This is a genomic window from Mycolicibacterium sphagni, assembly GCF_002250655.1.
GTDB classification, from domain to species: domain Bacteria; phylum Actinomycetota; class Actinomycetes; order Mycobacteriales; family Mycobacteriaceae; genus Mycobacterium; species Mycobacterium sphagni.
Genome location: NZ_NOZR01000003.1, coordinates 166432 through 332512 on the forward strand (window position 1 = coordinate 166432; position 166081 = coordinate 332512).

Annotated in this window: 178 protein-coding genes, 13 tRNA genes and 2 pseudogenes (1 of these 193 cut by a window edge); 134 read left to right on the forward strand and 59 right to left on the reverse strand. The window is 61.8% G+C overall.

What is annotated here, in order from left to right; all coding sequences use genetic code 11:
* The 5 genes from CG716_RS04760 to lmeA all read right to left on the reverse strand — a co-directional run.
* Positions 1-518, reverse strand: the 5' portion of a protein-coding gene (locus CG716_RS04760) for a sulfurtransferase (RefSeq protein ID WP_094476977.1). Its footprint begins 316 nt before the window's first position; the window shows 518 of its 834 coding nt (coding positions 1-518); its start codon is at positions 516-518; the stop codon falls past the left edge of the window.
* 34 nt (positions 519-552) lie between these two features.
* Positions 553-1026 (reverse strand): DUF4395 domain-containing protein, encoded by a 474-nt coding sequence (locus CG716_RS04765; protein ID WP_094476979.1) that lies wholly within the window; start codon positions 1024-1026, stop codon positions 553-555.
* A gap of 89 nt (positions 1027-1115) precedes the next feature.
* The gene (locus CG716_RS31285) at positions 1116-1217 is read right to left on the reverse strand and encodes an Ms5788A family Cys-rich leader peptide (RefSeq protein ID WP_410430862.1); all 102 of its coding nucleotides are present in this window, start codon (positions 1215-1217) and stop codon (positions 1116-1118) included.
* A gap of 20 nt (positions 1218-1237) precedes the next feature.
* Positions 1238-1657, reverse strand: coding sequence for a TlpA family protein disulfide reductase (locus tag CG716_RS04770; RefSeq protein ID WP_094476981.1), 420 nt, complete (start codon positions 1655-1657; stop codon positions 1238-1240).
* Complete coding sequence (gene lmeA / locus CG716_RS04775) at positions 1654-2469, reverse strand: mannan chain length control protein LmeA (RefSeq protein WP_094477356.1); 816 nt, start codon at positions 2467-2469, stop codon at positions 1654-1656. The genes CG716_RS04770 and lmeA overlap by 4 nt, the downstream gene beginning before the upstream one ends.
* 189 nt (positions 2470-2658) lie before the next feature.
* Between lmeA and CG716_RS04780 the strand changes: the two genes are divergently transcribed.
* From CG716_RS04780 to pstB, 6 genes are all read left to right on the forward strand, one after another.
* Positions 2659-3465 (forward strand): winged helix-turn-helix transcriptional regulator, encoded by an 807-nt coding sequence (locus CG716_RS04780; RefSeq protein WP_094477358.1) that lies wholly within the window; start codon positions 2659-2661, stop codon positions 3463-3465.
* The gene (gene mshD / locus CG716_RS04785) at positions 3462-4394 is read left to right on the forward strand and encodes a mycothiol synthase (protein ID WP_094476983.1); all 933 of its coding nucleotides are present in this window, start codon (positions 3462-3464) and stop codon (positions 4392-4394) included. The genes CG716_RS04780 and mshD overlap by 4 nt, the downstream gene beginning before the upstream one ends.
* A gap of 151 nt (positions 4395-4545) precedes the next feature.
* Positions 4546-5673 carry a phosphate ABC transporter substrate-binding protein PstS gene (gene pstS / locus CG716_RS04790; protein ID WP_207760570.1) on the forward strand — a complete coding sequence of 376 codons (1128 nt, stop codon included), beginning with the start codon at positions 4546-4548 and terminating at the stop codon, positions 5671-5673.
* Between the two features lie 33 nt (positions 5674-5706).
* Positions 5707-6774 (forward strand): phosphate ABC transporter permease subunit PstC, encoded by a 1068-nt coding sequence (gene pstC, locus CG716_RS04795; protein WP_094477362.1) that lies wholly within the window; start codon positions 5707-5709, stop codon positions 6772-6774.
* On the forward strand, positions 6771-7685 hold the full coding sequence (gene pstA, locus CG716_RS04800; RefSeq protein WP_094476985.1) for a phosphate ABC transporter permease PstA: 915 nt from the start codon (positions 6771-6773) through the stop codon (positions 7683-7685). The genes pstC and pstA overlap by 4 nt, the downstream gene beginning before the upstream one ends.
* Before the next feature lie 9 nt (positions 7686-7694).
* The gene (gene pstB, locus CG716_RS04805; protein WP_094476987.1) at positions 7695-8471 is read left to right on the forward strand and encodes a phosphate ABC transporter ATP-binding protein PstB; all 777 of its coding nucleotides are present in this window, start codon (positions 7695-7697) and stop codon (positions 8469-8471) included.
* A 67-nt stretch (positions 8472-8538) separates the two neighbouring features.
* Here pstB and phoU read toward each other — a convergent pair whose 3' ends face one another.
* The 4 genes from phoU to CG716_RS04825 all read right to left on the reverse strand — a co-directional run bounded on the left by phoU (position 8539) and on the right by CG716_RS04825 (position 13713).
* A complete protein-coding gene (gene phoU, locus CG716_RS04810) occupies positions 8539-9204 on the reverse strand; it encodes a phosphate signaling complex protein PhoU (RefSeq protein WP_094476989.1) in 666 nt (221 codons plus the stop codon).
* Between the two features lie 94 nt (positions 9205-9298).
* A complete protein-coding gene (locus CG716_RS04815; RefSeq protein ID WP_094476991.1) occupies positions 9299-11338 on the reverse strand; it encodes an LCP family protein in 2040 nt (679 codons plus the stop codon).
* Between the two features lie 219 nt (positions 11339-11557).
* On the reverse strand, positions 11558-12691 hold the full coding sequence (gene dusB / locus CG716_RS04820; protein ID WP_094476993.1) for a tRNA dihydrouridine synthase DusB: 1134 nt from the start codon (positions 12689-12691) through the stop codon (positions 11558-11560).
* A 26-nt stretch (positions 12692-12717) separates the two neighbouring features.
* Complete coding sequence (locus CG716_RS04825) at positions 12718-13713, reverse strand: acyl-ACP desaturase (protein WP_094476995.1); 996 nt, start codon at positions 13711-13713, stop codon at positions 12718-12720.
* 208 nt (positions 13714-13921) lie between these two features.
* Here CG716_RS04825 and CG716_RS04830 point away from each other — a divergent pair, with 208 nt between their 5' ends.
* Positions 13922-14365 (forward strand): hypothetical protein, encoded by a 444-nt coding sequence (locus CG716_RS04830; RefSeq protein WP_133066867.1) that lies wholly within the window; start codon positions 13922-13924, stop codon positions 14363-14365.
* A 323-nt stretch (positions 14366-14688) separates the two neighbouring features.
* Positions 14689-15159, forward strand: coding sequence for a hypothetical protein (locus CG716_RS04835; protein WP_094476999.1), 471 nt, complete (start codon positions 14689-14691; stop codon positions 15157-15159).
* On the opposite strand, the gene CG716_RS04840 is transcribed toward CG716_RS04835, so the two are convergent.
* On the reverse strand, positions 15141-15737 hold the full coding sequence (locus CG716_RS04840; protein ID WP_094477001.1) for a TetR/AcrR family transcriptional regulator: 597 nt from the start codon (positions 15735-15737) through the stop codon (positions 15141-15143). The two genes, CG716_RS04835 and CG716_RS04840, sit on opposite strands and share 19 nt — an antisense overlap.
* Before the next feature lie 68 nt (positions 15738-15805).
* On the opposite strand from CG716_RS04840, the gene CG716_RS04845 reads away from it, so the two are divergent.
* Positions 15806-16843, forward strand: coding sequence for an oxygenase MpaB family protein (locus CG716_RS04845; protein ID WP_094477003.1), 1038 nt, complete (start codon positions 15806-15808; stop codon positions 16841-16843).
* 199 nt (positions 16844-17042) lie between these two features.
* Here CG716_RS04845 and CG716_RS30075 read toward each other — a convergent pair whose 3' ends face one another.
* The 4 genes from CG716_RS30075 to CG716_RS04860 all read right to left on the reverse strand — a co-directional run bounded on the left by CG716_RS30075 (position 17043) and on the right by CG716_RS04860 (position 20767).
* Positions 17043-17201 (reverse strand): hypothetical protein, encoded by a 159-nt coding sequence (locus CG716_RS30075; RefSeq protein WP_165774025.1) that lies wholly within the window; start codon positions 17199-17201, stop codon positions 17043-17045.
* 116 nt (positions 17202-17317) lie between these two features.
* On the reverse strand, positions 17318-18802 hold the full coding sequence (locus CG716_RS04850) for a sugar transferase (protein WP_094477005.1): 1485 nt from the start codon (positions 18800-18802) through the stop codon (positions 17318-17320).
* 100 nt (positions 18803-18902) lie between these two features.
* The gene (locus CG716_RS04855; protein ID WP_165774026.1) at positions 18903-19571 is read right to left on the reverse strand and encodes a GAF domain-containing protein; all 669 of its coding nucleotides are present in this window, start codon (positions 19569-19571) and stop codon (positions 18903-18905) included.
* Between the two features lie 374 nt (positions 19572-19945).
* Positions 19946-20767, reverse strand: coding sequence for a DUF732 domain-containing protein (locus tag CG716_RS04860; RefSeq protein WP_133066868.1), 822 nt, complete (start codon positions 20765-20767; stop codon positions 19946-19948).
* Between the two features lie 1266 nt (positions 20768-22033).
* On the opposite strand from CG716_RS04860, the gene CG716_RS29835 reads away from it, so the two are divergent.
* Positions 22034-22855: a hypothetical protein gene (locus CG716_RS29835; protein WP_133066869.1), complete on the forward strand. Its 822-nt coding sequence runs from the start codon at positions 22034-22036 to the stop codon at positions 22853-22855.
* Here CG716_RS29835 and CG716_RS04875 read toward each other — a convergent pair.
* The 4 genes and pseudogenes from CG716_RS04875 to CG716_RS04885 all read right to left on the reverse strand — a co-directional run bounded on the left by CG716_RS04875 (position 22748) and on the right by CG716_RS04885 (position 24848).
* Positions 22748-24043: an AAA family ATPase gene (locus CG716_RS04875; RefSeq protein WP_133066870.1), complete on the reverse strand. Its 1296-nt coding sequence runs from the start codon at positions 24041-24043 to the stop codon at positions 22748-22750. The two genes, CG716_RS29835 and CG716_RS04875, sit on opposite strands and share 108 nt — an antisense overlap.
* On the reverse strand, positions 24040-24402 hold the full coding sequence (locus tag CG716_RS04880) for a DUF2742 domain-containing protein (RefSeq protein WP_234817714.1): 363 nt from the start codon (positions 24400-24402) through the stop codon (positions 24040-24042). The genes CG716_RS04875 and CG716_RS04880 overlap by 4 nt, the downstream gene beginning before the upstream one ends.
* A 56-nt stretch (positions 24403-24458) precedes the next feature.
* Positions 24459-24539: pseudogene (locus CG716_RS30680) on the reverse strand (hypothetical protein); the annotation flags it as partial.
* A 126-nt stretch (positions 24540-24665) separates the two neighbouring features.
* Positions 24666-24848: a helix-turn-helix transcriptional regulator gene (locus CG716_RS04885; RefSeq protein WP_094477015.1), complete on the reverse strand. Its 183-nt coding sequence runs from the start codon at positions 24846-24848 to the stop codon at positions 24666-24668.
* 112 nt (positions 24849-24960) lie between these two features.
* On the opposite strand from CG716_RS04885, the gene CG716_RS04890 reads away from it, so the two are divergent.
* The 3 genes from CG716_RS04890 to CG716_RS04905 all read left to right on the forward strand — a co-directional run bounded on the left by CG716_RS04890 (position 24961) and on the right by CG716_RS04905 (position 28253).
* On the forward strand, positions 24961-25563 hold the full coding sequence (locus tag CG716_RS04890) for a helix-turn-helix domain-containing protein (RefSeq protein WP_094477017.1): 603 nt from the start codon (positions 24961-24963) through the stop codon (positions 25561-25563).
* Positions 25553-26728 carry a site-specific integrase gene (locus CG716_RS04895; protein WP_094477019.1) on the forward strand — a complete coding sequence of 392 codons (1176 nt, stop codon included), beginning with the start codon at positions 25553-25555 and terminating at the stop codon, positions 26726-26728. Before CG716_RS04890 ends, CG716_RS04895 begins: the two co-directional genes overlap by 11 nt.
* Before the next feature lie 211 nt (positions 26729-26939).
* Positions 26940-28253, forward strand: coding sequence for a tyrosine-type recombinase/integrase (locus CG716_RS04905; RefSeq protein ID WP_094477021.1), 1314 nt, complete (start codon positions 26940-26942; stop codon positions 28251-28253).
* Here CG716_RS04905 and CG716_RS04910 read toward each other — a convergent pair.
* Both CG716_RS04910 and CG716_RS04915 read right to left on the reverse strand, forming a co-directional pair.
* Positions 28189-28932, reverse strand: coding sequence for a hypothetical protein (locus tag CG716_RS04910; protein ID WP_133066871.1), 744 nt, complete (start codon positions 28930-28932; stop codon positions 28189-28191). The genes CG716_RS04905 and CG716_RS04910 overlap by 65 nt on opposite strands.
* Positions 28933-29195: 263 nt before the next feature.
* Positions 29196-29591 (reverse strand): hypothetical protein, encoded by a 396-nt coding sequence (locus tag CG716_RS04915; protein WP_207760573.1) that lies wholly within the window; start codon positions 29589-29591, stop codon positions 29196-29198.
* Between the two features lie 77 nt (positions 29592-29668).
* Here CG716_RS04915 and CG716_RS04920 point away from each other — a divergent pair, with 77 nt between their 5' ends.
* The 55 genes and pseudogenes from CG716_RS04920 (at position 29669) to CG716_RS05250 (ending at position 63904) form a co-directional block, all read left to right on the forward strand.
* Positions 29669-30037, forward strand: coding sequence for a hypothetical protein (locus CG716_RS04920; protein WP_207760574.1), 369 nt, complete (start codon positions 29669-29671; stop codon positions 30035-30037).
* Positions 30034-30264, forward strand: a complete 231-nt coding sequence (locus CG716_RS04925; protein WP_094477027.1) for a helix-turn-helix domain-containing protein — start codon at positions 30034-30036, stop codon at positions 30262-30264. Before CG716_RS04920 ends, CG716_RS04925 begins: the two co-directional genes overlap by 4 nt.
* Positions 30261-30647 carry a DUF6197 family protein gene (locus CG716_RS04930; RefSeq protein WP_207760575.1) on the forward strand — a complete coding sequence of 129 codons (387 nt, stop codon included), beginning with the start codon at positions 30261-30263 and terminating at the stop codon, positions 30645-30647. Before CG716_RS04925 ends, CG716_RS04930 begins: the two co-directional genes overlap by 4 nt.
* Positions 30648-30713: 66 nt before the next feature.
* Positions 30714-31136, forward strand: a complete 423-nt coding sequence (locus CG716_RS04935) for a hypothetical protein (protein WP_207760576.1) — start codon at positions 30714-30716, stop codon at positions 31134-31136.
* A 1183-nt stretch (positions 31137-32319) separates the two neighbouring features.
* On the forward strand, positions 32320-33156 hold the full coding sequence (locus CG716_RS04945; RefSeq protein ID WP_094477031.1) for a metallophosphoesterase family protein: 837 nt from the start codon (positions 32320-32322) through the stop codon (positions 33154-33156).
* A gap of 265 nt (positions 33157-33421) precedes the next feature.
* Positions 33422-33673, forward strand: a complete 252-nt coding sequence (locus CG716_RS30080; RefSeq protein WP_165774027.1) for a hypothetical protein — start codon at positions 33422-33424, stop codon at positions 33671-33673.
* 78 nt (positions 33674-33751) lie between these two features.
* Positions 33752-34684, forward strand: coding sequence for an SPFH domain-containing protein (locus CG716_RS04955; protein ID WP_094477035.1), 933 nt, complete (start codon positions 33752-33754; stop codon positions 34682-34684).
* A 138-nt stretch (positions 34685-34822) separates the two neighbouring features.
* Positions 34823-35197, forward strand: coding sequence for a hypothetical protein (locus tag CG716_RS04960; protein WP_094477037.1), 375 nt, complete (start codon positions 34823-34825; stop codon positions 35195-35197).
* A gap of 2 nt (positions 35198-35199) precedes the next feature.
* Complete coding sequence (locus CG716_RS04965) at positions 35200-35442, forward strand: hypothetical protein (protein WP_094477039.1); 243 nt, start codon at positions 35200-35202, stop codon at positions 35440-35442.
* A gap of 180 nt (positions 35443-35622) precedes the next feature.
* Complete coding sequence (locus CG716_RS04970; protein WP_094477041.1) at positions 35623-36015, forward strand: hypothetical protein; 393 nt, start codon at positions 35623-35625, stop codon at positions 36013-36015.
* Between the two features lie 53 nt (positions 36016-36068).
* On the forward strand, positions 36069-37502 hold the full coding sequence (locus tag CG716_RS04975) for a DUF2828 family protein (RefSeq protein WP_094477043.1): 1434 nt from the start codon (positions 36069-36071) through the stop codon (positions 37500-37502).
* A 541-nt stretch (positions 37503-38043) separates the two neighbouring features.
* Entirely contained in the window at positions 38044-38394 is a 351-nt protein-coding gene (locus CG716_RS04980) for a hypothetical protein (RefSeq protein WP_234817715.1), read from the forward strand.
* Positions 38395-39221: 827 nt separating this feature from the next.
* Positions 39222-40124, forward strand: a complete 903-nt coding sequence (locus tag CG716_RS04995; RefSeq protein ID WP_207760577.1) for a hypothetical protein — start codon at positions 39222-39224, stop codon at positions 40122-40124.
* Positions 40125-40464: 340 nt separating this feature from the next.
* On the forward strand, positions 40465-41145 hold the full coding sequence (locus CG716_RS05005; RefSeq protein ID WP_094477051.1) for an ERF family protein: 681 nt from the start codon (positions 40465-40467) through the stop codon (positions 41143-41145).
* Between the two features lie 263 nt (positions 41146-41408).
* Positions 41409-41774, forward strand: coding sequence for a hypothetical protein (locus CG716_RS05015; RefSeq protein ID WP_094477054.1), 366 nt, complete (start codon positions 41409-41411; stop codon positions 41772-41774).
* 20 nt (positions 41775-41794) lie between these two features.
* On the forward strand, positions 41795-42160 hold the full coding sequence (locus CG716_RS31290) for a cytidine deaminase family protein (RefSeq protein ID WP_420093174.1): 366 nt from the start codon (positions 41795-41797) through the stop codon (positions 42158-42160).
* Between the two features lie 306 nt (positions 42161-42466).
* Positions 42467-42946 (forward strand): hypothetical protein, encoded by a 480-nt coding sequence (locus CG716_RS05030; protein ID WP_094477060.1) that lies wholly within the window; start codon positions 42467-42469, stop codon positions 42944-42946.
* Entirely contained in the window at positions 42943-43620 is a 678-nt protein-coding gene (locus CG716_RS05035) for a hypothetical protein (RefSeq protein ID WP_094477062.1), read from the forward strand. Before CG716_RS05030 ends, CG716_RS05035 begins: the two co-directional genes overlap by 4 nt.
* Positions 43620-43922 carry a hypothetical protein gene (locus CG716_RS05040; protein WP_094477064.1) on the forward strand — a complete coding sequence of 101 codons (303 nt, stop codon included), beginning with the start codon at positions 43620-43622 and terminating at the stop codon, positions 43920-43922. The genes CG716_RS05035 and CG716_RS05040 overlap by 1 nt, the downstream gene beginning before the upstream one ends.
* Positions 43923-43930: 8 nt before the next feature.
* Complete coding sequence (locus CG716_RS05045; RefSeq protein WP_207760586.1) at positions 43931-45184, forward strand: replicative DNA helicase; 1254 nt, start codon at positions 43931-43933, stop codon at positions 45182-45184.
* Positions 45185-45709: 525 nt separating this feature from the next.
* Positions 45710-46585, forward strand: coding sequence for a ribose-phosphate diphosphokinase (locus CG716_RS05060; protein WP_094477070.1), 876 nt, complete (start codon positions 45710-45712; stop codon positions 46583-46585).
* Positions 46512-48059, forward strand: coding sequence for a nicotinate phosphoribosyltransferase (locus CG716_RS05065; RefSeq protein WP_234817716.1), 1548 nt, complete (start codon positions 46512-46514; stop codon positions 48057-48059). The genes CG716_RS05060 and CG716_RS05065 overlap by 74 nt, the downstream gene beginning before the upstream one ends.
* A 91-nt stretch (positions 48060-48150) precedes the next feature.
* On the forward strand, positions 48151-48375 hold the full coding sequence (locus tag CG716_RS05070) for a hypothetical protein (RefSeq protein WP_094477074.1): 225 nt from the start codon (positions 48151-48153) through the stop codon (positions 48373-48375).
* Positions 48375-49334, forward strand: coding sequence for a phosphatase domain-containing protein (locus tag CG716_RS05075; protein ID WP_094477076.1), 960 nt, complete (start codon positions 48375-48377; stop codon positions 49332-49334). Before CG716_RS05070 ends, CG716_RS05075 begins: the two co-directional genes overlap by 1 nt.
* Before the next feature lie 57 nt (positions 49335-49391).
* The gene (locus tag CG716_RS31295; RefSeq protein ID WP_094477375.1) at positions 49392-49766 is read left to right on the forward strand and encodes a RusA family crossover junction endodeoxyribonuclease; all 375 of its coding nucleotides are present in this window, start codon (positions 49392-49394) and stop codon (positions 49764-49766) included.
* A complete protein-coding gene (locus tag CG716_RS05085; RefSeq protein WP_094477078.1) occupies positions 49729-50067 on the forward strand; it encodes a WhiB family transcriptional regulator in 339 nt (112 codons plus the stop codon). The genes CG716_RS31295 and CG716_RS05085 overlap by 38 nt, the downstream gene beginning before the upstream one ends.
* A 29-nt stretch (positions 50068-50096) precedes the next feature.
* Entirely contained in the window at positions 50097-50438 is a 342-nt protein-coding gene (locus tag CG716_RS05090) for a WhiB family transcriptional regulator (RefSeq protein WP_094477080.1), read from the forward strand.
* 324 nt (positions 50439-50762) lie between these two features.
* The gene (locus tag CG716_RS05100) at positions 50763-51218 is read left to right on the forward strand and encodes a hypothetical protein (RefSeq protein WP_207760578.1); all 456 of its coding nucleotides are present in this window, start codon (positions 50763-50765) and stop codon (positions 51216-51218) included.
* Positions 51219-51561: 343 nt separating this feature from the next.
* Entirely contained in the window at positions 51562-52059 is a 498-nt protein-coding gene (locus CG716_RS31300; RefSeq protein WP_420093170.1) for an HNH endonuclease, read from the forward strand.
* 10 nt (positions 52060-52069) lie between these two features.
* Positions 52070-52447 (forward strand): single-stranded DNA-binding protein, encoded by a 378-nt coding sequence (gene ssb, locus CG716_RS05110; protein ID WP_094477088.1) that lies wholly within the window; start codon positions 52070-52072, stop codon positions 52445-52447.
* A gap of 240 nt (positions 52448-52687) precedes the next feature.
* Complete coding sequence (locus CG716_RS05120; RefSeq protein WP_094477092.1) at positions 52688-53101, forward strand: DUF2493 domain-containing protein; 414 nt, start codon at positions 52688-52690, stop codon at positions 53099-53101.
* Positions 53102-53329, forward strand: coding sequence for a hypothetical protein (locus CG716_RS05125; protein WP_094477094.1), 228 nt, complete (start codon positions 53102-53104; stop codon positions 53327-53329). It begins immediately after the preceding gene.
* Positions 53330-53369: 40 nt separating this feature from the next.
* The gene (locus CG716_RS05130; protein WP_094477096.1) at positions 53370-54647 is read left to right on the forward strand and encodes an RNA ligase family protein; all 1278 of its coding nucleotides are present in this window, start codon (positions 53370-53372) and stop codon (positions 54645-54647) included.
* A complete protein-coding gene (locus CG716_RS05135; protein WP_094477098.1) occupies positions 54644-55306 on the forward strand; it encodes an ATP-dependent Clp protease proteolytic subunit in 663 nt (220 codons plus the stop codon). The genes CG716_RS05130 and CG716_RS05135 overlap by 4 nt, the downstream gene beginning before the upstream one ends.
* Before the next feature lie 3 nt (positions 55307-55309).
* Positions 55310-55813, forward strand: coding sequence for a hypothetical protein (locus tag CG716_RS05140; protein ID WP_094477100.1), 504 nt, complete (start codon positions 55310-55312; stop codon positions 55811-55813).
* Positions 55803-56153: a hypothetical protein gene (locus tag CG716_RS05145; protein WP_094477102.1), complete on the forward strand. Its 351-nt coding sequence runs from the start codon at positions 55803-55805 to the stop codon at positions 56151-56153. Before CG716_RS05140 ends, CG716_RS05145 begins: the two co-directional genes overlap by 11 nt.
* Positions 56150-56308: a hypothetical protein gene (locus CG716_RS30090; protein WP_165774030.1), complete on the forward strand. Its 159-nt coding sequence runs from the start codon at positions 56150-56152 to the stop codon at positions 56306-56308. Before CG716_RS05145 ends, CG716_RS30090 begins: the two co-directional genes overlap by 4 nt.
* Before the next feature lie 47 nt (positions 56309-56355).
* Entirely contained in the window at positions 56356-56775 is a 420-nt protein-coding gene (locus tag CG716_RS05150) for a hypothetical protein (RefSeq protein ID WP_094477104.1), read from the forward strand.
* Between the two features lie 72 nt (positions 56776-56847).
* Positions 56848-57189: a DUF7427 family protein gene (locus CG716_RS31305; protein ID WP_094477105.1), complete on the forward strand. Its 342-nt coding sequence runs from the start codon at positions 56848-56850 to the stop codon at positions 57187-57189.
* Positions 57167-57532, forward strand: a pseudogene (locus CG716_RS30685) (C40 family peptidase); the annotation flags it as partial. The gene CG716_RS31305 and the pseudogene CG716_RS30685, both read left to right, overlap by 23 nt.
* Positions 57414-57914 carry a DUF6378 domain-containing protein gene (locus CG716_RS05165; protein ID WP_420093171.1) on the forward strand — a complete coding sequence of 167 codons (501 nt, stop codon included), beginning with the start codon at positions 57414-57416 and terminating at the stop codon, positions 57912-57914. The pseudogene CG716_RS30685 and the gene CG716_RS05165, both read left to right, overlap by 119 nt.
* A complete protein-coding gene (locus CG716_RS05170) occupies positions 57911-58696 on the forward strand; it encodes a ribonuclease H-like domain-containing protein (RefSeq protein WP_094477109.1) in 786 nt (261 codons plus the stop codon). The genes CG716_RS05165 and CG716_RS05170 overlap by 4 nt, the downstream gene beginning before the upstream one ends.
* 1512 nt (positions 58697-60208) lie before the next feature.
* A complete protein-coding gene (locus tag CG716_RS05195; RefSeq protein ID WP_207760579.1) occupies positions 60209-60430 on the forward strand; it encodes a hypothetical protein in 222 nt (73 codons plus the stop codon).
* A 131-nt stretch (positions 60431-60561) separates the two neighbouring features.
* On the forward strand, positions 60562-60873 hold the full coding sequence (locus CG716_RS05200) for a hypothetical protein (RefSeq protein ID WP_094477121.1): 312 nt from the start codon (positions 60562-60564) through the stop codon (positions 60871-60873).
* Between the two features lie 8 nt (positions 60874-60881).
* Positions 60882-60965: transfer RNA gene (locus CG716_RS05205), tRNA-Leu, on the forward strand.
* A 12-nt stretch (positions 60966-60977) separates the two neighbouring features.
* Positions 60978-61053, forward strand: a tRNA-Thr gene (locus tag CG716_RS05210).
* A 1-nt stretch (position 61054) separates the two neighbouring features.
* Positions 61055-61132: transfer RNA gene (locus CG716_RS05215), tRNA-Met, on the forward strand.
* 1 nt (position 61133) lies between these two features.
* A tRNA-Pro gene (locus CG716_RS05220) sits at positions 61134-61208 on the forward strand.
* 450 nt (positions 61209-61658) lie between these two features.
* Positions 61659-61790 (forward strand): hypothetical protein, encoded by a 132-nt coding sequence (locus tag CG716_RS31060; RefSeq protein WP_272938267.1) that lies wholly within the window; start codon positions 61659-61661, stop codon positions 61788-61790.
* Positions 61791-62142: 352 nt separating this feature from the next.
* Positions 62143-62215 (forward strand) — tRNA-Trp (locus CG716_RS05225).
* Between the two features lie 56 nt (positions 62216-62271).
* Positions 62272-62346 (forward strand) — tRNA-Leu (locus CG716_RS05230).
* Positions 62342-62418: transfer RNA gene (locus CG716_RS05235), tRNA-His, on the forward strand. Before CG716_RS05230 ends, CG716_RS05235 begins: the two co-directional genes overlap by 5 nt.
* Position 62419: 1 nt before the next feature.
* A tRNA-Ile gene (locus CG716_RS05240) sits at positions 62420-62493 on the forward strand.
* 319 nt (positions 62494-62812) lie between these two features.
* A complete protein-coding gene (locus CG716_RS05245) occupies positions 62813-63439 on the forward strand; it encodes a DUF4417 domain-containing protein (protein WP_234817717.1) in 627 nt (208 codons plus the stop codon).
* 392 nt (positions 63440-63831) lie between these two features.
* Positions 63832-63904: transfer RNA gene (locus tag CG716_RS05250), tRNA-Asn, on the forward strand.
* Between the two features lie 10 nt (positions 63905-63914).
* Here CG716_RS05250 and CG716_RS05255 read toward each other — a convergent pair.
* The 15 genes from CG716_RS05255 to CG716_RS05340 all read right to left on the reverse strand — a co-directional run bounded on the left by CG716_RS05255 (position 63915) and on the right by CG716_RS05340 (position 71977).
* Positions 63915-63987 (reverse strand) — tRNA-Lys (locus CG716_RS05255).
* An 11-nt stretch (positions 63988-63998) separates the two neighbouring features.
* Positions 63999-64346, reverse strand: a complete 348-nt coding sequence (locus tag CG716_RS05260) for a DUF6283 family protein (protein ID WP_094477125.1) — start codon at positions 64344-64346, stop codon at positions 63999-64001.
* Positions 64347-64382: 36 nt separating this feature from the next.
* Positions 64383-64655 (reverse strand): hypothetical protein, encoded by a 273-nt coding sequence (locus tag CG716_RS05265; protein ID WP_094477127.1) that lies wholly within the window; start codon positions 64653-64655, stop codon positions 64383-64385.
* Complete coding sequence (locus CG716_RS05270; RefSeq protein ID WP_094477129.1) at positions 64652-64981, reverse strand: hypothetical protein; 330 nt, start codon at positions 64979-64981, stop codon at positions 64652-64654. Before CG716_RS05270 ends, CG716_RS05265 begins: the two co-directional genes overlap by 4 nt.
* 264 nt (positions 64982-65245) lie before the next feature.
* Complete coding sequence (locus CG716_RS05280) at positions 65246-66106, reverse strand: DUF7192 family protein (RefSeq protein ID WP_094477131.1); 861 nt, start codon at positions 66104-66106, stop codon at positions 65246-65248.
* Positions 66107-66168: 62 nt separating this feature from the next.
* On the reverse strand, positions 66169-66546 hold the full coding sequence (locus CG716_RS05285; protein WP_094477133.1) for a DUF3846 domain-containing protein: 378 nt from the start codon (positions 66544-66546) through the stop codon (positions 66169-66171).
* A 32-nt stretch (positions 66547-66578) separates the two neighbouring features.
* Positions 66579-66812 carry a hypothetical protein gene (locus tag CG716_RS05290; protein ID WP_094477135.1) on the reverse strand — a complete coding sequence of 78 codons (234 nt, stop codon included), beginning with the start codon at positions 66810-66812 and terminating at the stop codon, positions 66579-66581.
* Entirely contained in the window at positions 66802-66996 is a 195-nt protein-coding gene (locus CG716_RS05295) for a hypothetical protein (RefSeq protein WP_094477137.1), read from the reverse strand. Before CG716_RS05295 ends, CG716_RS05290 begins: the two co-directional genes overlap by 11 nt.
* 8 nt (positions 66997-67004) lie before the next feature.
* The gene (locus tag CG716_RS05300) at positions 67005-67271 is read right to left on the reverse strand and encodes a hypothetical protein (RefSeq protein WP_094477379.1); all 267 of its coding nucleotides are present in this window, start codon (positions 67269-67271) and stop codon (positions 67005-67007) included.
* Positions 67271-67450: a hypothetical protein gene (locus CG716_RS05305; protein WP_094477139.1), complete on the reverse strand. Its 180-nt coding sequence runs from the start codon at positions 67448-67450 to the stop codon at positions 67271-67273. The genes CG716_RS05300 and CG716_RS05305 overlap by 1 nt, the downstream gene beginning before the upstream one ends.
* A gap of 844 nt (positions 67451-68294) precedes the next feature.
* Positions 68295-69134 carry a DUF7192 family protein gene (locus CG716_RS05315; RefSeq protein WP_094477141.1) on the reverse strand — a complete coding sequence of 280 codons (840 nt, stop codon included), beginning with the start codon at positions 69132-69134 and terminating at the stop codon, positions 68295-68297.
* A gap of 120 nt (positions 69135-69254) precedes the next feature.
* A complete protein-coding gene (locus CG716_RS05320; protein ID WP_094477143.1) occupies positions 69255-70472 on the reverse strand; it encodes an AAA family ATPase in 1218 nt (405 codons plus the stop codon).
* 423 nt (positions 70473-70895) lie between these two features.
* On the reverse strand, positions 70896-71081 hold the full coding sequence (locus CG716_RS05330; protein WP_094477147.1) for a hypothetical protein: 186 nt from the start codon (positions 71079-71081) through the stop codon (positions 70896-70898).
* 169 nt (positions 71082-71250) lie between these two features.
* Positions 71251-71523 (reverse strand): hypothetical protein, encoded by a 273-nt coding sequence (locus CG716_RS05335; protein ID WP_094477149.1) that lies wholly within the window; start codon positions 71521-71523, stop codon positions 71251-71253.
* 166 nt (positions 71524-71689) lie between these two features.
* Positions 71690-71977, reverse strand: a complete 288-nt coding sequence (locus CG716_RS05340; RefSeq protein WP_094477151.1) for a hypothetical protein — start codon at positions 71975-71977, stop codon at positions 71690-71692.
* A gap of 1096 nt (positions 71978-73073) precedes the next feature.
* Between CG716_RS05340 and CG716_RS05345 the strand changes: the two genes are divergently transcribed.
* From CG716_RS05345 to CG716_RS05490, 29 genes are all read left to right on the forward strand, one after another.
* Positions 73074-73394: a hypothetical protein gene (locus tag CG716_RS05345; RefSeq protein WP_234817718.1), complete on the forward strand. Its 321-nt coding sequence runs from the start codon at positions 73074-73076 to the stop codon at positions 73392-73394.
* 152 nt (positions 73395-73546) lie between these two features.
* Positions 73547-75106, forward strand: a complete 1560-nt coding sequence (locus CG716_RS05350) for a terminase large subunit domain-containing protein (protein ID WP_094477155.1) — start codon at positions 73547-73549, stop codon at positions 75104-75106.
* Positions 75107-76750, forward strand: a complete 1644-nt coding sequence (locus CG716_RS05355) for a phage portal protein (protein ID WP_094477157.1) — start codon at positions 75107-75109, stop codon at positions 76748-76750.
* A gap of 16 nt (positions 76751-76766) precedes the next feature.
* Positions 76767-77831 carry a VG15 protein gene (locus CG716_RS05360; protein WP_094477159.1) on the forward strand — a complete coding sequence of 355 codons (1065 nt, stop codon included), beginning with the start codon at positions 76767-76769 and terminating at the stop codon, positions 77829-77831.
* Between the two features lie 51 nt (positions 77832-77882).
* Positions 77883-78482: a capsid assembly scaffolding protein Gp46 family protein gene (locus CG716_RS05365; protein ID WP_094477161.1), complete on the forward strand. Its 600-nt coding sequence runs from the start codon at positions 77883-77885 to the stop codon at positions 78480-78482.
* A gap of 60 nt (positions 78483-78542) precedes the next feature.
* Positions 78543-79703: a P22 phage major capsid protein family protein gene (locus CG716_RS05370; protein ID WP_094477163.1), complete on the forward strand. Its 1161-nt coding sequence runs from the start codon at positions 78543-78545 to the stop codon at positions 79701-79703.
* Between the two features lie 50 nt (positions 79704-79753).
* The gene (locus tag CG716_RS05375; protein ID WP_207760580.1) at positions 79754-80194 is read left to right on the forward strand and encodes a hypothetical protein; all 441 of its coding nucleotides are present in this window, start codon (positions 79754-79756) and stop codon (positions 80192-80194) included.
* Positions 80195-80531: 337 nt separating this feature from the next.
* Entirely contained in the window at positions 80532-80933 is a 402-nt protein-coding gene (locus CG716_RS05385; protein WP_207760581.1) for a hypothetical protein, read from the forward strand.
* Positions 80933-81436 carry a phage tail termination protein gene (locus CG716_RS05390; RefSeq protein WP_094477171.1) on the forward strand — a complete coding sequence of 168 codons (504 nt, stop codon included), beginning with the start codon at positions 80933-80935 and terminating at the stop codon, positions 81434-81436. The genes CG716_RS05385 and CG716_RS05390 overlap by 1 nt, the downstream gene beginning before the upstream one ends.
* A gap of 27 nt (positions 81437-81463) precedes the next feature.
* Positions 81464-82360, forward strand: coding sequence for an Ig-like domain-containing protein (locus CG716_RS05395; RefSeq protein ID WP_094477173.1), 897 nt, complete (start codon positions 81464-81466; stop codon positions 82358-82360).
* A 94-nt stretch (positions 82361-82454) separates the two neighbouring features.
* The gene (locus CG716_RS05400; RefSeq protein WP_094477175.1) at positions 82455-82736 is read left to right on the forward strand and encodes a hypothetical protein; all 282 of its coding nucleotides are present in this window, start codon (positions 82455-82457) and stop codon (positions 82734-82736) included.
* Between the two features lie 199 nt (positions 82737-82935).
* Positions 82936-83280 carry a hypothetical protein gene (locus tag CG716_RS05405; RefSeq protein WP_094477177.1) on the forward strand — a complete coding sequence of 115 codons (345 nt, stop codon included), beginning with the start codon at positions 82936-82938 and terminating at the stop codon, positions 83278-83280.
* 25 nt (positions 83281-83305) lie between these two features.
* Positions 83306-88342 carry a VldE C-terminal domain-containing protein gene (locus CG716_RS05410; protein WP_094477179.1) on the forward strand — a complete coding sequence of 1679 codons (5037 nt, stop codon included), beginning with the start codon at positions 83306-83308 and terminating at the stop codon, positions 88340-88342.
* Between the two features lie 96 nt (positions 88343-88438).
* Complete coding sequence (locus CG716_RS05415) at positions 88439-89323, forward strand: hypothetical protein (RefSeq protein WP_094477181.1); 885 nt, start codon at positions 88439-88441, stop codon at positions 89321-89323.
* A complete protein-coding gene (locus CG716_RS05420) occupies positions 89323-91086 on the forward strand; it encodes a Gp37-like protein (RefSeq protein ID WP_094477183.1) in 1764 nt (587 codons plus the stop codon). The genes CG716_RS05415 and CG716_RS05420 overlap by 1 nt, the downstream gene beginning before the upstream one ends.
* Positions 91087-91213: 127 nt before the next feature.
* Positions 91214-91660, forward strand: a complete 447-nt coding sequence (locus tag CG716_RS05425) for a phage gene 29 protein family protein (RefSeq protein WP_094477383.1) — start codon at positions 91214-91216, stop codon at positions 91658-91660.
* Positions 91661-92821, forward strand: a complete 1161-nt coding sequence (locus tag CG716_RS05430) for a DUF7257 domain-containing protein (RefSeq protein WP_094477185.1) — start codon at positions 91661-91663, stop codon at positions 92819-92821.
* Positions 92822-92830: 9 nt separating this feature from the next.
* A complete protein-coding gene (locus tag CG716_RS05435) occupies positions 92831-93091 on the forward strand; it encodes a hypothetical protein (protein ID WP_133066875.1) in 261 nt (86 codons plus the stop codon).
* Entirely contained in the window at positions 93092-93388 is a 297-nt protein-coding gene (locus tag CG716_RS05440; RefSeq protein WP_094477189.1) for a phage fiber-tail adaptor protein, read from the forward strand.
* 13 nt (positions 93389-93401) lie between these two features.
* The gene (locus tag CG716_RS31310) at positions 93402-93782 is read left to right on the forward strand and encodes a phage tail fiber protein (protein WP_420093172.1); all 381 of its coding nucleotides are present in this window, start codon (positions 93402-93404) and stop codon (positions 93780-93782) included.
* A gap of 786 nt (positions 93783-94568) precedes the next feature.
* Complete coding sequence (locus CG716_RS05445; RefSeq protein ID WP_094477191.1) at positions 94569-95264, forward strand: phage fiber-tail adaptor protein; 696 nt, start codon at positions 94569-94571, stop codon at positions 95262-95264.
* 48 nt (positions 95265-95312) lie between these two features.
* Positions 95313-95735, forward strand: coding sequence for a hypothetical protein (locus CG716_RS05450; RefSeq protein ID WP_094477193.1), 423 nt, complete (start codon positions 95313-95315; stop codon positions 95733-95735).
* Positions 95736-95775: 40 nt separating this feature from the next.
* On the forward strand, positions 95776-98214 hold the full coding sequence (locus CG716_RS05455; protein WP_133066877.1) for an SGNH/GDSL hydrolase family protein: 2439 nt from the start codon (positions 95776-95778) through the stop codon (positions 98212-98214).
* Positions 98215-98462: 248 nt separating this feature from the next.
* Positions 98463-99404, forward strand: coding sequence for an LtfC-like domain-containing protein (locus CG716_RS05465; protein ID WP_094477199.1), 942 nt, complete (start codon positions 98463-98465; stop codon positions 99402-99404).
* Entirely contained in the window at positions 99405-100592 is a 1188-nt protein-coding gene (locus tag CG716_RS05470) for a peptidoglycan recognition protein family protein (protein ID WP_094477201.1), read from the forward strand. It abuts the gene before it with no gap.
* The gene (locus CG716_RS05475; RefSeq protein ID WP_094477203.1) at positions 100592-101626 is read left to right on the forward strand and encodes a cutinase family protein; all 1035 of its coding nucleotides are present in this window, start codon (positions 100592-100594) and stop codon (positions 101624-101626) included. The genes CG716_RS05470 and CG716_RS05475 overlap by 1 nt, the downstream gene beginning before the upstream one ends.
* Positions 101627-102049, forward strand: a complete 423-nt coding sequence (locus CG716_RS05480) for a hypothetical protein (protein WP_094477205.1) — start codon at positions 101627-101629, stop codon at positions 102047-102049.
* Positions 102050-102301: a hypothetical protein gene (locus CG716_RS05485; RefSeq protein WP_094477207.1), complete on the forward strand. Its 252-nt coding sequence runs from the start codon at positions 102050-102052 to the stop codon at positions 102299-102301. It abuts the gene before it with no gap.
* A 5-nt stretch (positions 102302-102306) separates the two neighbouring features.
* Complete coding sequence (locus CG716_RS05490) at positions 102307-102744, forward strand: hypothetical protein (protein ID WP_094477385.1); 438 nt, start codon at positions 102307-102309, stop codon at positions 102742-102744.
* 597 nt (positions 102745-103341) lie between these two features.
* Here the strand turns inward: CG716_RS05490 and CG716_RS05505 are convergent.
* The 3 genes from CG716_RS05505 to CG716_RS05515 form a co-directional block, all read right to left on the reverse strand.
* A complete protein-coding gene (locus CG716_RS05505; protein WP_094477213.1) occupies positions 103342-104082 on the reverse strand; it encodes a DNA polymerase beta superfamily protein in 741 nt (246 codons plus the stop codon).
* A gap of 89 nt (positions 104083-104171) precedes the next feature.
* On the reverse strand, positions 104172-104612 hold the full coding sequence (locus CG716_RS05510) for a histone-like nucleoid-structuring protein Lsr2 (RefSeq protein WP_094477215.1): 441 nt from the start codon (positions 104610-104612) through the stop codon (positions 104172-104174).
* A 72-nt stretch (positions 104613-104684) separates the two neighbouring features.
* Positions 104685-105005, reverse strand: a complete 321-nt coding sequence (locus CG716_RS05515; RefSeq protein WP_094477217.1) for a hypothetical protein — start codon at positions 105003-105005, stop codon at positions 104685-104687.
* A 541-nt stretch (positions 105006-105546) separates the two neighbouring features.
* Between CG716_RS05515 and CG716_RS05520 the strand changes: the two genes are divergently transcribed.
* The 9 genes from CG716_RS05520 to CG716_RS05560 all read left to right on the forward strand — a co-directional run bounded on the left by CG716_RS05520 (position 105547) and on the right by CG716_RS05560 (position 111739).
* Positions 105547-105619, forward strand: a tRNA-Glu gene (locus tag CG716_RS05520).
* Positions 105620-105666: 47 nt separating this feature from the next.
* A tRNA-Asp gene (locus CG716_RS05525) sits at positions 105667-105743 on the forward strand.
* A gap of 44 nt (positions 105744-105787) precedes the next feature.
* Positions 105788-105864, forward strand: a tRNA-Phe gene (locus CG716_RS05530).
* A 472-nt stretch (positions 105865-106336) separates the two neighbouring features.
* Positions 106337-106495 carry a hypothetical protein gene (locus tag CG716_RS30095; RefSeq protein WP_165774031.1) on the forward strand — a complete coding sequence of 53 codons (159 nt, stop codon included), beginning with the start codon at positions 106337-106339 and terminating at the stop codon, positions 106493-106495.
* A 277-nt stretch (positions 106496-106772) separates the two neighbouring features.
* On the forward strand, positions 106773-107543 hold the full coding sequence (locus CG716_RS05540) for an SDR family NAD(P)-dependent oxidoreductase (protein WP_094477221.1): 771 nt from the start codon (positions 106773-106775) through the stop codon (positions 107541-107543).
* The gene (locus CG716_RS05545; RefSeq protein ID WP_094477223.1) at positions 107540-108367 is read left to right on the forward strand and encodes an SDR family NAD(P)-dependent oxidoreductase; all 828 of its coding nucleotides are present in this window, start codon (positions 107540-107542) and stop codon (positions 108365-108367) included. The genes CG716_RS05540 and CG716_RS05545 overlap by 4 nt, the downstream gene beginning before the upstream one ends.
* Complete coding sequence (locus CG716_RS05550) at positions 108364-109437, forward strand: phosphotransferase family protein (protein ID WP_094477225.1); 1074 nt, start codon at positions 108364-108366, stop codon at positions 109435-109437. Before CG716_RS05545 ends, CG716_RS05550 begins: the two co-directional genes overlap by 4 nt.
* Positions 109438-109445: 8 nt before the next feature.
* Positions 109446-110798 (forward strand): flavin-containing monooxygenase, encoded by a 1353-nt coding sequence (locus tag CG716_RS05555; protein ID WP_094477227.1) that lies wholly within the window; start codon positions 109446-109448, stop codon positions 110796-110798.
* Positions 110795-111739, forward strand: coding sequence for an alpha/beta hydrolase (locus CG716_RS05560; RefSeq protein WP_094477229.1), 945 nt, complete (start codon positions 110795-110797; stop codon positions 111737-111739). The genes CG716_RS05555 and CG716_RS05560 overlap by 4 nt, the downstream gene beginning before the upstream one ends.
* Here CG716_RS05560 and CG716_RS05565 read toward each other — a convergent pair.
* Both CG716_RS05565 and CG716_RS05570 read right to left on the reverse strand, forming a co-directional pair.
* Complete coding sequence (locus tag CG716_RS05565; protein ID WP_094477231.1) at positions 111693-112514, reverse strand: mycofactocin-coupled SDR family oxidoreductase; 822 nt, start codon at positions 112512-112514, stop codon at positions 111693-111695. The genes CG716_RS05560 and CG716_RS05565 overlap by 47 nt on opposite strands.
* Positions 112511-113674, reverse strand: coding sequence for an acyl-CoA dehydrogenase family protein (locus tag CG716_RS05570; RefSeq protein WP_165774037.1), 1164 nt, complete (start codon positions 113672-113674; stop codon positions 112511-112513). Before CG716_RS05570 ends, CG716_RS05565 begins: the two co-directional genes overlap by 4 nt.
* A 105-nt stretch (positions 113675-113779) precedes the next feature.
* On the opposite strand from CG716_RS05570, the gene fabG reads away from it, so the two are divergent.
* From fabG to CG716_RS05590, 4 genes are read left to right on the forward strand one after another with little or no spacing between them, the layout of a single operon-like run.
* A complete protein-coding gene (gene fabG, locus CG716_RS05575) occupies positions 113780-114520 on the forward strand; it encodes a 3-oxoacyl-ACP reductase FabG (protein ID WP_094477387.1) in 741 nt (246 codons plus the stop codon).
* On the forward strand, positions 114517-115734 hold the full coding sequence (locus CG716_RS05580) for an acetyl-CoA C-acetyltransferase (RefSeq protein WP_094477235.1): 1218 nt from the start codon (positions 114517-114519) through the stop codon (positions 115732-115734). Before fabG ends, CG716_RS05580 begins: the two co-directional genes overlap by 4 nt.
* Position 115735: 1 nt before the next feature.
* Complete coding sequence (locus CG716_RS05585) at positions 115736-116929, forward strand: acyl-CoA dehydrogenase family protein (RefSeq protein ID WP_094477237.1); 1194 nt, start codon at positions 115736-115738, stop codon at positions 116927-116929.
* 1 nt (position 116930) lies between these two features.
* The gene (locus tag CG716_RS05590) at positions 116931-117629 is read left to right on the forward strand and encodes a GntR family transcriptional regulator (protein WP_094477239.1); all 699 of its coding nucleotides are present in this window, start codon (positions 116931-116933) and stop codon (positions 117627-117629) included.
* Here CG716_RS05590 and CG716_RS05595 read toward each other — a convergent pair.
* The 8 genes from CG716_RS05595 to CG716_RS05625 are packed head-to-tail and all read right to left on the reverse strand — an operon-like array spanning position 117599 to position 126568.
* Complete coding sequence (locus tag CG716_RS05595; protein ID WP_094477241.1) at positions 117599-118210, reverse strand: maleylpyruvate isomerase N-terminal domain-containing protein; 612 nt, start codon at positions 118208-118210, stop codon at positions 117599-117601. The two genes, CG716_RS05590 and CG716_RS05595, sit on opposite strands and share 31 nt — an antisense overlap.
* Before the next feature lie 51 nt (positions 118211-118261).
* Complete coding sequence (locus CG716_RS05600) at positions 118262-119713, reverse strand: flavin-containing monooxygenase (protein ID WP_094477243.1); 1452 nt, start codon at positions 119711-119713, stop codon at positions 118262-118264.
* Positions 119713-121188, reverse strand: coding sequence for a class I adenylate-forming enzyme family protein (locus tag CG716_RS05605; protein WP_094477245.1), 1476 nt, complete (start codon positions 121186-121188; stop codon positions 119713-119715). Before CG716_RS05605 ends, CG716_RS05600 begins: the two co-directional genes overlap by 1 nt.
* Positions 121181-122686, reverse strand: a complete 1506-nt coding sequence (locus tag CG716_RS05610; protein WP_234817719.1) for a class I adenylate-forming enzyme family protein — start codon at positions 122684-122686, stop codon at positions 121181-121183. The genes CG716_RS05605 and CG716_RS05610 overlap by 8 nt, the downstream gene beginning before the upstream one ends.
* Positions 122683-124134, reverse strand: a complete 1452-nt coding sequence (locus tag CG716_RS30690) for a class I adenylate-forming enzyme family protein (protein ID WP_234817720.1) — start codon at positions 124132-124134, stop codon at positions 122683-122685. The genes CG716_RS05610 and CG716_RS30690 overlap by 4 nt, the downstream gene beginning before the upstream one ends.
* Positions 124135-124932: an enoyl-CoA hydratase/isomerase family protein gene (locus tag CG716_RS05615; RefSeq protein ID WP_207760593.1), complete on the reverse strand. Its 798-nt coding sequence runs from the start codon at positions 124930-124932 to the stop codon at positions 124135-124137.
* Positions 124923-125735 carry an enoyl-CoA hydratase/isomerase family protein gene (locus CG716_RS05620; RefSeq protein ID WP_094477249.1) on the reverse strand — a complete coding sequence of 271 codons (813 nt, stop codon included), beginning with the start codon at positions 125733-125735 and terminating at the stop codon, positions 124923-124925. Before CG716_RS05620 ends, CG716_RS05615 begins: the two co-directional genes overlap by 10 nt.
* A gap of 20 nt (positions 125736-125755) precedes the next feature.
* On the reverse strand, positions 125756-126568 hold the full coding sequence (locus tag CG716_RS05625; RefSeq protein WP_094477251.1) for an enoyl-CoA hydratase/isomerase family protein: 813 nt from the start codon (positions 126566-126568) through the stop codon (positions 125756-125758).
* An 81-nt stretch (positions 126569-126649) separates the two neighbouring features.
* Between CG716_RS05625 and CG716_RS05630 the strand changes: the two genes are divergently transcribed.
* The 3 genes from CG716_RS05630 (at position 126650) to CG716_RS05640 (ending at position 129598) form a co-directional block, all read left to right on the forward strand.
* A complete protein-coding gene (locus CG716_RS05630) occupies positions 126650-127423 on the forward strand; it encodes a FadR/GntR family transcriptional regulator (RefSeq protein ID WP_094477253.1) in 774 nt (257 codons plus the stop codon).
* A 10-nt stretch (positions 127424-127433) separates the two neighbouring features.
* Positions 127434-128333 (forward strand): enoyl-CoA hydratase/isomerase family protein, encoded by a 900-nt coding sequence (locus CG716_RS05635; protein WP_094477255.1) that lies wholly within the window; start codon positions 127434-127436, stop codon positions 128331-128333.
* Between the two features lie 89 nt (positions 128334-128422).
* Entirely contained in the window at positions 128423-129598 is a 1176-nt protein-coding gene (locus CG716_RS05640; protein ID WP_094477258.1) for a thiolase family protein, read from the forward strand.
* Here CG716_RS05640 and CG716_RS05645 read toward each other — a convergent pair.
* Entirely contained in the window at positions 129595-130332 is a 738-nt protein-coding gene (locus tag CG716_RS05645; protein ID WP_094477260.1) for a TetR/AcrR family transcriptional regulator, read from the reverse strand. The genes CG716_RS05640 and CG716_RS05645 overlap by 4 nt on opposite strands.
* 181 nt (positions 130333-130513) lie before the next feature.
* Between CG716_RS05645 and CG716_RS05650 the strand changes: the two genes are divergently transcribed.
* From CG716_RS05650 to CG716_RS05705, 12 genes are all read left to right on the forward strand, one after another.
* A complete protein-coding gene (locus CG716_RS05650) occupies positions 130514-131275 on the forward strand; it encodes a crotonase/enoyl-CoA hydratase family protein (protein ID WP_094477262.1) in 762 nt (253 codons plus the stop codon).
* Between the two features lie 12 nt (positions 131276-131287).
* Entirely contained in the window at positions 131288-132085 is a 798-nt protein-coding gene (locus CG716_RS05655) for an SDR family NAD(P)-dependent oxidoreductase (RefSeq protein ID WP_094477264.1), read from the forward strand.
* Between the two features lie 44 nt (positions 132086-132129).
* Positions 132130-133137, forward strand: a complete 1008-nt coding sequence (locus CG716_RS05660) for a dihydrodipicolinate synthase family protein (protein WP_094477266.1) — start codon at positions 132130-132132, stop codon at positions 133135-133137.
* 78 nt (positions 133138-133215) lie between these two features.
* Positions 133216-134058: an enoyl-CoA hydratase gene (locus CG716_RS05665; protein ID WP_094477268.1), complete on the forward strand. Its 843-nt coding sequence runs from the start codon at positions 133216-133218 to the stop codon at positions 134056-134058.
* A gap of 18 nt (positions 134059-134076) precedes the next feature.
* The gene (locus CG716_RS05670) at positions 134077-135285 is read left to right on the forward strand and encodes an amidohydrolase family protein (protein ID WP_094477270.1); all 1209 of its coding nucleotides are present in this window, start codon (positions 134077-134079) and stop codon (positions 135283-135285) included.
* A gap of 3 nt (positions 135286-135288) precedes the next feature.
* On the forward strand, positions 135289-136908 hold the full coding sequence (locus tag CG716_RS05675) for an acyl-CoA synthetase (RefSeq protein ID WP_094477272.1): 1620 nt from the start codon (positions 135289-135291) through the stop codon (positions 136906-136908).
* Positions 136905-137732 (forward strand): amidohydrolase family protein, encoded by an 828-nt coding sequence (locus CG716_RS05680; protein WP_094477274.1) that lies wholly within the window; start codon positions 136905-136907, stop codon positions 137730-137732. The genes CG716_RS05675 and CG716_RS05680 overlap by 4 nt, the downstream gene beginning before the upstream one ends.
* A complete protein-coding gene (locus tag CG716_RS05685; RefSeq protein ID WP_094477276.1) occupies positions 137733-138779 on the forward strand; it encodes an acyl-CoA dehydrogenase family protein in 1047 nt (348 codons plus the stop codon).
* A 12-nt stretch (positions 138780-138791) separates the two neighbouring features.
* The gene (locus CG716_RS05690) at positions 138792-139979 is read left to right on the forward strand and encodes an acyl-CoA dehydrogenase family protein (protein ID WP_094477278.1); all 1188 of its coding nucleotides are present in this window, start codon (positions 138792-138794) and stop codon (positions 139977-139979) included.
* Positions 139976-141214, forward strand: coding sequence for an amidohydrolase family protein (locus tag CG716_RS05695; RefSeq protein WP_094477280.1), 1239 nt, complete (start codon positions 139976-139978; stop codon positions 141212-141214). Before CG716_RS05690 ends, CG716_RS05695 begins: the two co-directional genes overlap by 4 nt.
* Positions 141215-141228: 14 nt before the next feature.
* A complete protein-coding gene (locus tag CG716_RS05700) occupies positions 141229-142410 on the forward strand; it encodes an acyl-CoA dehydrogenase family protein (RefSeq protein ID WP_094477281.1) in 1182 nt (393 codons plus the stop codon).
* The gene (locus CG716_RS05705) at positions 142407-143612 is read left to right on the forward strand and encodes a cytochrome P450 (protein ID WP_094477283.1); all 1206 of its coding nucleotides are present in this window, start codon (positions 142407-142409) and stop codon (positions 143610-143612) included. The genes CG716_RS05700 and CG716_RS05705 overlap by 4 nt, the downstream gene beginning before the upstream one ends.
* 64 nt (positions 143613-143676) lie before the next feature.
* On the opposite strand, the gene CG716_RS05710 is transcribed toward CG716_RS05705, so the two are convergent.
* The 3 genes from CG716_RS05710 to CG716_RS05720 form a co-directional block, all read right to left on the reverse strand.
* Positions 143677-144906, reverse strand: a complete 1230-nt coding sequence (locus tag CG716_RS05710) for an HNH endonuclease (protein ID WP_094477285.1) — start codon at positions 144904-144906, stop codon at positions 143677-143679.
* Positions 144907-144985: 79 nt separating this feature from the next.
* A complete protein-coding gene (locus tag CG716_RS05715; protein ID WP_094477287.1) occupies positions 144986-146167 on the reverse strand; it encodes a CaiB/BaiF CoA transferase family protein in 1182 nt (393 codons plus the stop codon).
* Positions 146168-146169: 2 nt separating this feature from the next.
* Complete coding sequence (locus CG716_RS05720) at positions 146170-147315, reverse strand: thiolase family protein (protein WP_094477289.1); 1146 nt, start codon at positions 147313-147315, stop codon at positions 146170-146172.
* 69 nt (positions 147316-147384) lie between these two features.
* On the opposite strand from CG716_RS05720, the gene CG716_RS05725 reads away from it, so the two are divergent.
* The gene (locus tag CG716_RS05725; RefSeq protein WP_094477291.1) at positions 147385-149592 is read left to right on the forward strand and encodes a molybdopterin-containing oxidoreductase family protein; all 2208 of its coding nucleotides are present in this window, start codon (positions 147385-147387) and stop codon (positions 149590-149592) included.
* Position 149593: 1 nt separating this feature from the next.
* Here the strand turns inward: CG716_RS05725 and CG716_RS05730 are convergent, their stop codons facing one another.
* Positions 149594-150805 carry a CaiB/BaiF CoA transferase family protein gene (locus CG716_RS05730; protein ID WP_094477391.1) on the reverse strand — a complete coding sequence of 404 codons (1212 nt, stop codon included), beginning with the start codon at positions 150803-150805 and terminating at the stop codon, positions 149594-149596.
* A 220-nt stretch (positions 150806-151025) separates the two neighbouring features.
* Between CG716_RS05730 and CG716_RS05735 the strand changes: the two genes are divergently transcribed.
* Together CG716_RS05735 and CG716_RS05740 are read left to right on the forward strand one after the other, a co-directional pair.
* Positions 151026-152489, forward strand: a complete 1464-nt coding sequence (locus CG716_RS05735; protein WP_420093175.1) for an aldehyde dehydrogenase family protein — start codon at positions 151026-151028, stop codon at positions 152487-152489.
* Between the two features lie 11 nt (positions 152490-152500).
* On the forward strand, positions 152501-153349 hold the full coding sequence (locus CG716_RS05740; protein ID WP_094477295.1) for a mycofactocin-coupled SDR family oxidoreductase: 849 nt from the start codon (positions 152501-152503) through the stop codon (positions 153347-153349).
* 13 nt (positions 153350-153362) lie between these two features.
* On the opposite strand, the gene CG716_RS05745 is transcribed toward CG716_RS05740, so the two are convergent.
* The 4 genes from CG716_RS05745 to CG716_RS05760 all read right to left on the reverse strand — a co-directional run bounded on the left by CG716_RS05745 (position 153363) and on the right by CG716_RS05760 (position 157221).
* Positions 153363-154565 (reverse strand): cytochrome P450, encoded by a 1203-nt coding sequence (locus CG716_RS05745; protein ID WP_094477297.1) that lies wholly within the window; start codon positions 154563-154565, stop codon positions 153363-153365.
* Positions 154565-155173, reverse strand: coding sequence for an isochorismatase family protein (locus CG716_RS05750; RefSeq protein ID WP_094477299.1), 609 nt, complete (start codon positions 155171-155173; stop codon positions 154565-154567). Before CG716_RS05750 ends, CG716_RS05745 begins: the two co-directional genes overlap by 1 nt.
* Positions 155170-156174, reverse strand: a complete 1005-nt coding sequence (locus CG716_RS05755) for an aromatic ring-hydroxylating oxygenase subunit alpha (RefSeq protein ID WP_094477301.1) — start codon at positions 156172-156174, stop codon at positions 155170-155172. Before CG716_RS05755 ends, CG716_RS05750 begins: the two co-directional genes overlap by 4 nt.
* Positions 156175-156297: 123 nt before the next feature.
* The gene (locus CG716_RS05760) at positions 156298-157221 is read right to left on the reverse strand and encodes an LLM class F420-dependent oxidoreductase (protein ID WP_094477303.1); all 924 of its coding nucleotides are present in this window, start codon (positions 157219-157221) and stop codon (positions 156298-156300) included.
* Positions 157222-157319: 98 nt separating this feature from the next.
* On the opposite strand from CG716_RS05760, the gene CG716_RS05765 reads away from it, so the two are divergent.
* Positions 157320-158930, forward strand: a complete 1611-nt coding sequence (locus CG716_RS05765; protein ID WP_094477305.1) for a flavin-containing monooxygenase — start codon at positions 157320-157322, stop codon at positions 158928-158930.
* Complete coding sequence (locus CG716_RS05770; RefSeq protein ID WP_094477307.1) at positions 158930-160039, forward strand: alpha/beta hydrolase family protein; 1110 nt, start codon at positions 158930-158932, stop codon at positions 160037-160039. Before CG716_RS05765 ends, CG716_RS05770 begins: the two co-directional genes overlap by 1 nt.
* Here the strand turns inward: CG716_RS05770 and CG716_RS05775 are convergent.
* The gene (locus CG716_RS05775) at positions 160027-160635 is read right to left on the reverse strand and encodes a TetR/AcrR family transcriptional regulator (protein WP_165774032.1); all 609 of its coding nucleotides are present in this window, start codon (positions 160633-160635) and stop codon (positions 160027-160029) included. The genes CG716_RS05770 and CG716_RS05775 overlap by 13 nt on opposite strands.
* 26 nt (positions 160636-160661) lie before the next feature.
* Between CG716_RS05775 and CG716_RS05780 the strand changes: the two genes are divergently transcribed.
* The 3 genes from CG716_RS05780 to CG716_RS05790 are packed head-to-tail and all read left to right on the forward strand — an operon-like array spanning position 160662 to position 163199.
* Positions 160662-161744, forward strand: a complete 1083-nt coding sequence (locus CG716_RS05780; protein ID WP_094477311.1) for a phosphotransferase — start codon at positions 160662-160664, stop codon at positions 161742-161744.
* Positions 161744-162118 (forward strand): nuclear transport factor 2 family protein, encoded by a 375-nt coding sequence (locus CG716_RS05785; RefSeq protein ID WP_094477313.1) that lies wholly within the window; start codon positions 161744-161746, stop codon positions 162116-162118. The genes CG716_RS05780 and CG716_RS05785 overlap by 1 nt, the downstream gene beginning before the upstream one ends.
* Before the next feature lie 34 nt (positions 162119-162152).
* On the forward strand, positions 162153-163199 hold the full coding sequence (locus CG716_RS05790; RefSeq protein ID WP_094477315.1) for a TIGR03857 family LLM class F420-dependent oxidoreductase: 1047 nt from the start codon (positions 162153-162155) through the stop codon (positions 163197-163199).
* Positions 163200-163231: 32 nt separating this feature from the next.
* Here the strand turns inward: CG716_RS05790 and CG716_RS05795 are convergent, their stop codons facing one another.
* Positions 163232-164731 (reverse strand): acyl-CoA carboxylase subunit beta, encoded by a 1500-nt coding sequence (locus tag CG716_RS05795; protein WP_094477317.1) that lies wholly within the window; start codon positions 164729-164731, stop codon positions 163232-163234.
* 62 nt (positions 164732-164793) lie between these two features.
* On the opposite strand from CG716_RS05795, the gene CG716_RS05800 reads away from it, so the two are divergent.
* The gene (locus tag CG716_RS05800) at positions 164794-165825 is read left to right on the forward strand and encodes an LLM class F420-dependent oxidoreductase (protein WP_094477319.1); all 1032 of its coding nucleotides are present in this window, start codon (positions 164794-164796) and stop codon (positions 165823-165825) included.
* Positions 165826-166081 lie beyond the last annotated feature (256 nt).

The window sequence follows — 166081 nt, forward strand, 5'->3', positions numbered from 1 at the left end:
ATCTTGCCGGAGAACTCGTCGGGGGAGCGGACGTCCACCAGGTTCTTGGCGCCGATAGCGGCGATCACCTCGTCGCGGAACGCGCGAATGCTGTTGTCGGGCGCCGCGGCACTGTACGAAGTGGAGGGACGGGCGGGCACCTCGGTCACCAGCGGGCGGCCGTCGAGCTCCCACTTCTTGCGTCCACCGTCGAGGAGCTTCACATTCTCGTGGCCGTACAGCTTGAAGTACCAGTATGCGTACGCGGCGAACCAGTTGTTGTTGCCGCCGTAGAGGATGACGGTGTCGTCGTTGCTGATTCCCTTGTCCGACAACAGCTTCGAGAACTGCTGCTGGTCGACGAAGTCACGCTTGACCGGATCCTGCAGCTCGGTCTTCCAGTCCAGCCGTACCGCGCCGGCGATGTGACCGTCTTCGTAGGCGCTGGTGTCCTCGTCGACCTCGACAAAAACGGTGTTCGGCGCGTCGAGATTGCTCTCGGCCCAGTCAGTGGAGACCAGGACGTCGGAGCGTGCCATGAAGTGGTTCCTTTCGATTGCTTGTCTTGAAGACTCAGGTGCTGGCCGCAGTGGGGCGCAGCCGGGCGACGAGTGGGTAGAGCTGGCAGCCGAGGCAGATGCCGAAGGCCGCGTTGAGGAAGGCCGCGAACAACGCGAAGGCGGTGGCGATGACGCCGAGCAGCGATACGCCGAACGCGAATCCGGCGACGCCGACGACGGCGAACACGAAGCCCACCAATTGGGCGAACTTCAGCGGTGGCACGGGTTCACGCTCGGAGACGGGTCGCAGGCGCGGTGCGATCACGTTGGCGAAGATCAGCCCGTAGGGGTGCTGACGAGGCCCGCGCGCGGCGCCGATCGCGAACACGACCGCCTGCAGGGCGAGCACCACTGCTGCGGCCACTGTGCTGAATCCCGAGACGGCGAGCACCACGATCAGGACGGCCGTGGTGACCCAGGCTGCGAAGCGCGGGCCGCGGACGTCCACCTGGGCGGAGGTGTTGGTGTTGTTATTGCTGGTCGACATGTATCTACTCCTGTTGCTCATCGGGCTGGACGGAGACGAGCCGAGTACGGCCGTTCCAGAGTGGCGGCGCGAAATGGTGGCGCGGCTACTCAGCAGCTACAGCAACAACAGCAACAACCCGCGACGCGGCACAGATCGACTGCGCGACGCTTGATGAGCACGAGCTCGAGGCGGGCTGACACGCCTGACATGTTACCCAATCACCGGGGTCTCAGGCCAACAGAGGTTCGAGGGCTGAGCGCAGGTCAGCGGCCTTGGGAACCCCCGCAGCCCGGTATCGCTGCCGTCCGTCGGCGTCGAAAATGAAGGTCGTCGGCAATGACAGCACTGAAAGCCTGCGCGCGGCAGCCGGATTGGCATCCATATCGATCTCGACGTGGGCGACGTCACGTATATCGGCGCAGACCTGGTCCACCACTCGCCGCACCCCCGCGCAGGGTCCGCACCACGCTGCGCTGAAATGCACGATCGTCGGCCCGGTCCGGGAAAGTCCCAGGTCGCTGACGTCGACATCGGCCGGTTCGGCTTCGCGTACGACGCCCGACCGCCGGTTGTGCAGCACACCGGCGATGCTCGCCACTGCCAAAGCGGCGGCGATGGCGATGATCGCGGTGACGGATGCAGTGCTCATGATTGTTTGAACCCATCGAGCCGGATGGTTACTCCTTCGGTGATGCCTTCGATGATGATGTCTGATCCGCGGGCTCCCTCGGTGGTGGGGCGCACCCCGAACGGGAGTTTCTGGCCAGGCAGCTTGGCGCTGAATGCCGCCAGCACGGCCGCCTTCTTGTCGTCGGGCACCTCCTGGTCGGCCGTGCCGGGGCCGGTCTGGATGTCGGTCGCCGTGAAAACGAGCGTGGTCTGGTCCGTGCCTGCGATCGACAGGTCAACGGTGACGCTGACCGGCTTGTCGAAGTCGGCTTTCTTCGGGGTTCCGGTGAACACCAGCCCCTTGCTGCCGGAGATGCCCGACTCGGTGGTGCCTCCGGTGGCGTCGTTGGTCTCCTTCGACGGGGCCTCCACCATCAGGTCCTTCATTCCCATGAAGCGGCCCAGGTGCCCGGAGTCGATGATGATGCGGCTCTCCAGCTTGCCCACCGGCAGATCCGCGTCCGGCCTGATCAGCCACGACGCGTCGGTCAGGTCGATGTTGTGCAGGGTTGCTTCCAGCGACGCCCGGCCCACCACCTGGTGGTCCACCCCGTTGGCCTTGATCTCGATCTCGTTGAAGTGGTGGCGGGCGGCCTGGCGGATGAACGGAAAGCCCAGGATCGCCACCGACGGGTCGAACGAGAGGCCCGCGGCGGTCCGGACCGTACGGGCCAGCCGGTATTCGGCGTAGATCGTTGCCCCGAAATCAGCGCCGACGGCCCCGACGACCGCGGCGACGACCGCGGCACTCAGGGCGATCAGCAGCTTCCGCACCTGCACATTCTGGCTCACCGCTGCCGCGGAGCCACCCCCGCGCACCCTCGTGACTGCCGCAGTAACCGTTCGGATCGGCTAAATAGCAGGTAGCGGGTTAAAGTTAGATGACCCATGGTCGGGTAACGGCCATATGTCGCCCATGAGTCTGGTGGGTCAACGCGACGGCGCTGTCGACGATGAGTATCCAGGGCATTGGAGAGTCTGTTGGACCTGCTTCTTCTCACAGTCGACCCGCACCCGGAATCGGTGCTGCCGTCGCTGGCGTTGCTGGCGCACACGGTGCGCTCCGCGCCTACCGAGGTGTCGTCGCTGCTGGAAGCCGGCACCGCGGACGTGGCGATCGTCGACGCGCGCACCGACCTGGCCGCGGCCCGCGGCCTGTGCCGACTGCTCGGCACCACCGGCACGTCGGTCCCCGTGGTGGCCGTCGTCAACGAAGGCGGCCTGGTCGCGGTCAACATGGACTGGGGTCTCGATGAGATCCTGCTGCCCAGCACCGGGCCTGCCGAGATCGACGCCCGGTTGCGGCTGCTCGTCGGCCGGCGCGGCGGCATGGCCAGCCAGGAGAGCGCGGGGAAGGTCAGCCTCGGCGAGCTCGTCATCGACGAGGGCACGTACACCGCACGACTACGTGGTCGCCCGCTGGATCTGACTTATAAAGAATTCGAACTCCTCAAATACCTCGCGCAGCACGCTGGCCGGGTGTTCACCCGCGCCCAATTACTGCAGGAGGTGTGGGGTTACGACTTCTTCGGCGGCACCCGCACCGTCGACGTGCACGTGCGGCGGCTGCGCGCCAAGCTGGGCCCTGAATACGAGTCGCTGATCGGAACCGTCCGCAATGTCGGCTACAAGGCGGTGCGCCCGGCCCGGGGGCGCCCTGCCGCGGCCGAGCCCGAGTTCACCGAGGACGATGCCGACGTTTTCGACGACGGTGAGGACGCGATCTCGGACTCGATGCACAACACGGTGCGGTCGGGCTCCATGTCCCACCCACTGCGTAGTCAGTGACGGCGCCGCAGTGGCGCACCGCCCTGACCTCGGTCGAGCAGGAGCAGGTGCGGGCGGTCATCGACGCCGCCACCCGATCCGACGGTGTTGCGCCGGTGGGCGAGCAGGTACTGCGCGAGCTGCCCCACCAGCGCACCGATCATGTGGTTGTCGCTGAGAACGGGAACGTGCTCGGCTACCTCAATCTGACGCCGGGGCGCGACGGTGACGACGCGATGGGTGAGCTTGTCGTCGACCCTCACGCACGCCGTCGCGGTATCGGGACCGCGCTGCTGCGCGCCGCCAGCGATGCCGCCAACGGCGCCGTCCGGTTTTGGGCGCACGGCACCCTGCCCGGGGCCCGGGCGGTGGCCCACGCTCTGGGGATGACGTCGGTCCGGGAACTGATGCAGATGCGCCGGACACTGCGCGACGTTCCCGCGCTCGTGGTGCCCGAGGGCATCCGCATCCGCACCTACGACGGACCGTCTGACGACGCCGAACTGCTGCGGGTGAACAACGCCGCATTCTCGTGGCATCCCGAGCAGGGCGGCTGGGGTCAATCCGACCTCGACGAGCGCCGCGGCGAGGCCTGGTTCGATCCCGACGGCCTCTTCATGGCTTTCGGCGACGACAACGGCGCTCTCCTCGGGTTCCACTGGACGAAGGTGCATGCCGAGGAGCCCGGGCTCGGCGAGGTGTATGTCGTCGGTGTGGACCCCGCCGCCCAGGGGCGCGGTCTGGGCCGGATCCTGACCGTGGCCGGCCTGGAATATCTGGCCCGGCGCCTGGATGCCGACGACGACCCCGGAGTCATGCTTTATGTCGAAGCCGACAACGTCTCAGCGGTGAAAACCTATGAGCGTCTGGGATTTGCTGTATCCAGTGTCGATACCGCCTACCGGCCATCCCTGTCAGCGACTCTTGACGCTGGTGAAAATCACAGGTAGTTAGCGGCTGTGCGCAACGCCCCATTCACCTACCTGTTCACCCTCCGTTCATATTCCGGGCGGGTTCCGGCCACTCCCAACGCCTAACTTCCCGGGTGATGCATGCGCTCCCACCGGGGCGAACAGGGCAACACTGGAGAAAGTGGGATAGGTGAATCTGAACAGGTTTGGCAAGGCGTTCTTCGTGACCGTGTCAGCAACGGCCATCACCGGCCTGACGCTCACCGCCTGCGGTAGCGACAACAACTCCGGAACGTCGTCGTCGACGAATGCGTCCGGCTCGTCGAACGCGTCGGCTGACTGCGGTGGCAAGAATGCTCTGACCGCCGAGGGCTCGACCGCGCAGCAGAATGCCATCGCGGTGTTCAACCAGGTGTGGGGCCAGAAGTGTCCGGGCAAGAACCTCTCCTACAACCCGACGGGCTCGGGCGCGGGTGTCACCCAGTTCATCGCCGGCCAGGTCGACTTCGCCGGCTCCGACTCGGCGCTGTCCAAGGATCAGACCGACCCGGCCGCCAAGCGTTGCGGTGGCAACCCGGCGTGGAACCTGCCGCTGGTCTTCGGCCCGGTCGCGCTCGGCTACAACCTGCCCGGCGTCGACAAGCTCGTGGTCAACGCTGACGTGCTCGCCAAGATCTTCACCGGTGCCATCAGCAACTGGAACGACCCGGCGATCGCCGCGCTGAACAGTGGTGCCTCGCTGCCGGACCAGAAGATCACCCCGATCTACCGCTCGGATTCCTCGGGCACCACCGACAACTTCCAGAAGTACTTGGGCGCCGCTGCCCCGCAGACCTGGACCAAGGGTGCGGGCAAGGAGTTCCAGGGCGGCGCCGGTGAGGGCGCGCAGAAGACCTCCGGCGTCGTGCAGGCCGTGCAGGCCACCCCCGGCGCGATCGGTTACGTCGAGAAGGGCTTCGCCGACCAGGCCAAGCTGACCGTCGCCCAGATCGACAACGGCGGTGGACCCGTCGCACTGACCGACGACACCACCAAGGCCGCGATCGACTCCGCGAAGATCTCGGGCAGCGGCAACGATCTGGTGCTGGACCTCAACGCGCTGTACGCCACCAAGGCCGCCGGCGCCTACCCGTTGATGCTGGCGACCTACGAGATCGTGTGCTCCAAGGGCTATGACGCCGACACCTCGGCGGCGGTCAAGTCGTTCCTGACCGTGGCCGCCAACGACGGTCAGGCCGGGCTCCCGGCCGCCGGTTACGTCCCGCTGCCGGACTCGTTCAAGCAGCGTCTGCTGACCTCCGTCAAAGCAATTCAGTAACAGCGCTGGCGAGGCAGGTCGATTGCGGTGACGATGGAGAGATCAGTGAGCGATGGGGTGGATGTGACCCAAGACGTGCCGGGACCTAATCCAGTGAACGCTGGATCCGGAGAAGTCGTGGCCGCACCCTTCCCGGAGAAGCCTGCGACCCCGACGAACCCGTCCGGAAACGCCAAAGTTCGTATCGGCGACCGGATTTTCCGCGGGCTCTCGGAGGGTTCCGGCGTTCTCATCATCGCGCTGATCGCCGCGATCGGCCTGTTCCTCGTCTGGCGTGCAGTACCGGCGCTCGGGCGTAACGACGCGAACTTCTTCACCTACGGCGGCAACTGGGTCACCACCGATACCGCCCACATGAAGTTCGGCATTCTGGATCTGCTGCAGGTGACGGTGTTCGTCTCCCTGTTCTCGCTGATCCTCGCGATGCCGGTCGCGTTGGGTATCGCGATCTTCTTGACGCAGTACGCACCTCGCCGGGTGTCCGGCCCGCTGGGCTACATGGTGGATCTGTTGGCCGCTGTGCCGTCGATCATCTACGGCGTGTGGGGCCTGTACGTGCTGGCGCCGGTGCTCAAGCCGCTCGCGATGTGGCTGAACGCCAACCTCAGCTGGATCTTCCTGTTCGACACCGGCAATGCGTCGGTAGCCGGCGGCGGCACGATCTTCACGGCCGGGATCGTGCTCGCGGTGATGATCCTGCCGATCATCACGGCCGTCAGCCGCGAGGTGTTCGTCCAGACGCCGCGTGGCCAGATCGAGGCGGCGCTGGCACTGGGCGCGACCCGATGGGAAGTGGTCAGGACCACGGTGCTCCCGTTCGGGCTGTCCGGCTACATCAGCGGCGCGATGCTCGGCCTCGGCCGAGCGTTGGGTGAGACGATCGCGCTGCTGATCATCCTGCGCGGCACTCAGAAGGCGTTCGGCTGGTCGCTATTCGACGCCGGCTACACCTTCGCCAGCAAGATCGCCTCGGCTGCTTCGGAATTCAACGACCAGTACAAGGCGGGCGCCTACATCGCCGCCGGCTTGGTGCTGTTCATCCTGACGTTCGTGGTCAACTCGGCCGCCCGCGCCGCGGTGGCCGGAAGGGGTGCCCGATGACCTCGACCCTGGACCAGCCGGTCAAGGCGCCCGCGTTCCAAGCGGTCAGCCTCCGGCGCAAGCTGACCAACACGACCGCCACTGTTCTGGTGACGCTGTCGGTCGCGGTCGCCGTGGTACCGCTGATCTGGGTGCTGTATTCGGTCATCACCAAGGGGCTCGACACGGTCCTGGACAGTGGTTGGTGGTCGCACTCACAGGCCGGCATGACGGCCTTCGCGGCCGGCGGCGGCGTCTATCACGCCCTGATCGGCACTGTGCTGCAAGGGCTTTTCTGCGCGTTGATCTCCATCCCGGTCGGCGTGTTCGTCGGCATCTATCTGGTCGAGTACGGCGGCGGCACCAGGCTGGGCAAGCTCACCACGTTCATGGTGGACATCCTCACCGGTGTGCCGTCCATCGTCGCGGCGCTGTTCATCTACGCCCTGTGGGTCGCGACCTTGGGCTTCCAGCGCTCCGGGTTCGCGGTGTCATTGGCCCTGGTGCTGTTGATGATCCCGGTGATCGTGCGCTCCGCTGAGGAGATGCTGCGGATCGTTCCGATGGATCTGCGCGAGGCGAGCTACGCACTCGGCGTGCCGAAGTGGAAAACCATTGCCCGCATTGTGATTCCGACGGCCTTGTCGGGCATCGTCACCGGCATCATGCTGGCGCTGGCTCGAGTCATGGGGGAGACGGCACCGCTGCTGATCCTGGTCGGGTACTCGCAGGCGATCAATTTCGACATGTTCAACGGGTTCATGGGCTCGTTGCCCGGCATGATGTACGACCAGACTTCAGCCGGGGCGGGCGCCAATCCTGTTCCCACTGACCGGCTCTGGGGTGCGGCGCTGACGTTGATCGTCCTGATCGCGGTTCTCAATGTTGGTGCGCGCCTCATTGCCAAATTCTTTGCCCCGAAAAAGGTTTAGGAGCCTTCGATGGCCAAGCGGCTTGATCTCAAAGACGTCAACATTTACTACGGCGGATTCCACGCCGTCGCCGATGTCTCGCTGGCGGTGCCCCCGCGCAACGTGACCGCGTTCATCGGGCCGTCTGGCTGTGGCAAGTCCACGGTGCTGCGCACGCTGAACCGCATGCATGAAGTCATCCCGGGCGCCAGGGTCGAGGGTTCCGTCTTACTCGACGGTGAGGACATCTACGGCTCCGGGGTTGACCCGGTGGGTGTGCGCAAGACCATCGGCATGGTTTTCCAGCGGCCGAACCCGTTCCCCACCATGTCGATTCGTGACAACGTGGTAGCCGGCCTGAAACTGCAGGGCGTGCGCAATCGCAAGGTCCTCGACGAGACCTGCGAGCGCTCGCTCAAGGGTGCCAACCTATGGAACGAGGTCAAGGACCGGCTCGAGAAGCCCGGTGGCGGCCTCTCCGGCGGTCAGCAGCAGCGGCTGTGTATCGCCCGCGCCATCGCCGTGCAGCCCGACGTGCTGTTGATGGATGAGCCGTGCTCGGCGTTGGACCCGATCTCCACTCTGGCCATCGAGGACCTGATCGGCGAACTCAAGCAGGAGTTCACCATCGTCATCGTTACGCACAACATGCAGCAGGCCGCGCGCGTCAGCGACCAGACCGCGTTCTTCAACCTGGAGGCCACCGGCAAGCCGGGACGCTTGGTCGAGATCGACGACACCGAGAAAATCTTCTCCAACCCCAGCCAGAAGGCCACTGAGGACTACATCTCCGGCCGGTTCGGCTAAGGCTCTACACCAGAAAAATCCGGTATCGCGTTGCGATACCGGATTTTTCGTGGTTTCGGGCAGGGCCTCAGGAGGCCGCGATTTCCTCTTCTTCCGGCAGCCGGCCCGTCACCTGGAAGATCACCCGCCGGGAGATCTCGACAGCGTGGTCGGCGAAGCGCTCGTAGAACCGGCCCAGCAGTGTCACGTCCACCGCGGCGGCCACGCCATGCTTCCACTCGCGGTCCATGAGCACGGTGAACAGATGCCGGTGCAGGTCGTCCATCGCGTCGTCTTCCTCGCGGATCCGGCGAGCCTTCTCCGGATCCCGTGACAACAGCACCTCGCGGGCGCTGTTGCCCAATTCGACTGCGACTCGGCCCATTTCGGCGAAGTAACCGTTCACTTCCTCCGGCAGCGCGTGCTGCGGGTGCCGACGACGCGCGATCTTGGCGACGTGCAGCGCCAGCGCTCCCATCCGGTCGACATCGGCGACGATCTGGATCGAGCTGACGATCGCCCGGAGATCGCCGGCCACCGGCGCCTGCAGGGCCAGCAGCACGAAGGCGGCTTCCTCTGCGCGGGCGCTGGCCGCCGAAATCTGTTCGTGGTCGGTGATGACCTGTTCGGCCAGAACCAGGTCGGCTTGAAGCAGCGACTGTGTCGCGCGCTCCATCGCGACACCTGCCAGCCGACACATGTCGGCCAGCTGGTTGGTCAGAGCATCTAGCTGCTCGTGGTACGCGGTCCGCATGGCACTCACCCTACTTTCTGCACGCCAGCCCAGTATGCCCAGACGGGGTGAACGAACGGTGAATGAAGACAAACCGCGGCTGCCACGCCGGGGGTTACTCGCAGGTGACGTCCGCGGCATTGGTGACCGTGAGATCCTCGGGCAGCTGGGTGGGCGTGCTCGCGGAATTATGGCTGACGTGCACGCTGACCGTCGATCCGCTTGGCGGGGGCGCACCGACGGTGCTGAAGTCGGGGCCGAGCACGACCTGCACGGTGTTCTTCAGTCCGTCCATCCGCTCCATCTGTGCGGAGGGGAACGCCGCGGCGACGGTGGCGGCTGCCTGTTCGTTGCCCGCCGAGAACATCACCTTCGTCGAGGTGACGCTGCCCGAGTAGTCGTCGGGGTCCAGAACATGGAATCCGTGTTCGCGCAACGCGGCTGCGGCCGTCGCACCCAGGCCGTCCTGGCCGGTGGAATTGGAGACGCGCACGGTGATGTCACCCGGATCCGTCGTCACCGCGTTGACCAGCTCGGTCTGCGTCGTTTCGGTCGGCTGCTCGACCGGACTTGGCTTGGCGGCCGGAGGCGTCTTCTGTGCCGCGGTCAGAGGGCTCGTCGTCGCGTTGGTGTCGTTCTCGCCGGGCAGCGGGTCGTCGTTGATGATCGCGTCGAACAACTTTCGGATGTCGTCGGTGCGAGGTGGCTCGTTGCCGTCGGAATCGGTGATTCCGGTGGTGGGCACGGTGACGAAGGTGATGTGTCCGGCGTTGACGCCCTGCAATGACTGCCCGAGGTCGACGAGGTCCTTCGTTCGGACGTTGTCGACGTAGGTGTCGTCGATGAACATGTTCACTACGTTGTTCAGCTTGCTGAGGCTGAACAACGTGTCCTTGGAGATGATCGAGCGCAACAGCGAGGACAGGAACAGCTGCTGGCGCTTGATTCGGCCGTAGTCGCCGTTGAACTCAGTGGTGACCTGGCGGGCGCGGACATAGTTGAGCGCGGTGCGGCCGTCGAGCGTCTGGTGTCCGGCGCTGGCGAGCACCGTGCCCAGCTCGTAGTCCTTCAGCGGGGTGGTGCTGCACACGTCGACCCCGCCGACCGCGTCGACCATCTTGGCGAACCCGGAGAAATCGACCGCCATGAAGTGGTTGATCGAGAGGCCTGACATCTTCTGGATGACCTTGACCAGGCACTTGGGGCCGCCATACGCGTACGTCGAGTTCAGTTTCGTCTCGGTGTACCGGTAGTCGTCACTCATCTGGCCGGTGGCTTTGTCCTGCACGGGGCCGTATTTGCCGGTGTCGGAGTCCCAAGCCTGGCAGTAGGCCGGAGTGATTGCGAGATCGCGGGGGAAGGACACCACGGCAACGCGCTTGCGGTTGGCGGGGATGTTGACCAGCATGACGGTGTCCGAGCGGGCCCCATCGGCGTCCTCGGTGGTGCCCGCGCCCATCTCCCCGTTGGCACCGGTCCGGCTGTCGACACCCACGATGAGGAAGTTCTCGTCACCGAACTGGGCGTTGGGGTCGACGATGTCGCGCGAATTCGGGTCCAGCGCGGCGACGTTGCGCAGCAGTTCGTTCTTGGTCGACTGCCAGTGCCAGGCGCCGCCCGTGAGCACCAGCGCCGACACCGCGAACAGCGCCGCGGCGGACCTGCCGGCCACCAGGACGGGCTTGAGGACCCTGGTCTTCTTTTTCTTGGGGCTCGCTGCCGACGCCGGGACGGCCGGGTTGGGGTCGGCGGCCAGTGGCTTGCGGGCCCGGTTGAGCGCCTCGAGATCGGGAAGTTCGTCCGCGTAGGCCGCGGTGATGACCGGGATCGGGATCGTCAGGTCGACGAGGTCGGCGTCCTGGGGCTCGTCTTGGGGCTCGGGTTCAGGTTCGGGCTCGAGTCCGGCGCGGTGACGCGTGGGCTCGACCGGAGAGGGGGAGCCGGAGATCTTGGCGATCAGGTCGGCAACGGTCACGCCCTCGCTGTGATTACCGCTCGGGGCAGTGGTGTCCGGTGAGCGGTGCGGGGCTCCCCGGTGGGCGCGCTCCCACGGCGCGGCTCCGGCCGCCGATCGCGGTGCCCTGGCCTCGCGCTCGCGCTCGCCCTCGTCGGAGGCGCGGTGCTGGCCGGGCGTGGCGTTGCCGCCATCACTCATGTTCCAGTCGCCTCCGACTCTGGTGCGGTCTTGCGCAGCGATGCGCCTGCAAATCCGGGTACGACCGGGCGCCCTTGCGCGGCCGTCTCAACCGTCTTATGTCTTGTAGCAGCACTCGGCGGGGGTCCGCCACTTCAGTGGCCTACACGACAAGGTCACTATCGTACTGAGACAACCCCTGTGGCCGCTAGCTCGCACTGATGTCGAGACCGTCTCGGTTCAACCTCCGGAGCTCATCACATCGGCGCCTGCCGGCACTGTGCAGTCGTCCGGATCGTCGAGCCAGCCCTCGGGCAGGGTGACCGACGACGCCGATCCCTGACGCCCGCGCGGCCCGGTCGCCGCGTCCGGGAACGGCACGTCCCGATCGAGGCGGCCGAGCAGCATGTCTAGCTCAGAAAGCGTCTTGACCAGTGCCAACGCCCGCCTGATGTCGGCTCCGGCGGGAAACCCGTGCAGGTACCAGGCGACGTGCTTGCGGATGTCACGCATGCCCTTGTCTTCGCCGAAGTGGTCGGCCAGCAGCGCACCGTGACGCCGGACGATGTCGGTGACTTCACCCAAGGTCGGCGGGGTCGGCGTGGGCGAGCCGGTGAACGCCGCCGACAGCTCGGCGAACAGCCACGGCCGGCCCAGGCACCCGCGGCCGATGACGACCCCGTCACACCCGGTCGTCGCCATCATCGCCAGGGCATCGTTGGCTTCGAAGATGTCGCCATTGCCCAGCACGGGAATCGTCGTCACCGCCTCTTTGAGGCGTCCGATCTCGTCCCAGTCGGCGGTCCCTGAATAACGCTGGGCGGCGGTTCTGGCGTGCAGGGCCACCGCGGCGGCGCCCTCCTGCTCAGCGATCCGGCCGGCATCCAGATGAGTGCGATGCTCGTCGTCGATCCCGATCCGGAACTTGACCGTCACCGGGACCGAAGTGCCCTCGGTGGCGCGGACGGCAGCGGCCACGATCTGGCCGAAGAGGCGGCGCTTGTACGGTAGGGCTGCCCCGCCGCCGCGGCGGGTGACCTTAGGCACCGGGCAGCCGAAATTCATGTCGATGTGGTCGGCGAGGTCTTCGGTGACGATCATCCGGGCGGCCTCGTAGGTGGTGGCCGGGTCCACGGTGTAAAGCTGCAACGAACGCGGCGATTCCTCCGGGGCGAATGTCGTCATGTGCATGGTGACGGGATGACGCTCGACGAGGGCGCGGGCCGTCACCATCTCGCAGACGTAGAGCCCCGACACGGTTCCAGCCCGTGCCTCTTCCAATTCACGGCACAGCGTGCGGAACGCAACGTTGGTGACACCGGCCATGGGCGCCAAGACAACCGGGCTACGGAGGGCGAATGGCCCGATCCGCAGCCCGGTGGCAGCCGGTGCGGTGTCTACTATGTTGCCGCCCCGGCTAGAGCCTTGGCGTTGCGCTTCTCGGCAAGCTTCGCGTCGCGCTCGAGCTTGCGCATCTTCGCCTCTTCGAACTTGTCGCAGGTCTCTTCGAGTTCCTTGAGCAGCGCGGCCAAATCGTCACGCATCTGGGCGGCTTCGCCGGTGAAGTCCTCGCGCTCGAAAATGCGCCATTTCTTCAGCACCGGCATCACGACGTCATCGAGGTGGATGCGGGGGTCGTACACGCCGCCCATGGCGATGACGACTGCCTTGCGCCGGAAGTCCGGCACGGTGTACCCGGGCATCTTGAAGTTGCGCAACACCCGGTGTAGCGACTTCATCGCCTGGTTGGGCGCCACATCGAAGCCGGCCTCGCTGACGTCGCGGTAGAAGATCATGTGCAGGTTCTCGTCGTTGGAGATCCTGGCCAGCAGCTGCTCGGCGACCGGGTCGCTGCACGCCTTGCCGGTATTACGGTGCGATACCCGGGTGGCCAGCTCCTGGAAGGTGACGTACATCACGGAGTCAAACAGTCTCTCAGCGAACAGATCGCCCTGCTGGTTCTGGCCGGGCGAGAAGCCGCGGGTCATCTGCTCGATCCGCAGCTCCTCGAGCTCGACCGGGTCGCAGTTGCGGGTGACCACCAGGTAATCGCGGATCGAGATACCGTGTCGGTTCTCTTCGGCGGTCCACCGGTTGACCCAGTAGCCCCAGGGGCCGTCCATGGAGAAGTTCATCGCGATCTCGCGGTGATAGGCGGGCAGGTTGTCCTCAGTGAGGAGGTTCTGCACCATCGCGGTGCGAGCGACTTCGGAGAGCTTGGACTGATCGGGATCCCAGTCCTGGCCGCCGAGGGCGTAATAGTTCCTGCCGTCCGACCATGGGATGTAGTCGTGGGGATTCCAGTCCTTCGCCATCGTGAGGTGGCGGTTGATAAGTTTCTCCGCCACCGGTTCCAGCTGATGCAGGAGATCGAGGTCGGTCAGGTCTTTCGACATGAACCCTCCAGTTATCTGTTCCTAGTGGTTGCACGCAATATATCTGTGTACTCCGGTGACATTCAAGTTTCTCGTACGGGCATGTCGCGGCTGGGGCGGCCCGCGATAGACTTCGCAGCGATTGGGATCGACTCCAAGGGGTGTCGGTAGCGGCAGGGGGCTGGTGGTTTTGAGAACGGTTCTTGTTCTCGCAAGCGTGATTTTGGCAATGGGTCTGCTGGGCGGAGGGCTCGCCACGGGCAGCGGCGATCCCGATCTCTCAGGCGAGACATATGCCAAGGCCTCCCAGGACATCAAGAGCTGGGGCGGCAAAGCGGAGATCGGAACCGTCATTGGTGATCAGGTTGCGACCGACGATTGCATTGTGACGCGTAGTAGAAGGCCTGGTTATCTGAACTCCAGCGGGACCAAGGACACAACCGAGTACGTCTTGGACCTGTTCTGCGGCACCACACTCGCTGCACCCGGCAAGCCCGGAAATTCGGCGGCGTCGCCTCAGGGGAAGCAAGAGCAGCACAATTTGAAGGCTATCGAGTGGATCAACCAGGATCCCAAGAATTGCGCCGGTCAGACCTGGTGCAAGCCCCTTTGTGACAAGTATCCGGGTAAGTGCTCGCAAGATGTGCTCGATTATCTTGCGGCGAATTCCTAGATCGCCCCGATGACCTTCCAGGGCTGCGGTCTCGATCTGTAGAAGCTTCGCAAGCCTAGAGCTCTCGCACCCACACTCCGCGGGTTTGCTCGGCAGCAACGCCGTCCCCGCGAATTGCCCAACCACGCAATCACAACGCTGCGGCGAACCGTCCCCGCGCTGGGCAAGCGGCGATTCAACGGGGGCTTGTCGGAGGTCAGCTCGGTGCCGTGACGCTGATCCCTGCACGTTCCGATCTCCTGACGTACGATTTGCGCACCATAGCCGCCAGCATTTCGTACGCAAATGCACAGGCAACGCACATTGTCCGGAGGTCGTCAGACGTGAACAAGCATTTGGCCATTGGGATCGGTGCTCTCGGCGCCGCGGCGGCATCGTTCGCGATGCTGGGTTCCGGCGTCGCGTCGGCGACTAACGAATACACGGGCCAGACGTACGCGGACGCCGTGCAAGCGATCAGCGGCGCCGGTCAGTCGGCGACCATCGCCACCCGCGTCGGTAGCTTCCTGCCAACCGAACAGTGCCTCGTCACCGGTTCGCGGAATGCCGATTTCCTGGACTCCAGCGGCACGAACCCGGGTGGCCGCGTCCTGCTGTACTTGAACTGCAACAACGCCTTCGCGACGGCGGGTGTCCCGGGAAACTCGGTGGCCAGCCCGGAGGGCCGCCAGGCCCGCACCAGCTATGAGGAGAAGATCGCCGAACAGCAGGCGCAGGCCAACGAGAGCGAGTCCTCGGAGCTGCAGCAGACCGGCAACGTCCCGGGCGTGGCCGGTCAGGTCGCCGGCGGGTAACTAGCCGCAAGGGTCAGCAGTAGGTCGACGCAGTAGTCGATGAACGGTTCGCGGGACACGGCCAGTCGGCCGTCCAAGTAGGCGGTGAACAACGCCGTCAGTGCACCGATCAGCCCCGTTGCTGTCATTCTCTGCAGAACCGGATCGTTGATCGCGGTCAGCTTGCTCTGTACCAGCTCGATGAAACTCGGCATCCAGTCGGCCCCGGAGCGGGCGAGCGCGGCTTCGACCTGCGGCGCCAACAACAACACCCGCCCGCGCACCGGATCGTCGACCATGAGCGCAACGAATCTCTCGACCGCCTCGCGCGGCGTGCCGGCAGACATCAGCGTCGTCACGGCGCGGTTGCACACGTCGTCGTACACGGCCCGCACGAACTCGTCGCGGTCACCGAAGCTCTCGTAGAAATACCGTTCGGTCAGGCCGGCCTGGCGGCAGGCCGCGCGAACCGTCAGCGCAGGACCGTCGGCGCCGCCCAAAAGGGTGGTCCCCGCGGCGATCAACTCGTCGCGGCGCAGCGCCTGGCGGTCCGGCAGCGGGACGCCTGACCAGCGGCCCCGTCGTTGACCCGACGTCACATCGCTCCTAAGCTCATGGTGACAACGCGTGTAGTCAGAATGTCTCCCGCGCCAAGGAAGGCCACCAGTTGAGTCAAGATACGTCGGAGGCATGCCCGGTCACCAGCGAGGGCGCCCAAGCGGGTCCTGGTTGCCCGGTGACTGCTGGGGGATATGACGCCCCGCCGGATGTACTCGGCCTGGACTCCCTGACCTGGAAGTACTTCGGCGACTGGCGTGGCCTGCTGCAAGGGCCGTGGGCCGGCTCGATGCAGAACATGCATCCCCAGCTCGGTGCTGCGGTCGAGCAACACTCGATCTTCTTTCACGAGCGCCTGCCGCGCCTGCTGCGGTCGCTATACCCGATCGGCGGAGTGGTGTTCGACGGCGACCGCGCGCCGATCACCGGCGCCGAGGTCCGTGACTATCACATTCCGATCAAAGGTGTTGACTCCCAAGGGCGTCGGTACAGCGCGCTCAACCCCGATGTCTTTTATTGGGCGCACTCAACGTTTTTCATGGGCACTGTGCTCACTGCCGAGTATTTCGGGGACGGCCTCACCGAGGACCAGAAGCGCCAGCTGTTCGACGAGCATGTCACGTGGTATCGCATGTACGGCATGAGCATGCGGCCGGTGCCTGCCACCTGGGAAGAGTTCCAGGTCTACTGGGACCACATGTGCCGTGAGGTGCTGGAGAACAATTGGGCCACGCGCCAGGTCCTCGACCTGTCGACAATGCCGAAACATCCTTCTCTGCAATGGATTCCGGATTTCGTGTGGTCTGCCTACCTCAAGGTGCTCGGTCCGTTCGCGGTATGGGTGACGGTCGGTCTCTACGACCAGCCGGTGCGTGACTTGATGGGCTACACGTGGTCGAAGTGGGATGCGCGGCTGCACTGGTTGTTCGGCCGGTCGGTCAATCTGGCATTCAAGTTGTTACCCCGGCGGCGCCGGATGCATCCACGCGCCCGCGCCGGATGGGATCGGGCGACCGGGCGGATCCCGGTCGATACTCCGTTGATCCACACCCCGGCGCGCAATCTTCCCCCAGTGGGGGAGCGCGACAAGGGAATCCATTATCTGGGCGCGACGTGCCCGGCCCAGAAAAGCCCGCCGTCGGCGTAGCGGGCTATCGCACATCGAGCGAGGGGGTTGGGCCGGTTTGCCCGTCGGCAGCAACCTCTCCTTCGGCGTCTGCGATCCTTGCCAGTGCAATGTTCTCGTGAGCGGGTTGTTGCCTTCGCGCAGGGCGGGGGAGTCCGGGCGCGTGGGTCTTGAGGGGGCTGGCGAACTGAGTCGCCCAGCCCTCAGGATGACGTATGCGTCAAATGCTTTGCGAGGCAGCGAAACCCCAACACATCACCGCATACGAGGCGGCGAACGCGATATTGTCGATGTCCTCGTCGCTGCCCCCGAGTCGCCGGACCTGTTCGGCGATCGCATGGCCAATGACGTCTGTCGATGTGAGCAAGGGGTGACTCATGTCTACTCCTGTGACGCGCGTGAATCGGGACTCCCCGCTCCCCCCGAAGCGTTAGCTGAGCTGTACCCACTCCGGGTATTTCTCACACAACAGCTAACCGCGTTGTCCTCGAAGTTTTATTCGGCGCGCCGCAGAACCGCTGGAATGGTCAGCGCGAGGATCTTCAGATCGAGAGCAAGCGACCAGTTCTCGATGTAGTAGTTGTCCCATTCGGCGCGATCGGCGATCGACGTCTGCCCGCGCAGCCCGTGTACCTGGGCCCAGCCGGTGACACCGGCTCGGACTCGATGCCGCTCGCCGTACCGCTGGATCTGCGCCTCGAACAGCTCCACGAATTCGGGGCGCTCGGGACGCGGGCCGACGAGGCTCATCTCGCCCCTGAGGACGTTGATGAACTGGGGCAGTTCGTCCAGTGAGGTGGCGCGCAGGATTTTGCCGATCTTGGTGCGGCGGTCGACGCCCTCGACGCCGCCCGGTGCCGCGCCGGTCTTCAGCTGGAATGCGGCGTCAGTTGAGTCTGCCGCCCGCATCGAGCGGAACTTGAGGCACCCGAAGACTCGTCCGTCACGGCCGACTCGGGGCTGGCTGAAGAAGATCGGCCCCGGCGAGCTCAGTTTTACGAGCAGTACCAACGTCAGGAACACCGGCGAGATCAGTAAGAGAAGGAAGGCCGCCATCACCCGGTCGAAGACGTGCTTGACCGCGAACTGCCAGCCTCGCGGATTGGTGTGCGGCAGCGCAAGCAGTGGCGTTCCGCCGATGTGTTCGATACGTGCGCGCTCACCGATGGTGTCGAACATGCGCGGCACGACCCAGACGCGCAGCCCGTTCTGGTGCGCAGTCCGGACTACATGGGTGAGCACCTGGTCCTGTGTCCGGGAGAAGGCGATGACGACGTTTTGGGCGCCGGTCAGCCGGATGGCCTGGTCAATGTTCTCCGGTGGCCCCAGGTAGGGGAGATCTGGTCGGGGGTCGCCGGGTTGTCCGAACCACGGTTCGGCGTCGACGATTCCGACCGGCTTGAGACCGTACTCCGGGAACTCCTCGAGGCGGGTGATGATATGTCCGGCCACCCTGCCGTTGCCGACTATCAGGGTTGGCGCCACCAGGCGATGGTTTCGCCGCAGGGTCCGCTGAATGATGACGCGTACCAGCCGGCCGAACGGCATGAGCACCGCGGCCGAGATCCAGATCTTGAGCACCGTGGCGCCCGGCCGACCACTCTGGTGCACCATGAGCATCGCGCTGAGCAAGAACATCGACGCGAGGGCCACCGTGGTCTGGATGGGCCCGATCTCGTCGAGGAATTCCCGGTTCAGGCGCCGCCGGTATACGCCACGCAGGCCAAGCATGATGACCACGACAGGGACGTAGAGGATGGACAGCCAGAGGTCAGGGGGATGGTCGTTGCTGGATATCGCCCACCGGACGCCGACAAGGGTCGCCACCGATGCTGACAGGACATCGATGGAGACGGTGATGATGGTGCTCAATGGGTCGGTGCGAACCCGCTCGCCAAAAGTCTTCCGCCGTGCGGGCAGGGTGCCGTCACCTACCGGGGAAGCCGGTGAATTCTCGATGTGAAGGATCCGTATTGCCATGATCCGCTCACTTAACCCGCCGAATCACAGGGCGGACGCTACCCGATTTTGCTACCCGTCGAGCCATGTCACCCCCCGTGTCGGCCAACATTGGCAAGTGCTACGCGTTTCGCGGATCGTCGAGCAGTCGCTGGCGGGCGACTTCGGCGAGATCGTGGAGGATCTGCACCTGGCCGCTGGACCAGTGCCGCGGGTGAGAATCCCATGTGCACAACGTCCCGGCCACGAAGCCGTTGCTGTCGAGGAGGGGAATCCCGGCGTAGGACAACACCGCGCCGCTGCGTACCACCGGATGGTCCGCCAGCAGAGGGTGGGCCCTGGTGTCATCGACGACCAGTGGTTCCCGGCTGGCCACCGTGAACTTGCAGACCGAGTTCTCCAGCGGCCCGACGCGAGGCATGACGCCGTCGTCGGCGTTGCATCCCGCGAGGACCTGCCGATCGGGGTAGACGATGGTCACCGCTGCCATCGGGGTGCCGAGCGCCTCGGCGGTCAGGACCGCGATGCGATCCAGTGATGGGTTGCGTTGGTCGTCGTAGGTGCCGAGCTTTTCGAGTGACTCGAGGCGCTCGGGGTCGGACACCGCGTCTTCGACGATTGCGTCGACAGCGCTCTGCTCGCCGGACAACAGGTCGACCACCGCTTGCACGGTGTGGTCGTGTTCTGGTCCGACGAGGCGGGCGATCACGTGTCGTCCGGTCGTGCGGTCGACGCCGGGGCGCGCGCTGTGTTCGGCGCTGTCCGCTGGTTGCGGCGCCGCGTCATTCATGCCGTTCACGATAGGGCACCCCCGACGGCGACGGGTCATGTCCGAGAGGTCGGAATGTCATGAAGCTTCGGTCATCTCCTTCTGGTGCCCCCACCAGGGCTCGAACCTGGGACCTGCGGATTAAACCCGCGCTATTGCCGGATCGTTCCACTGATTGCCGTAGCGCCCGGTTAGCCGTGGTTCTGGACCGCTAATGCTTGCCACCTGCTGACAGTACATAACCCCAGTTTCTGACAATTTTCGGTGGTTAAACGATGGGCTGCAGCGTGGCGGCTACGGTTCGACCCGGCGGCTATCACCATCGTGCCGAAGGTGTCCCCGCCAGACACCCGCACCTAGCGACCTCACTGGAATGCCAATCCCGTGGCCCGTGTTCAGCAGGGCTCGGGGGTGTCTTCCCGACCCTTGGTGATCGTCACCTCGCTACCAGGGCCGGGGGACGTCGCCCCCGGGGGCTGAAAGCTGTCCACGCTGATCTGCACGTTGTCCCCGGCAGCGTTCTCCCATATCCACGACGTGATCCCGACAGACCCGTCCTGCGGGTGCGTGACGTCCACAGGGCAGGCGGGCAGCCCGTCGTAGGGGCCAGTCGGCAGCTGGGGCCGCAGATAATCCACCGCCGCAGCCGGATCAAGCGGGATGTGCCAGATCTCGATCCCAGGGACGGTGCCCCTGTCGGCGCCGACAGCCGTGGTGCCTGCCGGGAGCGTCACCCGCATCAGCTGCGACTGGACCGGCCCCGCCGACGGCGGGCCCTCATAGTTCGGCACCGACGTGGCAGCTGCGGCGCTCGACGTCTCCACCGACGGCATCGAGCCGTCTGCACGGCACAATGTCTCAAAGGCCCCGACGCCTACCGCCTGCGCCTCCTTCGCCGGAAGCGAAAACTGCTGCATCACATGGTAAGACGCCTCGATCTGATCCGGCCGACCGTTGTTCGTGAAGGTGCACGCCTCGTGGCCGGCGCGCAGCAGCGTTTCCCGGTCGCTCATCGGGTAGCCGTCCCGCGTCGCCCACTTCTGCAGCAGCGCGAGGTACGCCGCTTCCTCGTCCGCGGTCGCCGGCGTCGGCGGGGAGTTTGGTGTTCCGGCGCTGGGTTCACTGGCCGCGCCGCAGCCGCAACATCCCGCTAGCACACCGACGACGACCGCGCCGACGGCCATACGCCGTGCTGTGAGAACTCGTCTTGTAGCCACCACAATCACCGTCATAGCCCCCTCGACATCTGGTGTTCCCGCGGCGAACTGTACCGATCCGACGCGGCCACTGACCAGGATTCGCAATTACAGGACACCGATCCAAACAGCCTGCTGTGCAGTGCATTTCGTTTGACGTAAGCCCTGAAATGGTAGAATGGTAGTTGTAGGTCGGAAATTGCACACACGGTGCGCGCATCGACCGAAACCCACACCTCGTCGACCAGCTCGGCCAACCCGTCTACCCCGACTCCGCGCGGGCCGGGGATCGTGCGGCCTAGCAGGTGGGAATCCCCGCGCCAGGCGGGGTGACGTAGATCGAGCTGATGTACGCGCCGTTTGCGAGTCGGTACCACAGGTTGCTGGGGGCGTGGTCGGTCTCTGTCTTCAGTTCGCCCGTGGTCTGGCACACGACATTGACCGTGGCACCCTCATCGAGCACGTTCGGGACTAGCCGTGGCGCGTCATTCTTGGGTTCGGCACGCTGTTGAACGCCGTAGCATGTGCCTTGCTGATCGCAAGTGCCGGTGATTGACACGGAGTACCCCATCGAGGGCAATCCGGTGCTCGGCTTGGTTGTCGCTGGGCTCGCGCTCGTCGTTGCTGACGGTCGAGCGGGTGTACTGGCTTCGGTCCAGGTTGCACAACCTTGCGTTTGAAAGGCCTTATCGGTAGGCAGAATCTCCACAACCTGGGGACCCACGCTGTTGTTGTTGTCGATAATGTCGTTCGTATTCAAGCTTCTAAGTCGCGCCCAGTAGCAGGCGGTTCCACCCGGCTCGCGGTATGTTCCGGGCGCAATGTCGATGCCGACCAAATATGTGCCTTCATCCGGAATGGTGGTTTTCGGACCTGGCGGTGGCGGTGGTGTGTAGGTGACCGTTTCCCTGCTGGTAATAACTGACTGCAACGTTGATGTCACTATGGAAGTTCGGGCCGTCTGGGTGGCAGAACCACACCCTGCTAACAGAACTAGGACTGCGCCGGAAACGGCGGACGTCAAATTTACCCCCGGCACGATTGACACTGTAACTAGTGATTCTCCGGAGGGTCACCAGTCGTCGAGATTGGCCGGCTGAGCCCGGTCGAACTCCGTCCCGAACGTGACTGCCGCCAGTCCTCCGGCGTCATGTTCCACCGCGACGAAGTCGGAACACTCGCCCAACCCAGGAGAACCGCATGACCGACGAGAACGATGACGCGATTACAGGATTCGCACTGACGGATCGGCGGTACCCTCCTCACAGGAAATCTCCAGGGGGCGACATGTCGGAACCGGGGTGGTACCCGCCGCCGCTTGAGGGCGCGCACTGGCAGCAGCCTGCCCAGGACTACCCCACAACCGAGCTACCGCCACCGGCGAAGCGGCGAAATTGGCTAGTCCCCGCCGCCTTGGCCGTCGGAGTCGCCGGTGTTGCCTCCGCTGTCACGTTGGCGGTGGTCTTGTGGCCCCGGCAGGCGACCACACCAGCCCCGACGCCGACGGTGGCGGCACCCGCCCCCGTTGAACCGTCACCACCCACCACGTCGACACCGCCGCCCACTGATGCGATCTCCAAAGAGGTGCAAACGTCGATGCAGAAGAAATTCGACTCCGATCCCGACCTGTCCGGGTTGAGAGTCACCAAGGTGACGTTGGTTAACAAGTCGGGCAATGAGTACAAGGGCATCGCGAAAGTGCGCACACCGGACGGGGTGTCGCACGACGTTGAGGTCGACGTGACCTCCGACGACAACAACACCCTGTGGGAAACACCGCCAGGGGCGCTCGCCTTCGCATACGACAAGCCCGCACCGCCGCCGGCGGCCGCGCCACCGCCGCCGCAGTCGAGCCCGGTTGAGAATTTCAAGATCTGCCCATCCGGCGTGAGCGGGGTTGCCACCGGCGACACGAGCTGCGCTTTCGCGGACAACGTCCGTGCGTCTTGGTATTCCAGTGAAAGCCCAACGATTCTGGCCTACAGCCCGGTAACCAACCAGTCATACGTGATGACGTGCACGACGACACCTACGGACGTGTGGCCGGGCGCGAAGCGTTGTGTCGGCACGAATGCCCAAGGCACAACTTTGATCGTGTACATCGAGTAGTAGAGAGACAAAGACGACCCCGATCAGGCGTACGACCGCCGCGATATGGTCGGCAACGTCGGGCCAAAGGATTTGGGGGAAGGGCAGGCATGGCACGCCGCAATTCGCAATATTCGTCATACGCCCAGCGTCAGCGGGAAGCAGCGAGGGCCCACCAGCAAATCCCTGCTCCTCTGGAGCTAATTCCCAGATAAGTCCCACGACTTTCTGGCGGGCGGGGACGAGGACCGGTGCTAAGTCCCGGGCGGGACTTAGCACCAACGTCTTGCGCTGGTCATCTTCGTCGAGGTCTGGCAGCAAATACCGCGACACCGTGTGCTCAATCAACGAGAATTGATGCTCACAACCCGACTCGACATCTTTGTGCTTCTCGCAGTGGATCGTCGTCCGCAACTTCTCACCCTCAACGCGCAGGTCAGACCACACAGCGCCGTCCCACGTGTTCGACCCTCGCCCCGCGGTCCCGTTACGCGATGTGTGGTGGACAGCAAGAACCGCGCAGCCCGCCGCCGACCGGATCCGGTCGGCCTCAGCTATCGCCAGGCCTTGCTCAGTCGCGCTGTTTTCTTCCAGTCCCACGGTGCATCGGGCCCTGGTGTCAAGGACCAGCAGGGACGCACCGATCTCGGCCACCACGTCTACGGCGTCGGCCACGTCCGCCCCGTGACCGAGTTGTAAAGGCGCGGGCAGTATCCGCAACCAGTCACCCAGTTCGGCAGGCTCGACGGCCCACACCTCACACCACGCCAACAGCCGTTTACGGAACCCGTTCGCCCCTTCGGCGGCGACGTAGACCACCTTCCCGCGCTCAGGCACAGCGAAATCCCCGAGCTGCGTTCCGGTGGCGACACAGCAGGCCATCGCGATAGCGATGAACGTCTTGTAGGTGCCGGGACCTCCGGACAGCTGGACCAGAGTGTCGCGGTAGATGAGACCGTCGACGAGCGGTGCTGTGGGCGGCAACTTCCCGAGGTCGTCCACCGTGAGCAACCGGTCCCGCAGGTGTATCCGCGGCGGCATGTCGGCCCGCTCGTCGGGCGGTTCGTCGTTCAGCGGCGGGACGCCGGCGTAGTAGTCAGGCTGCGGCGGGGCCGCGGCGTCCAACTCAGGTGGCTCCCTGCCGTTAACGGGCGCGTACCTCCCCGACGACTGGGGGATCGTGCGGCCGAGCTCTACCGGATTTGTCACGATGTTCTCCGCTGCAGCCACGGCTTAGCCGCGTAGAACCCGGCGCGCTGCTGAACTTCAGCGGCGACCTGCTGCCAGTCAGCCGCCCCGGCAACGGCTTTCGACACCTCCCCCAACTCCTCCTGGAAATACTCCAGGCGTAGCGCCCAATGCTGTGCGGCGTCCAACGCCGCCGCCCACTTCGCCGGATCGGTCCCGTCAAGGGCGCACCAGGCCGGGGTTCCGACCATCGGGAATGACCCCGCCCCAGCCAGCCAGGGCGTCACGAACTCGTGCACCGTCCACCAGGCCACAGCCCGCGACCCGGTCAGGAGCCCGGTCTTGTCGCTGCGCGTTCTTGTCGGGCGACCGTGCGACAATTCCGACGACCGTGCAGAGTCGGATCGCCGCTCGCCGCCCTGGCGGGCGGCGATTCTCATGAGCGGGGGCGCAGCAGTTCGACGAGTCTGATGCGCTGTTCGTCGGTGAGCGGCGGCGCAGCCGCCAACACCCTCCGAACGTAGGCGTGGATCCTGGCTTCAGGGCTGGGGGCTTTCGTTGTCATCGGCTTGGCTTCCGGTTGGTTGGTCAAAGCGGGTTGGTGCGCCGGATGTCCCCGCGGCGCAACGGGACTGAAAGTCGCTTAGTCGGCGCTGGCGAATTGTTCGTTCTCCCAGCGGATTACATCGCTGAGGCGGTAGCGCGCGTGGCGGCCGAAAAGCGCGTAACGCGGCCCTTCGCCACGGGTCGCCCACTGGGCGAGAGTGCCCACCGGGATCTTGATCCGTTCGGACACGTCACGCCGCGTCAGCCAAACGTCGTCCATTGTCGATTCTTCGGGCTGTGTGTCAGTTACGCAATTTGGGAAGATTTGGCGTTGCATGGATGTAATTCCAGCACTTGCTGCGGCTTGACGCAAGCCGTGGTACTTTTGCGGCGTGTCTACACAAGATGGTGAGTCGGCACCGAGGGACTGGGCCGAACGGCACGCCGCGCAGGTGGCCGCCGAGGTTCGCCGGCTGCGTCAGGTGCGGGGCTGGTCAGCGCAGAAAGTCGCCGACCGCTGCGCCCAACTCGGCCTACCCAGCGTCACCCGGCCGGTGATCGCCGACCTGGAAAGCGGCCGCCGCAAGTGGGTGTCCACCGCCGAATTGATAGTGCTCGCCCGCGCGCTGGACACCGCCCCGCTTGCGCTCCTTTACCCCGACCCGGCAGCCAGCGAAGCGCGAATGCTGCCGCACCTGAGGACCACGGCCACCTATGCGCTGCAATGGTTTTCGGGGCTAGTGGACGATCCAACCACGAACCCTGTAGCCGACGATGCGGTGGCCTATGCGCAGAATCTGCGCCGCCTGCAGATCGCCCGGGAGATCTGGGAACTCAAGCGACGCGAGTTGGCGCTCGAATTCGGCGGGCCAGGCGAAACCATCAAGGATCGCCGCACTTGGGCGGATGCGGTCGCTGACTACAAGCTGCGGATCGCCGCGCTCGACCGCGACTACCGCAAGCTGGTCGATATCGATGAGGGCGATGACGGGTAGGGGCCGTCCGCCGCTGCGGATCGGCCAGCACGGCAAGATCTCCCGCACCTATCTCGGTAGCGGGATATGGATGGCGCGCTGCCGGTACCGCGACGCCGACGGGGTGACCCGAATCGTGGAGCGCCGCGGGCACCCCGACGAGTTTGACAAGCACGGCAAGCTCGCCGAAGACGCCCTCATCGAAGCCCTCGCCAAACGACAAACACCCGGTGCGCCAGGTCAGATCAGCCTCGACACGAAGGTTTCAGTGCTCGTCGAGGCGCATCTTGAGATGCTGGCTGAGGCTGGCAAGTCACCGTCCACCATGACGACCTACCGCTCCGCAGCCCGCAAGCTGGCCAAGTTCAGCGACGCGCTGCGAGTCGGGGACGCCACCCCGGGGCGGCTGGCCGCGGTGATCCGCTCGATGCGGGCGGCCCACGGGGCCAACATGGCGCGCCACGGCCGCACCCTCCTGCGGGGAGCCCTGCAGATCGCGGTCCTCGACGACGTGTTGGGTCGTAATCCGGTGGCCGAGGTCGGCCGCATCCACTCCGATCGCAAGCCTCAGGGTGCGCCTGCTCTCGACGCTGAGCAGCTCCGCGACCTGCTGGCCGCCTTGCGTGAGTCCCAGGCGTGCTGGGACGCCGACCTGGTCGACCCGATTACCATGCTGGCCGCTACTGGGCTGCGACGCTCGGAGCTGCTTGCGCTCCGCTGGGAGGACTACGACGAGGCCGCCAGAACGATCGCCGTCAGCGGCAAGATCGCCCGACTTCCCGGTGAGGGGCTGAAGCGGTTGGACAGCGGCAAGACGGAGTCGTCGCAACGTGTCGTCGCGCTGCCGGGGTTCGCCGTGTCGATGCTTGCCGAGCGGCGCGGCCGGGCGTTCTGGGGCGAGCAGACGATGCTGTTCCCGTCATCGGCGGGCGGCTGGCGCGACCTCGACAACTTCGACAAGCAGTGGCGACGCGTCCGAGACGATCTGGGCGTGCCGGAGGTCACGAGTCACAGCTTCCGCAAGTCGGTGGCGACGCTGATCGACGACGCCGGCCTGTCGGCGCGTATCGGCGCTGACCAGCTCGGCCATGCCAAGGTGTCGATGACCCAGGACCGCTACATGCAGCGAGGCAAAGTGCACACCGAGGTGGCCGACGTACTGGACCGCGCCATTAGCGATGAATAAACGATGAGCAGCCGTTTCATTTGGTGCCCCCACCAGGGCTCGAACCTGGGACCTGCGGATTAAAAGTCCGTGAGTTCGACCCCTGCCACAGGGTCGTGTAATGTGTCAAACGCGCAGTTCAGGGGGCAGTACGGCCCCCGTACGACGTTATGGCAACACCACGTAGTTGACACCTATTGTTGACACCCGACCGGCCTAAGGGGGCTAAGCCATGCCAGAAACCGACGCAAAGTCTAAGAGACGCCCAAAGGGTGACGGGGCACTTTTCTACGACGAGAAACGCGGCCTGCACATCGGAATTGTGTCCGTCTATGGCCCGGACGGCAAGCGCCACCAGAAGCGCGTATCGAGCAAGCTGGAGTCCAAGGCGCTAGAGAAGCTGAACAAGCTTCGGGCCGACGTTGTGAACGGAACAGTGACGGTCACACCGACTGAGATTCGGACGGTGGGCGGCTGGCTGGACTACTGGCTGATCCACATTGTGAAGCCCAGCGTGAAGCCTAGGACGTACGACAGCTATGCGGCCACGGTGCGGCTTTACCTGAAGCCCGAAATCGGGAAAATCCGATTGGACAAGCTGCAACCCGCGCGTGTGCGCGAGCTGTACACGAAGCTGCGCTTGCGCGGCACCGCTGATACCAAGCCGTCGACCCGGAACGCGCAGAAAGCGCACCAGGTGCTTAACGCGGCACTTACGCGGGCTGTCAAGGATGGGCACTTGAGTCGGAACGTGTGCAAGGCCGTCGACAACCCGAAGCACAAAAAGGCACCGCGTGGCGCTTTCGAGCTGAAGACGGCAGTGCATGTCCTCAAGACGGCGGCGGCTCTCGATGACAAGAACATCCCCGGCAAGCCCAAGCTGGCGTCGCGGTGGGTGGCGGCGTTTATGACGGGTGCCCGGCAGGCCGAACTATTGGGTATGGAACTTGACCGCATTGATTTGGATCAGGGCGTTATGGAAATCTCTTGGCAGCTTCAGCGTATGCACTACACGCACGGCTGCGGGACTAAGGCTAACGGTGAACCTAGGTGCGGGAGGCAACGCGTTGGCTATTGCCCGGATCGTAAATGGGGCTTTGATCCGGTGTTCGACTACCGGGACTGCCATCGGTCCTTAGTGTGGACGCGCCCTAAGTCCTTAGCTGGGGAGCGATGGGTGCCAATGGCTCCGCTGTTGCATGAATCGTTGAAGGTGCATTTGAGGATGGACACCGACCCGAATCCGCACGGCTTAGTGTGGCATCACCGGGATGGCAGGCCGATAAGCCAAGAGGACGATAACGAGCAGTGGAACATACTTATTGCAGCTGCCGGGATTGAGAAGAAATCCCGCGAGGTCGTGTTGCATGAGGCTCGTAACACGGCGGCGACGATGTTGCTTGAGTCGGGAGTGGACGTGAAGGTGATCCAGAGCATTTTAGGCCACGCGTCCATCTTGCAGACGCGGGATTACCAGAGGGTTAATTTGGAGCTGAGTAAGGTTGCGGTGTCGACTGCGTTCGACGCTCTACTGCCCGACGTTTGATGGGCTTCTCTAAGCGGACACGCCGCCACAGGTGGGCCTTCAGGTAACGCTGTTTGCGTATCCACGACAGTGTTGACGCGACCATGAGCAGGATCGCTGACAGGGTGGCGAATCGCCATTCCCAGCAGTTCACGATTGAGATGTCCGTCAGGTAGCGGATACCGGCGGCGACGACGGCGAACGTGAACGCGGCTATGTAGGTGTTGATGATGTGCGGTGCACGCTGGTCGGTGACGCGAATACACAAGAGCAGCCAGCAGATGTTGGCGAGCGTTCCGACGTAGGTAATCAGGATCACGGGATAGCACAATTGCTCATAGCCGGTGATGTACGAGCCTATGAGGATCGGCAGGAAGACGGTGTAGGGCAGGGTGATTCGTAACGTGACGAACCGTCGCCGTTGGCGTGGTGTCCATTGCATTCGACCGGCGAGGTCGTGCAGGAATGTTGCGTAGGCGATGCATAGCAGGATGTGTCCCGCGATGACTTGAGGGTGTAGGTGCGCCTCTGTCATTTCGTCGGGGAGGGTCGGATTGAATGCGACCAGGTGTGGCGAGCCCAGGATGAGCGCCGCGCACATAAGTGCCCCTGTGAGCGTTGTGGCGGCTTCCCAGCGGACGTGCCAGGTGTGTCTGCGCCAGAACTGCGAAAGGGCGGCTGCGGCCAGCAGCGCGGCCATGAGTGCGCCGTCTAGCGCGGGGATGGTTTCAGCGACATGTTCCAGCTGATCAGATACGTGCATGAGCATGTGGGAGGACTGCCCTTTTTACGGCGGGTAGGGAAGCACCAACGCACTGCTTGCGGGTGACCCAGGCCCGAACTTTTAGTTAACGCGGCAAATAACTCGCGTTACGGCAGACAGTACGGCTCGCGTACTTCCCCGTCAACCCCCTATAGGTAGTGAATGTATCTGCGCCGCAAAGTCTTTCGACCTGCAACTATTCAGAGCGTGGGTATATCGGTGCGTGCGCGCGGCCTGTTACGCCTCCGTGGCGCGGCCTGTTTTCGCGCCTTCCTAAGCGTCGTCGTCGCTTGAGGGTCCGCGCCCGTCTCCGGCTCCCCAGACGCCAGCTCCCCCGCACGCTCAAGGTACGTAATGAGGTCGGCGTTGCTGAGATGCCCGAAGCGCACCAGCAGGTCAACCTTGTCCAGGTCAAAGTGGTCCGCGATCAGCATTAGGTTGGCAACGCTGTTGAGCACGCCCTTGTCGCGCTGTTCGTAGTAGGTGGAGCGCGAAATACCTAGCGCGCTCAGCGCCTCAGGCATACGCACCTGCCGCTTGAGTAGGTAGGAAACCACCACAATCAGGTCATTGTCTCGATCATTATTGGCCGACATGCCGATCAGTCTGTCCTATTTTCCGGACACTTACAACCCGTCCGGAACTGCGGAAACAAGCTTACAAGGTTGTAATTTTGTCCGATTTGTCGGACAAGTTTGAACCAGATCGGAACGGGGTAGGTATCGTTTTTTTCGTGCCGACAACCACAACCTCCCACACCGACTACACGATCCGGTGGATTCCCCAAGCAGTCGAAAACCTGCTGCACAACAACGACATTATGACCAAGGCTGAACTCGCCTCATTCCTGGGAGTTGCCAGGTCAACGGTCTACAAGACGTTTGAGGACGACTGGTCGGGTGAAGTCACCACGAAGATGCTCGCCGCGATGTGCAGCCGCTTCGGCGTGCCGATGAACCGCATTGCTACTGAGCCCGGAAGGGCAGCGGCTAGGCCCACCCGCCGCCGTACGGCTGGCGTAAGTGTCCGGTTAGCCGGATGACGAAGACCACACTTCTGGCCGACGAGCCAGATCGGTTGCTAGTCACCCGCCCGGAGGCCGCGCGAATCCTGTCCCTCTCCGAATCTGAGATTGACAACTTGCGGCGGGCCGGTCGGCTGCAAGCCAAAAGGCACGGAAAGAAAGTTCTGTTCCCGATAGACGAGCTGGAGCGGTTCGTAGCCAACCTGCCTTGGGAAGTGGACCTACCTCAGGGTGGGGCCGCGTGAGCGCCGCGCCGGAAATGCCGCTATGGCTCCAGCTAACCGAGCCCGACACCGAAGCCGTAGAAGACCTCAAATCCGCCTTAGCGCGGTTAAGAAAGGACGGGTGGACCCGTGGAAAGCTTTACGATTACGAAACAGGCAAGTGCTGTTCTCTTGGGGCGTTCAACCACGCATTCCCCCAGGAGTCACCCGGCACTCCGTACCTCGCCTATGCCATCCGCACCCGTAAGGGCGGGCACCCGTACCCGGCGGACATGCATGACCTCTTCGTCATCACCCGGTTCAATGACACGCCTAAGCGGAAGTTCGCCGACGTTGAGGCCGTGTTCCTCGCTGCAATTGCTTACGCGGAAGGTAAGGGCGTTCGTGCTCAACCCGGCACTTAAGGACCTTTGCGTGTCTGTGTTCTGCTTGTTAGTTCTGATCGCGTTCTATGCGGTCATCCTCAACGCATGGTGGGTGAAAGCATGAACTCGAATACCACTGCCGTACTCGATGGTTCTATTCCTTCAGATTCGGACGATAGCCCGGTAGTGTTGTTTTCAGAGGGGGGCGAGATGAGAAAGTTTCAAGACGTGATCAGCGAAATGCGACGGGTAGCATTTCACAATCCCTTGGGCCGGAATACAGCTCCGGAATACACCGAGGATGACGGAGAGCCGTGCTGCTTCGTTGGTCACGCCCTGAAGCGAATGGGAATCTCGCCCAACTTCAAACTTAACGATTACACCGCATCTGCCCTGCCTTGGGAGTTGTGGGGGATCGAACGCCCGAACTCTTACCAGCAGCTTTGGATCACTACCGTCCAATCTGCCGCCGACAATGGGAATGCGTGGATTATCAGCATTGCAACCGCTGACGCGCTCCTGATCTAAGCTCCGGCTGCCGTCCGGTAAACAACGGCAAAACTGAATGCATTATATGTGAGTTTGAAACTACAGCTGTCACTTACGAAGTAACTCCGTTGACGGAGCGTCCGTGTTTAGTGTCCGGGCGGCAGAGTGGTTCGCCTGCAAGTAAGCCAGCATTGAATACGTGTGTTTTTACGCACAAGCTCGGGTGTATGGGGTGAGGCTTCCACTTGCCCCTGACCTGATACATGCCATGAGAAGCCGCGCTATCGGTGGATTAGCAGTATCAGAGGTAGAGACGAGCGAGTGCGGGAGCGCTAGGGCTGGCGGCTGAGGTCGGCCCCCGTAAGAGCGATCCTGACCCGCCTTTGAGAAGTGAAATGGGGTCAGGCGGTTCCGGTTCGATTCCGGGATAGCGCGCAAGGCCGGAGCGGTCAGAGCGCTCGGCGAGACGGGCATCTCGCTTAGTTGAGGGGTGCGCGTGACGCAAGGGTGTGGCGTCCGCGCGATCTAAGAATGCGGCTCCCGCTCCGGCTGATCTTTTAAACCGTGTCACCACAACACGAAAGGCCAGTTATGACCTCGATCTATCTGGGAGAGCCCACCGGCCCACGACTCCGCGACCTTTCCCGGTCGCAAGAGGAGGCCCTTAATGACTGGCTGACGATGGCGTTGATTGCGCCGCCGTCTAAGCGTGACGAACTGCCCGTGGATTACACGCGAGCGCTTAGCTCGCTGGCTAAGCGGCGCGGTATCCGGTTCTTCTTTAACAGTGACCGTATGCGAGTACGTGGTGAGCACGTCTTGGGTAAGAACCTGCCCGGTTGTGTGGGCGGCTCTAAGCGAAAGGTGACGCAGCGTGACTACAGCCAAGTGGTTGCGAAATCTGGACCCAAGGTTGCGCCGTACCACGAAAGGGACTGGCGTGACGACCGCCTCTGACGCGCTATTGCGTAAGCGCCGCGATGATGCGCGCCGCGCAAAGCTGGAGCTAGACAGGCTCCGTAAAGAGATGTTTGACAATAGGGTACGGGACAAGTACTCTGAGGATCACCGGAGGTTAGACGCATGGACAAGAGAGAGTGCATTTTGGGATGCGGGTCCTCGTACGCGGAGGAATACCAGCTCCACCTTCACTACTACGCCTCCGAAAAGGGCATCCTCCCCAACTGCGGTCGGGGAGCTGAGCGAAAGGCACCAGGCCGTAATGCTGACTACAGAGCTGAGGCAGCCTGAAAAGTTGATGCTTGCGGGCGACTGGCACGGGAATATCCCGTGGGCGCTCAAAGCTATTAACTTCGCTAAGCAGCGGGGCGCGGACACGATCTTACATGTTGGCGATTTCGGGTGGTGGTCGGTCGCTAACCCGAGGACGGTTCAGTACCTCGATGTCGTGAGTAACGAGCTTGAGCACACCAATCTTGAGGTGGTGTGGCTTGACGGTAACCACGAAGATCATTCGTTCTGGCACCAGTTCAATAAGCCGGAATCGTTGCCGATGACGCTCATGTCAGCTCCACGCATTACCCATCTTCCACGCGGCTTCCGCTGGGAGTGGTGGGGTGACACATGGATGGCCTTGGGTGGTGCTCACTCGGTTGACCGGTCGTTTGCGGTTGAGGGTGAGTCCTGGTGGCCGGGCGAGTGGATTAATGACGAGCAGCTGAAGTACGCGATGCGGCCCGGCAAGGTTGACATCATCGTGGCGCATGATGCGCCGTCATCAGTCGACATCCCCGGCATAAAGCCGGATGGCCCGATCTATCTCAATATCGACGGGAAGGTCCGCCGGGTGCCGCATACGGACCTGTTGGCCGCTAACGATCATAGGCGGCGGATTCAAGAGGTCTGCGATGCCGTTAAGCCAGTTGAGTTCTATCACGGTCATTATCACCGCGCCTATAACGCCCTGGGTCGGATTGCTGGTGGTGGCTACATGAATGTTCGTGGGCTCGATAAGGACGAAACCACGATGGCTAAGAACACGCATTTCATCACGGAAGGTACGAAAGATACCGATGAAGACGACGAACTTGCCTGGTGAGCAAGGAAGTGGCTTGCTTACCGTCGCGCAGTATGTCAATACCGCGAGCTATCTCAACGATAAACAGAAGCCCGTCTGATGAGGGCTAGCGAGCGCTTAGCTGAGCGGAACGACATTCTGGCGGTCATTAACCAGATTGACGATGACCTGGATACTGCGGACGCTGATTTGACGCGGGAACTTTTGGACATCCGGCGCGGCTTGGGCCGCGAGTTGAGCACGCTCGGGTTCACTGCGCCCGATCTGGACGAGAGGTTTAAGGAACATGAGGGCACTGTTGCTGGTGCTGTTGATAGCGCTGGCGGTGGCGGCGGGTCTGTTGATTCGTCTGTGGTTGCGAAACGCCGTATTGGACCGCCAGGCGAAGTCGCTTCAGGCTAAGTATCCACTGCTGGCTGTTCCGGGCTTGTCGCGTAGGCAGCGCCGGGATTACGTCACTGAACTGTTGCGCCGTGAGCAAGAGGAATACGACGGGCGTGTTACAGCTCAATTGATGAATGGCTACAACTTTCGTTAAACAACTTAATACCGAAGTAAACAAACAGGACCCCCGGCGGCTGCGGCTGTCGGGGGTTTCTCCTATGAAGGGAATGTTTTGAAACGTAACAAGATCGTGGCGTTGGCTATGGCGGGCGCGGCGGCGGTAACGCTGTCGGCGTGTTCCACGTCGGTCCCGGCGGGCAGCCAGGCCGTCAAGGTTGACACCTACGCGGTGATTCCGACCGATCCGACTGTTGAGGGCTGCATTAAGCCTGAACAGAACGAATGGAATCCGCCGGGTGGGTTCGACGCGTACCTGTACCCGTCGCGTCAGATCAGTTTCGACGCCAGCGACGATAAGGACGCGGAAGCCCCGTCTACCGTCGTCGTGTCGAATGCAGAGGCACCGGCTGAGCTGAAGGTGCCTGTGACGGTCACGTTCGACCTGACGCAGGATTGCGAGAAGCTGAAGCAGTTCCACCGGGATTTCGGCACGAAGTACCAGGGCTGGCTTACTGAGGAGGGCGCGGTTACGCAGGGCTGGAAAGACCTGCTGAACTACGTGATCGGTCAGCCGCTCCGGAACACTCTGGTGTCCATCGCGCAGAAATACCCGTGGCGTGAGATTTGGAACGACGAGAAGATTCGTATCGAGTTCCAGAACGCGTTGACGCAGACCCTTCCGCAGGTGTCTAAGGACCGCACCAACGGTGTCGAATACTTCACCAACTTTCAGGTCACGGTGATGAAGCCCGATCCGGTGGACGGCGGCTTGAAGTCGGCCATTGTTGCTGAGCAGCAGGCCATTGCTCAGGCTAAGGCGACTGAGGCGCAGGGTGTTTCGGCGGCTAACGCGGCTAAGGCGACTGCGGATGCTCAGGTGGCGCAGGCTGAGGCTCAGACGAAGGTGGCTGTTCAGGAGGCGCTGAAGCGCAAGGCTGAGATTTCGGGTTACCCGGATGTTGATGCCTATCTCAAGGCTCAGGCGATCACTAAGGGCATTACGCCGTGGCCGTCGCCGGTCATCGCTGGGGCTCCGGCTCGCTAAGTAGGCCGTGGGTGGTGAGTAGCGAACCGGTAGCCCCGGACGTATACCTGCCCACTCTTTAAATCTCACCGGATGGGGCGCGCATATCCGGTCGTGATTAACGCACGCGCACACACACAACACTTAAAGGATTGAATTATGGCTACGAAAGCCGAACTTGAGCTTGAGAACGCGAAGCTCCGCGCCGATCTGGAATTGGCGGGCAAAACCTTCAATGAGGCTGCCGAGGATAACGGCCTGTGCGACGCCTACGACGAAGTGGTGGAGGACCTGAACCGGCAGCTGGCTTCCGGCTTTAAGTTCCCCCCGCGCGGCACCGACCATGAGGTCGATGTTGAGTTGGTGGTAACGCTGGGCACCAGCATTAAGGTGTTCGCGCGCACCGACTACGAGGCCGAGGATAAGGCGCGGCACGAAATGGACGCGGAGGACGTGTTCAAGGCTGCGGGCCTGTCTGATCTTTTTGCCACGCTGTATAAGGCTGGCTGGAACCTCGATGTGGAGGTCGGCTGAAAATGGGCGTCTTCAAAAACAAGCGGGCACTGCCCGCCCCGGTAGCCCCGAAGTCGGTCGCGTCCATTACAGCGGGGCTGAACGACACGCTCGCTGAACTGGAGGCGCACGCTGAAGATCAGACGACGCAGGCCGAGCGGCAGAAGCGTTGGGCTGACAACGCGCTGCGCGCCGCTGCCGAGCATGAGGCTGAGGTCATTCAGGCACGCAAGATTGCCGGGAACATTAAGGCGCTGCTCAGCTAAAGCCTAATTGCCTGCTACAGAGCTAACCCGTGAGGTCGGGAGAATCTGGGCACGCTTGGAAACGGGCCGCGAGAGCGGGGAAGATTCCCGGTCAAACCTGCTTAGGCAGTTAGGGCCGTTAGGTGGGGCGCTGCATACCTGACCACGCGCATAAACCTCTGAACATGCAAAGGAACATTCATGTCGAAAAAGAGCCTTTTCAATCAGCCGGGCGTCGAACAACTCGTACCCGGTCGGGACCTGCCGGTAGCCGTTAAGGTCACGGGCCGCAATCTGCACGCGGTGGGCCTGCTGGTGTCGGTTTCCAGCGAGACAGTTAAGGGCCGGTCCGGGCTCGGTGTCCATTTCGAGGATGACGGTTCGCTGTCACACATTCTGCTGGTCTCGGACGGTACGGAGCAATTGCGCGTTAACGCCGGGGAATACCTGTTGATGGGTCCGGATAAGGCCGCGATCATCGCCGCTTCTAAGGCGGAATACGAGTTCTACAAGACGCTAGCTCCGCTGGTGGTGTCGGTCGGCGCGGCGTTCGCCACGCTCGGCTCCAGCATCGCCAGCGCTATCGGAATCTAAACAGCCCTTACCCGCCACCGTGGCTTTCTAAAACGACGAGAAAGAGAAAACTTGTGACGACCTTTTTGCAGCACCTACAGTCGCAGTCCAATACGACGCGCACCGAAAACGGCGACAAGGCCCACAAGTCTTCGCTTGATCCGGTGGTGGATTACTTCAGCCTGGCGGGCGCTATGCGTTCGCGGGCCGGGGATACCGCTGACCTCTTTGAGGCGGCATACCGTAGCGACCCCCTGGCGGCGACTAGGGCGCTTTTCTACCTCCGGGACATCCGTGGGGGCCAGGGCGAGCGTGACGTGTTCTACGCGGGCCTCAAGCGCCTTTTCCAGCTGTCCCCGGAGAAGTTCGCCCGGAACCTCACTCATGTCCCGTTCTATGGCCGCTGGGATGACCTGTTCATCTTCGGCGCTGAGGTTCCCGCGTCGGTGGCGGCGCTAATCAATCAGCAGTGGGCGTTGGACGTGGACGGCTACGAGCAGGGCGGCCAGGTGTCACTGTTGGCTAAGTGGCTGCCGTCGCAGAAGACAGGTTCGGTCAATCCGCTGCGTCGTCAGCTGGCGATCAACGTTCGTGAGGCTCTTGGCTTGTCGCAGCGGGAGTACCGGCAGACCCTTAGCGCGCTTAGGGGTCGGATCGGCCTGGTGGAGCACGACATGTCGGAGCGCACCTACGAGCACATCGACTACTCGCGGCTCCCGGCCCAGGCGCACCGTAAGCACGTTAAGGCGTTCCGCCGCAACGACAATGAGCGCTATCAGGCGTTCCTTGATTCGGTGGAGCGCGGCGAGGCGAAGGTGAACACGTCGACCCTGTATCCGTATGAGCTGTTTGACCTGGTGCAGACCGACGCTAAGGCGGCGGACGTGCTGTGGAAGAACCTGCCGGATTACACGCGGCCCGGCCAGGATGCCCTTGTGCTGCCTGACGTGTCGGGTTCGATGTGGGGCCGTCCCATGTCGGTGTCGGTGTCGCTGGCTCTGTACTTCGCTGAGCGCAACACGGGTCCGTACAAGGGCTACTTCCTGTCGTTCGATACGACGCCCAAGCTGGTTAAGGTGCCGGAGAGCGGGGGCTTGGCGTCCAAGCTGTCCGCGATTGAGTACCACACGCGCAACTGTGGGTCCACGAACCTTGAGGCGGCGTTTGACGCGATCCTTAAGGCGGGCGTGGCGTCGGGGACGGTGCCGAAGGTGCTCTACATCGTGTCGGACATGCAGTTCAACTCGGCTCTGAACCATGCTGACGCGTCGGTTTTCGAGTCGGCCAAGTTGTCGTTTAACGAGGTTGGTTTGGAGTTGCCGCACGTCGTGTTCTGGAATGTGAATGCGCGGCACGATCAGCTTCCGGCGACGATCATGGATGGCAATGTGACGTTGGTGTCTGGTTTGGCGGCTACGACGTTCAGCATGGCGGTGGAGGGTAAGTCCCCCCGCGAGCTGGTGGATAGCGTGCTGAACAGTGAGCGGTACGCCCAGATCACTCTCTGAGCTGGGACGGAAGCAAGGTGATAAGGGAAAGGCTTTGCTTCCGTCCTATTATTTCTGTATTCGCCTTTTGGTGAGTATGGTTAGAAACAAGTGGACGCTTACAGCAATTACAACTGTTTGCATACAACAAAAAACAGCGTCCAGATAGCTTGTGGACCCCCACAGCAATAAAATTCTTCCACTGATAAATGGCGAGGTAGCGGGTTCGACTCCCGCAGCTCTTACGGTTTTCACCGTAAGGGTTTAGCTCATCGGCTAGAGCGCGTATAGAAAAAACAGGGGTCCAGTAAGCGGTGTGGACACGCACAGCAATCACATACCTTTCAATTGGTGAAAATAAACTGTGTCCAGCAATACCGTGCTTTAGCCCCCCGCCATATCACTACTTGCGGGGGGCTTTCGTTTGCCCATGAGAGGAAATCATGCCAGGACCAATGTCCGCGCCTAACGGAAACGCCCTGATCACCCGCGATCCAGAGGCGCGTAAGAAAGCCGGTCGCACCGGCAAGACCGAGAAAACCCGCGCTAAGGGGGCCAGTAAGTGAAAGCTCTAGCTGTTGCAGTTGCCGCCGTCGCGGCGCTCACCATGTCTGCCTGTGCAACGCAGAATCAGCACTGGGAGAAGAACTGCACCGTCACCGCTAAGACGATCCTCACGGATGTCTCCGGCGATAAGAACAGCACGTCCACTACCCGCACTAAGCGGGTGGACACCAGCTGCGGTTCGTACAACGTTGAGGATGCCTGGGAAGTTGGGTCGTTCAATTCGTGGGACCTCTGGGGGAAGCTGCAAGAGGGCAAGGTCTACGACTTGAAGGTCGGCGGCATCCGCAACGGATTCTTCTCGATGTTCCAGACCGTGATTGACGTTAAGCCGGTGGGTCATGCTTAGCGTCCGTGAGGCTGTCGCCAAGTTCTTTGAGGCTCAGGCCGTAGAGCGGGGCGAGGAACCGGACGCCGACAAGTTCTATCCGAAGCCGAATCGGGCACGTATCCGTGCTTACCGGTTCGGTAGGACGGGTGAGCCGAAGCCCAAGCGGTCGCGTATCCAGAGGGGTGTTACGCGGCAACCTGCGGCCCGTGGCGTGGTTGTGACTCACGGCATGGTGGGCGCTATTTCCAAGTATGGGGGATAGCAATGGCGCTGCTGTTTATCGCGGCAGTTATCGCGTCATGCGTAGCTTACGTTTTTGGGCTGCCGTGGTACGTGCTGCTGACCATTTGGCTCGCGTTTGGCGCGGGCTACGCCTACGGAGGTGGTTTCTTTGAGCTTCGTTAGTGAAATCAAGGTTAAGGACGACTACGTTCACCGGGTCCTGGAATCGGACCGTGAGCCGGTTGTCGGTCGAATCGGGACGCTAACTGTGGTCACCGATAAGCAATATGTCGTGTACGCGCCGGGTTACTGGCAGAGCTACAGCGTTAGGGAAAAAGCAAATGGCTAAGTTCGGCACTGTTTGGCGTAAGGATTACACAACCTGCGGGTGTGCGGCGTTGCCCTGTTTTGACATGTATATCAAGACGATTGACGGCTGGCTGTGTGTTGACCAGCACGGCTCTCAGGGCATCGTGACCGATAAGCCGTGGAAGCGCGCAGACGGATTCGTTCGTTTCCCTCCTAAGGTTAGCGAGGAATAAGTCACTGACTATCAAGTAAAGCGCGACTACTGGGACCGGCCCATCGTCTTCCCCCCGGACTATGAATATCCGGACGGGAAGATGCCGGGCGAATGGCGAGAGGGTAGGGGCCGTGACGGAAAGTTCAAACGCTGGTGGTACACCAACGTCGGCAAAGGCTACAGCCGCGCGTCCGGTGCTGGCAAAGGGCTCGACACCAAAGACGGCCTTATCGACTGGGCGGCCTGTCAAGCAGCAGTCGGCATCCTCTTGGACGCCGCCGCGCGCTCAGAGGTCTCAACGCTTATCAATGAGTACGACGCCGATCCCTGGTACAAAGGCGACGACGGCGGCACCCGCTCCGGAAAAGAGCGGCTTAAAGCAGCTGTTGAGAAAGCCCGTAACACTGCCGGGCAACATACTGCTAGCTCTACTGGCACTGAGTTTCATAAGCTGGGCGAGCTACGCAATAAAGGCGAAACGCCACGCGTCGTTCAGGACCACCTAAAGGAACCGCTTAAGCAGTACGACCGCGCGGTTGAACCGATTGAGTTCCTTGAGCAGGAAATGCTCATTGTGAACGATCCTCTGGAGTTGTGTGGTTCGGTCGACTATCTGATGGGGTTGCCGCCGGGCATCACTACGCCGGATGGCGAGTACCACGATGAGTCGTTGGTGGTGGTGGGCGACCTTAAGACGGGTCGCTGGGACGCTAAGCGTCCAATGAGTGTGACGTGCCAGCTGTGCGCGTATGGCACTGGTGTGCGCTATGACCAGGAAACGAATACTCGTACTCCGTTGCATCCCCGCATTAATAACAAGTGGGGCGTCATGGTGCATTTCCCGATTATGACTAAAAACCCTCAGGTCAAGTTCTATTGGGTGGACTTGACGTTGGGTCTTAAGGCGTCCGTTTTGGCTAAAGAGGTTGAGGCTATGCGGCGCGTTTTCAACAGTAAGGATTCTGAACTTAAGGAGTTGGACCTTGACCGCTTCCAGTGGTAGCACTATCGCCCGTGCGCGGGCGCTTCCGGAAACTAGCCGGGCGGCTTTCGCCTCTGTGACCCGTAAGGGGTTGCGTGATTCGCAGTTGCGTGTTCTGCGGACGCTGGGGAATCTGCGTAATGGTGGCACCGATGTTGATATCGCTCGCGCGTATCACGATTCGGGGTTGGCTGATCTGTTCCCGCAGACCCCTTCGGGGTTGCGTACTCGTCGCCGCGAGCTGGCGGACGCGGGCCTGGTCGTTGATTCGGGCAAGCGTAAGCGTTTGCACACGGGCCGCAACGCGATTGTGTGGTCCAAGGTTCGGAACGGGGTTTAATTGGCTGCCCCTACAGACGAGATGGATCAGCCGGAGGTTAAGGCCGCTCCGGCTGGTTCGCCGACCGTTTTCGAGGCGTGGAACGCCGTCATGCGTGACGTGCAGTTCATCAGTAAGAACTCCCGCAACGAAGCGCAGAAGTTCAACTTCCGTGGCATTGACGCGGTAATGAACGCGGTCGGCCCGGTGCTGCGCGAGCACGGCGTGATTGTTGTGCCGCTGGGCGCTAAGCACGAAGCGGAGCGCTACACGACCGCTAAGGGCGGGCAGATGTGTAACCGGGTGGTCGAGATGGGCTACCAGGTGTTCGGCCCGCGTGGCGATTCGTTCACCGGCATTGCGTATGGCGAGGCGGCGGATTCCGGCGACAAGGCGATCACTAAGGCTGAGTCGGTGGCGCTGCGGACGTTCCTGCTGCAATCGCTGATGTTGCCTACGGATGATCCGGACCCGGATGCGGAGTCGCATGAGCGGGCGGTGCCGGTCCGGACTCAGGCTGCCGCTCCCGTCGTGACGGGCAATGCGGATTCGGTGGCGGCGCGGGAAAAGCTTAAGGCGCTGGCTGGCGCTAAGGGTTGGGCGCTGCCCGCGATTGCCGCGAAGTTCACTGAGAAGAACAACGGAAAAGAGCTTAAGGACGCCACTAAGGATGAGGTTGAGGCGTTTCAGGTTCTTCTAGAGACAGGGGCGGTTTCCGTCTGATGTTCAACAACACGATTGCGGGTGTGCCGGTCGGCCTCATTGAGGCTCCGGCGCACCTGACTATTCCTTGTGAGCAGTGCTTTGAGGTTGAGGCTGCTTTTGCTGTCGGTTCGTCGGATCACAAGCTGGTGTGTGAGGCGTGTATGGATTGGGGCGATTCCCGCCGTTGGTGGCATATGGAACCGCGCCAGTCCATTGTGCCTAAGGCTGCGGCTGCTGAGGTTTATCCCGTGTGGGTGCGGGCTGCGTGAACAGGGGGGCTTTTGAGTGAAGTCGAATACAACCCTGTATCCGTAGAGCAGGAAATCTTAGCGACGGTTAACGATATCTCAAAGGGTGTTATCACCGCGCGAGATGCCAACGTGGCGAAGCTCGAAACAGAGCGTGCTTACAAACGTGCGTATGCCCGCGCTTTTATGGCGCATAAAGGGCCGCAGACTGAGAAGAAAGTTGCGGCCAATATCGTCCCCGAGGTTATGGATGCGGAGGATGCGCGCGATGTGGCGGCTGTTACTTACGAGTACGCGAAGGATCAGAACCGGGCGCTGAGTAGCAAGTTGGATGCGATTCGGTCGGTGGGCGCTTCTGTGCGTGAGGCGTACAAGAATGCGGGCAGGGGTGAGTGGTGATTACCGCTAGCGATTGGGATGTGCTTGCTGAACAAGCGTGGCATGTTCGGGATCACGCACGCCTTATCGGCAAGACCGCCGTAGGGGCGGCTGTGCTCTCTCACCGGAAGCATATTCACGTCGGGTGCAATGTTGAGCATAAATACCGCGCGCATGATGTTCACGCGGAGGTTAATGCTCTTACCTCTATGGCTGCTGCCGGTGACGGTAGGGCTATTGCAGTGGTTATCACTGCGGATCGTGAGAAGTTCACGCCGTGTGGCGGATGTATGGATTGGATCTTTGAGTTGGGCGGTCCTGACTGCCTGGTGGCGTTTCAGGGCAGGCCATACGACGGATTTACCACTCACCGCGCCGACGAATTGATGCCGCACTATCCCCGGTGAGTGAGCGTGAATGCCGCCGGGTAACTAAAGAGCGCTGTGAGGGGTTCTGTGAGCGGTGCTGCTACGGCGGCACCCTCACCCTCCACCATCGCAAGAAACGCTCTCAGGGCGGCTTATGGACGGCTGAAAACTGCGTCCAGTTATGCGGCCACGGTACGGCGGGGTGTCACGGGTGGGTTGAGCACAACCCCAATGCGGCTGCCGCCGAGGGATGGCATGTGCGGCCTTGGGAGGACCCGGCTGCGATTCCCCTGCTTTGGCGGGGCTCTACATGGGTGCTTCTAACCCCGGAAGGGACTTTTACAGATGACGCAGACGTTGGACGCGGCCCGTGATTGGCTCCGGGACCGGGTAGACGACGGCGAAGAATGCCCTTGCTGCCGCCAGTTCGCAAAGGTCTATAAGCGCAAACTGAATGCCGGAATGGCGCGAGTCCTAATCGCCATGTACCGAAAGGCCGGTACGGACTGGACCTACCTGCCGCACGTTGACCTTAAGGACGGCGAGAAGCGCCGCACTGTGGGTCACAGCGGCGAAATGTGCATGACTCGCTACTGGGGGCTTATCGAGGCTTACCCGGACACTAAGCGCGAGGATGGCAGTTCGCGGGTTGGCTGGTGGCGGCTTACCCCGCTAGGGGTGGAGTTCGTCTTAGGTCGGACGCAGGTCCCGAAGTACGCGCGGGTCTACAGCTCCCGGTGCCTTGGCCTAACCGGCGATCCGGTGTCTATTACCGACGCGCTGGGAACTAAATTCAACTACGCCGACCTTATGGCTGGCGTATGAGCGAGTTCGGGAAGATTCACCGGAAGTTCTGGGAACACCGGAAAGTCAAGCAATGCAGCAACGGCGCTATCGGCCTATGGGCCAAAGCGAACTCATGGTGCCGGGATAATCGGTCCGCCGGAGTAATCCCGCTAGACGACGTTCTGCTACTGGGCACCCGCGAGGAAGCCGACGAACTGGTTAACGCCGGGCTCTGGCTTAAGGGTGTTCGGGGTGACCTGCCGGTAGCGATCTTCAAAGACTACGAGGAATGGAACGATGACGTTGAACCTGATACGGAGGCGGGGAATCTTGTCCGCCGCGTGGTTCCAGCTTCGCACCCTTCGGTGGTGCGGGCTCAGCTGGTACGCCAAGCATCTTCTCTACTCCGCGAGGGCTTAGACCTCGGAGTTGTCGAGGCCGCGCTAAAGCTCTGGCTCACTAAGAGCCTGTCACCGTCTCTGTTGCCGTCTTTGGCGTCTGAGGCGATGAAAGATGCGCAGCGTGCAGCCACGCTGAGAAACACGATCAATGAATGCCTTAAGTCGGGTCAGGTATCTCCGCTTAAGGCATATGGCTTTATCTTCACAGCTCCCGATCCGCCGGATGGTTTGGACGTTGAACAGCGTCGAGCTTTCATGGGTGGCGCTAAGCGGGACTGGCTGAGGGAACTCAAGGAAAGGGTGGCTGCCTAATGGGTGTCGCTTATCCGCGCCGCGATGACGCGGTGTATTACGAGGAATTTGACGGGTCGCTGGAATCCGCGCAGCGGGTTGCCAACCTGACGGGCCTTAAGGTCAACATCGCCTTATTGCCCGCAGACGGTTACCGCCTTGGCGACACAGTTCGCATTAAGGAGCTGTCATTCGGTGCCCCAACCAATATCGTTACAGCAGAGGACGTTGTTGTAGCGACGGGCCGCTTGAATAAATCTTTGCGTATCACGGTCATGGACCGTTGGACCTTCGCGGAAAAGTTCAGCAAGGATGGCAGTTGAGCGAACCGATGCCGCCTCACGACTTGGCGGCAGAGCAGTGCGTAATCGGATCGCTACTCATGTCACAAGCTGCACTTAACACAGTAGCCACGATGCTTACCGTGTCGGATTTCTACCGGCCCGTTCACGGTGAGATATTCGCGGCGGCGCTAGCCCTGGTGGCTGCCGGTGAGCCGGTCGACGCTATGACGGTCGCGCGTGAGCTTGAGACACGCGGCCAGCTCGCCAAGATTGGTGGCGCTCCGTACCTGCTGACCTGCATCGAGGTCACGCCTACGGCCTACAACGTGTCGTCGTACGCGCAGATCGTCTTGGACAAGGCCCAGCTCCGGCGGCTGTCCGAGCTGGGAACACGGCTTAAGCAGCTGGCGTACACGGAGGCGTCAACGTCTGATGATGTTCACGCCCTGATGAGCCAGGGTGAGAAGTTTTTCCGCGAGCAGTACGAGCCGGATAGAGCGTCATTGACGTTCGATCTGCTGGCTGATTCGTGGGAGGAATGGCTTGCCAGCTCTGAGAGTGTGATCCCAACGCCGTGGCCCTCACTGAACGACAGTCTGAACGGCGGTCTACGTCGCGGTGCGCTCTATTGCATAGCCGCCCGGCCTGGTGTCGGTAAAAGTGTCGCAGCGTTGCAGATAGCGGGCCATACGTCGCATTGGGGATTCCATAGCGCCGTGTTCTCAATGGAAATGTCCAGAGATGAAGTGATGTCCCGGCGGATTGCTGACGGGGCGGGCGTCAATTTCAGCCACATCATGCGTAAAAAGCTGGACCTTGAAGAACGAGCCCGGATTGACCGGTGGCTTAAGGAAAACCGGACCCTGCCTTTCGAGGTTAACGACCGGTCGCGGCAGACGGTCGAGCAGATCGTTAGTCACGCCCGGTCAATGGCAAAGGTTGATGTGCTGGTTGTCGACTATTTGCAGCTGATGGCTGCGACAGACAAAAAGGCGTCACGGGAGCAGCAAGTGGCTCACATGTCGCGTGAGTTGAAGATCGCGGCTAAGGAATTGAATGTGGCAATCGTCGCGTGTTCCCAGCTGAACCGTGGCCCGCTACAGGGCGGTAAGGTGCGCGCCCCGAATATCGGTGACTTGCGCGAGTCGGGCGCTATCGAGCAGGACTGCGATGTGGTTTTGCTGCTGCACAACGACGAGGACGATCCCGGCATTCTGCAAATGATCGTGGGGAAGAACCGTAACGGGAGGATGGGCGATCTTGCACTCAGTTTCGAGGGGCATTACCAGCGGATTTCATAGTGAGCATTGAATTGCTTATGTCACCTAAGCCTCTTAGGTGGCAGGACGAGGCCAATTGCCACGATGATCCCCGATTCACGGGCGTTATGAAGACACTAACTCTTGCCGATAGGCGGGAGATGCGCGCTAAGTGCGGTGTCTGTGCCGTTTTCGATGAGTGTTGGACCTGGGCGCGCGATGAGCAGGTGACGGGTGTTTTCGCGGCGGGCTATAGGAGGTTTTCGCCAGATGAGTTACGTGATTCCAAAGAGGACTGTGGAAAAGCTGGGCCTGGGGACGAACCTTATGGCGCAGCTTAACGACCGGTGCGCGGGCTGCGGCAATTCCGCTTATGGCGGGCGGCATGGTGCTTGCGAGCGCTGCGAGGGCGGCTACGAGGACGAAGACGAGTATCCCCGTGATTGAGCCTGACGACGACTACATAAACCCGATAGGTGAACAACTCCCTATCGAAACAATTGTTGAGCTAGCCGCAGCGCACTTCGTTATCCGGCTCGCGCGAATCATTGGCTTAGGGGATGACACATGGCCGTTTTTTTGAGGACTTACACGCCCAGCGCTGGGACTTGGCGGAATGCTGCTGAGGTTTTCAAGTTTCCGGGCGGGGAGGTCCACCTTAAGAACATCATCCCGGAGGCCGACGAGAAGACGGTCTATATCGCGGATGTTCGTGGTGCGGACTTAGACGACCTTATGGCGGCTGCCTTGTGGGCGGACATAGCGCACGACCGCGAAATGTGGTTCGTGCTGAAACTGCCGTACCTCCCAGCGGCGCGGGCCGACAAGAGCGATGGCACTCAGCCAATCGCTAAGTACGTCTATGCCAAGTTCATTGAGTCTATGGGCGCTGATCAGATCATCACGATTGACACCCATTCCGGGTTCGGTAACGGCACTTGGTACGGGGCCGAACATGGCCTGCTGGACCTTAGCCCGCTGCCGTTGATTGACCGGGCTTTGGAGACTCAGGGGCATTGGCGCTACGACGGGATTATCGCCCCGGATAAGGGCGCGGTGGATCGCGCTGGCGCGGTCGCTAAGCATTACGGGCTGGACCTGTATGTGGCCGACAAGGTGCGGGATTTCAACTCCGGGATTCTGCTGGACTACAAGCTGACGGTACCTAAGAGCGGCAAGTATCTGGTGGTTGACGATATCTGCGATGGCGGTTGGACCTTTACAGAGTTGGCGGACGCCAGTGGACTTGACCGCGCGCACCTTGACCTGTGGGTTACGCACGGCATTTTCTCCGGTAAAGCGAATCTGCTTACCCGTTATTACGGGCGGATTATGACGACCGATTCTCACCCTGGGCATAACCGGGTGGGTGTGGCTTCGTCAATCGTGCCGACTTTCACTTACATGCACGAAACGATGGTTGAAGGGCTTAAATATGTCTAGGTTCGCGCCGGTAGCGGCACTCTTTGAAACCGATGCTTACAAGCTCGGTCATATCGACCAGTACGCGCTCAGCGGCAAGGTGAGCGGCGTGTACTCAAATTGGACTAACCGCAAGTCACGCTTGCCTGGCGTCGACAAGGTTGTCCACTTCGGATTGCAGGCGTATATCCAGGCTCACCTGGTAGACGCTTTCAAGCCTTTCTTCGCGGCTAATGAGGATGAAGTGGCGTTGCTCTACCGCGAGCGGGTCACTCAGGTTCTCGGGCCGGATGCTGCGGAGAGTATCGGTACCGCCCATATTCGGGCGCTTCATCACCTGGGCTATCTGCCTCTGCGGTTCTGCGCGGTCCCGGAGGGCACCCTTGTGCCTATCGGTGTGCCTTCGTTCACGGTGGAGAACACCTTGGACGATTTCTACTGGCTGACCAACTACGTCGAGACGGGCATTAGCGCCGGGGTGTGGCAGCCGTCTACGTCTGCGACCATCGCTAAGGAATACCGGCGCGTCATGGAACGTGCTGCTCTGCTGACGGGTGCGGATCGTGTCGGGATCGACTGGCAGATTCACGATTTCAGCTATCGGGGTATGTCGTCGCATGAGACGGCGGCGGCGTCCGGTGCGGCTCACCTGTTGAGCTTCACGGGCACGGATTCGCTGGTGGCTCTCGATTGGATCGACCGCTATTACGGCGGCGAGTACATCGCGGGGTCGGTGCCTGCTACTGAGCACTCGGTGATGTGTACCGGCATCGAGTCTGTGGGCGAGCTGGAGACGTTCTCCCGGCTGCTGGACCTGTACCCGACCGGCATTGTCAGCGTTGTTTCTGACACGTTCGATCTGTGGAAGGTGCTCACGGTTTACCTTCCGGCGCTTAGGGACAAGATTCTGGCGCGGGACGGCAAGCTGGTTATCCGGCCTGACTCGGGTGACCCGGAAAAGATCATCTGTGGTGATCCGTCTGCGCCGTATGGTTCGCCGGAGTGGAAGGGCGCGCTGGGGCTGCTCTACGACACGTTCGGCGGGTCTAAGAACGCTGCCGGGTTCATTGACATTGATCCGCATGTGGGTCTGATCTATGGCGACTCGATCACGCTGGACCGCGCCAAGAGCATCACGGAGCGTATGCGGCGGTCGAACCTGTCGTCGGCCAATGTGGTGTTCGGTGTGGGTTCCTTTACGTACCAGCACAATACGCGCGACACGTTCGGGTCTGCGATGAAAGCGACGTGGGCGAAGGTCGACGGCAAGGGCGTGAACCTGCTGAAGAATCCGATCACCGACGACGGCACTAAGAAGTCTGCTACCGGGCGTTTGGCGGTGCTGCATGACTTGACCGGCGAGCTGGTGTTGGTGCAGGACGCCGACGCCTACGACGAGTCGGCCAGTGTGCTCCGTCCGATCTGGGAGAACGGCCAGTTTGTGAATCGGCAGACGTTCGCCGAGGTCAGGGCCAATTTGGCCCGTCAGCCCTAATTCTGTTTGTCCGATTTTCCGGACAGTTTGGACTGTTTCCGGAGTACGGCTGCTGTACTTGATCCATCGCAGCAACAACTTGGAGGTTTAAATGAGCACTGTCGCAAAGACGACTAAGCAGAACGGCACGGTCACTCTGGAGTTCCCGGAGCAGCTGGCCCCGTTCGTCAAGATCGGCCTCAAGAACATCGGGGTGAAGCTGGCCCAGGATGACCAGTTCCACACGAATGACAAGAGGTCGCTGTCGGCCAGCGTGGCGTCCATCGGGCTCGCTGACATTTATGACTCGATGACTCAGGCTGGGGTGTTTTACTAATGACCCTGACGCTTACCGCGATGCGGGGTTATCCGGGTTCAGGTAAGTCCACTAAGGCGCGGGAAATCGCTAACGAAACCGGCGCGGTAGTTGTTTGTCGGGTCGAGCTGCGGAAGATGCTCCACGATAACTACTTCACTGGGAATAAGGACCGTGAGGCCGAGGTCACTGTTGCGGAGCGTGCGCAGGTTAGCGCGTTCCTGAAGAACGGTACGTCGGTGATCGTGGATGCCACGCATTTGGAGCCGTCTTACCTGCGTAAGTGGGCGAAGATGGCGAGCCAGTACGGCGCGAAGTTTGAGCGCGTCGACATGGACACTCCGGCGGCGGACTGCATCCGGCGGGACCATGCACGCCAGCTCACTAAGACTGCTGGTCGCGTGGTCGGCGAAGACGTGATTAAGCGGATGGCTAAGCGTCACCCGCAGAAGAACTGGCCGGATATCCAAGCGCCGCCCACGTTCACGCCGGTGCCGGTCGAATGGGTCGACGGACTGCCTGAGGCAATCATCGTGGATATCGACGGCACGGTGGCCCATATGGACGGGCGTTCGCCGTACGACTACACACAGGTCCACACGGACACGGTTGACGAGCATGTTAGGTGGCTGGTCAATCTGGCTGCGTCTATCCGCTACGACTCGGTTGTAGAGGCGCGCGACCTGCCATATCCGCGTGTCCTGTTCGTCTCGGGTCGGGATGATTCCTGCCGGGACGAGACGGTCAAGTGGTTGGCGAACCACGGCATTCAGTTCGATGAGCTGCACATGCGGCCTACCGGCGCTAAGGACGGCAATGGGAACAAGTTGCCTGACTACCTGGTGAAGTCGACGCTGTTCGATGAGAACATTCGCGGCAAATACAACGTCCGCTTCGTGCTGGACGACCGTGACCAGGTTGTGAACCTGTGGCGCTCGCTGGGGCTTAAGTGCCTGCAAGTTCAGCCGGGGGACTTCTAACCAGGCGGGCCGCATATTTGAAATGAGGCAGCAGTAGAACACCTGCTAACAGTGCCGATGAAGCGACCGCCCCTAACCACCAATCAGGCGTGGCAATCCCACTGGCGGAAACGTTCAGACGCAAAGAAGCAAGTAGAAGAAACAGTAGGTTGGTTGGCCCGGCAGGCGGGCTTAAAAGACTTAGGTCCGTCTGTCGTGTCAATCACCTGGTACGCCCCGGATAGACGCAACCGGGATTCGGACTCACTAGCGGAGTTCCAAAAAGGTGTATTAGACGGCCTGGTGAAAGTCGGTGTTTGGCCCGACGATCACAGCGATTACGTCATACAGACGCGGCTAGCCGTAACTAAGGCAGAGACACGAAACCCTCGTATTGAGATAAGGATTTGGGAAGTTGACGACACCAGAATTGAGATGGTGGGAACTGGCTGAGTGCCAGTACATCGGCATTGAGGCATTCTACGCCGAAGGGCAAGGCCACAAGATGACTGAGGCTAAGAAAATCTGCGCCGGGTGCCCGGTCGTTAGCGAGTGCTTAGAGGCCGCGCTAATCGAGGAAAGCGGCCTTGACTACAACCACCGCTTCGGGATGCGCGGCGCGTTGAGCCCCCGTGAACGGTGGGCGCTAGCTAAGGAACGCGGTGAGGACACCGAGTTCGATAACGGCGAGCCGGTTTATTGGCCTGTCGAAATGGAGCCTGTTTATTGGCCCGTCGAGTTGGAGGTTGCGTGAGTAAGTCGCCAGGACGAATCGTCAAGCGCATGGGATTGGGCCAGGAGACTATTCAGGTAAAGAACCTGAGTGGTATTCGTACCCGCCTTATCCCGGAGTTGGAGATTCCGGAACTTCCGGGCGCAGCCTGCAAGGGTGTGGTTACCGGCCCTGAGAATGACATCTTCCATCCCGGCCCTGGCGCTGGTGGCCGCAATAAGCGTGACGCCGCTAAGGCGATGTGCGGGGGTTGCCCGGTTAAAGCGGCGTGCTTGGAGTACGCGCTTGATTGGGACTCAAGCCATGACTATTACGAGCGGTCCGAAGGTGTGTGGGGGGGAACCACTGAGGCGGAACGCAAGGAAATCCTTAAGGGGAGAAATGCTGCTTAGCACGAAAATCAAGCTGGACTGCGGGGGTGTGCTTAGCTACTCGCTCAATCCGAAGTACGGCACGCATTGTGTGTACGTCGACAAGGGGTGCGGCCAGAGTGATTTGTCCGCCCCTATTGTTTTCCTGCCCGGCGAGGCGATCAATCTGCTTGGTCCTCACCGTGACGCTAACCCGGAGGTTCAAGAGCTAATCCGTTGGCTCTCTAACCTGCCAAGTGGTCAGCGGTGGTTCTAGAGCCACGCTGCCGCGCCGGTAAGCGCTGTGTGAGCCGTACGCCTGACGGCCCCGCCATCACGGCGCTACGGCCCCTGTGTGACGGGTGCGTGCGCGACGTGCAGAAGTGCCTTGACGAGCTGCCCACCTATCTCGGCCTGTTGGACAAGTACAAGGGCTACATCCCACGTTCGGTAGGCCAGTCCAAGGTTAAGGGCTCCGCTGAACCTAAGGCTCCGCTGAACCTGACGGTCATGGATTTGATCGCAGAGATAGGCGCGCTGATCCGCCGGGTCGACGGTTACCAGATTCGGGACCTGATCACCCTTACCGGCGGGCTGGAGATAGCTCTTGATGTCCGCGCGGCCCATTCCAAGGCTGACGGCATTATCGGGCTACAGCGGATTTGGGAGCGGCGGCGGGTGCCGTGTCCTGAGTGCAAGCTGCCAACTTTGGGCGGTTGGGTTGGTGAAGAAAAAATCTACTGCACAAATTCTGACTGCGGGACGACTCTGACTAAGGCGCAATATGAAGACTACTGCGAGGTTAAATCCCGTAAGCGGTGAGCGGGTATGTCACGAATGGCCCACATGTGAGCGCAAATACTACGCTAAAGGGTATTGCTTCTTTCACTACCAACGGATTAAGAACGGCGTGCCGTTCGACGCGCCCTATAACGTTAGGCCGAATAGGGCTGCTGAGCACGGGTTGCAGGGGTATCGCCGGGGATGCCGGTGCCCAGTTTGCGGTGAAGCAAAGTCAGCCCACAACCGAAAGCATTGGCACGGCCCCCGTCCCCGCGTAGTGGAGTTTGATTGCCAATTCTGCGGCAAACGGGGCATTGCAGATAAACGGACCAGGGCTATGTTCTGCTCCCGCGCATGTTCCGCCAGGGCTGCCGCTTGGCAGATGGCCGGTCCCCGTCCGTTGGTTAAGTGGGTAGGCGACCCGCTGGCAGAAAAGAGGGCCAAGCTTAATACCCACTCGCGCGGCGACAAGGTGTTAATCGCCGGGTATTGCGTGATCTGTGATGGCTCGTTCATCTATGCGAGCCGTTGGAGGCGGACCTGCTCGGACGAGTGCGCGGAGCGGTTAGAGGAAAATGGTAGGCGCGCGGCTCGCGCCCGCCGCCGCGCCCGTTTGAGGGACGCGTTTGTTTCGTCGGTATCTCCTATCGAAATATTCAAACGCGACCACTATTGGTGCTACTTGTGCAATAGGCGCACTAGCGATGATGCGAAGGTGCCTGATCCACTCGCGCCAACCATTGACCATGTGATTCCCCTTGCAAAGGGTGGGGCGCATGAACCCGGAAATTGTCGTACCGCTTGCTTTGAATGCAACGTGCGTAAGGGCGACCGGGATGTTAACGAAATGCCGACTGGTGAATACCAGTTGGCGGGATAAGGAGTATTAGTTGGCTAACGTCGATATCAGGATTGAGGGCAACCTAACCGCCGATCCGGAACTGCGCGTTTTGGAATCCGGGGTGTCGGTCGCTCAGTTCTCGGTGGCGTCTACGCCGCGCGTCAAAAAGGGCGATGAGTGGGTTGACGGTGAAACCGTGTTCCTGCGCGTGTCTGTTTGGCGTGAGCTGGCTGAGGGTGTGACTGATCAGCTCCGTAAGGGCGATTCGGTGATTGTGGTCGGGAAGCTTAAGCAGCGTTCGTACACAAAGGACGGCGAAAAGAAGTCGGTCTTTGAGGTTGACGGCGAGTTCGTCGGTAAGAACATGCGGGCTAAGAAGAACCGCGAGGGTGGCGGCTATTCCGGTGGGGATAACTCCGGCTGGTAGGTCGCTTAACCGCTACGAAAGGTTGCTTTGTGTCTCACGAAAAGACTTCTGTTGTGCTGCGCAAAATTGACCGGGCGGCGAAAGTGCGGGGGATGACCTTCGTCTTTCGCCGTCCTGGCGGTAATCACAGCATTTATGACTTAGACGGCCATATGGTCACGATCCCCAATGGGTCGAAGGTGACGCGTGTGGAGTGTGTTTACCAGCAGTTGCAGGACAAGTTAGGGCGGGGTTGGTGGCGTGAGTAAACGGATATTGGTAACTGGTTCGCGGGACTGGTCAAATTGGGAACTGTTGCACTTAGCGCTTTACGCGCAAACCAAGCATTTCGAGGACGCGATTATCGTCCACGGGTGCGCGCCTGGCGCTGACACTATTGCCCGCCGGTATGCGGGTGGCCGGGTCGGCGTCACAGCGGAGGGCCACCCGGCGGAATGGGATAAACCGTGCGGCACCGGCTGCTATCACAGGCCGCGCTTTAAGAACGGTAAGCCTTATTGCCCGCTGCAAGGCCACTTCCGTAATCAGCTGATGGTGGATCTTGGCGCGGATTTGTGCCTGGCTTTCCCGTTGGGGGAGTCGCGTGGCACTAGGGATTGTATGAAGCGGGCTGAGCGTGCCGGTATCCGCGTGATCAATTACGGAGATGACTAGATGAGTGTTCTGCATTACCAGGGCCGGGTGAGCCCGCCCCACGATGAGCTACTTGGCCCCGACAAGTTTGGTGCCTATTACGCGCCTGTAGCTGACTCGTATGACCCTGTGGCGGATGTGACGGCGGTGACTGTGCGCCCGGCGCTGAAAGAGGCGCGAGAGGCGCACGTAGACCGCCGCAAAGAGCGGGTGCTGATCTTGGACCGGATTCGGCGGCTGTTCCTGTGACAGCTGCGGCATGGATTGAGAAATTGGATCGGGAGATAGAGTGAGTTTCGACATTCCGGAGAACGTTAACTACGCGGCAACCATCGTTAAGGTGCCCGAACCGCTGCGCGTGGTCGGCTTGGACAACCTGGTTGCCATTCCGCTGTTCGGGTTTCAGTCGCTAACCCAAAAGGCTGACATTAAGGCCGGGGACCTCCGGGTGTTGTTCACTGCGGAGACGCAGCTTGATACTGAGTACGCGGCGGAAAACAACCTGTTCCGTGAGGCGACCCTGAACCGGGACGCCAACGAGACGGGCTACCTTGAGCCTAACGCCCGCGTTAAGGCGATCCGGCTGCGGAAGAACAACAGCAATGCGCTGCTTATGCCGCTGTCGTCGCTGGCCTACACCGGCTATGACGTGTCGACGCTGCAACCGGGTGACACCTTCGACAAGCTGAACGGTCACACGATCTGCCGTAAGTACGTGGTGCCGGGTAAGGCCGTGCAGGGTTTGCCTAAGGGTCCGAAGATTCGTTCGCGGGTTGACCAGAACATTTTCAAGATGCATCTGGACACCGAGCAGCTGTTTAGGAATCTGCATCACTTCCGTGATCCTAAGTTCGTCGTGGTCACGCAGAAGTTGCATGGGACCAGCTGGCGCGGCGGTAACGTGCCGGAGCTGCGTGACAAGGGGCGGCTTGAGCGGTTCGTTAACAAGTGGCTGAAGATTTCCACGCCGGATACCCACTACAAGCACAACTTCGGGTCACGGCGGGTCATTAAGGGCCGTCCGGACAATAACCACTTCTACGACACCGACCTGTGGACCGAATACGGTAAGAAGCTTGACGGGATGATCCCTAAGAACTTCATCGTGTACGGCGAGCTGATCGGTTGGGTGGACGAGCGCAAGCCGATTCAGGCGGGTTACACCTACAACCTGAAGCCGGGTGCGTGCGAGCTTTACGTGTACCGGGTGGCGACGGTTAACGAAGACGGCATCATGGCCGATCTGTCGTGGGCTGGCGTTAAGGACTTCTGTGCGACGTTGGGGCTCAAGCATGTGCCGGAGCTTTGGTCGGGTTGGGTGATTACCGACGCGGACTTTGAGCACAACTTTGTCGAGCGCTGGTCGTCGCTGTATCTGGACACCCGCTACACGGATAACCACGATAACGCGGTTCCGCTTAGCGATCCCAAGTCGGTGGACGAGGGTATCTGCGTGCGTATCGAGGGCCAGATTCCACGGGTGCTCAAGGCAAAGAGTCCGAAGTTCTTTGAGTACGAGACTAAGCAGTTGGACACTAACGAATTGAATATGGAGGATGCTGCGTGACGCTGACTACCGAGGAATTTCGGGAGGCTTACCGGGCTGAGAAGCTTGGGCAGCTGCGGGCTGAGCGTGAGTTGGCTGAGCTGCGGACCGCTCAGGCTTTGCGCGAGGAGCGCCATTTCAACGCGACCGACGATATGGTGCGCCAGCACTATTTCATCGGTGCCGTGGATAGCGCGCACGTCAGCGCTTGCGCGCAGCACCTTGCATTCTGGGACCGTATCGACCCGACGTGCGACATGAATGTCGAGATTCATTCGGGCGGCGGCTCTTGCTTGGCGGGCTTGAACCTGTTTGACACGCTGACCCGCTATTCGTTGCGGGGCGGCGGCAAGCACAAGCTGACTATCACTGTGCGTGGGTTGGCGGCGTCTATGGCGACGGTCTTGGTCCAGGCGGCGGATGAGCGCGTTATTGGCCCGGAGTCGTTCTTTATGGTTCACGAATTGTCCGGTCAGACGGCGGGCAAGATCGGTGAGCTTGAGGACACGATGGCTTACTACCGGAAGATGAACACCCGTATCGGCGAAATCTATGTCGAGCGGTCTAACGGTAAATGCACTCCGGAGCAGTTCACAAAGTTGTGGACTCGGCAGGATGTGTGGCTGAACGCTCAGGAGGCGTTTGGTTTTGGTTTTGTGGATCGGATTGAGGGGGCTTAAGTAATGGTGGATTGGGATTTCTCGGGGGTTGGCGCTAAGGCCCCCACGTTGCGGCCTGAGCGGGAGCCGGTCACTCCCGGCGTCAGTAAGGTGCAGGCGGTTAAGGCTCTGCGGGCCGAGTTCCCGAATCTGGGCCTTAAAGAGGCGGTCGACATTGTTGACGGTAAGGCTGCCCGTCCGGATGATCCCGAGGTTCAGTTGATTGAGCTGACTGACACCGAGCGCCGGGTGGCGGTCAAGGCGCTGTCCAGGGTCACCCTTAACCCTGACGCCAAGGTTGACTTGATCGTGGACGCGATCAATAAGGTGCGTACCAGCGACCCGGAGGGCACCGTCCGTAAGTCGGTGGCCGGTCAGTACGCGTTCGCAGTCTCGCCGGGCACCTACCTGATCATCGAGACGGGCGACAACCCGCGCTACAAGTCCGCTAGCGAGCCTGAGGCGCGCGATATCAAGCGCTTTTGGTCGCGGGTTACCCCAGCCTCGTTTATGAGCCGTGGCGGGTAGCTGGCCCTGGCCCGAAGACACTAAGGACGACCGGCTGCGCCGGATCATTGATCACTACCGGGACGCGCTCGCTGATATCGACCTAGAAGCGTGCTTAGGGGTCGACAAGCTGATGGTTGATTACGGTCAGCCGTGGGTGTGTGACAACACGGTGGTGGACGTTAACGCGATGGTCCCGGCCCGGTGGTTCTTTGAGAAGTACGGCATCCCGGAGTGGAATATTCGGGATTGGTCGCGGCGGCATCCGGAGCGCATTCGGAAGCACAAGGCTGCGAATGGTCGGACTTTGTTTCGGGTGGGGGATGTCCTGACGTACAACGCCACAAAGGGTAGCCAATGAAAATGATGGTTCAGGTTCTAAACGTGCCCGACATGGATTGCTTAGAGCAAGCGGAGCTATTGGTGGAGCTTCGCCAGTCGGTTATCGACAAGATGCAGCAGAAAGGCCATCCGTTTGGCTCGGGCTATTCGGTGTGGGCTTTCTATGACGACTAGCGCTGTAGTTCTTTTGTAAGCGTGCTAATGTTTTTGTAGGGAGAACTATGTCTTGGCTGCCCTTATCTGGTGCCGATGGGTTCTTTATCAGCGATCAGGGGAAGTTCAAATCTCCGACTGGCCGCATCTTGAGCGAGTTCACCATTAACGGCTCCACGCGGGCCGTCAAGGTTCGCAAAAAGACGGTTCAGGTACATCTGGCGGTGCTGACCACGTTTGTCGGTCCACGGCCCCCTGGGGGCGTTCCCTGGTGGTCGAATGGCGACCCTACGGACAACCGGCTGGTGAATCTGAAGTGGCATGTGCCGAACAGTGATGAGGCTGAGGTTTTGGTGCGGGTGAATCGCTGCCGGAACGGTCATGTCTATTCGCGGGAGAACACGAAACATTGGGGCACCGGTCACCGGATTTGTTTGGACTGTGAAAAGGGCCATCCCCCGGTGACGCAACTTCCAGAGGTTCTGTAAAGAGGATTAGCGCGCCCGGTAAGGCTGGCTTTTAAACCGGAAGTCCTTATCGGTTCTGGCTGCGCTAGGGCGGTGCTCTCGGACGGCTGGCCTGAACGGGACGGCTCTATCAGGGAGCACCGCCTTACTTACTTAGGGGGTGCATTGAAGCCGTCCGACATCGCGTGGCTCGCACTCACTGGCGGGATCATCGCCTATGAGATTGCGTGTCCGCCGGGGGAGCTTCTTAGCGAAGGTTGGGACAGATACGTAGAGAGTCACCCGATCCTGGCGCGCGCTGTGCCGGTGATCGTGGCTCTGCATTTAATCAACGCACTTCCGGGTGGTTTAGACCCGTTTGTGGCGGTTGGGAGAATTTATCTTGACTGGTTTGGAGCTAGTTTCCGCCGTAATGCTTTTTATCGGCGGCGTTAACGGTACACCGTATATCTCGGGTGGCAATTCCCCGGCGGGTACTGATTGTAGTGGTTTAGCGTCGTGGGTTTCCAACATTGCTGTTGGCCGCGATCCGTTTAGCGGCAGGTTTGACACTCATAGTGAGGCGGCGGCTCTTAGGGAGCGTGGCTTTGTTGATGGGGATAAGCCTGGTGCTTTGGTGATCGGTTGGAACTCTAAGCACACGGCGGTCACGTTGCCGGATGGCACAAACATTTCCTCAGGTGAACGTGGCGGCGTTGCGGTTGGTGGCGGGGGAGCTTACCAGGCGCAGTTTACGCACCACATGTATTTGCCGGGGTCGGAGGAACGGGGAATTGACTAAGGAAACGGTCTGCCAAGAGGCTGAGCGGATTATCAACGGGCAGCGTCAGCAGGACTATGGCGATACCGCGCAGAACTGGAACCGGATTGCTGAGCTTTGGTCGGCGTATCTAGGTACGAAGATTTCCGCGTTGGATGCGATTAACTTGCTGCTGCTGATGAAGGTGTCGCGCGCTAAGCGTGGTTATCACCGGGATTCGTATGTGGACACTGCGGGCTATGCGGGCCTTGCTGAAAAGATTAATTCGGCTGAGCAGCCAAAGGCGCAGGCGGTGCTGCCCAGTATCCACGACACTCACGTTTACACCGGCCCTATGGGCGCGGGTCTGGTCACCGATCACATGAAGGCTATGGCCGCTGGGCCAAAGGCGTTCGCGTGAGCGCCAAGGTCCTAATCCTTGACATTGAGACGCAGCGCGCCATTGTCGAGACGTTCGGCCTGTTTAAGCAGTTCATTGGCATTGACCAGGTGCAGACCCCTACGCGGGTGTTGTGCTTCGCCGCTAAGTGGCGTGACGACGACAAGGTGATCTTCAAGGCCGCTTGGGCGGACTATGACGACGATGCTTACCGGCGCATGATGCAAGCCGCTTTCGACCTGCTGAATGAAGCCGATATCGTGGTCACTTGGAATGGTGACCGGTTCGACCTGCAATGGTTTGAAGCCGAGTTCATTCGCCTGGGTCTGGGCCGCCCGCTTCCGTACAAGTCGATTGACTTGATTAAGACTGTTAGGCGCTGGTTTAAGGGTGGGCTTATGTCCATGAAACTTGACTGGTCGTCTCGCATGATCCTTAAGGATCGCAAGGTTCATCACGGCGGGTCCGATCTTTGGTGGGATATCCGGCATGGGACGCGGGCTGAGCAGCGCGCGGCGCAGAAGCTTATGCGTGAGTACAACGAACATGATGTGGTTTTGACCGGTCGTTTGTTTGAACAGCATTTGCCGTGGTTGACGAACCTGAATTTGGCTTTGTATGAGGACACCGTTGATGACGGTGAGTTGCATTGCACTAAGTGCAATGGCACGAACTTGAAGAAAGACGGCGTTAAGGCGTATGTCACTGCTGCGGGTGTCTATCAGATGCATCGTTGTAATGACTGTGGCGCGACTTCGCGCGGTAAGCGTATTCGGAGCACTACTGAATTGAGGTCGGTGTGAGTTCATGGGCATTGCCAGCTGATCCGTTGGCTAAGCCGAAGTGGAGTGGCGTTATTTACGCTAAGAATCATCCTGAGGGGGGCCGTATCCGTGAGGGGTTCGGCCTTGACGGGTGGTTGGTGACTACGCCTCGCGGCGGTAAGCATTTCGGTCGCGGGTTTGCGCCGGGTTCGATTGCACCGCGTCTGCTGCTAGTGGGAGACATTGATGTCTCCAAGGATTCGCTGCAAGCGTTGACCGTTCTTTGGTCCGACACGATGGTAACTGTTGGGCGGATCGGCACTGCGTAATGAGCCAGAAGTTCGCTGTCTTAGCGGGGTCACTGGAGCGCGCTAAGGCGCTGTTCCGCGAGTTCGGCTGGGAGCAGGGTCACGATAGGGCTTTCGGGCGGTCTAAGTGGGGCGTGGATATTCGTGGGCAGAGGTTCGATTTGCTGCTGATTGATGAGACCGCACTGCCGCTCGATGGCGATACGTTTGCCGCGTGCCGCGCGGCGGTCTGTGGTGGAAACGCTTATGTGTTGCGGACTGTTCAGCCTGGGGATTTAGTGGGGAGATAAAAGAGATGAAGCCTGTTGCGCGGCCTAATGTGATGCGCCAAATGATTTTGGGTGCTCTGCTCGATAATAAGCAGGTGTTTGTTCCGCCTGCCGATAAGGACTCGGGATTGCCAGGGTCTTGGCGTCCTACTTTGGCTAACAATGTATCTGCTTTGAATGTGGATCGCATGGCCCGTCGTTGGATTAAGTAATGGGTAAGCCTGGGGATACTTCGCCGGGGCTTGCTGCGGCGGCCGGTTTCGGCATTGTGAGTGCTGGGCTTGAGTATGCGCGCGCTAAGGGCGATGATCCTGGGCTTATTGATGAGCTTGAAGGTGTTCTGCTTATTCATGCTCGGCGGCTTGTGGATTTGGACGATGAGTAGGGACGCTGCGCGGGCTCGGCAAGAGTTGCGCCGTTCTAACGCGGCTGTCCCGCACCGTAACCGTTATCGAGAGGCTAAGGCTGGCTTGATCACGCCTGGTGGGAATCCGGTTTGCCTTGTTTGTGGCGATTGGTATGGCCCGCCTTGGCGGCATGATTGCGAGGTTGACGATGCCGGGGAACCTCCGGAAGAAAGGTGCAACGGGCAAGACTGAGGCCGACTACCTGAGGGCTCGTCGCCGGGTGCTGCGTGAGTCGCAGATTTGCGCGTACCCGCCGTGCCGTAAGGCTATTGACCTGAACTTGAAGCCGATTTGTCAGTTCGTTGATACGTCACTGTTCACGGTTGAGACTGCGCATTTGATTCCGCTTACTTGTGGTGATGATTGCCGCAAGTTGAAGCACGCTCGTAAGTCTAATCCGTGGGGACCTTCGGCTAACCACAAAGTTCCGGTGTCTTCGTTGCCGCCGGATTCACCTTTGCTCGCCTCTGCTAAGAATCTTGAGCCTATGCATTTGAAGTGCAATAAGGATTTGGGGGATGGCGGCGTTACGCCTAGACATAAAACCTCTAGAGATTGGTTTGCATGATGTCTGATATCGCTCCGGATGATAAGGGGAACATCCTTGTCGGTGAGCTTCGGATCATTCAGTACGTTGACCCGGATGGGAATCTGAATACGGTGGATTTCTCGCAGGGGCATGGCGGTGCTGAGCTTACGGAGGATCAGTATTCCAAGCTGATTGATTGGGCGCACGCGTTCAATTTGGCTCCTAAGGTGGCCGCGATTCTTGCGGGGTCTAGTGACTAGCGAGGTTTATCAGTCTGAGGTTGAGTGCCGTTGTATGGATTGTGACGACATGATTCGTTTGGGTGATGAGGTTGTGGAGTTCGCGGGGGAGATGTTCCATGCCGAGTGTGTTTAGTGAGCCTTTGCCGTCTGTGACGGAGAGTGAGCGTGCCAATGAGTTCATTGGGTGGGCTTACGAGGGCGGCTTTGACACCGCGCTTGAGATGTACCGCGAGCGCTATGGGGATGCACCGAACTATGCGGTGGACTCGCCGGATGGGGGGCACCTGGCGGCGATGACGTGGCTCAAGCGGGCTGTAGAGCTGCTGGAGGCTCGGGAAGCTGAGAAGCGCCGCACACCGTGCGCTAGTCCGACTGTGCGCCGCCAGGATGGCTGGAATGCGCCAGCGAGCACGCCGCGCAAGTTGTGCAGCGAGCCGATTGGGCTGCATGTCCGCGCCTGAGTTTGTTAGGTCGTGTGGCGGAATTGGCAGACGCGCCAGCCTCAAAAGCTGGTGGGCTTACGCCCGTGTGAGTCCGAGTCTCACCACGACTACAACTGAATAGTGCTGCCTTAGCTCAGATGGTAGAGCAGCCGCCTCGTAAGCGGCAGGTCGGCGGTTCGATTCCGCCAGGCAGCTCCAGCGCGGGGTGGTAGCAGTTAGGTAGCTTCGCGGCCTCATAAGCCGAAGGTCACAGGTTCAATTCCTGTTCCCGCGACCATCTGGTTGTAGCTCAGCTTGGTTAGAGCGCTCGCTTTGGATGCGAGGGGTCGCATGTTCAAATCGTGCCAGCCAGACACTAGGGGGTGTGGTGAAACGCTGCGGTAAATGCCAGCAGGAAAAGCCACACTCTGAGTTCAATAAAAATAAGTCAGCTAAAGATGGTCACCAGGGCCGGTGTCGGCCATGCCAGAAAATCACTGACCGGGCGCACTATCACGGTAGCGACAAGCGAAAGCTGGCGGTGGCTGCTCAGCGAGTTGCGGCAATTGCTAAGGCTCGGGCGTACGTCGATGGGTGCCTAGCGGCGCAACCATGCGTGGATTGCGGGGAGCGTGACCCTATCGTGCTTGAGTTTGATCATGTGCGGGGTGTTAAGCGAAACAACGTTTCGGAAATGGTGCTGGCCGGTTTCGCCGTCCAGACGATAGCTCTTGAGATTGCCAAGTGCGAGGTCCGGTGCGCCAATTGCCACCGACGTGTTACGCACGCCAGGCGATTGCAAGCGGCTCAATTAGGAGGTTGATATGACTGATAAGGACCCGATTAAGGTCGCTAAGGACAAGCTGAATGTGGTTCAGGAGTTGCGTGATCGCAATGAGTGGCCTAAGGCTGAGGCTCCGGACCCGGCTGATTCTGCGGCGAAGGTCGGCAACTAGTGAGTTTCAAGTCTTGTAGGGATCACCCTAGCCTTGTGGGCTAGTGGGCCTACCGGTTAGTCCCATCGACTGAACGGGACCGGTGAGGGAAACCACCGTTATAGCCAACCGCACAAAACTTGGGTCGGTGCAATAGCGGATCGTCAGCCGCGCACACGACGCCTTTATAACCTAGGAACTGTAGCCCCTAAGTAAAGAGCGCTGACGGAAACCCATTCCGGGATGGGTAGCTACCCAGAGGACGGGTTATCAACTCGCGTGGCCCTGCGGCGAATTGGGCTGTGTCGGCATGATGCATAATGCGGGCGCATATTCGTTAACCAGGGGCGAAGGTAAATAATCCCTGGTTCTTATCGCGCTAGCTCAATTGGTAGAGTCCCCGCCTCCAAAGCGGGTGGATGAGTGTTCAAATCATTCGTGCGGTGCTTTTAATGGTCATTCTATGGCCCATTATGCGGGTGTCTGCATCTTTGCGACATATGGCCCTCTAGCCCAACTGGCAGGAGGCGCGCGCCTTAGAAGCGCGACAGTGAGTGTTCGAATCACTCGGGGGCCACGCTAAGTAGCTTAGTGGTAAAGCTCCCGACTGTGACTCGGGCGTCGACTGTTCGATTCAGTCCTTAAGCCACGCGCGGGTAGCTCAGTTGGTTAGAGCACTGCCCTGATAAGGCGGGGGTCCGGGGTTCAATTCCCTGCTTGCGTACGCGTTTATTTGTCAGTAGCGCGAGGTATTGACGTTTTATTGACCGGTAGCACAATTAGGCGGGTACATGTCAGATAAGACGTTTTATCGGTTATGCACAGCGTGGGTGATCTTTATGGCCGTGCTGATTACGATTCCGGTGGCTACCGGGGTTGTTGGGGTGGTTTACCACTTGTTTGATCCGGATTGCCCAACGGTGATCTGCACTTAGATATACACACACGTATTCAATGCTGGCTTACTTGGGGGTGGAGTGTCTAAGGTTCTTAGCCTGTATGGCACTCGTAGCTCACAGTTTTGGTCTGAGGCTCCGGCCAAGATGGACGCGTTGAATCTGCGTGCGATCTTCCCATCGGATAACGCGTTCGGCTTCCCTGATCTGGAGCGGTGTGATTGGGTGCCTGATTATCTGGGTGCTTGGCATATGCCGCGTCAGCGTGAGCGTGCAGCTCGGGAGAACGGCGCTATTCATTTCTTTTTGGACGACTACCGCTTTGAGACTGCGTTTACGAGCCCTGAGAGGACCGTAGGCAGAGTTTTGGCGGTGGGTGGGGCACTGACCCCCGATTTCAGTTTGTGGCGTGACATGCCGCGTGCAGCGCAGATTTGGAACGTGTACCGGTCCCGTTGGTGTGGGGCGTTCTGGCAAGGCCAGGGCGTGAGGGTCATTCCTACTGTGTGCTGGGCTCGTCCGGACACGTACGACTTCTGCTTTGAGGGGTTGCCTCGCGGCGGCGTGGTGGCTGTGTCTGCGTTGGGTGTGCGTGCGACTGAGGAAGATCAGACGTGGTTCCAGATGGGGCTAAGTGAGATGGTGTCTCGGCTTGAGCCGGCGATTGTGCTTAGCTATGGGAAGTTGCGTTATGTGGAGGGTTTGGATTTGCCTGTGGTGAAAGAGTTTCCGACGTTTTGGGATGAGCGCCGTAAGGTGCTTAAGGGAGAGTAAAGCAGGCCGTTAGAGTGCCGACTAGTCTTGAAAACTAGGTGTCCCTGTGAGGGGACTGGGGGGCGGGTCCTCTGCTCTCCGCTTCTAGCTGGTGTTGCTGTTCTTTTACTTGGCCGATTCGGAAGGTGTAGCCGAGTATGGCGGCGATTAGCAGGAATGCTGCTAGGTGCCATGTTTCGAGCGTTACTGGTAGATACCAGAATGCGGTGGTGATGTCACCTTCCATTGTGGCTTTTCCCCCGGTTTCGGTTTTGTTTTCGCGTATGTTATCGCACCTGTGTGGTTCCTGCAAGGGTGCTGTGGTGCCGCTGTGGCTGAATGGTTAGGCTGCCGCCCGCAAAGCGGTTTATTCCGGTTCGATTCCGGGGGGGGGGGCGGCTCTTTATTGACATTGGCATGTAGCTCAATTGGCAGAGCACTAGATTGTTAATCTGGGGGATGCAGGTTCGACCCCTGCGATGTCAGCTTTAGAAAGTGCGCCCACTAGGGATCGAACCTAGGACCCGAAGATTAAAAGTCTCCTGCTCTACCAACTGAGCTATAGGCGCTTGCGGCACGATCATACCCCCTGCGTTTCGGCCATCTCGTCGTAGGTGTCGAACAGCTCCGGCCAGTCATCTCCGGGCTGGAAGACGCTGCCGGGTAAGCGGTTCGTTACTACGGCTAGCCTCATGCCGATGTGCTCTATCCCTACGGTTGCAAGCCAGCCTGCGCAAGCCTGTTCCTTACCTTCGTCTGTCTTGTGGCAGGCGAAGATGGGTGAGCCTAAGGGGCGTTCGTGCCCGGCCTCTCCGGCGGTGCTGCGGAGCGCTTCGTAGCGTTCTGCGGGGAACTTGCCGGGTGGGGTGTCGCGCCGCCAGGGGCATTCGTTGCATGGGTAGCGCTTGTGCGGGAGTGATCCGGTCATGTCCTATACAGTACGGGAGCCGTACGCCTTTGTCAACTACCTATTAGCCCAATAGCGCAATTCGATCTCTTTATCTTGGCACTTCTCGACTAAGGGCCTTAGGTCGGCTATCTCCTCGCGGAGAACTTCAATGACGATCTTTAGTTGGTCGAATTCGTGTGCTGCCTTGCGAATGTTTTGGGTGGCTTGCCACAAGGTCGGCCAGCTGCTTTGAACGTCCGACATCACGCGTCGGTGATAGTCGGGCTGGGGACCTTGATCGGTGATCGCGGCCTCTAGCTGCTCTAATGCCGCCTTAAGGTCACTCATTCCTGCACCACCCAATGAATGCGAGCCGCTAACAGTTCCGGCTTATCCTCGCGGCCAAGTTCCGCATAACGGATAACCAGGTGGTTGTAGAAGCCGCGCACTTCATCCTCATTCCGGGATATGGACGATATGCGGGGTTCAAAGCCCTTTTCGGACCAACGCACGGCCCAGATCGGCCCGCCCGCGTAGACACCGGCCACGCCGGTTGTGCTGCCGGGCTTGTGCTTGTCTTTGCATTCCTGGCACCAGCCGCCCCTTAGTAGGGACTTGCCGCCAATCTGGCACTTAATGCAAATGCCTACGCCTATAGGCTTAGCCTTAGTCATCTTCGTTCCACCTTTCGCCCGCGTACGTTGGGTCAAACCAACTTGGCGGGGTGTCTGTGTCGGGGTACTGCTGGCGGATCGCGTCGATGCGTGGCTGGACCCGTTCGACGTATGTGCCGTAGTGGCGTGTGCAGCGGGGGTACAGCTCGCCGCTGCCTGATAGGGCTTCGTAGCGGTTCACCGGCCCCTGGCATGGCCCGTACTCGTCAATGTGGGCGTCTACGCAGTTGTCCACGGTCTAGCACCTTTCGTCACTGTGACAGATTAGGCTGCGTCGGCCTTGACCAGGCCCAGCTGCTTCAACACGGCTGGCACAAACTTCCCGGCCTGACTGTCGCTTGAAATGACTGGGATGTAAATCGAGTATGGGGGAAAGTCGTCCATGTCTTGAGCGGCGTGGACGGGCATACCGTAGCTGCCGCTGTGCGCGATGCCGCAGGCCCTACGCACTTCGCTTGAGTGGTTGTGCATTGCGTTGAAGATGTGACTCCGCAGGAATGACGGGTGAGTCAGTGCGTACATGAACATGCCCACGTCGAACGGTTCACCGGCCCGCTTGAGCTTAACGGCGGTGCGAGCCCAAACCTTTGTGCCGCCGCGAGAGCCCCGGACGTGATTGTCCGCCCAGATTTCAGCTTGCAGGCCGCATGTCTCGATGGCTTCAACTAGCGCCATCATTGACTGGCCGTTCTTCTTAATGGCGTCAGCGCTAATGCCGCAGTTGTACGAGATATTCATAATGAGTGTGACGATGTTGGACTTGCCGGGTTCGTCGGTGGGGAAGTACGTCACCATGCATTCGGGGGTGCCGTCCACGAATCGGCCCATGTCTACGAATGACCCGCTGGTGTCGTAGAACTCGTCAAAGACTGGCCGGATGAGGTCGCCAGCGACGTGTGAGACGTGATCGTGTGCGAGGTTGATTGCTTCAACGCCGTCTCGCGGTAGACCCCGGCGGGCCATAGCGTCGGCTTCTTTCATGTTGGCGGCACCGTAGAACGTGCTGTTCATTGCCGCGCTGCGGTGGTCGTGCTCGCGGTTATGGTCGATTAGCTCGGTGAACGATTCAAACATGACAACTGAGCGGTTGCGTCCGTCTTCCTCTACCCGCCTGTCAACGCGCATGGTTAAGCCACCTTAGAGTTTTTGGAATAAGTTTTGTTTAGGAGAGGGAAACGGAGAGGCGACTATTCGCCGCCCCTCCGTTCCACTATCTCGATCACCTTGTCAAGAACGGGCAGGGTGTCCCCGTTCCTGTCTGCGCCACCAGTCACCACAACCACGCCGCAGAGGCGATCAATGCCGACAGCATCAGGGTTCAGAGCCCACCAAAGGGCTGTGGCCTGCGTGTTTATCGGCTGGGATTGAAGTTTACCGTGTTCACCAAGCATGAACGCGACATCTGCCCGTTCGGCGTTCGCGTCGGTCCATCCGTAGACGGCCTCAAGGTCGTCACCGATTGTGCTGCGCATGAACCGGTACAGGTCCATATCGTCGCCGGGCACGGCCACGACTTCGTGTGTACGGTCCGTCTTGAGGACCAAGACTTTGGTTTCGCTGCTCATGTCACCTACAGTACGTCAGCCGTACGCTGATGTCAAGCCTTTGATTTTGGGGGTTTCGGGGGAGGCGGTTCCGGGTTAAACCGGGGGTTGCCTCCAGCTGCGATAACCTGCAAGTTGCCACGCGGAAACTTAGTAACGAACTCAAGTTCGTTGTATGAGTAGCCGGTGGCTTTAGCTTCGCGTATCAGATCATAGAGGGCGATGATGGCGGCGGCTATCTCGAAGGTTTGGGCACCTATGGTGTCTAAGGTGGCGTCAGTAGCCATGCTCGGAGAGTACACGCTCACCATCGTTTACCTCTCTTAAGCGTTGGTCGATTTTGTCGATTCGTTCCTGGCGCTGTGTGATCTCTTGCACTAGTTCGATGCGCTCTTGTGTGAGTCGCAGGCGTTCCTGCTGGAGCATGAGCGCGGCGGCGCTGTTGGGGATGTCAGGGAGGACGTTAGACATGCGTACAACTATTTCACAGCCTCAGCCAGCGCCTTAGCTAGATGCTCAAAGTAGGGCAGTACCGGCTGGTTGCATAAATCCAGTCTGACCAGCGTGTTCTTGATGACCATCTGCTCGGATGCGGACACGCCTTTGGCTACTTCTACTACGACTTCCAGGGGGATGCTGTGCCACTTCCACGGGCCACCGTCCGGTGTGTCGATGTGGAACGTATGGTGTAGGTCTACGCCTTTCTCGTCTAGGAAGGTGTCGATCCACTTGCCGAACGCGGTCATCACGCAACCGCCATCGCGGCGTCGGTCATAGGCTTGAGGCCCAAGGTGCCCTTGCTGGTCACGGGTGCCTCCAGCTGGGGGTGTGGCTCACTGGGGAACGTGTAGCTCACGGTGCCGTCTTCGGCCTGGTGCATGACGGTGAAACCTGTCGGGCTGACCCACTTCACGGTGTTTGTCATGGTTGCCACGGTACGGCTGCCGTACTCGGGGTGTCAAGTTTTTCGGGATTGCCAATTTTTTGGATTCGCAATTTCCTTAGCGCGCGTTAGGTGCGCCAATTTTTCAATTTCCAATTTTTCCAATTTCTTGGGGGCGTGCCGGGGCCGGTGCGGAACCGAGCAGCACTCACCGAACGGGGGCGATGATGGGCGGACGTGGCGGCGGCGGATCGGGCGGCGGCTCAGGATCGGGCGGTAACAGTAACGCGGACTTGCCACTAAACGACCAGGGCAAGCTAAGCGACCTAAGCGATAAGGGGACCGCTAGCGAAGCTGCGGACGCGCTAGGGCTAACACCTGACGAGAAAGAACACTTTGAGAACGGGGCGGACGCTAATGACCGGCGGATGCCTAAGCCCGCTAAGCCGGGGGCGGGTAAGAAACCGAGCAGGTCCGTCGACGCTGGCGAACTGGCCGACGCTCACAAGCGGGCCGTTGCGGCATACGCACGCAAGCACGGGCGTAAAGCGGCACGGGCATACTCACGCGGCGCTTACTGGTCACTGGTACGCGCAATCAAGACAACGCTCGCGGTTGCGTCCACGGGTGGTCAGGTTGCGAGCGCACCAACGCACGCGGCGGTCAACTCGGCGCTACTCGCGGCCTACTGGACCGATAAGTTCAAAAGGGCGGCACGCTAAACCGTCAGCGCTATCCGTAAGGGTGGCTGTAGTCAACGCTAAGCGACTAACGGGCGTGCCCTAGTGGGAATGGATGCCGGAAACGCTTAGAAACGCACTGAGACGCCAATGCAGAAACGCCCCGCCTGGTAATCAGGCGGGGCGTTCCGTACTGCGGTTTGGCGCTAGGCGATACCCAACCGCTCTAGCACGCGGGTAACCGTGCGCTCGGCGCTGTCCTGGCGCTCGCCCAGGCGCACAGCGGGCAGATACACAGCGTTCTCCCCGTAGCTTTCCTCTACGTGTACCGCGCCAGTCTCAACGCAACCGTAGCCCGCGCCGACACCGTAACGACGTTGCATGTCGGGAGTAAGCCGGTGCATAGCGTTAAAGCACAGCGCGCGCAACATGCTTGGATCGGTGAACGCGTACATCACGGACCCCATGTCCAGCGGTTGACCAGCGGCACGGATACGCACAGCGATACGGAAATGGTGGGCAATCTCGCGGCCATTACTGCGGCCAATGTTGGTGGAGTCAACCCACAACTCAGTAGCACGCCCGGACGTTTCAATCGCTTTGATCAGCGCCACAACCAAACGCCCGCGCGTCTCAAGTTCCTCCTTGTCGATGCCGCCGGATGCATTCACGTTGCTAACTATGGTCACAACGGGCGTGGTCTTGGGCTTGTCCTCAAACACACTGTCGACCATGCATTCGGGCGTGCCGTCGAGAAAACGGCCCATGTCCACATATGAGCCGGTCACGTCGTAAGTGCTGAACATGTCGATCTCGGTGACCTGGCGCATGGCGCTATCCACCATTGCCTTAGACGTGTCCAGCACGCGGACACCAAACTCGGGCAATCCTGCCTTAGCGCGGGCCGCAGCCTCGCCCACACTGGCGCAATTAGAGAAAGACCGGCGGCATCGCTGGTAGCCAACGTTAGCGGCCTGGTAATCGGCGAACTCAGCAAGGCTCGGGTACTGATGAACCAGCAAGTTTCGGTTCTCAATGATCTGCATGGTGTGCCCTTTCTGAGCGCGTGGTTGTGGTGTGAGTGTCAGAGTACAGTACCCGTACTCAAACGCAAGCGACCCGGCAAGACTAGGTGTCTTACCGGGCCGCTGTGCGCTAAGCGTGGCTTAGGCGGACACCTTAGACCAGGTGGCATCATCCATGCCCTTTTGAAGGGTCCAAGCCACTGCCTTATCCCAATCCAAGCCTTGCGCGAGCAGGGCGGACATGTTCTGAGATGCACGCGGGGTGATAGTCACGCCCGTGATTGCCTCACGCTTGACGTTCTTACGAACCTTTTGCACGTAGGCCACGGCCCGCTGTGTCACGTCACGCGGCGCACCCTTAGCAAGTGCCGCCATCATTTCGATGTTTTCGTCAATCTCGATGGTCAGCGCGATGAACCGATCCTTAAATTCGGCGCTGAATTTCTGAGCCGCCGGGAACTCCCAGGTCGGGCCGTCACCGTAAGTGTTGGTAGCGGCAATGATGACATGCTTATCGGTCAAGCGGACAATCTCACGATTGGGCAAGCTGATAAAGCGGTTGGACAACAGCGAGTTGAGCGCGGCCTGAATGCCGGGATGCGAGCGGTCCAGCTCGTCAGTCAACAGAATGCCGCCCTCAGGGTTAACGGCCCAATCGTAAACAGCGGTAGGGATGAACTCGCCCGTGGCGGACATGTAGCCGCGCAGCTCGCTAGCGGTGCTTTGCAAGTGAAAGCCGATCACGTAGAACTCGCGGCCAGTAGCCTGGGCAACCTGCTCGCACATGTGAGTCTTACCCACGCCCGGAGCGCCGACCAGCTGCACATTGCAACCAGCCGCGATGGCGGTCAGCACGTCGCCAAACTGAGCATGGGTAACCCCGTCCACTTCCCGACGCTCAGTGTCGGTAAGGACGATGGTCCGCTCAGGCATAACCACGCCCTCTACGACCTCACGCGCAATGCGTTCGACCTCGGCGCGGTCAATCTGCGGGCGGCCCAGAATGTCCCACAGTGCGTCGCGGGCATCTTTACTACCGCCCGTCTCGGTGCCGCCGGTCGCAACGGTTTCGGTAGCGGCCCGCGTGTCGACATTCTCGGTAGCGGTCTCGGTAACCGTCTCAGTGCCGCCCGTCTCGGTGGTGTTCTCAGTGCCGCCAAACGTCTCAATGCAGGTATGCAGGTATTGAGTGCCGATCACCTGACCCTGATCAGCTGCCTTAGTGACCATGTTCTTAACGATCAGGTGCTCAGCGCCGTCCTGGTCCGTTGCCAGGTAGAACGGTCCCTCATTACCGCACTTGGCGCACGGCGTGCGAAGGGTGCGGATGGATTGCTTGGTAAGTGTGGTGACAGACATGGTGTTGACCTCTCGGTGGTTGGTGGTTGTGGTGAGTCTTTACCGTACACCACGCGTACCCGATTGGACAAACGTTAGGGTACTTAAGTCGTACTTAGGGCGTGTTGCGGACGCCAAAACCCCCCGCTAGCTGGGCTAACGGGGGGCTAAGGGTGCTTAGGTGCTGCTAGGCGTTGGACTCCAGCCATTCAAACACTGTGATCAGACGCGTATCACCACGCGCCCATTGCTCGGTAGGCAGACAGTGATCCCGTACCGCTAGGTGAACCTTTGACCCGTGCCAGCCGATCAGAATGCGTTGACCGAGGTGCCGGTTGTAGATCACGACGCTTGCGCCGCGCTTGGCGTCGATTGGGTCAGGCTTAGGTGCTGTGACTGTCCAGCCGTGAGCGCGCGCAACGCGTGCCACTTCTGTGCGGATGCTCATTCGTCGGTGCTGCTCATGCTCGCCACGGTGAGGATTGCGTTTAGCGCGCACGCCCAACCGATACCGGCGCACCACTTCACAGCGGTAGTCGTCTCGGGCCACAGGCCAGCGACAATCAGGAACGCTGCGCCGAACACGGATAGGCAGATTGCCGCCGCCGCTTTCTTGATATTGGCGTTCACTGGCTGGCCTCCGTGTCCTCAGCTAGGCACTCTGCGCACAGCGACCGGAGCGACGTTCTGGCCTGCCGAAGCCGCGTAAGCGCCTTTTCGGTCACTTCGCCCTTCTCTAGATCCCGAATAGCCCAACCGATCGCTAAGGCCGCGCCATGCGTCACGTTGTCGACCTTGCTCACTGGTCAATCTCCGAATCTGTGTAGGTGTCGCAATCGTTGAGATAGACATTCCCGCTGGGGTCCTGGGTCACGGTGCAACGCAATACCGGGTCAGCGTGCGCCTTAGGGGTCAGTAGCGCCACTGCCAGTAGCGCTAGCACGGTCACAGGCACGACGAACCCGAAGAAAAAGCGCCAGTAGGCGCGCCACGTTGCGGACATGTGCCAATGCGTCTCGGTCACGGTAGTGATGCCCTCAGGGCTGGTTACGGTGCGCTTGCGGATAATCACAGAATCCCGCCCTTCCATTCGCCATCATTCAGGGAATACCAAACGTCAGCGCTACGCCCATCCTTAAGGCGAATCGTCACGTACGGCTGCCTGTTGTAAAGCGCCGCTGTGCCTTGCCCGTCCGCCATAGCGTTAAGGGTGTCCAGTAGCGCTTGCAAGTGTTCGTTCACAGGGCACCGGCCCAAGACAGCATTTCCTCAATGTCATCAGCGGTAGGCATGGCGTCCGGGTCGCTGTGGTCCGCGTAGTCGTCCATGTAGGCGCTATGCACGTCGGCAATGTCCTGGGCGATCTGCTCGGCGCTATCCGTGAACATCAGGCGCGGCTTGTTAGTGATGGCGGACTCAAGCGGGCTCAGTGTCCCGTAGTACGTGCGTGGCCCGTAGTTGACGGGCTCACTGTCCCAGCGCCCTTGCCCTGCGCCTACTAGTGCGAAGTCCTCATATGCGCTCATGTGTCGCGCCTCCTATGTGGTGGTGAGTGGTTGTGGTGAGCCCTCACCGTACGCCACGCGTACGCATACATGCAACAAGCGACACGCACTAGGTACAGCACACGTACGCAACGCCACCTCAGTGCCACGTAGGCACGTCAACACGCACACACCCTTGCCAGCACTAGCGCACGCCCTTACAGGCGCTCACAGGGGCGCTAAGCACGCACGCGCCAGCAACGCACACACAAGCGCACCGCAACCACGCCCTAGGTACGCCCCTAGTACCCGATCCCCTAACACCCCCTACGAGCCCCTAATGCCCTAGTGCTAGCAGACCGGCTAACCCAATGAACAGGGCGAGACACCAGGCCATGCGTTGTTTCGCACACACACAGCCTGACCAGCGCAAAGCTAAGCAAAACGTGTGACTAAGACACACACCACAATGTTTGCTGAGCCAGCTATGTGTAACCGGGCCGCAGTGCTAACAGTGCAGCTCAGGGCATGTTTCCGCGGCCTAAGGTGACCTAAGCGACCCCCCTGGGGGGTGTCCAGCGCGTTAGCCGCCAGCTCTCCTCGTACGGCCAGCGATCCCTCTCTCTCTGGGATTTCAGGCCATAACTAAGCGACCTTAGGTGCTCTAAAACTGCTGGTCGCACCCAATTTTGGAGGTTTTCATGGGTGGTCGGGGTAGTTCGGGCTCTGCGGGGGCCGGTTCGCGTGACCGGAGTTCGCGGAAAGCGACTCGGGAAGCTTATGCGGCCAAATTGACGACTGCGCCGAGGTCCAACAGGGATTCCGCTCATTTTCGGGAGCTTGCGGAGTATCACGGGTGGACTCGGAGCGCTTTTGAACGGCATGGCCGGTCTGAATATGTCTCCTATGTCAAGGGTGACCTCAAGGTTGGTATTCATTTCACGCCAACTGGGCGTTTAGGTTCGGCGACTCTGACTAAGGGTGGCTTTGAGACTGCGCGGGTGCTCCCGAAGTTTGGAAATAAGCGGTCCAAGGTCAATGCGATGTTGATAGGAGCTAAATAATGCCGCCACGTAAGCGGGCTGTACCTAAAAAGGACTTTCCACCTGGCCTTTTGGAGGCTGGGCAGGAGCTTTGGATGAGCATTAGTGCGGAGCGTCAGTTGGATGCCGCGTCAAAGGTTCTTTTGATCAATGCTTGTCGCATCGCTGATCGGCTTGATGCGCTTGATTCTGAGATTGATGGCCGGTTGGTTTCGTTTAATGCGCGGGGTGATGAGGTTATTAACCCGCTTATCTCTGAGCATCGCCAGCAGTACACGACTTTGGCGAACATTTTGTCGAAGATGGGGCTGGGGGAGTTGCCTAAGCCGAAGCAGGGCGGGTCTCGTTGGGATGAGTTGGCGGCGAAGCGCGCGGAGCGTGCTGCTGCCCAGGCCGACGCCGCGAGGGTGGCGTAATTGCCCGGAATGATGTTCAAGCCCGCTGGCTGGTATTCGTGCGGCTGCTGCCATGAGGCGCAGAACCGCCATGAGGGCCGGGCTTATGAGAAACGCAATTGGCAGCGTGAAGCTGAGGCCGAGCGAGAGGACTTTGGTGATGTTTAGTGGCAATGACGGTTATCGAGTCGATCCCGACTCAAAGGCCGGTCGAATCTGAGTCCCAACTTTGGACGCCTATTGATGACAAGCTTACCGAATGGCGGTCTAAGGGTCTAGTTGGCGATCAGAAGCCGCGTCTGTCGAATTATCCGACGTTCTTTACGTCGCTTGAAGACGACGGCATGGACTTCATTGAGGCTTATGGCTATGACCTGTTGCCGTGGCAGGAAGCTTTGTTTAGGGCTTCTCTTGGCCGCACTCCGGAGGATTTGTGGGCGTGCCGTCAGGTATGTCTGATCATTCCTCGCCAGCAGGGCAAGACGGAGCTGCTTGAGGCGCGGGAGTTCTACGGCCTGTTCGGGCTGAATGAGAAGATTTTCCATACTTCGCAGCAGGCTAAGACTAATACGCAGGCTTGGCAGGCGTTAACGAGTCGGATTGATTCGTATCCGGACCTTGAGGAATTGGTTCTGCCGCATAAGAACGGCGGCGAGGAAGTTTCGATCCGGCTGCGGAAGCGGGATGACAATCCTGAGCCGGGCTATGTGCGGTATATCGCTCGTTCTCCTAACTCTGGTCGTGGTTTCCGTGATATCGACCTGGTGATGTGCGATGAGGCTTATGCCTTGTCTGCTGCTGAGATTGCGGCGCTTGGTCCTACTCAGCGTGCTAACCGGAATCCGCAGACTTGGTTTACGAGTTCTGCTGGTACGGAGGATTCGGAAATCCTGACCGGTATTCGGGATGCGGGTATTGCCCACGCTAACGAGGCTTTGTTGTTCGCGGAGTGGTCCCTTGAGGAAGGGGCTGATCCTTCGGACCGGACGTTGTGGCCTGTGGCGCAGCCGAGCTTGGGTGCTCCGTTCTGCACGCTTAGGAATCTTGAGTCTGAGTTTGTTGGTTTGCCGTTTGTCGAGTTCGCCCGTGAGCACATGGGTATGTGGGATGACCCGCGAGTTAACTCGGTTATTCCGTTTGATAAGTGGGAGGACTGCAAGCTAGAGGACTTGGCGGATGGCGAGCAGCCGTCAGTTGAGGTTTTGTGGACTGTCGCTTGTGTGGATGTGGCCCCGGATCGAGCTTGGGCTTCTGTTGCTTTGGCTGGTAAGCGTCCGGATGGTAAGTCGCATGTTGAGGTTATCGCTGCGGATAAGGGCACGAATTGGATTGTGCCGACGATGCAGCGCCTTATTAGTTCTGCTACGCCGCCGAGGGCGGTTGCTTTGCAGGCTGGTGCGCAGGCTGGCGCGTTTTATGCGGAGCTTGAGCAGATTGGCTACAAGGTTCACATGTTGACGCCTCAGGAGGTTGCGGCGGCTACGGCGAAGTTTTATGACGACGTTGTTAGCGAGAAGCTGACCCATCTTGACGATGAAACGTTGGTGCGCGGTTTGGCCGGGGCTACGAAGTATCCCATTGGAAAGATTGAGCATGGCGGTTGGGGCTGGCTTCGTAAAGGTACGAGCGTCGATATCACTGGCATTGTCGCGTGTTCTTACGCGAACCGAATTTTGACTTTGGAATCGGCTGAGGAAACTTTGACGAAGAAAAAGCGATACAGGATGGTTTAAATGATTGATCTTCCCGACGAGATCGCGGATGGCGATGTTCGGAAGCTCATTGAGAATGAGTTTTGGCCGGAGTTTATTCGGCGGCGCGAGGGGCTTGACAAGATTGCGCGGTGGGTGCGGGGCGATCAGCCTGATTACCTGATTCAGAATGCTAGCCAGGAGAAGCGGGCTTTGCTTAAGCTTGCTAAGACTCCGTGGTTGGGTCTGGTGGTCACTCACTTTACGCAGGCTTTGTTTGTTGATGGCTATAAGGCTGAGGGTGCTAAGGACAACTCGGCGGGGCCGTGGCAGACGTGGCACGCGAACAACATGCAGTCTCGGCAGATTGCGATTCACCGGGCGGCGCTTACCTACGGGTATTCGTTTGCGCGGGTGTTGCCGGGTGTGGCGCTTGACGGTGCCGACCAGGCTGAGATTCGTGGGGTGTCGCCGCGCCGTCTGCTGGCTTTGTATGAGGACCAGGTTAATGACGAGTATCCGAGGTATGCGCTGGAGCTTGCTAACAACGGCAAGTCGGTGCGGCTTTATACGGATGAGTTCTATTACGAGCTAAAGATGTCGTCGCCGGGTAGTTTCCCGCGTGAGCAGACGATTAGGAAGGTTCGGCACGGTGTGGGTGTGTGCCCGTTCGTGCGGTACGTGAACATGATGGATTTGGACGGCTTCACTATGGGTGAGGTCGAGTATCTGATTCCTGTTGCGTCCAAGATTGACAAGACTGATTATGACCGGTTGTTGGCTCAGCATTACAACTCTTGGAAGGTTAAGACCGCTACTGGTATTGACGACCTTGACGCTGAGGCGACGGACGATGAGCGGTCGCGGGCGAAGCTGATCCTGGCGCATGACGATATTTTGATGCATGGCAGCCATGAGGCGCGCTTTGGCACTTTGCCGGAGACGAGCCTTGATGGGTTTATCGCGGCTCATACGCAGGATGTTGAAATCCTCGCTACGAACGCTCAGGTGCCGGTGTGGGTCCTTAATGGTTCTCTCGCCAATCTTTCGGGAGACGCGCTTACAGCGGCCACTAAGAGCACTATTCAGAAGCTTTACGAGCGTCAGATTACGTTCGGCTCCGCGCATAACCAACTGTTGAGGTTGGCGGCGCATGTTGAGGGTGATTCTGAGGGTGCGCGTGACTTTACGGCTTCGGTGTCGTGGCAGGACACGTCGGTGCGTTCGTTGGCTCAGGCCGTGGATGCGTATGGCAAGGCCGCGACGATGCTGGGTATGCCGAAAGAGTTCCTGTGGGGTCTGATTCCGGGCATTACGCAGTCGGATGTTGAGCGGATGCGCGAGCACTACAACGACGACGACGAGATGACGCAGATGCTTCTGTGGTGGACGCCTAACGGTCCTGGGGGCAAGTTCGCCGCCGACATTGAGGTTGATACGCAGACGCAGATCATTGAGGCCCAGGGCGAGGTTCAGTCTGAGCAGATTGACCAGCAGGCGGCTCATGCTGCGGATGCTGCGGAAAAGGCTCAGGCGGCGGCTAAGTCTCAGGCGGTGGCGGTGGCTAAGGCCACCCCTGCCGCTCCGGCGGCTGGCCGTAAGACGGCTTCTACGTCTAAGCGGACGCCTAAAAAGTCGGGCGGCGTGAACGGTAACGATCCGTCATCGAGGTCTAAGGCTGCATAACTGAATAGGGGGTGGGTTGGCCGACGACGCGGAAGATAAGAAGCGCAAGGCCGCTGCACTCCCCGAACTGACGCCGATTCCTGCTCTTGCTGCTTGGTATGCGACTCAGCATGTCCAAGCGCAGGAGGGGATCGCGGCGTCTGTGTCTTCGGGGTTGGCCCTGTTGTGGCCGATCATTAATTTGGGCGATCTGGACAAGTCGACACCTAGTTGGCTGCACGCAACCACGCTGCAAATCGAAAAGGGCTGGAATGAGTCAGCCGAGCGAGCGTATGAGTACGTGCAACAGGCTTTGTTGTCGGTGGAGCCGGATGCTACGCCACCCGCGAGGGTGGAGACGAAGTTTCCCGTGCAGGAAATCCAAACTGCGATGCGGGTTCGCGGACCGGTTGAGGTTAAGCGCCAGATTGCGCGCGCTGTGCCTGAACAGGACGCGATGGAAGCCGGTAAGAAAGCCTCTGATGGTGTGGGGGCTACTAAGGCGACTGACGGCGGTCGCACTCAGGTCTTAGAGCTTGTGCGGAGGGAAGCCCCTAAGCGGCTTTCTCGGGGCAAGCCTATCGGGTATGCCCGTAAGACTGACGGTAATCCGTGCTATTTCTGCGCCATTTTGGCGTCACAAGGTGCGGTGTATTTCTCTGAGTCCAGCTTTGACCGTTCTAACTCGATGATTCGAGAGGTTAAGTGGACTAGCAATAAAGACAAGGGCACGCGGCGCGCTTTCATAGGCGATGGCCCGGCGAAGGTGCATGACCATTGTCAATGCACGATGCGTCCGGTATTTAGCAAGAGTGATTCTTTAGATGATCGCGCCAAGTATTTCCGTGACCAGTGGATGAAGCACGGCAGGGGCGGGAAGGGGTCGGACGGTAAATATCGTTCGGCTGAGAACAATTTCCGCCGTAATTATGTGCCGCCACCACCTTACAGCGCAGATGTGCTGGATTTGAGCGAGCGTCGGCAGATTATCTCCGATGTTCAAAATAACCGTGAACTTTTGTTGGCTCGCGGGTTTAAGGCGGATTCGCCAAACGTCAAGTTCCTTGACGACTCGATTAGAAAACTAAGCGCTTCAGCTTAGGACGCGGGACAGTCACGCGTTTTTATTGACTGGCTTTTAAAGGATTAATCAATGTCTGAACTAGATAACAACCCTGACGACGACGTTACTAACGAGGGTGGCGATCCGGCGGATAACACTCCGGAGAACACTTTCAAAGCTATTACCTCTCAAGATGATTTTGATAAGGCCGTAGCTCGTCGTGTTGCGCGTGAGCGTAAGAAGTACGAGGGATTTGAGGACTTCAAGGCTAAGGCTGAGCAGTTCGAAAAGCTTGAGGCTGAAAAGGGTTCTGATATCGAGAAGCTGACTCGTCGCGCCGAAAAGGCTGAGCGCGATTTGGCTTCGCTAACGGAGAAGCTGTCTAAGGCTGAGCGCAATGAGACGGTCCGCGATATTGCTGATGAGCTGGGCCTGCCTAAGAAGCTGGTTAAGCGTGTTCAGGGCGATACCGAGGAAGATATTCGCGCCGACATTGAGGACCTTTTGGAGGGTCTACCTAAGGGCGAAACGAAGGACGATCCTGAGGATAAGGGCAATAAGAAGCCCCCTTCGCAGGCTCCTAAGGCTCGTATGACCTTTACCGCGCCGGGTGATGAGTCGGATCAGGGGCTAGAAGTTAGCGCCGACGACATTCTGAAAGACCTCCCGCGTGGCGGTGGCGTGGGTTAATCCCGCCCCGCATTTCTAACCATATTCCATTTTCCAAATAACTAAATAGAGGAGATTGTCTTGGCTACTCCTGGACACATTTTCGTTAAGCCGGAACTTGTCGCTGAAATCGGCGTCAAGCAGCTTCAGCGCGAGATCGTGCTGCCCGGCCTTGTGTGGACTAACCCGCTAACGAACTTCGGTGGTTCTAAGAACGACACCATTACGGTGCGCGTGCCTGCTATCACCACGGCTCATCGGCGTGATCTGCGTAGCGATGACCGTACGGTTATTGCTAGCGAGCTGATCGAGCACAGCTTCGGTGTGACGCTTGATAAGCACATTTACCAGGCTTTGAAGTTCACGGATGAGCAGCGCACGTTGGATATCCGCGACTACACGTCTCAGGTGCTTATGCCTCAGGTCAGCGCGGTTGCGTATGAGCTTGAGGATTACATCGCTGAGCTGATCGAGGGTGCTCCTTACGAGGAAACCATTCTTATTGATCCGAGCGATACGGTTCCGGCGTTTATCACGGCTGATCAGCGTATGGGTGAGAACTTTGTTCCTACCGATTCGCGGACGCTGGTTGTGGGTTCGGCTGTTGCCGCTGCCCTGGCGAAGGATAAGCAGTTCCGTCATGCCGACTGGAGCGGTGATCAGGCTAATACGGCTCTGCGTGAGGCGCATGTGGGTCGTTTGGCTGGTATGAACGTGATCAAGTCTTTGGCGATTGCGCCGGATAAGGCTTATCTGTGGCACCGGACCGCTTTCATCTTGGCTTACCGTACGCCGGTTGTGCCTGAGGGCGCTAAGGCTGGTGCTTCGTTCTCGGCTAATGGCATCGCTCTGCGTTGGCTGGCTGACTACGACTACTCGCAGCTGGGCGACCGGACCCTGTTGGACGTGTTCACGGGCCGCAAGGTTGTGACTGAGGTCGACGGTTCGTTTGTGCGCGCGGTGGAGCTTCAGCTGACCGCTACGGGCATTTCGATTGTTCAGGGTGCCGCTGTGTCGCTTGCGACCACGACGGGGACCAAGCAGTTGAAGGTTCGTGACGATAACGGCACCGACGTTACGGCGCGTTGCACGTTCTCTAGCGCGACCACGGCTAAGGCCACGGTGAGCTCGGGCGGCAAGGTGACGGGTGTTGCTTCGGGCACGTCGGTTATCACGGCGTCTTACGTTCCGCCGCAGGGTGGTTCGGCTAAGACGGCCACCACGACGGTCACTGTTCCTTAAGGGACTAGCTGATGGCGGGTCTAGCGACGGTAACTGAGCTTCAGACCCTCATGTCTAAGACGTTCGCCGAGGGGAGCGATGAGCTAGCGCAGGCTGAGCTTGTTCTAGCCATCGTTTCCTCTTGGGCAAGGGTGGTGTCCGGTCAGTCATGGCCGGATGCCCCCACGGGCGTTCCGGATGATGTGCGGGCTGTTGTGTTGCAGGCGTCCCGCCGGGAGCTTAAAAACCCTGACCGCGTTATTTCGCGGCAGATGGGTCCGTTCAACGTCACGTTTTCAAGCCCGCCGGATGGGTTCTTCTATCCGGCTGAGTTGGCTATTCTCAAGCGTTTTCGGCGCTCGGGTGGTCTGCGTACGGTGAGCGTTTCTCGCGGCGAGGATGGACGGCCTTGGGCCGGGAAGGTGGGTTATCTCCACTACGGCGAGGGTGACGGTATTTTCCCGTTCTGCTCGGGTGATGAGGGGTACGGTGACCCGGTTCCGTGGAGCTAGAAACTCTGAATGTTTATCGGGGACCTACCGATAGGTACGGGAATCCGAACAAGGATATCCACGGGACTGTTGACGGTGCGTTCGCTTGGGGTGGGCTCCGCTTCGGCGGGACCATCGCTGGCGGTAAGGCTGAAAGTAGTTCCGCATCGCCTCAGCTTTACGTGAGGCGGGGCGCTGACCTCAAGTATCGAGACCGTGTTGAGCGGGCTAATGGGGAAACCTATGTGGTTGGCCGGTGCGCGTGGGATCAGGACTTTCCGCTCGATGGCTACGACTTCGGTTACGTAGTTTTTGAGCTTGAAGCGGGGAATCTCTAATGCCCGCGTCCGGTCACCGGTTGACCGATATTGACATTCCTGAGCCGAATAAGGCTCTGGCGGCGCTGTTGCTTAGCAGGAACATGGAATTGCTTATGGGAATCCTTGGGCAAGAGGTTGTTCTTCGCTATCGGGCGAAGGTTGCTAAGCGCACGGGCCAGCTGGCCGCGTCTGCGAGTTCTCATGTGCAGATCGGTGGTCATAAAAACGACCGCTGGGTTGGCAGGGTCACTATTGGTGGTGATATGGCGGTGGCTAAGTGGTTTAGTCCCCGTAACCCTAACCCTGGCGACTTGTTCTATTACGGCGTCCTCCATGAGCACGGCGACGGTGGCAATCCCCCTTCGGGTTGGGACTTTCCGGCGCATAAGGACTTGAAGGCTGTTGTTGAGAGCATGAATTTTGCGCAGGGGGTTAACTAGTGGCTTTGGTGCTGCCTGACTGGTATGAGGATTCGTTCGTTAACGTCGAGAATTTGTTAATCGACTTGTTCGGCGATCTTTTGCCTGATTGCGAGACGGGGTGCTGGGCACCTGATGATTGGTTGGATAACAAGCTGCCAGTTAAGCCGGTGATTTGGTTCTTCCGGCTGCCTGGTGGGCGCGTGGACTGGTCCGGTCGTAAAGACGAGTGCCAGGTTCAGGTCATGGTGGTCACGGGGAGCCGTGATGATTCGTGGCGGCTAATGGATTTTGTGCGTTCGATGCTTCTGCCCATGCAGGGGGATAAGTACAAGATGGCGGACGGTTATACGGCTCACATTCATAAAGCCGATGAGGTTGCCGGTCCGCAACTGTTGACACCGGGCCAGCGTATCGACACGCGCGTTGTGACGGCCACTTTTCAAGTCTCAGTGTCGATGAAATCCGCGAAGAATTACAAGCAAAAGCTCTATGAGCTTTGGCAACGGCTGCGCGGTTCTTAACCCACAACTAAATAAGGACAACTTAATATGGATTTTTACACGATTAAGGATGCGCAGGCCGACCTTGCTCTAGCGCCCCTAAACCTGACCGTGCTTTTGGCTCCGTATGCGACGACTCCGGCTTTGACGCTGGAATCGCCTACGGATGGGTCTCTGACTATTCCTGATGGGTATAAGTCGGTTGGTCATTTCGAGAAGCAGGCGGGTTTGACGCTCGGTAATGAGTTCGATTCTAAGGATATCGACGCTTACGGTGAGCCTGAGCCCATCCGCACGATTATCAATAAGAAGACGACGACGTTCGATTTCGCCATGTTCCAGAATCAGCGCAATGTGCTGGAGCTGATTCATACGGCGGATTTCTCGCATGTCGAGCCTTCGGCGTTCGGTGGCATTGTTCTTGAGTCGCCCAAGGTGCCTAAGAACATTTACTACCGGGCGATTTTGGTTGGTCTGGATGACCGCAACGACCGTGAGGTTTGGCTTTACTGGCTGATGCCGAAGGTGAAGCTGGACAAGCTGGACAACCAGACGTTTAACGACGACAACGTTCTGACCTACAAGCCGACTTTGAAGGCTTTCAAGGATGACACGTTGGGTTATTCGGTGGCTCAGGGGTTCGCTGGTCCGGGTTGGCGCGACATTGTGGCGCTGGCTGGTTTTGGTCGGGCTCTTACGGCTCTGACGATCACGCCGGGCACGGGCTCGGTGACGGCGGCTACGGGTGCTTCGCACACGGTTCAGCTGCTTGTGGAGGGCGACAACGGCATTAACTACACGCCGGATGTCAAGTTCACGTCGAGCGCTCCTACGAAGGCCACGGTTTCGGCCAGTGGTTTGGTGACGGGTGTTGCTTCGGGCACCACGACGATCACCGCAACCAAGGGCGCGTTGACGGCTACGGCGACCATCACGGTTACCTAAGTCGTTTTGTTTGGGGGGAATGAGGGAGGTAGTCGTTTGGCTGCCTCCCTCTCCCTTTTGTGTTCAAAACTAGTTTATAAGGGGATTATTTTTTATGTCTGATTCTGACATTAATGAGATGGTTGGCTCGCTGTTTAAGGAACTGCTTGATTCGGTTCGCGTTCCGGAGCCTCTTGAGGTTGCGCCTGGCTTGGTTGTGAGTAACCCGACTAAGAAGCAGGCTAATGAGCTTATGAAGGCCACGACTGAGGAAGATGCTCAGCGGATCATCTTTGGTGATCAGTTCGACCGTGCTATGGATTTGTTTGATCCGCAGCCCATCCAGGTGTGGAACGCGTTCATGGAAAAGTATAACGAGCACTTTTTTCGGAAGTAAACGCTTAGATCAGATCGCTTACGTCGCTCATGTTGTTGAGCGGTATTGGAAAGCGATCAACTGGGATTTTCAGCAGATTCTAGGTGTTAATGCGTGGGATTTCTTTGCCGCTCCGTGTCGCTGCGGGCAGTGTCGGGAGCGGCACGGGGATCGGTTGACTTCACGCTATTCCTCCCGGCGAAGCTGGGATCAGTTTCTCATGTTCTATGAGGCGCTTTTGGAGTGGCGTGGTTCCTATGTGCAAGCCCTGTTCCTTAGCGACCCTGACGTTATCAACTCTCAGGCGGACGCCTCTGACGAAGACTGGAAGCCCAAAAAGCCCGGTCTGTGGCAGTGGACTAAGGAAATTGACGCGATGTTTCATGTCGCGGATCAGGTGCAGGCTGGTCGTATCCGTGATCCGGATCATTTCAAGCCTTATCCGAGGCCGGTAATCCCTGCTGAGGTTGAACGAAAGAAGCGTAAGGAACGTAAGTCGAGTTCGGGTATCGAGGCTGCTATGGCGCGTGGGCGTGAGGCGGCTAAGTGGAACTACATAACTTAATAACAATTTAATAGAGGGGGCACCTGTGAGTGAATTTGTTGCCGCCCAGGCGTCGGTGCTTATGGTGCCGTCGCTTGGGAAGGGTGCCAATAGTTTCCAGACCAAGCTCCGCACGCAGCTTGAAAAGGTCCGCGCTTCTGTCGACGTTGAGGTTAAGGCTGACACGGCGAAGATGGTTGCTGAAGTTACGGCGACTAAGAAAGCGCTGGAAAAGGACGCGGTTGTTGTGCCGGTCCATTACCGGACGAGTCGGCAGAGTAAGAGCGACCTTGACAAGCTAAAGCAGAACCTTTCTGAGGTTGGCGACAATTTCGATAAGGTTTCCGATAAGTTCCGCCGGAGTTTGGTCCTGAATCTTCAGGTTGCGGGCATGTCGCAGATTCGGGCTTTGATTCCTCTGTTGGGCGCGGTGAATGCGTCGATTGTGCAGCTCGCGCAGTCGGCGCTTCTGCTGCCCGGAATCTTGGCTGGTGTCGGTACTTCGCTTTTGACGACCGTTCTGGGTGTTAAGGGGCTGGGTGATGCGTTTAAGGCGCAGGCTAAGGCTTCTAAGGATTCAGTGGAGGCGTCGCGCCAGCAGCGGGACGCTAACAATGCGGTGCGGGATTCTACGCGTGATCTGAATTATGCGATCCGTGATGCCAAGCGGAATCTTGAAGACTTGAACGACCAGCTGCGTGATGCGCCGTTGGACGAAGCCGAAGCGATGATGAATCTGCAAGAGGCTATGGCTGAGATGGCCGACACGTCGGGCAAGACGGCTTTCCAGCGCCAAAAGGATGCTTTGCGGGTTGAGAAGTCTGAGGCGTCTCTAGCTGAGACGCGTAAGCGCAATGTGAGGCTACAGCAGGATGTTAACGAGGCCAACAAAAAGGGTATTGCCGGTAATGATCAGGTTGTTGCGGCTACGGAGCGTTTGACTAAGGCGCTTGAGGCTGCGACGGATCATAAGGGTTCGGTTCAGGACCTCGCGGATGCGATGGCGAAGTTGTCTCCGAATGCGCAGGCGTTTGTTACTCAGGTGCGGGCGTTGGGTGATGTTTGGAGCGATCTGCGCAAGTCTGTCCAGGATCGGCTGTTTGACCATCTGGGCGAAGATTTAACCTCCCTGTCGGCTATCACCTTGCCGAACGTGGAAGGTGGCTTACAGCGTGTTGCAGCGGCCATTAACGGCAATCTCCGTACGGCGATGGCTTCGCTCGGGTCGGATTCAAGCCAGGGGTTCTTGTCGCGGATTTTTGGTAACACTGCCGATGCGCAGGCGATGTTTGATCGGGCTATCAATCCTCTGATTGATTCGTTCCTACGGTTGGGTGCGGTCGGGTCGGATTACTTGCCTCGTTTGTCGGACGGTTTCGGCGATGTTATGGCGCGGTTTGACAGGTTCATTGCGCGGGCTGAGGCTGATGGGTCGCTGGACAAGTGGATCAATAACGGTATTGACGCGTTGAAGCAGTTGGGTAACTCGCTGGTCAATGTGGCGTCGATTATGAACTCTGTTGCGGATGCTTTCACTAATTCTGGTGGTAAGACGTTCGGGCAGTGGCTACAAGACAACACGAAGCGCCTAGCGGATTTCCTTAAGGGTCCAGAGGGTCAGCAAAAGTTGACCAAGTTCTTTGTTGACGCACGTACTGAGTTCGCAAAGTGGGAGCCGGTTCTTAAGACTATTCCGGGGATCATTAAGAACATCGCGTCTGCCGGGCGTGATTGGGCCAATGGCATGTTGCCGTTCCTTAACACGATTGGTCCGCTGCTTAGGGATCATCCGGGGTTGGTTAATACGATCTTCACGGCGTACATGTCATGGAAGTCGATTTCTCCGATTGTCTCGGGTATCAACCTGATGCTGGACAATGACTCTGGCATGGTGGGCGCGGCCAAGCGGGCGGCTAAGGCTGTCGGCACCGCGTCAAAGGGTGGCTACGCGAGTGGTGGCCTGTCGGGTGCTTTGAGTGGCTTGGCGACTCTGGTGTCTCCGGGTGGCGTTGTGATGCTCGGGTTGACGGCGGTTACTAGTTACCTTGCGTACGAGTACCTACAGGCTCAGCAGGACGCGGCGGATGCCGCGCAGCATCACGCGAACATGGTTTCACAGCTGCGTACTGAGTTGGATAGCCTGACGGGTTCGTTGACGCAAAAGGGTCTGATCGACGGGCTTAACAAGCTCAAGGGTTGGACTGACGTTAACGAGCGTGATGGTCAGGCGCGCGATGTTCCGAAAGAGGCTGAAGGTCTCATTGGTCGGGAGCTTCTGAATGGGGCTCTAGACCCGACCAACCAGGGGGCGCGCGACCAGGCGGACGCGAAGCTGCGTGAGATTGTCAAGCAGGGTGTCTCTGATCCTAATTCCTTGGCGAATGATGGCACGCTGTCTGCTCAGATGAAGTCGGGCAACTTCTCGGCTGATGACCTTGTGTCGGCGCTGATGGGCGACCAGGCGCAGATCGAACGGTTTAAGAAACTGGGCGGTCCTGGCGGTCCTGGCTACACGCTGTCGGATATCAAGTACGGCCACAAGGGCGGGCTGCCGTTTGGTTTGGACGATAAGCCGGGCTTGTCGGAGCGGGCTCGCAATGCTCTTGACGTTAACAAGGCGATCAATGAGCACACCGATAATGCGTTGTCTGTGGGTAGCGATATCCGGGCTCAGAATCAGTCGATTACGGGTCCTGCTCGTATCATTCCCGGAAAGCCTAATCCGTTCTCGGACTTGGGTATTCGTCATGTGCAGTGGGATACCGACCTGAGCGGTGGTGCCGCTATCGAGGTTAACCAGTCGCCAAGTGAGTCCCTGATTGAGGACATTAAGAAGAACGGCGGCACTGTCGAGCCTTTGGCTGGCGGCAACGGCGCGATCATTCATCTTGATCCCGATAGGGCAAAGCTCTACGTGGAGAAGGGGTTTGCGGCGGGCGGGTTGCAGGCTGGTCCTGGCACCGGTACGTCTGATTCCATTCTGGCGAAGGTGTCTAATGGCGAGTTCATTTCGCGGGCTCAGTCGGTGCGCAAGTATGGTCCGGAGTTCTACGACGCCCTTAACCGGGGGTTGATTGATCCTTTGGATTTGCCGGGCTTCGCGGGTGGTGGTTTGTTCGGTAGCGGGTTCCGGCTTGGGCCGGATATTGCGCCGCCGGATGTGCCGGATGTTCCTTCGCTGTTTGATCCTCCGGGCTCTGGGCCTTCACAGGCTGGCGGTACTCAGTTGGGGCCGTGGGTGGTTCCGCAGGGTGTGTTTGACGCGAGTCGGACGTTGGGTCCTCTTGGTCCTAATCCTGGGTCTAGTGATCCGCCGCGCCTGCCTGGTGCGTTGCCTGGTGTTCCCGCCTCTGGCGGGTTGGCGGGTAGTGCGGCGGCAGGCGTTAAGGCGGCTAAGCCGTCTGCGCCTTGGGCTCCGGCGGCGGATTCGTCAAGCAGCAGTGCTTGGTCACCTGAGCAGCATTTGAGCGATACGGCGACTTCGCCGGGTCCTGGCAACGATCAGGGCTTCGGTGGGGCGGCTACGACCGCTGATCCGGGCGAGACGAAGAACATGTTTGGGCTGACGCCTAGTGATGGTGATCCGTTGGGCCTTAGTGGTCTTCCGGATAACTTGCAGCCAGTCAGCATCCTTGACCAGATCGGGGAGGTTCTACTTAGTGCGGTGTTGGGGTTCTTCGGGATTGATCCGACGTACTTCAATATCGGCAAGCGCATCTTCACCGGGGTCACCGGTACAGGTAAGAACGGCAAAAAGAGGAAGGGCAAGGGCGAGCCCACAGATGAGGTTGATGGTGTCAATGGCATCATCGCCAATCACAAGGGCCAGATGGATGCCGAAATGCCGGGATTCGTTGGAACGCTTAGCTCTTTCGCGGGTGCGCCTGATCATGCGGGCGGTGCCGGTGGCCTGAAGCAGAATGCGCGGACGCTTCGTAATGAGTTGTTCGCTAAGTATCCGATGCTTAAGGATATCGGCGGTTTTCGTCAGGATGCGTTGCCGGAGCATCCATCTGGGCGTGCGTTGGACATTATGATTCCGAAGTGGGATTCCCCGGAAGGGGCTGCTCTGGGGGATCAGATTCTCCAGGACGTTATGTCTCAGCCGGATTTCTACGGCGCTATCTGGCGCGGGAAGTCCTACGGGTACGGGAACTCGGGGCCGATGCCTTACACGCAGGGCGGTAACGATCCGACTCAGGGTCATTACAACCATGTCCATGTGTGGCTGAAAGAGGTTGCTCAGAACGCGGCTAAGTACGCTAACGGTGGCCTGTTGAGTGGAGATGGCACGGGTCGGTCGGACTCGATGCTGGCGCGGGTTAGTAACGGCGAGTTCATCACTCGCGCGGCGAGTGTCGCCAAGTACGGTCGCGGGTTCTTTGACGCGATCAATGCTGGTGCGATTGACCCGGCGTTGTTGCCTCGCTTTGCGGACGGTACGCCTCCGTTGTTGCCGTTGGGTATTGGTTCTGCTGCTACGGCGGCTCCACCTGTTTCTACGCCTATGGCGAATACGGATCAGACGGGGTTGGGCCAGCCTCAGGCTTCGGCTGGTGGTGTTGACCTTGCGGGCCTAGGCGGTTCGGCTAAGCCGGGTGCTATGGGTCCGGATGGTGGCGCTAATCCGCGTGGGCAGCTCGGGGCGGCTCCGACGAACATGGACCACAACAACCCTGCTTTGTCTAAGGGCATTAAGGGTGCGTGGAGCACGATTGGCTCGTTGGCTGCGCAGGCGGCTTCGCTGGCGGTTGCTGGTGCCTCTGGGGGTGCCGGTGGGCTTGGCGGTGGTGCCGCTGGCTCGGGTATCCAGGCTGCCGCCGAGATGGGCGGGCAGTGGGCGTCGGGTGCGATGAACATTCTGTCCAGCTTGCTTGTCGGGACGGCTCCGGGCTCGGGTGGCACGACGCAGAACGCTTATGGCGCTCCGGTGTTACCTCAGGGTCCTCCGCAGTCTCAGCAGGGCGGTCCAGCGATTGTTAACAACTACGGCGATATCCACACTGCGGACTACAGCGAGTTCCATCGCGGTCAGGAACGCATGTTGGCGCAGCAGGTCGGTCCCGGTCTGCCTATGCGCTAAAGCGCGATAAATCGAGCATAAGGGCACCCGGCTTTCTTTTGAGAGCCGGGTGCCTATTTATGCCTGAAATTTACAACTTAATAGGGGGGGTGGTTGATGTCGGACTATCTCAAGATCGAGCTAATTGGTCGAGATGATTCGCATTGGGTGTTGTCCGGGCCGGGGGCGGGCGAACAGAAAGTAACCCTTTCACCTGGTTCTCTGGAGCAGTTCTTTGATGCTCCGGTTAAGACTCTGTTTGTTCCGGGGCCGTTTGGTGAGGAATACGCGGGTAAGCGTGCTCAGCGCCGCGAGATTGTTTTCACGGTTCAGGCGTGGGATGAAGACCCTGAAACCTGGTCGACTGTCGATTCGGCTTGGCGCTGGGCGTGGGATTACGACGAAGAATCAACTATCCGGGTCACCACCAGTGATGGTGTTCGCTGGCTGAAGGTGCGCCTTTTGGAGGCTCCTAAGCCTTATTACGAAAAGGACCCGCATATCACTGCGGATAACCCAATCGTTATGACGGTTACGGCGACGTTCCCGTATTGGCAGGAAGAACCTAGGACTTACGTCTGGACGACGTTAGAAATTAATGACCGGACGACTTTCCCGGTTCGCAATGACGGTGATGTTCCGGTTTGGCTGCGGTGGACGTTGACCGCGCCCGGCTTGTGGACTTTGCCGGATTTCAGCTGGCGCAATGACATGTACTCGCGGGGGGATGAGGACGCGGGGCGCACGATTGTGCTGCCGGAGCTGCGGGCTGGTGAGCATGTGTCGGTTGATTCCGACCCGCGTGTGCAGACGATTGTGTCGGCGAATGGTATGCCGACGCAGAACCGCTGGAAGGGCAACGATCTTCTTTATCCGCTAATGCCCGGTAAGGGCGCGGACATTCCTGTTCGGGTTCAGAATGCGACTACTGGTGCGGCGTGCAAGCTGGTTGTTTCGCGCTGGTTTTCGCGTCCGTGGTCGCGGCCTAAGGCTCGGCGCTAATGGCGGGCGGGTGGACGGACATTCTGTCCAAAGCTGGCGGCAATGCGTGGTCGGCGCTAGATGCGATTGATGCGGCGGCTGCGGAAGTTCGGCAGGGCAATGAATCGCTAAGGCGAGCTAAGCCCCTGATCCGTTTGTGGATGAACGATCCGGACGGTGGGGCGGGCCTGGTCTATGTCGGTCGCGTCGATTACGACGACACTATTCGTGGATCGTTCCCTTTTAAGAACAACACGCCATCTCAGGGTGTTATTGAGCTGCGGGACGAACACTATTTGGCGATATGGCTCAAGCAGTTGCCTAATAATCCGGAGCTTAAGAAGAACGTTGTTATCACAGTTGACTTTTACGGCGGCAAAAAGCGCTGGTCGGGAATGCTTGATCGGTGGACGATCAAATCTAAGGACCATGTTAAGTATCTAGAGGTCACGTTTAACGACGACCTTACTATGCTGCAATACCTGCTGTGTCCGCCTAATCCGTTCTTGCCGATTCCGGCATTTCAATTTCCGCGCGTATTTGGCCTGGCCGGACCGGCAAAGTGGGCAATTTCTGTCGTAATTTTGCTCAATCTAATTCGGGTTCAGACGAGTGTCTATGGGCTCCCTGATGATCCGTTTAGTTTGGACTCTTGGGGCGATGCTCTCGACTGGTCGGACTGGCAGTGTTTCATTAAGGCTAACCCGTTCAACCTTGACGATAGTGCGGTGTGGACGTTCCTGTCCGCGCGTATGAATCCGGTTGACTCGGTGATCGCGGACGCTCTTGACGATGCGCAGTTGACTATTACCTACCGCCGCGTTCTTACGGTTGATGGTGAAACAGCGAGCGGCTTTATTGGCGCTAACGCGATTAAGAATGGCGCGCTGGTGTTTGAGGTAGTCGACAACAGTAACGCGACGGCGCTGGAGGGCACGTTCTTTGAGGGGACCATCATTGATGGCTTCGTTCGGAGTGTCCTGCTTTACGGTGGCGGGTTTGTTGAGGACACGCTTAGTGTTGTTGGTGGCGATCAGACGTTGCAGCCTGATGAGTATTACCAGTCCGGGTTCCTTGGAACTATGGCGAAAATGCCGTGGCTGGTTATTCGGGATACTGAGTGGACGCCTATTGAGTCGTCTGACTTGTCTTGGGGACCGGCTAAGAACGTTAGCGTCGTGGTTGGTGGTGATAATCCGGCTGCGGATGCTGTCGCCAAGCTGATTATTGAGACGACCGGCAACCTGCTTGGCTATTTCCTGCTTGGCGGGTTTAGCTCGGCGGGCTCTATCGCGTCGGACATCATTATGCCGTTCCTGGTCGGAACCATCGCGGCCTGGCTGCATTGGAAGAACACCGGTAGGGCTACGCAGCTTGGTTGGGTCCATTACTGGGAGCTGTATCAGCAGGGCGCGGAGTCAAATAGCTGGTCGCTGGCGGCTCTATCGGCTTTGCGTGGCGGGTTCCTGGTCGGCAAGGCCGAGACGATGCATTTGATGGCCCTACACGATTCGTGGGTCATTCCTGGCGTCCATATTGATATCGGGCAGCGAATGGGCTCTACCGTCAATTCTAAAGGCGTTGAAGGCATCATCTGGGTTAACCAGCTTGAGGAAATGACAGCTGCTTGGGATCACTCTGGTGGGGGGTCTACGCCTTTGTCGTGGGTCCTTAAGGCCGGTAAGTCTGATCGGGCTATGAGTGTGGGCGAGCGTGTCGCTCGCATCTCTAAGAAATTGAGTGAAGCCGTGAACAACGTGGGTGTCCACATCGTTCAGGGCTAATTGGAATGAACACCCGCGTACCTACTGGCGTGGGCAGCTCATGTAAATGCTGCCGTAAATCGAGTCCGGGTTGTCCGTCCATGCCGAGGGACGTAAAGGCATGGCACAAAACTTAAGAGGGGGCGAGTTGGCTAAGACGCAGGCCGAATGCGATTTGGACGACCCAAGGGAAATGTTTGCGTGGATGTTTGCGGCTGGCGTTCCTGACGAGCGATCTAGCGGCAAGTTCCCTAATCAGCCGTTGATTCCGCCGATGTGTTATGGCGCGCTTAGCGAAATGCTCTACAAGATGGGTGCCCGGTTCCATCCGGAGGAACAGCAGTTGTGGGTTGAAGCGGGCAGTGGTCCGCATAGCAATTTCCAGGTTGCTAAGACTACGGACGTTAAGCCGGAAGAAATTGCGCCCAATGTCGCGGAGATGGTCAGTGATCAGTATCCGGACCTTGCAAAGAGGTTGGCGGATGTAACGCCGGAGACGCATAAGGAAGCTCTGGCTGAGATTTCTACGAAGTTGCTGGCGAATTTGGATCAGCTGAGGGCGGCGCGCGCCCGCTTGGAGGGGGGCGAGTCGTAAATGGGCTCTCTGCCAAACCAGGCCGCTGGTCTAGATGGCGGTGCGTGGCTGGCTCATTGGGTCAGCCAGAACGATCTAAGCAAGCTTGCGCACCGTACCGAGGATGAGATTCGGGACTATTTCAACGGTTTGATGGGATTGTCGACGCCGTGGGTCAATGCAGCCCAGGCTTTCTTTCAGGGCATCCTTAAGGGCTTTCAGAACCTTGAGCATTTCCTGGCGTTGATGGTTCAGTCGATCACCGGGGCAGCCAATCAGGGTCTTACGTACCTGGCGGGCTATATGCATGACCGCTGGGTTGACCTAACGACGCTGTTTACCAAGATTCAGTCGCTTCTAGATGCGATTGGTCAGGCTTTCTGGGAAACCTTAGATACCGGTTTTGGTATCACCGACACTTTCAATGCGATTAAGGGTCTGCTGGGCCTTGGTCGTGGTGCTCAGGAAAGCGCTGACACTGCGAACATTGGTGTGCAGATTCTTAAGTTGCAGGGCAATCCTGGCGTGACGGGTTATGACGAGTTTGATTACCCGTCTGCGGGCACTTTGCCTAGCGCTATCTACGATTTGTATGCGGGTGGGCCTGGCGGTGGAAGTTACGGCCCTAGCGGTAGTGGATTCCTTACGTGGAAGTCGTCTGGTACTTCCTTGCGGTGGAATATCTATCGACATAAGGCTTCGACCCTTTCTACGGATTACGGGTCTGTCACGGCGGTGTGGGCTAGGAGTGTCCCGTCCGCGATGATCAGCAACGACGGTTATGGCTATTTGTGTGGCCGGTTTAGTAACACGTCTTCTGCGACGCATGTGCGGGCTCGCGTTAGTGACACGCAGGTTCAGATTCAGGCGGTCGTGGCGGGCGCGGTAACCAATATTGGTTCTCCTGTATCGGTGACTACTAAGAGTGGTGACACTTGGGAATTTCGTTACGGCAATAAAGCTACTGCCAATAAGTACGAGTTCAAGGTAATTCAGAACGGCACGACTGTTCTAACGGTTAACGACAGTAGCCATGTATCGGTGCTGGAGTCGTCGCCTGGTGCTGGCGATTTTCGCCAGTGTGGTTTTGGCGGTCAGGCGAGCCTTTGGTGGCCCGCTTTGTCGGTGCCTGGGCAGGCTGGTCCCCCGTTGATGGCGGGCTGGACGTGGGCCGATCAATAAGGGGGGTTTATGAGTGTGTTTGTTGATGGGCATTGCCATCTTGATAGCGCTTCGGTGATGTTTTCCGTGCTGGAGGAATTGGCTGGCGGGAATGCGGCTAAGTACCGGGGGCGTGTCCAGGTTTGGCCGGTGGGTGAAGCGGCTTCGTGGTCACTGGAGCTGCACGACGCTAAGGACCGGCTTACGCAAGCCGTTATTGGTGATCACCTGATTTTGACGTACGGGCTTCTAGTGAAGGTCACGGACGAGGAATATCGGGAAGGGGCGTAGATGGCCCGCCAGGTATTCATTGAGCGCCTACGGAAAGACCCAATCGAGCGGTTGGATTACACCTTCCCGTGGGGTGGGTTTCTAGCCCCTATTGATGACCACATCGTTGATGCGGAAATGCTGATTGAGGGCGATCCACAGTTGCAGGTTTGGCTGTCGCAATTCTCTGAGTTTGACGCAACGGTCGGCATTAGTGGCGGCACCTTGGGTGCTAAGCCAGCTGTTTCGTGCGTGATTACGACGAGCGCGGGCCGCGTCTTTAAGCGGTCTATCCAAGTCGCAATTATTAAGCGATAGGGAGTAGTTATTTATGTCGGGCTTTACTGTTTATTTTGTTAATCATGTGTTGGAACACTGCCTGGGTGGGGTTCTTTGGACTCCACCAACGGACGTGTATTTGAAGCTTCATAAGGACGATCCCGGCCCTGATGGGTCGGCTAACGCGTCTGTTGTGACGACCCGTAAGCGTGTCTCGTTTTCATCGGCGTCGGGTGGCGCTATCACGGTGACTAACGACATTAGTTGGACGATGGCGTCTCCGGAGAGTATCGGCTGGCTTAGCGGGTGGGATTCCCTGAGTGCCGGTAATTGTTTGTTTACGGTGAAGCTGGAGGCTTCTAAGAACCTGTTTTCTGGTGATACGGCGAATCTTCCGGCTGGGCTGACGTTGCGGCTATCGGCAGGTGCGTAGTGGCAGTATTTTTTGACGCTACGGGGGCGGGTGATCTTTATTCAGCTCCGCAGATTTCTTTGGTCGATCCGTCTATTTCGTGGAAGCACACTGCTAGCGGTTCGCAGATCGGGGTGCTTGTCGCTCTGGGGTTCTGGGGTGCCGGTGCTGTTCTGAGCGATTTGACGCGGACTGTTAAGTACGCGGGCGAGAAGATGATTTCTCTGGGTGTCGAGCAGTGGGACACCGTTGATGGTTGGACTGAGCTGTTTGGCCTGACTGATGTCCAGGCGGGCACGGCGACGGTCACGGCGAAGCTGACTGGTGGGCCATTGGCTACAGGGCGGCGGCTACGTGGCGGGTCGGTGTCATATACCGGCGTAGACGATTTCGTGACTGTTGCGAAGGCTCACGGGGCTTCTACAGGGCCGCTACTCATGTCGAACACGGGGCCGCTGGCGTCTCGCGTGGTTCAGGCGTTCGCGTCGCGGTACGTGGGCTTTACGGCCTACAACCAGACTCAGCGGTACTTGAGTAATACGGGAGTCGCCCTGGTTATTGGGGACGGGGCTGGCACGGGTGGACCTACGTCGTTCTCTACGGCGCGTTCCGCTTCGGGCGGCTGGTCTGGAGTCTCTGTTGTCGCAACTCCTGCCGACAGCGTTTTGACCGCTGGCAGCTTGTCTGGAGACACGTCGTTCTCCGTGCCCGGCTTTCGCCGTTTAGCGCGACCGGGGATGCCACGTCGGACGCTGCTGCGTAACCCACCAGAAAGGTAAGGGGGTTTAATTGCCGACGCTTTTTACAATGAACGCGGATATCAACGATTTTGTAGCGGGCGCTTTTACGGGCGCTGCCGGTGCGAAGATCATCTTCACCCTTAACGTTGGTGGTCTCGTTAAGGTTACGGACACTGAACGTATTTCACTGTTGTCCGTTAAGCCGGTGGTCGGGTATATCCGCTCGGACGGTCGCATGTATGACTCGCCAGCTATTTCGGCTTCGCCTTTTGATGTTGGCGACCCCGGCAAGCTGGGTGTGCGGCTACTTGCTAACGCGGCCACCTTCCTTTATCCGGGCGACGTGTCTTATCACGTAGTCGGGTATCGGTTGGTCGATGGTGTGATGACCAAGTTTATCGAGTTCTACACCGGGGCTGTCCCGGCTTCCGACTCGGCGGCGAACTTGGCTGATTTCATGCCTAATCCGGCTGCGCCTGAGGGTGCGGTGAAGTTTAAGGACCCTAACGCCAGGCTCGATTTTGGTGTCGATTGGGGCGGGGCGCTACTTGGCGGCGATGTGATCGTGTCGTCAACGTGGATTATCTCTGAGACTAACGACGGAATCCTTGTTATTGATGACGATTCGTTTACAGCGACTCGGGCGACGGTTTGGTTGACCGGGGGAGCTGTTGGGTTCACATACAAGGTGACTAACCGGATCGTGACGGCTGCTGGCCGTATTGATGATTGGACTTTGCGGGTCAAGATTCTTGATCAGTAAGTCTTGCGTTTACAACTTAATCCAAAAATAGAATAGAGGAATAAAAATATGGCTGCTGGACAGTGGGTTTTTACTAACAACACTCGTACCAAGATTCTCGATGGCACTTTCGCCTCGGGTGGTTCTTACAAGATGTGCTTGCTTACCAGCTCTAGCAATATCAGTGCGTCGTCTACGTCTTATGCCAGCCTGACTGGTGAGGTTGGTACGACTAACACGGGATATGCGACTGGTGGCATTTCGGTTATTCCGGTTCTGTCGGGTACTACGTCGGTGACGTGGAAAACGAATAACCCTCAGTGGACTGCCGGTTCAGCTGGCCTTACGGCGAAGTTTGGCGCTATTTACAAGGTCGGTGGCGACGTTGTGTGTTACGTGCCTCTTGATTCGGGTGGCGCTGATGTGACTACGACTAGCGGTAACACGCTGACGGTGGATTGCACGACGAATCCGGTCTTCACGCTGGCCTAAGGCAACCCCTTGTTTTCCCTAATGGAAAGGGGGTGAGTTTATGGCGGCTGTTTTTGATGTAGCGGCGGGATCGGCGTTTCTAACTACGTCGGCGCTTACCTTTTCTGCGACGGTGACTGCGGGCACGACGGTCCTGGCGTTTGTCGGGTTCACTAATACGTCGAACAACTCGTCTATGACGGTGACGTACGGCGGAACTGCTATGACGCAGATCGGGACGCCGTTCCTGTTTGGGACGCACGTCTATTCAAGTGCGACGTATTACGACCAGTTGGCGGTGTTCAAGCTAGAAAATGCGCCCGGCGGATCGCAGAATGTTGTGGTCACGCCTGGCGTGTTCGTTAGCTCTGGCCTAAAGATCGGTCTGGTTTCCTATTCAGGCGTCGGATCGGTTAGTGCTAAGCAGACGGCTACCGGCACGGGTACCGGCATGTCGCAGACTGTTACGTCGTCGCCTGGGAATGTTGTTGTTCAGGCATTCCAGTGTCCGTTTGGCACGGGAACGGTCAGTGGCTACAACCAAACGTCGCGGTGGAACGTAACTACCTCTAGTTACAACACGGCGATGATCGTTGGTGAGGCGGCTGGCGCTTCTAGTGTGACGTTCACCGGCACACAGAATGCGGCAAACCTGTATGGCGGTGTGGCCGTCGAGCTGACGCCTGCCGCGACGGTTATCACGCCGTCTCCGGTGACTATCTCGCTGACTGGTGGGACGCCACCGCTGAATGGGCAGACGGTGATTATGCCGACTGCGGCGTCTTTGTCGCTTGTGCGTGGGACGCCTTTGGTTGCGGGCACTTCGTCTATGGCGTTCGATTCAGTGGCGGGCTCGGCTGTTAATGGTGCCGGTTTGTCGCTTACGGCGACGGTCACAGCGGGTAGTACAGCGTTGCTGTTGGTCAACTTTACGAACGCGGCGAACAACACGACGATTTCTGCCACTTTCGGCGGTACAGCGATGACGCAGGTCGGGACGCCTCAGTTTGTCGGTACTACTTCTGGCGGCGGATACACATATTACAGCTATCAGACGGTGTTTAAGCTGCCGAATGCGCCGGGCGGCGCTAAGGCTGTCGTTATCACTCCGGCTGTGACTAGTCAATCTGGCATTAAGGCTGCAATTTTAGCTTATGTCGGTGTGGGCGACGTCGGTAACGTTCAGTTCGCCAGTGGTACTGGCCCGAATCTGTCGCATACGTTTTCTTCGGCGTCTGGGCACATCTTGGCGCACGGTTTCTTTGCGCCGCTTGGTACGGGCGTATTGAGCGGTTATAGCGGTCGTGAGCGTTATGACGTGGCTACTAGTGCTTGGAATGTGGCTTCGGCGTTTGGCGATATCGACGGGGCGAGTACCGTAACGGTTTCGGCGACGGCGAGCGCGAGTGGTCCGTGGGGCAGTATTGCCGTCGACCTGACGCCCGCTAACCCGAATATCACGGTTAAGCCGACCAGCGCGGTGTTGACGTTGCAGGGCGGTTCGTCGTCGCTGTTTGGTTACATGCTCGGCGGCAAGTTGGGGGCTGGGCAGAACGTCATCGTTCAGGTCATCGGCGACTCGACTGCTTATGGTTCTTTGGACGAGCAGTGGTCAAGTCAGTACGGTTGGCCCGGTCGGTTGTGTATTGCTTTGGGGCAGTATTACAACGCTAACGTTCGGGTGTTGGCATGGAATTATCCGTCCAATACGGCGTATAACCCGGCGGTCACTATCTACACCAGTTTGAGTCCTTCGGCTCCGACGATCACGCTTATGTTGGGTGGTTGGCCTGGCGCTACGGGCGCTAACTATCTGGGGCAGCAGGCGGCGATGTTGCCTGTGTCTAACCCGGATGTGGTGTTGATCAATACTGGCTTTAACGAGACGAGCCTTAGTGCGTACCTGACGAATTACCAGAGTTTGATGACGGTTGTTAACACTCGGTGCCCTGGTGCCCCGATTATTGTTACGACGCAGAATCCGACGACGATTGCTAATGAGCAGTTCCATTCGTTGACGTTCGCTCAAATCTTCGGCGGTTTAGTTAATCTGTTTGTTCCGGGTAGCACGCTGCCGTTGGTGCCAGCTTTGCAGCAGTCGCCAGTGTTTAGCAATACGTGGATTCTGGATACTAAGCAGATTCCGGGCTGGACTGCTTCGGATTTGAACTCTGACGGGTTGCATCCGAACGCGTCCGGTTATGCGAAGCAGGCGGCCTATATGTTCGCTCAGCTGGTGCAGACCAGTACCGATATTGGCGGGAATCAGCCGGTCATGGTCCGTCCGACTTCTGCTGCCCTTTCGCTCACGCGGGGGACGGCGACGTTGGGCCGGAAGGTGTTGCCGACTGGTGCCGTGTTGACGCTTCAGGGCGGCTCTAGTGGTGTCGCTATTGGGCAGTCGAATCTGTTGCGTTTGATTCCGGGTAGGCCGGGTGTCTATTTCTGGAGCCTGGTTACGCCCAGAGAGCGGATGGATGTTGTGCCTTCGGGCAGGTAGTTAATTTCTGTGCGGCCTAATGCCCGCCAATCTTGTTTGTTGGGTTGGCGGGCATTGCCGTGCCTATTTATGGGGGAGTTAAAGATGATTGAGCGTCTTGCAGGCCCGCCCGAAGTTCGTTGCATCCTCTGCGGAGCGCCTGCCGGATGGGGCGATGGGCATCCGAACGTTAAGCACTCGCTCTATGTCGGGCTGGCGGCGCTGGAATACCGCATCGAGCGCCTGACGCGGGCCGTTAAGGCGGCGGTATGTCGCTAAGTGTTGCACCAACGATGATGACCCTCGCTTTGAGTGTGGGTAGCAGGCTTGATATTCCAGCCACGCGGCTGCGCGGTATTTATCCGCCGGGCACGGTGGCTTGGCTAGTTATCGAGGATGATGCGGGCGCGGAACTGGCTGCTTTTGATGGCGATGTCACCGCTACGGGTATTTCGTTTAGCGAGGACCCTGAGGATGTCAATGACATTCCGCATGGGGCGAACTTTCGCCTGTTTGTGCAGCGGCCTAATGAGGCCGAGAGCGTGAAGGCTTATGGAACTGTTGTGCGGGCTGAGCCCCGGTATCCGCTCAAGACGACGGTTGTCAGCCCTGAGGATGCCGCTAAGCAATATACGGCGAACTTCCAGCAAGCTTCTGTCGGCCCTAAGTGGAAGTCGATGGGTGGCAGTGGGCTAGCTATTCACAACTGGGGTGTGTTGGGTAGGCCCAATACGCTCGGCCCAAATTATACGTTTAATTCGGCTGCCAGTGCGCGTTGGTTGTACGAGATGAATATGGATTCGATCACTGTTGTGTTTCGGGTTTGGAGTCTCGGCGCTGGGAAGATGAACGTTCTGGTTTGTGGCGATTACGCGTTGAATAGTTATGTGGGCATTCAGTTTGATACTGGCCCTATCAATAACAGGGTTCGTGTGATTACTGGTGCTGGCCCGCTTTCGTGGCATCACCAGGGGTCTTCCGTCAATAACACGGTGGGTAATGGCGAGTATTACACGCTTAAGTATTTCCACCCAGGAAAGCAGATCGCCTTGTATAAGGGGACGAATTTGACGCCGCTCATTTCGTGGGTGGATGAGTCAAACATTGTTCCTCATGGTGAGGGTTTCCGGTACACGGGTCTTTCGTGGAATACCAGCGTTCTTACTCCGGGCGTGGAGCCCAGTGAGTGGGAAGCAAGGGACGGGGTTTAGTTGGCTCTTTTGGGGCATTTGACGGTTAATTCCAGTCCCGATGATGTAGCCGAAGCGATCATTAAGGAGACGATTCGCCGGGGGTATCAGCCGGAGGAATCTATTGCTGCCGATTCCACGGGCCGTCAGGAGTCAGGGCTTCGGCCTAAGGCTGTTAACGGCGCGTGGCGGGGCATCTATCAGCAGGATGCTAGTTATCCGGGTCGGGATGACCCTAACGAGAACATTCGCGCATTCCTTGATCGCTTGGACGTTAAACGTAAGAGCGCTGGTGCGTCGTCGGATATCTGGAAGAACATTTTTTGGTTGCAGCAGCGTCCGGGGGAGCGGACTGCCGATTTGGCTTTCGCTAATGGTCGGCAGGCTTATCTGACTGAGATTCGCTCTAAGCGGGACGCTGCGGTTGCGGACTATAAGAAATATGCGGGGGTGGCTGTGGCTGATAATCGGCCAGATTTTAATGAATTTGCTTTGTGGTCGCCGAATTGCTCAGGTCGCAACGGCACTAAGGTTGACCTTTTCCTTTTGCACACGCAAGAGGGGGGTGGTGGCGATAGTGCCGCTGAGGATTTGGCTAAGTATCTAGCGAATCCGGCTAGTCAGGTTTCTTACCACTACACCGGTAGTCAGGCGGCGGATAACGGCGTCACGGTCGTTGATTGCGTGGATACCGACGACGCGAGTTGGTCGGTGCTTGACGCTAATCCGCGCTCTATCAATTTCTGTTTTGCGGGCGCGCGGGCTTCTGATTCGCGGGATGTGTGGTTGTCGCGGAGTCGTGTTATCGACGTGGCTGCTTATCTGGCTGTGCAGGATGCTAAGAAGTATGGCTTTACGGCGCGGGTGCTCAAGCCTCCGTACAGCTCTAATCCGCCGGGTATTTCGGATCACCGGTATGTGACTCAGTGGTTGAAGATCGGCACGCACACGGACGTGGGCGATAACTTCCCGTGGGATTACTTTGAGCAGCGAGTGGCTTTCTGGGCTGGCACGGCGACTACGACGCCTACCACGCCGACGACGCCAACTGCGCCGGTTAAGCGGTTCCCTAAGGATTACACCGACCGGGAGCTATTGGAATACATCGCGGCGCAGTTGGGGCCGTGGCCTCAGCTCGGGCAGAACGCCAAGGGTGAGAATCTAACGCTGGTCGACGCATTCGCTGAGTTCAAAAAGGCGGCGGCGTAGTGGCTAAGGGTCCAGACGGCAAGTGGATCGGATACGGGCCGGGCGACTCTGGCGTTCCGGTGGAGGAAGCCCAGACGCGGCTTAAGGCGCGGTTTTCCTACGCTAAGGGGCTTAACCCTTCGCGCAGCTACACCGGTGATCTGTTGCCGGTGCTGGTGGAGTACCAATTCCGGGTCAATGTTGGGTTGGCGGCTAACGGTAAGCGTCTGCTGCGGACTGACGGGATTCTGGACTTCGCAACGCAGTTCGCGCTTGGTGTGGCCCCGGTGGCGCTCGCGGCGGTCAAGCCCCTGTTGTTCACGGTGCATGGGACGGCTCAGCCTGACCCGTTCGGGCCGGGCCTGCCTGCCGACACTGCTCGCGCGGTGCTGGATAAGTGGGACTGGCAGCCGATTGGTGACTATCCGGCTGACGCGTTCCCGATGTGGCCGTCGATCCTGAAGGGTGTCGCGGCGCTGCGGGTGCAGATTCGTAAGGCGCTGGCTGCTAACCCGAATCGGAAGCTTGGCTTTGCCGGGTATTCACAGGGCGCAATCGTGGTGTCGCTGGTCCTCAAGTACGACTTCATGGCTGAGGGTGGCGAGTTCAATGCCGCGTTCAAGGCCGGTCAGGTTATCCGGGTCGTTACGTGGGGCAATCCGATGCGCGAGCTGGCGGTTCAGCATTGGGACGGCGCTGGCGAGGTCGCTCCGGCTACTTCGTGCGGCATTCTCGATGACCGTGTTGTGGGTACGCCGTCTTATTGGCGGGAGTACGCGCATAAGGGCGATCTGTACGCGGACTGTGAGCCGCCGGGTAACCAGCGGGGCGATAACAAGCGCGCCGTTTGCAAGATCATCATGTGGCACGACGTGCTTAAGGGTGACGACAATATTTTGTCGCAGATCGCGGAGCTGCTTGGGCAGCCGGTCCTAAACGTCATTCCGTTGTTCCAGTCTGTTGTGGACGCGGGGATGTTCTTTGGGGCGGGGATGAACTCGCCGCATTTCACGTACGACATTCGGCCAGCTATCGAATTTTTGAGGGGTATCTAAGTGTTGGTTTATGACGAAGTTTTGCCGGTGCTCAGTGATGAGTTTACGGGTGACGAGGTTGCAATTCTGGCTGCGCGCGGGGGGAGGGTTGACCGCGCGTTCCGCCGCAGTTATGCGTGGGCTAAGCACGCCCTAGCCACAGGCGAGCTGAAGCGGCTCACGGTAGTTGTGGAGCTTAACCGGGATTCGTGGGTTCACACGCTGGGGGCGGTTAATTCGGCTCTGTCGGGTGAGCGGTTGCCCGTTGGGGCGGCGTTCAAGGTTGACGCTCCGGTTGACGAAATTGGTGGGCAGAAGCTTACGAATGTGCTCGATGCACTTAATGAGCTGACCCCTCCGGTGGTTCCTGTTGTTCCGGCTTCAAAGGTGAAGCTGGAACCTAAGCCGGAGCCCGTTAAGGATGAGAAGAAAGAGGGGGAGTAAATGAGGATTTTCGGTCGTAAGCCGAGCGAGATTCGGAAGGCGCTGGTGGCGTTTTCCGCTGCGACGTTGATTCTGCTTTTGGCTCTGCCGGTGGCTGGTCTGCCGGTGGCTGTGGCGGGTGCTATCGCTGGCGGTGTGGGCTTGTTCACCGGCTTGTCGGTGTACCTGTCAAAGCCGAACGTTGAGGCGGTCATTGACCACCTTGACGACGTTAAGCCTCCGGTGGTGGTTCCGCCGGTCATTACGGAGTAACGGTGATGGGGGAAACGGCGGAAACGGTTGACTGGACCGTCATGCTGACGACGAACTTTCCGACGATTGCGCTTATCGCTACGTTGGCGTTCGGCGTCTTTATGATCGTTCGTTTCCTGGCTGGAACTCTTGAGTCGATGGGTGGCGTTGCCGGGAAGCTGGGCACTTGGCTCCGCTCCCGGCGCGCTATCAACAAAGCTGAATCAGATGACATGCGTAAGCGTATTTCGTATCTTGACGGGCAAGTGCGAGCGCTGCGGTACAGGGATGAGTGTTACTTCGCGTACATGATGACGGATGCCGATTGGCACCACGACTTTGAGTTGGTGGCGCGCGCTAAGGGGTGGGCACCGGACATTAAGCAGCACATTTCGTTTCTGGAGTTCCGCGACAATTGGATGCGCCAGCGCGGTTTGGAAAAGGAATTTGTTTTATGGACGTAACCCTCTATTCTCCGGCGGCACCGTGTAGCAGCTGCCTCGTAACTAAGCTTGCGCTTAAGAAGGCTGGCATCCCGTTTGTGGCGGTTGTTGCCGACGATGAACAGATTCAGAGGTTTAAGGATGATGGGCACATGCAGTTCCCGGTCGTTGTCGTTGATTGTGGCGACGGCGCAACGTGGACATGGAGTGGCTACCGGCATGAGGACATCTTGCGACTCAGGGATTTGATGCAGGAAACGCCGCGCTTAGCGGCATAGATAGACTCGGGCACTCGCGCTCCCCCTTATTCCCCTGGGGTTGAGCGCGGGTGCCCGTTTTTTTGTGTCTAAACGGCGGGCGGAAACTTGCCGTACACGCCTGTGTCTAAGTCTCCGGCTATGAAAGCTTGGTTTTGGTCGTCGGCGCGTTTGGCGGTGGCGGCTTGCTCTCGCCGGTATGCGGCCCTACGCGCCTCTATGACGCGTTCATACTCGCCGGAGTCGTGGTCCATGCGGTTATAGGCCCAGAGGACGCCAGCGAAGCACGCAGCGCCCAATGCCCACCACTTGAGAGCAGCGAACAGGATGACGACAGTGCCACCGACGACGAGTGCGCGAATCATACGGGCACCGTATCCCATGCCCACATCTGCCGGTGAGTGTCCACCAGGTAGGTGTTGACCTTCGCCATGTCGGGCTTTTCGGGCAGCTTGCTTGTCTCCCCGGCCTCTGCGATGCGGTCGCGCCAGAACTCGATTTCCTCTAGGCAGCGCGCCTGGCTGTACTCGCCGTTACGGACACCTAACAGGAACTCCCGCGCCAGGTCATGCATAGGCATGGTCATGGTCTGCCGGGTCAGCATTTCGTGACCTTGGATCAGCAGCCGGATCGCGTGGAAGCACGCCTTAGTGTCGAATCCGTGCGCCTCGATCAGCTCAGGCCGGTTGGTGCGCGGCGCTTTCTCGCCCTTGATCCGCGCGGCCATGCTCTCCGCATAGCCGACGTGCGTAGTGGCGATGATCCGCGACAGGAATAGCTCACGGTTGGCCTGCAACCCGATTGTGTCGGGCATGGTGAGCGTCGGCGTGAACAGCAGCGTCATCATCGTTGGGTTGCCCTTAACGACCTGATAGACGTACTGCCGGAGCGGGTAATAGGTTGTCTCGCTGTCGCCAGCGGTGGACTTGACCCCTTCGGGCTTATCCCGGTCCCTGATGGCGTCCTTAGCGGACTTTAGGCCGATGATGACCTCGGGCGGGTCTGCGTAGACGCCTATGTAGTCGTGGTCTGACTGTGCGTTGTTTAGCCCGTGGGCGTATGACCCGATTTCGCCGATGATGTATGGCTTGATTTCCTGCATATGAAGCTCCCCCTTAATGAAGCTAGCCCCGGCGGGTGCCCCTCCCAAGGCACCCAGCCGGGACCAGCGGCCCCCGACCCCCGATTGGTTTAGGACTCGACTTTTGCCGGTTCCTTGGCTGTGGGTGCAGCAGCCTTTTTGGCGGGTGCACCCGCAGCCTTTTTGGCGGCTTCCCCGACTGGCGACCCGGCGGCTTTCCATGCCCGCACAACTTCAGCGGAGACGCGGCCACGATCCGCAACGTCGTGCCCGTTGGCCTGTGCCCAGGTCCGGATATCCCCGAGGGGCAGACCTTCCTCCCCGCCGGAATGCGTTGCCCTGCCGCCCCGCTTGGCGCGGGTCGTGGTGGCCCGGCCTACGCGGGTGGCCTTTTCGGTCCACTTCGCCTGATCCTTGTCGAACGCCTTTGCGTTCTTTTCGGACAGGTCCAGGTGGTATCCGATGCCGTCGACCGTCCACTCACGTTCCGTGGTGGCCTCGACCTCAGGCTCCAGATCGTCAAACAGTGTGACGGTTACTCGCTTACCCATTTCGGTCCCTTTCGTTTCGGCTTCTGAGTACGGGCTGCGTACACGGTAAGCAATCTATTCCTGATCCGTCAACTAGTGGTGGATCGGATTAGTCGCTAATTGGGCGATGAACAGCACTAACATGGTTAGAACTGCGATGAGGACGATACTACCGATGATGATTTGTTTGGCGGTAACGCGCCGACGCGTAGGCCGGTTGTGGGTGAACGGGTCTGCCCACGGAGCGCCGCGCCGCGCGGGCGCATAGTGTGAGTAATGGTCGCGGCGGGATTTCTCAAACGCACCTAAGTGGCTCAAGGGCTTTTGGAAGGTGCCCAGCAGCGCCAAGTAATCCTGGCGCTGGCGCTCGGCGGCTCGCTCCAGCTCGCGGATGAAATCTTCGGTATCGCGCACGCGCGTATCCCCTTCCGTACTTAGTTACACCAGTTATCGAGACTGTTCACTTGCCCAACGTGTGTTCCGTTGGAACGACGTGTTAATTGATTTCGTTTAGCAACCCCGTGCTCAAGGTCACGTTTGGCGGGTTGTTGTCGTCGCGGTAGCCGGGAACGGTACTAGCGAGGGTCTTTAAAGAGAATGCGCGTTTTTCGACCCAAACAGAAATATTAGAAACTTTCTCACGCAAGTCTTAGAAACGAGGCCTTGACATCGCTGACCAGGTATGCGGTCGGAAAGGTGCCTTAACCTGCGACTACGGGGTTCGTAGGTGACACTTTGGTTGACACCTGGCGCAAAAATAGGCTTCTAGCTGCGGCGGAGCAACTGGAACTACGGCTTAAAAGTCCGTAGCTCTACCGACTGAGCTATAGGGGCGCGTCGCACACAATACTGCCTTCGCAGTGGTTGCTCGTTTTGGGATTGCGGCCGCCGTGCCCTAAGCTAACGACGCTCTCACGTGCACTCGTTGTGAGTACCCCGGAGTGATTCGGTTCTGGCCCCCATCGTCTAGTGGCCTAGGACGCCGCCCTTTCACGGCGGTAGCACGGGTTCGAATCCCGTTGGGGGTACGCGCACGGCGGTAACGTCGGAGCGAGCAGTACATGCAGGAAAGTAAGGCCCTGTGGCGCAGTTGGTTAGCGCGCCGCCCTGTCACGGCGGAGGTCGCGGGTTCGAGTCCCGTCAGGGTCGCCATGCTTGTGGTGAGGCACTTGTCGATGGATTGAACAGTGCCTTCCGGCCAGGTAGCTCAGTTGGTACGAGCGTCCGCCTGAAAAGCGGAAGGTCGCCGGTTCGATCCCGGCCCTGGCCACCAGCGCGACCGGAATGTGTCGGCTGTTCAAGGGCCTGTTGAGATCGAGTAGGTGACCGGTCAGGCCGATTGCGTAGTGCACGGTATGAAGGTGCTCCTGGGAGCGCCCGACTACATCTCGGCCGGCCAAACGCACACCAGCAGATGTGCGGGACCTTAGGTGCCGCTGAGGGTCCGCTGCCGACTCGGAGTTTGATGACCGCGAGTCGATCGACGGTTCTATTCTGTCCCTATCAGCGAGTGGCTCCCGGTCACCTGGACCAGTTCAAGGTCAGGCCACGAACAAGTCCGGAAAGCGGCGATTTACATGGACCGTCACCAGAACCTCCAGAAGAGCTCGGGTTCACGTAGGAGTCTGCTAGGGGCCGTTGTCGCCGGTGGCGCGCTAACGGTGCTCGGGTTCTTCGGATTGACTCATCCGTCTTCAGCGAATCCGAACTTCGTCAATTCTGCAGACTCCGGGCATGAGACGAAGATGCCCGACTACTCGTCGCCGAGCGTGATGCCGTTCAACTTTGGTGCTACCACGACGACCCAGCCCACTGATGAACCCACGGCGCTGGCGACGTCGGTGGCCGTGCCGATCGTCACGCCGGGGGTTGTGAACTACGCGGTGCCTGGCACCCATCACTGAGTAACGCCGCCCAGGTTTCGAGCGACGCTCGGCGAGTCTGCGACGGCATCTCCGACTGCGCGAGCCCAGTGGTCGGCCGTGGCGTGGTGGTTGCCTGAAAACCGGAAGGTCGCCGGTTCGAACCCGGTCCTGTCCACTTCGATCGGTTGCTGCCTCCTTTTGGCCATTCCGCCGTCTCCCTTGACACCTAGGTCCCGGTCGACCTCCCGCGGCTCTTGCCGTATGCCTTACAGTAGACGCGACTTGAGTGGATCCGCGCGAGCGATCTGGAGGCCGAATGTCGGGAAGTGCTGCGCAACGGGCGGTTGTCATCGGTGGTGCTTCGGGGATCGGCTGGGCGGTGGCCAGGGGACTGGCCGCCACCGGGCGACAGGTCACCGTCGCCGACCTAAACGCCGAGGGGGCGCACGAGCGGGCCGCCGAACTCGGCGCACCGCATGACGCCGCCGGGGTGGACGTCACCGACGAAGCCAGCGTCGCCGCGCTGTTCGAACGGGCCGGTCAGGTCGACATCGTGGTGAACACTGCGGGATTCGGCGGCTTCGGCCGCATCACCGAACAACCTGTCGAAGACTTCCGTGCGATCGTCGACTGCTGCCTCACCGGTGGGTTCATCGTGATGAAGTACGCCGGCCGGCACCTGCGCGACAGGGGATCGCTGGTCGCGATCACCTCGTTGAACGCCCGGCTGGCCGCGCCCGGCATGAGCGCCTACTGCTCGGCCAAGGCCGGCCTGGCCATGCTGACGCAGGTCGGCGCCCTCGAACTCGGCACGCGCGGGATCCGGGTCAACGCCGTCTCGCCGGGTTTCGTCCACACCCCGCTGACCGAATTGGTGACCCTGGCCGACGGTGTCCTCGAGGACTACATCGAGAACACCCCGCTCGGCCGGGTGGGTGTGCCCGAAGACGTCGCCGAGGCGGTGCTGTTCCTCTGCTCGGACAACGCATCCTGGCTCACCGGCGAAGTTCTCGACCTCAACGGCGGAGCCCACCTCAAGCGCTATCCCGATGTGCTCGCTCACGTCGATCGGATGGCCTCGGCGTGACGCGGTTCGACGGCAAGCAGGCGATCGTCACCGGGGCCGGCTCGGGAATCGGCGCCGCACTGTGCCGAGCACTGGCCAATGCCGGCGCCGACGTGCTGTGCACCGATATCGACGGCGAGGCCGCTGAGCGCACCGCCGCATCGCTGACCAAACCAGGGACGGCCCTCGCCCTCGACGTCACCGACGCGGCCGCCGTCCAGCGTGCGGTCGACGACGTCGTCGCGCGCACCGGCCGTATCGACTTGCTGTTCAACAACGCCGGTATCACCTGGGGCGGCGACACCGAACTGCTCACCCTGGATCAGTGGAACGCCATCATCGATGTGAACATCCGTGGCGTCGTGCACGGGGTGCATGCCACCTACCCCCACATGATTCGCCAAAAGAGTGGCCACATCGTCAACACCTCGTCGATGGCAGGCCTGGCGGCAGCGGGCCGCATCACCAGCTACGTGATGACCAAGCACGCTGTGGTGGGACTGACGCTCGCGCTGCGCACCGAGGCGGCCGGCCACGGAGTCGGCGTGATGGCCATCTGCCCCACCGCTGTCGACACCCCGATTCTGGACAAGGGCTGGCTCGGCGACTTCAACGGCCGCGAGTTCTATCAAATGGGCCAGCGCAATGCGACGTTCTATAGCCCCGATCGGCTGGCCGCCGATACGCTCCGGGCAATCGAACGCAACAAGGCCCTTCTGGTCGCACCCCGTCAGGCGCACGCGGCATGGCTTTTCGCGCGCCTGGCACCTGGCTTGCTCAACCGGATGGCCGTGCGCTTCGTCGACCGACAACGCACCGCCGATAGAAGGCAGCCGACACCATGAGCGCGCCGACCGCGATCCCCCGCTACCCCTCTGATGTCTCCGGCAGCTGGTTGGCAGGTGTTCTCAGCCGGCCCGGCACGCCCGTCGAAATCGAAACCGTCGATGTGACACCGGTGGGCACCGGTCAGACCGGCGCCACCTACCGCATCGCGGCCACCTACGCCACCAATCCCGGCGATCTGCCCGCCAGCTTTGTCCTGAAACTGCCCGCGGGCGACGACGCCGTCCGCGACCGGGTGACACTCGGCTACCGCAGCGAGTGCGCGTTCTATCAGTCCGTCGCCGAGCGGGTGACGATCCCGGTCCCGCAGTGCTACCACGTCGAGATCGCTGACGAGGGCGCGAATTACGCGCTATTGCTGGCTGATCAGGCCCCGGCCGTGCAGGGCGATCAGATCGCCGGATGCGGCCTGACGCAGGCGCGACTTGCGGTGCGTGCCCTGGCGGGTCTGCACGGGCCGACGTGGTGTGATCCGAACTGGCAGACCTTCCCCGGGCTGGCGATGTCGGTCGTGGGTGAGGACGCCATTCGCGGCCTCGGTGACATCTCGAAGATGGCCGCCGGTATCACCATCGAGAAGCTCGGGGCCAGGCTGAGCCCACAGGACTCCGAAACACTGCTCGCGGCAATGGATCTGGTGACGCCCTGGCTACAGGGCGCGCCCGATCGGTTCGCCCTGTTGCACGGTGACTACCGGCTGGACAACCTGCTCTTCGACGGCGAACGGGTCAGCGTGGTCGACTGGCAGACACTGGGCGTCGGGCTGGCCGGGCGAGACCTGGCGTATTTCATGGGAACCAGCCTGGAACCAGACTTGAGGGCCGAGGCCGAGAAGGATCTGGTCGCCGACTATCACCGTGCCCTGCTCGATACCGGCGTCAGCGGCTACGACGAGGCGAGCTGTTGGCAGGACTACCTGCTGGGCATGATCCAGGTTCCCCTGATCTCGGCGCTGGGCTGCGCGTTCGCGGTGGAAACCGAACGTGGCGACGACATGATGGCGGCGATGCTGCGCCGGGGCTGCGCGGCTATCCGCGATCTGGGCACACTCGAACTGATCACGAGCTAGGAGCACACGTGGGCGTAACCATGCCGCGCACCGCCATCATTGGCGCAGGCGTCTCCGGGTTGACGGCGGGCAAGATGCTCAAGGACTATCGCGTGCCCTACACCACCTTCGAGTTGTCCGACCGTGTCGGCGGCAACTGGGCTTTCGCCAACCCCAACGGGCTGAGTAGTGCCTATCGGTCGCTGCACATCGACACCTCCAAAGAACGGTTGTCGTTCAAGGACTTTCCCATCCCCGAGCATTTCCCGTCGTTCCCGCACCACAGCGATATCAAGGATTACCTGGATTGCTATGCCGAGACCTTCGGCCTGCTGGAGAACATCGAGTTCAACAACGGTGTCCGGCGCGCGGTCCGCAACGGCGACGGCCACTGGGACATCACGGACAGCCGCGGGACGACGCGCGAATTCGACCTGTTGGTCGTCGGCAACGGCCACCACTGGGACGCCCGCTACCCGGATTTCCCTGGTGAATTCACTGGCGAGACAATTCATTCCCACCACTACATCGATCCGCAGACCCCGCTGAACCTGACCGGCAAGCGGATTCTCGTGGTCGGCATCGGCAACAGCGCCGCCGATATCACCGTGGAGCTGTCCTCCAAGACGTTGCAGAACACCGTGACTCTGTCCACGCGTTCGAGTGCCTGGATCGTGCCGAAGTACATCGCCGGCCGCCCCGGTGACACCATCTGGCGTACATCGCCCTACATTCCGTTGGCCTGGCAGCGCAAAGCGATTCAACTGGTGGCGCCCGCCATGGGCATCGATCCCCAGCTGTACGGCCTGCCTGCCCCGAACCACAAACTCTTCGAAGCGCACCCGACCCAGTCCGTCGAGCTGCCGTTGCGGTTGGGCTCCGGTGACGTGATCCCCAAACCGAACGTCAACCGCTTCGACGGGGACACCGTTTATTTCGAAGACGGCACCAGCGCTGTTTTCGACGTCATCGTCTACGCCACCGGCTACAACATCACCTTCCCGTTCTTCGATCCTGATTTCGTCAGCGCGCCGGACAATGCCATCCGGCTCTACAAGCGAATGTTCAAGCCGGGCATGGACAATCTGGTGTTCATCGGTTTCGCCCAGGCGGTGCCCACACTGTTCCCGTTCATCGAATGCCAGGCGAAGCTGCTGGCGGCCTACGCGGTCGGGCGCTATGCCCTGCCGCCAACCGCGGAGATGGAACGGGTCATCGATGCCGACCAGAAGCTCTACGTGGGGCACTGCACCGACCGCCCCCGGCACACCCAGCAGGTCGACTACTTCCATTACGATCACGACATCCGCACCCGCGAACTGCCGGCGGGCGTGCGCCGGGCTGAATTGCGTCGCCGTCGCGCGCAAGGGGTTGCCGTATGAGCCGCACCGACATCACCTTCGACTCCAGCGGCGTGCACTGCAGCGCTTGGCATTTCCCCGGCGAGGGTGACGCCGTCGCGAGCCCGTCCGGGCGCCCGGTGGTGGTGATGGGACACGGCTTCGGGGGAACCAAGGACTCCGGTCTCGAGCCGTTCGCCGAGCGGATCAGCGCTGACGGCGTCGACGTGCTGGCCTTCGATTACCGCGGTTTCGGGGCCTCGGAAGGCACACCGCGGCAGACGGTTTCGGTCGCGGCGCAGATCGGTGACTTCGAGGCGGCGATCGCCGCGGCCCAACGACTGCCGGGGGTCGACCCGAACCGGATCGTACTGTGGGGTTCGTCGATGTCAGGGGGGCACGTGTTTCGGGTGGCCGCCGACCGTACCGACGTCGCCGGCGTCATCGCGATGACGCCGCTGACCAGTGGGGTGGCGGTCAGCCGGGCAGCGGTCGAACATCGCGACGTCGCACAAGCTTTGAAATGGACAGTGGTAGGTGTCAAGAGCCGCATCGATGTGGCCCGCGGCCGCCGGCCGACGCTGATGCCCCTGGTCGCCCATCCCGGTGAGCCCGGGGCGCTGGCCCTTGACGGTGCCTACGAGAGCTACACCGCGATGGCCGGGCCCACCTGGCGCAACGAGGTCGATTCTGCGGTGGGCCTGCAGATCGCCTCGATCCGTACGGCGGACGCCGCCAAGCGATTACGGTGCCCGCTGCTGGTCCAGATCGCGGACTTCGACCGCTACGTCCCTGCCGAATCGGTGGTCAAGACCGCGATCCTCGGCAGGGGAGAGGTGCACCACTATCCCTGCGACCATTTCGACGTCTGGCCGGGCCACGACTGGTTCGACAAGGCTGCCGATGACCAGGTGGCGTTCTTGCGCCGGGCGCTGCTCAATACTTCGTCGAGCCCTGATCGACTGAAATTGCCTCAGCGGTAATCAATTTCGCATCATCGCTGGCCAGAAAACACACCGTGTCGGCGATGTCCTCCGGCTCGGCGATGTAGACCGGCAGGAACGGCAGCATCATATTGTTGAGAGCCGGGTTGGTCTCCATCGCTTTGCCCAGCGCGGCCACCATGTCCCCGGTACCCATATCGGTGTTGACCGGGCCGGGATGCACGCTGTTGACCCTGATGCTGTGCTTGCCGAGTTCAGCGGCGAACGCCCGCGCCATGCCGGTCACCGCGTGCTTGCTCGCGGTGTAGTGCACCATGAACGGCTGCAGCTTGATACCGGCCGCCGAGCTGATCAGGACGATCGACCCGCCTCGTCCTCCGTCAATGATCGCCGGTGCCCCCGCCATCACGGTGTTCCAGGTCCCAGTCACGTTGACGTCCATGACATCCTGGAAAGCCTGCGGGGTGATCTCGTCCCACGCAGACGGTGAGGTGATACCCGCGTTGGCGACGATGATGTCCAGCCGGCCCAGCTTGGCCACGCCGTCTCGAACAACGTCCTTGAGGCCCTCGAGATCGCGGATGTCGACGACGGCCGACACCATGCGTTGCCCCGTAGCCTCGACCAGACGCACGGTCTCGGCCAGGTCCTCCGGCGAAGCCGGGTTGTACGGAACGCACTCCGGCAGCTTGCCCGCGATGTCCACAGCGATGATGTCGGCCCCTTCGCGAGCCATCTTCACCGCGTGAGCGCGGCCCTGACCGCGGGCGGCCCCGGTGATGAACGCGACCTTGTCGCTGAGCTTGCCTGTCATTGTTTGCGCTGCGCTTCCTTCACTAGTCCGCCGCCGATGATGAGTCGTTGAATTTCGCTGGTGCCCTCGTACAGTCGTAAAAGTCGCACCTCGCGATAGATCCGCTCGACGGGGACGCCACGCATATAGCCCGCTCCGCCGTGGACCTGGACCGCGAGGTCGGCGACGTTGCCCGCCATCTCGGTGCAGAACAGCTTGGCCACCGACGGCGCGATCCTGCGGTCCTCGTCGTCGACCCATTTGCGGGCCGCGTCGCGTACAAGTGCGCGCCCGGCCATCACCCCGGTCTGCTGATCGGCCAGCATCGCCTGTACCAGTTGGAAATTGCCGATCGGGGTGCCGCCCTGGGTCGCGGTCGCGGCGTAGGCGACCGACTCGTCGAGTGCGCGCTGGGCGGAGCCCACCGCCAGCGCGGCGATGTGGATGCGTCCCCGGGCCAGCGACGTCATAGCCGCCCGATACCCGATGTCCTCGCTGCCACCGATCAAGGTGTCGTCGCCGACCCGGACGTCGGTGAAGTTCACATCGGAGGTCCAGGCGCCTTCCTGACCCATCTTGGCGTCCTTGACGCCGATCTCGACGCCTTCAGTGTCCGCGGGCACCAGGAACACCGCGATGCCCGCGCCGTTGGCGTCGGCGGGCCTGGTGCGGGCGAACACGATGAACAGGTTGGCCACCGGAGCATTGGTGATGTACTGCTTGCGGCCGTTGATCACCCAACTGTCACCGTCGCGAACGGCTTTCGTCTTCAATCCGGACGGGTTGGAGCCGGCGCCCGGCTCGGTCAGCGCGAACGACGCGACAACCTCGCCGGAGGCGATCGGCTCGAGCCAGCGTGCCTTCTGCTCGTCGGTGCCGAATCCGACTAGCACCTGCCCGGCGATGCCGTTGTTGGTACCGAACATCGACCGCAGCGCCAGACTCGTATAGCCCAGCTCCATCGCAAGTTCGACGTCCTGGGCGATGTTCAGTCCGAGCCCGCCCCACTCCTGCGGGATGGCGTAGCCGAAGAGACCCATTTTCTTGGCGTGGTCGCGCAGGTCGTCAGGCACGTTGTCCTCGGCGAGGATCTCCGCCTCGCGCGGCACCACGGCAGTGCGCACGAAGTGGCGTGTCTGCGCGAGGATCTCGCGGAAGTCGTCGTCGCTGACGTCGGACATCGAGCCGGTCATCAGGCTCCTTGGGTCGGGGGCGCTGGCTCTGGGGATCATATATGAAATATGATGTTGCCGATTCGGGGGTCCGTCGAGGAACAGGGAGATCAGATGTCATTGCTGGCCGGCCAGACCGCGGTCATCACCGGTGGAGCGCAGGGCCTGGGCTTTGCCATCGCCGAGCAGTTCATCGCCGAAGGTGCCCGCGTGGTGCTCGGTGACCTCAATCTCGACGCGACCCAGGAGGCGGTCAACAAGCTCGGCGGCGCCGACGTCGCCCGCGCCGTCACGTGCAATGTCACCGCCTACGCCGATGTCGACGCACTGGTCGACGCCGCGATCGAGCAGTTCGGCAGCTTCGACATCATGGTGAACAACGCCGGGATCACCCGGGATGCGACCCTGCGCAAGATGACCGAGGACGAGTTCGACCAGGTCATCTCGGTGCACCTGAAGGGCACCTGGAACGGCTTGAAGAAGGCCTCGACGGTGATGCGTGAGCAGAAGCGCGGCGCGATCGTGAACATGTCCTCGATCTCCGGCAAGGTCGGCATGATCGGGCAGACCAACTACTCGGCCGCCAAAGCCGGCATCGTCGGCATGACCAAGGCCGCCTCGAAGGAACTCGCCCACCTGGGTGTGCGGGTCAACGCCATCCAGCCGGGCCTGATTCGCTCGGCAATGACCGAGGCCATGCCGCAACGCATTTGGGACTCGAAGGTGGCTGAGGTGCCGATGGGCCGGGCCGGCGAACCGTCCGAGGTCGCCAAGGTCGCACTGTTCCTGGCCTCCGACCTGTCGTCCTACATGACGGGAACGGTCCTGGAGGTCACCGGCGGACGGCACCTGTGACGCGCACTGCGGTCATCTGCGAACCGGTTCGCACACCGATCGGGCGCTACGGCGGCATGTTCGCCTCTCTGACCGCCGTCGACCTCGGCGTGGCTGCGCTCAAAGGTCTGCTGGCGCGCACCGGGGTCGCACCGGAGGCCGTCGAGGACGTGATCCTCGGGCACTGCTATCCCAACAGCGAGGCGCCGGCGATCGGCCGAGTCGTCGCCCTCGACGCGGGACTTCCCGTGACGGTGCCCGGCATGCAGGTCGACCGGCGCTGCGGGTCAGGTTTGCAGGCAGTCATCCAGGCCTGCCTCCAAGTCGCTTCGGGTGACAACGATCTCGTGGTCGCCGGCGGTGCCGAGAGCATGAGCAATGTGGCGTTCTACTCGACCGATATGCGCTGGGGGGGCAGCCGCGGCGGGGTGCGGGTGCACGACGGGCTGGCCCGCGGGCGCACCACCGCAGGCGGCAAGCACTACCCGGTGCCCGGCGGCATGCTGGAAACCGCCGAGAACCTGCGCCGCCAGTACGGCATCTCCCGCCAGGAGCAGGACGAGCTCGCAGTGGCCTCTCATCAGCGGGCCGTCGCCGCGCAGAAGGACGGCATCCTCGCCAAAGAGATCATCCCCGTCACCGTCAGCAGCCGTCGCGGTCAAGACGTGATCGACACCGACGAGCACCCCAGGGCCGATACCACCGTCGATTCGCTGAGTAGGCTCAAACCTGTTCTGGTCAAGGAGGATCCAGAAGCCACGGTCACCGCTGGCAACTCCAGCGGGCAGAACGACGCCGCGTCGATGTGCATCGTGACCACCCCGGAGCGGGCCACCGAACTCGGTCTCACCCCCCTGGTGCGGCTGGTGTCCTGGGGTTCGGCGGGAGTCGGGCCCGAGGTGATGGGGATCGGGCCGGTGCCCGCCACCGAGGTCGCGCTTGCCAAGGCCGGACTGACATTGGCCGATATCGACCTCATCGAGCTCAACGAGGCTTTCGCTGCCCAGGCGTTGGCTGTCATGCGGGCCTGGAACTTCACCGACGCCGACCATCAGCGCACCAACGTGCACGGTTCGGGCATCTCCCTGGGCCATCCGGTGGGAGCCACCGGCGGACGGATGCTGGCCACGCTGGCCCGCGAGTTGCACCGGCGGCAGGCTCGCTATGGGCTCGAGACGATGTGCATCGGCGGCGGCCAAGGCCTGGCCGCGGTCTTCGAAAGGGTTGCTTCGTAATATGGCTAGACTTGCCCAGACGCTCGGGCTGACCGAGGTCCAGACCGAAATCGTCTCCACTGTGCGGCAATTCGTCGACAAGGAGATAATTCCCAACGCCCAGGAACTCGAACATTCCGACACTTATCCGCAGGCCATCGTCGACCAGATGAAGGAGATGGGGCTCTTCGGATTGATGGTTCCCGAGGAGTACGGCGGCCTCGGCGAGTCGCTGCTCACCTACGCGCTGTGCGTCGAGGAGCTGGCCCGCGGCTGGATGAGCATCTCCGGGGTGATCAACACCCATTTCATCGTTGCCTACATGATCCGTCAGCACGGCACCGACGAGCAGAAGCAGCGCTTCCTGCCGCGGATGGCCACCGGCGAGGTCAGGGGAGCGTTCTCGATGTCGGAGCCCGAGCTCGGTTCCGACGTCGCCGCGATCCGCACCAAGGCCAAAAACAACGCCGACGGCACGTACACCATCGACGGTCAGAAGATGTGGCTGACCAACGGCGGCAGTTCGACGCTGGTCGCCGCCCTGGTGCGCACCGACGAAGGCGCCGACAAGCCGCATCGCAACCTGACCGCCTTCCTCATCGAAAAGCCTTCGGGCTTCGGTGAAGTCGCGCCAGGGCTGACGATCCCCGGCAAGATCGACAAGCTCGGGTACAAGGGCATCGACACCACCGAGCTGATCTTCGATGGGTATGTCGCCAGCGCCGACGACGTGTTGGGTGCCAAGCCGGGCCAGGGTTTCTTCCAGATGATGGACGGCGTCGAAGTGGGTCGGGTCAACGTCTCGGCCCGCGCCTGCGGGGTCGGCATCCGTGCCTTCGAGCTCGCTGTCCGATACGCCCAGCAGCGCAGTACCTTCGGCAAGCCGATCGCCGAACATCAGGCCATCGCCTTCCAGCTGGCCGAGATGGCCACCAAAGTCGAAGCCGCACATCTGATGATGGTCAACGCGGCGCGGCTCAAGGATTCCGGCGAGCGTAACGATGTCGCCGCGGGGATGGCGAAATACCTGGCCAGTGAGTTCTGCGCGGAGGTCACTGCGCAGAGCTTCCGTATCCACGGTGGCTACGGGTACTCCAAGGAGTACGAGATCGAACGGCTGATGCGGGACGCGCCGTTCCTGTTGATCGGCGAGGGTACCAGCGAGATCCAGAAGAACATCATCAGCAGGCGGCTGCTGGCCGACTATCGGATCTGACATGAGCGCGCCCGATTTCGTGCCACGCCCGCAGCTGGCCGAGGATGTCGCCCGCTTCGTCCGGACCCGGATCTTCAACGGCACCTACCCCGCCGGTGAGTACATCCGCCTGGACCAGCTGGCCGCGGAGTTGGGTATCAGCGTCACACCGGTCCGAGAAGCGCTGTTCGAGCTGCGCGGTGAGGGCCTGCTGGACCAGCTGCCGCGGCGCGGCTTCGTCGTGTTGCCGTTCACCGACCGAGACATCACCGACGTCTCGAACCTGCAGGCATATGTGGGCGGTGAACTGGCCGCGCGGGCGGCGCTGAATATCACCGACGATCAACTGCGGGAGTTGTCGGCGATCCACGACGAGCTGGTCGCCGCCTACGCTGCCGACGACGCCCGCGCGGTGCGCCTCAACCACGATTTCCACCGTGCCATCAACGTCGCGGCGGACTCACCGAAGCTGGCGCAGCTGATGTCCCAGATCACCCGCTACGCACCGGAATCGGTGTTTCCTACCATCGAGGGCTGGCCGGACAAGTCGGTGGCGGACCACAAGCGGATCCTGGCCGCACTCAAGGCGCACGACGAGGAGCGCGCCCGCGCCGCGATGTCGCAGCACCTGGCGGCCGGCGCCGCGCCGCTGATCGAACACCTCGTGAAACAGGGTGTGGCACAGCGCTTTCAGACGATCGAAAAGCCCTCGGGCAGCTGACCGCGCCCGGTGAGCGCCACCAGCAACGCCTGGGCGGCACCGCGGCGCCTTGCCACCTCGACGGAAAGGGCCAGCACGCTGTCGGCGACCTCTGGTGGCAATGCGTCGGGCACCCCGATGGCACGGGCCAGATCGATGCTGTGCACCCCGAGCTCGAAAATCCGGGTGGGCAGGTAGTCCGACACCCACATTCCGCCGGCGATGGTCGGGATGATCCGATTCTCGCTGGCCAGCGTGGCGGTGGCGCGGTCCTGTAGTTCACGGATGGCATCCAGGGGGCGATCGCCCAGTGCGAGTCCGGCCTGCACCGCGCGGGCATTGATCGGGTCGGGATCAGCAAGCGCTTCCGCGATCGCGAGGTAGTACTGTGCGGCGTCGGCGACATCCACTCGATCTGCGCGCCGTGCCGAGTATTCGATGACAGTGGTGAATGACCTGCCGATGTGGCCGACGAGCGTGCGGACCGTCCACGGCCCGAGTGCGGGGCTGTCCCACCGGTTGTCGGGCACGGCTGCGATCACCGACACGGCGTGGTCACCGGCCCGCCGGTAGAGGTCGATGCGCTCGTCGAGGGTCGTCATGATGCCATTCCACCTCAGGGGCTGTTTGCGGTAAAGCTCGGCGCCTCTGACCTACGGGCGAGGGCGGTCGAGCCCATAGTCCGCGGCGGCGATCCGGCGGGTGCGCCGCCGGTAGGTGCTCGTCAACCACGGCCAGTTGTGGGTGTCGCGACCCGACCGGTCGTGATACCACGTGCGGCAACCGACCCAGACTGAGGTGCGCTGCCGATGTTCGAGATCGCGCAGGAATCGTTGGAAGGCGGACTCGCTGATCTCGATGATGTCGCCGGGGTGGCGCCGCAAGTGGTCGGCCGCGTCCACGATGTGGGCCACCTGGGATTCGAGCATGTGGATGATCGATCCCGAACCGAGATTGGTGTTTGGTCCGTACATCAGGAACATGTTCGGGAAGTCGGGGACCGACAGGCCCAGGTATGCGCCCGCCCGCTCTGCCCAGCTGTCGGCCAGGGTGGTCCCGGACCGGCCGCGGATCGTTACGGTGGATATGAACGGAGTAGTGCGGAATCCGGTCGCGAAGACGATGACATCGACGGGATGACATGCGGCAGCCGTTCTTATACCGGTCGTCTCCACCGCCTCGATCGGATCGGTGACGAGCGTGACGTTCGGCCGACTCAGCGCTGCGTAGTAGTCGTTGGAGATCAGGATGCGTTTGCAGCCGATGCCGAATTGCGGTCGCAACCGCTGGCGCAAGTCCGGGTCGGCGACCTCATGCTGAAGGATCCGCGCGTGATAGAGCTCGAGCGCCTTCAACGCCGACGGCCAGCGGTCGTAGGCGAGTGTGATCAGCTCGAGGTAGAGCCAGATCGACTGTCGGGCGATTGCGCGCAGAAGTGGCATCAGGCGGTAGAGCCGATGCAGCCGTGGGGAATACGGCCCGTCGGGTTTCTTCAGCACATAAGGTGCGGACCGCTGGTGGACGGTCAGATGCTCCGCTGTGAGCGCGATCTCCGGGATCACCTGGATCGCACTGGCCCCTGTCCCGACGACGGCCACGTGTTTGCCGGCCAAGTCGATGTCGTGCCGCCACCGGGCGGTGTGGAAGCTGGCCCCGCGGAATGTCGGGAGGCCGGCGAGCTGCGGCACGGCTGGTTCACTGAGTTGGCCTACGGCGCAGACGAAGACGTCAGCGTACGTTGTGCGTCCGTCGGACAATTCGATGGACCACTCACCGCACGACCAGGTGGCACTGCGGACCTCGATGCCGGTGTGGATCAGCTCGGCGATGCCGCCATCGTTCACGCATCGCCGCAGATATGCCTGTATCTCGGGGCCCGGGGCGAATCGGCGCGACCAGTCGACATCTTGACTGAAGGAGTAGCTGTAGACGTGTGACGGTGCGTCGCAGGCGACACCGGGGTATGTGTTGGCCAGCCAGGTACCGCCGACATCGGCCGCCCTTTCGTAGACGACGATGTCGCGATGGCCCGCGGCGCGTAGCTTCAGCGCGGCGGCGATACCCGAGAAGCCCGCGCCGACGATCGCGATTCGGACATTTTTCATCAGGCCTCCAAAAGTTTGCGCAGTCGGTGCACATCGACTTTGCCGGTGGCGCCGCGGGGAACGTCGTCGTCTGAGTCGAGAAGCAGCCACACCGTCGGCACTTTGAACGAGCTCAACGTCGCGCGGGCCGCGGCCCGCAGATCGTCGGTGGTGGCGCCCTCGCAGACCACCGCCGCACCGACCCGGCCGGCCACGTCGGTCACGAACGCGGCCCGCACACCGTCGATCTCCCGCAGTGCGGCCTCCACCTCGCTGGGGTAGACGGTGGCGCCGCTGACCTTGAACATGTCGTCGGATCTGCCGTGGTAGAACAGGAACCCGTCGTCGTCGACGTGGCCGAGGTCGCCGGTCGGGTAGAAGCCGTCGGGAGTGAACAACTCCTCGCGGCTGCGCCGGCACATGCCGCGCAACGTGTGCGGCCCGCGGATCTGGATCATGCCGATGGTTCCCGCGGGCAGTGCGTCGCCGGTGTCGACGTCTACGATGCGAACCTCCATGCCGTCGAACGGCTTTCCGCAACTACCCCACGCCGAGCGCGGCATGTCGGTGTCGGCTCGGAAGCCGCAGTACGGTCCGAAGGACTCCGTCATGCCGAACAGTTTCGCCCGCACGCCGGGGGCCCGGCGGTGCTCGGCGGGCAGCAGCGCGTCAAGGCTGCCTGGGTGCAGCGCGGACAGGTCGGCTCCCACGTCGGCGGCCCGGCGGCCCAGTGCTTCGGCCTGATCGGGCCAGCCGCGGAAGAGGGTGACTTTCTCCCGCTCCAATAGCCGCAGGGTGGCTTCGGGTTCGGGGATCTCCTCGGTTACCAGGGTCGCGCCGGCGAGCAGTGCCGACAGGATTCCGCCGCCGAAGCCGCCGACCCAGAAGAACGGCATCGGTAAGTAGAGCCGGCTGTCCGCGTCGATGCAGCGGGCGGTCAATCCGGATCGCACCGCACCGAGCGCACTTCCGTGCGAGTGGATCACCCCTTTCGGGGCTCCGCTGCTGCCAGAGGTGAACATGACGACCATCGGATCGGCGGGCACCACTGTCTCGGTGAGTTCGCCGAAGCCGGAAACACCAGTGCCCGAACGCAGCTCGTCGGAGCGCCAGACCTGACGTAATGCAGGCAGCGCCGGCAGGTCATCGAGATATCGGTGGCCGCGAAAGTCTTCCACAGCGATCAGGTATTGCACGGCGGCGGTCTGCAGCTGGGCGATAAGCTCGCGGGTGGTCAGCAGCGTGCTCAGCGGAACCAGGACCGCGCCGACGCGTGTGATGGCCAGGGCCAGCTGCACCCATCGGACATTGTTGGGCATGATCAGCCCGATCCGGCTGCCCTTGCCGATCCCGGCATTGACCAGCGCGGTGGCGAGAGTGCCTGTCACGGTGTCGAGTTCGGTGTAGCTCATGCTCGTCATCGGGTCGACGACGAAGGGCTTGTCACGGAACCGGGCAGCCTGCGCCCGGACCAGCCCGTCAACGGTGTCAGTCATCGAAGACCGCCGCGAGCCGGGGCAGGTCGAGCTTGCCGCTGGAGGTCAGCGGCAGCGCATCGGGTGACAGAGTGGCGAAGCGCTTCGGGATCTTGTACGACGACAGCTCGGCCTTGAGCTTGGCCCGCAGGGCCGATTCGTCGAACACCCCGCCGGCCGGGACGATAACCACGGCGGCGACGACCTGTCCGCGCCCGGGGTCGGGCAGGGGCAGCACGTGGGCGACCAGACCACCCGTGGCTTTGGTGATCGCCTTCTCCACCTCGCCCGGAAAGACATTGGCGCCCGCGGTCTTGATCATGGAGCCGTGCCGGCCGACGAAGTAGAAGAAACCGTCGGCATCGGTTCGGAAAAGGTCGCCGGTGTGGAACCAGCCGTCGGCGTCGAAGCAGTCCTCACGGCTGCGTTTGTAATAGTGCTGCATGAGGTAGCGGCCCCGGATGCACAACTCACCGACCTCCCCGACGCCGACCGGGGTCCCGGTGTCGGGATCGACGACGCGCGTATCGAATCCGGGCGCGGGTGTGCCGAACGATCCGCGCCGCTGCTCGGGCTGATCGGTGTCGTCGCCGCTGAGCAACACGACGCTGCCGGCCTCTGTAATGCCCAGCATGTTGTGGCGCAGTTCGGGATCGCGTGGGCGAACGTCGGGCGCCATGATCGGGTAGAGGTTGCCGCGCCGCATCGATGACAGATCCCGGCCCGCGAAGCTGTCATGGCGCGCCAGATGCGCGATGCCGGCGGCGAATCCGTTTGTCACCGTCGGCCGCAGCTCCTCGAGCAGGTCGAGGACCGCCCCGGGGTCGGTGGCGTTGGAGCACACCAGCGTCGAGCCCGCGACCATCGTCGCCAGCAGGCCGAACGCCAGACCGCCGATCCAGAAGAACGGCGAGTTGCAGAACAACCTGTCCTGCTCGGTGAGGCCGCGAATCTCGTTGAGGTTGCGCTGATGACCCAGCAGCGCCTCGTGGGTATGCACCACACCCTTCGCCGGTCCGGTTGAACCCGATGTGTAGACGATCGCCAACAAGTCGCAGCCGTCGACGTCGCCGTCAGGGGAATCCAACTCGGCAGGCGCAGGATCCCCGATGCGGGTCTCGAACACGATGTGGCGCAGCCACGGTGCCGACATCGCGGTCAGGCGTGCCCGGTAGTCGTGGCCACGGAAGGAGGGTGTGGCCAGCAGGATCTCGGTGTCGCTATGGACGAGTTGGTGGCGAAGCTCGGGTTCTGTCGAGAAGGTGGAGAACGGCACCACGACTGCACCGATGCGGGCCGCGGCCAGCATTGCGACGACGAAACCGGCGCCGTTGGGGTACAGCAGCCCGATGTGCGTGCCCTTGCCGGCCCCCAGTGCGATCAGACTCCGTGCCAACTCGGCCGACCGCAGCTCGGCGTCGCCGTAGGTGAGCCGCTCAGCGTCGCACACCAGCAACGGATGGTCGCCACGCGCGCCAGCCTGCTCTTGCAGCAACCGCCCGACGGTGTCGGTGCTCACGGCCCGGTGAAGTGTGCCCGGACCGCGGTCAGATCGGCCTTCCCCGACGGTGTCCGGGGAATGACTTCGACGACCGCGATCTCCGACGGAATCTCGTAGGGCGCCAGCCGGGTTCGCAGATACTCGGTGAGGTCGGCGGTGCTGACCGGGCCGGTGCTGCGCAACTCGACCATCGCAACGGGGGTGTCGCCCAGTCGTTCGTCGGGCCGGCCCACCACCGCGGCACCCAGCACCGCGGGGTGACTCTCCAACGCCGCCCGCACGTCGTCGGGCAGCACTTTGAAGCCGCCGCGGATGATGGCCTGGTCGGCCCGCCCCAGGATCCAGAGGAATCCATCGGCGTCGATGCGCGCCAGGTCGGTGGTACGTACCCACGGGGCGCCAGTCCCGAGCTGACCTGGCTTGACCTCCAGCAGGCCGGCCTCGCCGGGCTCCATGGGGGTACCGTCCTCCGACACCACCCGCAGCTGGGCGCCCAGGCTGGCCCGGCCGACGCTGCCCCGCTTGGATTTCCAGTATGTCCGGTGGTCGGCCAGCGTCCAACCGGCCACACCGCCTCCGAATTCCGTTGCTGCGTAGGACGTCAGGACGGGGATGCCGAACTTGTCGGTGAACGCGTCGGCATCCTCGGCCGACAGCGGAGCCGTTCCCGAGGTGACGGCCCGCACTCCGGCCAGGTCGTCGGGACCGAGATCGGAATGCAATACCATCCGCAGCGCTGCGGGCACCAGCGACACCGCTTTGGGACGGTGCTGGCGCACCGCCTGCGCCCATGACGCCAGCTCGAAGCGGGGCAGTAGTACGAACGGCCTTGCCTCGCAAACGCATTGCAGCACCCGGTACACGCCGCCGATATGCACCAGCGGCGCATTGACGATCGTGGCGCTGGTTGACACTGCTGATGGCGCTGCGGCGGTGGTGAAGTCGGTGCCGATGACCGACACCGCAAGCATGTCGTAGGTGAGGTCGACCCGTTTGGGGGGCCCGGTAGTCCCACTGGTCAGCATTCGCACGGCCACGGATGCCGGGCCTGGGTTGCTGGCCGCCCCGGGGCGAATCTGCGCAGCGCTGTCGACATCGCCGATGGTCACCACGGTGGTGGTATCGGCCGGCTGTGCCAGCAGGGTGATGTCGTCGGCGGTTCCGACGATGACCGGCAATGTGAGTTCGGCGAGGTCGGCCCGGATGCGCTCGTCGCCCCGCGACGGGTTGACCACCACCACGCATCCGCCGGCCGATAACACTGCCAGCACCGACGCCACGTGTGCGGGCGTATTGCGCAACAGGATTCCGACCTGTGCGCCCGGCTGCACCGCGGCCGCGATCTGCCGGGTCAGCCCGGCGAGCTGGCGCCAGGTACGCCAATGCCCGTCGTACTCGATGGCGTTGGCGTCGGGGTCCAGTCCAACGACCTGGCCGATCCGCCGGCTCAGCGGGTGCTCAGACACCTACCGCACCCTTGGGACGGTCCGGATTCCGGTCTGTTCCTGTGCGGCCAGCTCGGCCTGTCCCAGGGGATTACCCAGCCGGGTGTAGATCAGGTTCTGCTCCATCGCCGCGCGATACGGCTTGTCCAGCGATTCCCAGATCGCCTTGACCGTGCCCTGGGTGGCTGCCGGCGGCTTGGCGGCGATCGTCGCCGCGATGTCGTGCGCCCGGCTCCACAGATCGTCGGGTGCAACGACCTCGGACACCAGACCGATACGCAGTGCGGTATCGGCGCTGACTCGTTCGTCATTGCCCATCAACGCGATTCGCAACGACTCGCCCAAGCCGACCTTGCGCATCAGTCCGATCGGTTCCAGTGCACAGACCAGGCCTGCGCTGACATGGGAGTCGAAGAACGTCGCCTCGTCCGAGCAGATCACCACGTCGGCCTCGTTGATGAAGTAGAACGCGCCCGCGGTGCACATTCCGTGGACAGCGCAAATAACAGGCTTCCACATCTTCTGCCATTTCGGGCTGAGCAGTTCGCCCGGATCCTCGTGGTTCCACACGTTCTGCGGCTGGCCGTAGGGAGTCTTGATGTCCAGCCCGGCGCTGAAGGCGCGGTCCCCGGCGGCACGCAGCACCACCGCGTTGATGGCGTTGTCGTTCTTCACGATTCGCCACGCGGCCGCCATCTCCTCACACATCGTGCGGTTGAAGGAGTTGAGCTTGTCGGGGCGGTTCAACGTGATGGTGGCGACGTGGTCAGTCCGGTCGAAGTCGAGCAGGATGGTCTCGAACGCGGCGGTCATCGGCATTGCCATTCCGGAGAACGCTTCTCGACGAAGGCCTTCGGTCCTTCCAGCGAGTCGGCGGTGTGCAGGTTGCGCTCCCGGAACGCCTCGGCCAGCATCTCCGCCTCGTGCATGGGGATCTCGCGGCCCTTGAGAATCGCCAGCCGGGTGCCGCGAACCGCCAATGGCGCGTTGCGATTCACGGTGTCGGCGATCTCCCGGGCTCGTTCGAGAAGGCGGTCGTGTTCGACGATCTCGGTGATAAGCCCCAGGTCGTAGGCACGTTGGGCGTCCATCCGTTCGTGCTTACCCATGATCGCCATCCGCAGCGCCACCGTGCGTGGCAGCACACGAGCCAGCCGGACCATCTCCCGGCCCGCGACCAGACCGATCGATACGTGCGGGTCGAAGAACGTCGCCTTTTCGGAGGCGATCACGATATCGCCGGTGGTCACCCAGTCCAGGCCTGCCCCACAACAGATTCCGTTGATCGCTGCGATCACCGGCTTGGCCATCCGCCGGAACGGGGGAGTGCCCTCCTGCGGTGCCTCCCATTGTTCGTAGGTGGATAGGAAAGGCCGTTCGTTGATCACCTTGCCGTCTTCGGGGATCTCTTTGACGTCGGCTCCGGTGCAGAACGCCCGCCCGGTGCCGGTGACGATCAGCAGCCAGACGTTGCCGTCGTTCTCCGCCTCGTCATAGGCCGCACGCAATTCGGTGACCATATGCGGACTGAGCGCGTTGAGCGCTTCCGGGCGGTTCAACGTGATCGTGGCCGTGTGGCCGTCGACCTCGTAGCCGATGGTGTCGTACGCAATTGCTGGCATCGTGAGCTTCTCTTTTCGTCTCATCGCCCGGTGAAGTCGGGCTTGCGCCGTTCCCGGAAGGCTGCCAGGCCCTCTTTGAAATCCGACGTCCGACAGGCCAGTTCGAGGTTGAACAGTTCCTGCGTCATGGCTTGGTTGAGAGTGGCGTGCTGACCGTAGTTGATCGCCTGCTTGGCTAGGCCGATAGCCACCGTGGGGCCGGATGCCAGCCGGTCCAGCAGGGCCGCTGACGTGCTGTCGAGATCGGCGTCGTCGACACTGCGGTGGATGAGACCCCACTGCGCCGCCGCGGTGCCGTTCACTTTCTCGCCGAGTAGCAGCATCTCCTTGGCACGGGCCATCCCGACCAGTCGGGGCAGCAGCCACGTGGACCCGGAATCCGGGCTGAAGCCGCGGTCCAGGAACGGCTCCCAGAACACCGCATCGGGCGCGGCGACGGTGAAGTCGGCGGCCAGTGCCAGGTTGCATCCCATGCCGGCAGCCCACCCGCGCACGGTGCACACCACCGGCAGATGCAGGGTGTGTACCAGTTCGACCACGCGGTGTGCGGTGTGCGGGATGCGGCGGACCAGATCGCCGGTGCGGGGTCGCTGACCGCTGCTGCTGGAGCCGACCCAATCGACGCCCGCACAGAAGTCCGATCCGGCTCCGCTCAGATGGACCGCCCGCAGGCTGTCGTCGCTCGCGGCGGCGGTCAGCGTGTCGACGAGGGTGTCGATCATGCTGTGGCTGAGCGCATTACGCCGGCTGGTTCGGTCCAGCACGATATGTAGTACGGCGCCATCCCGTGATGTCGTCACGACACCATCAGCCGATTGGGCCTTGTCACCCACCGAATAATCCGCCCTTCACGACTTTACGGATAGCCATACAGTAGTGCTATCTTGTACAAGATAGCAAGGATAGGATGGACAGTGACTGCTGCTCCCCGGATTCGGTCGCCGCGGGTCGCCGAGATCGTGGCGGCCCGGTTGCGCGACGACATCCTGTCCGGCCGGTTGCGTGAAGGTGATGTCTTGCCGTCTCAGGAGAGCCTGTTCACCGAGTTCGGCGTCAGCCCGCCGGCGTTGCGCGAGGCGATCCACATCCTCGAGGTCGACGGTCTGGTCTCGGTGCGCCGCGGCAACATGGGCGGCGCGGTGGTACACCTGCCGTCCGCCGATCGCACCGCGCACATGATCAGCATGGTGCTGCAATCCCGGTCCTCTACCCCGGCCGACGTCAGTGGGGCGCTGATGCACCTGGAGCCGATCTGCGCCGGCATGTGCGCCGCACGCGAGGACCGCCTGACCGCGGTGGTGCCGTACCTGCAGGCCGAAATCGACCGGCAGGAAAAGCAATTCGCTGACACCTCGCAGTACGTTCCGAACGCGCGGCGTTTCCACGAGGCGCTGGTGTCACGGTGCGGGAACGAGCCGATGATCCTCTTGATCGGCTCGCTGGAGCTGATCTGGTCGGCACACGAGTCGTCGGTGTGGAGCGACGAGCAGGACCCGATGCGGCACACCACCATGCGGGCGGCGCTGCGTGACCACCACAAGATGCTCGGCGCCATCCGTGACGGCAATGCCGACCGTGCGGTGCGGCTGGCTCAGGACCACCTCGCCGCCGCCCGGCGCAACACGCTGGCGTTCGGCCGGGACAGAACCATCGAGGCCAAGCTCATTTCGAATGCAGACCCCAGATGAGGAAGCAAACATGACCGACGACGATCGTGTGCTATACGAGGTTGACCGCGAAAAGCGGATCGCGACAATCACATTGAACAACCCCGCCCAGCGCAACTCCTACGACGCGAGCATGCGGGACGCGCTCGGGCGGCATCTCGATGTCGTCGCCGAAGACGACGACATCACCGTCGTGCTGTTGCGCGGCGCCGAAGGGGTGTTCTCCACCGGCGCCGATATGAACAACGCCTACGGCTGGTACGGCGATGAGCGCTCGCGCGAAGAGCGCAGTGGTGGAGCCAAATCCTCCGCAACGCAGCGCCGCCCCAGCCAGCGTCGCCGACTCACGGTGGACCGCAAGTCATTCGGCTTCTATCACAATCTGATGGGCTTCCCGAAGGTGACGGTCGGCGAGATCAGCGGCTACGCGCTCGGCGGTGGCTTCGAGATGGCGCTGATGACCGATATCTCCGTCATCGCCAGAGATACCAAGATCGGGATGCCGGCGACCAGGTTTCTCGGGCCCGCCCTGGGCAGCCTGCACATGTTCTTCCACCGGCTCGGTCCGGTGCTGGCCCGCCGGCTACTGCTCACCGGCGACATCATCAAAGCCGGCGAGGTGGAGCACCTCGGCGTATTCACCGAGACGTGCGACGCCGGATCGGTGACGGCGCGGGCCCGGTATTGGGCGCAGAAGGCAGCCAAGATGCCGGCCGACGGCGTCGTCATCGCCAAGGAGGCCTTCCGGCTCGTCGAGCAGAGCCAGGCCTACCAGGGTGAAGAGGTGGCCAGTTACCTGTTCCATGCGTACGGCACCAACCTGCAGTTCTCGCCGGGGGAGTTCAACTTCGTCAAGACCAGGGCGCAGGTCGGGACCAAGGAAGCGTTCCGGCTGCGTGACGAGCATTTCGCTGTGCCCGAGCCGGAGTGACGCGGACCACTTACCGTCACCGCAACACATTCTGTTATTTTTGTAAAGTTGTGCTCAGCGCAACGTCTCAACGTCGAAGTGAGGTCGTCATGCCCGAACCAGTCATCGTCGGAGCCGTCCGGACCGCGATCGGTCGCTCCTTCAAGGGAACGCTGGTCAACACCCCGCCCGAGGTACTACTCGGCGCCGTGCTTCCCGAGGTGGTCCGCCGCGGCGGCATCGACCCGGCCGCCATTGACGACGTCATCATCGCCGAGTCGCACTACGGCGGCGGCGATCTCGCTCGCTACGCCGCCCTCGTCGCGGGCTTCGAGAACGCACCCGGCCAGGCGGTCAACCGGCATTGCGCAGGCAGCCTGACGGCCATTGGCAACGCGTCGGCACAGATCGGTTCCGGCATGGAGAGGGTGCTTGTCGCCGGCGGTGTGCAGTCGCTGTCGATGACGCCGCTGATGAACCAGCGCATCCCCGGGCCGGAGCTGAAGTTCGAAGAGCGCTGGCTGCCGCCGATCCACGTCGAGACCCCTGACGCACCTGCCCGCGACATGTCGATCACGGTCGGCTGGAACACCGCGCAGTCCTACGGGATCACCCGCGAGGAGCTCGACGTGTGGGCCGCGCGTTCCCACCAGCGCGCTGTCGCCGCGCAGGATGCAGGCAAGTTCGCCGACGAGATCATCCCGCTGAAGGTGCAGCAGTTCGACGGCTCGGTCACCGAGTTCGCCGTCGACGAGCACCCGCGTCGCGACACCACGGTCGAGAAGCTCGCCGGCCTCAAGGTGCTGCATCCCGAGATCGAGGGCTTCTCGATCACCGCTGGTAACAGCAGTGGCACCAACGACGCTGCGGCCGCTGTCGCCCTGACGGAACGCGACTACGCGGTGTCCAACGGGCTCGACGTCATGGCCACCGTGAAGGCGTGGGGAGCCGCGGGCGTGCCCGCGCGCGACACCGGCCTCGGCGCGGTCGCGGCGATCGGCAAGGTGCTCGGCCGGGCCGGCCTCGCGCCGTCGGACGTGACGCTGTGGGAGATCAACGAGGCGTTCGCCTCGGTGCCGATCGCGGCCTGCAAGGAGTACGGCATCGACGAGGAGCTGGTGAACTTCTCCGGCAGCGGATGCAGCCTGGGCCACCCGATCGCGGCGTCGGGTGCCCGGATGATCACCACCCTGATCTACGAGCTGCGCCGCCGCGGCGGCGGCATCGGTGTCGCGGCGATGTGCGCCGGCGGCGGTCAGGGCGGCGCGGTCGTCATCGAGGTCTAGCCCCTGCGGCGGGCCTTGGCGGTCGCGGGCTTCTTGCCCTCGTCGATCAGCGCACTGGCGTGGTCGAGGATGCATTCCAGGCCGAACTCGAAATTCCGCTCGTCGGCGGCACCGATCCGGTGTCCCTCGGCACTGACCCGGGCGAGCAGCGGAGTGCTCTCGGCGTTGCCGATGATGGCGTCCTCGAGCGCGTGCGCGTCCTCGCCGGCGGCTTGGTTTTTCTCGTAGAGCCGGTGCAGCACAACCGAACCCCGCACATGAACGGAAACCGCGGAGTAGGTGTCGAACGCGTCCTCGGTAGAAAGCCCCGCCTCGACGAGGCTGGTGATCGCCTTCTCCACCTCGTGTTCACCGGCGCGCACGGCCCGTGGGCTGAGCGCCGAACGGATCAGGATCAGGTCGCACAGGATCGGGCTGCTCATGAAGGTCTTCCGCATCGCCCGCGCGTGATTGGCCAGCGTCTCGCGCCAGTCATCGGCTTCGACGTACGGCGTGGCGAACACGTACTGGCTCAGAGCGCGGTCGGTCATCGCGTTGAGCAGGTCGTCCTTCTTGCGGAAGTACCAGTAGATGCTCGTGACGCCGACGCCGAGGTGCTTACCCAGGAGCGGCATGCTCAGGTTGTCGATGGACACCTGCTCGGCGAGTTCGAAGGCACCCGCGATGATGTCGTCAGGGTTGATCGACCCACGCTCGCGCCGAGGGCGCTTGGTGGCGGTCGCTGGCTTGGCCACTGCAGGTCCACCTTCCGTTCGACAATCAGGCCTCGCATTGGAGAATCTGGCAGTGCGCAATCTACCGGCAGTTCGGGGGTGAACTGCGTCTCCCGCTTCGGATCCTCAAGTCTCTACTCGTTACTGTAAAGCCTATAGTAGGTTTTACCGATACCAGCGAATCAACCACGGAGGAGCACGGGTGTCGGACGCAGTGCTGCGTGAACGCCAAGGCCGGATTCTGGTCATCACGATCAATCGCCCCGAGGCCCGCAATGCGGTGAATCTTGCTGTGAGCCAAGGACTTGCCGACGCTGTCGACGAGCTCGACAACGACCCCGATCTGACTGTCGGCGTGGTCACCGGCGCGGGGGGAAATTTCTGCTCCGGCATGGATCTAAAGGCTTTCGCGGCGGGTGAGGTGGTCGCCATTCCCGGCCGCGGTATCGGCTTCACCGAGCGTCCGCCGCGCAAGCCGCTGATCGCCGCGGTCGAGGGCTACGCTCTTGCCGGCGGAACCGAGGTGGTGCTCGGCACCGATCTGGTGGTCGCGTCCAAGACCGCCAAGTTCGGCATCCCTGAGGTCAAGCGTGGCCTGGTGGCCGCGGGCGGCGGCTTGCTGCGGCTGCCCCAGCGCATCCCATATCAGAAGGCGTTCGAGCTCGCCTTGACCGGTGAGTCCTTCACCGCCGAGCAGGGCGAGGCATGGGGTTTCGTCAACGTCCTCACCGAACCCGGCGAGGCGCTGGCCGGAGCGATCGAGCTGGCCGAGAAGATCAGCGCCAACGGCCCTCTCGCGGTCGCGGCGACCAAGGACGTGCTGATTCAGTCCGCCGATTGGAGCCAGGCCGAAATGTGGAAGAAGCAGCTCGAACTCATCATTCCGGTCTTTACCTCCAACGATTCCCGTGAAGGCGCGGTCGCGTTCGCTGAGAAGCGCGCGCCGAAGTGGACCGGCACGTAAGAAAAGCCGGCCGTGGATCTCGGGCTCGGTGACGCTACCGCCGTCGTGGTCGGCGGTGGTCGAGGAATGGGAATGGCCGCCGCACGATGTCTGGCCGACGACGGCGCCCGGATCATTCTGGTGGGCCGCACGGCGGCGGTGCTCGATGCGGCCGCCGAGGAACTGGCGGGACGCGGCAGCCCAGATGTGCTCGGGCTGGTCGCCGACACCGGGGACGAAGCGCAGGTTCGGCGGGTTTTCGGCCAGATCGGTGACCGGTGGGGTGGCGAGCTCAACATCCTCATCAACGCCGTCGGGCCAAGTGTGCAAGGCACTTTCGACGTGCTGACCGACGAGCAGTGGCGCACCGCCATCGACGAGGGCGCGATGGGCATGGTGCGCTGCGTGCGCGCGGCGCTGCCCCTGTTGCGGCGTGCCGAGTGGGCGCGCATCGTCAACTTCTCCGCACAGTCCACGCAACGACAGAGCGCGCGGCTGTCGGCCTACACCGCCGCCAAGGCCATGGTCACCAGCGTCTCCAAGAACCTGTCGCTGTTCCTGGCCCCCGACGAGATCCTGGTGAACGTGGTCTCACCGGGCAGCATCGCCTCCGAAGCGCTGACCGGCTGGGCCGAAACCGTTGGCGTCGACGGATCCGACCCCTACGCGTTGATGGCTGCGATCGACGAGCATTTCGGTCACCCGGCGCATCTTCCGCGCGCCGGGCTGCCCGAGGAGATCGGTCCGGTCGTCGCGTTCCTGGCGTCGAAGCGCAACTCGTACATGACCGGAGCCAATATCAACGTCGACGGCGGTAGCGATTTCACCTGAGTCTGAGACCGAGTCTGAAACCGAGCTTGAAAGCAGGACTAGCGATGGCCACAGCACGCGAGGCCCGGGAGTGGGCGCGAACCGGATTGTACGGAATCGGCAACAGCCTCTACACACCGTTCTCCGGAACCGACGGTGACGATATCGACTGGGACGCCTACCGGACGCTGGTGCGGTACTGCGTCGGCGAGCTCGAACACCCGATGCTGTGGTGCACGAGCGGTATCGCCGAATTCTGGTCGCTGACGATTGCCGAGCGAAAGCACTTGCTGGAGATTGCAATCGAGGAAGGCCGAAGAGCCAACCCCGATGTGGTGATCCAAGCCTGCACCGCGGCCACGGCAGCCAAGGACTGTCTCGAGCTCACCCGGCATGCACAGCAGGCGGGCGCCGACATCGTCTACATCCAGACCCCGATGATGGAGGCGCACGGCGGGGAAGGGGTGCTGCGCTTCTTCCGGTACATCGCCGACAGAACCGATATCGCGCTGGGCATGTTCAACTCCCCGTCGTCGGGCTATGTGCTGACACCCACGGAGGGCGCGCGTATCTACGCCGAGATTCCCGCGGTGTGCGCGACGAAGGAAGGCGCATTCCGCCCTGCGAGCAGCCGGATGCTGCACGAGCTGGCCCCGGGCCTGACGATCTGGGAGTGCGATCTCACGGTCTACCGCGCGGGCTGGTTGCGGGCGGGGATCGTCGGCCCCGCCCAACTGGGCACCGCGGGCTATCTGCACGAGACCCCTGGGCGGCCGATCATCTCCGAGTACTGGGCGCTGGTCTGGGCGGACAAACTCCTCGAGGCGATGGACTACGCGCAGAAGTCTGGACTGGACCAGTTCGGTATCGACATGGGCTCATGGTTCACCTGCTATCCGGGCCGGCCGGACTACTTCACCCACTGGGGCAGCGCCTTCAAGTACGCCGCCTCGCTGCTCGGACTTCCGATCGGCGACTATCCGCATTCGCGCCCGCCTCAGACGGAATTACCCGAGGCTGGAAAGGCCCAGATCGAGAAGGCCTACCAGCGGCTGGGCCTGCTCGGCAGCTGATTGCGGAAGAGGATACCGATAGGTGTACAGTATGGACATATCCGCACGCTGGCGGACTATTCTGGGAGGTACGCGTAGGTGACCGACACCCAAGCCGACGTCGCCGCGAATTCCACTGCCGCCCAGCCCGTTCTGTACGAGGTGCGCGACAGCGGGGTGGCGATCCTGACGTTCAACCGGCCCGAACGGATGAACGGGTGGGGCGGCGGCCTGGCCGCCGGCTTCTACGCGGGCATGGATGCGGCCGAGGCCGACCCGGACGTCCGCGCGATCGTGGTGACCGGGCGGGGGCGGGCGTTCTGCGCCGGCGCCGATATGGGCGATCTCTCGTCGATCGGCTCGGCCAGCGTCGCCACCGACGGCGAGGCCGACGTCAGCAAGATGGTGGGGGAGCGGCATCCGTTGTTCGTCACCACGGTGAGCAAGCCCGTGATCGCCGCGATCAATGGCGCGTGCGCCGGTATCGGGCTGACGCAGGCGCTGATGTGCGACGTCCGATTCGCCGCGGCGGGAGCCAAGTTCACCACCTCGTTCGTGCGCCGCGGGCTGATCGCCGAATACGGCATCTCGTGGATCCTGCCGAAGGTGGTCGGCTGGGGTGCCGCGCTCGACCTGCTGATGAGCGGCCGGGTTTTCTTCGCCGAGGAAGCCCTCGAGCTCGGGATGGTCAAGGAAGTCGTGGCCCCCGACGAACTACTGGGCCGCGCAGTCGAATACGCCGAAGACATCGCGGCCAACTGCGCGCCGAGCTCACTGGCCGTGATCAAGCGGCAGGTCTATGGCGACGCGCTGCGCGAGGCGTCGGACGCCAGCCAGCGCGCCGAGACACTCATGCACGAATCCATGCAACGCCCCGACTTCATCGAGGGCATCACCGCGTTCTTCGAGAAGCGGACGCCGAACTTCCCTCCCCTGACGTGATCTGAGAGGACGACACCGATGACTTTGGACTATCGCGCGATTGACGTCGACAACCACTACTACGAACCGACCGACTCGTTCACCCGGCATCTGCCCAAAGAGTTCAAACGCCGTGGCGTACAGATGCTCACCGAGGGTAAGCGCACCTTCGCCGTCATGGGCGGCGTCATCAATCAGTTCATCCCGAACCCGACCTTCGACCCGATCATCGAGCCGGGCTGTCTGGATCTGTTGTTCCGTGGCGAGATCCCCGAAGGCGTCGATCCGGGGTCGCTGATGAAGGTTGACCGGTTGAGCGACCACCCCGAGTACCAGAACCGCGACGCCCGCGCGAAGATCCTCGACAAGCAGAATCTCGAAACCGCGTTCATGCTGCCGACATTCGCGTGCGGTGTCGAGGAGGCCCTCAAACACGACATCGAAGCGACCATGGCCTCGGTGCACGCCTTCAATTTGTGGCTCGACGAGGACTGGGGCTTCGATCGGCCTGACCACCGGTTCCTCTCGGCGCCGATCATCTCGCTGGCCGATCCCGACGCCGCGCTGGCCGAGGTCGAGTTCGTGCTGGGCCGGGGCGCCAAGATCGTGTGTGTGCGGCCGGCACCGGTGCCGGGCCGGGTCAAGCCGCGCTCGCTGGGTGACCCGTTGCACGACCCGGTGTGGGCCCGGCTGGCCGAAGCCGGCGTTCCGGTGGTCTTCCACCTGTCCGACAGTGGCTACCTTGCTATTTCGGCGCTGTGGGGCGGCACGGGAACCTTCGAAGGATTCGGGAAACGGGACCCGCTCGACAGCGTCCTGCTCGACGACCGTGCCATCCACGACTCGATGGCATCGATGATCGTGCACCAGGTTTTCACCCGCCACCCCAAGCTGAAGGTGGCCAGCATCGAGAACGGTTCCTACTTCGTCTACCGCTTGATCAAGCGGCTGAAGAAGGCCGCCAACACTGCGCCGTACCACTTCAAGGAAGACCCGGTCCAGCAGCTCAAAAACAACGTCTGGATCGCCCCGTACTACGAGGACGACGTGAAGCTGCTGGCTGACACCATCGGTGTTGACAAGATCCTGTTCGGCTCGGACTGGCCGCACGGCGAAGGGCTGGCCGATCCGATGTCGTTCACCGCGGACATCCCGCAGTTCCCCGAATTCAGCGCCGAGGACACCCGAAAGGTGATGCGGGACAACGCTTTGAATCTGCTGGGCGTCTCGGTCACCTCGGCGGCCTGAGCTATGCCCGAATGGACGATCGGCGCGGTGCTGGACGCCATTGCTGATGTAGTTCCCGATCGGCCGATGACGATCTGCGGTGATCGCACGACCACGTACGCCGAGTCGGCCGATCGCACGCGCCGGCTGGCGAACTTCCTGGCCGGTCGCGGTTTTGGCGCGCACCGCGAGCGCAGCGAGCTGCGGAACTGGGAGTGCGGCCAGGACCGGGTCGCGCTCATCATGCACAACGACCTGTATCCCGATATGGTCATCGGCTGCCTCAAGGCGCGCGTCGTGCCGGTCAACGTCAACCATCACTACACGCCGCGTGAAGTCGCCGAGCTGCTCGACTACGTCAAGCCGGGCGCAGTGATCTACCACCGGTCGCTAGGTGCCAAGTTCGCTGACGTGCTGCCGCCCGACAGTGCCGAGTTGCTGATCGCGATCGACGACGGCAGCGACGTGGCTGATCTACCCGGTTCGATCTCTCTGGAAGATGCTCTGGCGCAGGGTGATCAGGACGCCGATATCACTCCATCGCCGGATGACGTGCTGATGATCTGTACCGGCGGCACGACTGGACGCCCCAAAGGGGTGATGTGGCGCCAAGCCGACACCTACGCCGTCTCGATGAACGGCGCCGACCACGAGTCGGTCACCGAGATCCATGACAAGCTCGGTGCGCCGGGGGCACCGTGGTTCGCGGTGTCACCGCTGATGCACGCGGCCGGCATGTGGACTGCGTTCGCCGCCGTGCTCAACGGGCAGACCGTCGTGCTCTATGACTCGCCGAAGTTCGACCCGCAGCGGGTGCTGTCCACCGCGCAACGGGAGAAGGTCGGCATGATGACGATGGTCGGTGACGCTTACGCGGCTCCGCTCGTCGAGGAGTTGCAGCGCGGCGATTACGACCTGTCCTCGTTGTTCGCGTTGGCCACCGGGGGAGCTGCGACCAACCTCAAACATCAGCACGCGCTGCTGGACCTGCTCCCCAACATCATCCTGATCAACGGCTACGGGTCGTCGGAGACCGGCAATGTCGGGTTCGGTCGCAGCATGCGCGGGGACCACAAGGACACCTTCGAATTGCGCGAGGGGGCACTGGTTCTCGCGGAGGACTACAGCCACTTCCTGGACGCCGGCGAGGACCAGGTCGGCTGGGTGGCCCGCGCCGGGCGGATCCCGCTGGGGTATTTCGACGATGCGGACGCCACCCAGAAGACGTTCCCTGAGGTCGACGGCGCGCGTGTGGTGATTTCCGGTGACCGGGGCTCGCTGGCTCCGGATGGGACTCTGCGCCTCTTCGGCCGGGACTCGCTGGTGGTCAACACCGGTGGGGAGAAGGTCTTCGTCGAGGAGGTCGAGGAAGTGCTGCGGGCACATCCCGGCGTTGTCGATGCGCTGGTGGTGGGTAGACCCAGTGAGCGGTGGGGATCAGAAATTGTGGCGATAGTCGCCCTCAATCCCCTCCACGGCGACGTCAGCCACGATGCCCTGCACGAACACTGCACGGCCCAACTGGCCCGCTACAAGGCACCGAAGGAGTTCATCGCCGTCGAACAGGTCAAGCGCCTCGGGAACGGCAAGGCCGACTACCGCTGGGCCAAAGCAACTGCCACGAGCCAGGTTTCGCTGCCATGACACGTAACGTGATAGATGGTCTGGTCAACGTCCACTTCGGCGAGACCGAACAGCAGCCGACCTGGATGCTCAAGGTCCGCGACGACTACTTCAAGGGCCCCAAGTCGATGTTCGCCCCGGTAGACATGGCCGAACTGCTCGAGGAGATGGACGCCCAGGGCGTGCAGAAGGCCATCCTGATGGACAACATCGTCAAGCCGCACGTCACCGCGCGTAAGTTCGCGGAAGCCCGCCCAGACCGGTTCGCACTGGCGATGGGCGGCTTCAACCTGCTCAAGCCGATGCCCACGCTGCGTGAGCTGGCTGCGGTCGTCGCCGACCTTCCCGTCGTGTATGCCGCTGTAGGGCCTAGCTTCTGGGGCGACGGGATGTACCCGCCCAGCGACGCCGTGTATTACCCGCTCTACACCAAATGCGCCGAACTCGAGCTGCCGCTGTGCCTCAACACCGGACTGCCCGGCCCGCCGATCCCCGGCGAGGCGCAGAACCCGATCCACCTCGACCGGGTGTGCGTGCGCTTCCCCGAGCTGCGATTGTGCATGATTCACGGCGCCGATCCCTGGTGGGATGTCGCTATCCGGTTGATGATCAAATACGAGAACCTGCGGCTGATGACCTCAGCATGGTCACCGAAACGCCTGCCGGACAGTCTGCTTCACTACATGCGCACCCGCGGGCCGGACAAGGTGATGTTCGGCTCGGACTGGCCGGTGCTCAAGATGCACCGCGTCGTGCCGGAAGCCGAAGCACTGGACCTGCCCGCCGGTGTCCTCGACAACTACCTCTACAACAACGCCAACGAATTCTTCTTCAGGGAGCGCTGAATGGACCGCTACGAACTGCGCAGGCTCGACTACAGCCTCACCGAGGACCACAAGGATCTGCAGAACGCGTACCGCCAGTTCTTCAAGACCCACAGCCCGATCGATACCGTGCGTGCCGCCGAGGCCACCGGGTTCGACAAGAGCCTGTGGGAACGACTGTGCGCCATGGGCGCCACCACGATGGCGGTTCCCGAGTCCGCCGGCGGCGACGGCGCCACCTTGGTGGACCTCACATTGGTGGCCGAGGAGATCGGGCGTTCTATCGCGCCGGTGCCGTGGATCGACCACGTCTGCGCCGCCCGCCTGCTGGCCGAGCTCGGCGCGCTGAGCGACGAGGTGATGAGCGGCAATCAGATCGCCGCACTGGACGCTACGGTGGACGCCGCCAGCGGTGTTCGGCTGATCCCGGCCGGCTCCATCGCCGACCAGATCATCGTCCGAGACGGCCCAAAAGGTGAAGACATCGTCCTTCTCACCTTCGGGACCCGGCCGGCCAAGGTCGACAACATCGGCCGGCTGCCGATGGCCTGGGTGGACCCTTCGGCCGCCGACAGCCGGACGGTGCTGGGCAGCGGGCCCGACGCCCTGGCGAAATACGGCCGGGCGCTGGATGAGTGGCGGCTACTGACGGCCTCCGCGTTGGTCGGCCTGGTCGAGGAGACCATGACCATTGCCGCCGAGTTCGCCAAGTCGCGCTACACCCTCGGTGTCCCCATCTCCACCCTGCAGGCGATCTCGCACCCGCTGGCCAACATGGTGATCACCGTCGAAGGGGGCCGCAACCTGTCGCGGCGCGCCGCCTGGTTCCTGGACAACGAGCCCGATGCGCGGCCCGAGCTGGCCCCGTCGGCGTTCGTGTTCATGGCTGAGGAAGCGTCCAAGGCGGCGACGATGGCCGTGCACATCCAAGGTGGTCTCGGGGTGTCGTCGGAGGCCGCCGCGACCGCCTACCTGGTGCGGGCCAGGGGCTGGGCATTGGCCGGCGGCGACCCGGGAGCCAGTGCCAAGCAGATCGCACACATTCTCGCAGACCGCGAAACTGCCTAGGAGACAACCGTAATGGATTTCTCACGCGTCCATCTCGACGCCGAGGATCAGGATTTCCTCGAGGAGGTCCGCACCTTCCTCGAGACGCATATCACCGACGAGGTGATCCGGCATGACCGGGAAACCGGTGACAACTTCCACGAGGCGGTGCACTTGGCGCTCGGTGCCGCCGGATACCTCGAGTTGGAGTGGAAGACGCAGGCCGAGGGCGGCTTCACCCGGGTGCGGCGGCGCATCTTTGAGCTGGAGAAGCGCCGCTTTCATGTCCCGTGGGTCACCTGGGGCACCACCGCGATGGTCGCGCGCTCGGTCAACAGCTTCGGCAAGGACGAGCTGAAAGACGAAGTGCTGCCCAAGGTTTTCAGCGGTCATGTGCGGCTGTGTCTGGGCTACACCGAACCCGAGGGTGGCTCGGACGTAGCCACCTGCAAAACCCGCGCGGTCCGGGACGGCGATCACTGGATAATCAATGGGTCGAAGATGTTCACCACCGGCGCGCACAACTGCCAGTACGTCTTCCTGCTCACCAATACTGACCCCGATGCGCCGAAACACAAGAGCCTGACCATGTTCCTCGTCCCGCTGGACTCCCCGGGCATCGAGATCCAGGGCATCCGCACCGTCGACGGCGACCGCACGAACATCGTCTACTACAGCGACGTTCGGGTAGAGGACAAGTATCGGCTCGGCGAGGTCAACGATGGTTGGACGGTGCTACGGGAACCTCTCAGCGTCGAGCACGGCGCGGTGGCCGCCGCCCCCGACGGGCTGGCCGACGTGTCGATCATGATGCATCAGGCCAATTTCATGGCCACCGCGGTCGACAAGGTGGCTGCCAATGTCGGCCGGCCGGACCCGAATGGCCGCCGCGCTGTCGACGACGGTGCAGTGGCCTACCGCCTGGGCCGCAGCGCCGCCCGGTTGGAGGCCGCGCTCAGTTCGCCGACCCTCTACGGCCGGGTGGCCATCGCGCAGACGATGCGCGATATCGCCCCCGATCTGATGGACGTTCTGGGTGCCGCGGCAGCGCTTCCGGTGGAGACCGACGGCGCGGCCGACGACGGAGCCTCGGAGTATGTCTACCGGTTCGCCCCGCTGTCCGGGATTTACGGCGGAACCCTCGAGGTCTTCCGCAACATGATCTCCCAACACGTTCTGGGGCTGGGCAAACCGGCCTACGCGGCGAAGAGGGCGTCATGACTGACACGCAGCTCACCGAGGTGCCGATCTTCGATGCCGATCAGCACATGTACGAGACACCCGAGGCACTGACCCGCTATCTGCCCGAGCGCTACCGATACGCGGTGCAGTACGCGCAGATGGGCCGGCAGACCCGGCTCGTGATCAACAGCCGGGTGAGCGATTTCATCCCCAACCCGACCTTCGAACGCGTCGCCGCTCCTGGTGCGCACGAGAAGTTCTTTGCCGGGGAGAACACCGAAGGTCTGACACTTCGCGAAATGCAAGGCCCCGCAATCGAAGCGCCGGCGGCGACCAAGAATCCGGCTGACCGGATCGCCGAACTCGACCGTCAAGGCGTGGTCGAGGCGCTGAACTATCCGACGCTGGCCAGCCTCGTCGAGCACTTCTCGGCCGACGATCCCGAGCTGACACTGGCCATCATCCACGCGCTCAACCAGTGGATGGCCGAGCACTGGACGTTCGCGTACGAGGATCGGCTGTTCTCCACGCCGATCATCAACCTCTCCGAAGTCGGCGGTGCGCAAGCCGAACTCGAGTACCTGCTGTCCGCCGGCGCCAAGGTGGCGCTGATCAAACCCGGCCCGGTTCGCGGTGTGCACGGGTGGCGGTCGCCCGCACTGCCGGAGTTCGATCCGTTCTGGCGTGATGTCGAGGCCGCCGGCCTGCCGATCGTGCTGCACGCCAGCTACCCGCCGCTCGACGATTACGTCGGCAGGTGGGAGCCGCCGCACACGCAGAACTTCATGGCGATGAGCGCGTTCCGGTGGATGGTGCTGGGTCACCGCGAGATCGCCGATATGATCACCAGCCTGATCTGTCACGGCACGCTGACCAGATTCCCGCGGCTGCGCATCGCCAGCGTCGAGAACGGCAGCTCGTGGATCTTCCCGTTGTTCAACGACTTCGAGGATCTCTACAAGAAGATGCCGCAGAACTTTCCCGAGCATCCCCACGACGTGTTCCGGCGCAACATCTGGGTCAGCCCGTTCTGGGAGGGCAGCGTGTCCGATGTGGTCAACACCGTCGGCTGGGACAAGGTGATGTTCGGGTCGGACTATCCCCATCCCGAGGGGCTCGCCGAACCACGCGGCTTCTGGAAATACGCCGAAGGAATGGACGAACGCAGAACCTACGACTTCATGGGCGACAACGCGCGGCGGTTCATGGGTCTGCCGCTGGCCAACCCGGACCCCGCCGCGGTCAACCCGCCGGCGCTTGCGGTCCCTTCCTAAACCGAGGAGCTGCCATGGATTTCACCGAAGTCGAGCTGAACGCTGACGATGCCGCGTTCCAACGCGAGCTGCGGAGCTTTCTGTCGGAGTTGGTGACCGACGAGGTGATCCAGCACGACCGCCAAACGGGCGACAACTTCCACGAGGGTGTGCACCTGGCCCTCGGTGCCCGCGGCTACCTGGAGCAGGAGTTCAACACCGGCACCCTCGCCGGATTCAGCCGGGTCCGTCGCCGGATCTGGGACCTCGAGCGTCGTCGGGCCCATGTGCCGTGGGTGACGTGGGGCACCACGACGATGGTTGCCAAGGCCGTCGCAGCGTTCGGCAAACCGGAACTGGTCGATGAGGTGATGCCGCGAGTCTTCGACGGGACAGCGCGCATGTGCCTGGGCTACACCGAACCCGAGGGCGGCTCGGACGTCGCGACCTGCAAGACGCGCGCGGTCCAGGACGGCGATCACTGGGTGATCAACGGCTCGAAGATGTTCACCACCGGCGCGCACAACTGCCAATACGTGTTCCTGCTGACCAACTCCGACCCAGATGCGCCAAAGCACAAGGCCCTGAGCATGTTTCTGGTGCCACTGGACCTGCCGGGCATCGAGATCCAGGGTATCCGCACCGTCGACGGCGACCGCACGAACATCGTCTACTACACCGATGTCCGGGTGCCCGAGAAGTATCTGCTCGGCGAGGCCAACGGGGGCTGGACGGTGCTGCGCGGACCGCTGGACGCCGAACACGGAGCGGCGCCGACGGTGGCCGACGGGCTCTCCGATGTGTCGATCATGGCCCATCAGGCCGGCGTCATGGCCGCCGCGGTCGATGCCGTCGCGGCCAGGGTCGGGCAGGTTGACGCGGCCGGTAAGCGCATGGTGGACGACGGCGCGGTTGCCTACCGCCTCGGCCGCAGTGCGGCGCGGCTGGAGGCATCGCTTTCCACGCCAAGCATTTTCGGCCGGGTGGCCCAGGCCCAGACGATGCGGGACATCGCGCCCGACCTGATGGACCTCGCCGGTGCCGCCTCGGTGCTGTCCGTCGACTCCGATGGCGCCGCGGACAACGGCGCCTCGGAGTACGCCTTCCGGTTCGCCCCGCTGTTCGGTATCTATGGCGGCACACTGGAGGTGTTCCGCAACATGATCGCCCAACACGTGCTCGGGCTGGGCAAGCCGAACTACTCGCCGCCACGATGACGACGACATCGGTTGTCTTCGATCCGTTCTCGGAAGACTTCTTCGTCAGCCCCTACGACACCTACCGGCGGATGCGCGACGAGGCGCCGGTCTATTACAGCCAGGAGTACGACTTCTACGCGCTGACCCGGCACGACGACGTCGCCGCGGCGTTCAAGGATTTCGAGACGTACTCCTCGGCGTACGGCGTTGACCTCGGGCAGGTACGCAAGGGCGAGGTCACCAAACACGGATCGATCATCGCGATGGACCCGCCCGCGCACCGGCGCATGCGCAGCCTGCTCAACAAGGTATTCACACCCCGGGCCATCGAAGCGCAGCGGGCGCTGGTTATCGAGCTGGTCGACAAGCACCTCGCGGCGGTCGATCCGTCGGGATTCGATTTCGTGCAGGACTTCTCGGCACTCTTCCCGGTCGACATCATGACCGCCTTGCAGGGTGTGCCCCAGGACGACCGCCAGCAGATCCGGCTGTGGATCGACGAGCTGCTGCACCGCGAAAGCGGCGACGTCGAGATGACCGAGTCGGGCCAGAAGGCCGCCGTGGACATGGCGATCTACTACTTCCGGCTGATCAAAAAGCGGCGCGAGGACCTCGGCGAGGACCTGTTGAGCAAGCTCATCGGAGCCGAGATCGAACGTGACGACGGCCGGATGGAGCCGTTGGACAATATCGAGATCACCGAATTCGCAACGCTGTTGGGTGGGGCCGGCGCGGAGACGGTCACCAAGCTGATCGGCAATGCTGCGGTGGTCTTCGCGCAGAACCCCGACCAGTGGGAGTTGCTGCAGAACGACAGAAGCAAGATACCGCTGGCCGTCGAAGAACTACTGCGCTATGAAGCGCCCGCGCAATACAACGTGCGCTGCTCCCTGCGTGAGATCACCCTGCACGGGGTCACGATTCCAGCCGGCAAGCCGGTCTTCCTGGTCGGCGGATCAGCCAACCGCGACCCCCAGGCGTGGACGGAGCCGGATCGGTTCGACATCGACCGGGACCGCACCCAGGCCCAGAATCTGGGGCTGGGCTATGGGATTCACAGTTGCCTCGGTGCCGCCCTGGCTCGGCTGGAAAGTGCTATCGCGCTGGACAAGATGCTGGATTTCATGCCCCGCTACGAGGTGGACTTCAGCGGCTGCAAGAGGGTCAACATGCAGAACGTCGCGGGCTGGAGCAACGTGCCGGTGAAGGTGCTCGGCTGACGCGCCAGTCGGGTGGTGTCACTGTGGAATTATCAAGGTACACAATATTTTTCAGTGTTGATCGCTAGGCGGCGTCGTCGAGGTGCATGGTACGCCGGTTGTATGCGGGGAGTGGTGTTCGATCTGGGTCGACCACTGCGGGCGGAATGAGCCACGGGTGTTTGTCGTAGCCGAGGATGACGTTCCAGCCGTTGTGGTGGACATCGGCGTGACAGCCTGGGCAGAGTAGGCAACCGTTGTTCAGGCTCGTTTCGCCCCGGTGGCTCCAGTGCTGAATGTGGTGGCAATGGGTCCTGCTGGCGGGGGCACCGCACTTGATACAACACCGATCCCGCAGGTACAGCGCTTTGCGCAGATGTGCTGGGAACAGGCGTTTGTCATGCCCCATGTCGAGGGGGACCTGGTGTCCGTCCATGATGATCGTGGTGACGCTCGTATCGCAGGACAACCGGCGCAGGCTGGCGAGGCTGATCGGTCCCATGAATTCCAGCTCCGCCGCATCGGGGGCGTCGGCAGGCACGGTCAACAACAACTGCGTGCGCGGCGGTGAGGATCTGTCACCGGCGCGTGAGGCGGTGTCGAGTACCCCTTCCAGGGCGTCGGCGCGGCGTCGCTCGGCAGGCCGAGGATCGGGTGTGCCGTCGGGCTCGGGGCGTGGTGCTGACCCTTCCTCCAAGGCGGCGGCGAGTTTGACGCCCACTTCGGCATCTAAATTCCCCTTCACCCGCCAGCGCCCTTCGCTCGTTTTGACGCAGTGGATTTCGTTGATCGAGCGGTCCTCGGCGGCCGGTAACCCATCCTGCTCCTCGGCGAGCTGGTTGCCCAGCTTCTGTGCCCGGTCAGCGATCTCGGCCGGAGTGGCCCCGGACAGGACTTGACTCCACAGGTCGACCTGATGCTGGTACCGGGCGTCCTCATCAACCGGCTCCGCCGCCCGCATCTGGATATGCCGGACGCCTTTCACCACTGCATCCACATGTTCACCGGACGACGCCCCGTCGGCGGCGTGGGCCATTACCACCGGCAACGCTTCGGCAGCAGCGCCGACACGGAGCATTCGCGCGGCCACCGATGGTGCACACCCCAACGTCATCAGCACTTCTCGCGGTCGTCTCCCGCCCCGGGCTGCGACATCCAGACGCGTCAGAGCGCCGGCCAGCATTGCAGCTCGGTGATCGGCGAGATGGCGCACCGCCAGCACTGCCCGTAGTTCACCGATCACGTCAGCATCATCGAGCTCCAGATCGCGCAGTTCCTCGGCGATCCGGATGAGTTCCGCGGTTGCGGCGTTCATGCCACAACTTTAATCGAACGTATGTTCGATATCAATCGAGACGTCCAGCGACAGTTCCTGTTATCTGCCAGGCTGTTGGCTACACGATCTTGTTGGCTCGCAGATCGACGATTTCGTCAGCGTCGTAACCGATTTCGCCCAACACCTCGTCAGTGTGCTCGCCGAGCAGCGGGGCCCGTCGCCGGATCGAGCCGGGTGTGGCCGACAACCGGAACGGTGTCTCGATGAGGGGAACCGGCTTGGACGCACCCGGAAAGGGCACCCGTTTGAGGTAGCCCATCGCCCGCACGTGCGGGTCGTCGAGCACCTCTTGCGGGGAATTCAGCGGGGCGGCAGGTAGTTTCGCTGCCTCGAGCTGCTGGAGCGCTTCGCTCTTGGTCTTGCCTGTGCACCACTGCTGCATCAGATCGTTGAGGATGTCGCCGTGCGCCCAGCGGGAGTCGTCGTCGGCGAAGCGCGGATCATCGAACAAGTCCTCTCGGCCGATCAGCCGGCACCACCGCTTGAACATCGGCTGACCGGCGATCTGAAGCAGGACCCAGCCGTCGGTGACCTCGTACAGGTCGCACGGGGCCACCGATGTCCCACGGTTGGCTGCCCTCGGCTTGTCGACTCCGAGCAGCTCGCGCTCGATGAGGAACGCGTTGGACAGCATCAATGCCGTTGGCAGCAGGGCGCCTTCGACATGCTGGCCCTGCCCGGTCTGGCTGCGGTGGTACAGGGCCATCATGACCCCGATGGTCAGTGTCAGCGCGGTACCGAAGTCCGCCTGAGGGACGACGGTGCGGATCGGCAGGTCGGGCAGTCCCTGCCGGTAGACGGCGCCGGACATCACCTGACCGGCCCCGTCGAATCCGATGCGGTCGCTGTAGGGACCACCCTCGCCATACGCGGTGGCGCTGGCCAGAATGATGTCCGGTTTGACGGCGCGCAGCGAGTCGTAGTCCAGGCCGCTGGCCCGCATGCCAGCCGCGGGCATGTTGGCGACGACGATGTCCGACCGGGCCACCAGCCGCCGGGTGATGTCGGCACCCTCGGCCGTCGTCGAGTCGAGGGTCAGTGAGCGCTTGTTGCGGTTGCACTGCAGGAAGGTGCCGCCTTCGCCGCCGCTGGTGACCGATTGCACCCAGCGGTCCTCGCCGCCTTGGCGTTTCTCGACGCGGAGCACGTCGGCACCCATATCGGCCAGCAGCGCGCTGCACCAGGGCGCCGCGATGAACCGGCCGTAGTCGAGTACCCGCACACCATCGAGAACGCCCATGCTCAGAGCGTGAGGACGGTCGCGGCGGCGGTCCCCGGGGCGCCGTAGAGCTGAGTGAAGCCGACCTTCGGCTCACCGGGAACTTGGCGGTCACCGGCTTGGCCACGCAGTTGCCGGACGATTTCGTGGATCTGCCGCAGCCCGGACGCGCCGATCGGCTCACCGTTGGCGATCAGGCCGCCGTCGGTGTTGATCGGCATGGATCCGTTGATCTCGGTTTCGCCGTCGGCCAGCAGGCGTTCCTGGTCGCCGTCGGCGCAGAACCCGCATTCGGCCATGTGGATGATCTCGGCGCCGGCATCGGTGTCCTGGAGTTGGATGACGTCGACGTCCTGCGGTGAGACACCGGCCTTTTCGAACGCGGCCCGCGCCGCGTAGACGGTGGGTGCGACATCTTCGGCGACCGGGCCGAACGTGGTGTTGACCTCGTAGGCGCCATATCTGCGGGTGCGCACCTCGACGGCCTTCAGATAGACCGGCTTGGACGTGTAGCGGTGCGCGATGTCGGCACGGCACATCACCACCGCGGCGGCGCCTTCGTCGGGCGCACAGAACATGTACTGCCGCAGCGGATAGTTCAGCACCGGCGAGGCCATGATCTCCTCGACGGAAATCTCCTTGCGGCGGAACGCATTCGGGTTGAGCACACCGTTGCGGAAGTTCTTGTTGGCCACCCGCGCCAGCGTCTCCTCGGAGATGGCGTGGTCGTGCAGGTAGCGGTTGGCCTTCATGCCGAAGAACTGGGTGGTGAGGTACTGGCCGTTCTCGGCGTACCAGCGCGGCATGCCCACCAGGGCGGGGTCCTCGGTGAAGGCGCCGCGAGGGTGCTTGTCGAGGCCGATCGCGATGCCGATGTCGTAGTCACCGAGCCGGATACCGTCGGCGCACGCCTTGGCCGCGCTGGCGGCCGTCGCGCACGCGTTGAACACGTTGGTGAACGGGATCCCGGTCAGCCCCACCATGGCGACGATCGCGTCCGGGTTGGCGATGGTCCAGCTGCCGCCGGTCGCGAACTGGACGTCGCGCCATTCGATGCCGGCATCGGCGACAGCGGCGAAGATCGCGTCGACGCCCATCGCCATCGCGGACTTGCCTTCGAACCGGCCGAACGGGTGCAGGCCGACGCCGATGATGGCGACATCGTTCATCGATGGTCTTCCTCTCGGGATCCGCCATATAGGCAAACGAACTGTAACACTTACAGTATCTTGGGCCATGTGGCGCCGAACATCGAGCACAAGACCACGTTCTGCCGGATCTGCGAACCGCTGTGCGGCATGGTGGCCACGGTCGAGGACGGCCGGCTGACGGCGCTGCGCCCGGACAAGGACCACCCGCTCTCGGCCGGTTTCGCCTGCCAGAAGGGCATCGCGTTCACCGAGGTCCAGAACGATCCCGACCGGCTCACCACGCCCGTCCGTAAGACGCCGTCGGGCTACGAGCCCGTGAGCTGGGACGAGGCGCTGTCGGATATCGCCGACCGGTTGGCTGCGATCCTGAAGGCTCGCGGGTCGGGTGCCGTCGGCTGGTACATGGGCAATCCAGGGGCCTTCAGCTATGCGCACACCTTCGCGGCGTTGATGTTCATCAAAGGCCTCGGCCGCGACGGCCACTACTTCACGGCGTCGTCGCAGGACACCAACAGCAGGCTGATCGCCAGCCAGTTGCTGTACGGGGCGCCGACCTCGGTGCCGATCCCCGACCTGACGCGCACCGATCTGCTGGTCATGATGGGAGCCAATCCCGTTGTCTCCCATGGCAGTTTTCTGACCGCGCCGCGGATCAAAGACCGTATGCACGATATCGTCAAGCGGGGCGGGCGAGTCGTCGTCGTCGATCCGCGCCGTAGCGAGACGGCGGCGGCCTTCGAATGGCTGGGCATCGTTCCAGACGCCGACTCCTTCCTGCTGCTGTCGCTCCTGCAGGTGATGTTCGCCGAGGGCCTCGTCGACGTGGCGAAGGTGAAAGCGCAGGCCGACGGCGTCGAATGGCTGCAGTCGCTGTGCGCGCGGTTCACCCCGGAGTTCACCGCGGCCCATACCGGTATCGCGGCCGACAGTGTCCGGTCGCTGGCGCGGGATCTGGTGCGCGAACCTCGGGCCGCCGTCTACGGCAGGCTCGGAACCTGCGTCGGCCGCTACGGCACACTCACCACCTATTTGATCGACGCGGTGAATCTCGTCGCGGGCAATCTCGATGCCCCCGGCGGGTCGGTGTTCAGTTCGATGGAGACCGTGGGAGGGCGCTGGCAGGCCACGATGATGGGTCTGGCGATGCGCCGCTCTTATCGCAACCGGTCCCGCATCGGCGGCATCCCCATCGCCGTCGCGATGGAACCGGCCGCGCTGATGGCCAAGGAGATCACCACTGGAGGCGATAGGCAGATCAGGGCGATGTTCGTCTCCGCGGGCAACCCGATGTTGTCGGTGCCCAACGGCGACGAACTCGAAGCGGCCTTCGAGTCTCTGGAACTGTCTGTGGGACTTGACTTCTACGTCACCGAGACGACCGGCCGGTGCGACTACATCCTGCCGGTGACCACGATGTACGAACGCGACGACTTCCCGTACACGTTCCAGGCTTTCCAGGCCACGCCGTTCCGGCAGGCCACCGAGGCGGTGGTCGCGCCGGCGGGTGAGGCCCGTTCGGAATGGGATATCGTCGAAGATCTCACGGTCCGGCTGGCACGCACTGTGCCCGCGTTCGCGGCACTGGGTGCCATTCGAAAAGTGCTGGGCCTCTTCGGGGTAGCCCTGAAGCCGCGGATGATGATCGATGCCTTGATCCGGATGTCACAGGGTGGTGACCTGTTCGGGCTGCGGCGCGGAGGGCTGACACATCGCCGGCTGACCGAGGACCATCCACACGGCGTGGTCGTGGCGGCGCATATCCGCACCGGTGTGCTGCGCAATGCGGTGGCCTACCTGTCCCGCCGGGTTCGGCTCACTCATGCCGGTATCGCCGCCGAGGTCGACAAGCTCATCGGCAGTGGCCATCCCGATGGATTTCCGTTGCTGATGATCGGCATGCGCGAGCCCCGTTCGGAGAACTCGTGGATGCACAATTCGCCGCTGCTGATGCGGGGCGAGCGCAGCCACCGGGCGCTTATCCACGTCGATGACGCAGCCGAGTTGAGCATCGCCGATGGTGATGTGGTGCGGGTGTCGTCGCCGTACGGCCAGATCACCGTCGAGGTGAACACCACCAAGGACCTGATGGCCGGGGTGATCGCCGTACCGCACGGGTGGGGCCATAAGGGCACCGGGACCTGGCGGGTGGCGAACCGCGCGGGCGGGTCGAACGTCAACCGACTGACGTCGAGCGCGCCCGAGGATGTCGAGTCGTTGTCGGGGATGGCATGGCTGACCGGTGTTCCCGTTCGCGTCGAGCGAATTTCCGAAGGGGTCGCGGCAAGCCTGGCCTGAGTCAGGCGATCGCGCCCGACTCCTTGAGTGCCTCGATCCGGTCCCAGTCGATCCCGATCTCCATCAGCACGATCTCGGTGTGCTCACTGGCCTGTGGTGCGCGAGTGGTCTCCAGCGGCTCGTGATTGAACTGCACCGGCCCGCGCACCACCTTGAACGGTGCCCCGCCGTCGGCGGCCTCCACCTCGACGATCATGTCGTTGGCGATGGCCTGTTCGTCGGAGGCCAGATCGACCAGGCTCTGGAAGGGTGCCCACTGGCCCTTCATCGTCCTGAGGTGCTGGCGCCAGTACTCGAAGGGCTTGCTGGCGATCGCCTCGGCGATGAGTTGCACACCGGCTTCGGCATTCTGGATCAGCGGCATCACATCGGAGAACCGCGGGTCGTCGGCGAGCTCGGGCAATCCGAGGTGCTCCCACGTGTCCCGGATGTAGCCGGTAGGGCTGACGATGCACAGGTTGATGGTGCCGCCGTCTGAGGTCAGGTAGTTGGCCATGAAGGGGTTGACCGACGTTGTGGTGCCGGGCATCAGAGACCGCATGGTTTCCCCGGTCTCCATGCCCTGCGTGACGCTGGCGCCCGCCGCCCACCACGCGGTGCTCAGCAGGGAGACGTCGATCTCCACCGCTTCTCCGGTCCGCTCGCGATGGAACAGCGCCGCGGAGATGCCGCCGGCGATGTTCATCCCGCCGATCGAGTCGCCGAATGCCGGGATACCTTGCGGCAGAGCGCCTCCGAGTTCTTCGGGAGTCAAAGCGTGGCCGATGCCGCTGCGAGTCCAGAACGCAGTCCCGTCGAATCCGCCGACCAGGCGTTCAGGTCCCTTGTCGCCGTAGGCACTTCCGCGCGCATAGATGATGTTCGGGTTCGCCGCGCGGATGTGCTCGACGTCGAACTTGTTCTTCTGCCGGGCCTGCGGCATGTAGTTGGTGAGAAACACGTCGGAGGTCTTCGCTAGTTCGTAGAGCACCTCCTGGCCGTCGGGGGTGGACACATCGATGCCGACGCTGCGCTTGCCGCGGTTGGGATGCTCGATCAGCGGATGACGGTTGGGATCGAGCTGGAAGCCGCCCATGTTGATGAATCCGCGCTGGGTGTCGCCCCGGACCGGGTGCTCGACCTTGATGACATCGGCGCCCCAGTCAGCCAGGATCGCCCCGGCCGCCGGTACGAACGTGAACTGCGCGACCTCCAGGACCCGGATGCCGTCCATCACCTTGATCAAGATCATTCCCTTCGCCCTGCGGGTGGTATCCACATTCTCATGTCCCGGCCGCCGCGGGCCGAGGAATCGGCCCAACACTGCTGCAGAATATTACTGTAACCTTTACAGTTGACCGTCCCAGAACAAGAAGGTGGTGCCTTTAGTGGGCGAGCAGGGTGCGACGAGCGTCGAGCTGGGGGAGCGCGCGGCGAAGCGAGCCGAGGCCCGGATGCTCATCGACGGGACGCTGACCGTGGCCGCCGACGGCGCCGAGTTCGATAACCTGAGCCCCGCCACCGGCCGGGTGCTGGGTTTCACCGCCGCGGCCGGCCCCGTCGACATGGACCGTGCGATCGCCGCGGCCCGAAGGGCGTTCGACGACACCGACTGGGCTACCAACCGCGAGTTGCGTAAGCGCTGTCTGGCCCAGCTGCAGTCCGCTCTGGAAACCGAAAAGGAAGACCTGCGCGAAGAACTGGTCGCCGAAGTCGGCTGCCCGGTGATGTCGACCGGCGATGCCCAGCTGGAGTGGCCGCTGGCCGACTCATTGCGCTACCCGTCCCGGCTGATCGACGAATTCGACTGGGAGCGAAGGCTCGACGGTGGCGGCCTGTTCGGTGAGCGCAACGTCCGCACGGTGGTCAAAGAACCGGTCGGTGTCGTCGCCGCCATCACCCCGTCGAACTACCCGGTCGAGGTCATCCTCAACAAACTCGGTCCCGCGCTGGCCACCGGCAACACCGTCGTCCTCAAGCCGGATCCCAACACGCCGTGGAACGCCACCCGCATCGGCAGGCTCGTCGCCGAGCACACCGACATTCCAGCAGGCGTTCTCAACGTCGTCCCAACCCCGTCCAACGAGGTCGCCGGACTCCTGGCCACGGACCCGCGGGTGGACATGGTGTCGTTCACCGGCTCTACCGCGGTCGGCAAGCAACTGCTGCGCGACGGCGCCGACAGCATGAAGCGCACCTTTCTGGAACTGGGCGGCAAGTCCGCCCTGATCGTGCTCGAGGACGCCAACCCTGCGCACGTCATCGGCGGCGCGGTCGGGGTGTGCGTACACGCCGGGCAGGCCTGTGCGCTGACCACCCGGTTGGTCATCCACGAATCCCTCTACCCGGAGGCTCTGGCCGCCATCACCGCGGCGTATCAGGCGGTGCCGGTCGGTGATCCGGCGCAGCCGGGAACATTCGTCGGACCCGTCGTCAGTGCCAAGCAGAAAAAGCGGGTGCTCGACGCGTGCGATCAGGCCCGCCGCGACGGCGCCCAAATCCTCACCGGGGGAAGAAGTGTCGAAGGCCTGCCGGACCACCTGGCCGCCGGACATTTCGTGCAGCCGACCGTCATTGTCGGTGTCGACAGCACGTCCGCGATCGCCCAGCAGGAGATCTTCGGACCCGTGCTGGTGGTGCTGCCGTTCCGCACCGACGACGAAGCCGTCCGGATCGCCAACGACAGCGCTTACGGCCTTGCTGGTGCCGTGCTATCGGGCTCACTCGACCGGGGGATGAGCGTCGCGCGCCGGATCCGCACCGGCTCGATCGGCGTCAACGGCGGAATGTTCTACGGCGCCGACGCCCCGTTCGGGGGTTACAAGAACAGCGGCGTCGGACGCCAGTGCGGAATCGAGGGATTCCAGCAGTACCTGGAGACCAAGACCGTCGCCTTCCGCGCGCCACGCACGTCCTGAAAGGAAGCTCAGTGGGCAAGTTGGACAACAAAGTCGCCGTTGTGTCGGGAGCCGCACGGGGACAGGGCCGTTCGCATGCGATTGCGCTTGCCGCCGAAGGGGCGGACATCATCGTGCTGGACATCTGCGCCGATCTCGAGGGCAACACCTATCCGTTGTCGCGGCCCGAAGACCTCGACGAGACGGCGCTGCTGGTGGAGAAGGAAGGCGCGCGGTGTTTCAGCGCGATCTGCGACGTCCGTGAGCGCGGCGCGGTATGGCAGACGATCGCCGAGGCGGTCGAGGAGATGGGCCACCTCGACGTCGTGGTCGCCAACGCGGGCATCTGCCCGATGGGCAGAGGTCAAACCCTGCAATCGTGGTCGGACACCATCGACACCGACCTGGTCGGGGTGTTCAACGTGATCCAGGCCTGTATGCCGCACCTGAACGACGGCGCATCGGTGATCGCCACCGGATCCCTGGCCGCTCAGCTCGGCAGTGCCAGCAATCAGGGCCCGGGCGGATCGGCGTACAGTCTGGCCAAGCAGATGGTCGCCCACTACGTCAACGACCTGTCAATCCAGTTGGCCAAGAGAATGATTCGGGTCAACGCGCTGCACCCCACCAACGTCAACACCGACATGCTGCACAACGAGGGAATGTATCGGGTGTTCCGGCCCGACCTGGCCTCGCCGACCCGGGACGACGCCGAGCTGTCCTTCCCCGCGATGCAGGCGATGCCGGTGCCCTACATCGAACCGTATGACGTGTCGGCGGCCGTGGTGTTCCTGGCCAGCGAGGACTCCCGCTACATCACCGGGACGCAACTACGCATCGACGCAGGCGGTTTCGTCAAAGCCAAGCCTTGGAGGGGATGAGTAAGGCTGGCGATTACCGGACGGCGTTGAAAGTCACCGGCAGCGATGTGGGTGACCGGAACGGCTGGCCGTGAATGTGCGGATCGTCGTCGTTGCGCAGAGTGATGTTCGTCAGCCGATCCAGCAGTGACTCGAGCGCCACCCGGGTTTCCATCCGCGCCAGGTGCAAGCCCATGCACGTGTGCTCACCGGCGGCGAACGAAATATGCGGCATGTGCGTGCGGAAGATGTCGAACTCTTCCGGCCTGTCCCAACGTCGTTCGTCCCGGTTGGCCGAGCCGATGCACACGTCGACCACCGAACCAGCGGGTATCGCAACACCTTCCAGCTCACTGTCTCCGGTGGCGAACCGCTGGACCGTGGTCAGTGGTGTCTCGTAGCGCAGGCCCTCCTCGATCGCGGGGCGGATCAAAGCTCGGTCGGCCTGGACCGCGGCGAGTTGCTCGGGGTGAGTGAGCAACAGGTAGAGCAGATTGCCCGACGACCGGTAGGTGGTTTCCAGGCCGGCGGGCAGCAATAGCCTCAGGAACGAGTAGATCGCCTCGTCACTGAGCTTTTCGCCGTCGATCTCGGCGGTCACCAGATCGCCGATGACGTCTTCGGTGGGGGTGGACCGGCGCTTGTCGATCTGCTCGAGGAAATATTCCTTGAGGGCCGCAGAGGCCTCGAATGCCTTCTCGTAGTTGACCGCGTAGCTGATCAGCTGGACCGCGCGGCGCCGGAACGTCGGCAGATCCTCCTCGGGCAGTCCGAGCAGCCGGGTGATGACCCGGGTGGGGAACTCGAAGGTGAACTCCCGGACCAGGTCCACCTCACCGGCGTCGATGAACTCGTTGATCAGGCCCTCGACGATGGGCCGCACGATTTCGGGCTCCCATCGCGACAGCGACTTCGACTTGAATGCCGCCGAGACCAGGTTGCGATGCTCCCAGTGCGCCTTGCCTTCCATGCCGAGGATGCTCGGGCCGATGAACAGGCCGATGGTCGAGTCGTAGATCTTGGAGTTGAACACCTTGCCGTCACGGAACACCTTGTTGACGGCGTCGAAGGACACCGCGGCGTACTCGTTCTTGGGGCGAAGCGACTCGGGAGTCTTGGAATGGTCGATGACGGTGCCTCGGAAGATCCCGGTAGCCCTGCGCATCTCGGCGAAGAAGGGGTAGGGGTTGCGGAGGTAGTCGGCGGGCAGCGGTGGCACGGCGGTGTCGGTGTCCATCACGTCCCCCAGATCGCGAGCAGCTCGTCGGTGGTGGTGACCCTGGCCAGCAGTGACAGGGTGTTGTCGATGATGGCCGTTCCGTACTCGGCGGGTACGCCGGCCACGGCGTCGCGTGGCAGGACGACTCGGTAGCCGGCGTTGACGGCGTCCATCACCAGGTTGGGGATCGCGACGTTCAATGACACGCCGACGGCCACGATGGTGGTCGCGCCGAGGTTCCGCAGGATCGCGTCGAGGTCGGTGCCACCCATCGGTCCAAGGCCATGCCAGCGCTTGAGCACGAGATCGTCTGGCTCGGGGCCGAATTGGTGCAGGAGCGTCGCGCCGGCGCTGCCGGGTGCGATGTCAACCCCGCTGGCGCCGATGGCGAACAGCTTGGCGTTGTTATTGGAGCCGAGACCGTCAGGCCGGCGCTGCACCAGGCAGTGCACCACCTGCACGCCGGCCGCCCGCGCCGCCGGCAGCAGCCGGGCGATGTTGGGCAGCGCCTCGCGCTCGGCTTCCCTGGCCAGCGCTGCCAGCCCGGCGTCGGGTCCGACCACCGCGCCTTGCAACTCCTGGGTCAATATGACGGTGTGGGCCGGGTCGACGAGATCGGGTTTCATACTGGGGCCGCCGCGTCGACGTCGTAGAACTGCAACGCCCACTTCCGCATCGCCATATAGGGTTTCGCGTCGACCTTGGCCAGCGCGGGATGCTCGACGTACTTCTGGTAGCGCCAGATCTCGAGGTCGTCCCACACCGTTCCGAGATACTGCTTCTCCACCCGCTGCCTGACGTCTTCGGGGGGAATGTCACTGGTGTCAGCGGCTTTTCGTGGCCACCAGATTGAATAGAACATGTTGGACACCTCGTCGTCGACGGGTGTGCAGGCGAAGATCAGCCGGTGGTTCGACGAGCCTTCGAACGCACTGATCGCGAACCCCAGCCCGGAGAAGTGGCTGTGGATACGCAGCGCCATCGTGTTCGGGTCGTCGCTGCGGGCGTCGGGCCAGCCGGTGAGGAACCGCCACTCTTCGTCGACCGCTTCCCAGTCCAGGCACACCGGCGTGACCGTCGCATGGTGCACGTAGTGGAAATGCGCACTGTCCGGGCCGTTTTCGGCCACGATCTGCGGATGCACCGGCTCGTTCTCGGCGAATCGGGAGAACTCGGGGTAGGGCCGGTAATAGTCGTCCGGATCGACGGGGAACTGCGGAAATTTGGTGAAGATGTCGGGCAGGTCCCACCGGGGTGGCTCGCCGCCCGGATGGTGCCACAGGAAGATGCAGCCATGCTGTTCAGCAACCGGATAGGCCCGAAGGTGAAGGCCCTTGTTGGGCCGGTCCGGTTGGTAGGGGATGTAGGTGTTGGCGCCGTCGGGTCCCCACCGCCAGCCGTGGAACGGGCACTCGACGCAGTCGCCGACGACGGTGCCACCATGCCCGATGTGCGCGCCGAGGTGCTTGCAGTGGCCCTCCAGCACGTGCAGCTCGCCGGACTGGTCGCGGTAGATGACCAGATCTTCGCCGAAATAACGCAGCGGCCGCACGTCGCCGACAGCGTATTCCGCCGACCAGCCGATCATGAACCAGCCGGTGACCTTCCACGTGAACGGAACTTTCACGCGGTGCCTCCTCCCAACTCAAGGGTGTACTAAGAGTATTACAGTAGTGCTTTCAGGCTGGCCCGAATGGAGGCGTCCGCTGGTCGATCGCGGCGCTGCATCCGACCCGAACCCTGCTGCGGTTCAGCTGACGAGATCGGCGGCGATGACGGCCTCGCCGAACGCGTCGAGGTAGTCGGTAGCCGCCTGCGGGGTGTCCGCCTCGACGTGGGCGACAGCCCAGTTCGCTCCGTGCGCGGCGAGTTCGCCCAGCACATCGGCGGCTTGGCGCAGCGAGGAGTCGTCGTCGACGTCGATCCACGGACAGATCACCTGGACGTCGACGGATAGCGGATCGCGCCCGGCGTCAGCCAGTGCATCGCGCAGCCGGGCCAGCCGTACGCCGAACTGACCGGCGTCCTCCAGTGCGGCGGTGCCGATCGCCGACGCCATGCCCGCGGGCGCGATGATCGGCATCCACCCGCTGCCGTGGTCGACTACCCGGCGTAGTGCGGCTGCCGAGTTACCTCCGATCCAGATCGGCGGATGGGGCCGCTGCACGGGTGGCTGCAGCCACATCGGGCCGGTTGCCGTGAATCCCATACCGCTGAACGGGGTTTCGGGGTCCGTCCATATCGAACGCAGCGCTGCCAACGCTTCGTCGAGCAGCTGTGCACGGTCGTCCACGTCGACGCCGAGCGCGGCGAATTCCGAGCGCAGGTAGCCGGCTCCGACACCGGCGATCAACCGGCCGGCGGACAGGATGTCGAGGCTCCCGAGCGACTTGGCGGACAGGTACGGATTGCGGAACGGCAGCACATACAGGTTGGTCATCAGCTTGATGTCGGTGGTCACTGCGGCCATGAAGCTCAGTGCCGCGATCGGGTCGAGAGTGTTGTGGCCGCCGCCCCGCCGCCATTTCAGTGATGGGGCCGGATGCTCGGACAGTGCGATCGCGGAGAACCCGGCCGCTTCGGCCCGCGCCGCCACGTCGCGGATCACCTGTGGCTCGAGGAAATCGTCGGGGGCGGTGGGTAGCTCGCTCGGATATTCGAGGGTGTACCGCATCGCCCGCCTGAGGATTTCGGGGATCCGGCGACCTGGCCGGTTCCAATACTGTAATAGTTACAGTAGCATCCGCTGTGCGATGAGAGAAGGGTCCGTCGATGGACAGTGCTGATGTGCTCGTGATCGGAGCCGGGTTCTCCGGTCTCTACATGCTGCACCGGCTGCGACAGCTCGGCCTTCGGGGCCAGGCGCTGGAGAGGGCCGAAAATGTCGGCGGCACTTGGCTGTTCAACCGATACCCGGGTGCGCGCTGCGATATCGAGAGCATCGAGTACTCCTACAGCTTCTCCGAGGAGATCCAGCAGGAGTGGGTCTGGACCGAGACCATGCCGGCTCAGCCCGAGATCGAGGCGTACCTGAACTTCGTCGCCGACCGGCTTGACCTGCGTCGCGACATCCGCTTCAACACCGATGTCATCGCGATGACGTTCGACGAGGACAGTGCGACCTGGACGGTGGAGACTGCCACCGGCGAGACGTTCGTCGCGCCCTTCGTCGTCGCCGCCTCCGGCATCCTGTCGGTTCCGCTGGAACCCGACATTCCCGGTATGGGGAGTTTCGCCGGGGAGTCGCTGTTCACCAGCCGATGGCCCGAGGGCGGCGTCGACCTGACCGGCAAGCGGGTGGGCGTCATCGGGACCGGATCGACCGGTGTGCAGATGATCCCGGTGATCGCGCGGGACACCGAGCAGCTCTTCGTCTTCCAGCGTTCGCCGGCCTTCACATTGCCATGGGAAGTGCGGGCGTTCGAGCCCGGTGAGCTCGATGAGATGAAGGGGCGCTACGGCGAGATCCGCGAAGCCCAGCGCCAGCATCCGGTGGGTGCGGCACGGCTGTCGGCGTTCTCGGTCCTGATCGACATGTTGGTCAGCCCGCCGATCAAGTCGGCCACCCGGGAGGAACAGCAGCGCGCGGTCGAGGAGCACGGGGTGATGGGGGCCCTCAATTGGGGCGACATCTTCTTCGACATCGAGGCCAACCGGATGGCCACCACGCTGTACGGCGAGGCGATCGCACGGATCGTCAAAGATCCGGAGACGGCCGCGGCCCTGGTCCCCAGCCACCCCTTCGGATGCAAACGCCCGATCATCGACCAGGGATATTACGAGACCTACAACCGCGACAACGTCACGTTGGTGGATCTGCGCAAGGACCCTATCCGAGTGGTCGCCCCCGACGGTATCGACACCGAGAGCGGGCACTATGACCTCGACGTGATCGTGTACGCCACCGGTTTCGACGCGATGACCGGAGCACTCACCCGCATCGACGTCCGCGGCCGCAGCGGTGCCGTGTTGCGCGACGTGTGGGCCGACGAAGGGCCGGTGTCCTACCTCGGGCTTGCGGTCGCCGGGTTCCCCAATCTGTTCACCGTGCAGGGTCCGGGAAGTCCTTCGGCAGCGACGAATTTCGTCGCCGCGCTGGAGCAGCACATCGAATGGATCGGCGACTGCATCGCCTACCTGAAGGCGAACGGCTACCGGACGATCGACGCCTTGCCGACCGCACAGCAGGAGTGGATCGAACACACCACATCTCTTGTGGCACCGACGGTGCTGGTGCACCCGACCTGCAATTCGTGGTACAACGGCGCGAACGTTCCCGGCAAGAAACGGATGTACATGGGCTACACGGCGGGCATCCCCGAATACCGTCGGCGCTGCGACGAGATCGCCGACGGCGGTTACGTCGGCTTCAAGCTGACGTGATGGGGCTGGCCAACGCGCATCGGCTGGCGACTCAACTCGGTGGTGTGCTGCCCCGGTCCGTGAGCGCATTGCAGCAGTCGGACGACTGGAATCCGCTGTCCGGGCGCGGCATGCGCCAGGTCGTCGAGGTGGCACTCGACGAGCTCGTGGTGACCGGTATGACGCTGATGTCCTCGCCGCCGAAACTGAGCCGGCCGGTCGACGAGTACGCCGGGGTGGCAGCCGAATTGGCCGCACTGGGTGTGGCCGGAGTGCATCGAGATCCTCAGCCGTTGCAGGTGAAAGGCATCCGGCCCGTCAACGCCGGGGTGCTCTCGTATGAGCGGATGAGCTACGACCATGACCCGCAGCTGGTTTCGGCTCTGGCGGCCGAGGGGCATGACGGGCCGGCGGCTGCCGAGGTGGTGCTGTTCCGTCACGACGACGGGCCGAGGCCGTGGCTGGTCTGGGTGCACGGCGCGGGTCAGGGCGGAATGTCGGACATCGTGGTCGCCCGGGTCGGACGCATTCACCGCGAGCTCGGCTTCAACGTGGCGATGCCTGTCCAGCCGGGGCACGGGCCGCGGAAGGATCGCTGGCCGGCCTACCCGGGAACCGATCCGCTCGCCAACGTCGCCGGGATGGTCAGGGCCGTCTCGGAGGTGCGGGCGGTGATCGGGTGGATCGAGCCCGACTCGACGGCGATAGCGCTGTCCGGATTGTCGCTGGGCAGTGCGGTCGCCGCCCTGGTCGCCGGCTTGGACGAGCGGGTCGACGCGGTGGCCCTCTACACCCCGATTCTCGGACTCAACGGCATGATCGCCCGGCATCTGCACCGTTGGGGGTCGGCGGCCGAGATCGTCGGTGCGGCAATGGCATCCGACATCGTCTCCGACGTGACGTCGGTGATCGACCCGCTGGCCGTACACCCCTTGCCGCCACCGGAGCGACGGTTGATAGTCGGGGCCTGGCATGACCAGATGGCGTACCGGCAGTGCGCGCTGGACCTGCACGAGCGGTGGGGCGGCGAGCTGTACTGGCACGATGGCGGGCACGTCGGACATCTGTTCTCCGGAGCGGTGCAGGCGCAGACCGAGCTATTCCTGGGGGCGTTGTCTCAGGTGCCGTAGTCGCGGACGATGCGGGTGCGGGCATGCGCCAACTCGGTGTCCAGGTCGAAGCCGGCCGGAAGTGCGAGCCACAGGAAGGCGATGCCGAAGAACACGGCCGAGATGTCGCCGACGGCGCGGTCCACATCGATATCGCGGCGAACGGATTTGTCCCGCTGACCCTTCCGCAGGCCGTCTGCCACGTTGGCCACGCCGCCGGCCAGTTGGTCGGTGACTCGTTCGCGCAGTGGCGAGGTGGTCTTCATCGCCTCGAACGTGGAGACGAACATCGCACGCAACACATCGGGGTCGTGGGCGTACAGGTCGCGGATGCGGTCGATGTGCCCGAGCACCTGGTCCATACCCGTCGCCTCGGGGTTGGGGTTCGGATTGAGCCGTCCGACATACTCCTGCAGGAAGTCCTCCAGGATGGCTTCCTTGCCGCCGAAGCGGGCGTGCACCATCGTGCGGCTGTATCCGGCGCGCCGGCCGATCTCGGCGGCCGTGGTTGCCTCCCAGCCCTTCTCGACGATCAGCTCGGCCGCGGCTTCCATCAGCCGGCGCCGAGAGGTCTCGACCCGTTCAGGTTGCGTCAATCCGCGTGCGGGAGATGGCACCCTTGCATATTAAACACACGACAACTATGTTTCGGGAGGTGACTTCAGCCACGGCAGCGGTGCCGTCCGGCATCGACGCCGTCGATCCCACCTGGCTCACCGAAGCGCTGCGTGCGGATTCGACGATTCCTGACGACGCCGTCGTCAGTGAGGTGGTCGCCGAGCGGATCGCGGAGGACAGCGGCTTCTCGTCGCTGCTGTATCGACTCAACCTGACCGGCAGTCCTGGCCTGCCCGCGACGATAATCGTGAAGCTGGCTGCGCAGTCGGAAGCCCGCGGCGCGATGGAACTGCTTGGCGGCTATCGGCGGGAACTCGCGTTCTACCGCGACATCGCCGGCCGCGCGCCGATCGACACTCCGCACGTCTACGCCGCGCGCATCGCCGACGACTGCGCTGATTTCGTGCTCTTGCTGGAGGACCTGCAGGACTGGGACAACGCCGACCACCTCGCGGGGTTGTCGATCGAACGGGCCCGGTTGTGCATCGCGCAACTGGCCGGCCTTCACGCGTGGTCAGTGCAACCGTCGAATACTTCAGTGCTGCAGCTGTTTCCCAGTCTCGACATGCCGGCGGTCCGTGACCTGCTAGTGCCGGCCTTCGGGCCCGGTTGGGACATCTACCGTGCGCGCTCCGAGGCGCCGGTTCCAGAATCCGTCGCCCGCTTCGCCGAGCGATTCTCCGATCATGCGGCGACCGCGCTGGCCGGGCTGACCGAGCGGTCCATGCTGTTGCACGGCGACATCAGAGCCGACAACATGTTCTTCGCCGGTGACCGAATGAAAGTCGTGGACTTCCAATTCGCCGAAGTGGGCGCCGGGGCGGTCGACGTCGCTTATCTGGTCAGCCAGGGACTGCCCACCGAGATGCGCCGTGGCCAGGACGAAGCGCTGCTTCGCGGTTACCTCGACGAGCTCGGGGACATCGGGTATTCGTTCGACGAGGCGTGGCGGCATTACCGGCTGGCGACCGCCTTCCTGATGCTGCTGCCCGTCATCACGCTGATCGGCTGGGACGCGCTACCGGAACGGTCACGCGCGCTGTGCCTGACCCTGACCGATCGGGCGGTGGCCACGATCGCTGAGATCGACGCACTGGAGGTCTTCTGATGACCCGCACGGCGCGTGAGGTCGTCGAGTTGTACAACCTGGTGGTCTGGAACGACCGCGATATCGCGTTAGCGGAGGAGTTATTGGGTGACAGCGTGATTCGCCACGAGGTCGGTGAAGCGGTGGTGCTCACCCATGAGGAGGCCGTCAAGCGCGTCGTCGACCACCTGGAGATGTTCGAGTCCATCCGGTTCGACCTCAACGTGGTGGTCGCCGGTGACGATGGCGAGCATGTCGCGATCGTCTACCAGTCGCCGATGAGGCTCAAGGACGGCATGGAGACGACCGTCGGCAGCATGGAGATCTTTCGTGTCGTCGACGGAAAAATCACCGAAGTGTGGAACTGCGGTTACAAACAAGGAGTTTGGGCGTGAGCGGTACGGCGGGCAGGAGCGAAGCGACATGGGGATGAACACGCGCGTGCTGGATGAACTCGGCTACTACCTGCTGGCCGGCGCCGGCGGGGAAGGCCCTGCCACCCTGATGGAGGAGGCGCGCCGGGGTGAGGAGCTGGGCTTCGGCACCGGCTTCATCTCCGAACGCTGGAACGTCAAGGAAGCGTCGTCACTGGTGGGCGCGGCCTTGGCCGTCACCAGCCAGATGCAGATCGCCACGGCGGCAACCAATCACAACACCCGGCACCCGCTGATCACCGGGTCGTGGGCGACCACGATGCACCGGCTGTCGGGGGGCCGGTTCACGCTCGGTATCGGCCGCGGTATCGCGGCGATCTATGGCGCGTTCGGCATTCCGCCGGTGACCACCGCGCAGATGGAAGACTTCGCGCAGGTGATGCGGCGGTTGTGGCACGGCGAGCTGATCTTCAACCACGATGGGCCGCTGGGGAAGTACTCGATCCTGTTCCTGGACCCGGACTTCAACGAGGACATCAGGCTTGCTCTGGTGGCGTTCGGACCCGAGACGCTCAAGCTCGGTGGGCGGCAGTTCGACGACGTCATCCTGCACACCTACTTCACCCCTGAGACGCTGGCGCGCAGCGTCAAGACCGTCAAGGATGCCGCCGAGCAGGCCGGGCGAGATCCCGACAGCGTGCGGGTGTGGTCCTGCTTCGCGACGGTGGGGGACCACCTTCCCGAGGAGCTGCGGCTGAAAAAGACGGTCGCGCGGCTGGCCACCTACCTGCAGGGCTACGGCGATCTCCTGGTGAACACGAATGGCTGGGATCCTGCTGTGCTGGAACGGTTCCGGGCGGACCCCGTCGTGCAGTCCGTCGGCGGCGGTATTGATCACAAGGCCACCGCCGACCAGATCGAGCACATCGCGACGTTGATTCCCGACGAGTGGCTGGAGCCCTCGGCAACCGGGTCTGCGAGTGAGTGTGTCGACCGGATCCGCAAGGAATTCGACTACGGAGCCGACGCGGTGATCCTGCACGGCGCCACCCCCGACGAGCTGGAGCCGGTCGTCGCGGCCTACCGCGCGTCTGACAAGTAGTCGAATCGTCCCGGCCTCAAACGGTTGTGACGCTACGGCGTGATGACGGTGCGGCTCACCGGTTCGGCAACCTCCTGACGGCTGAAGATGCCGCGCTGAAGCGCCAGAAGTAGGGCATTGCGGGTTTCCTCCGGCGCGATCAGTTCGTCGAAGCCGAGATGGCTGGCCGAGCGGTACGAGGCCTCCAATTCCATCTTCTTCAGGATCTCGGTGACGTCCTCGTCGGCGTGCGAGGCCCGGCCCAGTGCGGCCGCGCTCATCGCGCCCATGGTGGCGCCCGGGTAGGCGAACGTCGCCACCTGATTGTCGAACCCCAGCAGCGACATGACCATCGAACCGAACCCGAAGGCCTTGCGCAGGGTGACATGTAGCTTCAGTGTCGTTGCAGCCGTCTGAGCGGCGAACATCCTTGCCCCGCTGCGCAGTACGCCGCTGCGTTCGGATTGGCTACCCGGAAGCATGCCCGGATTGTCGGCCAGGAAGACGAGCGGCAGGTGGAACGAGTCGGCGACCATGATGAAATGGGCAGCCTTGTCCGCGGCATCGGAGTCGATGGACCCGGCGATCTGGGTGGGCTGATTGGCGACGACAGCGACCGGATATCCGCCCAAATGCGCCAGGGCACAGATAATGGCCTTGCCGAACTTCGGCTGGATCTCCAGCCAGTCCGTCTCGTCGAAGACGACGTCGAGGACGGTGCGCATGTCGTAGATGTTGCGGTTGTCCCGGGAGATGATGTCGACCAGCTCTGGGGTCGGGCGAAGACCAGCGTCCTCGTCGTACAGCCGGGTCGGGGGATATGACCACGCGCTGGAAGGGAAGTAGGACAGGTAGCGCCGGATGTCGTCGAGCACGGCGTCGTCGGTCTCGGCGTAGTTGTGGATAACGCCGCTCGCCAGCGCGACACCCGGCCCGCCGAGGTCCTCCTTCGAAATATCCTCTCCGGTAGCCTCTTTCACGACCGGGGGGCCGGCGGTGAAGATCGCGCCCTGCTGACTCATGATGGAGAAGTCGCATACCGGCGCGACCAGTGCGCCGTGGCCCGCCGACGGGCCGAGGACTGCCGAGATGGTGGGGACCTTGCCCGAGCACTGCGCCTGGGCGATCAGGTCGGTGGGTGTGCGGCCGTAGTGCTCACCGCCTGCGGCGCGAAAACCGGCGCCCTCCAACAGCATCACCAACGGGATCTTGTTACGCAGTGCGAGCTCGGCGAGCCGGTAACGCTTGGCGTTGCCGCCGGGGCCGATGCTGCCGGCAAGGGTGGTGAAGTCCTCCGCGCCGACCATGACCGGCGTTCCGTCGATGCGGCCGGCGCCGGCAACCAGTCCGTCGGCGGCGATGTCACCGCCGACCAAGGTGCCGAACTCCTGGAAGGTGCCCTCGTCGAGGAGATGGTCGATTCGGCCTCGAGCGTCCAGCTTTCCCTTGCCGTGGTGCTTGGCGACACGCTCTTCGCCGCCCATCGCGTGTGAGTGCTGGCGGCGGCGGCTCAGGTCGTGGAGCGTCTCCTGCCAATCCTGCGCGTTGCTCATCGACGTGTCCTAACCGTGGCGGCGTTGACCATACTGAAGTGCTTACTGTAGCGTCTGCCACCATGGTCGAGGTCGGCGGTCTCAAGGTCGACCGCGGGGTCATCAGCCGGCTTACCGACGTTGCCGCCGCGGCCCGCGAGGTCGAACGGCTCGGCTACGACGGGTGCTGGACCGCCGAGATCAGTCACGATCCGTTCTTGCCGCTCACACTGGCCGCCGAGCACACCACCCAGATCGAACTGGGGACAAGTATCGCCGTGGCGTTCGCCCGCAATCCGATGACGGTGGCCAACATCGGCTGGGATCTGCAGGACTATTCGCGCGGGCGGCTGCTGCTCGGGCTCGGCACGCAGATCAAGCCGCACATCGAGAAGCGGTTCAGCATGCCGTGGAGCCAGCCGGCGCGACGGATGCGGGAGTTCGTCCTTGCGCTGCATGCCATTTGGGACTGCTGGCGGGACGGCACCAAGCTGAGCTTCGACGGGGAGTTCTACACCCACCGGTTGATGACACCGATGTTCGTGCCGGAGTCGCACCCGTACGGGTCACCGAAGATCGTGATCGCGGCCGTGGGTGAGCTGATGACTGAGGTGTGCGGTGAGGTCGCCGACGGCCTTATCGCGCATGCCTTCACCACCAAGCGGTATTTCGACGAGGTGACGATTCCTGCCTTGCAGCGGGGGATGGCGACGTCCGGTCGCGCGCGTGCTGACTTCCAGGTGATGGCACCGGTGTTCGTGGTGACCGGGGCTGACGAGGCCGAGATCGCCACGGCCGCCGCGGGTACCCGAAAGCAGATCGCGTTCTACGCTTCAACCCCCGCGTACCGGAAGGTGTTGGAGCTGCACGGCTGGGGCGAGTTGCAGACCGAGTTGCATCGGCTTTCACTGGAAGGCCAGTGGGACGCGATGGCCACGCTGATCGATGACGAGATCCTGAGTACGTTCGCCGTTGTCGCACCGCTCGATGGTTTGGCGGGGGCGTTGCGTGAGCGTTGCGACGGCATCATCGACCGGGTGATGGTCGGGCTGCCCGCCTCGGCGTCGGAGGAGACCGTGCGTGCGTTCCTTGACGAGGTGCGGACCGGATCCTGAACGCGTAGAAGGTTTTCCACAGTCTCGGGTTCATCCACAGGTGGGGTTTCGGGGTCATCTTCTGTCGGTGGCTCGACATAGTATTCGAATATGTGTTCGATCGATGGGTTGTTGGGGGAGCTCGACGATGTTGTCGAGCGTCTCGGTGCCGTCGATCTCGAGGTGTTGTCGCCGCCGCGGCGGTTTGTGGTGTTGGAGCGGTTGGAGACTGCGCGGCGGCGTCAGGTGGCGCTCTCGCATGCGGTGCTGGCCCGGT

Excerpts from the sequence above, each read along its gene's own strand:
- CG716_RS05790 (WP_094477315.1), top strand. The coding sequence starts at position 162,153 with ATGAACACGCGCGTGCTGGATGAACTCGGCTACTACCTGCTGGCCGGC.
- CG716_RS31060 (WP_272938267.1), top strand. The coding sequence starts at position 61,659 with ATGACTGATAAGGACCCGATTAAGGTCGCTAAGGACAAGCTGAATGTG.
- CG716_RS04925 (WP_094477027.1), top strand. The coding sequence starts at position 30,034 with ATGACGAAGACCACACTTCTGGCCGACGAGCCAGATCGGTTGCTAGTC.
- CG716_RS04965 (WP_094477039.1), top strand. The coding sequence starts at position 35,200 with ATGGGCGTCTTCAAAAACAAGCGGGCACTGCCCGCCCCGGTAGCCCCG.
- CG716_RS05745 (WP_094477297.1), bottom strand. The coding sequence starts at position 154,565 with ATGGACACCGACACCGCCGTGCCACCGCTGCCCGCCGACTACCTCCGC.
- CG716_RS05295 (WP_094477137.1), bottom strand. The coding sequence starts at position 66,996 with ATGTCTAACGTCCTCCCTGACATCCCCAACAGCGCCGCCGCGCTCATG.
- CG716_RS05030 (WP_094477060.1), top strand. The coding sequence starts at position 42,467 with ATGACGCAGACGTTGGACGCGGCCCGTGATTGGCTCCGGGACCGGGTA.
- CG716_RS05550 (WP_094477225.1), top strand. The coding sequence starts at position 108,364 with ATGAGCGCGCCGACCGCGATCCCCCGCTACCCCTCTGATGTCTCCGGC.
- CG716_RS05760 (WP_094477303.1), bottom strand. The coding sequence starts at position 157,221 with ATGCGGTACACCCTCGAATATCCGAGCGAGCTACCCACCGCCCCCGAC.
- CG716_RS30080 (WP_165774027.1), top strand. The coding sequence starts at position 33,422 with ATGAGGGCACTGTTGCTGGTGCTGTTGATAGCGCTGGCGGTGGCGGCG.
- CG716_RS04905 (WP_094477021.1), top strand. The coding sequence starts at position 26,940 with ATGCCAGAAACCGACGCAAAGTCTAAGAGACGCCCAAAGGGTGACGGG.
- CG716_RS05265 (WP_094477127.1), bottom strand. The coding sequence starts at position 64,655 with ATGAGTGACCTTAAGGCGGCATTAGAGCAGCTAGAGGCCGCGATCACC.
- CG716_RS05365 (WP_094477161.1), top strand. The coding sequence starts at position 77,883 with ATGTCTGAACTAGATAACAACCCTGACGACGACGTTACTAACGAGGGT.
- CG716_RS05600 (WP_094477243.1), bottom strand. The coding sequence starts at position 119,713 with ATGAAAAATGTCCGAATCGCGATCGTCGGCGCGGGCTTCTCGGGTATC.
- CG716_RS05585 (WP_094477237.1), top strand. The coding sequence starts at position 115,736 with ATGGCTAGACTTGCCCAGACGCTCGGGCTGACCGAGGTCCAGACCGAA.
- CG716_RS04995 (WP_207760577.1), top strand. The coding sequence starts at position 39,222 with ATGCCGGGCGAATGGCGAGAGGGTAGGGGCCGTGACGGAAAGTTCAAA.
- CG716_RS05400 (WP_094477175.1), top strand. The coding sequence starts at position 82,455 with ATGTCTGATTCTGACATTAATGAGATGGTTGGCTCGCTGTTTAAGGAA.
- CG716_RS05730 (WP_094477391.1), bottom strand. The coding sequence starts at position 150,805 with ATGGACGGCATCCGGGTCCTGGAGGTCGCGCAGTTCACGTTCGTACCG.
- CG716_RS05720 (WP_094477289.1), bottom strand. The coding sequence starts at position 147,315 with ATGAACGATGTCGCCATCATCGGCGTCGGCCTGCACCCGTTCGGCCGG.
- CG716_RS05540 (WP_094477221.1), top strand. The coding sequence starts at position 106,773 with ATGTCGGGAAGTGCTGCGCAACGGGCGGTTGTCATCGGTGGTGCTTCG.
- CG716_RS05660 (WP_094477266.1), top strand. The coding sequence starts at position 132,130 with ATGGCCACAGCACGCGAGGCCCGGGAGTGGGCGCGAACCGGATTGTAC.
- CG716_RS05800 (WP_094477319.1), top strand. The coding sequence starts at position 164,794 with ATGGTCGAGGTCGGCGGTCTCAAGGTCGACCGCGGGGTCATCAGCCGG.
- CG716_RS05635 (WP_094477255.1), top strand. The coding sequence starts at position 127,434 with ATGACCGACGACGATCGTGTGCTATACGAGGTTGACCGCGAAAAGCGG.
- CG716_RS05075 (WP_094477076.1), top strand. The coding sequence starts at position 48,375 with ATGACCCTGACGCTTACCGCGATGCGGGGTTATCCGGGTTCAGGTAAG.
- CG716_RS05165 (WP_420093171.1), top strand. The coding sequence starts at position 57,414 with ATGGCACAAACATTTCCTCAGGTGAACGTGGCGGCGTTGCGGTTGGTG.
- CG716_RS04830 (WP_133066867.1), top strand. The coding sequence starts at position 13,922 with ATGGGTCTGCTGGGCGGAGGGCTCGCCACGGGCAGCGGCGATCCCGAT.
- CG716_RS05140 (WP_094477100.1), top strand. The coding sequence starts at position 55,310 with ATGGTGGATTGGGATTTCTCGGGGGTTGGCGCTAAGGCCCCCACGTTG.
- CG716_RS04815 (WP_094476991.1), bottom strand. The coding sequence starts at position 11,338 with ATGAGTGATGGCGGCAACGCCACGCCCGGCCAGCACCGCGCCTCCGAC.
- CG716_RS30075 (WP_165774025.1), bottom strand. The coding sequence starts at position 17,201 with ATGAGTCACCCCTTGCTCACATCGACAGACGTCATTGGCCATGCGATC.
- CG716_RS05715 (WP_094477287.1), bottom strand. The coding sequence starts at position 146,167 with ATGGGCGTTCTCGATGGTGTGCGGGTACTCGACTACGGCCGGTTCATC.
- CG716_RS04765 (WP_094476979.1), bottom strand. The coding sequence starts at position 1,026 with ATGTCGACCAGCAATAACAACACCAACACCTCCGCCCAGGTGGACGTC.
- CG716_RS31285 (WP_410430862.1), bottom strand. The coding sequence starts at position 1,217 with ATGTCAGGCGTGTCAGCCCGCCTCGAGCTCGTGCTCATCAAGCGTCGC.
- CG716_RS05785 (WP_094477313.1), top strand. The coding sequence starts at position 161,744 with ATGACCCGCACGGCGCGTGAGGTCGTCGAGTTGTACAACCTGGTGGTC.
- CG716_RS05040 (WP_094477064.1), top strand. The coding sequence starts at position 43,620 with ATGGGTGTCGCTTATCCGCGCCGCGATGACGCGGTGTATTACGAGGAA.
- CG716_RS04915 (WP_207760573.1), bottom strand. The coding sequence starts at position 29,591 with ATGTCGGCCAATAATGATCGAGACAATGACCTGATTGTGGTGGTTTCC.
- CG716_RS31310 (WP_420093172.1), top strand. The coding sequence starts at position 93,402 with ATGTCGGGCTTTACTGTTTATTTTGTTAATCATGTGTTGGAACACTGC.
- CG716_RS05125 (WP_094477094.1), top strand. The coding sequence starts at position 53,102 with ATGAGTGTTCTGCATTACCAGGGCCGGGTGAGCCCGCCCCACGATGAG.
- CG716_RS05290 (WP_094477135.1), bottom strand. The coding sequence starts at position 66,812 with ATGGCTACTGACGCCACCTTAGACACCATAGGTGCCCAAACCTTCGAG.
- CG716_RS05320 (WP_094477143.1), bottom strand. The coding sequence starts at position 70,472 with ATGTCTGTCACCACACTTACCAAGCAATCCATCCGCACCCTTCGCACG.
- CG716_RS05620 (WP_094477249.1), bottom strand. The coding sequence starts at position 125,735 with ATGCCAGCAATTGCGTACGACACCATCGGCTACGAGGTCGACGGCCAC.
- CG716_RS05670 (WP_094477270.1), top strand. The coding sequence starts at position 134,077 with ATGACTTTGGACTATCGCGCGATTGACGTCGACAACCACTACTACGAA.
- CG716_RS31295 (WP_094477375.1), top strand. The coding sequence starts at position 49,392 with ATGAAGCGACCGCCCCTAACCACCAATCAGGCGTGGCAATCCCACTGG.
- CG716_RS05070 (WP_094477074.1), top strand. The coding sequence starts at position 48,151 with ATGAGCACTGTCGCAAAGACGACTAAGCAGAACGGCACGGTCACTCTG.
- CG716_RS05245 (WP_234817717.1), top strand. The coding sequence starts at position 62,813 with ATGGACGCGTTGAATCTGCGTGCGATCTTCCCATCGGATAACGCGTTC.
- CG716_RS04825 (WP_094476995.1), bottom strand. The coding sequence starts at position 13,713 with ATGTCGAAAGACCTGACCGACCTCGATCTCCTGCATCAGCTGGAACCG.
- CG716_RS05300 (WP_094477379.1), bottom strand. The coding sequence starts at position 67,271 with ATGACCGCGTTCGGCAAGTGGATCGACACCTTCCTAGACGAGAAAGGC.
- fabG (WP_094477387.1), top strand. The coding sequence starts at position 113,780 with ATGTCATTGCTGGCCGGCCAGACCGCGGTCATCACCGGTGGAGCGCAG.
- CG716_RS05270 (WP_094477129.1), bottom strand. The coding sequence starts at position 64,981 with ATGACTAAGGCTAAGCCTATAGGCGTAGGCATTTGCATTAAGTGCCAG.
- CG716_RS05280 (WP_094477131.1), bottom strand. The coding sequence starts at position 66,106 with ATGCGCGTTGACAGGCGGGTAGAGGAAGACGGACGCAACCGCTCAGTT.
- CG716_RS05435 (WP_133066875.1), top strand. The coding sequence starts at position 92,831 with ATGAGTGTGTTTGTTGATGGGCATTGCCATCTTGATAGCGCTTCGGTG.
- CG716_RS05770 (WP_094477307.1), top strand. The coding sequence starts at position 158,930 with ATGGGGCTGGCCAACGCGCATCGGCTGGCGACTCAACTCGGTGGTGTG.
- CG716_RS05090 (WP_094477080.1), top strand. The coding sequence starts at position 50,097 with ATGGGATTGGGCCAGGAGACTATTCAGGTAAAGAACCTGAGTGGTATT.
- CG716_RS31300 (WP_420093170.1), top strand. The coding sequence starts at position 51,562 with ATGGCCGGTCCCCGTCCGTTGGTTAAGTGGGTAGGCGACCCGCTGGCA.
- CG716_RS05150 (WP_094477104.1), top strand. The coding sequence starts at position 56,356 with ATGTCTTGGCTGCCCTTATCTGGTGCCGATGGGTTCTTTATCAGCGAT.
- CG716_RS05430 (WP_094477185.1), top strand. The coding sequence starts at position 91,661 with ATGGGCTCTCTGCCAAACCAGGCCGCTGGTCTAGATGGCGGTGCGTGG.
- CG716_RS04910 (WP_133066871.1), bottom strand. The coding sequence starts at position 28,932 with ATGGCCGCGCTGCTGGCCGCAGCCGCCCTTTCGCAGTTCTGGCGCAGA.
- CG716_RS05615 (WP_207760593.1), bottom strand. The coding sequence starts at position 124,932 with ATGCCGATGACCGCCGCGTTCGAGACCATCCTGCTCGACTTCGACCGG.
- CG716_RS05605 (WP_094477245.1), bottom strand. The coding sequence starts at position 121,188 with ATGACTGACACCGTTGACGGGCTGGTCCGGGCGCAGGCTGCCCGGTTC.
- CG716_RS05440 (WP_094477189.1), top strand. The coding sequence starts at position 93,092 with ATGGCCCGCCAGGTATTCATTGAGCGCCTACGGAAAGACCCAATCGAG.
- CG716_RS05765 (WP_094477305.1), top strand. The coding sequence starts at position 157,320 with ATGGACAGTGCTGATGTGCTCGTGATCGGAGCCGGGTTCTCCGGTCTC.
- CG716_RS05395 (WP_094477173.1), top strand. The coding sequence starts at position 81,464 with ATGGATTTTTACACGATTAAGGATGCGCAGGCCGACCTTGCTCTAGCG.
- CG716_RS05035 (WP_094477062.1), top strand. The coding sequence starts at position 42,943 with ATGAGCGAGTTCGGGAAGATTCACCGGAAGTTCTGGGAACACCGGAAA.
- CG716_RS04770 (WP_094476981.1), bottom strand. The coding sequence starts at position 1,657 with ATGAGCACTGCATCCGTCACCGCGATCATCGCCATCGCCGCCGCTTTG.
- CG716_RS05780 (WP_094477311.1), top strand. The coding sequence starts at position 160,662 with ATGTTTCGGGAGGTGACTTCAGCCACGGCAGCGGTGCCGTCCGGCATC.
- CG716_RS05680 (WP_094477274.1), top strand. The coding sequence starts at position 136,905 with ATGACACGTAACGTGATAGATGGTCTGGTCAACGTCCACTTCGGCGAG.
- pstB (WP_094476987.1), top strand. The coding sequence starts at position 7,695 with ATGGCCAAGCGGCTTGATCTCAAAGACGTCAACATTTACTACGGCGGA.
- CG716_RS05415 (WP_094477181.1), top strand. The coding sequence starts at position 88,439 with ATGTCGGACTATCTCAAGATCGAGCTAATTGGTCGAGATGATTCGCAT.
- CG716_RS04855 (WP_165774026.1), bottom strand. The coding sequence starts at position 19,571 with ATGAATGACGCGGCGCCGCAACCAGCGGACAGCGCCGAACACAGCGCG.
- CG716_RS05005 (WP_094477051.1), top strand. The coding sequence starts at position 40,465 with ATGGATCAGCCGGAGGTTAAGGCCGCTCCGGCTGGTTCGCCGACCGTT.
- CG716_RS05570 (WP_165774037.1), bottom strand. The coding sequence starts at position 113,674 with ATGTCCGACGTCAGCGACGACGACTTCCGCGAGATCCTCGCGCAGACA.
- CG716_RS05590 (WP_094477239.1), top strand. The coding sequence starts at position 116,931 with ATGAGCGCGCCCGATTTCGTGCCACGCCCGCAGCTGGCCGAGGATGTC.
- CG716_RS30095 (WP_165774031.1), top strand. The coding sequence starts at position 106,337 with ATGCCCGACTACTCGTCGCCGAGCGTGATGCCGTTCAACTTTGGTGCT.
- CG716_RS05450 (WP_094477193.1), top strand. The coding sequence starts at position 95,313 with ATGGCTGCTGGACAGTGGGTTTTTACTAACAACACTCGTACCAAGATT.
- CG716_RS05455 (WP_133066877.1), top strand. The coding sequence starts at position 95,776 with ATGGCGGCTGTTTTTGATGTAGCGGCGGGATCGGCGTTTCTAACTACG.
- CG716_RS05795 (WP_094477317.1), bottom strand. The coding sequence starts at position 164,731 with ATGAGCAACGCGCAGGATTGGCAGGAGACGCTCCACGACCTGAGCCGC.
- CG716_RS04895 (WP_094477019.1), top strand. The coding sequence starts at position 25,553 with ATGACGGGTAGGGGCCGTCCGCCGCTGCGGATCGGCCAGCACGGCAAG.
- CG716_RS05505 (WP_094477213.1), bottom strand. The coding sequence starts at position 104,082 with ATGCAGGAAATCAAGCCATACATCATCGGCGAAATCGGGTCATACGCC.
- CG716_RS29835 (WP_133066869.1), top strand. The coding sequence starts at position 22,034 with ATGTCGGAACCGGGGTGGTACCCGCCGCCGCTTGAGGGCGCGCACTGG.
- CG716_RS05405 (WP_094477177.1), top strand. The coding sequence starts at position 82,936 with ATGTTCTATGAGGCGCTTTTGGAGTGGCGTGGTTCCTATGTGCAAGCC.
- CG716_RS05640 (WP_094477258.1), top strand. The coding sequence starts at position 128,423 with ATGCCCGAACCAGTCATCGTCGGAGCCGTCCGGACCGCGATCGGTCGC.
- CG716_RS05465 (WP_094477199.1), top strand. The coding sequence starts at position 98,463 with ATGTCGCTAAGTGTTGCACCAACGATGATGACCCTCGCTTTGAGTGTG.
- CG716_RS05305 (WP_094477139.1), bottom strand. The coding sequence starts at position 67,450 with ATGACAAACACCGTGAAGTGGGTCAGCCCGACAGGTTTCACCGTCATG.
- CG716_RS05340 (WP_094477151.1), bottom strand. The coding sequence starts at position 71,977 with ATGAGCGCATATGAGGACTTCGCACTAGTAGGCGCAGGGCAAGGGCGC.
- CG716_RS05260 (WP_094477125.1), bottom strand. The coding sequence starts at position 64,346 with ATGACCGGATCACTCCCGCACAAGCGCTACCCATGCAACGAATGCCCC.
- CG716_RS05690 (WP_094477278.1), top strand. The coding sequence starts at position 138,792 with ATGGATTTCTCACGCGTCCATCTCGACGCCGAGGATCAGGATTTCCTC.
- CG716_RS05195 (WP_207760579.1), top strand. The coding sequence starts at position 60,209 with ATGTCTGATATCGCTCCGGATGATAAGGGGAACATCCTTGTCGGTGAG.
- CG716_RS04885 (WP_094477015.1), bottom strand. The coding sequence starts at position 24,848 with ATGGACGACGTTTGGCTGACGCGGCGTGACGTGTCCGAACGGATCAAG.
- CG716_RS05420 (WP_094477183.1), top strand. The coding sequence starts at position 89,323 with ATGGCGGGCGGGTGGACGGACATTCTGTCCAAAGCTGGCGGCAATGCG.
- CG716_RS05735 (WP_420093175.1), top strand. The coding sequence starts at position 151,026 with ATGCTCATCGACGGGACGCTGACCGTGGCCGCCGACGGCGCCGAGTTC.
- pstA (WP_094476985.1), top strand. The coding sequence starts at position 6,771 with ATGACCTCGACCCTGGACCAGCCGGTCAAGGCGCCCGCGTTCCAAGCG.
- CG716_RS05285 (WP_094477133.1), bottom strand. The coding sequence starts at position 66,546 with ATGAGCAGCGAAACCAAAGTCTTGGTCCTCAAGACGGACCGTACACAC.
- CG716_RS04850 (WP_094477005.1), bottom strand. The coding sequence starts at position 18,802 with ATGGCAATACGGATCCTTCACATCGAGAATTCACCGGCTTCCCCGGTA.
- CG716_RS05705 (WP_094477283.1), top strand. The coding sequence starts at position 142,407 with ATGACGACGACATCGGTTGTCTTCGATCCGTTCTCGGAAGACTTCTTC.
- CG716_RS05695 (WP_094477280.1), top strand. The coding sequence starts at position 139,976 with ATGACTGACACGCAGCTCACCGAGGTGCCGATCTTCGATGCCGATCAG.
- CG716_RS05595 (WP_094477241.1), bottom strand. The coding sequence starts at position 118,210 with ATGACGACCCTCGACGAGCGCATCGACCTCTACCGGCGGGCCGGTGAC.
- CG716_RS04935 (WP_207760576.1), top strand. The coding sequence starts at position 30,714 with ATGGTGGGTGAAAGCATGAACTCGAATACCACTGCCGTACTCGATGGT.
- CG716_RS05560 (WP_094477229.1), top strand. The coding sequence starts at position 110,795 with ATGAGCCGCACCGACATCACCTTCGACTCCAGCGGCGTGCACTGCAGC.
- CG716_RS05485 (WP_094477207.1), top strand. The coding sequence starts at position 102,050 with ATGAGGATTTTCGGTCGTAAGCCGAGCGAGATTCGGAAGGCGCTGGTG.
- CG716_RS05685 (WP_094477276.1), top strand. The coding sequence starts at position 137,733 with ATGGACCGCTACGAACTGCGCAGGCTCGACTACAGCCTCACCGAGGAC.
- CG716_RS04945 (WP_094477031.1), top strand. The coding sequence starts at position 32,320 with ATGCTGACTACAGAGCTGAGGCAGCCTGAAAAGTTGATGCTTGCGGGC.
- pstC (WP_094477362.1), top strand. The coding sequence starts at position 5,707 with ATGGAGAGATCAGTGAGCGATGGGGTGGATGTGACCCAAGACGTGCCG.
- phoU (WP_094476989.1), bottom strand. The coding sequence starts at position 9,204 with ATGCGGACCGCGTACCACGAGCAGCTAGATGCTCTGACCAACCAGCTG.
- CG716_RS05510 (WP_094477215.1), bottom strand. The coding sequence starts at position 104,612 with ATGGGTAAGCGAGTAACCGTCACACTGTTTGACGATCTGGAGCCTGAG.
- CG716_RS05750 (WP_094477299.1), bottom strand. The coding sequence starts at position 155,173 with ATGAAACCCGATCTCGTCGACCCGGCCCACACCGTCATATTGACCCAG.
- CG716_RS05045 (WP_207760586.1), top strand. The coding sequence starts at position 43,931 with ATGCCGCCTCACGACTTGGCGGCAGAGCAGTGCGTAATCGGATCGCTA.
- CG716_RS04960 (WP_094477037.1), top strand. The coding sequence starts at position 34,823 with ATGGCTACGAAAGCCGAACTTGAGCTTGAGAACGCGAAGCTCCGCGCC.
- CG716_RS05350 (WP_094477155.1), top strand. The coding sequence starts at position 73,547 with ATGACGGTTATCGAGTCGATCCCGACTCAAAGGCCGGTCGAATCTGAG.
- CG716_RS05355 (WP_094477157.1), top strand. The coding sequence starts at position 75,107 with ATGATTGATCTTCCCGACGAGATCGCGGATGGCGATGTTCGGAAGCTC.
- CG716_RS05375 (WP_207760580.1), top strand. The coding sequence starts at position 79,754 with ATGTCTAAGACGTTCGCCGAGGGGAGCGATGAGCTAGCGCAGGCTGAG.
- CG716_RS05710 (WP_094477285.1), bottom strand. The coding sequence starts at position 144,906 with ATGAACGCCGCAACCGCGGAACTCATCCGGATCGCCGAGGAACTGCGC.
- CG716_RS05345 (WP_234817718.1), top strand. The coding sequence starts at position 73,074 with ATGAGCATTAGTGCGGAGCGTCAGTTGGATGCCGCGTCAAAGGTTCTT.
- CG716_RS05315 (WP_094477141.1), bottom strand. The coding sequence starts at position 69,134 with ATGCAGATCATTGAGAACCGAAACTTGCTGGTTCATCAGTACCCGAGC.
- CG716_RS05675 (WP_094477272.1), top strand. The coding sequence starts at position 135,289 with ATGCCCGAATGGACGATCGGCGCGGTGCTGGACGCCATTGCTGATGTA.
- CG716_RS05490 (WP_094477385.1), top strand. The coding sequence starts at position 102,307 with ATGGGGGAAACGGCGGAAACGGTTGACTGGACCGTCATGCTGACGACG.
- CG716_RS05565 (WP_094477231.1), bottom strand. The coding sequence starts at position 112,514 with ATGACAGGCAAGCTCAGCGACAAGGTCGCGTTCATCACCGGGGCCGCC.
- CG716_RS05445 (WP_094477191.1), top strand. The coding sequence starts at position 94,569 with ATGAACGCGGATATCAACGATTTTGTAGCGGGCGCTTTTACGGGCGCT.
- CG716_RS30090 (WP_165774030.1), top strand. The coding sequence starts at position 56,150 with ATGAAAATGATGGTTCAGGTTCTAAACGTGCCCGACATGGATTGCTTA.
- CG716_RS04970 (WP_094477041.1), top strand. The coding sequence starts at position 35,623 with ATGTCGAAAAAGAGCCTTTTCAATCAGCCGGGCGTCGAACAACTCGTA.
- CG716_RS05060 (WP_094477070.1), top strand. The coding sequence starts at position 45,710 with ATGGCCGTTTTTTTGAGGACTTACACGCCCAGCGCTGGGACTTGGCGG.
- CG716_RS05700 (WP_094477281.1), top strand. The coding sequence starts at position 141,229 with ATGGATTTCACCGAAGTCGAGCTGAACGCTGACGATGCCGCGTTCCAA.